This is a genomic window from Myxococcus sp. AS-1-15 (assembly GCF_020037055.1).
Taxonomy (GTDB): domain Bacteria; phylum Myxococcota; class Myxococcia; order Myxococcales; family Myxococcaceae; genus Myxococcus; species Myxococcus fulvus.
Map to the genome: position 1 here is coordinate 1 of NZ_JAIQDF010000018.1, position 230686 is coordinate 230686.

154 protein-coding genes and 1 riboswitch (1 of these 155 cut by a window edge) are annotated in these 230686 nt (G+C 69.5%); of the genes, 79 read left to right on the forward strand and 75 right to left on the reverse strand.

The window, feature by feature from the left end:
* Positions 1 to 53: 53 nt before the first annotated feature.
* Entirely contained in the window at positions 54 to 1019 is a 966-nt protein-coding gene (locus K8625_RS44680; RefSeq protein ID WP_370642015.1) for a BRO family protein, read from the reverse strand.
* Between the two features lie 716 nt (positions 1020 to 1735).
* On the opposite strand from K8625_RS44680, the gene drmD reads away from it, so the two are divergent.
* From drmD to K8625_RS36005, 5 genes are all read left to right on the forward strand, one after another.
* Entirely contained in the window at positions 1736 to 4915 is a 3180-nt protein-coding gene (gene drmD, locus K8625_RS35985) for a DISARM system SNF2-like helicase DrmD (protein WP_223785311.1), read from the forward strand.
* Entirely contained in the window at positions 4915 to 8832 is a 3918-nt protein-coding gene (locus K8625_RS35990; RefSeq protein ID WP_223748813.1) for a DNA methyltransferase, read from the forward strand. The genes drmD and K8625_RS35990 overlap by 1 nt, the downstream gene beginning before the upstream one ends.
* A gap of 8 nt (positions 8833 to 8840) precedes the next feature.
* Positions 8841 to 12179 carry a DISARM system helicase DrmA gene (gene drmA, locus K8625_RS35995; RefSeq protein WP_223748814.1) on the forward strand — a complete coding sequence of 1113 codons (3339 nt, stop codon included), beginning with the start codon at positions 8841 to 8843 and terminating at the stop codon, positions 12177 to 12179.
* Positions 12166 to 14013 carry a DUF1998 domain-containing protein gene (gene drmB, locus K8625_RS36000; protein ID WP_223748815.1) on the forward strand — a complete coding sequence of 616 codons (1848 nt, stop codon included), beginning with the start codon at positions 12166 to 12168 and terminating at the stop codon, positions 14011 to 14013. The genes drmA and drmB overlap by 14 nt, the downstream gene beginning before the upstream one ends.
* Positions 14014 to 14282: 269 nt before the next feature.
* Positions 14283 to 14537: a hypothetical protein gene (locus tag K8625_RS36005; protein WP_223785221.1), complete on the forward strand. Its 255-nt coding sequence runs from the start codon at positions 14283 to 14285 to the stop codon at positions 14535 to 14537.
* Positions 14538 to 14615: 78 nt separating this feature from the next.
* Here K8625_RS36005 and K8625_RS36010 read toward each other — a convergent pair whose 3' ends face one another.
* Positions 14616 to 15137 (reverse strand): hypothetical protein, encoded by a 522-nt coding sequence (locus K8625_RS36010; RefSeq protein WP_223748816.1) that lies wholly within the window; start codon positions 15135 to 15137, stop codon positions 14616 to 14618.
* Positions 15138 to 15514: 377 nt separating this feature from the next.
* Between K8625_RS36010 and K8625_RS36015 the strand changes: the two genes are divergently transcribed.
* Positions 15515 to 15946 (forward strand): hypothetical protein, encoded by a 432-nt coding sequence (locus K8625_RS36015; protein ID WP_223785222.1) that lies wholly within the window; start codon positions 15515 to 15517, stop codon positions 15944 to 15946.
* A gap of 22 nt (positions 15947 to 15968) precedes the next feature.
* Here K8625_RS36015 and K8625_RS36020 read toward each other — a convergent pair whose 3' ends face one another.
* A complete protein-coding gene (locus tag K8625_RS36020; protein WP_223785223.1) occupies positions 15969 to 17789 on the reverse strand; it encodes a hypothetical protein in 1821 nt (606 codons plus the stop codon).
* Between the two features lie 90 nt (positions 17790 to 17879).
* Between K8625_RS36020 and K8625_RS36025 the strand changes: the two genes are divergently transcribed.
* Positions 17880 to 18563 carry a hypothetical protein gene (locus K8625_RS36025; RefSeq protein WP_223785224.1) on the forward strand — a complete coding sequence of 228 codons (684 nt, stop codon included), beginning with the start codon at positions 17880 to 17882 and terminating at the stop codon, positions 18561 to 18563.
* Between the two features lie 36 nt (positions 18564 to 18599).
* Here K8625_RS36025 and K8625_RS36030 read toward each other — a convergent pair whose 3' ends face one another.
* The 4 genes from K8625_RS36030 to K8625_RS36045 form a co-directional block, all read right to left on the reverse strand.
* Positions 18600 to 19085 carry a hypothetical protein gene (locus K8625_RS36030; RefSeq protein WP_194869141.1) on the reverse strand — a complete coding sequence of 162 codons (486 nt, stop codon included), beginning with the start codon at positions 19083 to 19085 and terminating at the stop codon, positions 18600 to 18602.
* A gap of 136 nt (positions 19086 to 19221) precedes the next feature.
* A complete protein-coding gene (locus tag K8625_RS36035; RefSeq protein WP_223785225.1) occupies positions 19222 to 20586 on the reverse strand; it encodes a triacylglycerol lipase in 1365 nt (454 codons plus the stop codon).
* A 226-nt stretch (positions 20587 to 20812) separates the two neighbouring features.
* Positions 20813 to 21496: a hypothetical protein gene (locus K8625_RS36040; RefSeq protein WP_223785226.1), complete on the reverse strand. Its 684-nt coding sequence runs from the start codon at positions 21494 to 21496 to the stop codon at positions 20813 to 20815.
* A gap of 64 nt (positions 21497 to 21560) precedes the next feature.
* The gene (locus tag K8625_RS36045) at positions 21561 to 22001 is read right to left on the reverse strand and encodes a hypothetical protein (RefSeq protein ID WP_223748822.1); all 441 of its coding nucleotides are present in this window, start codon (positions 21999 to 22001) and stop codon (positions 21561 to 21563) included.
* Positions 22002 to 22353: 352 nt separating this feature from the next.
* Here K8625_RS36045 and K8625_RS36050 point away from each other — a divergent pair, with 352 nt between their 5' ends.
* Complete coding sequence (locus K8625_RS36050; RefSeq protein WP_223785227.1) at positions 22354 to 25551, forward strand: serine/threonine-protein kinase; 3198 nt, start codon at positions 22354 to 22356, stop codon at positions 25549 to 25551.
* Here the strand turns inward: K8625_RS36050 and K8625_RS36055 are convergent.
* The gene (locus K8625_RS36055) at positions 25532 to 26398 is read right to left on the reverse strand and encodes an ADYC domain-containing protein (RefSeq protein WP_223785228.1); all 867 of its coding nucleotides are present in this window, start codon (positions 26396 to 26398) and stop codon (positions 25532 to 25534) included. The two genes, K8625_RS36050 and K8625_RS36055, sit on opposite strands and share 20 nt — an antisense overlap.
* A gap of 622 nt (positions 26399 to 27020) precedes the next feature.
* Here K8625_RS36055 and K8625_RS36060 point away from each other — a divergent pair.
* From K8625_RS36060 to K8625_RS36075, 4 genes are all read left to right on the forward strand, one after another.
* Positions 27021 to 28394: a sigma 54-interacting transcriptional regulator gene (locus tag K8625_RS36060; protein WP_223785229.1), complete on the forward strand. Its 1374-nt coding sequence runs from the start codon at positions 27021 to 27023 to the stop codon at positions 28392 to 28394.
* An 88-nt stretch (positions 28395 to 28482) separates the two neighbouring features.
* Positions 28483 to 28704 (forward strand): hypothetical protein, encoded by a 222-nt coding sequence (locus K8625_RS36065; protein ID WP_223748826.1) that lies wholly within the window; start codon positions 28483 to 28485, stop codon positions 28702 to 28704.
* A gap of 366 nt (positions 28705 to 29070) precedes the next feature.
* Positions 29071 to 30024 carry a triacylglycerol lipase gene (locus K8625_RS36070; protein WP_223785230.1) on the forward strand — a complete coding sequence of 318 codons (954 nt, stop codon included), beginning with the start codon at positions 29071 to 29073 and terminating at the stop codon, positions 30022 to 30024.
* Positions 30021 to 30338 carry a hypothetical protein gene (locus tag K8625_RS36075; RefSeq protein WP_223785231.1) on the forward strand — a complete coding sequence of 106 codons (318 nt, stop codon included), beginning with the start codon at positions 30021 to 30023 and terminating at the stop codon, positions 30336 to 30338. Before K8625_RS36070 ends, K8625_RS36075 begins: the two co-directional genes overlap by 4 nt.
* A 1-nt stretch (position 30339) precedes the next feature.
* On the opposite strand, the gene K8625_RS36080 is transcribed toward K8625_RS36075, so the two are convergent.
* Positions 30340 to 31296, reverse strand: a complete 957-nt coding sequence (locus tag K8625_RS36080) for a phosphotransferase family protein (protein WP_223785232.1) — start codon at positions 31294 to 31296, stop codon at positions 30340 to 30342.
* Between the two features lie 26 nt (positions 31297 to 31322).
* On the opposite strand from K8625_RS36080, the gene K8625_RS36085 reads away from it, so the two are divergent.
* Positions 31323 to 32777 (forward strand): hypothetical protein, encoded by a 1455-nt coding sequence (locus tag K8625_RS36085; protein ID WP_223785233.1) that lies wholly within the window; start codon positions 31323 to 31325, stop codon positions 32775 to 32777.
* 69 nt (positions 32778 to 32846) lie between these two features.
* Here the strand turns inward: K8625_RS36085 and K8625_RS36090 are convergent, their stop codons facing one another.
* The 3 genes from K8625_RS36090 to K8625_RS36100 form a co-directional block, all read right to left on the reverse strand.
* Positions 32847 to 33113 carry a hypothetical protein gene (locus K8625_RS36090; protein WP_223748831.1) on the reverse strand — a complete coding sequence of 89 codons (267 nt, stop codon included), beginning with the start codon at positions 33111 to 33113 and terminating at the stop codon, positions 32847 to 32849.
* Between the two features lie 245 nt (positions 33114 to 33358).
* The gene (locus K8625_RS36095) at positions 33359 to 35827 is read right to left on the reverse strand and encodes an ABC transporter permease (RefSeq protein ID WP_223785234.1); all 2469 of its coding nucleotides are present in this window, start codon (positions 35825 to 35827) and stop codon (positions 33359 to 33361) included.
* Between the two features lie 145 nt (positions 35828 to 35972).
* Positions 35973 to 36479, reverse strand: coding sequence for a DUF2780 domain-containing protein (locus K8625_RS36100; protein WP_255666223.1), 507 nt, complete (start codon positions 36477 to 36479; stop codon positions 35973 to 35975).
* Positions 36480 to 36996: 517 nt separating this feature from the next.
* Here K8625_RS36100 and K8625_RS36105 point away from each other — a divergent pair.
* Positions 36997 to 38739, forward strand: a complete 1743-nt coding sequence (locus K8625_RS36105) for a hypothetical protein (protein ID WP_223785236.1) — start codon at positions 36997 to 36999, stop codon at positions 38737 to 38739.
* A gap of 13 nt (positions 38740 to 38752) precedes the next feature.
* On the opposite strand, the gene K8625_RS36110 is transcribed toward K8625_RS36105, so the two are convergent.
* Entirely contained in the window at positions 38753 to 39298 is a 546-nt protein-coding gene (locus K8625_RS36110; protein WP_223785237.1) for an ester cyclase, read from the reverse strand.
* Positions 39299 to 40422: 1124 nt separating this feature from the next.
* Between K8625_RS36110 and K8625_RS36115 the strand changes: the two genes are divergently transcribed.
* From K8625_RS36115 to K8625_RS36150, 8 genes are all read left to right on the forward strand, one after another.
* Positions 40423 to 42891, forward strand: coding sequence for a DEAD/DEAH box helicase (locus K8625_RS36115; RefSeq protein WP_223785238.1), 2469 nt, complete (start codon positions 40423 to 40425; stop codon positions 42889 to 42891).
* Positions 42892 to 42894: 3 nt separating this feature from the next.
* The gene (locus K8625_RS36120; RefSeq protein WP_223785239.1) at positions 42895 to 44919 is read left to right on the forward strand and encodes a hypothetical protein; all 2025 of its coding nucleotides are present in this window, start codon (positions 42895 to 42897) and stop codon (positions 44917 to 44919) included.
* The gene (locus K8625_RS36125; protein ID WP_223785240.1) at positions 44916 to 45650 is read left to right on the forward strand and encodes a hypothetical protein; all 735 of its coding nucleotides are present in this window, start codon (positions 44916 to 44918) and stop codon (positions 45648 to 45650) included. The genes K8625_RS36120 and K8625_RS36125 overlap by 4 nt, the downstream gene beginning before the upstream one ends.
* An 8-nt stretch (positions 45651 to 45658) precedes the next feature.
* On the forward strand, positions 45659 to 47071 hold the full coding sequence (locus tag K8625_RS36130) for an EH signature domain-containing protein (RefSeq protein ID WP_223785241.1): 1413 nt from the start codon (positions 45659 to 45661) through the stop codon (positions 47069 to 47071).
* 534 nt (positions 47072 to 47605) lie between these two features.
* A complete protein-coding gene (locus K8625_RS36135) occupies positions 47606 to 49651 on the forward strand; it encodes a carboxypeptidase-like regulatory domain-containing protein (RefSeq protein WP_223785242.1) in 2046 nt (681 codons plus the stop codon).
* A 235-nt stretch (positions 49652 to 49886) separates the two neighbouring features.
* Complete coding sequence (locus K8625_RS36140) at positions 49887 to 50591, forward strand: hypothetical protein (protein ID WP_223748837.1); 705 nt, start codon at positions 49887 to 49889, stop codon at positions 50589 to 50591.
* A gap of 522 nt (positions 50592 to 51113) precedes the next feature.
* Positions 51114 to 52292, forward strand: coding sequence for a trypsin-like serine protease (locus K8625_RS44685; protein ID WP_223785312.1), 1179 nt, complete (start codon positions 51114 to 51116; stop codon positions 52290 to 52292).
* A 148-nt stretch (positions 52293 to 52440) separates the two neighbouring features.
* The gene (locus K8625_RS36150) at positions 52441 to 54756 is read left to right on the forward strand and encodes a hypothetical protein (RefSeq protein ID WP_223748838.1); all 2316 of its coding nucleotides are present in this window, start codon (positions 52441 to 52443) and stop codon (positions 54754 to 54756) included.
* A gap of 99 nt (positions 54757 to 54855) precedes the next feature.
* On the opposite strand, the gene K8625_RS36155 is transcribed toward K8625_RS36150, so the two are convergent.
* Genes K8625_RS36155 through K8625_RS36165 form a run of 3 tightly spaced genes read right to left on the reverse strand, consistent with a single transcriptional unit; the run spans position 54856 to position 57433 of the window.
* A complete protein-coding gene (locus tag K8625_RS36155) occupies positions 54856 to 55878 on the reverse strand; it encodes an ABC transporter substrate-binding protein (RefSeq protein ID WP_223748839.1) in 1023 nt (340 codons plus the stop codon).
* A gap of 23 nt (positions 55879 to 55901) precedes the next feature.
* Complete coding sequence (locus K8625_RS36160; protein ID WP_223748840.1) at positions 55902 to 56684, reverse strand: ABC transporter permease; 783 nt, start codon at positions 56682 to 56684, stop codon at positions 55902 to 55904.
* The gene (locus tag K8625_RS36165) at positions 56681 to 57433 is read right to left on the reverse strand and encodes an ABC transporter ATP-binding protein (protein ID WP_223748841.1); all 753 of its coding nucleotides are present in this window, start codon (positions 57431 to 57433) and stop codon (positions 56681 to 56683) included. Before K8625_RS36165 ends, K8625_RS36160 begins: the two co-directional genes overlap by 4 nt.
* Before the next feature lie 271 nt (positions 57434 to 57704).
* Here K8625_RS36165 and K8625_RS36170 point away from each other — a divergent pair, with 271 nt between their 5' ends.
* Positions 57705 to 60173 carry a hypothetical protein gene (locus K8625_RS36170; protein WP_223748842.1) on the forward strand — a complete coding sequence of 823 codons (2469 nt, stop codon included), beginning with the start codon at positions 57705 to 57707 and terminating at the stop codon, positions 60171 to 60173.
* Between the two features lie 370 nt (positions 60174 to 60543).
* Here K8625_RS36170 and K8625_RS36175 read toward each other — a convergent pair whose 3' ends face one another.
* The 3 genes from K8625_RS36175 to K8625_RS36185 form a co-directional block, all read right to left on the reverse strand.
* Entirely contained in the window at positions 60544 to 61272 is a 729-nt protein-coding gene (locus tag K8625_RS36175) for a hypothetical protein (protein WP_223785243.1), read from the reverse strand.
* 159 nt (positions 61273 to 61431) lie between these two features.
* The gene (locus K8625_RS36180) at positions 61432 to 64809 is read right to left on the reverse strand and encodes an ATP-binding protein (protein WP_223785244.1); all 3378 of its coding nucleotides are present in this window, start codon (positions 64807 to 64809) and stop codon (positions 61432 to 61434) included.
* Positions 64806 to 66374 (reverse strand): PAS domain-containing sensor histidine kinase, encoded by a 1569-nt coding sequence (locus tag K8625_RS36185; protein ID WP_223785245.1) that lies wholly within the window; start codon positions 66372 to 66374, stop codon positions 64806 to 64808. Before K8625_RS36185 ends, K8625_RS36180 begins: the two co-directional genes overlap by 4 nt.
* Before the next feature lie 418 nt (positions 66375 to 66792).
* On the opposite strand from K8625_RS36185, the gene K8625_RS36190 reads away from it, so the two are divergent.
* Together K8625_RS36190 and K8625_RS36195 are read left to right on the forward strand one after the other, a co-directional pair.
* A complete protein-coding gene (locus K8625_RS36190; protein WP_223785246.1) occupies positions 66793 to 68118 on the forward strand; it encodes a hypothetical protein in 1326 nt (441 codons plus the stop codon).
* A gap of 98 nt (positions 68119 to 68216) precedes the next feature.
* Positions 68217 to 68582 carry a hypothetical protein gene (locus tag K8625_RS36195; RefSeq protein ID WP_223748847.1) on the forward strand — a complete coding sequence of 122 codons (366 nt, stop codon included), beginning with the start codon at positions 68217 to 68219 and terminating at the stop codon, positions 68580 to 68582.
* Between the two features lie 15 nt (positions 68583 to 68597).
* Here K8625_RS36195 and K8625_RS36200 read toward each other — a convergent pair whose 3' ends face one another.
* The gene (locus K8625_RS36200; RefSeq protein ID WP_223748848.1) at positions 68598 to 69686 is read right to left on the reverse strand and encodes a peptidylprolyl isomerase; all 1089 of its coding nucleotides are present in this window, start codon (positions 69684 to 69686) and stop codon (positions 68598 to 68600) included.
* Between the two features lie 124 nt (positions 69687 to 69810).
* On the reverse strand, positions 69811 to 70854 hold the full coding sequence (locus K8625_RS36205; protein WP_223785247.1) for a hypothetical protein: 1044 nt from the start codon (positions 70852 to 70854) through the stop codon (positions 69811 to 69813).
* Positions 70855 to 71136: 282 nt separating this feature from the next.
* Between K8625_RS36205 and K8625_RS36210 the strand changes: the two genes are divergently transcribed.
* The 4 genes from K8625_RS36210 (at position 71137) to K8625_RS36225 (ending at position 75533) form a co-directional block, all read left to right on the forward strand.
* Positions 71137 to 72672: a hypothetical protein gene (locus K8625_RS36210; protein ID WP_223785248.1), complete on the forward strand. Its 1536-nt coding sequence runs from the start codon at positions 71137 to 71139 to the stop codon at positions 72670 to 72672.
* A gap of 201 nt (positions 72673 to 72873) precedes the next feature.
* Entirely contained in the window at positions 72874 to 73413 is a 540-nt protein-coding gene (locus tag K8625_RS36215) for a TetR/AcrR family transcriptional regulator (RefSeq protein WP_223748851.1), read from the forward strand.
* Positions 73414 to 73422: 9 nt separating this feature from the next.
* The gene (locus K8625_RS36220; RefSeq protein ID WP_223748852.1) at positions 73423 to 74649 is read left to right on the forward strand and encodes an MFS transporter; all 1227 of its coding nucleotides are present in this window, start codon (positions 73423 to 73425) and stop codon (positions 74647 to 74649) included.
* Positions 74650 to 74738: 89 nt separating this feature from the next.
* Entirely contained in the window at positions 74739 to 75533 is a 795-nt protein-coding gene (locus tag K8625_RS36225; protein ID WP_223785249.1) for a hypothetical protein, read from the forward strand.
* A gap of 203 nt (positions 75534 to 75736) precedes the next feature.
* Here the strand turns inward: K8625_RS36225 and K8625_RS44320 are convergent, their stop codons facing one another.
* On the reverse strand, positions 75737 to 77101 hold the full coding sequence (locus K8625_RS44320) for a M57 family metalloprotease (RefSeq protein WP_305070935.1): 1365 nt from the start codon (positions 77099 to 77101) through the stop codon (positions 75737 to 75739).
* Positions 77102 to 77271: 170 nt separating this feature from the next.
* Here K8625_RS44320 and K8625_RS36240 point away from each other — a divergent pair, with 170 nt between their 5' ends.
* The 11 genes from K8625_RS36240 (at position 77272) to fabD (ending at position 103474) form a co-directional block, all read left to right on the forward strand.
* The gene (locus tag K8625_RS36240; RefSeq protein WP_223748854.1) at positions 77272 to 78447 is read left to right on the forward strand and encodes a hypothetical protein; all 1176 of its coding nucleotides are present in this window, start codon (positions 77272 to 77274) and stop codon (positions 78445 to 78447) included.
* A 398-nt stretch (positions 78448 to 78845) separates the two neighbouring features.
* Positions 78846 to 83012 (forward strand): type I polyketide synthase, encoded by a 4167-nt coding sequence (locus tag K8625_RS36245; RefSeq protein ID WP_223785250.1) that lies wholly within the window; start codon positions 78846 to 78848, stop codon positions 83010 to 83012.
* Positions 83013 to 83022: 10 nt separating this feature from the next.
* Complete coding sequence (locus K8625_RS36250; RefSeq protein ID WP_223785251.1) at positions 83023 to 86865, forward strand: KR domain-containing protein; 3843 nt, start codon at positions 83023 to 83025, stop codon at positions 86863 to 86865.
* Positions 86855 to 88939, forward strand: a complete 2085-nt coding sequence (locus tag K8625_RS36255; protein WP_223785252.1) for a C45 family autoproteolytic acyltransferase/hydolase — start codon at positions 86855 to 86857, stop codon at positions 88937 to 88939. Before K8625_RS36250 ends, K8625_RS36255 begins: the two co-directional genes overlap by 11 nt.
* Complete coding sequence (locus tag K8625_RS36260; protein WP_223785253.1) at positions 88929 to 91775, forward strand: polyketide synthase; 2847 nt, start codon at positions 88929 to 88931, stop codon at positions 91773 to 91775. The genes K8625_RS36255 and K8625_RS36260 overlap by 11 nt, the downstream gene beginning before the upstream one ends.
* Positions 91762 to 92634 (forward strand): 4'-phosphopantetheinyl transferase superfamily protein, encoded by an 873-nt coding sequence (locus K8625_RS36265; RefSeq protein ID WP_223785254.1) that lies wholly within the window; start codon positions 91762 to 91764, stop codon positions 92632 to 92634. Before K8625_RS36260 ends, K8625_RS36265 begins: the two co-directional genes overlap by 14 nt.
* A complete protein-coding gene (locus K8625_RS36270) occupies positions 92631 to 93485 on the forward strand; it encodes a polyketide synthase dehydratase domain-containing protein (protein ID WP_223748860.1) in 855 nt (284 codons plus the stop codon). Before K8625_RS36265 ends, K8625_RS36270 begins: the two co-directional genes overlap by 4 nt.
* The gene (locus tag K8625_RS36275) at positions 93482 to 97090 is read left to right on the forward strand and encodes a type I polyketide synthase (RefSeq protein ID WP_223785255.1); all 3609 of its coding nucleotides are present in this window, start codon (positions 93482 to 93484) and stop codon (positions 97088 to 97090) included. The genes K8625_RS36270 and K8625_RS36275 overlap by 4 nt, the downstream gene beginning before the upstream one ends.
* Positions 97087 to 100929 carry a beta-ketoacyl synthase N-terminal-like domain-containing protein gene (locus tag K8625_RS36280; RefSeq protein WP_223748862.1) on the forward strand — a complete coding sequence of 1281 codons (3843 nt, stop codon included), beginning with the start codon at positions 97087 to 97089 and terminating at the stop codon, positions 100927 to 100929. Before K8625_RS36275 ends, K8625_RS36280 begins: the two co-directional genes overlap by 4 nt.
* A gap of 27 nt (positions 100930 to 100956) precedes the next feature.
* Positions 100957 to 102549, forward strand: a complete 1593-nt coding sequence (locus tag K8625_RS36285) for a hypothetical protein (protein WP_223785256.1) — start codon at positions 100957 to 100959, stop codon at positions 102547 to 102549.
* Position 102550: 1 nt separating this feature from the next.
* Positions 102551 to 103474, forward strand: coding sequence for an ACP S-malonyltransferase (fabD, locus tag K8625_RS36290; protein WP_223785257.1), 924 nt, complete (start codon positions 102551 to 102553; stop codon positions 103472 to 103474).
* Here fabD and K8625_RS36295 read toward each other — a convergent pair.
* Both K8625_RS36295 and K8625_RS36300 read right to left on the reverse strand, forming a co-directional pair.
* A complete protein-coding gene (locus K8625_RS36295; RefSeq protein WP_223785258.1) occupies positions 103459 to 104295 on the reverse strand; it encodes an alpha/beta fold hydrolase in 837 nt (278 codons plus the stop codon). The two genes, fabD and K8625_RS36295, sit on opposite strands and share 16 nt — an antisense overlap.
* Positions 104296 to 104330: 35 nt before the next feature.
* A complete protein-coding gene (locus tag K8625_RS36300; protein ID WP_223785259.1) occupies positions 104331 to 105083 on the reverse strand; it encodes a GntR family transcriptional regulator in 753 nt (250 codons plus the stop codon).
* A gap of 150 nt (positions 105084 to 105233) precedes the next feature.
* Between K8625_RS36300 and K8625_RS36305 the strand changes: the two genes are divergently transcribed.
* From K8625_RS36305 to K8625_RS36315, 3 genes are read left to right on the forward strand one after another with little or no spacing between them, the layout of a single operon-like run.
* Positions 105234 to 106091, forward strand: a complete 858-nt coding sequence (locus K8625_RS36305) for a fumarylacetoacetate hydrolase family protein (protein WP_223785260.1) — start codon at positions 105234 to 105236, stop codon at positions 106089 to 106091.
* 36 nt (positions 106092 to 106127) lie between these two features.
* Positions 106128 to 106670 (forward strand): VOC family protein, encoded by a 543-nt coding sequence (locus tag K8625_RS36310; RefSeq protein WP_223748868.1) that lies wholly within the window; start codon positions 106128 to 106130, stop codon positions 106668 to 106670.
* Positions 106667 to 107314 carry a polysaccharide deacetylase family protein gene (locus K8625_RS36315; RefSeq protein WP_223785261.1) on the forward strand — a complete coding sequence of 216 codons (648 nt, stop codon included), beginning with the start codon at positions 106667 to 106669 and terminating at the stop codon, positions 107312 to 107314. Before K8625_RS36310 ends, K8625_RS36315 begins: the two co-directional genes overlap by 4 nt.
* A 16-nt stretch (positions 107315 to 107330) precedes the next feature.
* Here K8625_RS36315 and K8625_RS36320 read toward each other — a convergent pair whose 3' ends face one another.
* The 5 genes from K8625_RS36320 to K8625_RS36340 all read right to left on the reverse strand — a co-directional run bounded on the left by K8625_RS36320 (position 107331) and on the right by K8625_RS36340 (position 114293).
* On the reverse strand, positions 107331 to 108701 hold the full coding sequence (locus tag K8625_RS36320) for a cell wall metabolism sensor histidine kinase WalK (protein WP_223785314.1): 1371 nt from the start codon (positions 108699 to 108701) through the stop codon (positions 107331 to 107333).
* 2 nt (positions 108702 to 108703) lie between these two features.
* Positions 108704 to 109390, reverse strand: coding sequence for a response regulator transcription factor (locus tag K8625_RS36325; protein WP_223785262.1), 687 nt, complete (start codon positions 109388 to 109390; stop codon positions 108704 to 108706).
* A gap of 30 nt (positions 109391 to 109420) precedes the next feature.
* Positions 109421 to 113497, reverse strand: coding sequence for an IPT/TIG domain-containing protein (locus K8625_RS36330; protein WP_223785263.1), 4077 nt, complete (start codon positions 113495 to 113497; stop codon positions 109421 to 109423).
* Between the two features lie 135 nt (positions 113498 to 113632).
* A complete protein-coding gene (locus K8625_RS36335; RefSeq protein ID WP_223748872.1) occupies positions 113633 to 113977 on the reverse strand; it encodes a hypothetical protein in 345 nt (114 codons plus the stop codon).
* 31 nt (positions 113978 to 114008) lie between these two features.
* Positions 114009 to 114293 (reverse strand): hypothetical protein, encoded by a 285-nt coding sequence (locus K8625_RS36340; RefSeq protein WP_370640378.1) that lies wholly within the window; start codon positions 114291 to 114293, stop codon positions 114009 to 114011.
* A gap of 296 nt (positions 114294 to 114589) precedes the next feature.
* Here K8625_RS36340 and K8625_RS44690 point away from each other — a divergent pair, with 296 nt between their 5' ends.
* Complete coding sequence (locus K8625_RS44690) at positions 114590 to 116527, forward strand: M57 family metalloprotease (RefSeq protein WP_370642018.1); 1938 nt, start codon at positions 114590 to 114592, stop codon at positions 116525 to 116527.
* Positions 116528 to 116838: 311 nt separating this feature from the next.
* On the opposite strand, the gene K8625_RS36355 is transcribed toward K8625_RS44690, so the two are convergent.
* The 3 genes from K8625_RS36355 to K8625_RS36365 all read right to left on the reverse strand — a co-directional run bounded on the left by K8625_RS36355 (position 116839) and on the right by K8625_RS36365 (position 122355).
* A complete protein-coding gene (locus tag K8625_RS36355) occupies positions 116839 to 119277 on the reverse strand; it encodes an aminotransferase class V-fold PLP-dependent enzyme (RefSeq protein WP_223748874.1) in 2439 nt (812 codons plus the stop codon).
* Positions 119278 to 119466: 189 nt separating this feature from the next.
* Entirely contained in the window at positions 119467 to 121095 is a 1629-nt protein-coding gene (locus K8625_RS36360; protein WP_223785264.1) for an alpha/beta-hydrolase family protein, read from the reverse strand.
* 234 nt (positions 121096 to 121329) lie between these two features.
* Entirely contained in the window at positions 121330 to 122355 is a 1026-nt protein-coding gene (locus K8625_RS36365) for a DUF3592 domain-containing protein (protein WP_223785265.1), read from the reverse strand.
* A 184-nt stretch (positions 122356 to 122539) separates the two neighbouring features.
* On the opposite strand from K8625_RS36365, the gene K8625_RS36370 reads away from it, so the two are divergent.
* From K8625_RS36370 to K8625_RS36380, 3 genes are all read left to right on the forward strand, one after another.
* Complete coding sequence (locus K8625_RS36370) at positions 122540 to 122926, forward strand: hypothetical protein (protein ID WP_223785266.1); 387 nt, start codon at positions 122540 to 122542, stop codon at positions 122924 to 122926.
* Positions 122927 to 123089: 163 nt separating this feature from the next.
* The gene (locus K8625_RS36375) at positions 123090 to 124307 is read left to right on the forward strand and encodes an SGNH/GDSL hydrolase family protein (RefSeq protein WP_223785267.1); all 1218 of its coding nucleotides are present in this window, start codon (positions 123090 to 123092) and stop codon (positions 124305 to 124307) included.
* A 192-nt stretch (positions 124308 to 124499) separates the two neighbouring features.
* Entirely contained in the window at positions 124500 to 125723 is a 1224-nt protein-coding gene (locus K8625_RS36380; RefSeq protein WP_223785268.1) for a hypothetical protein, read from the forward strand.
* 266 nt (positions 125724 to 125989) lie between these two features.
* Here the strand turns inward: K8625_RS36380 and K8625_RS36385 are convergent, their stop codons facing one another.
* The 4 genes from K8625_RS36385 to K8625_RS44700 form a co-directional block, all read right to left on the reverse strand.
* Positions 125990 to 126565 (reverse strand): hypothetical protein, encoded by a 576-nt coding sequence (locus K8625_RS36385; protein WP_223785269.1) that lies wholly within the window; start codon positions 126563 to 126565, stop codon positions 125990 to 125992.
* Positions 126566 to 126844: 279 nt separating this feature from the next.
* Entirely contained in the window at positions 126845 to 127897 is a 1053-nt protein-coding gene (locus tag K8625_RS36390; RefSeq protein ID WP_223748881.1) for a fatty acid desaturase, read from the reverse strand.
* Positions 127898 to 128129: 232 nt separating this feature from the next.
* Positions 128130 to 128429 (reverse strand): hypothetical protein, encoded by a 300-nt coding sequence (locus K8625_RS44695; RefSeq protein WP_370642016.1) that lies wholly within the window; start codon positions 128427 to 128429, stop codon positions 128130 to 128132.
* Positions 128430 to 128789: 360 nt separating this feature from the next.
* Positions 128790 to 128966 (reverse strand): NAD(P)-binding domain-containing protein, encoded by a 177-nt coding sequence (locus K8625_RS44700; RefSeq protein ID WP_223785270.1) that lies wholly within the window; start codon positions 128964 to 128966, stop codon positions 128790 to 128792.
* Between the two features lie 115 nt (positions 128967 to 129081).
* Between K8625_RS44700 and K8625_RS36400 the strand changes: the two genes are divergently transcribed.
* Both K8625_RS36400 and K8625_RS36405 read left to right on the forward strand, forming a co-directional pair.
* The gene (locus tag K8625_RS36400; protein ID WP_223785271.1) at positions 129082 to 129420 is read left to right on the forward strand and encodes a helix-turn-helix domain-containing protein; all 339 of its coding nucleotides are present in this window, start codon (positions 129082 to 129084) and stop codon (positions 129418 to 129420) included.
* 77 nt (positions 129421 to 129497) lie between these two features.
* Complete coding sequence (locus K8625_RS36405) at positions 129498 to 129932, forward strand: RidA family protein (protein WP_223785272.1); 435 nt, start codon at positions 129498 to 129500, stop codon at positions 129930 to 129932.
* A gap of 97 nt (positions 129933 to 130029) precedes the next feature.
* On the opposite strand, the gene K8625_RS36410 is transcribed toward K8625_RS36405, so the two are convergent.
* Positions 130030 to 130662, reverse strand: coding sequence for a hypothetical protein (locus tag K8625_RS36410; protein ID WP_223785273.1), 633 nt, complete (start codon positions 130660 to 130662; stop codon positions 130030 to 130032).
* The gene (locus tag K8625_RS36415) at positions 130659 to 132128 is read right to left on the reverse strand and encodes a S41 family peptidase (RefSeq protein ID WP_223785274.1); all 1470 of its coding nucleotides are present in this window, start codon (positions 132126 to 132128) and stop codon (positions 130659 to 130661) included. The genes K8625_RS36410 and K8625_RS36415 overlap by 4 nt, the downstream gene beginning before the upstream one ends.
* Positions 132129 to 132296: 168 nt before the next feature.
* Here K8625_RS36415 and K8625_RS36420 point away from each other — a divergent pair, with 168 nt between their 5' ends.
* Positions 132297 to 134654 carry a hypothetical protein gene (locus tag K8625_RS36420; protein WP_223785275.1) on the forward strand — a complete coding sequence of 786 codons (2358 nt, stop codon included), beginning with the start codon at positions 132297 to 132299 and terminating at the stop codon, positions 134652 to 134654.
* A 105-nt stretch (positions 134655 to 134759) separates the two neighbouring features.
* Here the strand turns inward: K8625_RS36420 and K8625_RS36425 are convergent, their stop codons facing one another.
* The 14 genes from K8625_RS36425 to K8625_RS36490 form a co-directional block, all read right to left on the reverse strand.
* Positions 134760 to 135902 carry a family 16 glycosylhydrolase gene (locus K8625_RS36425; RefSeq protein ID WP_223748889.1) on the reverse strand — a complete coding sequence of 381 codons (1143 nt, stop codon included), beginning with the start codon at positions 135900 to 135902 and terminating at the stop codon, positions 134760 to 134762.
* 34 nt (positions 135903 to 135936) lie between these two features.
* Entirely contained in the window at positions 135937 to 136299 is a 363-nt protein-coding gene (locus tag K8625_RS36430; protein ID WP_223748890.1) for a hypothetical protein, read from the reverse strand.
* A gap of 110 nt (positions 136300 to 136409) precedes the next feature.
* On the reverse strand, positions 136410 to 141236 hold the full coding sequence (locus K8625_RS36435; protein ID WP_223785276.1) for a non-ribosomal peptide synthetase: 4827 nt from the start codon (positions 141234 to 141236) through the stop codon (positions 136410 to 136412).
* 57 nt (positions 141237 to 141293) lie between these two features.
* A complete protein-coding gene (locus K8625_RS36440) occupies positions 141294 to 142694 on the reverse strand; it encodes a class I adenylate-forming enzyme family protein (RefSeq protein ID WP_223748892.1) in 1401 nt (466 codons plus the stop codon).
* 6 nt (positions 142695 to 142700) lie between these two features.
* Complete coding sequence (locus tag K8625_RS36445) at positions 142701 to 143264, reverse strand: coronafacic acid synthetase (protein ID WP_223748893.1); 564 nt, start codon at positions 143262 to 143264, stop codon at positions 142701 to 142703.
* Positions 143261 to 144382 carry a beta-ketoacyl-[acyl-carrier-protein] synthase family protein gene (locus tag K8625_RS36450; protein ID WP_223748894.1) on the reverse strand — a complete coding sequence of 374 codons (1122 nt, stop codon included), beginning with the start codon at positions 144380 to 144382 and terminating at the stop codon, positions 143261 to 143263. Before K8625_RS36450 ends, K8625_RS36445 begins: the two co-directional genes overlap by 4 nt.
* Positions 144376 to 144906, reverse strand: a complete 531-nt coding sequence (locus tag K8625_RS36455) for a 3-hydroxyacyl-ACP dehydratase FabZ family protein (RefSeq protein WP_223748895.1) — start codon at positions 144904 to 144906, stop codon at positions 144376 to 144378. The genes K8625_RS36450 and K8625_RS36455 overlap by 7 nt, the downstream gene beginning before the upstream one ends.
* Positions 144855 to 145292 (reverse strand): thioesterase family protein, encoded by a 438-nt coding sequence (locus tag K8625_RS36460; protein WP_223748896.1) that lies wholly within the window; start codon positions 145290 to 145292, stop codon positions 144855 to 144857. The genes K8625_RS36455 and K8625_RS36460 overlap by 52 nt, the downstream gene beginning before the upstream one ends.
* On the reverse strand, positions 145289 to 146683 hold the full coding sequence (locus K8625_RS36465) for an aminotransferase class III-fold pyridoxal phosphate-dependent enzyme (protein WP_223748897.1): 1395 nt from the start codon (positions 146681 to 146683) through the stop codon (positions 145289 to 145291). Before K8625_RS36465 ends, K8625_RS36460 begins: the two co-directional genes overlap by 4 nt.
* Positions 146680 to 146952 (reverse strand): acyl carrier protein, encoded by a 273-nt coding sequence (locus K8625_RS36470; protein ID WP_223748898.1) that lies wholly within the window; start codon positions 146950 to 146952, stop codon positions 146680 to 146682. The genes K8625_RS36465 and K8625_RS36470 overlap by 4 nt, the downstream gene beginning before the upstream one ends.
* Positions 146945 to 147943 (reverse strand): NAD(P)H-quinone oxidoreductase, encoded by a 999-nt coding sequence (locus tag K8625_RS36475; RefSeq protein WP_223748899.1) that lies wholly within the window; start codon positions 147941 to 147943, stop codon positions 146945 to 146947. Before K8625_RS36475 ends, K8625_RS36470 begins: the two co-directional genes overlap by 8 nt.
* A 4-nt stretch (positions 147944 to 147947) precedes the next feature.
* Positions 147948 to 148478, reverse strand: coding sequence for a MaoC family dehydratase (locus K8625_RS36480; RefSeq protein WP_223748900.1), 531 nt, complete (start codon positions 148476 to 148478; stop codon positions 147948 to 147950).
* 30 nt (positions 148479 to 148508) lie between these two features.
* On the reverse strand, positions 148509 to 149741 hold the full coding sequence (locus K8625_RS36485; RefSeq protein ID WP_223785277.1) for an aminotransferase class I/II-fold pyridoxal phosphate-dependent enzyme: 1233 nt from the start codon (positions 149739 to 149741) through the stop codon (positions 148509 to 148511).
* 31 nt (positions 149742 to 149772) lie between these two features.
* On the reverse strand, positions 149773 to 150639 hold the full coding sequence (locus tag K8625_RS36490) for a CoA ester lyase (protein ID WP_223748902.1): 867 nt from the start codon (positions 150637 to 150639) through the stop codon (positions 149773 to 149775).
* Between the two features lie 558 nt (positions 150640 to 151197).
* Here K8625_RS36490 and K8625_RS36495 point away from each other — a divergent pair.
* From K8625_RS36495 to K8625_RS36515, 5 genes are all read left to right on the forward strand, one after another.
* Positions 151198 to 153036: a bifunctional UDP-sugar hydrolase/5'-nucleotidase gene (locus K8625_RS36495; RefSeq protein ID WP_223785278.1), complete on the forward strand. Its 1839-nt coding sequence runs from the start codon at positions 151198 to 151200 to the stop codon at positions 153034 to 153036.
* 149 nt (positions 153037 to 153185) lie between these two features.
* Positions 153186 to 154397, forward strand: coding sequence for an erythromycin esterase family protein (locus tag K8625_RS36500; protein WP_223785279.1), 1212 nt, complete (start codon positions 153186 to 153188; stop codon positions 154395 to 154397).
* A 130-nt stretch (positions 154398 to 154527) separates the two neighbouring features.
* Positions 154528 to 156993, forward strand: coding sequence for an ABC transporter permease (locus K8625_RS36505; RefSeq protein ID WP_223748905.1), 2466 nt, complete (start codon positions 154528 to 154530; stop codon positions 156991 to 156993).
* A 127-nt stretch (positions 156994 to 157120) separates the two neighbouring features.
* Entirely contained in the window at positions 157121 to 158071 is a 951-nt protein-coding gene (locus K8625_RS36510; protein ID WP_223748906.1) for a hypothetical protein, read from the forward strand.
* A 286-nt stretch (positions 158072 to 158357) separates the two neighbouring features.
* Entirely contained in the window at positions 158358 to 161012 is a 2655-nt protein-coding gene (locus K8625_RS36515; protein ID WP_223748907.1) for an SBBP repeat-containing protein, read from the forward strand.
* A 75-nt stretch (positions 161013 to 161087) separates the two neighbouring features.
* Here K8625_RS36515 and K8625_RS36520 read toward each other — a convergent pair whose 3' ends face one another.
* Genes K8625_RS36520 through K8625_RS36530 form a run of 3 tightly spaced genes read right to left on the reverse strand, consistent with a single transcriptional unit; the run spans position 161088 to position 162796 of the window.
* Complete coding sequence (locus K8625_RS36520) at positions 161088 to 161717, reverse strand: TetR/AcrR family transcriptional regulator (protein WP_223748908.1); 630 nt, start codon at positions 161715 to 161717, stop codon at positions 161088 to 161090.
* Positions 161714 to 162031, reverse strand: coding sequence for a multidrug efflux SMR transporter (locus K8625_RS36525; RefSeq protein ID WP_223748909.1), 318 nt, complete (start codon positions 162029 to 162031; stop codon positions 161714 to 161716). The genes K8625_RS36520 and K8625_RS36525 overlap by 4 nt, the downstream gene beginning before the upstream one ends.
* Before the next feature lie 24 nt (positions 162032 to 162055).
* Positions 162056 to 162796: an SDR family oxidoreductase gene (locus K8625_RS36530; RefSeq protein ID WP_223748910.1), complete on the reverse strand. Its 741-nt coding sequence runs from the start codon at positions 162794 to 162796 to the stop codon at positions 162056 to 162058.
* A 396-nt stretch (positions 162797 to 163192) separates the two neighbouring features.
* On the opposite strand from K8625_RS36530, the gene K8625_RS36535 reads away from it, so the two are divergent.
* A complete protein-coding gene (locus tag K8625_RS36535) occupies positions 163193 to 164293 on the forward strand; it encodes an alkene reductase (RefSeq protein WP_223785280.1) in 1101 nt (366 codons plus the stop codon).
* A gap of 69 nt (positions 164294 to 164362) precedes the next feature.
* Here the strand turns inward: K8625_RS36535 and K8625_RS36540 are convergent, their stop codons facing one another.
* From K8625_RS36540 to K8625_RS36550, 3 genes are all read right to left on the reverse strand, one after another.
* Positions 164363 to 167881, reverse strand: coding sequence for an Ig-like domain-containing protein (locus K8625_RS36540; protein ID WP_223785281.1), 3519 nt, complete (start codon positions 167879 to 167881; stop codon positions 164363 to 164365).
* An 86-nt stretch (positions 167882 to 167967) separates the two neighbouring features.
* Entirely contained in the window at positions 167968 to 168165 is a 198-nt protein-coding gene (locus K8625_RS36545) for a hypothetical protein (RefSeq protein WP_223748913.1), read from the reverse strand.
* Between the two features lie 282 nt (positions 168166 to 168447).
* Complete coding sequence (locus tag K8625_RS36550; RefSeq protein WP_223785282.1) at positions 168448 to 170526, reverse strand: sodium-translocating pyrophosphatase; 2079 nt, start codon at positions 170524 to 170526, stop codon at positions 168448 to 168450.
* A gap of 397 nt (positions 170527 to 170923) precedes the next feature.
* Here K8625_RS36550 and K8625_RS36555 point away from each other — a divergent pair, with 397 nt between their 5' ends.
* Entirely contained in the window at positions 170924 to 171250 is a 327-nt protein-coding gene (locus K8625_RS36555) for a hypothetical protein (RefSeq protein ID WP_141333038.1), read from the forward strand.
* Positions 171251 to 171306: 56 nt separating this feature from the next.
* Here the strand turns inward: K8625_RS36555 and K8625_RS36560 are convergent, their stop codons facing one another.
* Both K8625_RS36560 and K8625_RS36565 read right to left on the reverse strand, forming a co-directional pair.
* On the reverse strand, positions 171307 to 172407 hold the full coding sequence (locus K8625_RS36560) for a hypothetical protein (protein ID WP_223785283.1): 1101 nt from the start codon (positions 172405 to 172407) through the stop codon (positions 171307 to 171309).
* 119 nt (positions 172408 to 172526) lie between these two features.
* The gene (locus K8625_RS36565) at positions 172527 to 173912 is read right to left on the reverse strand and encodes a hypothetical protein (RefSeq protein ID WP_223748917.1); all 1386 of its coding nucleotides are present in this window, start codon (positions 173910 to 173912) and stop codon (positions 172527 to 172529) included.
* Between the two features lie 227 nt (positions 173913 to 174139).
* Between K8625_RS36565 and K8625_RS36570 the strand changes: the two genes are divergently transcribed.
* Both K8625_RS36570 and K8625_RS36575 read left to right on the forward strand, forming a co-directional pair.
* Entirely contained in the window at positions 174140 to 175228 is a 1089-nt protein-coding gene (locus K8625_RS36570) for a hypothetical protein (protein ID WP_223785284.1), read from the forward strand.
* A 67-nt stretch (positions 175229 to 175295) separates the two neighbouring features.
* Positions 175296 to 175715 carry a VOC family protein gene (locus K8625_RS36575; RefSeq protein ID WP_046712380.1) on the forward strand — a complete coding sequence of 140 codons (420 nt, stop codon included), beginning with the start codon at positions 175296 to 175298 and terminating at the stop codon, positions 175713 to 175715.
* A gap of 17 nt (positions 175716 to 175732) precedes the next feature.
* Here the strand turns inward: K8625_RS36575 and K8625_RS36580 are convergent, their stop codons facing one another.
* Entirely contained in the window at positions 175733 to 177130 is a 1398-nt protein-coding gene (locus K8625_RS36580; protein WP_223785285.1) for an APC family permease, read from the reverse strand.
* A gap of 968 nt (positions 177131 to 178098) precedes the next feature.
* On the opposite strand from K8625_RS36580, the gene K8625_RS36585 reads away from it, so the two are divergent.
* The 11 genes from K8625_RS36585 to K8625_RS36635 all read left to right on the forward strand — a co-directional run bounded on the left by K8625_RS36585 (position 178099) and on the right by K8625_RS36635 (position 194733).
* Positions 178099 to 179241 (forward strand): hybrid sensor histidine kinase/response regulator, encoded by a 1143-nt coding sequence (locus K8625_RS36585; RefSeq protein WP_223748922.1) that lies wholly within the window; start codon positions 178099 to 178101, stop codon positions 179239 to 179241.
* Positions 179242 to 179263: 22 nt separating this feature from the next.
* Positions 179264 to 180844: an ATPase domain-containing protein gene (locus K8625_RS36590; RefSeq protein ID WP_223748923.1), complete on the forward strand. Its 1581-nt coding sequence runs from the start codon at positions 179264 to 179266 to the stop codon at positions 180842 to 180844.
* On the forward strand, positions 180841 to 181203 hold the full coding sequence (locus K8625_RS36595; protein ID WP_141332369.1) for a response regulator: 363 nt from the start codon (positions 180841 to 180843) through the stop codon (positions 181201 to 181203). The genes K8625_RS36590 and K8625_RS36595 overlap by 4 nt, the downstream gene beginning before the upstream one ends.
* 462 nt (positions 181204 to 181665) lie before the next feature.
* Positions 181666 to 182874, forward strand: a complete 1209-nt coding sequence (locus tag K8625_RS36600; protein ID WP_223748924.1) for a cytochrome P450 — start codon at positions 181666 to 181668, stop codon at positions 182872 to 182874.
* Positions 182871 to 183215, forward strand: coding sequence for an antibiotic biosynthesis monooxygenase (locus K8625_RS36605; RefSeq protein ID WP_223785286.1), 345 nt, complete (start codon positions 182871 to 182873; stop codon positions 183213 to 183215). Before K8625_RS36600 ends, K8625_RS36605 begins: the two co-directional genes overlap by 4 nt.
* A gap of 71 nt (positions 183216 to 183286) precedes the next feature.
* A complete protein-coding gene (locus K8625_RS36610) occupies positions 183287 to 183763 on the forward strand; it encodes an SRPBCC family protein (protein ID WP_223785287.1) in 477 nt (158 codons plus the stop codon).
* A gap of 196 nt (positions 183764 to 183959) precedes the next feature.
* Complete coding sequence (locus K8625_RS36615; RefSeq protein ID WP_223785288.1) at positions 183960 to 184427, forward strand: hypothetical protein; 468 nt, start codon at positions 183960 to 183962, stop codon at positions 184425 to 184427.
* Between the two features lie 81 nt (positions 184428 to 184508).
* Complete coding sequence (locus K8625_RS36620; RefSeq protein ID WP_223785289.1) at positions 184509 to 186905, forward strand: YfhO family protein; 2397 nt, start codon at positions 184509 to 184511, stop codon at positions 186903 to 186905.
* A gap of 147 nt (positions 186906 to 187052) precedes the next feature.
* A complete protein-coding gene (locus K8625_RS36625; protein ID WP_223785290.1) occupies positions 187053 to 190739 on the forward strand; it encodes a hypothetical protein in 3687 nt (1228 codons plus the stop codon).
* Entirely contained in the window at positions 190736 to 191275 is a 540-nt protein-coding gene (locus K8625_RS36630) for an aminoglycoside phosphotransferase family protein (RefSeq protein ID WP_223748930.1), read from the forward strand. Before K8625_RS36625 ends, K8625_RS36630 begins: the two co-directional genes overlap by 4 nt.
* Positions 191269 to 194733: a hypothetical protein gene (locus K8625_RS36635; protein ID WP_223785291.1), complete on the forward strand. Its 3465-nt coding sequence runs from the start codon at positions 191269 to 191271 to the stop codon at positions 194731 to 194733. The genes K8625_RS36630 and K8625_RS36635 overlap by 7 nt, the downstream gene beginning before the upstream one ends.
* A gap of 54 nt (positions 194734 to 194787) precedes the next feature.
* On the opposite strand, the gene K8625_RS36640 is transcribed toward K8625_RS36635, so the two are convergent.
* Both K8625_RS36640 and K8625_RS36645 read right to left on the reverse strand, forming a co-directional pair.
* Entirely contained in the window at positions 194788 to 197616 is a 2829-nt protein-coding gene (locus tag K8625_RS36640; RefSeq protein ID WP_223748932.1) for an FG-GAP-like repeat-containing protein, read from the reverse strand.
* 157 nt (positions 197617 to 197773) lie between these two features.
* Positions 197774 to 198424, reverse strand: a complete 651-nt coding sequence (locus tag K8625_RS36645; RefSeq protein WP_223785292.1) for a hypothetical protein — start codon at positions 198422 to 198424, stop codon at positions 197774 to 197776.
* Positions 198425 to 198547: 123 nt separating this feature from the next.
* On the opposite strand from K8625_RS36645, the gene K8625_RS36650 reads away from it, so the two are divergent.
* The 5 genes from K8625_RS36650 (at position 198548) to K8625_RS36670 (ending at position 210705) form a co-directional block, all read left to right on the forward strand.
* Entirely contained in the window at positions 198548 to 199228 is a 681-nt protein-coding gene (locus K8625_RS36650) for a TetR/AcrR family transcriptional regulator (protein WP_223785293.1), read from the forward strand.
* Between the two features lie 135 nt (positions 199229 to 199363).
* Complete coding sequence (locus K8625_RS36655) at positions 199364 to 200404, forward strand: fatty acid desaturase (RefSeq protein WP_223785294.1); 1041 nt, start codon at positions 199364 to 199366, stop codon at positions 200402 to 200404.
* A gap of 13 nt (positions 200405 to 200417) precedes the next feature.
* On the forward strand, positions 200418 to 202016 hold the full coding sequence (locus tag K8625_RS36660; RefSeq protein ID WP_223785295.1) for an NAD(P)/FAD-dependent oxidoreductase: 1599 nt from the start codon (positions 200418 to 200420) through the stop codon (positions 202014 to 202016).
* Positions 202013 to 209191 (forward strand): type I polyketide synthase, encoded by a 7179-nt coding sequence (locus tag K8625_RS36665; protein ID WP_223785296.1) that lies wholly within the window; start codon positions 202013 to 202015, stop codon positions 209189 to 209191. Before K8625_RS36660 ends, K8625_RS36665 begins: the two co-directional genes overlap by 4 nt.
* Before the next feature lie 83 nt (positions 209192 to 209274).
* Positions 209275 to 210705: a hypothetical protein gene (locus tag K8625_RS36670; RefSeq protein WP_223785297.1), complete on the forward strand. Its 1431-nt coding sequence runs from the start codon at positions 209275 to 209277 to the stop codon at positions 210703 to 210705.
* Here K8625_RS36670 and K8625_RS36675 read toward each other — a convergent pair.
* The 4 genes from K8625_RS36675 to K8625_RS36690 all read right to left on the reverse strand — a co-directional run bounded on the left by K8625_RS36675 (position 210696) and on the right by K8625_RS36690 (position 214484).
* Entirely contained in the window at positions 210696 to 211901 is a 1206-nt protein-coding gene (locus tag K8625_RS36675; protein WP_223785298.1) for a DUF1624 domain-containing protein, read from the reverse strand. The genes K8625_RS36670 and K8625_RS36675 overlap by 10 nt on opposite strands.
* 294 nt (positions 211902 to 212195) lie before the next feature.
* The gene (locus K8625_RS36680) at positions 212196 to 212813 is read right to left on the reverse strand and encodes a hypothetical protein (protein WP_223748940.1); all 618 of its coding nucleotides are present in this window, start codon (positions 212811 to 212813) and stop codon (positions 212196 to 212198) included.
* 125 nt (positions 212814 to 212938) lie between these two features.
* Positions 212939 to 213709, reverse strand: a complete 771-nt coding sequence (locus K8625_RS36685) for a serine protease (RefSeq protein ID WP_223748941.1) — start codon at positions 213707 to 213709, stop codon at positions 212939 to 212941.
* A gap of 4 nt (positions 213710 to 213713) precedes the next feature.
* Complete coding sequence (locus K8625_RS36690) at positions 213714 to 214484, reverse strand: zinc-dependent metalloprotease (RefSeq protein WP_223748942.1); 771 nt, start codon at positions 214482 to 214484, stop codon at positions 213714 to 213716.
* Positions 214485 to 215074: 590 nt separating this feature from the next.
* Between K8625_RS36690 and K8625_RS36695 the strand changes: the two genes are divergently transcribed.
* Entirely contained in the window at positions 215075 to 215785 is a 711-nt protein-coding gene (locus K8625_RS36695; RefSeq protein ID WP_223785299.1) for a hypothetical protein, read from the forward strand.
* Between the two features lie 8 nt (positions 215786 to 215793).
* Here K8625_RS36695 and K8625_RS36700 read toward each other — a convergent pair whose 3' ends face one another.
* The 4 genes from K8625_RS36700 to K8625_RS36715 all read right to left on the reverse strand — a co-directional run bounded on the left by K8625_RS36700 (position 215794) and on the right by K8625_RS36715 (position 220302).
* Positions 215794 to 216198, reverse strand: coding sequence for a hypothetical protein (locus K8625_RS36700; protein WP_223748944.1), 405 nt, complete (start codon positions 216196 to 216198; stop codon positions 215794 to 215796).
* An 18-nt stretch (positions 216199 to 216216) separates the two neighbouring features.
* Positions 216217 to 217593 carry a hypothetical protein gene (locus K8625_RS36705; protein ID WP_223748945.1) on the reverse strand — a complete coding sequence of 459 codons (1377 nt, stop codon included), beginning with the start codon at positions 217591 to 217593 and terminating at the stop codon, positions 216217 to 216219.
* 345 nt (positions 217594 to 217938) lie between these two features.
* Positions 217939 to 219117 carry a hypothetical protein gene (locus K8625_RS36710; RefSeq protein WP_223785300.1) on the reverse strand — a complete coding sequence of 393 codons (1179 nt, stop codon included), beginning with the start codon at positions 219115 to 219117 and terminating at the stop codon, positions 217939 to 217941.
* Between the two features lie 234 nt (positions 219118 to 219351).
* Positions 219352 to 220302, reverse strand: a complete 951-nt coding sequence (locus K8625_RS36715) for a DMT family transporter (protein ID WP_223748947.1) — start codon at positions 220300 to 220302, stop codon at positions 219352 to 219354.
* Positions 220303 to 220373: 71 nt separating this feature from the next.
* On the opposite strand from K8625_RS36715, the gene K8625_RS36720 reads away from it, so the two are divergent.
* Positions 220374 to 221159, forward strand: coding sequence for a helix-turn-helix transcriptional regulator (locus K8625_RS36720; protein WP_223785301.1), 786 nt, complete (start codon positions 220374 to 220376; stop codon positions 221157 to 221159).
* Positions 221160 to 221171: 12 nt separating this feature from the next.
* Here the strand turns inward: K8625_RS36720 and K8625_RS36725 are convergent, their stop codons facing one another.
* Positions 221172 to 223517 carry a patatin-like phospholipase family protein gene (locus K8625_RS36725; RefSeq protein WP_223785302.1) on the reverse strand — a complete coding sequence of 782 codons (2346 nt, stop codon included), beginning with the start codon at positions 223515 to 223517 and terminating at the stop codon, positions 221172 to 221174.
* A 481-nt stretch (positions 223518 to 223998) separates the two neighbouring features.
* Here K8625_RS36725 and K8625_RS36730 point away from each other — a divergent pair, with 481 nt between their 5' ends.
* Positions 223999 to 225072: a hypothetical protein gene (locus K8625_RS36730; RefSeq protein WP_223785303.1), complete on the forward strand. Its 1074-nt coding sequence runs from the start codon at positions 223999 to 224001 to the stop codon at positions 225070 to 225072.
* 66 nt (positions 225073 to 225138) lie between these two features.
* On the opposite strand, the gene ahcY is transcribed toward K8625_RS36730, so the two are convergent.
* The 3 genes from ahcY to K8625_RS36745 all read right to left on the reverse strand — a co-directional run bounded on the left by ahcY (position 225139) and on the right by K8625_RS36745 (position 229160).
* On the reverse strand, positions 225139 to 226569 hold the full coding sequence (gene ahcY / locus K8625_RS36735) for an adenosylhomocysteinase (RefSeq protein WP_223748951.1): 1431 nt from the start codon (positions 226567 to 226569) through the stop codon (positions 225139 to 225141).
* Positions 226570 to 226659: 90 nt separating this feature from the next.
* A riboswitch (S-adenosyl-L-homocysteine riboswitch) is annotated at positions 226660 to 226727 on the reverse strand.
* A 184-nt stretch (positions 226728 to 226911) separates the two neighbouring features.
* Entirely contained in the window at positions 226912 to 227448 is a 537-nt protein-coding gene (locus tag K8625_RS36740) for a hypothetical protein (protein WP_141332477.1), read from the reverse strand.
* A gap of 80 nt (positions 227449 to 227528) precedes the next feature.
* Entirely contained in the window at positions 227529 to 229160 is a 1632-nt protein-coding gene (locus K8625_RS36745; RefSeq protein WP_223785304.1) for a peptide-N4-asparagine amidase, read from the reverse strand.
* A 264-nt stretch (positions 229161 to 229424) separates the two neighbouring features.
* Here K8625_RS36745 and K8625_RS36750 point away from each other — a divergent pair, with 264 nt between their 5' ends.
* Positions 229425 to 230686 carry the 5' portion of a M57 family metalloprotease gene (locus K8625_RS36750; RefSeq protein ID WP_223785316.1) on the forward strand. 298 nt of this gene lie beyond the right edge of the window, so the window shows 1262 of its 1560 coding nt (coding positions 1-1262); its start codon is at positions 229425 to 229427; its stop codon lies beyond the right edge, outside the window.

The window sequence follows — 230686 nt, forward strand, 5'->3', positions numbered from 1 at the left end:
CGGTTGGTTTCACCGAGGAGCTTCCCTCTTTCCCGCTCGTCCCTGCTCGCCGACTACACACTTATAGGGACACGACCGAGCCGGATAGAGAGCCATTCGATGCCCTTCCCGGTGACGAGCGTCTGACCGAACTTCCTTTTAGTGATGCCGCGCTGCTGATGCAGAGTCACAAGCGTGGCGTGATTTCGGAAGAGGCCACGGTCAACGTACTTGGAGTGGGCGATAAGCCGCTTCTTTTGCCGGCCCGCCTTAGACGGGCGCCGGAAGCAGAAGCTTTCCTCTTCGAGTGCGCCGTAGAAATCCCTGGGGCGGATGCGCAGGTATGTTGCGGCATCCAGAAGACAGAAATCACCCTCAGAGTCGGCGAACTCCTCGTAGAACTTCACGGCTGGGGCCTGTGCGGCAATGTGCTTGCCCTGCTCCTCAACCTTGTCGGTCAGATCTGCGCAGAGGCGGAAGAGAGTTGACCGTGACATGGTCAGGAGTGCTGGAAGGTCTGGGACCTTCGTAGCACCTGCCACGGAGTTGGAGCCCGTCTTGCGAATGGAAGGAAGCACTTCCTTCCGAAGCCAGCTGCGGAACCGCGCTGCCCCTGGCTTTCGTCCGCTTGGTACGAGAGCGTAGACGCCCGACTCGCTGATGGCCGTGATTTCCTGGGGGCCTCTAGGCGTGTCCACTACCACTAGACGCTCTTCATCATCCTCCAGTCGAGCAATGGCAGCTCGGTGTTTGATGATTCCGAGTATCGCGCACACGTCCGTAGCGACAAACCAGGGCTCACCATCGTCTTCGAGGACGACTCGAACAGGAGCAGTGCCCTCAAACAGGAAGGGCACTAGCGGAGCGGGACTGCGGTTGCACGTCATGGGGACCTCCAGCGGCGGGAAGAGGCACTGATGCGAGGGAAAGGCACTCCCTCTCCACGAAACTGTGCGCACCGTGGCCGGGCGCGGCTGATCGCGCCGACGCCCTAATCCCTGGCCTGCACGGGACCGTGTCACAATCACATACGTGCCCATTTGTGAGCGCGCAAGTCCAGTGTGTTGAGCGAAGCGTTTTCGGAGGAGAGGACTGTTCGGGTGTGCAGTATTTCTTGCGCCACCCCGAACCGGTGGCCGAACCGGCGGAATTGGGTGAGCCAACCACACCTGGACGCCGGATGTGAAGTGCCTTCTCGGTCAGTACCGGGGGCTCTCCGCATAGTCTCCGCGCAGCATCCGCAACCGCCAGCCCCCCTGTCGCGAGAGCACGCCGCGCAGTTGGTCGATGATGAGCCGGAGCTCTCTGGCGTCTCGCGGCCAGTACCGCGCGCTCCCACCAAAGGAGTAATCCCCATGCGCGTCGTACACCTCGAGGTGCGGCGCGCGTCCTGGCCCCTGCGCTGCGCGCAGGCCCTCGGCCTGTCAGAGAACCTTGGACATTCCCCCCTGTGTTAGGAGAGTTGTCGCCGCCGCGCAGCGGGCCTCGCACGGGAGCGTGGTGTGGAGGCGGGTCATTGCCCCGCCAGTGCCGCAGCCCGGCCTAAACCACTCACGGCGTCCGTTCCTTCTTCTCTTCCACCTTCGCTGCGGACTACGAAGGGCTCTGTGCTGCGTGGATAAACGTATCGGCGCTCTCAGTGTATGTGGCTGGATGACGCCGTTACATACCACCGGGGAGTGATGGCTCTACCACCGGAGGGTGATGGCTCACCACATGCCTGTAGCGGCATGTATCTCCCGTGCCAATCGCTCCCATGCCGTGCGCGGGTGATATCGCGCAGGTCCGCCACCGTCAGTATTTGGTCGACGAGGTCATCGCTCCTTCGGATGTCCGGGAGCAACACACCCTCGTCCGGCTCACGTGTCTCGATGATGACGCACAGGGACGTCCCCTGTCTGTCTTGTGGGAACGTGAACTCGCTGCTCGGGTCATCCGACCGCACCAGGGTGGACTGGGACCTCCCGCGCGCTTCGACGAGCCGCGTCACTTCGCCGCGTATCTGCATGCGCTCAAGTGGAGCTCCGTCACCGCCACCGATGCCCGGCTCTTCCAAGCGCCGTTCCGGGCGGGCATCCACTTGATGAATCATCAGCTCACGCCTCTCAAGAAGGCGCTCGAGCTGCCTCGGGTGAATCTCTTCATCGCCGATGACGTGGGGCTCGGGAAGACCATCGAGACGGGGCTGGTGTTGCAGGAACTCATCCTCCGCCAGCGCGTGGACCGTGTCCTCATCGTCTGCCCGGCGTCGGTGACGCTCCAGTGGCGCGATGAAATGGAGAAACGCTTCGGCCTGCGCTTCGAAATCTTCAACAGCGAGTTCGTCTCCCGCCGCCGTCAGGAGCGCGGCTTCCAGGTCCCCGTCTGGGCCACGCACTCTCGCTTCATCGTGTCGTACCAGACCCTGCGGCGCAGCGAGTACTTCGAGCCGCTGAAGACCCTCCTGGAGGAGAAGGGACACCACAAGTCCTTGCTGGTGCTCGACGAGGCACACGTCGTCGCGCCCGCCTCGGCCAGCCGGTACGCCATCGACACGGAGACCACTCGTAGCATCCGCTCCCTGGCGGAGCGCTTCGAGCACCGGCTCTTCCTCTCCGCCACGCCCCACAACGGCCACTCCAACAGCTTCTCCGCGCTGCTGGAGATGTTGGACCCACAGCGCTTCACCCGTGGCACCCGCGTCCGCGAATCACAGCTGGCTCCCGTCATGGTGCGCCGGCTCAAGGGTGACCTTCGCGCCCTGGGCAGCTCACAGCGCTACCCCGAGCGACACGTGGTGGGCGTGCGCCTGACGCATGACTCGGGGCGCTGGCACGCCGAGTGGCTCGCCCCGGACGGAAAGACCGTCGAGGAGCGTGTCGACCTGGGCGAAGCCTCCGCCCCGGAACTGGAGCTGTCCCAGAAGCTGGCGCGCTACACGGAACTCATGGCGCCCGGCACGAAGCAGGGGCGCCTGGTCTTCATCAACCTCCAGAAGCGCCTCCTCTCCAGCATCGAGGCATTCCACCGTACCCTCTCCGTCCACGCGGCGGCCTTCGGCTCGGGGACGCGGGTTCCCGACGGCGGAGCGCTCACTGGCGACACGGCTCCCGAGTCCGAGGAGCACGGCGAGACGGACGATGCACTCGAGCTGTCGTTCGCGGAGACCATCCGCGAGCACAGTCAGACTCTGTCGACCAACGCCCAGGCTCGCAAGCTCCTGGAGGACATGCTCCAGCTGAGCGCCCGGCACCGCTCGGCCCGGGACGCGAAGCTGCGGGCCCTGCTCCACTGGATTCGCGAGCACCAATGTCCGCTCACCAAGGGCGCTCCGTGGAAGCCCCGTCGGGTCATCCTCTTTACCGAGTATGGCGACACGCTCCGTTATCTCAAGGAGCAGCTCACCGCCGCCTTCGAGGGGACCCACCGGGGGGATGAGCGCATCCTCACGCTGACTGGTGGCATCGATGACGTGAAGCGCGCGGAGGTGCAGGCCGCCTTCAACGGCTCGATGGAGGAGTTCCCCGTGCGGGTCCTCCTCGCGACCGACGCCGCGCGCGAAGGCATCAACCTGCAAGGCCACTGCGCGGACCTCTTCCACATCGACGTCCCGTGGAATCCCTCACGCATGGAGCAGCGCAACGGCCGCATCGACCGTGCCTTGCAACCCGCTCCCATCGTGCGCTGCGGCTACTTCGTCTACGCCCAGCGTGCCGAGGATGCGGTGCTCGACACCCTCGCTCGCAAGGTGGAGACCATTACTCGCGAGCTGGGCAGCCTGGGCTGTGTGCTGATGGACCAGATGCACGATGCCCTCGCCTCGGGCATCTCGAAGGGCACGCTGGAGCGCGTCTCCCGCGCCGCGACCTCGACTCGCACGGAGGTGACGAAGCGGGAACTGGAGTCCCAGCGCACGCTCCAGTCCCTGCGCAAGGAATTGGATGCGATTGGAGAGCTCCGCGAGCGCAGCGGCAAGGTGATGGACTTCAATTCCGTCCTGCTGCGCGATGCGCTGGACGTGGGGTTCGAGCTGGCCGGTGCGGGCCGGTTGGAGCGGGAGACCCTCACGGAAGAGGGCCGGACGCTGGAGGCCTGGAGGGTCCCCGCGCTTCCCGCTTCTTGGAGCACGACCCTGGATTCCATTCGTCCGCGCCGGGCGCACGACGAGGCACCCTGGGAGTGGCGCAAGCGCCCCCTGTCTCCCGTCGTCTTCGAGGCACCTCCGGGCGTCTCCAGCAAGCTCGTCCACCTGCACCTGTCCCATCCGCTCGTCCAGCGGGTGCTCCAGCGGTTCCTGGCCCAGGGGTTCTCCGCGAACGACCTCAGCCGTGTCACCGTGGTCCAGACCCAACGCGACGCCGTGGCTCGCGTCATCGTCTTCGGCCGGTTGTCTCTTTTCGGCGAGGGCGCCGCGCGGCTCCATGACGAGGTGGTCTCTGTCTCAGCCAGGTGGCTGGACGGCGGCGGCCGAGGGCACCTGAAGCCCTTCGCCGATGAGGCGGACCGCAAGGTCATCGACCAACTGGAGACCACGCTGGCGGAAGCGCCCGCGCTCTCCTCGATACCGAAGGCCGTCCAGAAACGCCTGCTGGCCAGTGCCGAGTCCGACTTCTCGAAGCTCTGGCCCGCCATCGAGGAACAGGCCTCGGCGCGAGAGCAGGGGGCTCGCAAGAAGCTGGCGGCGCGCGGCGCATCCGAAGCCAAGGCGCTGACTCAGATTCTCCGCGAGCAGAAGGAGGCCATCCAGGAGGCACTGAGCGCGCAGCTCGAGCTCTCGCTCGACGCCCAGGCCGAGAAGGACCAATGGAGGAGGGACAAGGTGCACCTCGAACAGCGATTGGCGGCACTCGGCAGGGAACTCGTCGAACAACCTGAATCCTTGAAGGCCACCTACGCCGTGCGGGTCGCCCGCCTGGTTCCCGTGGGCATGGTCTACCTGTGGCCGGGGGCTCGCTGATGAACGGTCAGAGCCTTGGCGGGGATGTCGAGCGTCGCTATCACCAGACGTGGATGGGGATGGCGCAGCCCATCGAAGGACTGGTGGTCTCCATCCCGGTCCTCGAGGACGCGCAGTGCATGCAGCGCCTGCCCGTGTCCGCTCAGTCGCGCTTCGTCCTGTTGGCGGGCCGGGAGTCACCTCGCGTGACGGATGTCCCGCGCTTCCTCCGCGAGGTGCTGGGCTACACCGAGGAGGATTTCACCACGAGGTTTCCGGAGGACCTCCAGCTCGATATCGAGGAGGGGCAACAGACCCTCAAGCCCTCGCGGGGGCTGTTGCGACGAGGGCCTCCTCCCTCGAAGCCGGAAGGGTTGCCGGATGACTCCACGCCCATCAGCCGCGCCGCGGAGGGCTTCGCGCTCCTGACCTGGGAGCTGCCGGCCGGGCTGGACCTGGACAAGAAGGAAGACACCACGGGCGCGTGGTTCTACGAGCCCACCGCCAAGTTCGACCGACTGCTGCGGGCGGCCCGTGTCCCCATCGGTCTGCTGTTCAACGGGGACTCCGTGCGCCTCGTCTATGCGCCCCACGGAGAGACCTCCGGGCACATCACCTTCCGGTTCAAGGACCTCGTCACCGCCAGCGGTCGTCCGCTGTTCGACGCGATGGTGATGCTCCTGCATGCGCGCCGCTTCTTCGGCGTGCTGCCTGAGCATCAGCTCCCCGCGCTCCTGGAGCAGTCACGCCGCCGGCAGGCGGATGTCACCGACGAGCTGGCCGACCAGGTCCTGGAAGCGCTCGGCATCCTGCTTACGGGTTTCGAGACGGCCGCGGAACGGGATGGCTCTCGGGCCCTGGACGAGGCGCTCTCACGAGGTGAGGAGCATGTCTACGGCGGGCTCCTCTCCACGCTCTTGCGGCTCGTCTTCATCCTCTACGCGGAGGACCGGGGCCTGCTCCCCGTGGACCAGGAGCCCTATCGCGATGACCTGTCGGTGAAGGCTCTTCACGCGCAGCTCGTCGAGGACTGCTGCCAATACCCCGATTCGATGAATCGGCGCTTCGGTGCGTGGCCTCGGTTGTTGGCGCTCTTCCGGTGCATCTACCTGGGGGCCTCGCACGACAAGCTGCGAATGCCGGCACGGCGTGGGGAACTCTTCGACCCTGACGCATTCCCTTTCCTGGGGGGAGTGGGCTCCTCCGAGGAGGGCACGGATGCGCGGGTGCCTCCCATCGATGACGAGACGGTCCTGCAGGTCCTGGAGCGGCTCGTCTTCCTCAATGGGCAGCGACTGAGCTTCAAGTCGCTCGACGTGGAGCAGATCGGCTCCGTGTACGAGGGCCTGATGGGCTTCCACGTGAAGCGCCTGACCGGGGCTGGAATCTGCCTCAAGCCCTCGAAGGTATGGGTCTCCGTGGACGAGGTGCTGGCACAGCCCTCGAAGCGGCGTGCGGCTTGGCTGGAAGAGCAGACGGGCCTCGACGCGAAGGCGGTAAAGGCCCTGTCGAAAGCGCTGGAGCAGGCCTCTACGCAGCAATTGGTCCTCACCGCGCTGGAGCCGTACCGCGCGAAGGGGACCGAGGCACGGCGCGCATCCCAGCTGGTGCTGCAACCCGGCGACGAGCGGCGACGGACCAGCAGCCACTACACGCCTCGGAGTCTGTCGTCCCCCATCGTCCGCCGGGCGCTGGAGCCCTTGCTCAAGACCATGGGGCCGCAGCCGTCTTCCGAGAGACTCCTCAACCTGAAGATCTGCGACCCGGCCATGGGGTCGGGTGCGTTCCTGGTGGAGTCCTGCCGCTTCCTCGCGGACCAGGTTGTCGCCGCCTGGACACGTGAGGGCGTGCTGAAGCGTGACAAGCACGAGGACGAGGTGATGCGGGCACGCCGGCTGGTGGCCCAGCGATGCCTGTACGGTGTGGACAAGAACCCATGGGCCGTGAAGCTCGCGAAGCTGTCGCTGTGGCTCGTGACGCTGGCGAAGACGGAGCCCTTCACCTTCCTGGACCATGCGCTCAAGTGCGGGGATTCGCTGGTCGGGCTCGACCTGGAGCAGCTTCGAGCGTTCCACTGGGCCCCAGCCCGCAAGAAGCAGTCGGAGTTGTCCTGGGCGTTCATCTCGAAGGCGCTGAACTGCTCGCTGGAGAAGCGGGAGAAGATCCTCCAGCTCGCGCTCGACCTGGAAGGGCCGGACCGCAAGCCGCTGCAACTGGACCTGGAGCCCGGTCGAGTGAAGGAGGGGCTTCTCCGGGATGCGGACGAGGCGTTGGGGGACATCAAGCACATCGCGAATGCGTGCGTCGGGGCCTTCTTCGCCCAGGGGTTGGACAAGGAGCGGGAGAGGGAGCGCGTCCGCCGGTTGGACCTGATTGGGGCGTGGCTGTCCAAGGCGAAGAATGGGGTTCCGCCTCCCATTCCGGCGGACATCGCGGCCTTCTCCGCGCCGTCGTGGACGTTCCACTGGCCGCTGGAGTTCCCGGAGGTCTTCCATGGGAGCCGGCCAGATCCGCTCGACAATGAGCAGCCGAACAAGGCTGCGTGGATCGATGGGTTCGTGGGGAACCCGCCGTTCGCGGGAAAGAACGCCATCATCGAGACGGGTGGTGAGAACTACCTCCCTTGGCTCCAGGCGGTTCATGAGGGGGCGCACGGCAACGCGGATCTCTCCGCGCACTTCTTCCGCCGTGCGTTTCATCTTCTGGGTGAGCACGGCAGCTTCGGACTCATCGCCACCAACACCATCGCGCAGGGGGACACGAGGGCCACGGGGTTGAAGTACCTGGTGGACCACGGTGGTCACCTCTACGACGCCGTGCGCTCCATGAAGTGGCCGGTGGCTGGCGCCAATGTCTCGGTGTCTGTAGTGCATCTGGCAAAGGGGCACGTCTCCGGCCTGATTCTAGAGCCTCGCTTGGATCGCCTGCCCGTGAAGTGCATCAACTCTCGGCTTCGTGGCAAACCCGAGCGATTAGAGCCCGTGGCGCTCACTGCCAACATGGGGAAGAGCTTCCAGGGAAGCATCGTCCTTGGAATGGGGTTTGTACTGAGCCCTGAGCAGCGCTCGACTCTTGTCTCGAAATCATCAAAGAACGCGGCGCGCATCTTTCGCTACGTGGGTGGCGAGGAGCTCAATTCCGACCCGAGTCCTGAACTCGAAAGGCACGTCATCAACTTCGGGCAGATGGAACTACAGGAAGCGGAACGCTGGCCCGACCTCATCCGTACCGTACGGGAGTTGGTGAAACCTGAGCGAGACAAGGCCAAGGACAGAGGCGCGAAGCAGTTCTGGTGGCAGTTTATCCGGCCGCGTCCTGAGCTCTATGAAGCGCTCCGTCCATTGAGTCGTTGTCTTGCGACCTCTCGAGTCTCGAAGCACCTAATGTTCTCGTGGCAGTCGCCGTCTGTCGTGTTCAGCGAGCAAGTCATTGTCGTTCCTGTCGAGCAGGCCCACTGGTTGACGACCCTGCAGTCACGGGTGCACGAGGTCTGGGCACGTCTGCTGTCATCCTCCATGCGCAACGACCTTCGTTATGCGCCGAGCGATTGCTTCGAAACCTTCCCCTTCCCGGTCTCCGCAAGAGCCTCCGCGCTCGATGCGATAGGCGAACGGCTCCACTTCGAGCGCAGCCAGTACATGCAGGCCCACAGCATCGGCCTGACGACGACTTACAACCGGCTCAAGGACAAGTCGGTCACCGACGCCGCGACTCAGCGTCTGCGGGACCTGCATGTGGCCGTGGACCAGGCCGTCCTGGATGCCTATGGCTGGAAGGACATCCAGGTTCCTCCGTACTGCGGAGCTACTCCCAAACAGCTCGAAGCCTTCGAGGACGAAGTTCTCGACCGCCTCTTCGAGCTGAACGAACGCCGCGCCTACGAGGAAGCGCATCCCACCGTCCGCCGTCCCTCGAAGTCCCGCGCCCAGACCGCTTGAGGTCTCCCATGCATGCTTCTGACACGGGAGCGGTCCGCTCCCACCTCATCGATGCGCTCGAAGCGGACCTCGTCGGTCCGTTCCACAAGCCTCCAGGGGCTCCCGTCTCGGACGCCTCGGAAGTGCTCCGCACACCACCGTCCCGCTGGTACCTGACGGGCTTCCTCGTCCCGCTCGACCAGGGTGTCATCGAGGATGACCCCGATGACGAGGAAGACGACCTGGCCGCGGGCAATGACGAGGACGACGAGGAATCTTCCCGACCCGACCCGACCGCCAAGAAGGTGCGCCGCCTGCCCGCGTCCATGGGCCTGTCCGTCTTCGTCCCCGCGGGCACGTCCCAGCTCACCGCCCATGTCTGCTGGGCGGACTACCAGCGCATCGATGCAGAGGGGCGCAAGCAGTGGCGCCGCACCTTCCATCAACGCACCGTCACCCTGCACCTGAACGACGCGACTCTGCGGGAAGGACTGTACGTCCAGGACAGCGGTGGCCTGCGCCTGGAGGGCCATGTGGAGATGACGCGCGAAGGCGAGCTCGCGGTCGCCATCTTCCTCGTCAACGCACGCCCTCCCACCAGCACCTCCGCCGACCGGGACGAGGCCTACGTCTTCCAAACCCACCTCGCCCTAGAATGTGCGCAGGGCTTCGTCAGCCGACAGGACTCCAGCGACGCCAGGAGCGAGGACGAAGACGACCTCGTCAACGACCTCCAGTTCCGTGACCGCCAGCGGTGGGCCGTGGGCCATGGCATCTCCGTGCGCATCCCATCGACCTCCGTCCCCGTCACCCGCGTGGAAACGGACTGGCTGCCACGCGTCGAGGTGCTGCCTGTCGAAGCGCGGCAGCTTGACGAGGTCACGGTGAGCATGGAGGAACTCGCCGCGTTCACGACGCCCTCGGAGGCCGTGGCGGCCCTGCTCCCCCTGGTCCGAACCTACCGTGAATGGGTGGCCACCCAGGCCAATCTCGCCGTCGGCAGCGAACGCCGCGAGGAGACACGGGATGAACTCATACGCAGGGCTCGCCGTGCGGCTGACCGCATCGAGGACGGCATCCAGCTCCTGGCCCGGGAACCTCTCGCCTTCGACGCCTTCCGCTGGATGAACAGCGTCATGGCCCAGTCGGAACGCAAGGTCCGGCAGGACGAGGCTCCCAAATGGCGTCTCTTCCAGCTCGCGTTCATCCTGCTGAATCTCCCCTCCGTCGAGGACGAAGGCCATGCGGACCGTGAGCTCGTGGAGCTCATCTTCTTCCCCACCGGCGGCGGAAAGACGCAGGCCTACCTGGGACTCATCGCCTTCACCTTGCTCCTGCGCCGCCTCCGAGGGCAGGCCCACCTCCACGGCGGCCTGGGCGTGGCCGTGCTGCTTCGCTACACGCTGCGGTTGCTCACCCTCGACCAGCTCGGTCGCGCCGCGACACTCATCTGCGCGCTCGAAGGGCTCCGCCAGCAAGAGCCCCAACGCCTGGGCGCCGTGCGCTTCTCCATCGGACTGTGGGTCGGCCGCTCCGCGACCGCCAACACGCTGGAACAGGCCTCCACACAAATCACCGAATACAAGAACGACAACAGCGCCCGCGCGCAGTCTCCGTTCCCGCTCGCCACATGTCCCTGGTGCGCCACTCCGTTCGAACGGGAATGCTTCATCCTCCGCCCCTCCAAATCCAGACCGGAGGAAGTGCTCGTCGGCTGCGCCAACATCGCGTGCGCCTTCAACCTCGGCCGCAACCCGGAAGGGCTCCCCGTCCTCTTCGTCGACGAGCAGATCTACCGGGAGCTGCCGTGCTTCCTCGTCGCCACCGTGGACAAGTTCGCCATGCTGCCGTGGCGTGGAGAGACGGGCTCGCTCTTCGGTCGTGTCCTCGGTCGTACCGGCAAGCGCTTCGTCGGTCCATGCAACGATGCCGCGGATGTGAAGGCGGCGCTCGTGATGCTCCCGAAGGGACTGCTTCCCCCGGAGCTCATCGTGCAGGACGAACTGCACCTCATCTCCGGCCCGCTGGGCTCCATGGTGGGCCTCTACGAAGGCGCCGTCCTGACGCTCGCGCCCCGGGCGAAGCTGGTGGCCTCCACCGCCACCGTCCGCCGCTCCCGGCAACAGGTCAGTCGCCTCTATGGACGGGACGTCGCGCTCTTCCCTCCGCCCGGCGTGGATGCCTCCGAGACGTTCTTCGCCTCCGTGGGCAAGAAGGGCGCGCGCCAGTACTTGGGCGTGGCTGCACCCGGGCGGCCCATGAAGGCCCTCCTGCTGCGCGTCTATGTCAGCCTGCTCGCCGCCGCCGCGCGCGGAGAACAGCTCCACGGCGCCGTGAGCGCGGACCCGTACCTGACGCTCGTCGGCTACTTCAACAGCCTGCGTGAGCTGGGCGGCATGCGCCGGCTGGTCGAGGACGAGGTGCGCCGACTGGTGATGGACCGCGTCCGCCGTCGTCCCGAGGACTTCAGCAAGGACGCCGAGCATCCCTGGTACCGGGGCAGGACCATCCGCGGCGAGCCCATCGAGCTGACCAGCCGGGAGAAGACGGCCGACATCAAGGCCTCGAAGAACCGCCTGGAGCTCACGCACGGTCAGCCCCAGAGCATCGACGTCGTGCTCGCCAGCAACATGATCTCCGTCGGCGTGGACATCGACCGGTTGGGGCTCATGGTCGTGGCGGGACAACCCAAGACGACCAGCGAGTACATCCAGGCGTCCAGCCGCGTGGGCCGCAAGATGAACAAGCCCGGCCTCGTGGTGACGTGCCTCAACGCCGCCAAGCCCAGAGACCGCAGCCACTACGAGCGCTTCGGGACGTACCACGAGTCGTTCTATCGCTTCGTCGAGGCCACCTCGGTGACTCCCTTCTCGGCACCGGCGCTCGACCGGGGGCTGGCGGGCGTGGTGGTGGCGCTGGGCCGGCTGCTGGACACCGCCATGACCGCGCCCCTGGAGTGGAAGTCCCTGCAGGCGCACCGGGACCGGCTGGAGCAGGCGCTCGAAGCACTGGCGAAACGCGCGGGCCGAGAACTGCCCACGGAGGAGGCGGAGCGCGCCAGCGACATCGTGATGCAGCGCGCGCGAGGCCTGCTCGACTCGTGGCGCAACATCATCGAACAGGCGAAGAAGGACGCCGCCCAGCGCGCGTACTCTCGCTACGACCCGGAGGGGAAGGGGCTCAAGCCCCTGCTGCACGGCTTCCTGGACCGGACCGACGACCTCACCCAGGACGAACTCAAGTTCGAGGCACCCACGTCCATGCGTGACGTGGAGTCCTCGGTGCACCTGTGGATTTCACGTCAGCCCCTGGGTGGCTACCGCGCCCCGAAGGCCGCGACGGAGGAGGTGGCGCATGACGAGCCGTAGGAAGTGGACCCGGGCCCGCTCGACGCGGCCGCCGGATGGGCGCGTGCGCCAGAGCCAGGTGGTCTCCACCTTCGGCCCCGGCAGCATGCTGGACCTGCTGAATGACGCGGTCCTCGTGGGCGGCCTGGACTTCTGGCGCCTCAAGGGGCAGGGCGAGGTGGTCAACGAGCCACGGCTCTTGGAAATCGTCGAGCCGCTCTACCACCGCAACAAGTGGCCGCTCAGCAAGGAGGCTCCCTTCCGCAAGCCTCCCGCTGGAGACGAGCGGGAGCCGACGGAGTCCTGCGGCATCCAGGTGTATGAGTTCCCGCGCTGGTTCGTCTGCCAGAACCCCCACTGCCGCACGCTGGTTCGGGCCAACAGCCTGGAGCGCGTGAACCAGGAGTACCGCCACCGCTGCGCGGGTGGGGACGCGAAGCCCGAGCGCTGCGTGCCGGTGCGCTTCGTCTCGGCCTGTCCTCGTGGGCACCTGTCGGACATCGACTGGACCTGGTGGACACACGAGCGCAAGCCTTGCGACGCCCCCCAGCTCAAGCTCGAGGAGGGCGTGAGCGGTGACTTCAGTGACATCGAGGTCGCGTGCTCGACGTGCGGCAAGCGCAGACGACTCATCGACATGACCCACAAGGAGCAGCAGGACCGCTGCGACGGGGAGCGGCCCTGGCTGGGATTGGAGGCGAAAGAGCGCTGCGACGAGAAGCAGCGGCTGCTGGTCCGCACCGCCAGCAACGGCTACTTCGCGCAGACCACCAGCGCCATCACCATCCCTGAACCGGAGTCACTCCGGCGCAAGGTGCAGTCCGCGTGGAACATCCTCCAGTCCGCCACCGCGGAGACGCTGCCGGCCTTCCGGACCATCCCCCAGGTCCAGGCGGCGCTCGGCTCCGCCTCCAACGCGGAGGTGCTGGCGGCCATCACCGCGGAGCGCGAGCACTCGCCCGAGGCCGTCCCGGAGATCCGCACCGCGGAGTGGCTCCAGTTCCTCGCACAGCCCCAGGAGAAGCCTGGCGAGATGCCCAGGGACCGCACCGAGGTCTTCTGGGCCCGGCGCATCGCTCGGCCCCAGGGACTGCCCCCGCTGGTCGAACGCGTGGTGCTGGCGCGACGGCTGCGGGAGGTCCAGGCCCAGGTCGGCTTCACCCGGCTGGAGCCCCTGACGAAGGACCTCCAGGGGCGCTACGACCTGGACGTGGCGCTCGCGCCGATGTCGCTCCACCGGGACTGGGTCCCCGTCACGGAGATGCAGGGCGAGGGAATGCTGCTGGTGCTCGACGAGCCGCAGGTGCACGCCTGGGAGCTGTCCGAGCCCGTGCTGCGGCGCGAGGAGGTGCTCCGGGCGGGCTATGAGTGCTGGAAGCAGGGCTCCGGCTCGAAGCTCCCTTTCCCGGGCGTGCGGCTCTACCTGCTCCATTCACTGGCGCACCTGTTGATGACCCAGGTGGCGCTGGAGTGTGGCTATCCCGCGAGCTCCATCCGCGAGCGGCTGTACTGCGCGCCGCACAGCGACGCCGTCCCCATGGCGGGCATCCTGTTGATGACGGGCACCACGGGCGCGGAAGGCACGCTGGGCGGCCTGGTGGAGGAGGGGAGGCGACTGGGGCAGCACCTCGCCCGGGCGCTGGAGGACGCGCGCCTGTGCTCCAACGACCCCGTCTGCGCGCATCACGAACCCACGGGCCGTGACGACCGCGACCTGGAGGGCGCCGCGTGCCACGGGTGCCTCTTCCTCCCCGAGTGCTCCTGCGAGCGCTTCAACCAGTACCTCGACCGAGCGCTCGTCGTGCCCACGCTGGGCCACGAGGACGTCGCCTTCCTGAAGACGCCGTGGACCTGAGCGGCGAGGTGACCGTGGACCTGGGGCGACAGAACGCGGGGGCGCATCCTCTCGTCGGTCCACGGACACCTTGCGGCCGGGGGCAAGCTCGCGTCAGGCCCGGGCTCCAGTGACAAGGAGAACTCGCAACCCTTCAACAACCCGTTCCGGCGCCACAAGCTCTGACGTCGGGTGGACATTGGGCGCAACGCGTCAGGAGGGCGACGCTTGACCCAAGGTGCGGGCCCGCCGTTGGATTCGAGGGCTACAACTGCAACGGGGTTTCCATCATGGTTCGTCGTGTACTGGCGTTCGCGGCTTTCGTTTCCATCATTGGCTGTGGCGGAGCAGAGGTTGCGGAGGGCACCGAGACCGGCACCCCTCCCGAGCAGGAGGTGTCCGCGCAGGCTGTCTCCTGTGAGGCCCGTCAGGGCAAGGTCTGCAGCCCGGAGACGGAGATCAGCTGCACCTGGGCCAATGGCACCTGGGGTTATTGTATGTGTCAGGCCATCCCCCACAACCGTTGGGTCTGCCTGACCGACTGAGAAGCCCGGCCGAGCCTGGAGAGAGCGCTGCCCGCGACGCTTGAAATCGAGGTGGCGGGCAGCGTCCAGTCCCCGTCCTCAGAGCAGCTTCGTCACCACCAGCGTGACGGGGCCCGCCACGTCCGTGACTCCCTGTGCCGTGAAACACCCCAACACGTCCGTGTTGAGCAGCGTCAGCGTGCGAATCACCGTCGCGCCCAGGAACCGGCCGCTCACCACCGTCCCGGTGAGCACGATGACGTTCTCCCCCGCCGGCTTCGCGTTCACCACGGTGGTGCCCGACACGACGCTCACCGTGTCATCGCTCCACTTGATGTGGATGGTCGAGGCCGCCTGGCCGAACCCACAGCCGAGGATGCCATCGGCCTCCGTGGTGGCGATGGCGGAGGGAAGATTCAGCGGCAGCCCCGCACACCCGTGAGTGCCGATGGCGGAGATGTGGGTCGGCCTGGCGTCGTTGGTGAGGCCTGGCTCGAATTCGGTGACTTCCGCTCCGACACACGTGAGGGCGACCGTCTCCGCTCGGGCCTCCCTCGTGACGAACAGGGCCAATACCAGGAACAACGCAGATGCGGACTTGAAGAGGCTGGTGGATGTCATGACGACTGCTCCCGTTCGAGGTGACGAAGCCCCACGAAGGTGAGGCCCATGACGGAAGCGTGCGAGTCAACTCACGTTGTCTCTTCACTCCCGTCTATTGAAGCCTACGGAGCAGGCGCAGCGTCTTGCCCATGCGCCCTGAGTCATCGTCCGTTGAAACACGTGACAGTATCTTCATCCGTCACCCCCTGGATGCTGTCCTGGCTCAAAGGTACAGGCCCACATGCCCCGCACTGACACCGTCTGTGCGGCTTGGCGGCAGGACGGCTCGCGCTCGATGAAGTCCCCAGGTACTCGGCGCGAGCTTGTCCTCGATGGAATCATGGAAGCTGGACCGAGGACCCCAAGATCGATAACCCAGGGGAGTGAACCACTCGATGGATGCCTGCCTGGAGATCTGGATACCCGAAGTACACCTGGGCGGGGGTGTCTCCCGGAAGGTTCGAGTTGTCTCTTGGGGAGGCGAGGAGTTCACCGAGGACCTTGGTGGATGGACTTCACCCGCTGGGGTCGAGCTGCTGGAGAGGGAGCCCCCGGCGCACATCGTGCGCTCGCTGCCGGCCGGTTTTGTCACGACGGGGTGGAAGTACCTCCGAGTCGAGGCCGCTGAATGGGAGGCGCTCAAGAGCATGCTGTCCGAGCAGTTGAAGCCAGGCGGGCCTTGGGTGGTCGTCTTCGAACCGCACTGCGACCAGCTCGACCTGGTTGTCGAAGCGGACCTCGAGCAGGTGTTGTGCCTGCTCGGGCAAGGCGTGCGCAGAGAAGAATCGGCGCTGGGGTTCGTGGCCTACTGTCGTCCGGCCGTGTAGCAGCACGCCCGGGCCGCGTGGCTCACGGCGCGTTCAGGGCGAAGCTCCAACTCTTGGCGATGCCCACCAGTGGGTCCTGAGACGAGAGCACCACGCGGTGGAGCCCTGGCGCCGTGGTCGTCACGCGCCGGGTCTTCGTCACCGCGTCGTAGACGACAGGAACGTTCGCGCCCCCGACGTCGAACAGTTGCACGGTCGCTCCGCTGGAGGACACGACGTAGGTCGTCCCTCCTTCCAGCGTGACGGCGAGCTCGTCGAGGTCCGAGCCCAGCTCGAACACGCCCTCCAGGCTCACCGGGAGCGACACTGGCGTGGCGTGGGCCGCGTCGTCGCCATGGTCATCCGTCCCCACCCGTTCCACCCGGAACGTGAAGGCGTAGGGCGCGGAGCGCGAGTCGATGATGAAGGTGACGAGCGTCGACGCCAGCAGGTGCGCCTTCCAGACCCCCTTGCTGGAGGTCATATGCATGCGGAAGGGGAAGGTGCTGCCGGGTGCGCTCGCGCTCAGCGAGCAGTCGGGCGCGCAGGTGACCTGATAGACGCCGTCCGCATCCAACTGGAGCGCGATGGCGTCCAGGTCGGTGGAGCTGTGGATGAGCCCCTCGACGACCTGTCCCACCTCGACGCGGGTGGCGGTCCCGGGCGTGTCGCCGTGGTCATCCGGTCCGAGGTCCTGCAGCTCCACCTGGAAGTCGCTCCACCAGGGAGTCTCCTTCAGGGCACGCGCGAAGACGAAGTAGCGCCCCGTCGAGGTCGCTTCGAGGACGATGCGCCCCCAGGCGGTCTCGGTCAGGACCGTGCCCGCCGCGTCCGTGAGCTGGATGAGGCGCTCGCGCGCGGGGGAGTCGCCGAGGGTGTAGACGTGGCCCTGGGTTGCCTCGAAGGAGAAGACATCCACGTCGTTGGTGCCCTGCAGCCGCGCCGTGACGGGGACTCCCATGGGGAGCGGGGTGGCGCCGAGCATCCCGTTCGCGTGCTCGTCGGGCCCCAGGTCGTCGAGCTGGCATTGCGTGTTGAACACCTTGCTGCCCTTGTAGACGCGCACGTACCAGGTGCTCGCCTCCTGGCTCAGCTGGCCCACCGAGGTGCGCCCCCCGCTGCCCTGCACCTGGGCGCCCGCGCTGTCCCATAAGGTCACCGAGACCTCGGCCTCGCAGGAGAACCGGAAGCCGCGCCCCGGCTCGGTGCGGAAGGAGAAGACGTCGCTGTCCTCCGCGAACTCGAGTGCGACGGGGAACGGCGCGCTCGGCACCGTGATGGGCGTCGCCGTGGCGGGCGTGTCGCCGTGCGCATCCTTGCCCAGGTCCTCCAACCGGTAGGCGTACGTCCCCGCGCCCTCGCGGCCCGTCCCGGAGGATACCGCGATGAACCGGGGCGCCTCCGGCGTGGAGACGAACTCCAGGACCTCACCCTCCGGTGCGCGGTAGGAGCTCACGTGGACCCGCCGCTCCTGCGCATCCAGCACCTCAATGGACACCGCGGTGAGCGTGCCGGGACGCAGGGTGACGCGGAAGCCATGACCCGCCAGCGGGGGCACGGCGAAGACATCCCGGTCCACCTTGTTCCGGAAGACGGGATGGATGTCTGCCTCCTGGAAGTCCGTCGTGGGGGCCAGGAGGGTGGCGGCTTCCACCGTGTCGCCGTGGTCGTCCGAGGGGCGGAAGGCGGCGATGGTGCAGGTGAGCCCGGCGGCTTCCTCGAAGGCGCTACAGCGGCACACGGGGGCTCCGTCCTCGGAGACACAGCGGCCGGCGGTGCACTCCACTTCGGCGCAGACGCGCAGGTCCTCCTCGGCGGAAGGGCCACCACAAGCGCTGAACAGGACGACAGCCACCAGCGTCATCAGACGCGTCACGGATGAGGAGCGAAAGGGAGACACCGGGAGCCCTGGGTTGACGACCGTCGAGCGACCGTAATAACCCGGCGCCCACCCATGCAAAAGCTCTCTCGTCCCACCGCGCGGATGCTGGCCCTGGTGTCACTGCTGGTGTCCTCGATGGCCATCGCGCAGGTGCCCACGGAGGGTAACCCAGACTTTCCGCGCTGGCTGGGGCTCTCCGTGCGTGCGGGCTATCTCATGCCGGGAGGGCAGATGGATGGCTCGCCGGACCCGTTCTATCTGTATGAGGTCTACAAGGGGCTCTTCGCCGCCATCGTGGAGCCCACCGTGCGAATCGGCTCGAACGTCGAGCTCGGCCCCTGGCTCCAGCTCTCCCATGCGCAGATGCGCCTGCGCTGCTCCAGCGACGACATGTGTCCGGGCCGCCACCTGCGCTTCGGGCTCCAGGGGAACTACCACTGGATTCCCTCGGGGCCCTACAACCCCTGGACGGGCGTGGCGCTCGGCTACGAGCGGGCCTCGTTCAACGTGCGAGGAATCGACATCGCCTACTCGGGACCGGACGTGACGCTCCAGGCCGGGTTCGACAGGAACTTCGGTGGGAGCTTCTGGGCGGGGCTCTTCGTCAGCTGCTCGGGCGGGCGCTATGACTCGCTCGAGGTGAAGATGAACGGCCGCACGGGCGACGAGAGCCTCCGCGAGCGCACCGTTCATCTGTGGCTCGGCTTCGGCGTCCGCGTGCGGATGGCCGCGCCCACCCCGACGGCCCATCCCTGAGCGCGGACGCGGCGCGCATCGGCGCGGCGGACGTCCTCACTCCTCCAGGCGGGTGAACTCCATCACCCAGTTGGTCTCCCAGCTGCGGCCTTCGTCTGGCGAGAATGCCTGCTCCCAGCGCGCGGTGTCCTGGCCCAGCCGGGTCCACGTGAAGCGGACGCGGATGGCGCGGCCCTCGAAGGTGTCGTTCGTTTCGAACTGGCCCACGTCGCCCACGAAGCCGCCCAGCACCGGCGGGTCGACGGTGTGGTTGCGATTGTCCACCCAGGAGATGGACCACTGCTTCGTCGCCGGGTTGTAGACCCGGGTCGCCAGGCCCACGAAGCCGGGCCAGAACTCACTGCGATACGTCTCCTGATTGCCGAGCCCGCCGGGCAGCGGATGCTCTTCCGCGGTGGCCTCGAAGGGCAGCCACTCCGTGCAACCCTTCAGTCGTTCCTTGAGCCGACGGTTCTGGACCCGCCAGCGTCCCATGAGGAAGTCGAAGTCCCGCGCCCCGTCGTTCTGTCCCTGCTCACTCATGCCATCGGCTCCGTTCAGGAGGTCGAGGGCCCGGCTCGGGCCCCTGAACGCACACGATGGAGGGGATATAGGGCGAACCGCGTCCTGATTCGGACAGGCGCTGGAATCACTCCTTCGGGGCCGCCTGGGTCTGGGGTCAGAAGGGGATGACGTCGATGACCTCGGTGTGGTCGCCCGGCAGCCGGGGGGCTGCCTGGCCCGCGAGCTCCTTGATGCGCGCCGCGGTGCATGGGCCGCAGCCCAGGGCGTCCTTGAGCTTCTTGCCCCCGGGACCGACTCGCAGGTTCTTGACGGCGTTCCACGCGTTGACGAGGCCGAACTTCCGGGTGCGCACGCTCTCGCCTCGGAGTGCCTTGCAGATCAACTCCAGGTCCGCGTCATCGAACTCGGTGAGGTCACGGGCGGTGTCGTCGTTCGCGCGGTTGGCGTAGAACACCCTGCGCTGTCGGGAGAAGGTGGGCCGGGTGTTCAGCGTCTGCATGAGGGCGCTGCCCGCCGTGAGGTCTCCGGGGCCGGGCACGCAGTCGGAGATGAACAGCGGAGCGTCGGTGAACCCCTGGAAGACGGGGTCGATGAGGGTCATCCGGAGGTCGAGCTGACTGGGATTGGGCGGGGGCTCGAGCACGAAGCCGTTGCGATGCCTGCCGCGCACCTTCTTCATGAACCCGCAGTTGGTGGGGACCTCCGTCGGCATCCATTCCGGGTCCACGAGCGAGTGGTCCGCGCCCGTCGCGATGATGGCGCCGAGCGAATGCGCCACCACCTGGACGGTCGTCCCCGAATGCGCCCCCCGCGCCTGGATGATGGCGTTGCGCAGACAGTCCGCCGTCTCCATGGGGTGACGGTTGTCCGGGTAGAAGAAGTCGTAGACCTGCGCATCGGGCGGGAAGTGATTGATGGCCGGGTCCATCACCTCGGGGCCGGCCCCGATGCCGTGCACGGAGATGTAGGGCACCTTGCTCGGGTCGATGGGGCCTCGGGGCCGGAGCTCGCAGATGCCGCAGCGCGCGCGCATCCGAGCACGCTCCGCGCCATTCGTCCGGTCCGCCGCCGTGGTCGGCGTGGGGTTCAGGACGGGAGTCGGAGCAGGGGAGGGCGGGGATGTGGAGAAGGCTTGCATCGCCGGCGCTTCCGTCAGGGCGGCCCCCGCATCCGTCCCAGCATCCGTGCCTGCGTCCACGCGAGGCACGGTCCCCGCGTCGCGCCCGCCGTCCGGACCCGCGTCTGAACCACCACCCCCGCCACCTCCATCCGTCCCCGCATCCACGCCCGCGTCCACCCCCGCGTCGTCTTCGCAGGTGGGCGTCTCGGTGAAGTCCTGCTCGGGAGGAGGGCAGCCCGCGTCTCCGGCGTCACCCGCGTCACCCGCGTCGGCGCCTCCATCGCACTCGTCGCAGGACTCGGGCTCTTCGTCATCCGTCGTCATCCCTTCGCGCCACGGCGCCGTGCTCCCGGTGTCCTCGTCCTGCGTGGAGCAGGACGACATGCTGGCGGTCAGCACGAGCATCACCAGGAGGAGCGACCCGGCAGCGAGAGGACTGGCGGTCGGAAGGCGGGGTGGCTGGGAATTCCGCATGGGGCGATTCCATACCACCACCCCACGTCTGGCCTGAAGAGACCTCATGTTGTCTTTCGGGTGCGCCGACCCTGACTTTCCAGCGAAACCGCTGGGGCCGCGAGGACGCCTGTCTGCCTTGAGGCTGCTGCAGGCGTCCCCGTCGTGGCGGCTACTGGAAGGCCTGGGTGTCATCGGTCCCCGGAGAAAGAAGTCGCTCCATGGGAAGCTCCACGCCTTCGCGCGCCAGGTAGGTGACGGTGACGATTCTGTCGTCGGTCGAGTCCTCACCGCGCACCGTCACGAAGGCCGCGTTCCACACCTGTCGCTTCGGATCCATGAACGCCGCCTGCACGAAGGTGAGGGATTGCTCGCTGTCTCCATGTTCCGTCTCGATGCGGCACAGGCTGCCCCTGCATTCGACGGACCTGAGCTGCGAGGGGTCTGGCAGCGCGGCCCTCACGCCGTCCTTCGCGTGCTGCTCGGCGCTCCGAGCCCAGGCGGGGTCGAAAGGCTCATCTCCGAAGTAGGCCTCGAGGCGCTGTCTCAGCTGCGCCGTGGACACGGGCGAAGGGGGTGGCGTCACCGCGGAATCGCGTGGCGGAGAAGCAGGCTCGGGGGCCGTGGGCCCGGGGGCCAGGGGCGGAGGGACGGCGGCCTCGACGCGCGCCTCGCGCAGGCGGATGGGCGGCGTGGGCTCGGGAGCAGGGGCCGGCTCCTGTCGTTGGGCCGCGAGCGGCTCCGACGTGGAGGCGCGCTGAAGGAGCTCGTCCCTCTCGTGTCGCTGGTAGACGAACAGCACGGTGGCGCACGCGCAGGCGAGCGCGCCGCCCGTCAAGAGTTGCCGGGGCTTCATGGTCATGACCTCGGAGGATTGAGCCGCCGCCACCTGGACGGCGGATGGCGGCGGCTCGAGGCGACTACTGGAACCAGCTCACGCTGTTCACGCGTCCGCCGGGGCTGAGCGTGCACGCGACGTTCAGGGTGCCGCCGGAAGGCGCGTACACCGGGCCGAGCGAGATGTTCTGGTTGGTGCCGAAGCTCGGGAGGTAGGTGACGGGCACCGAGTACATGCCCGTCGCATCGCTGGTGAGGCCGAAGAACCGGCAGCCGACGTTGTTGGCGGTGGTCGCGCCATAGGCGTTCACGACGAGCCGGTAGTTACCGGAGCTGTCGACCGTGGTCGGGAAGAACAGGGTGACGGCCCGGGTGCAGTTGTTGGTCTGCGTGGTCCAGGACTCGCCCATGCAGGCGCCGTCCACCTGGAGCTGCGGCTTGCCGTGCCACCCGGCCACGGAGCGGGCGTTGGCGGTGCCGGCGACGCTGGCGAGCGCCAGCGCGGATGCAACGAGGGTCTTCATGTGATGGGTCATGGGTTCCGCTTTCTGGGAGTGGAGATGCTTCGAGGCACGTGAGTGTGTTTGCCGGAGCCGGCCTCTCGGCTCGGCGGCATGAGCGTGGGTGTGTGGAGTTGAGGCGTCCGTCGTGACGCCGTCTCCATGCATCCGCGTCGGGTGCGAGGGATTGCAGCCCGCGTGCCTGGCCGGATGCCGCGGTCTCCAGGGGCCTCTCCCTCTGGTCCCACGCGACCGTCGGCCTGTCGGGCACGGCCCAGGCACAGCACCGAGCGGTGCCGGGCACACCGTGCCCGGATGGCCGGGGCCGTGCGCCTGGGGCGACCGCCATGGGCTATCCTGTTGCCAGGGGGAACACGTGGACGATGACCGGGAGGATGTTCCGGAGGCGGCGCAGCCCACCGCGGAGCGCAGCATCGCGCCGGGGGCAGGGGAGACCGGGCTCCAGGGGGACTCCTCCGTGGGCCACTACACGTTGCTGGCGCTGCTCGGCCGCGGTGGCATGGGCGAGGTCCACAAGGCCTGGGACCGGCGGCTGGGCCGCACCGTCGCGCTGAAGTTCGTGCGAGGCGCCGACCCGGACCGGGTGATGCGCTTCCTCCAGGAGGCCCGGGCGCAGGCGCGAATCGACCATCCGAACGTGTGCGCGGTGTACGAAGTCGGCCACGCGGAGGGCCGCGACTACATCGCCATGCAGCTCATCGAGGGCCCACGGCTCGACCAGGTCGCCGGAGGGCTGTCGCTCCCGGAGAAGGTCCAGGTGATGCGAGAGGTCGCCGCCGCGATGCATGAGGCGCACCGGCTGGGCGTCATCCACCGCGACCTCAAGCCGGCCAACATCCTGGTGCGACGGCGGGAGGACGGGAGCTGTGTCCCGGTGGTGATGGACTTCGGCCTGGCGCACGAGTCCGGCCTCGAGCAGGGCCTCACCCGGTCCGGCGCGGTGATGGGGACCCCCGGGTACATGTCACCGGAGCAGGCCCGTGGAGAGACGCGGGCGGTCGACCGGCGCTCGGATGTCTATGGCCTGGGCGCCACCCTCCATGAGCTGCTGTCCGGCGCGCCTCCGTTCTCGGACACGACGCTCGTCGGCACCCTCAACAAGGTGCTCCACGAGGAGGCGCCGCCCCTGCGCACGCTCGTGCCGCACCTGCCCGGTGACCTGGAGGTCATCGTCCTCAAGTGCCTGAGCAAGGACCCCGAGCAGCGCTACCCCTCGGCCCGCGCCCTCGCCGAGGACCTGGGGCGCTACATCGACGGAGAGCCCATCCTCGGGCAACGTCCGGGCCTGCTCTCCCGACTCTGGCGCCGCGCGCGCAAGCACCGGGCCCTGGTGGCGGTCTCCGCCGTGTCGCTCGCGAGCATCCTCCTCCTGGCGGTCCTGGGCGTCACCTCCCGCCTGGAGGCGCGTCATGCCCGACTGCAATCGGAGGGGCGTGCGCGGATGGCCGAGCAGCTGGGCCAGCAGGTGAAGGACATCGAGTGGTTCCTGCGCATGGCCTACACGGTTCCCCTGCACGACACCGGTCGGGAGCAGCAGCTCGTGCGCGAGCGCATGGCGCGCATCGCGGCCTGGCGGCACACGCTGGGGGAGCCTGGGGACGCGCTCGTCCAGTACGCGCTGGGGCGGGGCCACCTCGCGCTGCACGAGCTGGAGCAGGCCCACGAAGCGCTGACGCAGGCGAGACAGAAGGGGTTGGACTCGCCGGAGCTTCATCATGCGCTGGGCCGGGTCCTCGGTGAGCGCTACCACCAGGCGATGGAGGAAGCGCGGCGCGGTGGAGACCCGACGTGGGTCGCGGCGCGGCAGCGTGCCGTCGAAGAGCAGTACCTCCAGCCCGCGCTCCAATCGCTCGAGCACAGCCGGGTGCTGGAGCTGGAGTCCCCCCGGTATCTGGAGGGCCTGATTGCCTTCTATCGCCGTGACTACGACGCGGCGTCGCGGGCCGCGCTGCTCGCCGAGGCCGAGGCTCCGTGGTTGTACGAGGCCCGGAAGCTCGCGGGAGACGTGGCGCATGCGCGGGCGATGGAGCAGCTGGAGCGGGGCGAATACGACAAGGCGCGCTCGGGGCTCCACGAGGCCCGTCGCCTCCATGAGCGCGCCGTGGAGCTGGGACGCAGCGACGCGCGGAGCTACGAGGCGCTGGCGGAGGTGGGGTTGCAGGAGGCGGAGCTGGACCGGCGCCAGGGCCAGTCTCCCCACGCGTCGCTGGAGAAGGCGCTGGCCGCGGCGGAGCAGGGCCTCCTGGCCGCGCCGTCTCGCGGTGCCGCCTACACCCGCAAGGCCTTCATCCTCCTCAATCGCTACCGCGCCGCGAATCCCGGAGGCGAGGGGCCGGACCCGAAACGAATCCTCACCGACTGCCTTGAGACCGCGGCGCGCGCGGTGGCGCTGTCTCCTCGGGACATCCAGGCACATGACATCCTGGGGGTCGGCCATTTCTTCCAAGGGCTCCAGGCCTCCTGGGAGGGACGAGACCCCGAGCCCGCCTGGGACGAGGCCATCTCCCGCCTGGGCCGGGCCCTGGAGCTCCAGCCCCAATACCCCTGGGGGCTCAATGACTTGTCGCTGGTGCATCGTTGGCGAGGCAATCGCCAGCGTGAGCGCGGAGAGGACCCGTCCGCCGCCTATGCCGAGGCGGAGCGCCTGCTGCGTCTGGCCGTGAGGTACGACCCGAGATACGTGTTCGGGTACTCGAACCTGGCGGAGCTGTACAACGCGATGGCGGCGCAGGGCCTCTCGCGGGGGCTGGACCCGGAGCCCGAGGTGCGCAAGGCCCTCGCGGCGGGAGAGGCCGCGCTCGCCATCAACGGCAACTTCCACTCCGCGCTGAACAAGCTGGGGCTCTCGGAGCTGCTTCGCGCGGAGTACCTCGTCGCCTCGGGGGCGGATGCGCGGGCGCCGCTGGAGCGTGCTTCCCGCTGGTTCGAGCGCTCGCTCGCCATCAATCCGACCCTCGGGCGGACCCACTTCTCCCTGGCCATGGGGCACCTGCTCTCGGCGACCCAGGCCGTGGGAGAAGACAGGGACCCCGATGCCGCGCTCCAGGCGGGCCAGCGAGCCCTGGCGGCCGCGTCGCGCGGGGATGCGAGCTGCGCCGACTGCCAGGTGCTGCGCGCGCGGCTGGCGCTCGTGGAGGCCACCTGGGCGCGACGCAACGGGGGCTCCGGACTCCAGCACCTCCAGCGCGCCCGCGCCGAAGCGCGCAAGGCGGTGGACATCCAGCCCTACAACGACTCCCACCAGGAGCTGGCGAGGGCCTGCCTGCGTCTGGCGGAGGCCGTGTCACCCCGCGAGGCCCCTGGCTTCATCTCCGAGGGGCTCGCGCAGGTGGACCTGTCGCTCACGCTGGACTCGAAGCTGGCCTCGGCCCACGCCGTCCGCGGAGGGCTGCTGTTGCTCCAGGCACGGCTGGCACGCTCGGAGGCGGAGCGCGCCGAGCCGCTGCGTCGGGCCCGTGAGTCACTGGTGAAGGCCCTCACCCTCAATCCACTGCTCCGACGGGAGCACGCGGCCGCGCTCCGCGAGGCGGGGCTCAGTCCGGCGCCGGGGTGAGCTTGCCCGTGGCGAGCTTTCCCGCCGGGGTCCACGTGGGGGGCCTGGGGCATGGTGGTATCCCGTGCAGGCCTTCGGGCAGGGGCATGTCGGGGACCCGGCGATTCTCCGCGTTGAGGCAGACCGCGCCCCGGGGACTCCAGAGGGCCTCCAGCGTGCGCAGCTCCTCGACGTGGTTGTTCGCACTCCTCCCCAGGCCGAACTCGTCGCGCCTGGCGATGCGCGTGCCGTTCCGGGTGTAGCTCGCGAGGTCTCCGCGGCCGACGAAGTACGCGGCGCGCTTGGCCTGCAGGCACGAGCCGAAGACATGGCCGCGCAGCACGTCGTAGCCGCCCGTGTCGGGGCTCCAGGGGGCGTAGCCCCAGTCGAGGCAGGTGACGATGGCGCCCGACTCACAGCCGATGGTGGTCCACGCGGGGACGGGCTCGACGGCCGCGTTCACGCTGTTGATGCGCAGCCCCTGCAGGAACGAAGTGGGGTCCCTGTCGGGGGCGGTGATGCCCCTCGGCGCGCAGTGATTCAGCCAGGGCAGTCCGGTCCCGTATTCCCGATAGAGGACGTCGTACGCGTGGACCCGGGCCGACGCATCCGCGCGGGGTGTCACGGCCAGCTCGAGGATGACGGCTCTCCTGGGCCCGCCGCCGTCGTCGGCTGGGAGCAGCATCACGAGCTTCAGCTGGTGGAGCTCCTCGCCCCTCAGGGAGCGGACCCCGGTGGCGCTGTCCAGGCAGGGGCTTGACTGGGAGCAGTAGTTCACCGTGAGCTGGGTGCCCGTGGCCTGGATGCTGTGAATCCGGACGCCCTCGCCGCCGCCGGGAGCCTGCGGGTTCTGAATGAGCCCGCTCACGGTGTGGGCGCCGAGCCTGTCCCCTCGCCGGGTGGGGTCTCGGCCCATCAATCGGACAGAGGGGTGGGGGAAGCTGGCCGAGGCCGGAACGTTCTCGAAGGCTTCGGGACAGAAGCGTGGACTGCCATCCACCACGAAGCAGTAGTTTCCGCCCTCGATGATGTAGATGCCCAGTCCGTTCGTCTCGGGAGGTTGGCAGTTGGGTTGTCCCGTCGGACATTCCCAGGGAGTCAGGGGCTGGGCTCTCCCTCCGAGCTCACAGGTCTCCACGCTACAGTCCCGCACGGGCAGGCTTTCGTTGGGGTCGGGCTCTCCGGGAGGCGGCGTGGGTTTCACGCAGGACTTGCTCCCGGGAAACAATGCACAGCAGCCGCTGACCCCAGGGGCCAGGAACAACATCAAGAGACACAGCAGCCGCGACCGCGCGCGCGAGTCGGACACGGAGGGGCGGGGGGCTTGCTTCAGGGGCATGTCCATTCCATCCAGGCGTATGGCTTGTTTGGCGAATCCCACGCCATGAGACGGCGAGGACCCCGAATTCTTGAGGCCTCCCTGTCCGCCCCGGAAGGTCAACGGTGGTGCCACCTGAAGTGTGCCGTGACACAGGCATAGGATGGCCGTCATGGAAACGGAACAGGAGCGGTCGACGCTGCGCGCGAGCCGCGGGGGCGCTGGTGGGGGCACGGACGCAGAGGCGCGTGTCCCGGGCCTGATGCGCCTCTTTGGTGGGGGCAGGGCCATGGCCGTGGCGCTGCGCCTGAAAGAGGGCGCGCTGGAGCTGGGGCGAGGCGTCGCCGCGCTGGGAGAGGTCCAGGACGCGAAGATGTCGCGGCGCCATGCCCAGGTCCGCTTCGATGGGCAGCGCTTCTGGGTGACGGACCTGGGGAGTCAGAACGGCACATTCGTGGATGGAGCGGCCATTCCCAAGGGGACTGCCCATGAGGCCCGGCGCGTGGTGCGCATGGGAGACTCGCTGTTCGTTCCCAGCCTGGACTTGCGGCCGCTCGAGGCGCACGGGGTCGAAGTCGTGGAGCAGTTCGTGCGAGGGCCCGCGATGCAAGGCCTGCTCAGGGAGGTCGCCCAGGCCAGCCTCGGCCATTCCCTGTACATCCATGGAGAGAGTGGCACCGGCAAGGAGGGGGTGGCGCGCGCCTTCCATTCCCTCTCCTCCCGGAGGAGTGGCCCCTTCATCGCCGTCAATTGTGCGGCCATCCCCGAGAGTCTCGCGGAGCGGTTGCTGTTCGGTGCTCGGAAGGGGGCGTACTCGGGGGCCGACGTGGATGCACAGGGCTATCTCCAGTCCGCGGATGGCGGCACCCTGTTCCTCGATGAGGTGGTGGAACTGGACCTGGCGGTGCAGGCGAAGCTCCTGCGAGTGCTGGAGAACCGGGAGGTGACTGCGCTGGGCGCGTCCAAGGCGCAGCGGGTCGACCTGCACGTCTGCTGCGCGAGCAACAAGGCGCTGCGCGCGCAGGTGGCGAACGGACGGTTGCGGGAGGACCTGTACTTCCGCATCGGCCGACCGGACGTCACCCTGCCGCCGCTGCGCCAGCGCCCCGAGGAGATTCCCCTGTTGCTCGAACGAGGACTGTCACCCGGGAGGCGCCTGCACGTCTCGCTGGTCGAGGAGTGTCTGCGCAGGCCCTGGCCCGGCAACATCCGGGAGCTGATGTCCGAGCTGGGCGTCGCCGAACATGCGGCGCAGCGGAAAGGCGCATCGCGGGTCGAGGGCGGTCATCTCAAGCCCGACGCCGGAGTGGCCTTCGGGCAGGCCTTGTCACAGCCCGCCGAAGCGCCACGCGCACCGCCTCGGAAAGGCCCCTCGAAGGCGAAGCCTCTGCCCGCCGACGAGCGCACCCGCATCGAACACGCCTTGCGCCAGCACGGAGGCAACGTGACCGCCACGGCGGGCGCGCTCGGGATGCACCGCACCCAGCTCCGGAGGTTGCTCGACCGCCAGGAAATCGCCGTTCCCGACGCGGACGCGCAGGAGTGAATCGAAGACGCTGTCGTCAGGAGGAAGACCATGAGCACCGCTCGTGCCGTCATCCCGCTGTCCATGCTTCACCGGGGGCGCCCGGGCCATGCGCGGCGAGGACTCTGGACGGCGCACGCTGCTCGTTGCGGGGATGGCGGACCCCGACATCCACAAGGAGCACGACGAGCTGTTCTTCCTGTCCGGCACCGGCAACGGGTGGCAGCTCCCCATCCATGAGACGCGCGACCTGACGCACCTCCACCCGCACCGCCTGCCTGCCCCTGGGCTGCAACCGGAACATCCGTATCGACGCGGCCACGTTCAATGACACGTCGGGCCGCTGGTTCTTCGATGTCTGGTTCGACCGGGACGGCTCGGTGATTGGCCCGTGCCTCTCCGTGGCCACCCTGGGACAGGCCAACAAGGTCGTCTTCGACGGGGTGTGTCGCAACGCCGGAGACCGCGTGGTGACCCAGGGGGACATGGCCGCCTTCCGTCTCTTCTATTCAAACCTTCATCGGCGCCCGGCGAGCGCACCCGGCCGTTGCGCACCATCGGGGGGCGGGAGTGAGGGCCCTGTCCGCCGGTTGGAACAGCACGCTGGCCTCGAATCCCTCCGTCACCGCTCCCCCCGCACCGGGCCGTGATTCGACATCCATGACGCGACGTGTCACTGTCCTCGCGGAGGTGATGAATGGCAAGTGTCGGCAAGGTCGACGTGGCGCTCGGTGTGCTCAATGGCGTGCTGGGGGATTATCTCCACCGTCAGAACAACGCGCTCGCGACGCCCATGGGGCTCTATCACCAGGGCCTTCCGCTCCCCGTCGAGCGCGAGGCCTTGCGCGCCGCGCATCCGACCTCCACGGGGCGCGTGGCCTTGTGGGTCCACGGGCTCGCCGTGACCGAGGCCGTCTGGGCCTTTCCCTCCGAGCCCACCACGGACTACGGCACCCTCCTGGAGCGTGACGCGGGCTTCACTCCGCTCTACCTCCGCTACAACACGGGCCTGCACATCTCCGACAACGGAGAGACCCTCGCGCACCTGTTGCAGCGCCTGGTCGCCGAGTTCCCCGTCCCCATCACCGAGCTCGTCCTCGTCGGCTACAGCATGGGCGGCCTCGTGCTGCGCAGCGCCTGCCACCTCGCCGACGAGGCGGGTCTGCCCTGGCTCTGCCTCGTGAGACGCTCCTGCTCCATCGGCGTGCCCCACTTCGGCAGCCCCCTGGAGCGCATGGGCACCGTCGTCGCCCAGGTGCTCCGCGCCGTGCCCAACCCCTACACGCGCCTCGTCGCCGACGTCGTCGACCTGCGCAGCAGCGGCGTGAAGGACCTGGGCGTCGCTCGACTCCGCCGACAGGACTGGGAAGACACCTCGACGCCATGCACGCCCCTGCGGCCTCCGCAGGGCATCGCCCACCACCTCATCGTCGGCGCGCTCGGGCAGGAGGGGCGGTGGGTCTCCGCCCTGTTCGGTGACGGCGTCGTCTCGCTGGCGAGCGCCTCGGGTCGTACCGGGCCTCGGGATTCGAGCCCGCTGTTTCCTGCGCAGAACGTCCAGGTGGTCGCGGGTATCGACCACGTCACGCTCGCCCACCACGCGTCGGTCTACGAACGGCTGCGCGCGTCGCTCACGATGGAGGCCTCATGAATCGCCTGCGTGGAGTGAAGGACCTGGTCCGGGACGCGGTGGAGCAGGGCGCCACGGCGGTGGAGCGCATCCACCGCTCCACCGCCGCGAAGCCCTTCCAGGTGTTGCGGTTCATCCCCGCGCTCGACGCCCCCCTGGGTGTCCTGCAGTCCCTCCAGGACACGACCCTGGCCGGTACGTATGGGATGGTCCGCTGGGTCAACCGCGCCGTCGACGGGACGCTGGACGTCGCGCTGGACCTCGTCGAGCACCACCAGCGCTCCCGGACGAACGAGGCTCAGCAGGCCTTGCGCGACAGCGCCCGAGTCCCGTGAATCAGTCGAGGGAGGACGAGGGCTCCGTGAGCAGGGTGAGCGCCCGTTGACCGGCGGAGAGGTACTCTGGTCGCCGCTGCGTCTGCCCGAAGGCGAGGTCCGCCACCGCGCGGCAAGCGGCGAACCATCGTGCTCGCGCGAGGACGGTGGGGCTCACCGCGCCATACGTCTCCATCGCGGAGGCGAGCATGGGCGCGCCGCCCCAGTGGAGCAGCCCGGCGAGGTCCCTCGCGGGGTCTCCCATGCACGCATCGCTCCAGTCGATGACGCCAGTGAGGGCACCCCGGGCATCCACCAGGACATGCTCGGCCGCGAAGTCTCCATGGAGCAGCCGGGGCGCGCCGCGTCCCTCCGTGGGGCGCTCCAGGAATCGCCGCTCCCACGCCGTGGCCTCCTGGGCTCCGACATGGCCGTGTTCGACGGCGACATGCAGCTCCTCCACGGCGGCCGCCGACCAGGCTTCGAGCTCCGGGTCGTCGTCCTCCGGGACCTCGAGCCGCATGGCCTCGGCCGGCCCGAGCGCATGGAGCGCCCCCAGGAAGGCCCCCAGCTCACGTCCGAACCTGGACAGTCCGAGCCGACCCGCGTCGACGAGCAACGCGGGTCTTCCGGGCAGCTTCTCGTAGCCCCCGAGGCCCGGTGTGAGGCCCTCGGCCGGGCCATCGAGGAATCGATAGAGGGGGACCGGCAGGGGCAGCCGGGGCGCCAGCCACGCCGTCAGGCGCGCCTCCCAGGCCAGGTGTGAGGCGGCTTCGTCGCTCTTGGGGAAACGGAAGACGAAGCGTCCATCCACCTCGAAGGCCTGATGGTCCAGGCCCTCGCCCAGGTGGATGACCCGCGCCGTCGCGAGCGAGGGGAACCCCTCGTGGATGCGCGCGGCGGCCTCCGCCTCCGTGAGGGCTGGAGCCGCACCCACCTGACCCGTGTAACCGGGATATTTCCGCTGCGTATCACCCATGAACCCACCCACCCCGGGAGCGGACCATGGGACTTTCGCTGTCGTCCATCAGCAATCCGATCAGCAACGCCTACAACGCCACGAAGGATGCCGTGACGGAGACGGTCGACAACGTCGTCGACGCGGGCGAGGAGGCGCTCGACACGGCGACGTCCCAGGCCACCGAGGTCTACGAGGGCGTCAGCAGCTTCGTCGAGTCCGCGCCATCCCCTTCCGTCCTGCTCGACCCCTTCGCCACGGCGCGCGACCGGATTGTCGAGACCGCCGAGCAGGGCATCGACTTCGCCCAGGACGTCGGGCGCAGGGTGATTGACGCGGTGGAGGACCAGGTCGACTTCCTCGCCATCGAGAAGCAGCTCGACGACCTGGGCCCGGGGGACAGCTACCAGCTTCGCGCGAGCCTCGATGGCTCGGTGTATGGCATCGGCGGGCGGCTCGAGGGCACGCAGACCCTCACCAAGAACGAGGACGGCTCGTTCACGCTCGCCGTCGCGGGTGAGGCGGGGGCGGGGCTGATGGGGAGCCTCCAGCAGAAGGGGAGCGAGGTCACCGGTGGCGCCTTCTCGAACACCGGTGGCACCGTCGAGTTCACCTTCGACAGCGCCGAGGAGGCGGCGGACGCGGCCCGGACCTTCCTGGGCCCCGTCGCCGGCGGCGTCTCGGGGTTGCTCGATGGGGGCATCGACGGGGCCCTCGACGGGGCGACGCCGGACTACGGCGCGCTGCTCGACAACGTCTCCGCGCTCGAGCTCAACCCGAACTCGTCCACCGAGCTCGCCGCCAGCCTGAGCGGCGGCAAGCAGGCCTCGCTCGGAGGCGGCGTGAACCAGGAGTATGGCGCGAAGGTGCGCCTCGAGTTCGGCGACGGCGCGCCCCGGGTGGTGCTCAGCCAGTACACCAACATCTCCGCCGAGGTGGCCGGCGGCATCCCCGGCCTGAAGGGGGAGCTCGGCGGGGACGTCAAGCTGGAGGTGCAGGAGAGCTTCGAGCTCCCCGACGACCTCAGCGTCAGCGACGTGATGAGCAACCCGGGCAGCCTCGTGAAGGACCTCGCGTCGACGGCGGTGAGCACGGGGGAGGTCTCCGTCTCGCTCACCGCGGACGTGAAGGCGCAGGGGAATGTGCCCATCGCGGGCACGCTCGGCGGCCAGGCCGAGGCCCGGCTCGCGTTCTCCGGTGGTGTGGACGAGGTCTTCGGCTCGGGCGGCATCGAGTCGCTCCTCCAGGGCCGCTTCGGCAAGGCCTTCAACCAGTTCGCCGGGGTGACCCAGCTCGAGGCGAGCCTCACGCCGTACGAGACCGACGTCACCGAGTTCTCCCAGGGCTTCGGCCGGGGGCTGGGCTCCCTCAGCGGCGGCTTCTCCGCGACGACCACCGACCGCAAGGACCCCGCCTTCGAGTACTCGGGCTCGGTGGCGGACGTGCGCGACCAGCTCCGCGACCAGGTCAACCGCTTCCGCCTCCAGGCGCGCTACGCGTAATCCCTCTCCGCCACGGAGGGCCCTCCTCGCCACGGGCCACGAGCGCCCTGGCGAGGAAGGGCGGGCGCGTCAGTACACGAAGATGAGCCGGCCTTCGGAGTAGACGCAGTACAGCTCGCCGGTGGTATCGCCGGCGCAGCAGGTCTGGGCCTCGCCCTCGTTGAAGCAACGCTTGTTCACGAGCGAGCTGCACGCGGGATGGCCCGAGCACGCCAACTGGGAGAGCGCCGAGTCCTGGCTGCTCTCGGGCACGGCCTCGGGCTCGCTGACCGGACCGCCACAGCCCAGCAGGGAGAGGCTGAACAACACCGCTGTCACAACAAGAGACTGCTTCATGAGGTGCCTCGTCGGGTGAGTGGGACGAAGCCAGCCTAATCCAAGGCGAGCCCGCCTCGATGGGCACCGCACCGCATCTCATGAAGGGGAGGGTGCGACGAGACCTCGAAGCCGCCTCGTTCAACATGTGACGCCGATACCAGGGTAACTCCGGTGTGGATGAATCCGACTTCAAGTGAAGCGACTTCGTCCAGGCCGGATCGGGCGTCTGGACGAAAGTGACGGATTCGAATCGGCTGAGGATGTCAGTCGTGCTTGAGCGCGATGATGGGGTCCACGCGCGAGGCCCGGAGTGCTGGCAGCCACGTCGCCACCAGCCCTACCGTCAGCAGCACCAGCGGCGCGGCGATGAACGACAGCGGGTCCAGGGCGCTGACGCCATGGATGAAGCCAGACACCAGCCGCGTCAGTGCCAGCGCGCCCGCGCACCCCAGCACCACGCCGCCCGCCACCGAGCCCAGGCCCTGCCGGAGCACCAGTCGCACCACCTGGCCCCGCGTGGCGCCCAGCGCCAGGCGCACGCCCAGCTCCCGCGTGCGCTGACCCACCAGATAGGACAGCACGCCGTAGATGCCCACCGCGGCCAGCAGGAGCGCCAGCGCCGCCATCATCGCCAGCAGCACCATGTTGAAGCGCTCGGAGCCGAGGGAGCGCGCGACGTGGTCCTCCAGCTTCAGCGTCTCCATCACCGGCTGCTGCGCGTCCACCGCCCACACCTCGCGCTGGACGGCCGCGACCACCTCCGCGTGGCCCCCTGGAGCGCGCACCAGCAGGTTGCGCGGAATCATCCGCACGAGCAGGGAGGCGATGCCCTGGGACATCTGTCCGGGCGCCACGTACATCACCGGAGGCGGCTCGTCGTTCAGGCCATCCTCGCGCACGTCCCGCACCACGCCCACCACCACGCGAGGCACCTCGTCCCGGAGGCTGGGCACCGAGTGCGCCACGCGGATGCGCTGGCCCAAAGGGTCCTCGCCCGGCCAGAACCGGCGCGCCGCCGTCTCGTTGATGACCACCACCGGCTCGGAGCCCGCCACGTCCGACTCCGTCAGGAGCCGCCCGCGCACCAGCCCGATGCGCAGCGCCTGGAAGTAGCCCGGTGTCACCGGGCGGTACTGTCCCCAGCCCGCGCCCGGGCCGTTGTCATCACCCGTGTATCTGCCCTCGATGGAGAACGACATGCTGGGGCCCGCGCCCATGGGCAGCGCGGAGGTGGAGCCGACCCCCTCCACGCCGGGCAGCGCCCGCACGCGCTCCTCCACCTGCGCCTCGAAGCGCTCCAGGGCCTGCAACGTGCCGTAGCGCGCCTCCGGCAGCGACATCCGCAGTACGTGGACTCCGCGCGGGTCGAAGCCCGGCTGGACGTTGCGCAGCGCGAAGAACCCCCGGATGAGCAGCGCCGCGCCCACGAGCAACATCACCGCCAGCGCCACCTGGCCCACCACGAGCAGCGCGCGCGTGCGCCCGCCCGTGGGGCCCAGGCTCGTGCGCTGGGCCCCTTCGCGCAGCGCGGTCTCCAGGTCCGTGCGCGACGCCTGCCACGCGGGCAGCAGCCCGAACAACAGGCCCGTGAGCAGCGACGCGCCCAGCGTGAAGCCCAGCACCGTGCCGTCGATGCCCACCTGCGCGCCGTCACCGGTCAGCAGGGGGGACGTGTCGGGCGCCAGTGACAGGAGCCCGGGCAGCGCCGCCGAGGCCAGCAGCACCCCGAGCCCGCCGCCCAGCACGGAGAGCAGCAGGCTCTCGGTGAGCATCTGCCGCGCGAGCCGCCCCGGGGCCGCGCCCAGCGCCGCGCGCACGACCCACTCGCGGTTGCGCGAGGCCGCTCGCGCGAGCTGGAGGTTGGCCAGGTTCACGCATGCGATGAGCAACACCAGCCCCACGGCGCCCAGCAGCACCCAGAGCGCCAGTCGCAGGTCGCCCGCGAGGAACGTCCTGAGCTCCACCGGGACGTAGTCCTGGCCCTCGTCGAGCAGGCCTGGGCTCTGCGTGCGCACGCGTCCACCCAGCGTCCGCAGCATGGCCGTCGCGCCGTCGAGGGGGATGCCCGGGCGCAGCCGTCCGGTCACGAAGAGGAAGTTGACGTCGGCGTGGTCGGTGAGGTCGAGCTGGAGTGGCGTCCACAGGAGTGCGCCCCGGGGATGGGCGAACGTGGCGGGGGCCACGCCCACCACCGTGTAGGGCTCGTCGTTGAGGACGATGGAGCGGCCCACCACATCCGGTGCGCCACCGAAGCGCCGCTGCCACAGCCCCTCGCTGAGGACGACCACGCGGGGGCCGCCCACCACGTCCTCCTCCGGAAGGAAGCCGCGTCCCAGCGTGGGCCTCGTGCCGAAGGTCTCGAAGAAGCTCCCGGTCACCCGGGCGCCCGGCAGCCGCTCCGGCAGACCGTCACCCACGACGCTGAAGCCCGAGAGCAGCTGCTCGTGGGCCGAGACGCGCGAGAAGGGTGAGCCCTCCGCGGTCATCCACGAGTAGGCCGCGATGGACTGTGACGCCGAGCGCCCATGGTCCTTGTTGATGCGCACCACCTGCATCAGCTTGTCGGGCTCGGGGTAGGGCAGCGGTCTCAACAGCACGCCGTTGACCACGCTGAAGAGCGCGGTGTTCGCCCCGATGGCGAGGGCCAGTGTCAGGAGCGAGACGAGCGTGAAGCCCCGGCTCTTGAGCAAGAGCCGGACGGCGAAGCGGACATCCTCGAGCAGCGCGGGCACGGGGGAACCTCGGGGGCGAGTGCCGTCCTACGGCGCCGCGCGCGGGCGATTGCACGCGCGGGCTCGCCCAGGACTCCGGGTCTCAGCGCCGCTGGAGTCCCGGTGCGTGCCCAGCGGGACACCGGGGATTCCCTGGCGGGCGACCTCAGCGTCCGCCGAACAACCCTCCGAGACCTCCCAGCCCGCCGCCGGAGGCGCCGCCACCGGTGAGCAGGGGGAGGACGGAGAGGACCTTGCCGACGAGCGCGGGGTCCAGGCGCGACTTGAGGAAGTCAAGCAGCAGCGGCGCCACGAGGGTGGCCTTGCTCGCGTCCAGGTTGAAGCGGCCGAGCAGCGAGACGACGGCGGCCACCTCCGCGCCCTGCGCCGCGGCGCCGCCCAGCGCGCCCAGCAGCCCTCCCGCGCCGCCGCCCTGTCCGCCCATGAGTCCGCCGAGCGCACCCATGAGCCCGCCACCTTCCGGCTCGGCGGCGGGCGCGGCCTTCTGCCACGTGTCCATCTCCGGGATGGCCTGGCCCAGCTGGTCCGCGGTGTCCGCGCCGAGCTTCTCCTTCACCGTGCCCTGCACCAGCTTCAGCAGGCCGCCCGCCAGTCCCTGCGCCTGCGTGCCGTCGACTCCGAGCTGCTGGGAGAGCTGTCCGATGAGGTCCATGTCATGTCCCTTCGTGTCCGCGAGGAGCCCCGCTTCGTAGCCGACCTGGGGCCGCGCGTGTAGTGGCCTCGGTTGTTCGCGCAGGACGTCCGACGAGGACGCGCGCGCGTCCGGGGTGAACGCGGACCTCGGGGACCCGGGGCGCCACGGAGTGTTCGCTCCCTCGCATCTGGCGACGTCAGGTGTTGCGGCATGGCACCTGCAATGCATTTTCGGAAAGTCGCCCGCTGTGGCACCGCGAGACATCGCGTCGTGCCGCTCGGGATTGGCGCAGGCCCCCCTCGTGCCTGCCCTGCGCCAGGGGCGACACGAAGCTCCCGCATCAACCTCATGCGCGAAGTCCTCGGGATGGAGCCGATACATGTCTTGTGCAAGTTGTGGGAAGCCTCTGGCTGGAGCCTCGAGCGCGCAACCTGTGTTCTGCGCCACCTGCACGGAGGGGCTGAACAAAGCACGCGTCCCTCTCGGATGGGCCGCGAGTGAATGCAACCGGTTCAAAGGCAAGGTGTTGGTGAGCGTGGCGATGCTCACCGGGTTGCACAAGAAGTCAGCTGCCCAGTCGGCCGCCGGCTCGGGCTCCGCCCCGACGTCCAAGGCGCGCAAGAAGGCTGTCGGGAAGAGTCCCAAGGAGGCGGCAGCAGCAGCAGCGGAGCCCTGCGCGCCGAGCAAGTTGACGGCGCTCCAGCAGAAGAAGATGGATGAGCCGTATAGAAACCTGGACATCCCGCACCTGGACCTCTTGGTCCGCTCAGCGAATCAAAATGGCCTCGGTGACCTGATCAACGGCCTGCAGACCTGCAGGATGCTCATGGTGGGCACGAAGTGGACGGTCGCCATCGACTCCAACCACCCGGACCTCGCCACGATGCTGTCGAGCTTCGCCGGGGTCGAGAAGGGCGCTCTTGAAGACGAGTACCACGAGGTCGCCTTGGAGACTCCCGGCATGGTCGGCACGAAGGACCGGCTGGTTGTCACGGAGTATGGCTACCGCACGGCGAAGGAGCTGAACGAGTACACGCGCAGCTCGGGGCTGCGTGAACACGAAATCGGTATCATGAGCAACCTGGCGCTGAGGCAGCCGCTCGCGCTGAGCAAGCTGGACCTGTCCCAGCCACACCTGCGAGAGGTGCTCCCGAAGCATGGCCAGGAGTGGCGGTTCTTCTTTGGTTATGGTGCCGGCCAGAAGGAGAGGGCTCGCTACGACCTCCTCCTGGATAGAGTCATCTTCGACCCGAGCATCACCCAGGCCATCGTGCTCCCCGTCAACCATCACACCGTGGGGGAGGACAGCAAGAAGAGTCGGCTTGGAATCACGTATCTTGAGCGATACCTCGAGCAACGGAAGGGCCCCTTGGCCCAGCTCAAGAGGGGCAAGGCCGTTGAGTTCGACACGCTGACCGTCGAGACCCTGAGTCTGGGCAACAGGGTGTTCAAGGTCGTGGCCATGAAGCCCAAGCAGGTGATTGCCTACTCTGACATGCAGCAGCTATGGCGCGCCGCGGACAGGTCTTTCACCATCGCGGAAGGAGATCAGTCCTTCAGTGAGGCCATCTCGGCCGGCATTCCCATGGCCTATCAGCTTTGGCGCACGAAGGGGACTGCGCACAAGCAGGCGTTGTACGACAGCTTCGTCAAGCAGGCAGGGAACATCGCCGAGTTCATCGTCCGGTGCGCGAACTACCCCGAGAATGAATTGAACCCTGGCGAGCTGGCGAAGATCATCGAGGACTGTAACAGCAAGCAATTCCTGGCGCAGTACTCCGAGTTCGCGGCGGGGCTTGCGGAGACATACGACATCGCGCCTCGCCTCCGGGGATTCGTCAAACGATACTGGGTACGGATGAACCGCCACGCACTGGCCCAGGAGTTCCCTGTCTTCGGGGAGAAGTTCGCGGGCATCAGCGCGCTGGAGGCCGCCGGCCGTTTCGACGAAGCCTATGCGAAGACTCTCGATATGCTTGGGAGTTGTGGAGTTCACATCGGCCCATTCAATGCTCGGCGGAAAAAGTTCGGGAGGCAAGGGGCTATCAAGGCAGGGATAGGAGAAAGCCTCGAGCGCCAGGCCATGCCACGCGAAGTGTTTGCGTTGATCTACCAATACGATGATTCGGATTTTTCGGAGGGTCAGCCCTCCGCTCCTGCCGCGGGGGCGACAGGTGCGTCGACAGCGACGGCGGCGGCAGGCACCGCGCCCGTGGGAGCCTCCGCCGCCGCTGCCGCGGGCGTGGCTCCGGCTGCTCCGAAGCCACCTACCTTGTGAGCGGGTCGCGCCCTCAGTCCTCGAGCACCGGAGGTGTCGTCTGGGTGAGCACCGCCGGGGGCTCGCCGCGGGTCATGGACAACAGGCCCTTGAAGCAGCGCACGGCGAGCAGCCAGTTCTTGGGGGAGCGCATGTCCAGGCCGCCCAGGAGCTGCTTGAGCATGCTGAGCGTGTCGAAATAGACGCGCTCGCAAACGAGGGTCTCCGACGCATCGAAGATGAAGAACCCCGTCATGCGCACGCGGAAGCGGCTGCCCGTGGGCGGGATGTTTCCCAGGGGGCCCAGGTGGGTCCCCATCAGCCAGAACTCGACGATGACCGCGTCGTCGCTGTGCCGCAGGGAGATGAGCTCGTGGTGCTGGTCGGGGAACGCGACGCGGGTGTTCCGGTAGTACTCGCGCACCGCGGAGCCGCCGTCGTGCACCGTCATCGTGGGGACCAGCTCGTAGTGGGGATGAGGGAACGTCGACAGGACGTCGTCCCACTGCTGCCGCACCTCGTCGCGGAAGTGGTCCAGCACCAGCTTCTGACGGGCCTTGCGTCGAATCTCGGGAGTCATGCTCGCCTCGGTGGCGCTCCCTCGAGCGCACGCTCCAGGGAAGCAGGGCGGGAAGATAGCGTGCCTGCCGGTGGAGGTTCAGGCCGGAGTTCGAGCGCGTCCGACGGCGGAAACGACGAATCGCCAGCAGGAGAGGACCTCCCGCTGGCGACCCGAGTCGTCATCGCCCGGATGAGGGGCGAGCGGTGCTACGGAATCTGCTCGTAGGGGTTGTTGGGGTTGTAGGGCCCGACGATGATGACGCCACCACCGCACGTACGGGGACCACCGCGAACCTTGGTCTTGATCTGCATGGTCTGCTCCTGACGGGTGCTGCGTGAGCTCCAGTCTCGCGGTGACCGGGTGAGCCGCTCGCGGCTGGAGGGCGGGATTCAATTGCACCTGTAATCAGCCGTCAAGCGACTGAACCGATGCACAGGCTCGGTGATATGGGTTCGAGTGATTGATGCGACATGTCACGGAGCCGGGCTCGGCCTGCAATCCCTGGCGCTCCACGGTTGGGCTGTCTCGGGGGGGCGTCAACAGTCTGTGTCACGCTGGGTGAATGATGACACCGCCTGGGTCACGCCTCATGGAAGGCTGATTGCCATCCTTCTGGCTATCACCCTGAGGTGGTAGTGCAGCCGGGTAGACGGCCTGTCTCTGATGCACAGGTGCAAGCAAGCCCGCTTGCGAGGGCCCTCCCGATGTCGCCTTCTGAGCCACGGACGTCCACACGTCGTGACACATTCCAGCGCTGGTCGATCGACACGGGGCAGTTGTGCATCAGCCTGCTCGCGCTGCCTCCGGAGCTCGCGTTCCGCGTAAACCTGCGGAAGGCAGAGTGGCAAGCTCGAGGGTGGATTGATGGTCACCAACTCGTCTTCTCCCAGGGGGAGTGGGCTGCGTTGGGACGACCCGTGGAGGGAGGAGGAGACGATGAGGAGCGCGAAGCGCTGCACGAGGAATGGGCGGTGCTTCAGCACCTCCTGTTGGACTTGGTAGGTCTCGAGCAGCAGGCTATCGATTGTGAGGTCGTAGGGGTCCCAGGTGGAGCGGGGGCTCGATACCGGGTTCGAGTTTCGGGCCTACTCCTCCCTGATGCGCCCCAGCCCGTTCCCTGGTTCGTTCTGTCCGAGGAGGGTGTGCCCGTTCTGCTCGGGCCGGCTGCTGCCTGGGCCTGTGTGGAAGCCCGCCTGGCAACCCATGCACCCCGCAAGGAGCAGTTCGCGCGGGTGATGCGTATTCGTGGTGTCCTGGAAGACGTGGGGCGACGATTGCCAGGACGTGTCCGGTATACCTCTCAAGGCTATTTGGGCCGGTTCCAACCCCAGCCCGTTGTCCGCGTGGGATTGCGCTGGGAGCAAGATCCGGAGGCGACGGAGATCGTCTCGCTGCAACCCTACGCGGTCCATCCTGATGGGGCAGAATCGACATTGTCTCTCTCGAGCCTCCAGCCAGGAGGTATCGCTGGGGAAGACGCCCGGCGGCCACTGGTCCTTCCTGAAGGTGTCGAGCGAATCCTGGAGAACGTCCGTCCTCTCCAGCGTCGCCTCGCCGTGGACGTCCAACGGGAGCTGGAGGACCCCACTGTCATCATCCCCGAGGGGATGAACGCGGACGCCATCATCGACCTCTCGCACTATTCTGCGCGGGTGCTGGGCTTCGAGGTCCTTCGAGGACGTGACCCCACGGTCGGAGTCGAGGGTTCAGGGCTCGAATGGTTCGATCCCGATGACAAGGGGGCCGACTTCTCGCTCACGCTCCAGGTCGCTTCGCCGGACGGGCGTGAGGGAGTGCCGTTGCGAGTAGCTTCTCGGGAGCTTGCGATGGAACTCCACGTCGCGAACGAGGCCGCACTGGCGCGAGGCGACTCGAAGCCCATCGTCGTGGCGGGGGCCCGCATTGCTCCGAGCGAAGACCTGCGGCGTCAATTGATGTTGGCGCTTCAGTTGTCGGCACCTGATCCCCAGTCGACTCCCTCCGCCAGCGCCGAACCGGCGCCTTCGTCACGGGTGAAGAAGCCCCTTGAGGCCGTGAAGGTGCGAGAACTCGATGCGTCCGCCACGGAGGGGGCCCTGTCTGGCGAGGCGGACCCCGTGCCCTGGGAATTGCTGCGCGCAGTCATGGTGACAGGCGTCGAGCTCAAGCTTCATCAGAGGCAGGGAATCGAGTGGCTGTGGCGTCGCGCGCGGGAGGTGACGCCCGGTGTCCTGTTGGCGGATGACATGGGGCTGGGAAAGACGCTCCAGGTTGCCTGTTTCCTCACGCTGCGACGGATGATGAACCAGGACCATCTGCCTCCTGGCGCACGGCTGAAGCCCCAGCTTGTCGTGTGTCCCACCATCCTGTTGGAGAACTGGCGGCAAGAGCTAGCGCGCTTCTTCATCGAGTCCACGTGGGCACCCTTCATCCTTCATGGCCCCGGTCTGGAGGCCGTCAAACGTGAGGGGGAGCTCAACGGCGCCTTCCTTTCCCGACAGGACCTGGTTCTCACCAACTACGAGACGCTGGGAGCCTATCAACGCTCGTTACTGAAGGTGGACTTCGATGTGGTCGTGTTCGACGAGGCGCACAACCTCAAGAACCCGGACACGCTGCGTTCGCGGGCGGCCCGTGCGTTGAAGCGCTCCTTCGCGGTCGGCCTGACAGGTACGCCGGTGGAGAACGAGCTGTCGGATGTCTGGGCCCTCTACGATGCGCTCCAGTGCCGCCAGCCTCGCGTCTTCGGTACGCGGGCGGCGTTCCGCGAGGAGCACCAGGGAGAGCACGCCGTCCAGACGCTGCGTCAACGCCTGCGCTATCCCTCCGCGGGTTGCACCTTGCTGCGGCGGGAGAAGTCGGAGGCCCTGAAAGACCTCCCACCCAAGAGCCCTCATCGCAGGCTGGTCGAGATGACGGAGGCTCAGGAGTCCCACGAGCGACTCATCGCGCGGAAGATGCCTTCGGAAGGCTCGCTCTGGGCGCTTGCCGCGCTCCAGAAGCTCTATCAGCATCCCGCGCTGCTGACGGACGCTCGGGGACTGTCCTCCGCCACGGCGCTAAGGGAGAGCCCGAAGACGCAGCTGTGCCTGGATTTGTTGTCGGAAATCGAGAGCCAGGGCGGCGGGGCTGGCGCTCAGAAGGCCCTGGTCTTCGTCCTCTCCCGGGCCATGCAGGATTTATTGGCGCAGCTCATCTCGGAGCGGTTCTGTCTGGGGCGTGTTGATATCCTCAATGGTGAACCGGCGAGCCGGAAGGCAGCACTTGAGAACATCGAGGTGTTCTCCCGGGCGAAGGGGTTCCAGGTCTTGATTCTGAGTCCATTGGCCGCGGGCGCCGGGCTCAACATCACCGCGGCGAACCACGTCATCCACTATGGACGTTGGTGGAACTCAGCGAAGGAAGATCAGGCGACGGACCGTGCCCACCGCATCGGGCAGGTGCGACCCGTCCATGTCTACTACCCGTTGCTCCACCGCCGGGGCCGTCCCGACGCAGGTTTCGACCTGAGGCTCCACGAGTTGGTCGAGCGCAAGCGCGCCATCGCGCGGGATTTCCTGTCGCCCATGGACGAAGACGCCCGGCAGTACATGGGCGTCTTCCAGGAAGCTCGTGAAGAGGGGGAGGGCTGAAGCATGGAGATACTGACGTCACTCTGGCGAGACGAGGCACTGCGGTATGCCGTAGGTACCATCACGGGCTTCTCGCTGTTGGCCCTGGCCCTGGTGTTGTTTCGGAGGCGGAAGCTCCTGCGCGCCATCGAACTGCTGGATGCGCATTTGGAGGATGTTCTCGAAGGACGAAAGCAGGAGCCTGGTCCGCAAGAGGAGGCGCGAGCGCTGTGGCGGGCCATTCGTGAGTTGCTCGTCTTTCCTCCTGGGATGCAGCCCGTTCCTCTGCCCGCGCTCATTCGCGCGGAGCCGTCTCAGGGGTTGCGTGAGGCCTGTCGGGCGCTGTTCCGGCACTCGTGGGGACATGCGCTGGGAAAGAGCCTGACCGGCGTCTCTCTGGTCATGACGTTCGGCCTCTTGGGAATGGTGTTGGTGGGGCCCGTCAGGGAGGCCTTGATGGGAGGTGGCGGGGCAGGGGCCTCGCAGGCGCAACTCCTTTCAGTGGCTATCGGGCAGATGGGGGCGAAGTTCTTCGTCTCGGCGATGGGGTTGGTGGGGTCGTTCTTGTTTCAGTCCGTTGCGTCCATCATTGAGAGTTTGTTGCTTGCCCGACTGGATGCCATGCGGCCACGCTTCGAGTCCGCCACCAGGACGTTGGAGGCGCACGACATCGTGCTCGCGACCGAGAGGGGGGACGCACTGGGCACATTGAAGGATGAACTGGTGCAGACCCGCCGCGAGCTTTCCGAGAGACTTCTCCGACTGGAAAACGTCGAGGTGACTCTCCAGGACATCGGCACCCATGTTCTGTCGACCTTCGGCTCGATGATGAAGGAACAGGTCGGTGATGTCATCACCCGGCAACTCTCGGCGGTAGAGAGGGCCGTGCGAGAGATTGCCGCGGACCTCCAGCGCTCCATCTCCTCGGGTTTCGCGCTGACACTGCAGCAGGAGATGTCCATGGTCCGCGACAGCCTGGGTTCCATCCAGCAGTCGCTCTCCTCGCGGCAGGAGCACGACCTGGGGCGCATCCTCGAGCAGCTTCGGGACTCCGTGTCGGGAGGATTTCATTCCCAGTCGCAGGACATGGCTCGACAAATGCAACAACTGATGGGCGTGCTGCCCCGGCTCGAACAGCAGTTCGAGACCATGGCCCGGATGATGGGGACGCAGGCTCAGCAGTGGGGCGAGGAGAACCAGCGCGCCATCCATGTGCTCAATGAGCGTGTCGCCACGGTTGTCGAGAGCTTCGACCGGGTCCGTGATGGGTTGGTGAGTGCCACCGCGGGCGTTCTCGCAGCATCCAAGGAATCTTCACAACAACTGGGGGTCGAGAACCAGCAGATGCTCGGCCATTTGGAGCGCAGCGTGGAGTCCGTCGTGGGACGGTTCGAGCAGGTGCTCGCGGGGATGGATGCGAGCACGCAGCGGCTCGTGCAATCGACCTCGCAGTCGGCGCAGCACATCCAACAGCAGGCCGGAGAGCAGGCGGACTTCCTGTCGCGACAGGTGGAGGCGCTCCGTGCGGCTGCGAATGTGGATATGAGCAACTTCCAGAGTCGCTCCGAGGAGTTCGCGAGGGTCATGGGGACGACCCAAGACGGGCTCCGACAGCTCACGGAGCAACTGCGCAACACGGCCGCCCAGCTGGTTTCTGCGACCCGGGGAGCAGGAGAGACGCAAGACAAGGCGCGAGGGGCCGCGGCGCAGATGGAGCAGGTGACCCGCCAACTCAGCGAGACCGCCAAGGAGTTCATGCAGGTTGCCCAGAGCCGCCGCGAGGTGGCCAAGGTGGAGGAGGGGCTGCTCAGTGCACAACGGCAGGCGTTCGAGCGTGTCCAGCCAGTACTCGACGGATTGGCGCGTAACTACGAGGAGTCCGTCCAGCGCCAGGCGCAGACCCTGAGTGGCAAGTGGGGCAAGGTGATGCAGGACATGGAGAGCGTGGTGGCGAGGTCCTCGGGAGAGCTTGCCCAGGGGGTCGATGCACTCAACGAGACGGTCCAAGCGCTCAATAAGGCGCTGACGACCCAGGTGCGCCGACCATGAGTGCCTCGGGGGATGGGAGCGAGAAGTCGCTGGCGGACCTGATGGCGGGCGTCGCGGTGGTGTTCCTGCTGCTGGCGGTCATCTTCATTCTGGAGGCGCATCAGCAGCGTGAGGCTGCCATCCGCGACAAGGAGGCCGCCATCGAGAAGGTGGATTCGCAGAAGGAGGGGGTCGAGAAATCGCTCAGCAGGCTGCGTTCGGACTTGCTTCAGTTGGACGCCAAGCTTGACGGTGGGTTCATCGCGCTCAGTGGATTGGATGGTGGTGTGAATGCGCTGGAGATCGAGTTCAAGAACCTCCAGTTTGCCCTGGGGAAATGTCAAACGCCTCGGACCTATGTCGGCCAGTTCGACGATGGTGCGGTCGACCTCATCGAACAGGTCTGCCTCGCGGTGGATGATATGCGTGATGCAGGCGCCGAGCCGTCCATCATCCTGGAAGGGCATACGGACGACCGCCCCTTCCTTGGGACGAGTTCGGAGTGCGGAGTCCGTGACGGGGTGGTGGAGTACAGCTTCGAGAACAACGTGCGAGCCAGTGCAGCGCGTGCGCAGGAGGTATTCTTCACGGTGCGCAATCGACTTCCCGAAGGGAGCAAGGCGCGGACATGCTTCGATTCGAACTTCGTCGTCTCGGGACGAGGGCAGATGGCGCCACGGCCTGGTGCCGATGGGGGTGACGCCGAGAACCGACGCCTCGTCATCCGCGTGCGTGGCGACCTACGCCTGTAGGAGGCTGGATGGACCTGGATGCATGGCTGACAAAGGTGCAGGAGCGGCAGCACATCGCGCTCGCAGGGCTCGGCACGTTCCAACAGCAGGTGGAGCGCGGGCTGCAACAGCTTCAGTCCAGCCTGGATGAAGCACAGCGGCGCATGGACGAAAGGGAGCCAGGACGCGTCCAGCGGATGGTGGCGTTGCTCGACGTGGATGCGCTGCTTGGGAAGGTGAATAGTGGGCTCCACTCGGAGTTGAGTTCTCGTGAGCGACGCGTCGTGCCTTCGTTCTGGCGCAAGGTCCAGCCTCTGCGCATGGCGGAGTTCCTGGATCAGTTCCCGGACGGGTGGCCCCGGCTCGTGAGGCAACGGCTTCGCGATTGGTGTCTGGCGGATGCGGACTCTGAGCATCTGCGCGAATGGACGGGGCTGACCCGTCGGTGTCCGAAGGACTTGCCCTTGTTGCGGTGGCGTCTTCCTGTGTCCATTGAGCTGGCACTCGAGCCAGAGGGGCCCAGGAGCGTTGCGGCTGGTTGGGGAGCCTGCCCGCTGAGTGAGGTGGTCGCCATGCTCGGGCAGGCTGGGCTGCGGCCCTCGATTGGCTACGCGGGACACGTTGTCGCGGAGCACCTGTTGCGACAATGTGTCGCTCGCGAGGATGTGTCGGAGTCTCTGCTGTATCTGGTCGAATCGCAGGAGGGGCGGGCGTGGCTGCCGAGCGCGACCGGTGGAGGGAGTGTCCTGGGTGCTCCGGTGGAGGCACGCGTCGCCGTCGTCGCGGCGCTGTTGGAGTGCCGTGCGCGGGGCCGTGTCGGCAAGGACGTGCAGGCTCTCGTCGAGGAGCGGCTCATCGCGCGGGACAGTGTCTTCGGGGACCCACGACTGTCCACCCTAACGGAGGCCTGGAGTGCTGTTCGCAAATGCTCGAAGCCGGCTTTCGAGGCATTCCTTTCGGCACTCATCCAGCAGGACCTCGAGTTCTTCTTCGAGAAAGCGATGAACAAACGGGACAGGCATGTCTTCTGGTTGGGCTACCTCGGCGTCATCCAATCGACGACCTGCTGGCTGGCTCCGGATGCCTACGACGCATTGCGGAGGAACGAGAGAACGCTCCCCCCGGAGCAGCAAGCCGCGTTCAGGAGGGCGAGGCGCTTGGCGAAAGGGGACGTGAACGCCTTCTGTCTGCGTTTCAGTGAGTATTCGGTTGTCGAGTTTTCCGATACAGGCAATGCGACGTATGTCTATGGGCATGGCGTCTTCGGTGAGAGGGTGCTGGGTGGAGGGGTTGAGAGCGCGAATGATCTCAAGGTCAGACGTGAGGCGAAGCGCTGGTTGAGTCATCAGTCGAACTGGGAGCCTCGGTTCGAGCAGGCGCTGCTGGAACTGGGTATCGAGCGCAAGCCCAGGGGCCCGAACAAGTCCCCGTTTCCTGTATAGGAGCAAGCTGGTGCTGACCGTAGTGACTGCTCTATCGTAGGTGGATGGCAATTTTCTGGTATCTGCTCGTCACGTTGTTTGGCGCGTTGGGTGTGCTCTCGGTGCTGCGGGCGCTCGAGCGGCTTGTTTTCGGGGGTGGCAGCGGCTCGCTCTGCGTTCAGGCAGGCCTGGGACTCGGCTTCTTGATGCTGGCGAAGAGAGCGCTGGGCAAGGCGAGTGGTAAGGGGCGCGCAACTTCAGGCGAGGAGGGTAGGGCACCAAAGCCTGAAGGCAGGCGGCACGTATCCCATTGAGTGAAACAGGCTGATAGTGTCATCTCTACGTGAGGGACGCATGCACAGGGCATCCGTGGTGGCGATCATCCTTGGGGTGCTTGCCCTCGTCGTGGTCGGGGCTCTCGTCTCGCGCGAGCGCTCGGCTGCGGAGGCTGCGATGACCACCGTGCGCGAGTCCGTCACCGGCTCGTCGCTCGACCAAGCTCCCGCGACGTTACCCCCGTCTCTTATTCCACCCGCTGCGTCCGAGGACACGGCTGTGCGCCCCGCCTCCGCTGTCCTCCTGGAGGGGGTCGTCCTCGACGAGGACGACCAGCCGGTGGCGCGGGCCACGGTGGCCGCGATGACGCCGCCCCGACTGATGAAGGATGTCGCTCGACCTGCCGGTGAGCCGGACCTCGTGGAGCAGGCTGGCGGGTTGACGCAGCGGTTCGGAGACTACGTCTCCGACCGGTTCGAGACGGAGGTCGACGACGCGGGCCGCTTCGTTCTCGAGGTGGCCCAGGCGGGGCCCCACTTCCTTGTCGCCTCAGCGGAGGGCTACGTCGTCACACGCGTGGACGTCTCGGCGCCCGCCAAGGACCTCCGGCTCGTCTTGCGTGCCGGTGGGCAGGTGGTGGGCAGCGTGGTCAGCGCCTCGGGAATCGTGCTCCCGGAGGTGAATCTCTTCCTGTTCGCCGAGGGCAGACAGACCCATGTCGCCGAGGCCACGAGCGATGAGCAGGGGCGCTTCCAACTGCGCACCGTGCAGCCCGGCCGATACACACTCAAAGCGATCTTCGACACGGGCGCCCCGCATCGGGTGTCGCGCGTCATCGATGTCCGTCCCTCGGAGCCGACGACGGTGACCTTCCGGATGGACACAGGGCGCTCCGTGTCCGGCACCGTGGTGGATGAAGCCGGGCGCCCCGTGGCTCACGCCGAGGTGTCGGCCCGGTCGGACCCGGAAGCCCACGCCGAGCGGTACGAGCGAGAGCATGGTCACCGCGTGTCGGATTCGTCCGCGCGCACGGATGCCTCGGGGCGGTTCACGGTCCACCACCTGCTACCGGGCAACTGCCTCCTCTCCGTGGAGAAGCCTGGCTACGTGCAGCGTGAGCACGATGGCGAGGACTCCCGGCGCACCGTCCTGGCGGGCGCGAAGGACGTGACGCTGGTGATGCGCTATCAGGGCAGCATCCTGGGACGACTCCGGCGCTCGGACGGCACGCCCATCACCCGCTTCACCCTCAACGACGAGCCCTTCGAGCACGAGGACGGGGCCTTCCGGTTTCCCATCCAGCAGCCGGGCGTGACCTGGCTGACGTTCGACGCCCCGGACCTGCTGCGCACCCTCCGCGAGGTGCGAGTCGAGCCCGGTCAGGACGTGGACCTGGGCGACCTCATCCTCGAAGGTGGGAAGCGGATCCGCGGACGGGTGCTGGACACGAGGACCTCCGCTCCCATCGAGGGCGCGAAGGTCGCCGTCCAGCACACGCAGGCGGGTTCCGGGGGCACGGAGGCCCCGGAGCTGGCGAGCGCGAGGACGGACGCGACAGGGGGCTTCGAGCTCGCCCCGGTGGAGCCCGGCTCACTGCGCCTGGATGTCTCCCGCTCCGGCTACCTGCCCCTGCGAGGCTCGCTGCGTGTGAGCGAGGAGCCGCTGGAGCTGCTCCTCTCCTCGGGCGCGCGAGTGTCGGGCACCGTGAAGGACCGCGAGGGGCGGCCCGCGGACGTGGTGCTGCGAGTCTTTCCCCTGGGGGACCACCAGGGCCACTCGCCCAGCATCCTGCAGGTCCGGGATGGGAGCTTCGACGTGGCGGGGCTGGAGCCCGGGGAGTACGTCTTCAAGGTCCTCTCCGTGCACGACTCCCTGGGGAATGCCTGGTCGGAGAAGCGCTCCGGCCGCTATGTCCCACGCAGGGTCACGCTGGCGCCCGAGGAGCAGCGGGTGCTCCAAATCCAGGAGCAGGATGGGCGCTCCTCGCTGCGTCTGCGCATGCCCCGCTTCACGGGCGTCGCTCCAGAGGATGTTGCTCCTCACGCGGCGGTGCTCATCCCGGGGACCGTCCCGCAGGTGCGCACCTATTCAGGCTTCGAGCGGCTCATGCGTGAGCAGGGCGTACCCGCTCCGCCGAAGCCGTCCTCTCCCGAGGTCGTCTACGACGCGCTGCCCGCGGGCCGTTACACATACCTGCTCGTCGGAAAGCGCCCCCAGGGAGGCCCCTACCTGGTGCACACCGAGGTGCTGGTGGTTCCCGAGGCCCAGAGCGTCACCCGGGACCTACAGCCCGTCTGGTCACCCATCACGCACATCATCCTCTGAATCCGTGGGGGCGCGAGCGGACTGGCTGCTCGTGAGCTGTGCGGGCGGCTTGATGGCTCCTCGTTGTCAGGGAAACCCACCAGCCGTGTGGTGTTTGTTGGCATTGAACTCGGAACTCCTCCGAAATCGGAGTTTCTGCAGGCTGTCATGGATAGGGTCCGTACTGACTCAATTGCAGACGGATTTGTTCTTTATGTAAAGTCTGTGGCTCCCAGAGGTCATGAGTGGGGGGGACATGCAACGGATTCCGACGCAGAGGTGGGCGTACGCCGTTCTGCTGCTTTGGGCCGCACTTCTTTCGGCTGGCTGTGGTGCCTCCAAGTTCCGGGTAGCGAAGGGGCAGAGCACCAAGGATGGCAAGTTGTTGCTCACGTGTGAGGGCGAACCCCGTCGTATCTCCATACGAGACAAGGGATACGTCGTTCCCGTAGGGGCCCTGAGTCTGGAGTGCACGAAGTCGACGGGCCAATGCACGGCGAACGCTGATGGGACCCTGGAGGTCTCGGCGGGGACATGGGTTGCCGTGAAGGCTGGACGTGCCTTGGTGGCGAGCCACGCGGAAGGTGCCCTTTGTCTCAAGTCTTCTGGGGCGACGAGTTGCGAGAGTGATGACGAGTACGTCCTGGATGTCGCCATCGATTGTAGTGACTCGCCCGTGGATCTTCTCTATCGCGAGGATTCAATGGTGGAGTGGCTGCCCATGCGTGGGTCGGTTTTCGTCGCCTCGCACGAACGCGGACTTCGACTCAGGGCACTTCGTGAGGTGAACTTCAGCTACCGGCAGGATGGGGAGTTGGTTGAGGAACTTCTGAAGGCGGGCCAGGAGAAGGAGTTCGTCCCAGGGGGAAAGTTGCCAGAGGAACTCATCATGCGTGCCGTCGCCAATTCGATGCGCGTCATCCTATTTGAGAAGCGAGTGTCGGATAGGCGGAATCCCTGACGGAGACGATCCTCTATGCACCTTCGCGTGATGGGGATGGCTCTCGCGTGTGCACTGGTCGCGTCACCTGCACGAGGAGTGGATGCTCCGCAACCCGCTCCTCTCCAGTTGAGGCTTCTGCTGATGTTCGACCTCTCTGGCTCGATGATCGGGCAGGGAGGGAAGCCTTCTGCGTATGCCCTTGTTCGGGAGAAGTCTCGAAGGCAATTGGATCTTGTGGCTCAGTGGGCACGTGACCTTCCGAGGCACTGTTCTATCGGAGCCGAGGTCTGGGGGTTCTCATCAATTCAGCCGGCGGCGATAGGAAGCCCTGATGCGGCTTGGGAGGCTTCTTGTCGGACAGGTGACGCGGGGGCTCGGTTCCAGCCGATGGTTGGAGGACGGTTCGGCACGGCGAAGACAAGCGAGGACGCGCTCTTGGAGAAAGACTTCGCCGTCGACGTTCGGGAGTTGCTGCTTCCTGTCACAGGCCCGGATAAGAGGTACGACACGCCACTGACCCAAGCGCTTCAGTTCGGCAGGATGCGACTGGGCCAGAGCGCGAAGCAGGGGGACCCGGCGGTGCTGGTCATTGCTTCGGACGGAGTTCCCGATTGTTTCGTCGCTGGGGAGAGCCGCGTCGAGCCTGCTGACTCGGAATCCCGTCGGGGGCGCCTGAAGGAACTTCGCGACCAGTTCCTTGCCGAATGGCGTCAGGGTACGGATGGGATAGCTCAGTTTGTGGTTTTCGATGCTGATGATCCGGCGCGACATCCAGGGCCCGCGCTTCCGAATGCTGGATGTGGGAGGGAAGGAACCTGCTTGCCCGATGCTCGGTTCACGGCGGTCCTGCAGCAGTTCAGAGACCAATGCGAATGCAGACGTGATTGCTCGAATCCGCACTACGAACCAGAAGAGGTGACTTGTGACGGAGTGGATAATGACTGCGACGGAGAGATCGACGAGGCTCCATGTCTGCCCGTCTGCGATGGGCGCGACTCGCTGGCGGACATCGTCGCGGTGGGGAGCGCCGCGCGATGGCAGTGTTCAGGTGTCCTCCTCGAGCCGGATATCGTCCTGACCGCGGCACACTGCCTGCCTGCTTACCGGGTGATGGTGGGAGACTCCATTGAAGAGGTCCAGATGGTGGTTCCCGTCGTGGAGACCGAGCGACATCCGGACCCCTCGGTCGACATCGCACTGTTGCGATTGGCTCGCCCGTTGGAGAGCCCACGACATGCGCGACGCCAGTCCAAAGATGGCACGCCTCCGAGTCACATCTTGTCGCATGCCGGATTTGGAGCCTCTTCGGTCAATGGTCAGTCCGGGTTCGGTGCGAAGCGAGAGGTCTTGTTGGATGGGGATGGGTGGGGTTGTAGCGCCGAGCGTTCTTTCAGGGAGGGATGCAATCCTCGGCACGAGATGCGCGTAGGCGGAAGCCCTGGGCGTGATACGTGTTCGGGGGACAGTGGGGGTGGGCTGTTCGAATTCATGCCGAGGGTTCCAGCATGTATTGCTCGGACGTACTGTGCTGACCCGGAGAATTTCCCCCTCATGGGGGTGGAGCGCAGGCTCATTGCTATCACTTCGCGCTCCACGGCGGGGGCTCGCGTGCAATGCGGGCAGGGAGGAATCTATACGCGAATCGATGCCATCCGGTCATGGCTCGATTCGCGCCTGTCGACTCTGGCCCAGACCGGGCGCAACGAGAAGGGACGGTAGAACGAACATGAGGCTTTGGCGGGGAGCTTCACGACTCGTGTTGCTGGGACTCTTGATTCCAAGTCTGGGGTGGGGAGGCGCCGCTCCTATGGCAGCGGAAGGGACTCCTGATGCTGGGAGTGTGGCGGCGACTCAGGGGGAGATTGTCGTGACGCGCGGTGATGCCCATCTGGGAGGAGGTGATGGAGGGATCGCAGGGGATACCGGGCAGGGAAAGGGGCATCCGGCTGAAGGCACAGCCCTGTTGAGTCAAGGTGTGATCATCGTCTCTAGAGAGTCGGTGCGCATCACATTGTTGCCGGCGAGCCTTCCTCCGTCGACGACTAAGGCCAGCTTTGACAGGTTCAAGACGGAGGACAGTGGTTTCAATGGCGCCGATGCTGGAATCGTCCGGCCCCTCGACGAGGACTATGCGGGAGATCACATCGAGGTTGTTTGGGACCCCTCGATCAACTCTCCTCTCGCGAAGTCGGTGGTCCTCGGAGTGGGGACCTGGCAGCTTTCCTTCTTCGCGCATGCGCTCCAGCATCCAAGCATTCCGTTCGCAGATACGTCTTGGTCTCAGTTCGGGTTCGTCAATTACAAGGATCGACTGGTCAGGGAAGGCCAGAAGGAATTGTTCGCCTGTGCATTTCGGAAGACCGGGAATACACAGAAAATGCCTTTGATGCGTTCGGGGCAGAATGATACCTGCCCTGCTGCGGCTGCTGGGGATGACTTGGCTGCCGGGTGGAGCAGCATTCCCATCTACATAATGGCGGGACCATTGCTCTCGCCCCAGCAATTGCTGAAGAACTTCGGACAGCGGGGGGAGGTCGCGGTTCCGCTGCCATCGAGTGGGCGAAGCTTCGAGGACAGCGCTATTTCAGCGACTTCCGAACTCTTCCAGGCCGTCGCGGATGTTGCATTGGAGCGGGTGGAGATTGCCGCGCTGGAGGCCATTCGTGAGCAGATTCTCGCCAAGTTGTGTGATGCCAGTCTTGAAGACCTGGTGGATCAAGCATTCCAGGGCGTGAAGTGGGAGGCTCGAGGGTCGCCTCAGCCGGTATTGCACCGGACCTGTGAAGCACTCAAACGGGTTCGTCTCCAAGAGTTGGCAACAGCGAGCGCGGGGCTTCAAGTCGCACTTAAGCAGGATATTGCAGATTTCGCGGCAACATTGTTGGCCCTTCCATTGAAACAAGGGATGTATGGAATGAGACAGGGCACGGAAACCCATGCGCTGATTGCGAGGGATCCGAACCAGGGGCTCGCAGCCATCGTTGGAGGGCTCGCGCTGTTGGTCAAGTTCTCACTGGAGCCTGAGTCCACGGGGAGTAGCATCGCCGCCGCACAGCTGGTGGTCCGGCAGTTCGTGGAATCCATCCGAGAGGACAGCCTGCACCGTCTGCAGGAGGTGGGTGGCGTGCCCGACTCGCTCATCATCAGGGGTGGGCTTGTCGTCGCGGCGACGGTCATCGCCGCGTGCCATGTCGAGGGGGATTGTGACAGCCATCTGGTCCGCCGTCATATCGAACACCCCGAGTTGTTCATGTCTCTGAAGAGTCATCCATTGCTGAAGAACCTTGGAAACGACCCACGCTATGTCGCCCTTCAGGGGCGGCTGACGAGCATCGTGGCCCACGGGATTGCTGTGATGTCTCCGCGCAGCCAGCAGGACAGCCGCCGAACCGCTATTGAGGCCGCGGCGATGTCGTTCGAGACACTCGAGCTCCTGGTGGAGGCAGGAAACGACACGCCAGAAGTGCGGCTCCAGCGGAAGCGCGAGTTGCGTGCGTATCGTGAGATGTCCGAGGCCATGCTCAAGCAGAACTTCACCCTGGCACTGGTCTCCGCTGCGGGTATCGCCGCGGTGAAGTTGACGGGAGATCCTGCGGAGAAGTTCGACCGGAAGATGCGTTATGCCAGCGCCTTCGCGAACTATCTCCAATCCTATCCCTCATTGAATGCGCTGGGCAGCCCAGGAGTCGAATTGAGCCTGGAAGAGCAACGTCGACTGCGGAGACAGAGCATCAACACGTTCGTGGACCTGGCCAGCGACCGAACGCAGCAAGTGGGAGATGTCGCCGTGGCGCTCACGGTGACGCCTGGAATCAGGGCCTTCAGGTGGGCCTCCACTCGGGTGAATGATTTCCCAGCAGGGACCCATCTTGCGCTACCCCTGGGGGTCAACGTGGAGTTCGGCCTATCGGACCATGTTGGGCTGGGAGGGAATGTGTCTGTCTTCGACCTGGGACAATACGCGAGCCTCAATGTCTCAGACAGGGCTGCGCAGGCGGTCAAGCCCGAGCCGATGACGGCCTTCGCTCCAGGACTCGGAATCAGCGCGAGCTACCGGAATTGGAACCTTATTCTGGATGCTCGCTATGCACCACAGTGGAAGTTCAACGAGGAGGCCAGTCGACGAAACGTCTCCTTTGGATTGAGTCTTGGCTACCGGGTGCCGCTGCTCCAACTGCACTGACTTGCTGCTGCTTGGGTCGATGCACACATGACTCGGTGGCCCACCTTCCGTTGGGCCACCGGGTCCTCCCGCTTGGGGCCTGACCGAGTCCAGACTCATTCACTCCCGCGCGCCGGTGAACTCCGGCAGCAGGTACTCGTCCACGGAGGGGGCCTTGTCGATGAGGCCCAGCTCCACGAGCTGCTGGGAGAGTTGCTCCCACCGCTCGCGCTTCATCGCGCCCAGGCCCCGGGCCTTCGTCTCCTCGGTCTCGATGAGCGGCTTCTGGGTCTCGGCCCCCGCGGCGAAGGTCTCCGCGTCCATCGTCGTGTTCAGCTTGCCCATCACCGCGTTGGTCGGACCCGGGTTGTCCAGATACGCGCGCCAGCCCTCGCGCACCGCCGCCACGAACGCCTTCACCTGCTCGGGGTGCTCCTTCCAGTACTGCCTCCGGGTGATGACCACGGCGATGTACGGATTGAAGCCCTCGTCGGCCACCAGGAACACGGCCGGCGTGGCGCCCTGCCGCTTCGCGGCGATGGGCTCGGCGGTGACGAAGCACTGCTGGGCGAAGTCCTTGTCCGCGAGGAAGCGCGCCACGCCGCCGTCGTAGGGCACCACCTTCACCTGGTCGAAGCTGTACTTCTTCTTGAGGAAGGCCACGTAGGAGAGGCCCGGCTCCAGCGCCACCGTGCCCGAGGACAACACGTCCTGGATGCCCTTCGCCCCTCGAGACGCGTGGGCCATGATGGCGTGCGGCGACGTCTGGTACACCGCGAACAGCGGAATCACATCCAGGCCCCGCGCGCGCGCGGTGATGATTTCATCCGCGCCGCTGATGCCGAACTCGGCCTTGCCCGTGGCCACCATCTGCTGCACCGGCGCGCCCGCGCCGCCGCCCAGGATGTCCACCTCCAGGCCATGACGGGCGAAGGCCCCCGAGTCGCGCGCCGCATAGAAGCCGCCGAACTCGGGCTCCGGCACCCAGTTGAGCGCCAGCTTCACCTTGGCCAGAGCGGCCTTCTGAGGCGCCGGGGTGCCCGCCTGGGCGCCTGGCTGTGGCTCCTCCTTCTGGCGCGAACAGGCGCTCGCGACCACCAGCAGCCCCACGCACCCCAACAGCTTCACGAGACGTCCGCTCACGTTCTGCCTCCCTCCCACGTGACTCAATTCCCCTGCGCCGACGGGTGCCAGCGCCGCAGCAGCCGCGCCCCCGTGAGGCTCACCGCCCCGAACAACACCAGCCCCAACCCCGACGCCGCCAGCACCGCCGCGAACAACAGGTCCGTGCGCAGCTGACGGTACGCGGCCAGCACCAGGATTCCCAGCCCCGCCGAGCCCTCGGAGAAGCCGGCGACGAACTCGCCGACGATGGCCCCGATGACCGACAGGCCCGAGGCAATCTTCAACCCGGTGAACAGGTGCGGCATCGCCGCGGGCAGCTCCAGCTTCCACAGCGTCGCGAAGCGCCCGGCGCCATACAGCCGGAACATGTCTCGCAGCGGCGGCTCCACCGAGCGCAGCCCGGTGAGCGTGTTGGCGATGACCGGGAACAACGAGACGATGAAGGAGGACACCGCGACGGCCCGAGGGCCCGGGCCGAACCACAGCACCAGGAGCGGCGCGATGGCCACGATGGGCACCGTCTGCAGGAAGAGCGTGTACGGGTAGAGCGCGCGCTCCACCATCCGCGAGGACGCAAGCGTCACCGCCACCAGCACGCCCAGCACCGCGCTCAACCCGAAGCCCACCAGGGCCGCGCGTCCCGTGGTGAGCGCCGCGCCCAGGAGCGAGCCCGCCTCCCTCGCTCCCACCGCCCCCACCGCCGAGGGCGGAGGCACCAGCCAGACCGGGACCTCGAAGAGGCGCACCGCGGCTTCCCAGAGCGTCAGCAGCACGACGAGCGCCACCAGCGGCGGCAGCGCCGCGCGAAGGGCCGTGCGGTTCACCAGCGCTCTCCTTGCTCCAGCGCCTCGTGGAGCAGCCGGGCCTCGCGGGCGAAGGTGGCCTCGGTGCGCAGGGCCGCGCCGCGCTCCGTGGGCAGCTCCAGCGTCCGGTCCAGCACCACTCGCGCGGGGCGCCGCGACAGGACCACGGCGCGCTCGGCCAGGTAGGCGGCTTCGGAGATGGAGTGGGTGACGAAGAGCACCGTCATCCCCAACTGACGCCACAGCGCGCGGAGCTGGTCATCCAGCCGGCCGCGCGTCAGCTCGTCCAGCGCGGCGAAGGGCTCGTCCAGGAGCAGCAGCCGGGGGCGGGTGACGAGCGCGCGCGCCAGGGACACGCGCATGCGCATGCCGCCGGACAGCTCGGCGGGATGACGGTCCGTGGCATCCCCCAGGCCCACCTGCTCGAGCACGGCGCGAGCGGCGGCCCGTCGCTCCGATTCCGGCACGCCGGTCAGCTCCAGCGGCAGCGCCGCGTTGTCCAGCACCGTGCGCCAGGGCAGCAGGTGCGCGTCCTGGAATACATAGGCGATGGGGGCGCGCTCACCGGGCGTGCGCTCCAGCGTCGGCGTGAAGGTGATGTGCCCGGCCTCCGCGCGGTCCAGCCCGGCCACCAGCCTCAGCAGCGTGGACTTGCCGCAGCCGGAGGGCCCCAGCAGCGCCACGAACGCGCCAGGCGCGACCTCCAGGTCCAGCCCCGACAGCACGGCGACGTCACCCGGGAAGGTGCGGCGCAGGCCCTCGACCTTCACGCGGACACCCCCACTTCCGGAGACGGGGGGCAGGGGAGCGGGGGGAGCGAGGCCGGGAGGCGCCATGGAAGGGGTGTTTCTAACCGTCCTGCCCGCCCGAGGCGAGCGTGGATCTCGCGTCCAGGGCGTGGGCGGGGGCGCCCCGTGGCCCTTCCGCCGAAGGGCCTGAGTGATGCTGCAACAGTATCATGATGACTGATTAAGTCGGAAATTCATGTAATTTGTGCTATATCTGAATACTATGATGGTGAGCCAAGGAGGGTTCTCCATCATGCGTCTCTCCCGCCGGGCGATGCCCGGACTTCCCATGTTCGCGGTGGTCTCACTGCTCCTCCAGGCCTGGGGCGCCACCGAGGCCGAGGCCGCCGAGCGGCGCTTCCTGGTCGACTTCGGCGACGGTCCCACCGCCACGCCCGGGTGGAACAACCTCCACTTCGGCTCCACCGGCTCATCGCTGAGCAACCTGGTGGACAGCGCGGGCGTGGGCTCGGCGCTGTCGCTCCAGATAACAGACGGGTTCTGGCAGGGCTGGACGGGCGCCTACAACGGTGGAGGCACCACCGCGAGCACCGTCTATCCCGCGTCGGCCACGCGGGACACGTTCTTCATCGGCACCAACGAGGGGACGACGGACACGCAGGCGCAGGTCCGGCTCTCCGGGTTGGCCATCAATGGCACCTACTCGCTGCGCTTCTATGCGTCGCGGATGGCGGGGGACTCGGCGGACCGGACGACGCGCTACACGGTGGGCGCGCAGACGGTGGAACTGCAGGTGACCAACAACATCGACGGCGTGGTTCAGCTGACGAACCTGGTGCCCTCGAACGGCGCGCTGGACATCACCGTGACGATGAAGCCCGGCGCCCTCTTCGGCTACCTGGGCGTGCTCGAGGTCATCGAGCAGGACGGCGGCGTGGTGGTGAACCAGCCGCCCGTGGTGAGCGCGGGGGCGGACCGCACCGTGCCGCTGCCCACCAACACGGTGGCGCTCCAGCAGTCCTTCTCCGACCCGGAGGGACAGGCCACCACCTTCGTGTGGTCGCAGGTCTCCGGTCCCACCACGGCCAGGCTCTACCAGAACCCCTGGACGCCGCTCGTCGCGGGCAACCTGGAGCAGGGCACCTATGTCTTCCGCCTCACGGTGACGGACGCCCTGGGCGCGAGCGCGTCGGATGACGTGAGCGTGTCGGTGGTGCCGAGCACGGGGAGCGGTACGCCCACCCTGCGCACCCTCACCTCGAAGTCCGTCACGGCGAGCGGTAAGGTCATCCACTATTACGAGTCCCTGCCTCGCGGGTACGACACGGACCCGAACCGCAAGTGGCCGGTCATCATCTTCCACCACGGCGTCGGCGAGAAGGGCAGCACCCCCGAGTCGCTGCCGAGCGTCCTGGGCAACATGACGCTCGTCCGGGACAACGTGCCGCTGGAGTTCGACATCAACGGCGTCACCGAGTCCTTCATCGTCCTGATTCCGCAGCTCCACGGGAACTACGGCGACTGGCAGGACTTCTTCACGCAGGCGATGATCGACTCGGCGAAGGCGAACCTCCGGACCGACGCGGACCGCGTGTACCTGATGGGCTTCTCGCTGGGCGCGTTCCACACCTGGAGCTTCCCGCAGCGCTCGGACACGAACGCTCGCCAGATTGCCGCCATCGTTCCCTTCTCGGGTGGGCGCGTCTACAGCGTGAACGGCGTGTCGCAGATCTGCCGGCTGGCCACCGAGGACGTGCCCGTGTGGGCCTTCCACGCGGCGGACGACGGCACGGTGCACGTGAGCTACACCGACGCCGCGGTGAACGGGCTCAACGCCTGCTCACCCGCGCCGGATCCGGCGCCGCGCTACACGCGCCCCGCCACGGGGAACCATTGGATCATCGGCTCGGGGGCATCGCCGACGCAGCCGCCGGCCAACAACATCTACCACTGGATGCTCTCGCACCGGCGCGTCAGCACGCCGCCGCCGGTGACTCAGCGCACGCTCACGCCCAGGGTGACCACGGTGCCCAAGCTCTGGAACGGGCAGATGGGTTACTACGAATCCCTGCCGCGAGGGTATGACGCCAACCCGAGCCGTCAGTGGCCGCTGCTCATCTTCCTCCACGGCATCGGGGAGCGTGGCAACGGCACGACGGAGCTGCCCCGGGTGCTGAGCCATGGCCCGGCAGCGCAGATCAACGCGGGGCACCCGCTGGAGTTCACCATCAACGGGGTGACGGAGTCCTTCGTGGTGCTCATCCCCCAGCTCGGCGAGGCCGGCGCGAGCTGGCATCCCTATCAAATCGAACGCCTGCTCGACGTGGCGCTGGCGGGCCTGCGCATCAACCCCAAGCGCGTGTACCTGACGGGCCTGTCGCTGGGCGGCTTCGGGACCACCGCCTTCGTGGAGTTCTCGCTCGCCAACGCGCAGCGCATTGCGGCCATCGCGCCCACGGATGGGGCCCACTACGGCGGCATCATCTGGACGCCGGACCTGGACAACGTGACGACCAACGCGTGCTACCTGGCGCAGGCGGACGTGAAGGTCTGGCAGTTCTACGGCGCGGATGACGCCAGCTGGGGGAGGACGGCCACGGACTTCGTCGCGCGACTCAACGCCTGCTCCCCCCCGTCGGCGCCGGTGGTGACGCGCTACGAGAACGTGGGGCATACGGCCTACGGCCGGGCCTACGCCACGGACCACACGTACCACTCCCCGAACCTCTACGAGTGGCTGCTCGCGCAGCAGCGCCCGTAGTGATGTCCCGCGGCCCCGCTGCTCGCACGGAGCGGGGCCCTGGGCCTACTGGACGCGCCGCAGGTACGCGCCCGGAGCGCACGTCCGCAGTCGTCCGAGCTCCGCCACCGCGCCCTCACGGGGACGGGCGCGGCGCTCATGAGCAGCACGGCGGTGGCGAGGACCGCGCCCGGACGACGGCGCGGCGGCTTGGGAACAGCGGGAACGGACACCGGAGACTCCGCGTGAGGCACTTCCCCCGGAGTCTGCACGGCCTTGCCCTCGCTCGCACCCCTCATGCGCTCGTGGACACCACGGTCTCCTGTCGAGGCATGCAGGGGCAGCAGGACACCCCGGCCCGCGGGCGGCTCGGTGGTCGCGGCTCCCGACCTCAATACACAGAGCCTTCTTGCGCGATGTGCATCACCAGCACATGGCGCATGGTCTTGCCCATCCACTCATCCAGCTCCGCGATGAGGCCGGTGATGACGTTCATCCCTCGCGGATTGATGGCCGGATAGATGAGACCGTGCCAGGGAATGTTCCGGACGTGGAGGGGCGGGCCCCACGCTCCCACGATGGGCACCTCCCGGAAGATGAAGTCGAGGATGGCCCGCAGGCGTCTGGGAGAGGGTGTGACGTCGGGGCAGCGCCAGGCCAGCAGCTTGGCGGCGGCGACATCCATCATCTGCCGGACCTGGGGTTGCGTGTCGTACATGTCCTCGACAGTCCGCGTCTTGTCGAGCAGTTCCGCAGTCTCTATTTCATTCCAGCGGAAGATGTGGGTCCGCTGCTTCAACGCCTCGCTGCATTCCGACAGCGCCAGGGCGAACAGTGATTCGAAGTGGTCTCCATAGTCCAAGGCAAGTGCCCGGGCCTTGGGCTCGGACATGTTCATGGCCATTTCGTTGAACTTCATCACCTCGTCGGCGATGAAAATCCCCAACTGGCCCGAGGTCTTGCCTTCGAGCTCTTCGAACAGCTGTCTGGCGATTCGAGGCGTGATGAGCTCCTTTGCCTTCCGATTGCAGCTGATGGCCACCAGCATGTTCTTCTGGTCCGCGTCGGCCAGCGAGTTGAAGAACAGCAGTTGGGGAAATGGGGCGCCTGGGGTTTCCATGGAGTCTCCTTGGGCGTCTGGGAGACGCGCCACGGATGCCGAGGTGAGGGGAGTATTGAGTATGTCTATTGGCTGATGGCGTGGATGACAAGTCTTCGAGCGTGTCATCCACTCAGTGCCGTACCCGCATGGGGATGTTTCTGCGGGGTGGGGTCCAGCTCAGCTCGTGCTTCGACCCGAAGCCAGTCGGGGCAGCAGGGCGATGAACGTCGTGCCCTGGCCGTCCTGGGACGTCACGTCGACGGTGCCCCCGTGGGACTCGACGATGTGCTTCACGATGAAGAGCCCCAGGCCGATGCTGCGCCCCGTGTTGCTGTCCGCCGTGCGGGCGCGCTGGAGCGGACGGAAGAGCCGCTCGCGGGCGTCGTCGGGAATGGGCGGTCCCTCGTTGTGGACGGACAGGACGACGCGCGGTGCTTCGCCTTGGACACGCACCGTCACGCGCGAGCTGGCGGGGCTGTATTGAAGCGCGTTGCCCACCAGGTTGCCCAGCACCTGGGCGATGCGGTCCGAATCCCACTCACCGAAGGCATCCCCGTCCGACTCCACGCGCAGCTCCCGCTCCGGGTGGCCCATCTGCAACTCCTCAATCACCTGCTGTGACAGCTCATGCAGGTCCACGGGCCGCCGGTGGATGGGCAGACCTCCGCCCAGGCGCACCTGGGTGAAGTCCAGCAGGTCATGCGTCATCCGCACCGCGCGCTCCGCCGAGGCCTGGATGCGCAGCACCGAGCGCAGGTTGCGCTCGCTCAGCTCCTCCCGCCGGGCCAGCACCGACGCTCCCAGCTGAATCGCGCTGAGCGGGTTTCGCAGGTCATGGCTGACGATGCCGATGAGCTGCTGCTCGAACTCCGCGCGCCGGCGCGTCTCGGCCTCCTGGCGCTTCTGCTCGGACAGCTCGTGCGCGATGACGGCCACGCCCACCGGCTGGCCCGTCCGGGCGTGGGTGAGGGTGGAGATGGCGTAGCGCACGGGCAGCCGCGCCCCCGTCCGGAGGTTTCGCGCCTGCAGCTCCCCCTCCCAGCGCCCCTTCGTCGCCACGCCGGGCAGGAGCGTGTCCTGGACGAAGGGACGGTCCTCCTCGGGGAAGTAGTCCAGCAGGGACGTGTGGCGCGCCGCTTCCTGTCCCGGGACGCCGAGCATCCGCTGGCCGGCCTCGTTGAGATACGTGATGCGGCCCTCGGTGTCCGCGATGCCAATCGCATCCGAGCTCTGCTCCACCACGACGGCCAGGGCCTTCCGCGCCTGCTCGACCTGGCGCTTCTCCTCGCGTGCCCTGGCCACGGCGAGGTTGCCCTCCACGCGCGCGAGCAGCTCCCGCGCGGAGAAGGGCTTCACCAGATAGTCATTGGCGCCCGCCTCCAGCCCCTCGACGGTGGCCTCCTCGCCCGCGCGGGCCGACAGCAGGATGACGGGGATGTCCGCCGTGACGGGCGAGGCCCGCAGCGCGCGCAGCAACCCGAAGCCATCCATCCCCGGCATCATCACGTCGCTGAGCACCAGGTCCGGCCGTCGGGCCCGCGCCTGCTCCAGCGCCTCATGCCCGTTGGCGGCCGTCTCCACCGCGTAGCGTCTACCCAGCAGGCGCTGGACGTAGTCGCGCATGTCCACGTTGTCATCCACCACGAGCACCGTCTCGCTGGCGTGGGACGTCCGGTCTTCACGGCGCGCAAGAGGGGGCGCCTCGTCGTCGGTGACCTCGATGGAGGCCGGAGCCTCCAGCCACGTCCGCGCTTCGCTCACGAAGGCCCGGAGGTGGGTGGTGTGACCTGGCTCCTGGGGCTTCAGGTGCCCGGCGGGCAGGTGCGCATGGCCCAGGGGCAGCCACACGGTGAAGGTGCTGCCATGTCCCTCCACGCTGCGCACGGCGAGCCTGCCCCCGTGCAGCTTCACCAGCTCCTGCACCAGCGCGAGCCCGATTCCGCTGCCCTCGTAGCTGCGCCCGTGCGCGCCCTGCACGCGGTGGAAGCGCTCGAAGATGCGCGGCAGCTCCGCTTCGGGGATGCCGGTGCCCGTGTCCGTCACCGACACCTCCACCCCGTCGTCCTTCGCCGCGCACGCGACGCGAATCTCCCCGGCCAGGGTGAACTTGAAGGCATTGGAGAGCAGGTTGAGGATGACCTTCTCCCACAGCTCGCGGTCCACCCAGACGGGCTCGGGGAGGGGCTCACACGACACGACGAGCCTCAGGCCGGCGCGCTCCACGGTGGAGCGGAAGGCGCTGGCCAGGTCCGCCGTGAGCGCGCCCAGGTTCGTGGGCGCGAAGGAGGCCCGCGTCCGGCCCGCCTCGATGCGCGAGAAGTCGAGCAGCGTGTTGACCAGCTTCAAGAGCCGCAGCCCGTTGCGGTGCACCGTCTCCTGGCGATGCCGCTGGCGCGGCCCCAGCGGCTCCTCGGCGTCGCGCAGGCCGTCCTCCACCGGGCCCAGCATCAACGTGAGCGGCGTGCGGAACTCGTGCGAGACATTGCTGAAGAAGGTCGTCTTGGCCCGGTCCAGCTCGGCCAGGGCCTCCGCGCGGCGGCGCTCCTCTTCACGGGCCCGCGCGGTGGTCACCGCCGTCGTCACGCCGCTGGCCACCAGCTCCAGGAAGCGGCGATAGGCCTCGTCCAGCGCCCGACGGGGGCTGATGCCCAACACCAGGAAGCCCAGGGGCAGGGCTTGTCCGGGACGGGGCATGGGCAGCACCACCACGGACGTGGTCGCCTCGGGCCAGGGGCCACCGGGCAGCGGCCCCAGGGACTCGGGGAGCTGCTCGAGCCGCAGCGACTCTCCGGTGTGTGCCACGCGGGCCAGGGGCCAGGTGTCCGGGCGGGGCTCCTCGTCCAGGAGGATTCGGGCGGGGGCCGCGCGGCTGTCCGACGGCAGGCCGCTGAGCGCCACGAGGCTCGCCGTGCGCTCCGCGTCATCGGTGAGATAGAGCAGCGCGAGCGGCACGTCGTTCAGGTTGCCCGCGAGCACGCGCGCCATCTCCCGGCACGTGAGCGCCGGCGTCGCTTGTCCCAGGGCCGCGGCGCTCAGCTCGGAGAGCGTGCGCAGCCTGCGCTCGTTGAGCACGCGCTCGGTGGTCTCGGTGAGCGCGGCGAAGATGCCGCCCACGCCGCCGGACTCGTCGCGGATGGGGCTGTGGCTGTAGGAGAAGTAGCACTCCTCCACGTAGCCGTTGCGGTCCAACGGCATCATCAAATCTTCCACGCGGATGGGCTCGCCGGTGGCCTGGATGCGCTCCCAGCCGGGGGCGAGCATGGTGTCCCACACCTCCGGCCAGGTGATGGAGGCCTCCTGTCCCAGCGCGGCGGGGTGCTTCGTCGCGCCGCAGATGGGACGGTAGGCGTCGTTGTACATCTGCACGTAGCGCGGGCCCCACGCCAGGTAGAGCGGGTAGTTGGACGCCAGGACGATTCCCACCGTGGTGCGCAGGGACTGCGGCCAGCGCTCCACCGGGCCCAGGGGCGTCTTCTCCCAGTCGATGCGTCGGAGCAACGCGCCGCACTCGCCGCCGCCGCGCAGCACCTCCTCCACGGCTCGGGGGCCCCTCATCGCGCCAGTCCTCCCGCGGCGCTCTCACCCGACACCCGGCAGGGCAGGTGCACCGTGAAGGTGGCGCCCTGGCCCGGCGCGCTGCGCACGTCGATGGTGCCCCCCATGGCCCGGACGTTCTGCCGGGTGACGTACAGGCCCAGGCCCAGGCCGCCGTAGTGGCGTTCGGAGACGGCGCGCTCGAACTTCTCGAAGATGCGGTCCATGGCCTCCGCAGGGATGCCGATGCCTTCGTCCCGGATGCTGAACCAGGCGTGCTCCGCGGTGCGTCCGGTCCGCAGGTGGACGGGGTGGCCCTCGCCGTACTTGAGGGCGTTGGCGAGCAGGTTCGACACGGCCTGCTCCAGCCGCGCGCGGTCCCACTGGCCCACCACTTCGCCCAGCTCCGTGTGGATGGGGGTGCTGGTGCGCTGGGATTCGGCGTCGAAGCGCAGGGCCACCTCGTGGAGCAGCGCGCCCAGGTCCACCGGCTCCGGCTCCAGGCGCAGCTGGCCTCCGCTGATGAGCGTGACGTCGAGCAGCTCGCCCACCAGCGTCGACAGGCGCTTCACCTGTCGCTGCATGACCTCCAGGTCCGCGGGCAGCCGCTCCAGCAGCTGCGGGCCGCGGCCTTCCTGGGCCACCCGGGCCAGCGTCTGGAGCTTCAGGTGGAGCGGCGTCAGGGGCGTCTTGAGCTCGTGGCTGGCCACGGCGAGGAACTCGTCGCGAATCCGGATGGCCTCGTCCATGGCGACCAGCAGTCGCTCTCTTTCCTGTTCGACCTGTTTGCGGTCGGAGATGTCGATGACCGAGCCGATGTAGCCCAGGAACTCGCCCGCCGGTCCGAAGCGGGGGCTGGCCGAGTCGATGGCCCAGCGGTACCGACCGTCCTTGTGTCGCAGCCGGTAGTCGAGCTGGAAGGGGAGGTGGTCGGCGTTGGCGGCGAGGAAGACGGTGCCCGCGCGCTCGGCGTCGTCCGGATGCACGGCGCCGAGCCAGCCGAAGCCCAGGCTCTCGGCCTCCGTCTGCCCGGTGAACTCGTACCAGCTGCGGCTGAGATACAGAGAGCGGCCGGTGACGTCCGTCACCCAGAGCATGACGGGGGCGTGGTCCGCCATGTTCCGGAAGCGGGCCTCGCTCTCCTGGAGGGCGCGTTGGGACGCCTTCTGGGCGGTGACGTCCCGCATGGTGACGAAGACCCGGTCGCTGTGCTCCGGCGAGGGCCGGGTCAGGGTGAGCATGACGTCGACGTGGCGGCCTCGCAGCGTCTTGAGCACGGTCTCCAGCTCCAGGCGCGTGCCGCCTTCCCAGAACATGACGAGCTCGTCGGTGAATGCCGCGGCCGTCTCCGGGAGGAAGATGCGGGAGAGGGACAGGCTGCCCATCACCTCGTCACGGCCGCGCGCCTCGAGCAGGCGGGCGGTGGCCTCGTTCACGTCCAGGACCTCCACCCAGCCCGCGGCCTCCATCACGAAGCCGGGATGCTCCGCGAGCCAGGCGCGCAGGTCCGTGACGCCCGATGCGCGCAGGGCGTCGAGCGCATTCGTCACGGCGGTGAAGTCCTCCACCCAGAGGGAGACATCCACTGCGTCGAAGAGCTCCGCGTCCCGTGTGCCCCTGGCTGTTCCAGCCCCACCCAAATGTGCCTCCTCGGTACCCCGCTCGCGTGGCCCTGGGTTATCAGCCCGGCCGGGTCGGCCGTGTCACAAAGATTCTGGAGTCGCCAGGAGTCAACGAACAGGCATCTTCCGGGCGTCCACCGCTCGGACGCCTCCTCGGTGGGCCGGCGCCGGACGCCCGCCCGGACGCCCGGGGGGCCGGGCCTGGCTCCGCGTGGCGCGGAGGCGCACGGGCGATGCCATGCGCGTGCGCTCCCGTGTCCGGGACGCGGTGGGGTGACTTGTCATTGATAGGGATTGGAGGACGAGGCCGGAGAGGGCAGGGGCCTGACCCGCCGCTGGTTTCGGGTGACCCCCGTGGCGCGAGGCACTAAGAGGGGCCTCCATGTCCCGTCCCTGGGCGACATACGCGCTGCTCTTCCTGGGCTTCTTCGCGGTGCTGGCGGCGTTCCCCGTCTACACCCCCTTCGATTCCAAGCTGACGCTCCCCACCACGCTGTCGCTCCTGCGCGAGGGGAACATCGCCCTGGACGAATACGCGCCCACCTTCCAGGTGCACCAGAACGGCCTCTTCGAGCGCGACGGCCACTACTACAACTACTTCCCCCTGGGTCCCTCGCTCGTCGCCGTGCCCATGGTGGCGATGGTGGATGGCTTCGTGCGGCTCGTCACCCCCGTGGGCGGCCTCCACCCGTCACTGGGCAGGTCCCTGGCCCACTGGCGCCACCTCCACGACACCACCGGCCTGGTGGACCTGAACGCGTGGAACGAGCCGCAGCGCTACTTCGCCTCCGCGGTCACGGCCCTGGCGGGTGTCGCCATGTTCGTGCTCGGCATGTCGCTGAAGCTGTCCCGCCGTCGCGCGCTCCTGCTCGCCGCCGTCTTCGTCTTCTGCACGCCGCTGCTCTCCACCGCCAGCCGCGCCTTGTGGCAACACGGCCCCTCGCTCCTGTTCCTCACCCTGACGCTCGTCTGCCTCGTGCGCGCACGGGACAATCCCGCCGTCGTCGGCTGGGCGGGCCTCCCGCTGGCGCTCGCCTACGTGATGAGGCCGACCAACGGGCTGTCCGTGCTGCTCTTGTCGCTCTACGTCGTGTGGACCTACCCGCGTCAGGCCTGGAGGTTCTTCGCGAGCGCGCTCCTGGTGGCCATCCCCTGGGTGGCGGTGAACCAGGTCCACTACGGCTCCGTGCTCGCGCCCTACTACGAGCCGCAGCGCCTGGAGTGGTCCTCCTCGCGCGTGGCCGAGGCCCTGGCCGGCAACCTCGTGTCCCCCGGCCGCGGGTTGTTCGTCTTCACCCCCGTGCTGCTCTTGAGCGCCTGGGGCCTGTGGCTGGACGTGCGCGCCCGGACCTTCACCCGCCTGCACGCCGTGCTGCTCGCGGTGGTGGCGCTGCACTGGTTCTCCATCTCCACCTTCCCGCACTGGTGGGGAGGGCACTCGTATGGCCCGCGCTTCTTCACGGACATGGTGCCCTACCTCGTCTTCTTCCTCGTCCCCGTGGTGCGCTCGCTCCAGTGGAAGGGCCCCGAGGCCCGGCGCGGACTGACGGCCACCTTCGCGGTGCTGGCCACGCTGAGCCTGCTCATCCACATCCATGGCGCCAGCTCGCGCGCCGTGTATCGCTGGAACAGCCTGCCGCTCGACGTGGACGAGCACCCGGAGCGACTCTGGGATTGGACCGACCCCCAGTTCCTCGGCCGCCGCTGAGACACGGGGCCTCCGTGCCCTGGTTGGCTGGGGGGCGCTGTCCTATCCTCGCGCGGTGCATCCCCGGTGCACCGCACCCTGTCCCAGGAGCCCCGCCCGTGCCGACGTCCGCCCCGCCCCGTCGAGAGCCACCCCAGGGCCCGTGGGCGCGCTTCCTGGACTTCATGGAGCTGACCTCCCCCGAGGGGAAGTGGGGGTGGGGCCTGGTGCTCGGCCTGCTCGTCATCGGCTTCTGGCCGCTGGCGCTGCTGGGGGTCCTGGACGTGAGCGGGACGCCGCGCAAGGTGCTCGTCGCGCTGGGGCCCGCGTCCATCTGTCTGGGATTGGCCCTGCTCGTGCTGGTGTGCGGCTACCGGTATGGCGAGTCGCTGCGCATGTCGCGCGGCAAGACCTGGGGCCTGGCCGCGCTGTTCGTGGGGCTGGGCCTGGCGGGGGCCGCGGGCCTGTGGTTCAGCGAGAGCTGAGCCCCGAGGGGGCGCTCAGCCCGCCTGGTCCGCGCCCTCGAAGGTGACCTTCGCGCGGTTCATCACGTACTCCACCGCGAGCAGGTACCAGCCCATCTCCGCCAGCCGCTTCGTCGTCTCCGGAGACTCGCGCAGGGCGGCGTGGGCATCCGCGGCGGTGAGCCCGAAGGGCTCCATCTGGAGGGCCACCAGCTGCTCGAGCTTCTCCGGCGTCAGCTGGAGCTTGTGCTCCTCGGTGACGGCCTTCAGCACGATGCCGATGTGCAGCCGCCGCTCGACGTCCGCGCGCGTGGTGTCGTCCGTGAGCCAGCCCTCCAGCGCCTCACGCTGCTCGTCCACGTCGAACTGGTGGTCGACCAGGCCCTGGCCCTCGGCCTGGACCCAGCGGCGGCGCAGCTCCTCGTCCACCAGCGCGCGCGGCAGCTCCACCGGGGCGCGCTGGATGAGCTCGTCCAGCACCAGGTCCCGCGCCTGCACCCAGAGCTCGGCGGCTCCCTGGTCCTCCAGCTCCTCGCGCAGGTGGTTCATCACCTCGTCCAGCGTGGCGCCCATCCCCAGCTTCGCGAGGAACTCCGGGTCGCTGTCCGGCAGCGGCGTCACCTCGTGCGCTCCCAGCACGTCCACCAGGAATCGCGCGGGCTTTCCCCGCAGCGACTCCACCGGGTAGGTGTCCGGAAGCTCCAGCGCGACCTGCAGGGACTCGCCCACCTTGCCGCCCTCGGCCAGCGACTCGCTGAGCCCGGGCAGCATCTCGATGGGCGCCAGCTCCGTCGTCAGGCCGAAGCGCGAGGAGAAGGGGATGAGCCGGCCATCGCAGTAGCCCACGATGTTGAGCTTCACCTCGTCGCCCAGGGCCAGCGGCTCACCCGCCTGCCGCTCGCGCGAGGGGGACACGGCGCGGTGCTTCTCGTGGAAGGCGCGCAGCAGGTCCTCCTCCGTCAGGTCCGGCGGCGTGGGGACCAGCACGGAGATGCCCTCCAGGGAGGGCGCGCTCACGGTGGGCAGCTCCAGCGCCTTGGCGGACACGAGGCTGACCACCGGGCTCATCTTGAGGAGCCGCTCGACGCCCTGACCTGCTCCTTGAGACCCTTGCTTGCTGCTCACGAATGCTCCCGGGAGATAGGCCTGCCAGCGTCCGCGCCAATGGGGGGAAAAGCGACGGCTCGGCATGGACCAGGGCATAGTCCAGCCGAGCCGCTCTGACAAACCCCGCGATGGGGTCGCTGCTCTAGAAGAAGGCGCCCACGATGCTGGACACCGTGGAGACCGCGGCGCCCACCTGGCTGACGATGGGGATGTTGGTGGCGGCGGCGATGGAGCCCACCGCGGTGATGACCGACGTCACCTTCTTGCCGGTGCTCGCGTTCTTGTCCATCAGCGTCGCGCCCGCGTTGGCCACGTCGACCGCGGCGATGGCCACGTTGACGCCCGGGGCGAAGCGGCCCAGCGTCTTGGCGGCGGTGCCGGCGGCGGCCTTCGCGCCCTGCTTGAGCGCGGCCTCACCGACCTCGGAGCCCGCCGTCTTCAGCAGCGCCTTGGCGGCCGTGCGCGGACCGGTGCCCAGGCCCTGGGCCAGGGTGCTGGTCGCCTTCGCCGTCTCGGAGGCGGCGGCCTTGACGGCCCGGCTGACGCCCTTGGCCGTGCCACCCTCGAACAGGCTGGTGGTGGCCGCGTTCTTGACGGCCTTGAGCACGTCGTCGCTGGCGTTGGGGAGCGTCTTCTTGAACGCGTCGACGGCCTTCTTGCCCGCCTCCAGCTTCTCCTTGAAGACGGTGCCGCCGAGCACGCCGCCCATCACCTTGCCGCCCAGGATTCCGCCCGTCGCGGCCGTGATGCCCGCCTTGGTCGCGTCCAGCGAGGAGCGCGTGGCGGCGAGGATGTCGTCCTTGCTGCCGGTGCGGATGGCCTGGCGGATGTCCTTGATGGCCGTGGCGCCCGACATCACCGCGCCGGGGATGCCCGCGTAGCGCGCGGCGGCCTTCATGCCGGCGCCCAGCTTCGTCAGGCCCTTGAACTCACCCGCCTTGTAGGTGGGGTTGCTGACGAAATCGAGGTTCTTGCCCGTCAGCAGGCCCTCGGCGCCGTTCTTGATGTTCTTGATCTGCTGGAAGGCGTCCTTGCCGTACCCGAAGGCCTTCGCGCTCTGGGTGGCGACCGCCGTGGCGCCCTTGATGAGCTCCTTGTTGTCCTCAACGGTCTTCTTGACGTCCTGCACCGTCTTCTGGACGTTCGTGCGGACGGTGTTGATGGTCTTCCGGATGTCGAAACCCATGGTGGGGCCTCACGAATTCAAAAAAGAAGGAACTTGCCGGGATTATCGCGATCAGCCCGCGGGAGTTGCGTCGGGGTCGGTCCGAAAACCATATTGAACGGATGGTTTTTTATCCTGACTCCGTGTAAAAGCCGGAACTCCACAATCACCCTCATTGAGCACGTGTCCTGGCGCCCCCCGGCCCGGGCCGCGGCAGGGAGCGGTATGCGCAAGCTGTCCATGGTGGGCGTCATGTTGTGCGGAGCATGGGTCTCGGGCTGCGATGGCGGGCTCCAGGAGCCCATGTCCCAGCCTCCTTTGGGGGGCGCTGGTGGCACCGCGGCCTCCGTCTCTTCCAACCGCCAGGCGGTGGTCTCCCCCGCGCTCGAGGCGGCGCTCGCCTGTGTCGAGGGGTACGTCGCGGCGGGGACGTGTGATTGGGCGCACTGGAGCGAGATGTGGGAGACGTGCAGGACGTACGAGCACGCGGAGCTCGAGGACGGCCTGTTCCTGGAGGAGGTCCAGTCGGACGCCTGCACGGCGGACAACTGGGCCGCGCTGCGCGCGAAACTGCTCGCCCCGCGTCTGGCGCCCGTGGTCCTGCGCGACGACTGTCACGGCGACTCGACCATCCTCCAGGAGTCCTCGGCCAACGGTTGTTACGCGCTCCCCGCCGGGGCGGGGGCCTCGTACGTCGACGTGGCCATCGGCAAGGAGGTGACGCTGCATGCCGGGGCGGACTGCTCCGGGGACTCGGTCACCGTCGAGACCAGCGCCAACCTCTGTGAGACCTCGTTCGCGAGCGGCGCGAGCGCGAACGACGGCGTGCGCTCGTACCGGGTCCAGGACGTGGAGGCCCCCGCCTCGCCCTACCGGTACACCTGCTCCGCGTCGGAGCCGGCGTGCGTCGAGAACCACAACAAGCGGCTGGGCGCCATCAACAAGAAGCACACCGTCAAGGTCGTCCGTGTGACCTACGCGGGGCGGAGCACCCCCTCGCTGTCCGACATCCGCAACAACGTCCGCGACCTCTACTCGTTCTTCGGCGTCGCCTCGGGCGGGCAGGTGGGGCTGGAAATCACCGCGTCGCAGACGGTGGAGGTGACGAGCGCGAACTGCTCGAAGGCGAAGAACCAGGCGGTCCAGAAGGCCCGCTCGAACGCGTTCCTGACCGTGTACTCGATGCCCAGCGGCATGTGCTCCGTCTCGAACGCGGGCTCCAACCGCGTCTTCCTCAAGGGGGGCCTGTTCCGTGACTATGCCCACGAGGTCGGCCACGTGCTGGGGCTGGCGCACGGCAACACCCGCAACCCGACGACGGGTGAGGTCGACCACTACGGTGACTCGAGCACGTACATGGGCAGCAACGGCTCGGACAACTACAACCTCCCGCAGCTGCACTGGCTGGGGTGGACGAAGAAGGAGGACCTGGTCCAGGTGAACTCCGTCGTCGACAACGGGGGTACCATCGACATCACGCTCCGGCCGGTGGGGCGCAACGCCGAGAGCAGCAACCCCCACCCGCTGGGGGCCGTCTGGGACATCCCCGGCACGGACCAGCGTTTGTTCATCGCCGTGCCGAAGCCGCGCCTCAATGGTTCGAATCAAATCGAGGGCGGCACGGTGTTCGTCTATCGCGCACCCAAGTGCGTGGGCTGCACGGGCATGGCCATGGGGACCATGGTGATGGCGCGGTTCGGCGCCGAGTCCGTCAACGAGCACGAGGTGCAAGGCCTGTTCATCCGGCCGGTGCCTCCCAATGATGACTACGTCGTCATCCGCGAGGACGGCAAGAACATCAAGGTGTTCAACTCCGTCACGCTGCGCATCCGCAGGTAGCCGAGGGGGCGCGGCCGGGACGGGGGCGTCTGGTTCGTCCCTCCGTCCTGGCCGTTCTCGGGAACAAAGTCGTTCCGGTCCGTGTCGATATGTACGAACGTACACATGCGGGAGCTGTCCCGTGTGGGGGGCTCGTTCGAACCTTCGATTCACGCTCCGGGGCGCTCACGTCGAGGCCCTGCCGTGGCAGGAGTCTCCGTGGTGAAGCGCCGCAGTGACCCGGCCCGACGCGACCGCATCATCGACGCGGCGCTGGAGGTCATCGCCGAGGGAGGGGTGGCGGGGACGTCACACCGGCGTGTCGCCGAGCGGGCGGACGTGCCGCTGGGGTCGATGACCTACCACTTCACCAGCATGGATGAGCTGCTTCGCGAGGCCTTCACCCGCTTCGCCGAGCGGGTCAGCGAGCGCTTCGCGGCGCGGCTGTCGGCGGTGGAAGACCGCGAGCAGCTGGCGGCGGCCATCGTCGAGCTGGTGCACGAGGACCTGGTGGCGGGGCCGGATGACCTGGTGCTCACGCTCGAGCTGTACACCCTCGCGGCCCGGAAGCCCGCCTTCAGGCAGATCACCCACGACTGGATGCGCCGCAGCCGCGCGGTGCTCGAGCGCCACGTCGACTCGCGGACGGCCCACAAGCTCGATGCGCTGATCGAAGGGCTGTTCATCCACGTCAGCCTCGACGCCACACCGCATGGCCGCGACGTCACTCGCGACGCCGTGCTCCGATTCCTCTCCCCCTAGAGCCGCCTCATGAACTCCTCCCTCCCTCCGTCGGTGCCTCGGGCGCACCGCGCGGCCCGCGCCGCCGTGGCGGTGCTGTTCCTCACCAACGGCGCCATCCTGGCCAACCTGCTGCCGCGCTATCCGCAAATCAAAGCGGACCTGGGGCTCACCAATGCGCAGTACGGGCTCGCCATCGCGTCCTTCCCCTTCGGGGCGTTGATGGCGGGGCTCGCCGCGGGAGCCATCATCCGTCGCTTCCGCTCGTCCCGGGTCGCTGTCGCCGGCACGGTGCTCACGGGGCTGGGCCTGCTGCTCGCGGGCCTCGCGCCCTCGTGGGCCGCGCTCGCCGTGACGTTGTTCCTGGCGGGCAGCATGGACGCCATCACCGACGTGGCGCAGAACGCGCATGGCCTCCGGGTGCAGCGCCTCTATGGCCGCTCCATCCTCAATTCGTTCCACGCGCTGTGGAGCGTGGGCGCGGTGGTGGGCGGGCTCATGGGCGGGCTGGCGGCGGGGCTCGCTGTTCCACGGGGCCTCCACCTGGGGCTCTCCGCGCTGCTCTTCTCCGGCGTCTCGCTGACGGCCTTGCGCTTCCTGTTGCCCGGGCCCGAGCCCACCGAAGCCTCCGGGGCCGCCGCGCATGCGGAGGGGGCTTCCGTGAAGCGGGGAGCGGGGCGACTGCGGCTCGTGTTCTCGATGGCGGCGCTGGTCCTGATTGCCAGCAGTGGCGTGCTCGTGGAGGACGCGGGGATGACGTGGGCGGCGGTCTATCTCTCGGGCACGCTCGGGGCGAGCGTGGCGGTGGCTTCGTTCGGCTACGTGGCGCTCGTGGGGGCGCAGTTCATCGGGCGGCTGTTCGGGGACCGGCTCGTCGACCGGTTCGGACAGCGGGCCGTGGCGCGGACGGGCGGCGCGCTCGCGGCGCTGGGGATGGGGGGCGCGCTGTTGTTCCCCTCGGTGCCCGCCACCATCGTGGGCTTCGCGTTCGCGGGCTTCGGTGTGGCCACGCTGGTGCCCGCGGCGATGCACGGCGCGGACGAGCTGCCCGGGTTGCGGCCCGGCACGGGCTTGACGGTGGTGAGCTGGTTGATGCGATTGGGGTTCCTGCTGTCGCCCCCCGTGGTGGGGCTCATCGCCGACGCGGTGGGGCTGCGCCTGGGGTTGCTCGTGGTGCCGCTCGCCGGAGGGCTCGTGATGGCGCTGGCGGGTGTGCTGTCGGCCAGGCGCGTGACAGCGCCGCGGGGCGGAGGCTGAGCCGCGGGCCCGCATGAGGGAGCGGCCCACTCGGTGGAACGCAAGGCAGGACCCGGGGTGTCTGAAGGCGACGCCCCTGGAGGCCTCGTGTGCTGACCTTCGTGATGCTGACCCTGCTGGCCGCGCCTCCCGTGGAGGTCGAGGTCTTCGTCCCGCTGTGTGACAACGCGTTGATCGAGTGTGGCCGGGCTGCCGCCGGGGCTCCGCGCGCGCTGGAGACGAACCTCTACTGGGGCGCGATGTACGGCGCGGAGCGGTACCTGTCCCGGGCTCCTGGCTTCAAGGTGATGAGCCGCGAGCCGGGGCCCGAGGGGAGCGTGGTGCTGCGTGAGCTCATCCTCGAGCGGACCCCCGCGAAGGGGGAGCGACCCGTGCGGCTGAAGCTGCTGGCCTACGCAGGCGACGCCATCGACACGGCGCTGGAGGACTTCCTGCGCGCGGCGGCGGGCGCCAGTCGCGCCGACCTGCTGGTGTGGGCCGGGCATGACCGGCTCATGGACCGCGAGCCTCCCCAGGTGAAGGTGCCACCGGGCGCCACGCCCCGGCCCGTGGTCGTCCTGGCCTGCATGAGCGAGCAGTACTTCGGCCCGGTGTTGAAGGCGCTGGGCTCGACTCCCATCGCGCTCACGCGGACGTTGATGGCGCCCGAGGCCTATCTGCTGGAGGCGCTGGCCAGCACCGTGGCGCGGCATGGGCCCACGGAGCCCACCGCCCTGCGCACGGCGCTCGTGGAGGCGTATGCGCGGTATCAGCGCATCTCGCCGCGTTCCGCGGGCTCCGTCTTCTCGAAGCCGCCCCCGACGAAGGCCGCGAGGTCTCCCTGTCCCAAGGGCGCCACGTTGAACGCTTCGTGTGCGGGAAGGCCGGTCACGCCGGTGGAGTGACTCGCTGGCGCCGTGCACGCGGTCATCCAGGAGTCTCGACTCCCGATGGACCGAGGGGCGCTTCAGCGAGCCACCTCCGGCTCGCTCCTCACCGGGCGCGCTCGACTCCGGCGGGCGGGCGGAGAACTCCCAACCGGGCAGGGCCCGGAGGCGCTCATCAGCGAGCCACCCCCGGGCCACGGCGCATCGGGCCGCTGTGACGACTACGGACTGGTGGAGAAGCTCCCCGCCCAGGCCCCGTAGGACAACGTGGTGATGCCGTTGCGGGTGCTGGCCGTGTAGCTGCTCTGCCCGGGTCGGATGGTGACCGTCATCGTGCCGCCGCTGGAGGCAATCGCCCCCGCGTGCACGCCGGCCGCGCAGGCGTTCGAGTCATCCGTGTAGATGTCCGTGCCCCACACCGTCCCGCTGCTCGTGGCGGGGCAGCTGCAGCGGATCTGCGTCCCGTTCTGCCCGCGGTAGGACGTGAAGTCGTAGGTGGAGCAGGCCTGCACCGGCGTCGTGTTCGTGAACGTGAAGCTCCCCGGCCAGGCGCCGTAGGAGAGCGTGGTGATGCCATTGCGGGTGCTGGCCGCGTAGCTGCCCTGGCCCGGCTGGATGACGACCGTCACCGTGCCGCCGCTGGAGGCAATCGCCCCCGCGTGCACCGCGGCCGCGCAGGCGTTCGAGTCGTCCGTGTAGATGTCCGTGCCCCACACCGTCCCGCTGCTGGTGGCGGGGCAGCTGCAGCGGATCTGCGTCCCGTTCTGCCCGCGGTAGGACGTGAAGCTGTAGGTGGAGCAGGCCGCGACGCCGCCGGTGCCGTAGAGGGCGTCCAGCGCGGTGAGGTCGGAGCTGGTCCACTCGCCCGTCTCCGTCGAGCGGAAGCAGGAGTTCATGACGGAGCCGCCCACGGTGGCCGTGGTCGGCGTGCCCGGGATGTGGATGGCGCCCACGCCCGCGTCGCCCTCGTCACCGCCTGCGCCGCAGCTGATGCTGCGGTTGTAGTAGTCCGAGTGGCGGAAGCCGATGGCATGCCCCAGCTCGTGCGTGATGACGTGCTCGTTCACGTCCGCGCTGTAGGCCTGCAGGCCGGTGCCGATGTTGATGATTCCATAGGGCAGGCCCCCCGAGGGGAAGCCCGCCGAGCCGCCCGTGCCCGTCGTCGTCTGCGCGGTGATGTTCGCCGTGCAGCCGGTGCTCGGTCCGCGCGCGAAGGTGAGGCGCAGCCCCCGCTCGTTGTAGTTGGCGATGGCCAGGTCCAGGCCCTGGCTCAGCATGCTGTAGGTGTTGAAATCGGGCGTGGGGTTGACGCAGATCTTCGTCACGCCCGTGCCCACCTGGTTCGTCGTGCGGTACTGCTCCGAGCTCTCGTCCAGGGACTGGAGCATCTCCCGGGAGGCCTCCAGCGTGACGTGCGCGTCACGACCGACGTACACCTTGCCGTCGGCGATGAGGAGGTCGTCGACGCGGAAGCCGGCCTCCACCAGGTTGGAGACGATCTCCTCGTTCTCCATCTCCGGGTCGACACCGCAGCCGACCCACAACGCACCACAGCTGACAGCGAGGACTGCTGCCTTCTTGAACATGGGGCCCTCTCATCTCTGACCGCGGGGAGCGCGCCGCCGGCCTGGAGTCCCATGCCACCGGGCGACGCTCCGGGAGCATCTCTCCGGCATAAACAGTAAATAGCTGTAAAAATTGATTAAGTTGAATATTGGATTCTCGGGGAGGTGCGAGGGATTGCTAGAGTCGAGACATGCGTCCGAGCGTGCGGTGGTCCCGGGGAAGCGTGTCGCGAGTGCTGGTCTGGTTCGTCAGTCTCCTCGTCGTGCTCATCGTCGTGGCCCTGGTCGCGTTCGACCTGTTCATGCGCTCGCGATACGAGCCCACGCTGGACGCGCAGCGGCAGGACGTCGTCGCGCACCTGGACCTGTTCTGCCGGGAGCAGGAGAAGCTCGCCGCCGACCCGTGGTTCCGCGAGCCACGCCCTGACGGGGACGCGGGCCCCGTGCTCAACGCCTGGGTGCACTGGGAGAGCCCGGGCCCCGCGATGCCCGCGGACTCACCGCTCCAGCTTCCCGCGCACCTCAAGGAGAAGAAGACGCTGGAGGAGTGGTTCGCCGCGGACCCGGACCTGTCCTCGCTGCGCTTCGAGTGGATGCGCGAGCTCCAGCGCTTCGACCGGTGGGACCTCGCGCGCAACCTCCCGTTCCGGCATGAGGAGCCGTACAACATGATGACGGCCCCGGTGCCCCACTTCATCGCGCTGTTGGAGTGGTCCAAGCTCCGGCTCCTCCACGGCGTGAAGACAGGGCAGCCCCTGGAGGCCGCCCGGGACGTGCGCCACCTGGCGTGGCTGTCGTATCGGACGGACACCCTCATCGGCGCGATGATTGGCAACGCCCTGCTGGGGCAGGAGCGCCAGGCGCACGCGTTGATGAAGCAGCCTCCCGCCGAGTGGACCCCGATGAGCCAGGCGCAGGGCGACCGCATGCGCGCCGTGTTCTGGGCGAGCACGTCGTTCTCCAGCATCGTCGCGCCCGTGGACGTGGCCCGCAGGGCCCGAAGCTGCGGCTCGGCCATCACCCGCTGCACGGGACTGGTCGAGGCCAGCAACTCGGCGAGATACCTCCAGCCCATCGCCGAGCCGTCGTATCGCGCGGCCTACGCGGAGCTCCAGCAGGAGCTGGCCACGCCCTGTCCCACCTCCATGCTGACGATGCTCTGGGAGCGCGGCGTCACCATCGACGACCGCCAGTCCACCGGCGGCGCCATGCCCGAGCAGCCGACGTGGATGCGCGGCCTGCCCCGGCGGCATGCCAGCAAGTACATCGCCGGAACCCTGCTCGCCATCGGCGGGCCGAACATCGACCTGCTCAAGAAGCTGCCCCAGGCGCCCGCCGCGCCGGGCTCCGCCGAAACCCAGCCCTGAGCCGCGTGGGGCTCCAAGGTGGGGCGGACACAATCCATGACGTCCCCGCGCGGTGACCTCGCGGTGTCTGGCTTCTCCGAGGAGGGGCCGATGCCAGGGGTGGGGGCGCACGCGCGGGTTGGGTCGACCTGGGTGGTGTCTGATGTGTCATTGATGTCACCTCGAGTGCTCGCCGAACCGTGACATTCTCAGGGAGGTTGAAACGCGTGTGTCTCTCCGCGCTACAAATTCCACCCTCGTGAAAGGCCATTTGTCCGAGGGGAGGAAATGAACGGAGGGATTGATCTGCCTGAACAATCTCGTCTACCTTGTAATCGAGGGGAGGGCCCGTGCGCTTGCGACAAGGCATTGGCCCGGCGCTCGCCGAGCGCATCCATTGGGGACGTCAGAGGGTATTCATGGAGGAGCGCCTTTTTCGGCCGATTGCCATTGTCGGCATCGGTGCCGTATTCCCAAAGGCATCCAATCCCCAGGCGTTCTGGGAGCGGGTGCTGACGGGGCCCACGGCCATTCGGGAGCTGACCGGGCGTGAGCTGCGGTTGGACGGGTACTACGCGGCGGACCGCACGGCCGCGGACCGCACCTATTGCAGGCACGCCGCGCCGTTGGACGAGCTGACGCTCGACTATCGGAAGTACCGCATCCCTCCGAAGGTCGCGCAGGACATGCACCGCACGCAGCTCGCGTTCCTGGAGGCGACGGCGCAGGCGCTCGAGGATGCGCGGGGCGTGATGGACACGGTGGCTCCCGAGCGCGTCGGCTTCACCCTGGGCTCCCTGGGCGGAGGGCTTCGTCCGGACACGCGCGTGCGCACCCGCTTGCTGGACATGCGGGAGTGTCTCTCCCGGGCCCTCGCCGAGGCGGCGCTCCCGGCGTCCCTGGCCTCCGAGCTGCTCGAGGCCACGTCCCAGCAGGTCGAGCGCGAGCTGGCGGGCATCACCGAGGACGAGGCCATCGCCTCCTTCAGCAGCGTCTGGGTGGGGCGGGCCGCCAAGCTCTTCAACCTCCGGGGGCCTCACGCGACGGTCGACGCGGGCTACGCCTCCGCGCTGGCCGCCATCCAGACCGCGTGCGACCAGCTCAACGCGGGCGACTGCGACGTCGCGCTCGCGGCGGGCTGCAGCCAGCTGCTCACCCCGCATGACCTCATCGCGTTCAGCAAGCTGGGAGGGCTGTCCGACTCCACGCTGGCTCCGTTCGACCGCCGCGCCAACGGGACGCTCCTGGGGGAGGGCGTGGGGGTCTTCGCGCTCCGGCGCCTGGATGACGCGCTCGCGCGCGGCGAGAAGGTCTACGCGGTGCTGCGCGGCCTCGGCGCGGCCTCGGATGGCAAGGGCAAGTCGCTGATGGCGCCCAACTCGCGGGGCCAGGTGCTCGCGATGCGCCGGGCCTACGCGCAGGCCGGCTATGCGCCCCAGGACGTCCAATACGTGGAGTGCCACGCCACGGGCACCAACCTGGGCGACCTCACGGAGTTCCAGAGCCTCCAGGAGGTGTTCGGCGCAAGCGCTCCGCGGGGCGCCATCCGACTGGGCGGCGTGAAGGAGCTGACCGGCCACCTGCAGGCGGCCTCGGGCGCGGCGGGGCTCATGAAGACGGCCCTGGCGCTGCACCACAAGTTCCTGCCGCCGCAGCACTCGTTCCGGGAGGCCGCGGAGGGCATCGACCTTTCGCGCTCCGCCTTCCACATCTCCAACCAGGGGCGGCCGTGGCCGGAGGTCCAGGAGGGGCCGCGTCGTGCCTCGGTCAGCGCGTTCAGCTTCGGCGGCATCAACTACCACCTGACCCTGGAGGAGTTCTCGCCCGCGTACCACCAGGCGCTGGCGCGCACGCTCCGGGCGCCGCAGGTGGCCGAGCCCATCGCCATCGTCGGCCTGGGCGGCGTCTTCCCGCAGGCGGAGAATCCCGCCGCGTTCTGGGAGAACCTGCTCCAGAAGCGCTGCGCCATCGGTGAGATTCCGGACGAGCGCGCGCCCATCGACCGCTACCTGGACCCCACGCGGCAGAGCAAGGTGCGGCCCTACACCAACCTCGCCGGCTACATCGTCGACGGCGCCTGGCCCCAGGCGCGCATCCGCGTGCCGCCCAAGATGTCCTCGCAGATCGACCGGGGACACAGCTGGACGATGAAGGCCGCGCTCCAGGCGCTCGAGGACGCCGGGGCGACGCGGCAGCAGGTCGACCCGTCGCGCGTGGGCGTGGTGATGGGCTACCTGCCGCCGCTCGAGCGGGAGTTCCAGACCCAGGCCCGCGTGTACTACGCCGAGTTCGACGCGCGCCTGGCCGAGCAGCTGGAGCGCCACGGGGTCGACGCGGCCACGGCCACGAAGCTCCGCGCGTCCGCCGAGGCGCGCTACAAGAGCGAGCTGCCGCCCATCACCGAGGACACGCTGCTCGGGTACCTGGGCAGCCTGGCCGTGGGACGCGTCGCGCACCACCTGGACTTCCAGGGGCCGATGCTCATGGTGGAGTCCGCATGTGCCTCCAGCCTCGCGGCGCTCGACATCGCGATGAACCAGCTGCGCACCCGGCAGTGCGACCTGGTGCTGGTGGGGGGGATGTACGCGTCGCTCGGCGTGGATGCGCTGAGCCAGTGCTGCTCCTTCGGCGGTCTGTCGCAGAAGGGCTCGTTCCCGTTCGACGCCAGGGCGGACGGCTACATCACGAGCGAGGGCGCGGCGCTCATCGCCGTGAAGCGCCTGTCGGACGCGGAAGGAGCGGGGGACCGCATCTACGCCGTGGTGCGCTCGGTGGCCGGGGCCACGGACCCGAAGAACGCCTCCATCTGGGCGCCTTCCTCGGAAGGACAGGTCCAGGCGGTCCGCAGGGCGGTGGAGAAGGCGGGCATCCGCGCCACCGATGTCCAGTACGTGGAGGGCCACGGCACGGGGACGCCCGTCGGTGACCCCATCGAGGTCCAGACGTATCAGGCCGTCTACGGCCGGGCCGCCTCCGAGGGGAAGCTGTTGCTGGGCTCGGTGAAGTCGAACGTCGGCCACCTGAACTCGGGCGCCGGCGCCGTGGCGCTGACGAAGGTCGCCCTGGCGCTGCACCACCAGCAGGTGCCGCCGAACATCGGCTTCGAGACGCCCAACCCGCGCATCCCCTGGTCGCAGGTGTCCTTCGAGGTGCCCACGGAGGTCCAGCCCTGGGTGATGGATGGGCCGGGGCTTCGTCGCGCGGGCGTGACGTCCTTCGGCCTGGGTGGGACGAGCTTCCACGCCGTGCTGGAGGAGTACCCGCGCAAGCCCGCGCAGGACGCGGTGAAGGTGACGAGCGCGGAGCCGACGCGGCCTCCCTTCCTCGCGCTCTCCGGTACGAGCCGCGAGCACCTGTGTCAGCAGGTGGCGCGTCTGCTCCAGGCGGTGGAGCGCGAGCCAGGGATGGACCCTCGGGGTGGGCCCAGGGCGGATGCGGCCCTGCCGTGCCGACTGGCGATGACGCTGCCTCGGGGGCAGGGGGCTCGCAAGGCGCTGGAGCGCGCCCGGACGTTGCTGGCGGGCACGGGCTCGCCGAGCCTTCCGGAGCAGGGCCTCTTCTTCTACGACGTGCGCGACGCGCGCCAGCTCCACACGGGGAAGGTGGCGGCGGTGTTCCCGGGACAGGGGCCGCAGTACGCGAACATGCTGCGCGAGCTCGCGGTGGAGTACCCGCTGGTCGCGAGCACGCTCGCGGAGGCGGATGCCGCCTTCTCGGCGATGACGGGGCAGTCGCTCTCGAGCACCTTCTGGGTGCCTCCTGGCACGGAGGAGGGCTATCGCCAGGACGACGACACCGTGCACGCCGCCGTCTTCGTGGCGAACGTGGCGCTCTACCGGCTCATCCGCGCGCAGGGCATCCGGGTGGATGTGCTGTTGGGACAGAGCGCGGGGGAGTACGCGGCGCTGGCCGCGAGCGGGGTGCTCTCCTTCGAAGAGGCGCTGCGCGCGGTGTACCGGCGTACCCGCGCGGTGACCGGGCTGCGCGTGGAGTCCCCCGGGAGGATGCTCAGCGTCAGCGGGGACTTCGACCGGCTGCGCCGGGTGTTGCCCGAGGCGGGCGGCTACGTGACGGTGGCCGCGGAGAATGCTCCGGGGCAGGGAATCGTCGCGGGCGAGGTCGAGGCCGTCGAGTTCGTCGCGCGCTGGTGCCGCGCGAACGGGTTCGAGGTCCGCGTGCTCCCGGTGTCGCACGCGTACCACTCACGCATCATCGCCGGCGCGGTGCCGCTGCTGCGCGCGGAGCTGGAGCAGCTCACCTGGAATGCTCCCCAGCTCCCGGTCCTCTCCAGCGTTCATGGGCGCTACTACGCGCCCGAGACGGACGCGCGCTTCATGGCCCGGCACCTCGCGCTGCAATACGTGCTGCCGGTCCACTTCGGTCAGCACGTGCGGCGGCTGCACGACGAGGGCACGCGGCTGTTCATCGAAGCCGGGCCCAAGTGGTCGCTGACGGCGTTCATCCAGTCCACGTTGAAGGGTCTGCCGTACCTGGCGCAAGCCAGCAATCACCCCAAGCTGGGCGAGGTCGAGCAGTTCCACCGCCTCCTCGCCTTCAGCTACGCCCACCATCTGCTCCGCGAATAGGTCTCTCGAGATGAACGTCTCCCATCAGGAAGCAGTTCAACAGCAGCTCGTGGCCGCGTTGGTGGAGAGGACCGGGTATGTGCCGGAGCTCTTCGCGCCCCATGTCGGACTCGTGGAGGACCTCGGGCTGACGCCCTCGGAGGTCCAGGACGCGGTGTCCTCCGTCGAGCGCAAGTTGCAGGTCCCGGTCGGCGCGCGCGTGGACGGCACGACGGTGGCGCTGCTCGCCAAGGGACTCTCGAAGCACCTGGACAAAGGAACGACCGTGGAGAGGGACGTGGAAGTCTCGTTGGAGCAGGTGCTGGCCTTCGTCGATGACTGCGCGGCTCGAAGCGACCGGCCCGTCCTGGAGACGGTCCTCGTGGAGACGCGAGGGGCGCTCGCCCGGCTCGATGCCGCGTCCGCGCGTCCCGCGCTCGCCATCGCCGAGCCCGTGAAGCAGGCGGGCGGAGTGGATGGCGAGGCGGTGATGAAGCTGCTGGTAGGGGCGTTGGTGGAGCGGACGGGGTACCCGGCGGAGATGCTGGAGGCGGAGCTGGACCTCGAGGCGGACCTGGGCATCGATACGGTGAAACAGGTGGAGGCCTTCGCGATGGCGAGGGTGTACCTGAACGTGGAGAAGGACGAGAACTTCCGGCTGCGGGACCACAACACGCTGCGGAAGATGGTGGAGTACCTGACGAGCAGGGCGCCCGCCGCGGCGGCCCCCGCGCCCCAGGCTCCCGTGGCGGCTGTTGCTCCGGCTTCGAGTGCGCCGAGCGCGGACGCCATCCTGCAGCTGTTGCGCGACGCGATGGCCGCGAAGACCGGCTACAGCCTGGACATCCTCCAGCCGCAGCTGGACCTGGAGGTGGACCTGGGCATCGACACCATCACCCAGGTCGAGGTCTTCGCCCACGCGCGCATGACCTACGGGGTGGAGCGGGATGACAAGTTCCGCGTGCGTCACTACAACACGCTGCAGAAGATGGCGGAGTACCTGGCGGGCAGGGCCGCCGCGGTCGCGGGGCCTGTGCCTGCGAAGACCACGCCTGTCGCGACGAGTGCTTCCGTCGTGGTGCCACCCGCGCCGGTGGGAGAAGCCGCGAAGGCTTCGCCTGATTCCTCGCGGTCCTCCGTGGCCTCCACCGTGACGGCATCCGCGCTGGAGGGCGGGGCCCTCAAGGCTTCGTCCGACACCTCGCGGGTGCCCGCTGCCTCCACGGGGGCGGCCTCCGCGCCGGTGGGAGAAGCCGCGAAGGCTTCGCCCGACGCCTCGCGGTCGCCCGCTGCGTCCGTCTCCGGGGCGCCGCGCGCCGCGTGGGGGGAATCCGTCGGCTCATCGCCGCCGGTGCAGGCTGCGAGGTCGTCGACCGAGGACGTGAAGCCCTCCGCCTTCGTGACCGAGGCTGCGCGAGCGCCCGTGGTCGCTGCGTCCGCTTCCGCCGTGTCCCAGCCGGTGGCGTCTCCGGCGCCGAAGGCGAGCACCGTGGATGCTGACTCGGTGATGAAGCTGCTGGTGGGTGCGTTGGTGGAGCGGACGGGATACCCGGCGGAGATGCTCGAGGCGGAGCTGGACCTCGAGGCGGACCTGGGCATCGACACGGTGAAACAGGTGGAGGCCTTCGCGATGGCGAGGGTGTACCTGAACGTGGAGAAGGACGAGAACTTCCGGCTGCGGGACCACAACACGCTGCGGAAGATGGTGGAGTACCTGACGAGCAGGGCGCCCGCCGCGGCGGCCCCCGCGCCCCAGGCTCCCGTGGCGACCGCTGCTCCCACCCCGGGCCTCACGGTGCAGGAGGTGCAGTCCTTCCTGGTCTCCGTGCTCCAGGGGAAGACGGGCTACAACATCGAGCTCATCCAGCCCGACCTCGACCTGGAGGTCGACCTGGGCGTGGACACCGTCACGCAGATTGAAGCGTTCGCCATGGCCCGCGAGAAGTTCGGCGTGGCGCGCAACGAGAAGTTCCGGGTCCGCAACTACAACACCGTGCGGAAGATGTCGGAGTACCTGGTCGCCAACGCCGTGGTGGCGCCCGCGTTAGCGGAGGCGGCTCCCGCCGCGAAGCAGGGCACGCTCGGTCTGGATGACGTCCGTCGCTTCATCGCCCGCTGCGAGGCGAGCGGGGACACCGCGTCGCTGCGGCGACTGGCCGAGCACCTCGAGGGGCGCTTGAAGTCCGCGTCGCAGTCGGTGTCGCCGCCGGCCCAGCTCGCGGGCAAGCGCTACGAGGTCCACCCCGTGGAGCTGGCCCCGCAGGTCGATGCCCCGAGCGTCGCGCACCTGAAGGGCAAGACGCTCGGCATCTCCACGGACGCGCATGGCGCCTACAAGGCCCTGGCGCAGATGCTGGAAGCCGCGGGCGCGCGGGTCGTCATCCTGTCCTCCGGCCCCGCGCCGGAGCAGGGCGTGTCCCTGGACTGGCGTCACCCCGAGAGCGCCGGCCGCGCGCTGAAGGAGCTCCAGGAGAAGCAGCCGCTGGATGGCCTCATCCTCCTGCACACCACGGCGCCCACCGCGAAGCTGGACGAGCAGGAGGCCTCGGCCTGGGCGTCCACCGTCAACACCTTCTCCCTGGGGCTGTACCAGAGCGCGCTCGCCGTCTACGACCGCATTGGCGCGCTGCCCGGGGGCGGCTGGTACCTGGTGGCCACGGCGGGCGGAGGCCTCTTCGGTCACGCCAATGCGCAGGGCCGCATCCCGCTGGCCGGCGCGGCGGGCGGCTTCGTCAAGTGCCTGCGGCGGGAGCTGCCCGGCTCGCGCTGCAAGGTCGTGGACCTGGATGGCCAGGACGCGTTGCAGTGGGCGCGGCAGGTCTGGAACGAGCTGGTCAGCGCGGACCTCGATGTCGAGGTCGGCTACACCGGCGGCCGTCGCTACGTCTTCCGTGACATCGAGACGTCCTTCCCGAAGGAGTCCGCGCCGGTGTCGCTCCGGCCCGGCTCGGTGGTGGTCGTCTCGGGTGGAGGCCGCGGCGTCGTCTACCCGTGCGCGAAGCTGCTCGCGAAGTCCACCGGCGCCCGCGTCATCATCACGGGCCGCACCGTGCCGCCGAGCGGCAGCGAGGAGTGGCTGAAGGTGCCCGAGGCGGAGCTGCCCGCCTATCGGATGTCCTTCATCAAGCGCTACCTCGCGGAGCACCCGGGGAAGACGCCGGTGCAGGCGCGGCGCGTCTTCGACTCCGACATCGCCAACCGGCGCGAACTGCACCGCAACCTCGAGGACTGCCGGAGCCAGGGCATCTCGCTCGAGTACAAGGTCTGCGACATGACCGACGTGGGCGCGGTGCGGGCCCTGCTGGCCGACGTGCGCCGCGAGCACGGCCGCATCGACGGTATCGTCCACGGCGCCACCATCGAGGAGTCCAAGAGCCTGCCGATGAAGTCCTCGGACGCGTTCGTCCGGACGCTCGCGTCGAAGGCGCACCTGTGGCAGGTGCTCGCGCAGGAGACCTGGAACGACGACCTCCAGTTCTTCATCAACTTCGGCTCGGGCAGCGGTCGCTACGGCAACAAGGGGCAGACGGACTACTCGCTGGCCAACTACCTCGTCGCCAAGGCGGGGCTCGTCTACTCCACGCTGCGGCCCGGCGTGCGGAGCGTGACGGTCGACTGGCCGGTGTGGGTGGGCGCCGGAATCGTGGAGAACAACGCGGACTACCTGGAGCGCCTGCGCGCCATGGGCATCTGCGTCATCCACGTCGACGAGGGCGCGTACTGGTTCGTCGGGGAGCTGCTGTACGGCGGCTCTGCGGGCGAGGTCGTCATCGCGGACGAGCGCACCTTCGAGACGCTGAACCTGCCCCGCCACGACAAGGAGGCGCTCCGCGTCGTCGGCAAGGAGGCTGGCGGAACCCGCTATGCCATCTGATTCGTCCGCATCCCTCCCGTTGGTGGTGCTGTCGGGCCGGCCCCATGAGGTCGGCCGGCAGTACGGCGCCCTCATGCGGGAGGAGATCGCCCACGCCGTCTCCATCGAGGGCGAGTCCATCCGTCCCATGCTGGAGAAGCTTGGCGTGACGGAGCAGGCCATGCGGGAGCGCATGGCGGCGCTCGCGGCGCTGTTGCCCGAGGACATCCACGAGGAGGTCCGAGGCGTCTCGGACGCGAGCGGCTTCCCGAGGGAGACCATCCTCTACCACACGCTCGTGCTCGACATCCTCTCGGGCGCGCCCATCGGCTGCTCGCAGTTCGCGGCCTTCGGGCGCGCGACGACGGGCGGGAAGGTCCTCCACGGGCACAACCTGGATGTGCCGTACCCGTCGCTGGCGAAGTTCCTGCGCCCCACGTGTGTCGTGTACCGGCTGGAGGGGCGCATCCCGTACGTGTCCGTCACGTTCTGGCCCGCGGCGCTGGGCGTGTGCTCGGGGATGAACGCGGCGGGCTTGAGCCTGGGCGTCAACGTCCCCGTCGCGCCGCTGGACCCGCGCGTGTTCTATCCGCTCACGTTCCAGAACCGGGAGGTGCTGTCGCGCGCGCACTCGCTCGAAGAGGCCCGCGCCGTGCTGGAGGCGACTGCGCGCGGTGGGAGCTGGAACCTGATGCTCACCCATCGCTCGGGACAGGCGATGGTCTGGGAGCAGGTGGGGGCGCACTCCGGCCAGTACACGGCGCCGCCGGAGCAGGACTTCGTCGTCTCCACCAACCACCTGCGCGTCGCGCACAAGGCGGCTCGGGGCCACGAGGCCGTGGCGCTGGAGATGCTCCAGGACATGCAGGAGGACTCGCTCCATCGCTATCGGCGCCTGGAGCATCTGGTCCGTGAGCGGCGCGGAGACCTCACGCTCGACACCGCCGTCGACTTCCTGCGCGACAGCGAGGGCGCCACCCCGTCGATGAAGTCCATCTGCCGGGCGGACAACGCGCTGAGCATGGCGTACGAGCCGGAGTCGCTGACGCTGGACTTCGCGGCGGGGGCCATCCCGGCCGCGCTGGCCACGCGGCGACGCTTGCAGCTGGGGCCCTTGTTCCAGGGCGCCGCGCCCGAGGCTCGGGAGCAGGGCGGCTTCCCGATGCTCGGGAGCGCGCGGGAGCAGGGCTGCTGGGCTCGGACGTTCGCGCTCCAGGAGGACGTGTACCTGGAGGAGCATCGGGTCAACGGCATCCCCGTGTTGCCCGGCGCCGCGGCCATCGAGTGGCTCGCGGAGGTGGCCGCGGTCGCGGGTGAGGGCGACGTGTGCGAAGTGCGCGACGTGTCGCTGGAGAAGTTCATCCGCGTCCGGCCCGAGCGTCCGACCGAGGCCTGTGTCCGGGCCGTGCGCCGCGACGAGGTGTGGGAGGTCTGTGCGTACGCGGACCTGCTCAACCCCCGAGGCGCGGTGTTGCGCTCGGACGTGCTGCACTACCGCGCCCAGGTGCGACTGGGGGCTCGCCACCCGCGGGTGATTCCTCCCGGCTTCGCCAAGGCGCGCGGCGCGGAAGGGGAGCTGCCCTTCAGCCGCTCCTACGTGAAGGACGCCTACTTCCACGTCGGGGCGCCGTTCCGCATCGTGGATTGGATCAGCTACCCCGGGCCGCGCGACGCCGTCGCGAGCCTGCGGGTCCCCGAGCCGACGGGCTACTTCGCCTCCGTGCCGAGGGCCCGCTTCTGGTTGGACCCCTTCGTCCTGGACGGTTGCTTCCAGCTCGCGGGGACGCTGGGCATCCTCCACAACCTCCGGGCTCCGGTCCCCAAGGGCGTGCACCGGCTGGTGCTGGGGCGCACGCCTGGGGCGGGTGAGCGGCTCGGCGTTCGCGCGCGGCTGAACCGCGAGGTGGGCGAGCTGCTGTTCTACGACTTCACCGTCTGGGACGAGGCGGGACGCATCTGCCTGGAGGCGCACGACTACTGCTCCATCAGCGTGGACGCGTACACCCCCGAGCAGAAGGTGTACCTGCGCACGTCCCTGGACCCTTCCGGTGGGCTGCATTCCTCCGAGCCGAAGGTGCGCGCGCATGCCAGCTGAAGCGCAGGAGCCCATCGCCATCATCGGCATGGGGTGTGTCCTCCCGGACGCCCATGACGTGCCCACGTTCTGGCAGAACCTCCTGGCGGGACACGTGGCGGTGCGGCCGCTCACCGGCGCGCGCTGGGACTGGAGCGCGTATGGAAGCGACGACCCGAACGCGGTCGACCGGACGACGTCCTTCCTCGGCGCACCCGTCGAGGGGCTGAAGTTCGACTGGAAGAAGTTCAAGGTCCCGCCCATCGAGACGCGCCTGCTGCACACCATCGAGATGATGGTGCTGGAGTCCGCCGTCCAGGCGATGACGAGCGCGGGCTACACCCCGGAGCGCGAGTTCGCGCGGGACCGGGTCGCGGTGATTGCCGGCTCCAGCGGCATGGGGCGCAAGAGCAACCTGGGCTTCAACACCAAGTGGCGGCTGCCCGAGTTGCTGCGCGCCGCGAGCCAGACGGAGGCCTGGAAGGAACTCTCCCCGGAGCAGGCCGGACTCGTCGCTCGGCAGGTCCAGGAGGAACTCGTCCGGCAGCACATCGACGGCTCGGACGACTGGGCGTTCTGGGGCTTCATGAGCCCGGTGCTGGGGCGCGTGTGCAGCCTCTTCGACTTGCACGGGCCGCACTTCTGCGTGGATGCCCACGCCGCGTCGGGGCTCGCCGCGCTGGAGACGGCGGTGCAGGGGCTGATGAGCGGGGAGTGGGACATGGCGCTGGTGGGCGCGGCCAGCCCCGCACTGTCGCCCATGGAGTATGTGCTGCACGACAAGCTGCGCCGGCTGTCGAAGCGCGGCGTGTTTCCGCTGGACGCTCGGGCGGATGGCACCGCGCTGGGAGAAGGCGCGGTGATGTTCCTGCTCAAGCCGCTGGAGGTCGCGCGCAGGGATGGTGACCCCATCCAGGGCGTGCTCCGAGGCGTGGGCGGAGTGAACCGGGGCGCGGGCCCTTCGATGACGGCCACGGACGCGCAGGCGCATCGCAGGGCGGCCGAAGAGGCGCTCCGCCGCGCGGCGGTGGCGGCCGACTCGGTCTGCTTCGTGGAGACGGGCGCCACGGGTGTCCCCTCGTGGGATGCCCACCTCGTCGAGGGCCTGTCGGACGCATACAGGGGCTCCAACGGTGTGTCGCTCGGCGCCATCTCCGAGTCGGTGGGGGACCTGCAGACGGCGTCGAGCCTCGCCGCGATGCTCAAGGTCCTGTTGAGCTTGCGTGAGCGGACCCTCGTTCCGCAGCGCTCCTTCCAGACGCTCCATCCGGACGTCGCGCCAGGTGGCACGTCGCCGCGGGTCCTCACGGAGCAGGCCGCGCTGACGCGAGGTCCACGCCGGGCGGCCGTCCATGCGGCGGGCTTCGGAGGTGTCGCGTGGCACGCGGTGGTGGAGGCATATGACGCACAGGCGCCCCAGGTCCGTGGCCGCGCGCCGCGTCCTCCGGCGGAGCCCATCGCGATGGTGGGATTCGCGTGCAAATACCCCGACGCGCCGAGCCCCGAGGTCCTCTGGGAGAACGCGCTGAAGGGGCACTGCGCGGTGGGCGACATCCCCGAGTCGCGCTGGCCGGTGTCGCTCTACCACGACGCCTCGCGGGCCTGGGGTGGGACGAGTCGGGAGACGTTCTTCCGCGTGTACTCGCCCAAGGCCGCGCTGGTGGCGGAGGCGTCGTTCCGCTTCACGGAGTTCGGCATTCCTCCGAACGCGGTGGCGCGCATGGACCCGGCGCAGCGCTGGACGCTGGAGGTCGCGAAGGCCGCTGTCGCCGACGCGGGTCGTGCGTTGCCCTCGGAGCGCACGGCCGTCATCGTGGCCACCACGCCGGGCAACCTGCAGGAGATCGCCGTGGAGACGCGGCTGGCGTTCCCGGAGCTCGCGGGCATCTACCGACAGGTGCTGTCGCGCTCGGGATTGCCCACGGACCGCGTGGAGCGCTTCATCACGCAGGCGCGCGAGGCCTTCCAGGGACAGCAGCCGCCCATCTCCTCCGATTCGCTGCCGGGCATCCTCAACAGCGCGCCGGCCACCCGCGTGGCCCGGGCCCTGGATGTCCGAGGCCCCGCGTTCACGGTGGAGTCCGCCTGTGCGTCGACGCTCACCGCGCTGAGCCTGGCCATCCAGGGGCTGCGCGATGGCCGGTGGGACGTGGCCGTGGTGGGCGGCGTGTGGTCGCAGATCACCGCGCCCTACTGCGTGAACATGTGCTTCGTCGGCGCCATCTCCCCGAAGGGGCGGATGCGGCCGTTCTCGCAAGAGGCGGACGGGTTCGTGCACGGCGAGGGCTGCGGCATCTTCGTGCTGAAGCGGCTCTCGGATGCGAAGCGGGACGGCAGCCGCATCCACGCCTTGATTCGCGGCGTCGGCGGTTCGACGGACGGTCGCGGCAAGTCCATCTTCGCGAGCCAGGCTCGCGGCCAGGCGCTGGCGATGCGTCGGGCCCTGCGGGACAGCGGCGTCGGCGCGGAGAGCATCCAGTATGTCGAGGCGCATGCGACGGGGATGCTGGAGGGAGACCTGCCCGAGGCGGGCGCGCTGGTGGAGGTCTACGGCCGCGAGGCCCGGCCGGTGCGGATTGGCGCCATCAAGCCGCACATCGGACATTCGTACATCGCGTCCGCTGGAGCAGGTGTCCTCCGCGCGGTGCTCGCGCTCCAGCGAGGCGTGTTCCCTCCGCTCCTCACGGGGGCCGAGCTGAACGCGCGGCTGGCCTCGTGCGAGGGGCCCTTGTCCTTCGCTCGCGACGCCAGCCCCTGGCAGGTGGGCGACGCGCCCCGACGCGCGGCCGTCAATGCGTACGGGTTCGGTGGCACGAACTACCACCTCATCCTCGAGGAGTACCGTGACGCTCCCTGACCTCGACTGGGAGCCCGCGAGTGGCCCTGTCGCCGTGGTGCTGCCGGGTGGGCAGCGCGTCACGTTGATGGTGGTGCCGCTGGAGCACGTGCGCCGTGCCTGGCCCGCGCGGCCCGATGGGCTCATCTCCCGCGTCCTCACTCCGGCGGAGCTGGCGGTGAGCGGGATGCATGTGGTGCTCGCGCGGCGCGTGGCGCACCTGGCGGGCCGCATCGCCGCGAAGCTGGCGCTGTGCGCGCATCTGGACGCGCAGGGACACGGCGTGTCACCCCAGGACGTGGGCCTCACGCAGATGCTGGCCGGGCCGGAGCAGGGGCGCCCCGTGGCGCAGCTGCCCCCTGGCGTGCCCGCGTGTGACGTGTCCATCACCCACTCGCGCGAGCTCGCGATGGCGGTGGTGACGAGCCATGGCCGCGTGGGGTTGGACCTGGAGCGCATCGAGCCTCGGGGCGCGGCGTTCCAGGACGAGGTGTTCACCCGGGATGAGCGCGTGTGGCTCGAGGCGCGAGTCCGGCTCTGGCAACGGTCGCCGGATGAGCTGTGGAACCTGGGCTGGTGCCTCAAGGAGGCGCTGGTGAAGTGCACGGGACAAGGGCTGAGGGCGGCGCTGCAGCAGGTGACGTTCTCCGGCTGGAGGGAGGCCGAGGTGGAGGAGCTCCGGCTCGCGCCGCTGACGGGCGGGGCGGATGCGCTCGTCCGCTCCATCCATCTGGACGTCCCGGGGCGGCGGGAGCAGGCCGTCTCCGGAGTGCTCGTGGCGGGGCAGGGCTATGCGCTGGCGGTCCTCCACGACACGCGCGAGGACTGGCGTCGGGTGGGGCAGGGGTGGCGGCTGGCCCCGGGAGCGGCCTCGACATGAGCGCGCAGGGGCCGACGCTGGGGGAGGTGAGCGCCACCGACGGGAGCTGGCGCTTCGAGCGCGGGGTCGACATCCGCACGGACCCCTATCTCCTGGACCATGTCGTCGAGGGCGCACCGGTGTTCCCCGCCGCGTATCTGGTGGGGCTGATGACGCAGGCGGCGCACCGGATGCAACCGGAGCGGCAGGTGCTCGGCGTACGCGACGTGCGCTTCGTGCAGGCCGCGCGCTTCAAGGATACCCGGGCGCTGCAGTTCTCCGTCACGGCGGAGGCCGCGGAGGCGAACCGCGTCACGGTGGGCATCTCCTCCAGCATGGCGCCGCCTCGCGAGGGCTTCCCGCGCATCCACAGGACGCATGCCTCGGGTGAGGTGCGGATGGGGGAGCGCGCCGAATCGCCCGCGCGCTTCCGGCCTTTGGACTTCACGGGTGCGGAGAGCTACGAGGCGCTGTACCGGCTGCCTCGTGAGATTCAGCACGGGCCCACGTTCCTGGCGGGCCTGCGGTATCGGCGTCCCGCGCAAGACCAGCTCCTCGCCGTGGTCGCGCCGCCGGGCCACTCCAAGTCCGGCTGGCAGGAGGACCCGAGGGCGCCGGGTTGGCCCGCGGCCCTGCTCAACGCCATCCTGCACGTCGCCTTCTCGCTGGGGGTGCTGTGCCGCGAGCGGACGGTGCTCCCGTTGGAGCTCGCGTCCGGCGAACTGCACGCGATTCCGCGCGGAGAGGTCCAGGTGTTCGCGCGGAGGACCTCGGCCCACGATGACCTGCAGACCTTCCACGTCGTCGCGTGGGACGAGCAGGGACGACGGGTCGCGCTCTTCCGCGGGTTCTCCGTGCGGGAGGTGCCATGAGCACCCCTCGCTTCAGGCCTGTCGCCATCGTGGGAGTCGGCTGTGTCCTCCCGCGCGCGAACGACGTCGAGTCCTTCTGGACGCAGGTGATGACGGGGGCCTCGGCGCTGGGCCCGCTGGACGCTCGGGAGTTCCCGTCGGAGTGGTACTTCGCGGCCGAGCGCTCGGCCCCGGACCGCACGCACAGCCTCCACGGCGCGCTCGTGGAGGAGCCCCGGCTGGACGCGAAGAAGTACCGGATTCCGCCCAAGGTGCTCCGGGACATGCACCGGATGCAGCTGGCGTTCATCGAGGCCACGGCGCAGGCGCTCGACGATGCGCGCGATGGGCTCGGCGCGGTGGCTCCGGAGCGCATCGGCCTGGTGTTGGGTTCTCTGGGCGGTGGCCTTCGCCCGGGCTCGCGGGTGCAGGCCCGGCTGGTGGACATGCTGCGCTCGCTGGCTGCGTCGACGACGTTGAGCGCGCGTCACCCAGGGCTCGCCTCCGAGCTCGCGGAGGTGCTCACCCGGCAGCTCGACGCGGAGCTGGGCGGCACCAGTGAGACGGAGGCGACCGCGTCCTTCAGCAGCATCTGGGCAGGGAGGGCCGCCAAGCTCTTCGACCTGCGTGGCCCGCACTTCGCCGTGGACGCGGGGTATGCCTCCACGCTCGCGGCGCTCCAGAGCGCCAGTCAGCAGCTCAACGCCGGTGACTGTGACGCGGTGGTGGTGGCGGGATGCAGCCAGCTGCTGACGCCGCATGACCTGGTCGCGTTCAGCAAGCTGGGCGGTCTGGGCACGACCGTGCTGGCGCCGTTCGACCGTCGTTCGAGCGGCACGCTGCTGGGCGAGGGCGTCGGGGTGTTCGTCCTGCGCCGCCTGGACGACGCGGTGTCGGCGGAGGCGAAGGTCCACGCGGTCATCCGCGGCATCGGCGCGGCCTCGGAGGGACAGGGCCCATCGCTGGTGGTGCCGGAGTCGAAGGGGCAGGTGCTCGCGATGCGCCGGGCCTACGCCCAGGCGGGGTACGGGCCTCGTGACGTGCAATACGTCGAGTGCCATGCGGCGGGGATTCCCAGCGAGGACGCGACGGAGTTCCAGAGCCTGCGCACGCTCTGGAGAGAGGAAGCGGGTGCCGCTCCCGTCATGCTGGGAGGGGTCAAGGAGCTGACGGGCCACCTCCAGGCAGCTTCGGGTGCGGCGGGGCTGCTCAAGGCCACGCTGGCGCTGAGCCGTCAGGTGCTGCCTGCGCAGCGCTCCTTCGAGGCGGGCGCGGAAGGAATCTCGCTGGAAGGCACTCCCTTCTACTTCGCGAAGCAGGGCACGCCCTGGCCGGCGGTAGCGGGCGGACTGCGGCGGGCCTCCGTCAGCGCGTTCGGCTTCGGCGGGCTGAGCTTCCACCTGACGCTCGAGGAGTTCTCCTCCGAGACCCACTCGAGACTGGCGCGCACGCTGCCGCCTCCTCGGCCCTCCGAGCCGGTGGCCATCGTGGGCCTGGGCGGTGTGTTCCCTGGCGCCGCGAACGTGGAGCAGCTGTGGAGCAACCTGCTGGCGAAGCACTGCGCGATTGGCGCCATGCCGCCGGAGCGGGCGGAGACCGCGCGCTACCTGGACCCCACGCGCAAGAGCAAGGCCCGGCCCTACACGAACCTCGTGGGCACCATCGTCGACGGGAGCTGGCCCCAGGAACAGGTCCGCATTCCCGACGAGGTCGCGGCGCAAATCGACCGGGGGCAGAGCTGGACGATGCGGGCCGCGCTGCAGGCGCTCCAGGACTCGGGGACGGTCGACGCGAAGCGCGTGGGGCTCGCGATGGGCTACATGCCTCCCCTGGAGCGCGAGTTCCAGGCGCAGGCGCGCGTGTACCACGCCGAGTTCGACGGACGCCTGGCCGAGCATCTGCGCCAGCGCGGCGTCGACGACGCGACGGCTGCGCTCATCCGGGGCGAGGTGGAGCGGGACTACAAGAAGGACCTGCCCCCCATCACCAACCAGACGCTGCCCGGTTACCTGGGCAGCCTCGCGGTGGGACGCGTCGCGCACCACCTGGACTTCCAGGGCCCGGCGATGATGGTGGAGTCCGCGTGTGCCTCCAGCCTCGCGGCGGTGGAGCTGGGCGCTCAGTGGCTGAGCACGGGGGAGTGTGACCTGGTGCTCGCGGGCGGCATGTATGCGTCGCTCGGGGTGGATGGGCTGGTCCAGTGGTGCTCGTTCGGAGGACTGTCCCAGAGCGGCTCGTTCCCCTTCGATGCGCGCGCGGATGGCTACGTGACGAGCGAGGGCGCCGCGATGCTCGCGCTGAAGCGGCTCTCCGACGCGGAGGCCGCGGGGGACCGCGTCTATGCCGTGATTCGCGCGGTGGCGGGGGCGACGGACCCGAAGAGCGCCTCCATCTGGGCGCCGTCCTCGGAGGGACAGGTCCAGGCCGTGCGCCGGGCCGTGGAGAAGGCGGGCGTCTCGCCGGACGAGCTCCAGTACCTGGAGGGCCACGGCACGGGGACACCCGTGGGAGACCCCGTCGAGGTGGAGACGTACCGCGCCGTCTACGGACAGGGACGCGTCGGGGGGCCGGTGCTGCTGGGCTCCATCAAGTCGAACCTGGGCCACCTGAACTCGGGGGCCGGCGCGGTGTCGCTGCTCAAGGTCGCGCTCGCGCTGCACCGTGGAGAGGTGCCACCCAACGTGGGCTTCGCGACGCCCAACCCGGCCATCCCCTGGCGGGAGCTGCCCTTCCGGGTGCCGACGGACCTCGAGCCCTGGGCGGCCTCGGACGAGGGGCCGCGTCGCGCCGGAGTCACCTCGCTGGGCCTGGGAGGCACCAGCTACCACGCCGTGGTGGAGGAGTTCTCCCCGCGCGAGTCGATGCCGCGTCCGCGGGACGGGCTGCTCGCGCGTCGGGTCGCGTGGGTGTTTCCACATCGAGGCGCACGCAGTGCGGCGATGCTGCGCGAGCTGTCCGCGCGGTTTGCTTCCGTGAAGCAGACGCTCACGGAGGTCGGCTCCGCCTTCGAGTCGCTGACGGGGCAGCCTCTCCACGCGGCCTCGCGGGCCGAAGACGCCTTCGTCGCCGACGTGGCCGAGGTGCTCGCGGGCGTGGCGTACTACCGCCTCCTGCGCTCGTACGGACTGCGTGTCGATGTCCTGCTGGGGGAGGGGACGGGCGAGTACAGCGCGCTGGTCGCGAGCGGGATGCTCTCCGCGAAGGACGCGCTGAGCGCGCTGCGTCTGCGCTCCAGCCTCGGCGCGTCCGCCCACGCCATCGAGGGCCTCCCGCAGCTCCGCTCGGAGCTGACCCGCTTCGCGTGGAGGGCTCCCGAGGTCGCGGTGCTCTCCGCCATCCATGGTCGGTACTACGAGGCACCGCTGCCCGAGGCGTTCCTCGCGCGGCACCTCGCCCTGCTGGACACGCAGCCGTCCCGCTTGGGCCCGCACGTGCGCCGCCTCCACGACGACGGCGTCCGGGTCTTCCTCGAGGCCGGCACTGGCGAGACGCTCGGGGCATGTCTCCAGGCGCTTCCGGACGTGGTCCGACTGGGGCACCCGGCCTCGACGGGTGAAGTCGCGCGCTTCCATCGCCTCCTGGCGTTCAGTGATGTCCACCGCTTGCTCAACGAGTCCGTGAGATGACTTCGCATCCGCAGTCCGCCAACCGGAAGTCCACGCCCATCGCCATCATCGGGGCCTCGTGCATGGTGGCGGGGACCGAAACGCCCGAGCAGCTCTGGCAATACATCGTCGCCGGGACGCCCCGGTTCGCGCAGGTGCCCGAGTCGCGCTTCCGGTGGGAGAGCTTCTACAGCCAGGACGCGTCCGACACGGAGAAGGGCGAGGTCTGGAGGGCGTCCTTCTTCGGCGAGCTGGAGCTGCCCTGGCGTGAGTACAAGGTCGGGCCGAAGATGCTCGACGAGCTGCACCGGTGCGAGCTGTACACCGTGGAGGCCATCCGGCGCGCGCTGGCGGATGCGCGCCTGCTGGAGCGTGAGTTCGCCCGGGAGCGGACCGCCGTCATCATGGGTGGTTCGGAGATGGGCTACGACTCGCGCATCACCCATCCGTTCCTCTGGCACCTGCCGCAGTTGATGGAGGCCATCCAGAAGGCCGTCGAGGACTCCGGGCTCCCCGAGGAGGCGCGCCGTCGCATCCTGGAGTCCTCGGAGAAGACGTTCCGCGAGGTCAGCCACCGCGAGTTCACCCGAGGCACCGTGTCGGGCATGAGCCTGGCCCTGGGGCGCGCCTGCTCGCTGTTCGACCTGAAGGGCCCGCACTTCGTGGTGAACTCGGCGTGCTCGTCCGTGCTCCTGGGGTTGGAGAGCGCGGTCAACGGGCTCTCGCTGGGGGACTACGACGTCGCGCTGGTGGGCGGCACCAGCCCGTACCTGACGCCCGCGCCCTTCGTCACCTTCGAGCGCATGCGCCTGCTCACCCGCGAGGCGCAGCCCCGGCCCTTCGACGCCAACGCCTCCGGGACGCTGCTGGGCGAGGGCACGGGCTTCTTCGTGCTGCGGCGTCTGGATGATGCGCTCAAGCAGGGCGACTCCATCCTCGGCGTCATCCGCGGAATCAGCGGCGCGAACGACGGCCGCCGGGGCGCGTTGATCAGCCCGCCCGTGGAGGCGCAGGTCACCGCGGCCCAGCGCGCCTATGAACTCGCGGGATACGCGCCCGAGTCCGTGCAGTACCTGGAGTGCCACGCCAACGGCGTGGAGTTCCTGGAGGCCTCCGAGCTGACCGCCATGGGCAAGGTGTTCAACGGCCATGCGCCGGGTGGACTCACGCTGGGGTCGACGAAGAACATGGTGGGCTACCTGCTGTCGGCCTCCACGCTGCCCGGCATCGTCCGCACGTTGATGGCGCTCAAGCACCAGACGCTGCCGGCCCAGGCGCATGTGCGCGAACTGCGGGACGAGCTGCGCGTGGAGGGCGCGCCGTTCCAGGTGCGCTCGCGGCCCGCGCCGTGGGAGGCGCCCGCCGGCGGAGTCCCGCGTCGCGCCGGAATCAACTCCCTGGCGATGGGAGGACAGGCCTACCACCTCACGCTGGAGGAGTACCTGCCCGAGTACCACGCCCAGCTCGTCGCGAGCCTCGGTCCTCCGCCGAAGCGGGAGCCCGTCGCCGTCGTCGCGTACGGCGCCCTCGCGCCCGGTGCGCGCGACAGCGACACGTTCTTCGAGAACGTGATGGCGAAGCAGGACTCCATCATCCGGATTCCGAAGGAGCGCTTCGACATCGACCGGTACTTCGGACCGGAGGGCGTGACAGGGAAGATCTATTGTCCGCTCGGCGGCTTCGTCGAGGACTTCACCTTCGACGAGAAGGCGTTCCTCATCCCGCCGACGCTGGCCGTCCAACTGGACCGCTCACACGTCTTCGCGCTGACGGCCGCGGCGGAGGCGCTCCGCAAGACGACGGCGCCCCAGAAGGCTCCGAAGAGGACGGCCGTCTTCATGGCGGACATGCCGGGCCGGCTGCGCGAGCGCGAGGTGGAGCTGCGCATCGCCTACACGGAGATGGATGGGTTGTTCCGCCGCGTGCTCGAGGAGAGCGGGCTGGCCGCTGGCGCCGTCGATGGGCTCGCCCGTCGCGCGGAGGGGAACTTCAAGGCGCACATGGCGCCCATGACGCCGTATACGCACGCGGGATACGCGGGCAGCTCGGAGGCCACGCTCATCGCGCACGTGTATGGGTTCAAGGGCGCCACCGGCATCTACGAGAGCACCTGCGCGTCCTCGCTGGCGGCCATCGAGGCGGGGGTGGCGAACCTTCAGTTGGATCTGGCCGACGTCGTGCTCGCGGGCGGCTCCTTCGCGGACCTGGCGCCGGAGCTGTATGCCATCAACTGCACCTTCCGGGGCATGAGTGGAACCGGGAGCCGTCCCTTCGACGCGGACGCGTCCGGCTTCATCCCGGGTGAGGGCGCGGGCGTCGTCGTGCTCAAGCGACTGAAGGACGCGGAGCGGGATGGGGACACCATCCTCGGGCTCATCAAGGGCATCGGCTCCTCCAGCGACGGCAAGGGCAAGTCGCTGCTCGCGCCCAACCCCGTGGGCCAGGAGCTGGCGGTCCGCCGTGCGCTGGAGCGCGCCGACGTCTCCCCTGCGTCCATCCAGTACATCGAGTGCCACGGCACGGCGACGCCGGTGGGGGACTTCACGGAGATCTCCACCTACTCGCAGGTGATGCAGGGGCGCGCGCCGGGCTCGGTGGGCATCGGCTCGGTGAAGTCGATGATTGGCCATCTGCACTCGGCCGCGGGGGTCATCAACCTGGTCAAGGTCTTGAAGAGCCTGGAGCACAAGGTGATGCCGCCGCAGCTCCACTGTGAGCGCCCCAACCCGGACATCGCCTGGGACACGGTGCCGTTCGAGGTCATCACCGAGCCTCGCGCCTGGGCTCCTCCCGCGGATGGAGGGCCGCGTCGGGCGGGCGTCAGCGCCTTCGGCATGGGCGGCACGAACTACCACCTCGTGGTGGAGGAGTACCGGGGGCGCCAGGACGATGAGGCGCTGAGCCCCGAGACCTTCCCGATGGTGGGCGCCGTGCTGGAGCGCACCCAGACGTCGCTGACCGCGCTGCGTGAGCTGCGTCTGGAGACGGACCCGTACCTTCGCGAGCACAAGGTGAATGGCGTCGCCGTGCTGCCGGGCACCTTCGGAATGGAGCTGATGGCCGAGGCGGCCTTGTTGCTGAGGCCAGGGCTCCAGGTGAGGGGACTGGAGTCGGTCCGCTACCACCAGGCCGCGAAGGTGTGGGAGGGCCGGAGCACGCGGCTGCTCGTCGATGCGCGGGCAGGGGGCGCGGATGCGTTCGGACGCGTGGCGGTGACGGTGCAGGTGGACATGGAGCTGCGGCCGCGCGCGGACCTGCCGCCCCTGCGACGCAAGCTCTACACGGGGACGGTGCTGCTCGGCGCGCGGCAGGACGGGGGCGACGTGACGGTGGAGGCCAGCACGGCGGCGCTCTTCACGGCGGAGGGACGTCAGGACTTCGGTCCATTCTACAACCAGGGCGAGGAGGCCTACCTGGGGCCTCGCATGCAGGGCTGCCGTCAGCTCCGGTTCGTGTCGGCCACGCAGCAAGCGGCGTGGGTGAAGGAGATGGGGACGCGCGACCTCTTCTCGTTCACGAGCACACCGCGCCTGCGGGTGTCACCGCTCGCGCTCGATGCCATCAACCACGCGGCGGGGATGACGGCGTATTACTCGCTGGAGTCGCTCGTGCTCCCGGAGGGGGCCGACAGCCTGCGGCTCCATGCTCCGCTCCCACAGGGTGAGGAGGTCGCCGTCCTCAGCACGTACCTGGGGATGCAGGATGGAATCGCCAGGCTTCGCGTCGTGGCCTTCCACCCCCGGACGCGTCAGGTCTACGTCGAGGTCGAGGGGCTGCGCTTCAGTGTGCTGGGACATCTGGGTCCGGTGCTCAAGCCCCTCCTCGATGGTCGCCAGAAAGGAATGTCGGGACGGGTGTAGCCCCTCGGCTCCGTCATGACTCGCCCCATGTCCTCCTCTTCGTTCTTTCAGACGCCGTTCGTCGTGGGTACCCGCGCGGCGGGGCTGTTGTTGTGTGGGCTCTCCGCGTGGCTCGGTGGGTGGGCCTGGCTCGGCTTCGCGGTGGGCGCGCTGAGCTTGTTGCGCGTGCCTCGGCGGGGGCTGCTCGTGGAGCTGGCGGTCGCCTCGGCGTTGTTGTGGCTGGTGATGCCCGCGTGGCCTCCGCTGGTGGCCGCCGCCTTGATGCTGCTGGTGATTCCGCTCGCGCCCGAGTCGGGGGCGCTGAGGCTCAACGGCCTGGACCGGTACTTCTACCTGCAGGATGGCCCTGGCTCGCGGATGAACTCGCACCACTTCGTGGACACGGCCACGCCGCTGGAGCGCGAGTCGCTGGAGCGCGCGGTCGCGGCGGTGTTGAGCGAGCTCCCGTTGGCGCGCTCGTTCGTGCGTGAGGCGACGCTGGGCGTGGCGAGGTTCGTCGCCCGTCGTCCCTGGGTGGAGCCTTCGCGGCTGCTGTGCTGGTCCGACGCGCCGGTGGAGGCGGAGGACTCACGCCTGCTGGATGCGCCCATGGACTTGAGGAGGCTGCCGCCGTGGCGGGTGATTCATGCGCCACGGCCCGAAGGGGGTTACCGGCTGTGCCTCACGGTGCACCACTGCGCGGTCGACGGCGAGGGTGGGTTGCTGATGCTGGACCTGCTCGTGCGTCGATACAACGAGCTGCGCGCGGGGCGGCCCCTGTCGCCGCGGCTTCCCGTGCATGGGGGACAGCGGCTGCGGGAGCTGTTGCGGCCTCGGGGCTTCGCGGGGATGTGGAGGCTGGTGCGCCGTCACTTCTCCATGGGGGACACGGACAAGGGGGCCTCCGCGGTGCTCGCCGATGACGCGGCCGCGCGGCCCACGCACACGCGGCACCACCTGCTGCGGATTCCGGCGGACACGTGGCGGCGACTCAAGGCGGTCTCCACGGCGGAGGGCGTGAGCCGCAATGACCTGCTGGTGGGCGCGGTCTTCCGGGCCGCCAGCGCGCTGCGCCGCGAGCGGGGCCAGGCGGAGCTGCGCTTCAGGACCTTCGTTCCCACGAACCTGCGGAGCGCGTTGGGGGTGCCGTCTGGTTTGGGGAATTACCTGGGGATGTTGCAGGTGGTGGCGAGCCCCGAGGACCTGCGCTCACCCGCGCTGGAGAAGACGCTCTCGGAGTCCATCCGGAAGCTGAGGGAGCCGGACGAGGCCGTGAGCTTCATGGTGAACATGGGGCTGCTGACGCTGATGCCCCCGGGGATGTTCCGGGCGGGGCTTCGGAGCAACGACGCGGACCCCTCCGCGTTCAACTACTCGCTGCTCGTGAGTACCATCCGGCAGCCCGAGGAGCTGGCCCTGCCCGAAGGTGTCGAGACGGAGCGGGTGCTGGTGCGTGGCTCCCTGACGGGTCGACCCTGCTTCGGCGTCGTCATCATCCACTCGGGGGGCGAGGTGCACGGCGTGCTCGAGTACCTCTCACCGACGGTCCGCGACGAGACGGCACGTGAGTTCGCCGAGCGCTGGGTGGCGGAGGTGGAGCGGATGGCGGTGGGCCCTGGTGTCACGGCGGCGGTGGGCTGACATGAGCGACACGGCGTGGGCGTGGCTGTTCCCGGGGCAGGGCTCCCAGAAGGTGGGGATGGGGCGGAAGATGCTGGAGCGCTCCGTCGCGGCCCGGCGGGTGTTCGAGGAGGCCTCGGACGCCATCGGCGAGGACCTGAAGCGGCTGTGCCTGGAGGGGCCGTTCGAGCGGCTGACAGCGACCGAGAACGCGCAGCCCGCCATCGTGACGGTGAGCGTGGCGTGCCTGGCGGAGCTGGAGGAGCGGGGGCTGAGGCCCTCGGTGGTGGTGGGGCACAGCGTGGGGGAGTTCTCCGCGCTGGTGGCGGCGGGGTGCCTGCCGTTGACCGCGGCCGTTCGCGCGGTGCGCAAGCGTGGGCAGTTGATGGCGAGCGTGACGACGCCGGGCGGGATGCTGGCCGTGATGGGGCTGGACGGGGTGAGGCTGGCGGAGCTGTGTCACGACGCGGCGAGAGAGGGCGTGGTGGTGATGGCCATCCACAACAGCCCGAGGCAGTTCGTGTTGTCCGGGGACCGGAGTGTCCTGGAGCGGTTCAAGGACGTGGCCCTGTCGGCGGGGGCGACGGAGTGCGTGTTGTTGGACGTGAGCCATGCGTTCCACTCGCCGCTGATGGGGCAGGTGGAGGAGGCGTGGAAGTCCGTGGTGGCGGGCCTGCAACTCCGGATGCCTCGATGTCCCGTGCTGCTCAACACGACCGCGAAGCCGGTGAAGACGCTGGTCTGCATCCGGCGCTCGCTGCTGACCCAAATCACGGGGCCGGTGCTGTGGACGCAGTGCATGCAGGCGCTCGTCGAGCAGGGCGTGACACGCGTGCTGGAGGTGGGGGACAGCAAGGTCGTCTCGTCCCTCGCCCGGAGGACGGCGCCGACGCTCCAGACGCTGACGTTCCTGGAGCCGAACGTCCTGGCTCAGCTCGACGCCTGAGCCACGAAGGACGCCAGCGCGTCCTCGAACCGGGGTGTGGCCTCCAGGAAGGGCACATGGCCCACCCCGGGCAGCCAGGTCCCCTGTTCCGAGCGGGAGCACGCCAGCACCACCTCGCGGCTCATGGCGGGGAGCACCACCTGGTCCAGCTCTCCGTGGAGCGTGGCCACCGGTCGACGGCAGCGCTCGAGCTCCACGGAGTAGTCCTCCGCCCGGGACAGCAGCGCGCGTCGGACATTCACCGGCACGCGCTGCATGGCTCGCACGCTCGCGTCGACCCGAGCCGCGTCGAGCTTGCCCGCCGCGCACGCCTCGACGAAGGCCCTCGCGGAGCTTTCATAGGTCGCGCCGTCCTCCGACATCAGTCCCCGCGCGTTGGCCATCATCCCCGGCCCGAACAGCGCGCGCGCCGGCTTGCCCGTCTTGAGCGACGCCGCCACGAAAAACAGACCGCCCAGCGCCTCGTCGCCGTGACGCCGCAGGTAGTCGCCGACGACGACACCGCCGTAGGACCAGGCCACGACCACGGGCCGTACCAACCCGAGCTGCTGGATGACCGCTTCGAGATCCCCAGCGAAGTGGACCCCGTCCACATAGGGGCCATCGCCCTCGGGCTTGTCGGAGTCCCCGTGCCCTCGCAGGTCGATGGCGACCAGGCGATGACGCTCCGCCAGCCGCCCCCGCAGCACCTCGTCCCAGCTCCCACGGCCCTGGGCGAGCCCGTGCACGAAGAGGATGCTCGGCGCACCCGATGCCGGGCCCGACTCATCCACCGCGAGCCGAACCCCTCCTGAACCCTCGACGAAGCGCGTGCGTACCATGTGCCTCCGGCCAGTACGCGCGGCCGCGCCTGGCGTCAATCCCTCGCGCGAGGCCGCCGGGTTTTTGTCGGCAAAGTCTTCTGGGCCGGAACGGACACCGCGCGCAGCCCGGGGTGGCTCGCGAGCACCCGCTCGGTCGTCTTGGCGATGTGCTCCGTCAAGAGCGCGCACGCCCGCTCCGCGTCCCGGTCCAGCGTGGCCTTCACCAGGGCGGCGTGCTCGTCCTCCACGTTCCGTCCCGCCTTGCCATGGGCCAGGGAGAGGCGCCGGTAGCGCTCCGTCTGGTCGAACAGCATCGCGTGGAACTTCAGCAGCCAGGGCGACTGGCAGGCGCTCAGCAGCGTCGCGTGGAAGCGCGCATGCTCGAGCTCCCAGGTGTCATCCAGCACGCCGCTGCCAGACGCCGGAGCGCGGCGCTGCAGCCGATGGAGCGCCGCTGTCACCTCTCCCTCCCAGGTGATGTCCCCCTGGGCGATGGCGCCCCGCAGCGCGAGCGTCTCGATCTGCTGCCGCGTCCGCGTCAGGTCCAACAGGTCCGCCCGCGAGATGGGCGCCACCCGGAAGCCACGCTGGTCCTCGATGGTGACCAGCCCCTCCGAGGCCAGTCGGCAACACGCCTCGCGCAGCGGCGTGCGCCCCACGCCATAGCGCGGCGCCAGGTGCTCCAGCCTCAGCTTCTCTCCCGGCGCGAGGCCACCTTGCAGGATGTCCGCTCGCAACCGGTCCACCACGGTCGATGCGAGCGTGGGTTCCGACACGGGAACCCGGATGCGGGACGGGGCGGCCATCGATTTCCTCACGGACAGGCGACCTATACGTCACGCCGCGGATTTGACACAAGGTGTCAAGCTGGATGCAAAACGCATTTTGTCGACAATCGGTTGAGCGAGGCCTCCCATCTGGCTAGCCTTGCGCTCGCACGAGGGAGACCGGCGACCATGCGGATTGCATCGATTCTGGTGAAGGGGGAGCCCGCGCTGGGTGTGCGCACGCCCCGGGGAATGCTCAACGCGACGGCGCTCGACGCGGGGGTCGGCACCTCGCTGCGAGGGCTGCTCGAGCGGGGGCCGGACGTGCTGGCGGACCTGGCCCGGCACGTCGCGAGAGCGCCGGTGCTCCCCGACGAGGAGTTCACCTATCGGCCGCTCGTCCCGGAGCCGAGCAAGTTCCTGTGCCTGGGGCTCAACTACGTCGCCCACGCGGCGGAGGCCACGTACGAGGCCCCGAAGCACCCGGTGGTCTTCTCCCGCGTGGCCTCGGGCCTGCTGGGCCACGGCGAGCCGATGGTGGTGCCCACCTGTTCGAGCCAGCTCGACTACGAGGCGGAGCTGGCGGTGGTGGTGGGGCGCCCGGGGCGGCACATCCCCAAGGAGCGCGCGCTCGAGTGGGTCGCGGGCTACACGCTCTTCAACGACGGCTCGATTCGCGACTACCAGAAGCGCACCCACCAGTGGACCGTGGGCAAGAACTTCGACGCCACCGGCCCGCTGGGGCCCGAGCTCGTCACCCCCGACGAGCTGCCCGCGGGCGCGCGGGGCCTGCGCATCCAGATGCGCGTCAACGGCGAGGTCCTCCAGGACGCGAGCACGTCGGACATGATCTTCGACGTCGCCACCGTCCTCGCGGACCTCTCCGTGGCCATGACGCTCCAGCCTGGCGACGTCATCGCCATGGGCACGCCGAGCGGGGTGGGCGCCGCGCGCAACCCTCCTCGCTTCCTGCGCGAGGGTGACGTGTGTGAGGTCATCGTCGAAGGCGTGGGCGTGCTCAAGAACCCCGTCGTCCGCGCGCCGTGAGCTCGAGTCGTTGAGGACCAACCCCTGGGAGGACCCATGTCCACGCAAGCGAAGCTGCCGAGCCGTCTTCACCACACGGCCTATGTGACCAAGGACCTGGAGGCGACGCGGAGGTTCTACGAGGACCTGATTGGACTTCCACTCGTGGCGACCTGGTGCGAGTCGGACGAGCTGTTCGGCGCCATGCGCACCTACTGTCACACCTTCTTCGAGCTCGCGGACGGCAGCGCGCTCGCGTTCTTCCAGTTCGAGAAGCCCGAGGACCAGCAGCTCTTCGGGCCGGAGATTCCGTCCTCGCCGTTCCACCACATCGCGCTGAACGTCGACGTGGAGACGCAGCAGGGCATCGAGCAGCGCCTGCGCGCCGCGGGCTACAAGGAGCCGGACACGTATGTGCTCGAGCATGGCTATTGCCGCTCGCTGTACGTGAAGGACCCCAACGGGATGATCGTCGAGTTCACCCACGACAGCCCCCAGGCCATCACCCAGGACCTGCTCCAGGCGCGCCGCGCGAAGGCCCACCAGGAGCTGAAGCGCTGGCTGTCCGGGGACCGCACGTCCAACAACGTGTTCCGGTGAGCCTGCTCACGCTGTCGTTCGACAACGGGCCCGACCCCGTGGTGACGCCCCGGGTGCTCGACCTGCTGGCGTCGCACGCCATCCCCGCGTGGTTCTTCGTGCTGGGCAAGCACCTGGGGACGGACGAGGGACGCCGGCTCGTGGTCCGCGCGCGGGACGAGGGCCACCGGGTGGGCAACCACTCCTTCTCGCACGCCACGTCGCTCGGCGAGGACACCCGTTCTGACGCGGTGGAGGCGGAGATCGCCGCCACGGACGCGCTGCTCTCGCCCCTGGTCTCCACGGCGAAGTGGTTCCGTCCGTTCGGCGGCGGCGGCAAGCTGGGGCCGCACCTGCTGAGCCCTCGCGCCGTCGAGCACCTGGTCCGTCACCAGTACACGTGCGCGCTCTGGAACAGCGTGCCCGGGGACTGGTTGGATGCGAAGGGCTGGCCCGAGAAGGCGCTCGAGGACTGCGCCGCGAGACCTCACACGCTGATGGTGTTGCACGACATCCCGGAGGCCTGTCTGGACGGGCTCGACGGGTTCCTCCACCGGGCCCGGGAGCGAGGCGTGCGGTTCACCCAGGAGTGTCCCCCGGAGTGTCTGCCCATCGTCGACGGACGAATCGTGCGGGACCTCACGGGGCTCGTCGCGGGCGGCTGAGCCGTCGCGCGTGGCGTCACGAGGGCGCCGGGACGCGGGCACCTTCGAGCACGACCTTCAGTCCACACGGCTCGTTCCGGCTGAAGTCCAGGGTGAGGTGGGCGCGCTGACACAGCTCGCGGGCAATGGCGACCCCCAGCCCGCTGCCGCGTGGGTCCCGCTCCCGGGCACCGCTCGCCCGGAACAACCGCTCGCCGAGCCGCCCCAGGTCCTCGGGGGGCACGCCCGGGCCGTCATCCAACACGGTGAGGCGGAAGCGCTCCGGGGCCGGCTCCTCGAGCACGGCCACCACGTGGCCGCCCGGCGTGCCGTGGGCGATGGCGTTGTGGACCAGGTTGCTCACCGCCTGCTCCAGCATCGTCGGATGGCAGCGCGCCCACAGCTCGTGGTCCGGGCGGGCGACCTCCAGCGTGAGCTGCTTGCGGCGGGCCAGCAGCGACAGTCGGCGCGCCACGCGCTCCACCAGCATCCCCAGCGCCGCGCGAGGCTCGCCGTCCAGTGGATCCACGCCCTCGCCCAGCTGGCAGGCCAGCCGCAGGTTGTCGACCAGGGCGGTGAGATAGACGGTGTCCTCGAGGCCGCGCACCAGCAGCTCGGGCAGCTCCTCCGCGGGTGCGCTCGACGCCAGCTCCAGGGCGAGCTGCAGCGACGCGATGGGCGTCTTCAGGTCATGCGCCACGTTCGACAGGAAGCGCTCCAAGGCCTGCTGCTGTCCCAGGATGCGCGCCGCATCCGATTGGACCCGCGCCTGGGCCACGTCCAGGACGCGTGACAAGTCTCCCAGCTCGTCGCGCGCGGCGTCGTTCGTGGAGGCGTAGGCCTTGCCGCCCAGGCCGCTGGCCGCCGCGTGGAGCCGCCGGACGCGCTTGAGCAGCGGGGAGATGACGGCGAACGTGGAGGCCGCGGCCAGCAGCGCGGTGAAGGTGATGGCGGCGAGCATGAACCAGAGCGCGCCGCTCATCCGGCTGGCCACCACGGGCCACCGGTACTCCAGCACGCTGCAGGGCCCCGACGCCGCGGCGCGAATCAGGATGCTCCCGGCCCACACACCTCCCTCGAGGCGCGGGTAGTGGAGCGACATCGGCTGGGACTCGCCCGCGGCGAGCCGCTCCACGAGCGCCGGGTCCGGTCCCCCACGCTCGAGGAGCCTGTCCGCGTCGAACGCGCGCACCTGGAGCCCCTGGGGAAAGGTGTGGCTCCATCCCTGGGTCGCGGCGCGACAGGCCTCGCCATGGGCCTGCATCATGGCCTCGGAGAAGAGGCGAGCGCTGCCCTGGGCCGCCAGCTCCGCCGTCTTGTTGAACGTGACGTACGCCGCCGACAGCGTGGCGAGCAGGCCCAACAGCAGCGACGCGATGGCGGTCCTCCAGGCCAGCCCCTGCCACATCTTCAAGGCGCGTCCTCCAGGTCGAAGCGGTAGCCGATGCCCCAGGCGGTGCGCAGCCGCGCGCCGGCGGGGCCCAGCTTCTTGCGGATGCGCGCCACGTGGGAGTCCACCGTCCGCGCGTCCCGCTCCTCGTTGAGGGGCAGGGCCTGGTCGGCGATCTGCTCACGGGTGAGCGCGCGGCCGGGGCGCTCGACCAGGTACAAGAGCACGTCCAGCTCGTGGCGCGTCAACGGCACCAGCCCCTGGTCCTCCCGACTGACGGAGCGCGCATCCAGGTCGACGCGCACGTCCGCCCACGTCAGCACCCGGCGCGCGTTCGTGTCCGGCAGCCGCAGCCGGGCGCGGATGCGCGCGAGCAGCTCCTCCATCCAGAAGGGCTTGGCCAGGTAGTCCGCGGCGCCCAGTCCGAACGAGCGCAGCCGCGCCTCCAGCTCCTGCCTCGCGGACAGGACGATGATGGGGACATGGAGCCGGTGGTGCCAGGCCTCGAGCAGCGCGAAGCCGTCGGGGCCCGGCAGGTTCAGGTCCAGCACCACCAGCGCGGGAGGCTCCTTCAGCGCGGCCTCCAGCGCCAGGTAGCCGTCGGTGGCGAGTGTCACCTGGAAGCCCGCGAGCTTGAGCCCGCGGACGATGCCCGCGGCGATGGGAGGGTCGTCCTCCACGACCAGGATGGGGCCTTGCGAATCCATGGGGACGACCTCCGTGCCCGAAGCACGAGCCTAGCCGGCCAGGGCCTTGGGCATGGAGCCCTCCGCCTTCGTCACCTGGAAGGTGACGCTGCCCTGGGACGCGCCCCGGCTGTTCTCCACGACGATGGCCCCCGACGTGCCGCCGGAGGGCACCAGGAAGGTGAGCTGGGTGTCGCTCACCACCTGGTAGCGCTCGACGGCGGCGCCATCCAGCCGCACCCCCGTCGTCCCGGTGAAGTGGGCGCCCTCCACCGTCACCTGCGTGCCCATGGGACCGGAGCCCGGCGTCGCGCGGGTGAGGGTGGCGACCGCGGAGGCGTCCACCTGGAAGCTCTGCACCGAGTGCGCCGCGCCCCGCGAGGTGACGACCTGGATGGGCCCCTGCACCGCGCCGGAGGGCACCGTGGCCGTCAGCGCGGTGTCACCCTGCACGGTGAAGGACGCGGGCATGGCCGAGTCCCCGAAGCTGACCCGCTGCACGTCCGTGAAGCCGCCTCCCTGGATGCGCACCTGCGCTCCGACCTCTCCATTCGGCGGCGTGAAGCCGTCCACCCACACGACCTTGGGGACGGTGAAGGACTGGGAGGAACTCCCCGTGCCCGCGGCGTTGGTGACGCTGATGGGGCCCGTCGTCGTGTCCGCGTCGATGACGGCCACCAGCTCCGTGTCGCTGTTCACCTCGAAGGTGCGCGCCGGGGTGTCGCCGATGCAGACGCCGCTCGTCGCCGTGAAGCCCCTGCCGGTGACGGTCACCTTCGTCCCCGGGCCGCCCGTGTCCGGTGTGAAGCCGGTGACGACGGGCTTCACGTTCGTGCTCACGCTGAACGTGCTCTTCGTGGCTGCCTTGCCACCGGGCGTCGTCACGAACACGTCGCCCGTGAGCGCGCCGGACGGCACGGTGGCCGTGAGCTTCGTGTTGCCCTGCACCGTGAAGGCCGCCTGCGCCGAGGAGGCGCTGCCGAAGCGCACCTCGGTGGCGCTCCCCAGGTTCGTCCCCGTCAGGACCACCTGCGTGCCCACCGGGCCCGACGGTGGGGCGAACTGGCTGAGGGTGGGCGGCGCCACGAAGGTGAAGGCCATCGGCGAGTAGCCATCCGCCTTCGTGTTGGTGACGTGCAGGGGGCCGCTCACCGCCTTGTTGGGCACGTACGCGGTGAGCTCGGTGTCGCTCAGCACCTCGAAGAGGGGGGCGGCGACGCCTCCGAAGGCCACGCCCGTCGTGCCGGTGAAGCCGGAGCCGGTGATGGTGACGGCCGTGCCCCGGCCGCCGGTGAGCGGAGAGAACGTGGTGAGGACGGGGGGCGCGACGCTGAGCACCTGGAAGTCGTCCTTCGAGGCGCCGATGCCCGCCGGCGTCTCCACGGACACGGGGCCGCTGCCCGTTCCGGAGGGCGAGGTGACGGTGATGCTCGTGTCGCCGAGCGAGACGATGGGCACCTGCACCCCGGGCGTGCCGATGTGCACCGCCGTGGCCCCCGCGAAGCCGGAGCCGTGCAGGGTGATGGGGGTGCCGGGCGTGCCCTTGGTTGGCGAGAAGCTGTCGACGCTCGGCGCGGACAGGACGTTGAACGCGCTGGAGGAGACCCCCGTGCCCCGGCTGTTGGTGACGCGCAGGGGGCCGGAGGTGGTCCGGCTCCCCAGGACCGCGACGAGGTGGTGGTCATCCAGGACGGTGAAGGACGCCGCGGGCGCGCCGTTGAACGTCACGTCCGTGGTGCCGGTGAAGCCCGCGCCCGTCACGGTGACCTCGGTGCCCGGGGTGCCGGCGGTGGGCGTGAAGGCGGTGAGGGCGGGCACCTGGCTTCCCTTGACGACGAAGCCGTCCTGCGTCGCCGTGCCGCCAGGCGTCGACACGGTGATGGGGCCGCTGACGGCGCCCGGGGGCACGGTGATGATGAGCTGGTCATCCGACACGAGCGTGAAGGACGCGAGGATGTCCTCGTGGAAGTACACGCTCTTGGTGGACAGCAGGCCCGTGCCGTAGAGCTTCACGGCGTCGCCCTGCTGGCCGCTCGGGGGGCCCACGGAGCTGAGCGTCGGGGGCGCGGCCACCGTGAAGGGCGCGGCGCTCACGGCGGTGCCCTGGGCCGTCGTGAGCTGGATGGGGCCCGTGGTGGTTCCGTCCGCGACGCGGGCCACCACCTGGCGGTCGCTCCAGCAGCGGAAGTAATCGGCGGGCGTCCCGTTGAAGCTCACCTCGAGCGTGTTGGAGAGCCCCGTGCCGGTGAGCGTCACCTGGGTGCCCGAGGCGCCCTCGTCGGGGCTGAACCCGGTGAGGACGGGGGCGGACGCGGCCTTCGGCGTGGCGCCGCGCGAGGCGCCCTTGTTCGCGGGCGTGAGCTGTCCATAGAGATACACGCCGTTGTCGAACGCGACCCGCTGGAGTGACAGCGATTGCCCCTTCGAGCCCGTGTCGACGAAGCCATCCGCGTCGTCGAGCGCGTCCTGGAGCTTGGACATCACATACATGACGATGCCCATGTACACGGCGACGATGAGGGCCGCGACGACGCCGACGAGCGGCAGGGCCAGGAGCATCTCGAACTTCTGGACCGTGGGGTCGCTCGAGTCCGGGGCGTAGCTCACCTCGGGGTCCAGGATGTCGTAGTAGAGCTTCCCCACGCCATCCTTCTGCCGCACCGTCAGGGTGACGGTGCCCGTGAGCTGGATGGCCATGTGGAAGGCGGTGGCCTTCATCACCAGGGCCAGGCCCTTGTCCGTGAAGCCGAGGGTGAAGGCCTTCAGGTGGATGCTCTGCCCCTTCGCGTGGAGGGTGACGGGCTGGGTGAGCGAGAGCACCGGAGGGCTCCCCTTCACCTGGAAGTCCGACTCCGGCACCTTCATGGCCTTGGCCAGCGCGGGAATCATCTCCTGGAGCAGGAATGTGTCATCGACCAGGATGGCGAGGTTCTGCGTCGGGGACGTGGTGAAGGTGGGCGTGGAGGGGAAGGGCGTCGGCGCGGGCCAGCCCGGCGGGAGCGCGTGGTCGCTCATCATCAGGGCGATGAGGTCCGGGGCGTCGCCCGCCGTCAGGGAGAAGGTCATCGTCGTGGGCGCGCGCGGCGGGGGCTTCACCGCGCCGGTCGCCTTGCCCTGGGTGATGGCCGCCTGGAGCTGACCGAGCACCGCCGTCTCGATGAGGGCGGAGACGCCGGACTTCGGGCTCATGGTGACGGTGAAGGTGTGCTCCGGGTCGAGGAACCAGAGGGTGTTCCAGGCCTTGGCGTCGTCCTCGTCCCCCGAGTCCGCCGTCGTCACGCACGTGGCGCCGCCCTGCAGGGTGGCCACGCCCTGGTCGACCTGGTTGACGGCCTGGCCGTCGTCGAAGGTCCACACGCCCACGAGGCCTGGCTGGGGGAGGGGGAGGGTGGCGTTCATCGCTTGCTGGAGCTGCGCGGCGGTGCGCGCGAGCGTCCAGAGCCGCACGGAGGCCACCTCGCCGTCCAGGCCCTGGCCGATGCACAGGCTCTGCCCGTTCGTCCGCGGCTGCGAGGACAGCGTCGCGGTGCCCTTGGACTGTCCGTCCACGTAGAAGGTGATGACCTGGGCGGCGAGGGACACGGCCACGAAGTGCCAGTGGCCATCATCCAGCGTCGCGGCGGAGCCGGGGGCGACGCAGGTCTGGCCTCCCCAGGTCACCACGGGCCTGCCGCCATTGATTCCCACCGAGAGGCCCGCGTCGGGCACGGACACCAGCGTCTGCGCCTGCGTCGCCTGGGTTCGCACCCACACCTCCACGGTCAGCGCGTTGCTGTCGAGCGTCCAGGGGGCCTTGGCCCTGGCGTCACAACCCGCCAGGCCGTTCGTGGCGAGGTAGGACGTCGGATAGACGCACCCCATGGCGAGGCTCGCCAGCCGGACGCCGACGCTCAGCGTCCCGTCGACGGCCTGCCGGGCCACGGTGCCCGTGCAGGGGACGCTGAAGACGACCGAGTCCGTCTGGCTGTCGAGCGCGACGGACAGCTGCTGGAGCCCCACCGTCACCGAGCCCTGCTGCAAGGTGACCGTCGGGTCCTGCGCGCCCGCGGCGAAATTGGCCGCCATCGTCGTCAGCAGCGAGGCATCGACGTTGACCGCGGTGTTCCACCCCTGATTGACATCCTTCATGACCATCTCCCCCTGCATGGCGCCCCAAGCGCCAATCCGAGTGGGGGCAGGATGCGGGGAGGATGTGGAGGAAGTGTGGAGCGGCCCCGGACGCGCGAGCGAGCCCGGGGCCTTCGGTCCTCCGGCCGCGGGGGACTACGGGTGCGGGTTGCTGCTCCAGCAGACGGCGTAGGCATCACGTCCGCAGAAGTTGTTCGCGTAGGCGTTGCAGTCGCCGTACGCGACGGTCTGCGTGGCCCACATCCACTCGCTGGTGCTGCGGCAGCGCCACGAACAGGTGCGGCCGCCTTGCGCCCAGCCGGCACAGTTGGCGGTCCAGGACGCGCTCACCTCGCCCGGGACGCGGTCCTTCGTCATCACGACGGAGGCCGGGTCCGGCAGCGAGGAGGCTTCGGTCGCCTCCTCCGGAGGGGCGCCGCACGCGGCGAGGAACATCGCGGAGGTCAGCGCCAGCAACAGGGGATTCGTCGGCTTCTTCATGGGAGGGATTCCGGGGGTGAGGGAAGCAGGCTCAGGGGATGCTCCAGCAGACGCTGTACGGCTCGCGGCCGCAGTCGCGCCGCGCCACGTCCTCACACTGACCCCACGCGACGTCGTTGTAGCCGTACCAGTGACGCCAGTCGTTGGCCGTGCACTTGAACGTGCAGTGCCGCGCCCCATTGGCGTACCCCTCACAGATGCCCTGCTCCGTCTCACCGAGCGTGCCCTCGGCGTCCGTCAGCTCCTCCGGCGCGCCGCCGCACGCCGCCAACATCCCTCCAAACGCCAGACCGATGATGAGTGACTTCATCTTCACGGGTGATTGTCCTTGGTGTGTGTGCCGGCGAGATGGCCGGCCTCTGGAATGTATTGGGCAGGCCTGACGTCGAGCAAATACCCGTGGGGTGCTTGCTACCCATCCCTTCCTGAAGGCAGGGAAGATGAACGGCATATTCCCGCCTGGGCGTATTGTTGATGTCTGATGAAGGTTTTGCTGTCTTGGATGCGTTTTCTGGTTTATGGCAAAGAGAGCTCATTGCTAGGGATGCGGTCGAGCCTGGCGTGTCCCGGGTAGGCAGCGCATCTCCGTCGTCGAGCAATCAAGGGACGATCATGTTCAAGAAGACAGCAGCTCTCGCTGTGACCTGTGGCGCATTGTTGGTCGGTTGCGGCACGGAACCGAGGGCGGAGCACCAGGAGATCTTCTCCAACCTCATCGAAGCTGGCTTTCCGACCAACGACATCCGAATCGTTGACGGTGCCGTGTATGTGGGAGGTGATGCCCACGTCACGCTGGAGGCGTCGCGCGAGATGCTCCGGCCTTCCGAAGGGAGCGAGGAGCAGTACCGCACGAGCAACCTCGTTGGTATGGGCGTGACGAAGATCTGCGTCAACCCAACCGCCACCTTCAACAGTTATCCCAGACTGAGCCAGGGGTTGGACCAGGCCCTCATCAGCTTCAATGCGCGGGGTCTGCGCATCACCTTCGCGCGTGGGCCGAGCACTGGCTGCACCGCGAACATCACGGCGCAGACCACTTCGGGCGCTGGCGGCTCCGCCGGCTTTCCCTCGGGTGGCCAACCCTACGGAGTCATCAACATCGGCGTCGGTCTGAACAGTGCCAGCGCGGGCCTGAACAAGCACGTCATCATGCACGAGCTGGGCCATACGGTTGGCTTCCGCCACTCGGACTATTACAACCGCAGCATCAGCTGTGGCTCCGGTGGCAACGAGGAGGCTGGGAGCGATGGCGCCATCCACCTCCCTGGGACGCCAACCACGGCGATCGTGGGCGGGTCCGTCATGAATTCCTGTGGTGGCCCGACTGCGGGCAACGAGTGGACGGCCTCCGACATCGCCGCGCTGAATCACCTCTATGGGTACCGTCGGGTGGGCCCTGGGGCCGCGAGGATGGTGCCGGCTGGCGGATTCTCTTCGGACTACTGGGCGGATGCGTCCACGCACTTCCTGCCGGGCGACTTCAATGGCGACGGCAAGGGTGACTTCATCGCCATCCACGCCAATGGCGTGACGTATGGAAACACCTTCCTCTCGAATGGTGATGGTACCTTCCGGCGCGTGGCCTCCGGTGGGTTCTCCTCGGACTACTGGTCGGATGGGGCCACGCGCTTCCTTCCGGGCGACTTCAATGGTGACGGCAAGGGGGACTTCATCGCCATCCACGCCAATGGCGTGACGTATGGCAACACGTTCCTCTCGAACGCAGATGGCACCTTCCGGCGCGTGGCCTCCGGTGGGTTCTCCTCGAACTACTGGTCGGATGGGGCCACGCGCTTCCTTCCGGGCGACTTCAATGGCGACGGCAAGGGGGACTTCGTCGCCATCCACGCCAACGGCGTGACGTATGGCAACACCTTCCTCTCGAACGCAGATGGCACCTTCCGACGCGTGGTGTCCGGCGGGTTCACCTCGAACTACTCGTCGGATGGGGCCACGCGCTTCCTGCCGGGCGACTTCAACGGCGACGGCAAGGTGGACTTCATCGCCATCCATGCACGCGGCGGTACCTACGCCAACACCTTCCTCGCGAACGGTGACGGCACCTTCCGGCTCGTCGTTTCCGGTGGCTTCTCCTCCGACTACTGGGCGGATGGCGCCACGCCGTTCCTTCCGGGCGACTTCAATGGTGATGGAAAGGTGGACTTCATCGCCATCCACCCGGGCGGCGTCACCCACGCCAACACGTTCCTCTCGAACGGAGATGGCACCTTCAGACGGGTGGTCTCCGGCGGGTTTTCCTCCGACTACTCGGCGGATGGTGCCACGCCGTTCCTTCCAGGTGACTTCGATGGTGACGGCAAGGTGGACTTCATCGCCATCCATCCGGCCGGTAGCTCCCACGCCAATACCTTCCTCTCCAACGGTGATGGCACCTTCACGCGCGTGTCATCCGGCGGGTTCACGGCGGACTATTGGGCGGAGTCGTCCACGCGCTTCCTGCTGGGCAACTTCAATGGTGACGGCAAGATGGATTTCATCGCCATCCACCCTCGCGTCGGCACCTACGCTGACACGTTCCTGATGTACTGACGTGACGCCGGCGAGATCGCGGAGGGGATTTCGCCACCGAGTCCGAGGCGTCGCGGCTGAAGCAGGCGCTCCTCGACCTCCGCCGGCGGGCCATCTCGGACCTGGTGTCGTTCCACGACGGGGTGCACGCGACGCAGGGTGACGGGACATCCATCGCCTGTCCGGAGGGCTTCTCGCCGTGGAAGGAGGAGCTCCTCCTGACGCTCCTGCCCACGCGCCTCCAGGGATTCTCGCGCGTCGAGGTCCTCCTGGGGCTCTACGCCGCTGAAGTCACACCCGGACGACCGCCAGGGGCTTGCCGGCTGCCGGCCTCAGTTCACCGGAGCGTCGGCCAGGGTGTCCGCCAGCCGCGCGCCCTCGGTGTTCAGCAGGCACTTCGCGAACAGGTAGAAGCGGTAGGCGTCCCGGAAGTTCGAGCCCAGCCCGAACGAGACGCGGATGGCGCCGCAGTTGCCCTTGTTGAGGATCTTGTCGTCGAAGGTCTTGCAGTCGAGGATCTTCTCCGTCTTGTCGAGCTCGCAGTGCTCCGCGCCGGCGGTGGTGTACGTGGCCTGCTGCACCGCGCCCAGGTTGCAGAAGCACCCGTTGCGCACGGTGATGCCGAAGGACTCGGCGGCCCGCTTGACCAGGGCGTGCGGGAAGACGGCGTTGTAGCAGTCGAAGAAGTTCAGCATGACCGTCGCCCCCTTGTGCTCGGGCGGCGGGCCGTAGATGCGGCAGAGCGGGGCCTGGGCCTTGATGTCGTGCCGCAGCTCCAACAGCCGCGTCTCCAGCCACCTGGCCAGCGCCGTCGACCGCGCGCGGAGCTCATCCAGTCCGAGCCGGGAGAGGAACTCGAACCCCTGGGCGATGGCGTGGAAGGACGCGTAGTTGGGCGTGCCGACCTCGAACCGCTTCCCGTCGTCACGGTGCAGCAGCCGGTCCGTGGGAGACCACGGGCCCGAGTAGTAGCACACCGCGCCGCCCGCGAAGGACGGCGGGGTCAGCTTGCGAAGCGAGGAGCGCCTGGCGATGAGGCACCCGGTCCCCGTCGGATGGCCGAACATCTTGTAGAACGAGACCGCGACGAAGTCCGGGTGATGCACCGAGCAGTCCAGCCGGGACTGGGGGACGAGCGCCGCCGCGTCGCACAGCACCATCGCGCCCTTCTCCTGCGCGAGCGGAATCCACTTCAAGTCATGCCTGGCGCCCGTGGCGTTGGACTGCGCCGGGTACGCGAGCAGATGCGGGTGCCCCGGGGCGAGCTTCTCGAGCGAGCGCCGCATCGAGCTGTCCAGAATCAAGAGCTCCTTGTCCAGCGGGATGTACTTCACCGAGGCGCCCTTGGACTTCGCGTACTCGCGCAGGCCGTGGACCGAGGTGTGGTTGTCCTTGGTGAGCAGGACCTCCGAGCCGCTCTCGAAGGGGAACGACTCCGCCACCAGGCGGATGGCGCCGCTGGCGTTGGGGGTGAAGATGATCTCGTATTCCTCCGGCGCACAGCGGAAGAACCGATAGATCTCCGCGCGGGCCTTCTCGAAGGCCGCGTCGGAGGACTTCGAGCCGGTGTGCGGGTTGCCGAGGATGGTGCTCTTGAGCACCTGATAGTCCTGCGTCAGGAGGCTCTCCGGGGCGAGCGTGCCGCCCACGTGGTCCAGGTACGCCTCCTGGAGGGCATCCAGGCGCGAGAACTCGGTGTCGCGCAGCGCCTCGACCTCGGCCTCGGGGTAGGTCGGGTGCTCGGCCAGGAAGGCGGCCTTCATCGCGTGGTAGGGGCGCAGCAGCTGGGCCTCCGCGAGCGGGAGCGGCCTGTCCGCGGGGCTCTCGACGAACTGGGGCGGCAGCTGTCGGAACGCGCTCAAGGCCGAGAAGTCGGGCCGGGGACTGGGGGCCACGGACTCCTTGCAGGCCTGGTCCACCTGGCCGCGCAGGAGCCAGGCCTTGACCTGGTAGTTCCGGGTGGGGACCTGCTCGTGGAACTCCCGGAGCATCGTGTCCAGGTACCCCTCCCGGGTGAGGGTGTCGCACTGGTTGAACTCCTCCAGGAGGATGCAGGCGTTGAAGAGGAACTCGCGGGTGTCCGGGTCGTCCAGATGGAAGGACAGGGGACATGAGGTCGCGACCTCGCTGACGCCCCGACAGAGCCCCTCGAGGGAGAAGGCGTGGGTGATGGCGGAGGGGTCGGTCAGGCTGAGGGCCGCGTCCATGATGGCCGAGGGCGTCCCGAAGTGCTTCTGGGATTGCCGCCGGGCCAGGTCGAACAGCTCGTTGTAGTGGAAGACGGTGCCGTAGAGCTTCCCGCCCGGACGCAGCACCCGCTTGAACTCCCGGGCGACGCGGGCCTTGTCCGGCGGGAACATCAGTCCGAAGCCGCAGACGATGATGTCGAAGCTGTTGTCCGCGAAGGGCATGTCCGCCATGTCCACGTCGGCGTGGAAGACGACGTCCCGTCGGAGCTCCTCACTGACCACCTTCCTCGCCATGTCGATGGCGATCTTCGACAGGTCCGTGGCGACCAGCCGCAAGCCCAGCGGCCGGGCCAGGTCCTCGTAGAGGTGGGTGGTGATGCGGCCCGTCCCACACGCGACCTCCAGGATGCTCGTCGGGGGAGCGTCCGGACGGATGTCCTTGCGAATCTCCCGGACGAGCAGCTCTCCATAGGGTTTGAAGAGCCGGGGGCCCAGGACACGCTCGTAGAACTCCATGAACGTGCTCAGGGACCACTTCTGCTCCGACACGGTCTTGCAGTGGTGCGGCGCGGTGCTGTGCATTGCGGGCTCCCAATGGCAGCCGGGGCGCGTGGCCGCCTTGTTGTGTTTGTATCTCATTGGGGTCCGGAAGGGTCAATGTCTGGCGGCGATGGTGGTGTGATGCCTCAGGGGATTGGTGGTATCCCCGGGGTGGGCTGTCTTCGGGGTGGCCCGCATGGATGTCATTGTGCGGGCCAGGAGCCCGCACAGTCAGGGCGTCGGCCGCAGTCTCGCCCGCAGTCGCGCGGTCTTCTGTCCGGTCCATCCCTGGGGGCGAAGCAATGCCAGCCATCCGTCGACGTGCTCGCCCGTATAGACGTGTCCGTAGCCGGGCGGCACGGCCATCCCCAGCGGCAGGTCGGCCGTCACCTGCCAGAACGTGACGAAGGGCAGCCACACCATCGCGTCCACGACGTCGTCACCGCGGGGCTCGCGCAGCCAGTCCGGCCGTCGCAAGAGCAATCGGGGGCTCCACCAGGTGATGGGGTCCGAGGGGTGCAGCAGATAGAGCACCCGGGCGTCTGCCCAGGGCGCCATGGCGGGGGGAATCTCTTCCCCGGGGCGCCGGCTGAAGCGGACGATGCGGCCCTCGCGGTAGATGGGCTCCACCTCGGGGCTGCCGGCGTCGCGCTGGTCGGTGAACTCGCGGTACAGCGTGTTGAACTGGGGTGGGCCGACGAAGAGCGCGCCGTGGGTGCGATTGGCCAGGTCCCGCTCGCCGCTGAAGGCCGTCTCCCCGCCGTACGAGCCCAGGCTCTCCCCGAACACGAACAGCTTGGGGCGCCGGTCCTCGGGGAGCCGGGACCAGCGCTCGTAGACGGCGTCGAAGAGGGCCCGTCCCGCCTCGCGCGCCCGCTCCTGGTCCACCAGGACGGAGAGCCATGACCACAGATGCGAGTACTGCATGGAGACGATGGCCGAGTCGCCACCAGTCAGGAACTCGAAGGCCTCGACGGACTCGGGCACCACCCAGCCGCTGCCCGTCGTCGTCACGACCAGCAGGAAGTCGCGCTCGAAGCCGCCCGCGCGCTCCAGGTCACGGACGGCGAGCTCGGCGCGGCGCTCCGCATCCGGGGCGGACGCATGACCGGCATACACCCGGATGGGCTCCTTCGCGGGGGCACCATGGAACGCGGACAGTTCCTCCACCGAGGGGCCCTGGGCCACGAAGCTGCGGCCCTGGCGGCCCAGCGTCTCCCAGGGCACGAGGGAGTCGGGGCTCCCGGAGCGCAGCGGGCTTCGTGGAGCCGACACACCCTCGGCGGTCGTCGTGTCCTGGAGGGCCAGGGCGCGGTCCGCCAGGGAGATGAGCCCGTCCCACAGCACGCCGCTGAGGACCAGGAAGGTGAGCGTCGCCACCGCGAACCCGCTCGTCGCCCGGGCCGCGCGGGGGCCGATGTGGCGCGACAGGCGCGTGTTCAGTCGATGGGAGAGCGCGCGCAGCCCTCGGCCCGCACCGATGAGCAGGAGGAAGAGGAGCGCGGCGATGAAGGGCGCGAACAGGTAGCCCGCCCGGCACGGGTGGGGCATCCCCATCCGCTCCCGGATGCTCGCCTGCCAATGCCAGCCCAGCACCAGGGATGCGGCCAGGGCCACGGCCGCCACCCCGAGGAACCCTCGCCAGGCCCGGGCGCTGGGTGTGCGCGGAGGTCGGTTGGCGAACTCCCGCCAGAGCCAGGCACCCGCCACCCCGAGCCCGTAGCCGATGACCGCGCTGATGCCGCTGACGAGCCCCTGGAAGGGGCCGCCGCGAGGCAGGAGCGAGGGGGTGAATGACAGACACGCGAACACCAGCGCGACCCACGCACCAGGCAGCGTGAAGTGGCGCCACCAGGCCATGGCCCGACTCCGGTGCCACCCCCCACGCGCGGATGCTGCTCGCGCGGGGCTTCCGATGAGGCGCTCCATGTGACCCCCGAAAGACAGACTCGCCCTGCTCGTCCCTGGGAAAGGGTAGGCGCGGAGGGCGCGGCCCACAGCGTGCGCTCGCCGCTCCTGCCCGGCGCGATGGATGGGGCGGGCGAGCCTCCGTGCACGCGCCCGCCGCGTCCCGGTGGCCCGATGCGCCTCGGGTCAGGCCGAGCGCAGCGCCTGGAGCGCGACCTCCCCCACCTGGAGGTCCTTTCTCAGCCACTGCGCCAGCGCCTCCGCCTGCTCCTGTCGGGTATGGCCGCACACGGCTTCCTGTCGCGCCGTGCCGTCGGCGGTGGCGACTTCGAGCGTGACGCGGTAGCGCGTCTTGTTCTTCGCGGACACCTGAGACTCGACACGCAGCGACAGCACGTCGTTCCACCGGACGTCGAGCCGCGCCTTGCGTCCCAGGATGGGCGGCAGCGAGAGCCACCGCTCCCGGCGGTGGAGGCGGACCTCGTAGTGGCCGGCCTTCTTCCGGGCGTGGAGGTAGCGCCCGACGAGCAGCCCGCACGCGAAGACGACGACCCAGGCCGCCACGCCCGCGGCCAGGGGTGGGTTGACGCCCGCGAGGGTGCTCGTGAGCACGACGCAGAGCAGGGCGGAGGTCGCCATGGTGATGGCCGCCGAGGTGGCCGTGTCGGGTGCGTCGAGCACCACGCACTCGCTGCCGTCCTCCCGTGTGAAGGGTGACAGCAGCGGCGGCTCCGGCTTGAAGGACCCCACCACCAGCTTCAGCAGCCAGAGCGCCACCAGGTTGAAGGGAAGCAGTATCAGGAGCACGACCAGCTCCGTGCCCCCGAGACCCGCCTGGAGGACCGCCTCCGAGGGGTCGCCCGGCGCGTGGTGCACGGTGACGCGAGCCCCGACGGGGTACCGGGCGACCAGCGCCTGGGCTTCCTCGAGGTCCCCCGAGCGCGAGGTCATGATGCGGTACTTGTGGCCCTCGTGCTGTCGTCCGTCGACGGAGTACGTGTAGGTCAGCTCGAGGCCGTGCGTGGTGCTCTTGTTGCCGCGGACCGAGCGCACCTCGCTCGCGGTGATGGTGCCCTGCGCGGTGGGCCAGCTCGCGGACTGGGCCTGACGCCTCACGCTGGAGCCCGCCATGTAGTCGGCGAACCCGGTGATGGCCCACCACGGCAACGCGAACACGAGCAGCACGACGGCGGAGCCCACGCGAGCAAGCATGGCGCGAGTCTACTGGAGTCCTCCGGAATCAACGAAGCAGGGGGAGGCCGGCCGCCCGCGCCTGGCGACGTCTGGCGGCGGATTCCGACCGCTGGTCGGGAGCATCGCCTCCGTCCTCGTGCAGAGGTGCCACCTTGTCAGGGCTTCACGCCGTGCTCATCGCCCGTCGAACCGGAGACCCTCCATGTCCATCTCGATTCCCCGAACCTCGTACCGCGCCGCCGTCGGCCTCGCGCTCTTCGCCGTGTCCTGCCTCGTCTGGCTGAGCCTCGGTGTCGGCATCATCGGCTCTGACGGTGCGCGCGTGAACCTGCTCCATGGCGGGGTGGTGCTCATCGGCGTGGTCGGTTGCTTCATCACCCGGCTGCGCGCGGCCGGCATGGCGCGGACGCTGGTCGCGATGGCCGTCACCCAGGCCGTCATCGGCCTCGTCGCGGTGCTCGCGGGCTGGGGCTTGCCGTGGAGTCCTCCGGCCGAGGTGCTGGGGCTCACCGCGGGCTTCGTCTCGCTGTTCCTGGGGGCTGCCTGGTTGTTCCAGCGCGGCGCGGGTGGTCGCGCCGTGGCCTCGTGAGCACTCGGGGGCGCTTGCCAGGTCGCTCGACGTCGCGTCGCACGTCTGGGGGAGGTCCGGCGTGCGCCTCCAGGCCTGCTGGTGGCGCCAGAGGGTGATGGCCACCCGGCGCGCCGTGCGGTGGGCTCCGCCTGGACGAGAGCCCTGAGCCTCGGGAGGCACCATGTCGCGCCTGTTCAGGAGCCTGTGTCACCTCGGGTGGGCCGTCATGGTGTGGGTCGTGTGCGCGTGTGGCGAGAAGGCGTCGCTCGCCTCGCCGCACTGGCTGCCCGCCTTCACCGCGCCGATGCACCCGTCGGCCTCGGCCACGGTGGGGGATGAGCTCGCCGGACCGAGCTTCCGCGACCAGACGGTGCGCATGTTCGTGCGGCCCACGCTGGCGGGCCCCCGGCTGCGGCTGGTGTTGAGCAACCAGTACGGTACGCAACCCTTGCAGGTCGCGGCGGTTCGCGTCGGGTTGAGGACTCAGGGCGTCTCCATCGACCCCTCGACGGACCGGCAGGTCCGCTTCGCCGGCACGGCGTCCGTCAGCATCCCTCCGGGGAGGACGGCCACCAGCGAGCCCGTGGAGCTCGCGGTCGATGGCCTGCGGGATGTGGCGGTGTCGCTCTACTTCCTGGAGCGCTCGGGGGCCGTGTCCTGGCACCTGGAGGGCACGCGGAGCACCTATGTCTCTGGCCGTGGCGACCACGCTGGGGCCGCGAGCTTCGTGCCCGCGCTCACCACGCGCAGCCTCTACTTCCTCACCGCGCTGCACGTCGACGCCGTGGCGGATGCGTCCCTGGTCGTGGCGTTCGGCGACTCCATCACCGATGGCGTGGGGACCACGGCGGACCAGGAGCGCACCTGGCCCGCGCGCCTGTCGCAACGCCTGAGGGCGCGAGGCGGACGCGCCGTGGGCGTGCTCAACGCGGGGCTGTCGGGCAACCGGCTGTTGGAGGAGGGCTATGGCCCCAGCGGCTTGCGCCGCTTCGAGCGCGACGTGCTGACCCAGCGCGGCGTGAAGGCCGTCATCCTGCTGGAGGGAATCAACGACATCGGCCGCCCGGGGGCGGCATCCGGGGCCGAGCGCATCACCCAGGCCTACGAGCAGCTCATCCAGCGGGCGAGGGCCCGGGGCATGAAGGTGTATGGCGGGACGTTGACGCCGATGAAGGGTCATCCCTACTTCACGGCGGCGAACGAGGCCACGCGCGAGGCGGTGAACCAGTGGATTCGCACGGCGGGCCGGTTCGACGCGGTGATTGACTTCGAGGCCGTGCTGACGGACCCGGCGGACCCCGACGCGATGCGAGCGACGCTGACGGTGGACGGACTGCACCCCAACGATGCGGGCCACGCGCTCATGGCGGAGGCCGTGGACCTCCACCTGCTCGAGTGATGTGCCAGGGCATGGGAAAGTTCTCCTGTCGACGAATGCCGGACAGGCCTGACACGTCAAGTGCCCGCCCTGACGCGTCAAGTGTCTGGAGGGGGTTCGCAAATGCCTGTGTTTGCATTGGGGCCCGGCTCTGGCGTGCTGGCATGTCTTCTGCTCCGAGGGGGCTCACCACCCCCAATGGAGGAATTCCAGATGAAGGTCGTGCAGCCCATCAATCCAGGCGGCAGCTACAACATCATCCAGACGGTCTACCGGCTCTCGCGGTTCTCCGGCCTGGGGGACCAGATCGAGGACACGGCCTCCAACATCGCGCTCGCGCTGGGGCCCATCATCGACGGCGCGTTGACCCAGAATGCGCAGCAATTGGGCGTGTGGACGCGGGTGTGGGGTCCTTGTGTCTATCAAACGGACAAGGACTGCTCGGGGAAGGGCCGCGTGTCGAAGGTGGCCGACAACGTCATGTACGTGGCCTACAACGCGCAAGCGGACTGCTATGTCGTGGCGGTTGCTGGCACCAACGGGAATCGGGACACGACGTACAACTGGTACGACACGGACTGTCTGGACAACAACGTCTCGGTCACCGTGCCCTATCCGATGGGCATCACCCCGACGAACAGCACCAATCCCAGTCGTTCCAACATCGGGAACGTCTCCCAAGGGGCGGCCTGGGGGACCACGAATCTGCTGAACATGCTGGACCCGCGGACGAATCAGTCGCTGCAGACCTTCCTGGGGACGAAGGAGTCGTCCAAGTCGACGCTGGTCTTCACGGGGCACAGCCTGGGAGGCTCGCTCAGTCCGACGTTGGCTCGCTGGCTCTATCCGAGCATCTTCGATGTGAAGCGTTGGAACGACGTCTTCGTGCTGCCGACGGCCGCGCCGACGACGGGAGACCAGGGCTTCGTCAACTACTTCAGCGGGCTCTTCGTTCCGACGTACATCACCGGCATCGCGAATTATGGCTACTGGAACCAGGTCATCACGAACGTGTACGACGTGGTGCCGCATGGCTGGACCAACCTGATGAACGTCCAGCCGCACAGCGTGCAGAATGACGTCGTGTGGGATTACGTCAAGAACCAGTCCATCCAGACGCTCTACGGCCCCCTCACCGGTGTCTTCGGGCTCGACGCCAACCTCGCCTATGGGACCATCCACCCGCTGTACGAGCGGGTCCCGGACCCGAATCCCTACGTCAGGCTGCCTTCGCAGTTCTTCATGCCGTCGCCGCTGCCCGCCCAGCCGGCGGACTTCGCGGACTTCATGACGACGGTGGGGCAGCAGCACATCGACGCCTATGACGCCTTCTTCGGGGTGCCCGCCACCGTGGCCAGGCCGAAGGTGAGCCTCCTGAGCGCTTCACCCGGCGCGGGGACGAAGGAGGGCTCCGCAGCGGTGCGGAACATCGCCTGAGGTCGAGAAGGTGAGCGGCCCCCGTCGGTCAATCGGCGGGGGCCTGCTTCGAAAGCAGCGGCGCCAGCATCGTCACGCTGCGCGGCCCCAGGTCTCCACGATGACGAGCATTCGCATGAGCGGGATGTGGCCCGGTCAAGGGGGGGCGGTTGCCGTGGAGCTGGCTCGCGAGGGTGGGGACGTCCCGCGGGAGGGGGCGTAGCGACGGAGCGGCTGTCGCGCTCACCGTGCCCACGGGACAGGTGACCACGGGCAACCACCTGGAGTCAGAGCACTTGAACGAGGCTCAGGGACAGGAGCCCGTTGAGCGAGGACAGCCCTTCGGGCGAATCACAGGCCGCGAGGTCCGTGGAGACGAAAGTCGCGGTTCGTACCGAGGTGGCGCCCTCGAACTTCCCCGACAGGACGGTGCCGGTCTCCTCCGCGATGGCCACGGCCGGCTCGGAAGCCACCCGCACCTGCGTGCTGCGCAGGGTCGAGGTCTCGCCTGTATTCCAGGTCAGCGACAGCGTGGTGGAAGGCGTCTTGAGGAGGTTCGCGCAGGAGAGGCCCGGCTCGTTGAGCTGTCTCCAAGCGGTCGCCGAGGTCACCGGCGAGCCCAGGAGCGTGACGCAGTTGCTCAGGACGCCCGTCGAGGTGGTGACGACGTCCTGGGGTGTCCGTCGCAGCGGCGGGTCGAACGTCACCGTCACGGAGCCCACCGGACAGGTGACGAGCGTCGACAGGTCCTGCTCGACGGAGGCGGGCACCTCGCCCTCCGCGGAGCCGCCCTGATGCTCACCGCAGCCCACGTACAGCATCCCGGTCGAAACCACCGCAACGAGCCAGTCAGGCTTGACCATCGAGACCTCCAGAGTGGTTGCTCCACGAGGCTAGCGGCGCGCCCGACTCAGCGTCTCCGAAGCGGTCCGCGGCAGCGTTCGTCGCCTGACGATGGCCCTGTACGATGGTCCCATCTTCCCTGCATGGAGCAGCTGCTCCCCCCCCCTCGCTCACCTCCTCCTCGCCTGTTCGAGGCACCAGGGGCGAAGGGCGACGCCCAGCGCTCTGTCAGCCCATCTCCACGCAGGGTGGACCTCAGGCGCGCCGTCCGAGGCCGTCCGAGAATCACGAACTCGGGTTCATCCGGCCACCGCGACGGCCTTGGCCTTCTGTTCCTCCAGCCAGGGGAGGTAGTGGCGCGCCATGAACTCCGGCTTGAAGTCGCGGTAGCTGCTGATGGCGCCGAGCCAGTGCGCGCCGCGGATGCACTGCCAGGCGGGGTCGAACTGGTACGGCAGGAAGCCCGCGCGCGCGCCTTGCGGATAGAGGTGGTGGTTGTTGTGCCACTCCCCGGTGATGAGGCCCGGCCAGCGCTGGTTGATGGACTGGTCGCGCCGGTTGAAGTCCACCCCGTCACGCCGACGGTCCTTCCCACCCCCGTGCCCGTCATAGTTGAACGTCCGCACGCCCACGACCCACACCCCGGACCAGCCGAAGAGCGCCAACGCCAGCGCGTGCCCGCCGAGCAGGAAGAACACGCCGTACCAGACTGCCCAGTTCGCCAGGAAGTGCGCCACCGTCCAGGCCGGGTGACAGAGTGAACCCCACTTCTGGTACTGCGCATGGCTGTTGAGGTGCACCCCCGTGTGCTCCATCAGCTTGCACAGCTGCGCGTAATCCCTGGCGTTCAAGTCCTTGCGGATACCCTGATGATTCGCGTCCGCCAGGAAGCAGTAGAGCCAGCCGGCCTTCGCGTTGTAGGGGTCGCCCGGCTGCTCCGACCTGGCGTGGTGCACGTGGTGGGAGATGACATAGGCCTCCTCCGAGATGGTCTTCACCACCAGGTTGCGGCACAGCTCCCGGAAGAAGGCGTTCTTGAACTTGAACGCACGGTGCGTGGCATAGCGGTGGAACCAGATGGTGCCGTGGGTGCCCAACACCACCATGCTGTAGACGAAGCCCGCCAGCAGCAGCCACACGCTGAAGTGATGGGTGAAGAAGAGCGCCAGCGGGATGCCGAACCCCAACGTCGTGGCCCACCCCGTCAGGGCCAGCCAGTTCTTACGGGTTCGTAGAATGTTCAGTCGGGAGAAGAACTCCGAGAGGATTTCCCGGTGGGTGGGCACATGGAGCGCGCCGTTCTTTTCGTAGCCGTAACTCGGAGGGTCGAGGATGCGATCCAGAAATGACATGAAATCCTGAGCAGGCTGCCGGACGCGTGGGAAAGCGTGAGTGTCTCATGAAACTCCGGCGGTCGTGCCAGGTGTCACCCGATATTTGATTTCGAGGGGGCAGGCGCGAGCGTCGCGAGGGAGGAGACGCGCTCCCCGGCCTCGTGAAACGTGCCGGGGGGCCCTCCTCATCCTGCCGGTCCGCGATGACTCAGCCTCTTGCCTGGCGCGCGGCTGTCAGCGAGGGGTGGCCTCACCGGCTGCCCTCAATCTGGCCCGCGGCGCCATGCCCCGCGTCGATGGCCTGGCGGAAGATGCGGGCGACGAAGCGGGGCACCGCATCGCTGATGCCATCTTCCTGAGACAGCTGCACCAGCCGGGGGATGTCGTTGCCCGCCGTCTCCCAGCGTGCTCTCGGGGTTGGCGTAGCCCGCGGTCTGGAGCTCCTTCGCCATGTGGCGGGCGTCCTGACCCAGAGTGGGAGCGCGCGCGTGCAGCGCCCCGCCGAAGGCCGTCGCGTCCAGCTCCTCGGCGCGGCAGACGCGCGCGCCATGGGCAAAGCCCATCCAGTGCGTGGCCAGATACGTCAGCACCGCCGAGAACATCGCGCAGGCGGCGCCTATCGCCTCGCCCATGTGAGCGTGCCGCCCAGGGCACGCAGGACGCCCTCATGTCGGCGCAGCACCTCGCGGGGGCCCGAGAGCACGATGGCGCCGTCCTCGGTGCCAGCCTGTCGAGGCAGGCGAGGACTGCCCCGCGGAGCAGGTCGATGTCCCGTCCGCGCGCCCAGGTCTCCAGGTCGCGAGCCTCCTTCCGTGTGCTGGAGCTGAGCTGCACGAACGTGTGCCCCGACAAGGCCGAGGTCACCTCCGGCACCTCGAGGATGTCGCGACCACCACCAGCGGGCTGGCCTCTACCGCCGCCGCCGCGCTGGGGCCACCACCGCCCCGGCTTGTCGCAGAAGCTCGGCGCGGCTCGCGGTGCGGCTCCAGACCGTCACCCGATGCCCGGCCCGGAGAAAGGCTCCCGCGAGAGCCGAGCCCATCTTGCCCAGCCCGATGACCGTCACGTCGCCGCGTGGATTGCTCATGTCGGCTGTCCCCGGGGGCGCTCCTTCGAATGCGTGCGTCTGTTATTTGGATGAATCGCGGCGCGGCACAAGTCCTTACAAAATTGTAAGTGCCGGACGAGGAGGAGACGGGAACATGGTGAGAAGGCAATCGGCCGCGGACTGCGACCTCGGTGTGGCGCGGGCCTTCATCGGAGGCAAGTGGAAGTCGGCCATCCTGTGCGAGCTGTACGCGGGGCCAGTGCGCTTCGGCGAGCTGCGACGTCGGGTGCGCGGCGTCAGCGAGAAGGTCCTGTTCGAGCAGCTCCGGGAGCTGGAGGCCGCTGGCGTCGTCGGCCGCGCGGTGTTCGACGAGGTGCCGCCCAAGGAGGAGTATTCGCTCACGCCCACGGGCCTCACGCTCGCCCAGGCCGCCCACCCCCTGGTGGAGTGGGGATTGCGTCACGCGGCCCAGGTATCGGCCGAGCCGCACTGAGGACGCCTCCGGTCCGATTCGATTGAAGGCGGGAGTGCCGGCCCGCATATTGGGGGCGGACTCCACACAGGTGAATCATGGGACAGAGCACTGAATCCTCGAAGACTCCTCCGTTGGTCCTGACGAATCCGAAGGGGCTGTTCGACCCGGCGCCCTACGGCTTCTCGCACGTGGCGCAGGTGGCGGCCGGAACCCGGCTCATCTATCTGGCGGGGCAGGGCGGCGAGCGTGAGAGCGGCGCGCTGGAGCCCGACTTCCGCCTCCAGGTGAGGCAGGCGCTCCAGAATGTCCGCACGGCGCTGGCGTCGGTGGGAGCGGGCGTCGGCGACGTCGCCAAGCTCACGATGCTCGTGGTGGACCACACGGAGGAGAAGCTCCGCATCATCGGCCCCGAGCTGGACGCGGCCTGGGGGGATGGAATGAAGCCGACCTGTACGCTGATTCCCGTGCCCCGGCTGGCGCTGGACGGGATGCTCTTCGAGGTGGAGGCGGTCGCCGTCCTTCGGACCTGAGGAGCCGACGCTCCGGCTCGGGAGACCCTCGTGCGAGGCGGCCTTCGTCGTCACGCTTGCCGATGGAGGGGGGGCTCCACGGGCTCTCCTCGGTGACTCAGGGCCAGGGTTTGACGGGCGCGGCGAGAATCCGCCCGAGGGATTCGTCCCGGGCGGCGTCATCGTCTTCCGTCAGTGCGCGCAGGAGCGTCAGTCGCTCATCCTGGTGCGCCAGGTCGTAGGCCCACAGGCCATGTCGCGTCATCAGCATCTCGGCGGCGTCGAGCAGCATCGACTCCCGAGGCCGCGTGCGGATGAGCCGCGCCAGACGCGCGCTGGCATCGCTCGATGGCGAGGCCCGGCGCAGCCCTTCCGTCGCGATGCCCTTGGCCCACGGGTCCTGGATTCGGGCCACGGTGTCCTCGAGCAGGTCCAGGGCCAGCGGTTCGCCCGTGAGCACGCCGAGCGCTGATGCGACCTCCAGGTCGAAGTACTCGCGCCTCGCTCCGGGCTTCCACGGCAGCGGGAGTGCTTCACGCAACAGTGTGACGGTGGCTGGTGTCGGGGCCAGGAGGGCCAGCGCCACGGGGGCCCGTTCCTCCCGCTCGGAGAGCAGCCGCGTCAACGTGGCGAGCACCTGGAGGTGCTCTTCTGGCGTGAGGTGTCGAAGGTTGCCCAGCGAGAACCCATCGGCACGCTCCCGTCCCTGGGCATCGACCTCCCGTAGGAACAACTCGTAGGCCGCCGTCATTCGCGAGCGCCTCCAGGGACTGCGTTCCGTCGACCCGAGGCCACGTCCACCACCGACAGCACGGCCCTGGCGTGGCCCTCGTGCAGGTCGTCTTCGGGGAAGACCTCCAGTTCCTGCTGGGGAGGGATGCCGCGTGCCTCGAACAGCTGCCCCTTCGGGTCGAGATAGCGCTCGTTGGAGAGCTCCACGCTCCATCCATTCGGGAGCGGCTTGACGAGCACGTCGGAGAGGGCGCCTCGGGTGGTGGTGCCCACGTGGGTGACATTCGGCAGCGCGCGCATGGCGAGGGTGAAGACTTCCCCGGCGCTCACGGTGATGTCGCTCGTCACCAGGTAGACAGGACCGGTGTAGCGCGGTCCGGAGGCGGGCTCGACGTGGAAGGCCTGGGGAGGCACATCGGAGTTGAAGGGGACCTTGGTGTAGGCGAGCCGCCGGGTGTCGGTGAAGCGCGCGGCGATGGCTCGGGAGATGACGTCATGCCCGCCCCGGTTGTTGCTCACGTCGACGATGACGGCCCGTGCGCCCTGGAAGGATTGCAGCGCCGTGTCGAGCGCCTCGTCGAGGACCCGGAGTTCCTCGCGCGGCGGGACATCGTCCTCGTCGAGATAGCCCCCCATCGTCACCACGTTGAGGTAGCCGACGTCGCCCACGAGCCCATGGAAGATGCGCTTGTTCGCCACGTGGTGGCCCGCGCCCTTCAGCACCGTCTGGAGGATGCCGTCGCGGTAGGCGGCGAGCCAGGCGCGCTGGGCGTCCCGGGGTGACTGTCCCGCCTTGCTCCCCTCGGCGTCCACGCGCTCCAGCGTCCGGGCCTCTCCCTCTGCGTGGCCGAGTGTCTCCCCATCCACCTGGGCGGCGATGCGGGTATGCGCGTCCCCGAGTCCCGTCGTCAGCGCCTGGAAGACTCCGAACAACGCACGGGGCTTTGTCGCGTCGGTGACCCTGGGGCGGAGCGCGGCGACACGGGCGCTGAAGTCCACGTGGCGCTCCGCGAAGAAGGCGTAGTGCTCCGTGAAGGTCGCGGCGAAGAGCTCGAACAGCCGCGGTGGCGTCCACTCGGTGTTCGCCGAGCACTCCGGGGGCAGGGCGGGGAGCCGCTCGAAGAGGTACCGCGTGTCGCCGGGGACGGCGCTGAGGGACAGGCTGTCGGGAGCCGAATCGGGCATCACGTGGACGAAGCCCGACAGCGCTCCGGGTTCTTCGCCGGGCTGCGGGTAGCAGCCGGCGGCTGTCGCATGGTGCAGCTTCAGGTCCTTCGCGGAGACGGTCAGGACGTGCCCATGGCCGCGCGAGCGCCAGACCCCCCGGGCTGCCTCCGCGGTGACGCCGTCCTGGACGAGGAGCACGGGCTCCGCCGAGGTGGAACGGACGCGCGAAGGGGAGGTGGCGCAGCCTGGAAGGCCCGCGACGAGCAGGAGGAAGACGGTGGATTTCACGAGGTGAGGGCGCACGAGGGTGCGGCCCACGCTAGACCAACTCCCGCCCGGGGATGCGCGTGTGGCCAGGGGCCTGGTCGTCTGCTGGCCCAGGTGGGAGTCCGTGGGTCTCCCACCTCGCGTTCAGTTCCCGCCAGCCTTCAGGACGCTTCCACTATGCCGGGGCTCCCCCGGCCTCGCTGTAGTAGGTTGGTGTGAATGGTACGTACTTCTGTGCTGGTGTTGATGGGGTTGTGCATCCTCGCCTCCGCCGAGGCCTTCGCCGCGCCTCCGGAGCCCGGCGCCGCGAAGTCCATCGCGGAGGCCACGAAGAAGGTGGAGTCGGCTCGCGCGGCGCTCGCGACGGCCGTCCAGAAAATCGAGGTGGAGCCGCCGCGCAACGCGGACCTCGACGCCGCCGTCGTGGCGGTGGAGGCGCTGAAGGACGCGCTCAACGCGGGGGCGAGCTTCGAGACGGAGGACCTGGAGTACGCCAAGCTCGTCCTCGCCGCGCGCAAGCAGCTGCGCACGCAGCGTGAGTACGTGGATGAGCGCCGCGCCAAGGTCCACATCCACGAGTTCCGCCGCCGCATCGACGGCGCGCTCGCGCCCCTGAACGAGCGGATGGCGAAGCTCGTGAAGGAGGACTCCGGCTCCAAGGGCATGGACGAGGCGCGCGCCGCGGTGGATGGGCTCAAGAAGCTGGCGGAGGAGGGGCGGCCCTTGAAGAGCCAGGACCCGAAGTTCGCCCAGTACCTCACCGAGGTCGACGCGACCATCGCCCGCCACGAGAAGACGCTCGACGAGCGGTGGCTGCAGCAGTCGGCGCAGAAGCAGCGCGGGCTGTTGGACGAGAGCCGCAAGTCGCTGGCGAACGCGCTCGCCGAGGTGAACAAGGCCTGGTCGGACGAGAAGTTCTCCGCGACGGACAAGGCCACGGTGGCCCTGCAGAAGACGCTCGACGAGGGCACGCCGCTGGAGGCGCGTGACAAGGCGTACCGCGCGGAGGCGGACAAGGCCCGCGCGGAGATCACCCAGGCGCGGCGCCGGATGGATGAGCTCGTCGTTCAGGCGGGTGTCTCCCGGGTCAAGGTGGAGCTGGAGCCCGCGCACGAGGAGCTGCGCGCGTCCGCCAAGGCGCTCCGGGCCCGCCGTCCGACGCCCGAGCAGCTCGCCGAGGCGAAGACGGCGGCCTTCGTCGCGCGCAAGCTGGTGGACAAGTACGAGCCCCAGGCGGCGAGGAGCCAGGCCATCGGCCAGTACCTGGGCGAGGTGAAGAACACGCTCGTCGAGGTGGAGGTCGCGCTCCAGGTCCGCACGCTCGACGCGGCCCGTGCCGAGGTGGTCCAGGCCCTGCGCAACGTGGAGAAGCGGGCCGTGACGCCCGAGCAGTTCGAGGAGGCCAAGACGGCGATGGTCGTCCTGGAGAAGACGCTCGAGACGGTGCACGTGAAGAACCCGGCCATCAGCCCCTCGGCGGCGGAGGCGCGGCAGCTGCTCAAGGACGGCCGGGCGACGATGGAGCGGCGCCGGTACGAGGTCGACCTGACGCAGCAGCGGATGAAGGTGGACGAGGCGCGCAAGAACGCGGCGGCGCTCGTGACGCAGATCCAGAAGGAGGCGCCCACCCCGGCGCAGCTGCAGGAGGCGGACAACGCCGTGAAGCAGATTGGCGTGGTGCTGGAGGCGGGGGCCGCCTTCGTGAAGAAGGACCGCGACTACGCCATCTACGCCAAGGAGACGAAGGAGCGCATGGCGGAGCTGGCGGAGCGGATCAACCGCCGGAAGATCGTCCTGTCCGCGGCGGACGCCCGGGCGCAGCTGTCCACGCGACTGGCGCTGACGAAGGAGAAGCTGGAGGCGGCCAAGAGCATCTCCGCGACGGACGGCGACGTGGAGACGGCGTCGAAGGGCGTGGACGAGGTGATGCAGTTCTTCGAGGCGAACGCGGCGCTGGAGCGGCAGGACGCGGGCTACGCGGCGAACGCGGAGCGGGGGCGCGCCGAGTGGCTGAAGCTGGTGGAGGCGCTGGAGTTCGCGAAGCAGGCGAGGGCCTTGCGGCAGCTGACGGGTGAGGCGCTGACCGCCGCCGGCAAGGCGTTCGCGTCGGCCGCGTCCACCAAGGATTTGCGCAAGCGCAAGGAGCTGTACGCGAGCGCGGCGGAGAAGCTCCGGGCCTGTCAGGACGAGGGCGCGAGGATGGTGAAGGAGAACGCGAGCCTCGCCGGGGTGGACGTGCTGGTGGAGGGGATTCCCACCCGGCCGCAGGACGTGATGGCCCAGTGCGCGCAGACGGCGGAGGCGATCCAGGCGCCGCAGAAGAAGGCGGACGTGGAGCTGCGCTTCCAGGAGGGCCAGCGCAAGGCGTATGACACCGCGAAGGCGCTGCTCTCCAAGGGCAAGAAGCCCGAGGCGCTCGCGCAGCTCAACGACTGCATCGCGGAGGGGCGCATCCTGGAGAACGGGTACCCCGACTTCAAGGACCAGAAGTTCGACACCGGCAACGGCAGCATGAGCATGATTGAGCTCATCCAGCTCTGCGCCAAGGAGCGCAAGGCGTTGCAGGCCTCGCACTGAGGCTTGCCCCTTTCGGGGGCTGGAAATACGAGAGGCCCCCGGAAAGACTCCGGGGGCCTCTTCATTTGAGGTCAGCTCGCGGGACGGTGCCTGCGGGTGTGGGGCTTAGCGCGTGGTGCGAGGCCTCGCGCTGCATGCTCCCTTGCTTTGGACTCTTCCTTGCGATGCCTGGCACTCGGGGCTCTCGGGAGGCATTCCTGGACAGCAATCACCGGGGCAGCAAATGGGCCCGGCCCTCTCCGGCTCTGATGCGGGAGTCCATGCCCCTGTGCTGCTGATGACAGGGCACGTCGCGGCCGGCGTCCAGCCTTCCACCTTGTCGATGAAGAAAGTGGAAGGAAGCTGGGTGGTCAAAGGGTCGATCTGGTTGTGAGGCCAGCCCCTGCCCGCTGCCTCGACATTCTGGTTCAAGAGCAGCTGCATCGGCGGGGTGGGGATGTTGACGGTCGAGGAGTACATCGGAACGCCATCGATGCTGATGAGGATGCGGTCCGGGCGCCAATCGAGTTCGTAGACGTGGAAGGCGAGGGAATACGCGAGTGAGGCCGTGTGCTCGTAATCCTTCTGACGGGCAGGCCTGCACTCTGTCTCTCCCGGCAGGATGCTCACCTGGGGGTAGTGGCCAAAGAGCATCTTCTTCGGGTCGAAGCCACAAAGCCCCCCGCCCTCGAAGACGTCGATCTCGCTGCAGTTCGCGCCCGCGAACCAGAATGCCGGAACGATGCCCGGCTGGCCCGACACCTGGGCGGTGATGCGATAACGCCCGTAGCCGAACCACTGCTGGGTGGCGACGCTCCCGGACGAGTACCCGTTGTACCCGGTGGCATCGACCTTTGCGGTGAGCTTCAGCATCCCCGAAGACACCGTGGTATTGCTGGCGCGCCAGTACGAATCGGAGCCGATGGGCTCGTCCAAGACGATCCACTTCGAGGTGTCGAGCCCCTGGGAGAAGTCGTCGTAGAACGAGTGCTGGCCGCAGCAGCCCCCGAGACAGGTCGAGCCCGCGAGGCATGCACCGGCACAGCAAGGCTCGCCAACGCCACCGCAGCTCATGCACTGGCCCTCGACACAGGTCTGGCCCATGGCGCAGCCATTCTGGCAGGAGCCCAGCGGACCAGACTGCTTCGCGGGAACGAAGATGGGGATGTCACCCGTGATGGGAACCCATTTTGTCGGAGCCTGAGCCCAGCCCGGAGAGGCGTAGGTGACGAGCAGGGCGAAGCCCAGCGCGAATCGGATGGAAGCCATTCGATGGGGTGTAGACATTGCTGTCACCCCCGAATTACGGCGAGACATCCAGCACGTAAACGGTGCAGCCCCAGCCCGTGGTGGTGACGGCCTCATCCGTGAAGACGGTCACGACCTTGCCGGCCATGAAGGCCGCCAGCGCCGCCGAGTACATCGCCTTGAGCCCATCCGCCGTCACGCCGCGAACCCCCACGACCACGGCTCCGCGCTTGTTGTTGCTCATGTTGCCGTTGGAGCAGAGGTTGGGCGTGTTCTCGAGCACCAGGCTGAAGTTTCCATTCGCTTCGACCTGGACGCTGTAGATCTTCCCAGACGTCTGGGCTGCCAGCGCGTTGCCAGCGAAAAGGGTGGCGAGCAGGCTCGTAGCGACGATGGCCGAGCGAGACGAAGATTTCATTGTGGACCCCGTGGTGTGTGAGACTTTGGAAGGCTGCCAGTTGTCGGGCAGTCTGTCCACGTCGTTGTTTGTGAAGACTGCCAATAGTTTCCGCTGGCATTCACTGTCAGTCAGCCTTTTGTGGCCTCGTCATGAAGGCGGAGGTCCGGGTCCGCCAGCACGGCGTCCAGCAGCTCCACCAGGTCTTCGTGCAAGCGCTCCGCGGTCGCCAGCTCGAACAGGTCGGTGTTGAATTCCAGCACGCCCGAAAACCCCCCCGATGTCTCAGTCAAGGCCAACGTCAGCTCATAGGTGACGGAGCCGCGATTGACAGACTCGTTGCGTATGGTGAGCCCCGGCAGCTCCAGCGGCGCGGTGGGTGCGTTCTGCAGCACGAACATCACCTGGAACACGGGCGGGCGGTTGGCGGGCAGCTCCACCCCGAGTGAGGCCATCACCTGGTCCAGCGGGACCTCCTGGTGGGCATAGCCCGCCAGGGTCTCCTCGCGCACGCGCTGGAGCAGCTCCCGGAAGGCGGGGCGGCCCTGGAGGTTGACCCGCAAGCACAGCCCGTTGACGAACATCCCGATGAGCGGCTCCAGCTCGGGACGGAGGCGATTCGCGATGGGCGAGCCGATGACCACCTCCTCCTGCCCTGCATTCCGCGCCAGCACCGCGCCGAAGACGGCGAGCAACGCCATGAACGGCGTCACCTGCTCCTGACGACAGAGCGCATTCAGGGCCTGGCTGCGCTCCACGCCCAGCGCCACGGTCAGATTGCGCCCGTTGAACGTCCGCACCGAGGGCCGCGGCTTGTCCGTGGGGAGGTCGAGCCGCGTGGGCGCTCCGGCGAGCGCCTTCTGCCAGAACCCCAGCCGCTCCTTCAGCTCCGCCCCGGACAGCCAGTCGCGCTGCCAGGCCGCGTAGTCGGGATACTGGATGACCAGCGGCGGCAGCCCATGCTCTCCCCCCGTGACGCTGGCCGTGTAGAGCCGGCCGAGCTCTCGCGCCATGACGCCCATGGACCAGCCATCCGCCGTGATGTGGTGCATGCAGCAGAACAGCAGGTGCTCCTCGTCCTCCAATCGGAGCAGCATCCCGTGGAGCAGCGGCCCGCGCGTCAGGTCGAACGGACGCAGCGCGGACTCCAACATCAGGCGTCGCGCCTCCTCCTCGCGGTCCTCCCTCCCTCGGAGGTCCACCTCCCGGAAGGGGAAGTCCATCGATGCATGGAGGTGCTGGAGCGGCACTCCGTCCTCCTCGGAGTAGGTGACTCGCAAGGTCTCATGTCGGGCGATGAGCCCCTGGAACGCCGCCTCGAGGTGCCGCGCCTCCAATCGTCCCTTCAACCGGAACGCGCGCGGGATGTTGTAGGCGCTGGACTCGGGAGCCCGCTGGAAGAACCGCCACAGGCGCTCCTGCGCGAACGACACCCGCAGGGCTCCTTCCCGGGACACCTTGCGCAGCGGAGGCACCGGCCGCGCGAGCGTTACGGGAGGCTCCGCGCGGGAGACGTGCCTGGCCAGGTCCGCCACCGTGGGCGCCGCGAACAACGTGCGCAGCGAGACCTCCACTCCCAGCTCGGCGCGCACCCGCGAGACCACCTGTGTGGCCAGGAGCGAGTGCCCACCCAGCTGGAAGAAGTTGTCGTGGATGCCCACGCGGGCCATGCCCAGCAGGGACGCCCACATCCGGCACAGCGTCTCCTCCGTGAAGGTGCGTGGGGCCTGCTGCGTGGAGGCATCTCCCTGGGGCGCCTCGGGCGAGGGCAGGGCCCGCCGGTCCACCTTGCCGTTCGGCGTGAGCGGCAACGCGGGCAGCACCGTGAAGGATGTCGGCACCATGTGCTCGGGCAATCGTTCCCGCAGCCACGCACGAAGGGACGACTGCGCGGGCGCCTGTCCCCGCGACACGAGGTACGCGGCCAGCTTGCGGTCCCCTCCCACCTCCAGCGCCACCACCGTGCAGTCCTCCACGGAGGGGTGCTGCCGCAGCGACTCCTCGACCTCGCCCAGCTCCACGCGGAAGCCGCGAATCTTCACCTGCAGGTCGGCGCGGCCCAGGTACTCGATGCGGCCGTTGGCGAGATAGCGGCCCAGGTCGCCCGTCTTGTACAGCCGCCCGCCCGGTTGGGTGGTGAAGGGGTCGGGCACGTAGGTGCGCGCGGTGAGGTCCGGACGATGGAAGTAACCACGGCCCAGCCGCTCACCCGCGACGTACAGCTCCCCAGGGACACCGACGGGCACCGGCCTCAGGTGCTCGTCCAGCAGGTAGACCGGGCCGTTGGTGATGGGCCGCCCGATGGGGACGGGTTGTCCGAGCGGCGGCGGTGAGTCGATGGCGTGGAAGGTGGAGAAGACGGTGCATTCGGTGGGGCCGTAGCCGTTGAGCAGCCGGCGAGGAGGGCCGTGTCGGAGCACCTCTCGCAGCGCCAGCGGGTCCGCGGCCTCGCCTCCGAACACGAGCGTGTGCACGTCGCGGAACGCCTCCGGAATCTGCCGCGCCAGCAGGTGGAGCACCGCGGTGGTGACGAACATCACCGTGATGGCCTCGTCCCGAATCTGGGCGGCCAGCTCGTGAGGCTCACGCGCCGGGTCCGCGGTGATGCCGACCAGCCGGGCCCCGTTCAGCAGCGCCCCCCAGATTTCGAAGGTGCTCGGGTCGAAGGAGGCGTTGGAGGCCTGGGCGACGCGGTCCTTCGGCGAGAAGCGCACGAAGTTCGTCTGGAAGAGCAGGGCCGCGATTCCTCGATGGAGGATGGCGCTGCCCTTGGGCCGGCCGGTGGAGCCGGAGGTGTAGATGACGTAGGCGAGGTTGTCGGAGCAGACGGTGGAGACCCCCGGCAGCTCGGAGCACCGGGCGATGGCCTCCCGTTCCTCGTCGATGCGGACCACTGGCCCCGCGAAGGGGGGCAGCTGCTGGAGCCTGGACGCGTGGACCAGGAGCAGCGAGACGCGGGAGTCCTGGAGCATGAAGGCCAGCCGCTCGGTGGGATAGGAGGCCTCGAGCGGAAGGTACGCGCCTCCCGCCTTGAGGATGCCGAGCATGCTGACGACCAGGTCCACGGAGCGCTCGACGCACAGACCGACGAGCACCTCGGGCCCCACACCGAGTGAGCGCAGGTGGTGGGCGAGCTGATTGGAGCGCGCGTCCAGCTCCCGATAGGTGAGGTCCTGCCCGCCGTAGGAGACGGCGATGGCGTCCGGAGTCCTCGCGGCCTGGCGCGAGAACAGCTGGTGGACGCAGACGTCCCGGGGGAAGTCCGCGGAGGCGCTGTTCCAGTCGCGCAGCACCTGGTTGCGCTCGACGGGCGTGAGCAGGGGCAGCGCCGAGAGCCTCTGGTGCGGGTCGGCGGCCACCGCTTCGAGCATCACCTGGAGGTGCCCGGCCATGCGCTCGATGCGTGCCTCGTCGAAGAGGTCCGTGTCGTACTCGAAGGTGGCGCGCAGGCCCTCGGCGCTCCTCGCCATGTAGAGGACGAGGTCGCACTTCGAGGTCCCCGTGTCCGTCTCCCACGGCTCCGCCAGGGCGGAGAGCTGGAGTGAGGCGGACGGGTCCTCCTCCAGCGCGGGCGCCTTCTGCAACACGAACATCACCTGGACGAGCTGCGCGTGGCTGAGCGTGCGCTCGGGTTGGAGGGACTCGACCAGCTTCTCGAAGGGGAGCTCCTGGTGGGCAAAGGCTCCGAGCGTCGTCTCGCGCACCCGCGCGAGCAGCTCGGTGAAGCGGGGGTTGCCCGACAGGTCATTGCGCAGCGTGAGCGTGTTGACGAAGAAGCCGATGAGTCCCTCGACCTCCGGCCGGATGCGTCCGGAGATGGGCGAGCCGACGAGGAGGTCCTCTTGTCCGGAGTAGCGGTGGAGCAGGGCGCAGAAGCCCGCCAGCAGCGTCATGAAGAGCGTGGCGCGCTCCTGGCGGCAGAGCGCATCGACGGCCAGCGCCGTCTCCTCGCGGATGTGGAACGTCCGCCGAGCACCCCGGAAGCGCTGGAGCGGCGGACGGGGGCGGTCCGCGGGGAGTGACAGGAGGGCGGGGGCTTGGGCGAGTCGCTTGCGCCAGTAGGGGAGGAGCCGCTCCTCGGCCTGCGCGGGCAGCCACTGTCGCTGCCATGCGGCGAAGTCCGCGTACCTCACGGGCAGCTCGGGGAGCGAGGACGACCGGCCGGCGGCGAAGTCTTCGTAGTGGGTCCGCAGCTCGCGCAGGAGGACGCCCACGGACCAGCCGTCGGACACGATGTGATGCATCGTGAGCAGGAGTCGATGCTCCCGTGCGTCGAGCTTCAGCAGGGTGCCTCGGATGATGGGGCCGGTGCGGACGTCGATGGGGGTGTGCGCCTGCTCCGTGGCGAGGCGCGATGCCTCCTCCTCGCGTGTGTCCGCGGAGAGGTGGCCCAGGTCGATGACGGAGAGCGGGAAGGCGCCAGGAGGCGAGATGCGCGCGATGGGGCCCGACTCGGTGGAGGCGAAGGTGACTCGGAGCGGTTCGTGGCGACGCAAGACCTCGTCGAGGGCCCGCTGGAGCACGCCGACGTCGAGCGCGGAGGTGATGCGATAGGAGAGGGGGATGTTGTGGGTGGCCTGCCCGGGGTGGAGCTGCTCCATGAACCAGAGCCGCTCCTGCGAATAGGAGAGCGGCGCTTCACTCGTCCGGGCACCCGGGCGCAGCTTGAGGTCCATGCCGGAGGCGGTGGCTCCTCGTGAGGCGTCGATGGCCGAGGCGAGCTGCGCGATGGTGGGCGCATCGAAGATGCTCGGCAGGGGCAGGCGCAGCTGGAATATCTCGTTGATGCGCGAGACGAGCTGGGTGGCGATGAGCGAGTGGCCGCCGAGCTGGAAGAAGTCGTCGTGGACGCCGACCTGCTCGACCTCCAGCAGCACGCTCCAGAGTTCGCACAGGACCTGCTCCGTCTGGGTGCGAGGTGACTGATTGCTGCCGGTGTGCGCGGAGGCGAGCGTCATCGGAAGGGTCCTTCTCGGGTGGGACGGGTTGGGGGCGACGCGCGTGGCGTCAGCCGCTCACTTGTGCAGGGCGGCGGTGCTGCCGTCGGCGGAGACGACCTGGATGCGTCGGGGGCGCTCGGCGAGCCGCAGGAGCCGCGAGAGCGCCTCGGACACGTGCTCCAGGGGTCGGCCCTCGTCGGCCACGGTGAGGATCATCTCGTAGTCATCTCCCTCGGTGCCGGAGACGACCTGGGTGCGCGCCGTGAGCACACCCGGGAGCGTGGTGGCCAGGCGCCGCACGGAGGCCATGCAGATCTTCTCGCTGCCGCGGACCAGGAAGTCGGAGAGCCTCCCCTGGAAGTACAGGTAGCCATCCGCGTCGATGTCGAAGATGTCGCCGGTGGCCAGCAGCCGGGGACCGCGCCACGCGTGCAGCTTGTCGCCCTCCACCAGGCCGATGCGCCGCTTCATCAGCGTGTCCGAGGAGACCAGCAGCTCCTTCTGTCCGCCGGGACCTCGGGGGGCGAGCGACACCTGCGTGCCGGGCAGGGGCCGTCCCACGGAGGCGTAACGGTGCGCGGGCTCCGCGTGGGCCGAGAGGGTCGCGACCCGGGGCCCGGCCTCGGACAGCCCATAGGTGAGGTACAGCTCTCCGCGTGGACGCAGGCGGAGCAGCTGCTCCACGTGCTCGGGAGAGAGGACGTCGCCGCCGACGCCGAGCGAGCGCAGGCCCTCGGGGAAGGCGCCGCGTTGCTGGAGCAGCGCGCGCACCAGGAGGGGCGTGAGGGCGGACACGGTGATGCCCTGCTCGGCGAGCAGTCGCAGATAAGCCGCGGGCTGGAAGGGGGGGCCGCTGATGACCAGGTCCGCGCCGCGGAGCAGCGAGGCGAAGGCCTGGGCCACCATCGAGTACGAGTAGTAGAGCGGAAGGTTCACCAGCACGGTGTCGCCCGCACGCAGGCCCACGGCGTCCGAGTGACGACGGGCGTTGCGGAAGAGCGCCTCCAGGTCGAACACGCAGCCGCTGGCGAAGCCCGACGTGCCCGAGGTGAGCAGCACCATCTCTCCAGGCTGGGCGCCGGGAGGTTGTGCCTCCGAGAACAGGGCGACCTCCGCGCCTCCCAGGTGGAAGCGGTCCGCATCGTGAGCCAGCGGGGCGGGGCGGCGCATCGTCACGAGCGCGCGTGCCGGGAGCGCCTCCACGAGGGCTTGTTGTCGCAAGGCGGGCGCGGAGGGGGATACCAGCGCGGGCACGCCACGGGCGGCGAGGATGGCGAAGAGCTGCGCGAGCAACTCCGCTCCGTTCGGCAGGGCCAGGAGGACGACATCGCCGGGCCTCAGTCCATGGACTCGCCACGCCTCCGCGAGTGGCTCCACCGGGTGCCGCGTGGACGTGACTGGCTCACAGGTCAGGTCCCGGACACGGTCCAGGAACCCCTGGATGGAGGAGAGCGGGATGTCAGCGAGCTCGGTCATGGGGCATCACCTGGAGAACAGAAGGGACTGGACCAACCGCGCCGGGTCCACGGGAGGACCTTCGCCACGTGAGAGCACCACGCATGCGGCGCGAGGCGCCTCGCCTGGCACCGAGGCCGCCGTCGCGATGAGCGCGTAATCGACGACACCGCGCGTGAGCCAGGCCGTGGAGAGAGACAGCGCGAGTCCGGCTCCCTCCGCCACGGGCAACGTCAATGCCAGCGTCGGGCCGCGAATCCCGTGGACGATGCACGCCAGCCCCGTCGGCGCGCTCGGCGGCGCGGCTGGGAACCGGATGGGCGATGCGAAGCCACGCAAGGCTTCCCTGGCGGCGCTCGACATGGCCTCCGGCGGCGCCTCGGGGCCCACCTGGATGAGCGAGCACCGGTCCGCCGAGGCGCGGAAGTCCTCCCCCAGCGACTCGAGGACCTCTCCCACCGCGAGCACCAGCGTCCATGCCATCGGGTCCGCGTAGCGCACGGAACCCTTCACCCGCGCCACGTAGGGGTTCGCCCCACCACCGCGCGCCCGCGCGTCGCCACGGAGCACCAGCGAGGTCGTCGGGTTCATCGCGCCGCCTCGAAGACGAGCGCGGTATCGAACCCACCGAAGCCGAGCGTGAGGCTCAGGCCGAGCCGCTCCTCGTGCCGCACCGGCCGCCCCACGGGGAGCGGGCAGGGGAAGTCCTGGTCGGGCTGCTCCAGTCCGACGATGGGCGGCACCACGCCGTCGCGCAGCGCGAGGATGAGGGCAATCGCCTCCATGGCCCCCGTGGCCCCCAACGTGTGGCCGAAGGCCCCCTTCGTCGCGAAGACACACGGCCGCGGCCCAGCCCCGAAGAGCGTCCGGAACGCCTCCGCCTCCGCGCGGTCATTCGCCGGTGTCGCCGAGCCATGCGCGTTGATGAGCCCGATGTCCCGCGGCGACACCCGCGCGTCCTGCAGCGCCCGCTCCATCGCCAGCCGGGCCCCCAATGCCGCCGGGTCCGGCGAGGTCATGCTCGCCGCGTCGTTGGCCGAGCCCGCGCCCCGGAAGAGCGCGAGCAGCGAAGCCGAGCGCGCCCGCGCGTGCTCCAGCGACTCCAGCACGAGGAACCCCGCGCCCTCGCCCAACAGCATGCCGTCATGCCGCGTATCGAAGGCGCGCGAGCGGGTGGGGGACATGGTGGAGAGCGCCGAGTGCGCCAGCCGCTTGCTCGGCGTCATGACATCCACCCCGCCGCAGACACACACCTCCGCGGCGCCGGAGCGGATGAGCTCCGCCCCGACGAGGATGGCGTCCGCCCCCGAGGAGCACGCCGTGGAGAGACTCACAGGCCGCTCACGCGCGCCCACCGCCCGAGCCACCTCGTCCGCCCAGGCGTGGAGCGGCGCCGTCCACTCCCCCTCGTCGTCGAGCCACGCACCCAGGCTCGTGCCCAGGACCAGCCGCGTCGCCGCTCCGCTCGCCTCCAGCCCGGCCTCCGCCAGCGCGCGACCGAGCGTCTCCACGGCGAGCCTCCGCAGCCGGGGCGCGGGGCCTTCCCCTCGCGAGGGGATGACGGCGGCCAGCGTGTTGCGCAGCCGATGCGGAGAGGCCACGTCGACGAAGCCGTGCTCACCCGCGAGCAGCCGCCGCCACACGTCGTCGAGCCCATGGCCCAGGGCCGTGCTCCACGCGGCCCCTGTCACCGCGACGGGCGCTACCATAGCGGCGAGCCCAGCTCGGAGACCTTGGCGCGGATGAGGCTCGCGCGGAACGCCGCCACCCGGCGCGTGCCCACCATCGCCTTGCCCGAGTAGACGAACAGCCCTCCGGCGAGCCGGTTCACCTGGACGCGCAGCACCACCTGGTCCCCGGGCACGACGACCTGGAGGAAGCGGCTCTCCACCGAGCCGATCAAGGTCAGCTCGTCCTCGGCCAGGGGCGAGGTGCTCATCTGGTAGAGGATGATGCCCGCCTGGGCGAAGGCCTGGATGAGGTTGCTGCCGGGGTAGATGGCGCGCTCGGGGAAGTGGCCCGCGATGCAGTCCAGGTTCCCGGAGATGGAGACGAGCGCCTCCAGGAAGCTGCCCGGCTCGTGGTCGACGATGCGGTCCAACAAAATCATCGGGTGGCGGTGCCGCAGCCACTCGCGCAGCGCGGTGAAGCCCAGGGGCCTGGGCTGACGCTCCGCCTTGTTCAGGGGGACGGGGACCGCTCGAGGGCGCTGCTGAAGTTCGGGGGAAGGCATGTGGGGTCTCCGCTCTCACGATTGACGACAGCCAGGTCCAGACTTCCGGAGGCGAGCAGCACCGGCTCGGGCGCGGGGCCCTCGCGGTAGACCGCCACGCCCAGCTTCAGACTCGCGGGGCCCACGTGCTCCAGGCGGGCCTCCAACCGCAGCCAGTCCTGGAAGCGCGCGGCCTCGCGGTAGCGGATGCGCAGCTCGCGCACGCGCAAATCCAGGCCCTGGCCCTCCAGCTTCACGAGGTCCGAGCCGCGCCGCTCCAGCTCCTCCAGCGCCGCCGTCTCCAGCAGCGACGCGTACCGCGAGAAGTGCACGACGCCCGACGCATCGGTGTCCACGTGCTCCACCCGGTGGCGCCGGGGCGTTGACGCGGGGGACTCCAGCCTCATGGCCCCGCCTCCACGAAGCGCCGCGCCCCTTCGCGGATGCGCTCGACGATGCGGCGCAGGTCCTCGTCGTTCGCGATGAGCGGCGGGGCCACGCGCATGGCGGGGAACAGGTAGCGCAGCCCGTGGGAGCGCCTGCCCGCGCCCGCCATGAACTCGACGAAGACACCGGCCTCGAGCAGGCACTGGCGCAGCCGGGACAGGCCGTGCGAGGCCCGCTCGGTCAGCTCGACGCCGTTCATGTAGCCCTGTCCCCGCACCTCCAGGAACAGCGCCGGGAAGGCCTCCACCACGTCGCGCCGCAGCCGCTCGCGGAGCTCTTCGCCCAGCGTGCCCGCCCGCTCGATGAGGCGCTCCTCGGCGAGGTAGCGCAGGCCCGAGCGCATCAGCGCGCACGTGAGCGGACGCAAATCGGAGGTGGACACCGCGCCGCTCGGGCGCACGGTGAGCTCCCGGCGCGCGATGACCATGGACGTGGAGACCGCGCCCATGCCCAGGCTCTTGCCGATGACGGTGACGTCGGTGGGGATGGGCCCCTGCTCGTCGGTCATCGCGAAGAAGCGGCCCGTCTTCGCGAAGGTGAGCACCTCGTCCGCGACGAGGAGCACGTCGTGCTCGCGGCACAGCGCCGCCAGCCTGCGCAGGTAGCCCGGCGGTGGGACGAGGATGCCCGCGTCGCCCTGGATGGGCTCGACGATGACCGCGGACAGCTTGGCGCCCTGCTCGGCGAAGAACCGCTCCAGGAGCGCCGCCTCGCCAAAGGGGAGGAAGGCCACGTCCAGGCCGAAGGGAGGCTCGGCGCCCGGCAGCGGCAGGCCCAGGCGGTAGTGTCTGCGATTGAGCAGGGGGACCAGCCCTCCCGTCCAGCCATGCCACGCGCCCTCGAAGGCGAGCACCGTCCTGCGCGCCTCGCGGCCCGCCTTCGCCGTCAGCCGCCGCCGGTCGAAGCCCGACTCCAGCACCAGCCGCAGCGCGAGCTCCAGGCCCTCCGAGCCGGAGTTGCGGCCGCTGGCGTGGTAGTCCCGGCCGGGGAAGCGGTCCGCCCAGCGCCCGCCGGGGCCGAACAGCTCCTCCAGGAGCAACGTGCGCTCCAGCGAGCCCAGCTCATCGGTGACATAGCCGCGCTCGAGCCCCTCTCGGAACGCGGGCTGGAGACACGGGTGCGCCGCGCCCAGGCACGCGCTGGCATAGCCGCCGCTCGCGTCCAGCACCTCCAGCACCTGACCGGCGCTCTCGCCCTCCAGGGGCACCATGTGCTGGACGAGCCCTCGGGCCTGGAGGGAGACGAAGGGCAGGCGCCCGCCGCCATAGTGGTCCATCTGCAGGGCCTGGCCCGCGCGCAGGCGCTCCAGGTCCGCGGGCGCGAGGCTGCCTCCGGGCGCGGGCGCCCTCACCACGCACCTCCCTGGGGCGCGGTCTTCAGGCCCACGATGAGGGACACGAGCTGGTTCACCGTGCGGAAGTTGTCGGTGTTGAAGTCCTCGTCGGTGATGCGGACCTTGAACACGTCCTCGCAGAGCACGCGCAGCTCCAGGAACCCCACCGAGTCGAGCCCGATGACGGACTGCAGGCCGTCGTCCTCGCCAATCTGCTCCGGGGGCAGCTCCACGAACAGCTTGTCGATGAGGATCTGCTTGATGCTTGCCGTCAGCTCTTCATGCATGGCTGTCATTCCTTTCCAATGTGAGAACGAGCTTCCCGATGTTGCGGTTGGCTTCCATCTCTCCCAGCGCCACGTTCACGTCCTCCAGGGGATGCCGCGCGTGGATGACGGGGCGGAGACCGCCCATGGCGAGCACCTCCATCCATCGCCGCCGGAAGCGCGCGTTCACCTCGCGCTTCTCCTTCAGGGGCCGCAGCCGCAGCGACGAGCCCTTGAGCCGCAGCCGGCGCTGGACGATGCGCAGGAGGTCCACCTGCGCGGACATGCCGTCGAGCAGCCCCACCAGGACCAGACACCCCTCGTGCGCCAGCACGCCCAGGTTGCGCTCCAGGTACGCGCCGCCGATGAAGTCCATCACCAGCGGGACGCCCTCGCCTCCCGTCAGCCGGAGCACCTCCTGGACGAAGTCCTGCTCCCGGTAATCGAACACCGCGTCGGCGCCCAGCGCGCGCACGGCCTCCACCTTCCTGGGCGTGCCCACCGTGCAGTACGTGGTCGCGCCCACGTGCCGGGCCATCTGGACCATGGTGGTCCCGATGCTGCTGGCGGCCGCGTGGATGAGCACCGCCTGGCCCCGCCGGAGCTGTCCCAGGGTGAAGAGCGTCTCGTTCGCGGTGAGGCAGGACTCGGAGGTGGCGGCGGCCTCGGCGAAGTCGAAGCCGGCGGGGATGGGCAGCGCCATGCCCTGGTCCAAGAGGCAGTAGTCGGCGAACCCGCCTCCCTCCACCACGCCGAAGACGCGCTGTCCCCGGGTGAAGCCCTTCACGTCCTCGCCCCACGCCTCCACGGTGCCCGCCACCTCCACGCCGGGGATGGCGGACTGTCCTTCCGGCACGTGGTACTCGCCCTGGCGCTGGAGCAGGTCCGCGCGGTTGAGCGCCGTGGCGTGCACCTTCACCAGCAGCGCCTCGCGCGTGGGCACGGGCCGGGGCACCTCCCGCAGCTTCACCACCTCCGGCCCACCGAGGCCCTCGAAGACGACGGCGCGCATGGCGTCAGTACCTGGCCCTTTCCTCGACGGCGTGCGCGCGGGCGGGGACCAGGAAGCTGCGCTCGAAGGAGAGGAACACCTCTCCCTGGGAGGTGAGGCCCACCGTCTCGCAGGTGATGATTCCCTCGCCGACGCGGCGGGTGGACAGCCGCGCGGCGAGGATGCGGCTCTCCGCGTAGAGCGTGTCGCCCGCGAAGACGGGGCGGGTGAGGCGAATCTTGTCCCAGCCCAGGTTGGCGGTGGCGCGGCCGCTGGTGCTGCGCACGCTCATCCCGCAGACGATGCTGAAGGTGACGAGGCTGGAGATGAGCGGCCGGCCCCACACCGTCTGCTCGCAGTACGCGGCGTCCAGGTGCAGCGGTGACGGGTTCATGCACAACGTGTTCATCAGCACGTTGTCGGCCTCCGTCACCGTCCTGCCGGGGCGGTGCTCGAAGACGTCCCCCACGGTGAAGTCCTCGTAGTGGAAGCCCAGCACCTCGCGGTAGCGCTGGGGGCCGAGCTGCTTGTAACCGGTGATGGCGCTGGCGTGCATGGCGTGGCTCCTCGTCGGCGGGGGCGCGTCCTAGAAACGGGAGAGGATGTCCTGCACGTCGTCGCAGAAGACGCGGACCTGCTCCTCGCTCATGTCCGCGCGCATCATCACGCGCACCCCCGCCTCGCCCCGGGCGACGACGGGGAAGAACACCGCCGAGCAGTAGTAGCCGCGCCGGTACAGCTCCGAGGACAGCCGGATGGCGCGCTCCTCCTCGCCCACCTGGATGAGGCGGATGGGCATCCCGTTGCCCGCGTTGGGAGAGGGGAAGCGGCTGTCGAAGAGCTGGATGTTGCGCGCCAGCCGCCCCTGCAGCTCACGCAGCTCCGGCGTGCGGTGCAGCGCGATGCTGGCGAGCGACGCGCCCACCGACGGCATCTGGAGGTTCTGCGACCAGGCCAGCGGCCCCGCGTTCCGGTAGAGGAAGTCGAAGCTCTTCTCGCTGCCCAGCATGGCGATGCCGCCGGAGCTGCCGAAGGCCTTGGCCAGCGAGGCGACCACCATCGTCAGGGGATTCATCTTCAGCCGCGAGCGCACGTAGCCCTCGCCGCGCTCGCCCGTCAGCGCCAGCGAGTGCGAGTCATCGATGTAGAGGAACAGGCCGTAGCGCTCCTGGAGCTGGAGCAGCCCCTCCAGCGCGATGAGGCCGCCCATGGAGTAGGCGCCGTCGGCGACGTAGGCCACGCGCGGGTACTTCTTGCAGACGTCCTCCAGGTAGTTGAGGTCGTTGTGCGGACTGGTCAGCACCAGGCTCTCATCGCCGCAGATGGGCTTGATGTAGGCCATGGAGAAGTGACAGTAGCGGTCGAACACCATGACGCGCGGCTGGCCGTCGTCGGTGAGGTGGCCGGAGGCGAGCAGCGGGAGGATGCCCGCCGTCAGGGCGCTGCAGGTGACGCCGGGCAGGGTGGGGCAGCCGTACAGCTCGCGCAGCTCCTCCTCCAGCCGCGCCATCAGCTTCAGGCGGATGCGCAGCGTGGACATGGCCAGGCTGTTGGTGCCCGCCTCCTGGAGCGCGTCGATGGCGCCCTGGAGGATCTTCGGGTGGTGGTTGAGGCCCAGGTACGAGCATGAGCAGAGCGTCATGAACTCGTGGCCCGACGTGGTGTCGACGAGGCGGTTGTTCGACTCGAAGTCCACCTTGATGCCGATGAGCCCGTTGTCCTTGGCGTGCTGCCAGCCCCGGTCCCCCACGGCGATGAGCTTCTCGTTGTTGCGATAGCGGCGGGGACCCAGGACGCTCTGCTCGCTGCTGGTTTCCATGTGGATTCCTCCTTGGGGATGGGGTGGGGTGTCAGAGGGAGCGCGACGGGGTGTCGGCCTCGCGGGGGCCGAACTCCTCGAGCGTGCGCTTCGCCGCCTCGACGAACGGGGCACCCATCATGGTCCCCTCCACCACGCAGATGTTGAAGTCGCGGGCCTGGCTCTCCTGGACGATGGTCCGCGCCTTGCGCAGCGTGTGCTCGTCCGGGGAGAAGGCCTGGTTGATGACCTCCACCTGGCGCGGGTGGACGGCGGCCTTGCCGCTGAAGCCCAGGCTCCGGGCGAGCTGGCACTCGCGGCGCAGCCCCTCCACGTCGGACATGTCGAACAGCGGCGAGTCGACCACCTGCACGTTGGCGGCGCGCGCGGCGGCGACGAGCCGGGAGCGCGCGTAGTACAGAGGCTCCCAGGCCAGCGACGCGCCGATGCTGAAGGAGTAGTCCGCGGAGCCGAACACCAGGGCCTTGAGGCGGGGCGTCGCGCAGGCGATGGCGTGCACGTTCTCCACGCCGCGCGGCGTCTCCACCAGGGCGAGCAGGTCCACCTGCGAGCAGCTGGCGCCGAGCACCTGCTCGACGATTTCGAGGTCCCGCGGTGACTCCACCTTGGGCACCAGCACGGCGTCCGGTTTGACGGCGTAGTGGCGCAGCGCGAGCAGGTCCTTCAGCCCCTCCGGCCGGGTGACGGTGTTGATGCGGATGGCGCGGCGGCTGGGACCCTTGGGCGCGGAGAAGAACTCCTCCGCCTGCTGACGGGCCGTGTCCTTGTGGCTGGCGGCGACCGAGTCCTCCAGGTCCACCAGGCTGATGTCCGCGCCGGATTGCTGTCCCCGGGCGAAGCGGTCCACGACGAGCGCGGGAGTGAACAGGATGGAGCGGCAATACCGGGTGAACTTCATGGTCGCCTCCGGAGGTGGGCCTGCCCTGCTCGCACCCGTCACGTCGCCGCCCGTGAGACTCCAGGCGGCCCGCTCGAGGCGCGATGAATCAATGCCTGTCTGGGTACTCTCGTTGCCCGGGAGGCGTCAAGAAAATCTGCAAGCAATTGCAGGGGTGGTTCGTGCTATGTCTTGATATGTCTTTCTGCATGTGAATAGGTGTATCCACGTGCTGCCATGTTTTTGTGAGACTGGATTGAGACTGGAGTTGTCAGGACCCAGGGGCGGGTAACCCGTATGAAACGGCGCCCGATTCACCGTGAATGGGTGACACGCCATGTCATCGGATGGAGGCGCTCGCACAGGGGAGCGTCTCCGTGGCCAGTGATGGCCGGGTGGCGCTACTTGAGCTCCGAGAGCAGGGCGTTCCGGGCTGGGGACCCCGTGGCGCGTGAACTACCAGGGCAAGGCGGTGTTGAAGCCCTCACGACAAGACCTTCCGGAGACGTCAGAGTAGGACGCTAGGGTGACCCGCGTCAGGCAATCCGCCTGGCACGACTCGTTGAACGAGGTCTCCTGATGCGTCTTCTCGTTCCGCTGCGCGCGTTGCGCGCCGCTTCTCTGTGTCTCGTGGGTGCCTGCTCGTTCCTCACCGCGTGTGATTCCGATGACAAGCCGCCCCGGCCCACGCCCCCCGACACCTCGCCGCGCAAGCTGACGCTGCTGCAGACGAGCGACCTGCACACCAACATCTTCCCGTGGGACTACTTCAGCGGGAAGCCCGATGCGAAGCGCGGCCTCGCCAAGGTGGCCACGCTCATCAAGCAGGCGCGAGAGGCGAACCCGGACTGCACGCTGCTGGTCGACACCGGCGACACCATCCAGGGCACGCCGCTGGGCACCTACTACGGGCTGGTGGACAACACGCCCCGCCACCCCATGGCCGTCGCGATGAACGAGCTGGGGTACGTGGCCATGGCCGTGGGCAACCACGAGTTCAACTATGGCCTGGGCGTCCTCGACAAGTTCAAGAGCGAGGTCGACTTCCCCGTGCTCGGCGCCAACGTGCGCAAGAGCGCGGACGGCACCGAGGCCTTCCAGCCCTATGTGCTCACGGAGGTCTGCGACGTGAAGGTCGGCATCCTGGGCCTCGTGACGCCGGGCGTGACGACGTGGGAGCGCGCGGAGAACATCCCCGGCCTGCGCTTCGACGACCCGGTGGAGACGGCGCGCGCCTATGTGCCGAGGATGCGGGAGGCGGGCGCGGACGTCATCGTGGTGGCCATCCACGGTGGCCCCGACAAGCAGCCCACCGGCAGCGCGAGCAACCCCGACTCGTGGCTCGCGGACTACGCGGACGAGTCGAAGTGGGCGGACCGGGGCAACCTGCCCGGAGAGAACCCGGCCGTGCAGATTGCCCAGGGGGTGTCCGGCATCGACGTGCTCCTCACCGGCCACACGCACCAGCCCATCCCGAAGATGCTGCTGAAGAACCCGGAGGGCCGCGAGGTGCTCCTCACCCAGCCCAACCGCTGGGGCAGCCACCTGGCGGACGTGGAGCTCCAGGTCACCTGGCGCGGCGAGCGGTGGGGCGTGGACACCCACGACTCCCGGCTCCACGTCGTGGACGAGAAGGTGGCGGTGGACGCCGCCGTGACGCAGCTGGCGCAGAGCTACCACGACACCACGGTGACGTATGTGAACCAGAAGATCGGCTCGACGACGGCGGCGTTCCCGGGAGGCTTCGCCGCGCGCTACGTGGACAGCCCGCTGGGGGACCTCATCAACATCGTCCAGGAGGAGGCCGCGCGCGAGGCGGGCTTCGACGTGGACTTCTCCCTGGCGGCCATCTTCACCAACGACGGCGCGCTGCCGGCCGGCGACGTCACCCTGCGCGACGCGTACAGCATCTACATCTACGACAACACGCTGTATGTGATGGAGATCAACGGCTCCATCCTCCGGCGCGCGCTGGAGATGAACACGCTCTACTTCGCGAGGCTCGACGCGGCCAACCTGCCCGAGCGGCCCGAGGGCGCCAAGGCCAGCTCCCCGGTGGTGGCCGACTACAACTGGGACCTCTATTCGCGCATCGAGTACGGCTACGACCTGACGAAGCCCGCGGGCTCCCGGCTCACGCACCTGCGCTTCGAGGGCGCGGAGGTCCGGGACGACCAGGTCTTCGTCGTCGCCATCAACAACTACCGCGCGGGCGGCGGCGGCGGGTACTCCATGTTCAAGGAGGGCAAGGTGCTGTGGACCTCCGCCGACGGCGTGCGTGACTACGTCGCCCGCTACATGCAGGCGAACCAGGGGCTGTCCCCGGACCGGGTGAACACCTGCAACTTCACGCTCGCGCCGGACCTGTACACGCGCTACTTCGCGGCCACGCTCGGCCCCGCGAAGTGCGCGCCCTGAAGCCGGGGCGCTGACGTCGGAGTCCTGGGGGGAGGCGCGCGCGGCCTGGGCGCGCTCGTCCCCCCGCGCGTGGGGGTGAGGGATTCGGGGTGGGACGTTCGTTGAGGCAGGGCGCGTCCGTGACGCGATGCCCCGGAGGGCCCACGACCATGAGAAGCGTCCTGTTCCTGTTGCTGCTCGCAGGCTGTGCCACGCCCTCCAGGCGCGCGGAGGGACCTGGCGCCACGGAGGTCGACCGCGTCGTCCGGGACCTCTGCGACAAGCGCGTGGCGCTGCTCGGAGAGGACTCCCACCACGGGAGCGCCAGGACGCTCGACGTCAAGGTGGAGCTGACCCGCAGGCTGGTGGAGGAGTGTCAGTACGACGCCTTCTTCATCGAGGCGGGCGTCTATGACTTCCTGCGCATCCAGGAGCGGCTGGACGCGGGCCAGCCCATCACCGAGGACATGGTCTCGGACGCGGTGGGGGGCATGTGGGCCAACGAGGAGGTGGCGCCCTTGATTCCGCTGCTGACGCGGTGGCTCCGCGAGGGAGCCGTCGTCGCGGGGGGCATCGACGACCAGGTCAACCGGGGCACCTACGCACAGCGGGAGATGGCTCCCGAGCTCCTCCCCGCGCTGGCGGACTCGCGGCGGGCCGAGTGCGGCGAGGAGATCGAGCGCTACCTGTCCTGGCGATACGACGACGCGCATCGCTTCACGGCGGCGAGCGCGGCGCGCATCCAGGGCTGTTGGGCGGAGCTGGCGGCGGGGGCCTCGACCTCCCGGAGCCACGGATGGATGGCGCGAAACCTGGAGCGCTTCTTCGCGCGTCAGGTGGCCGTGATGTCCCGTCCTCCTCCTCCCGAGGGCAGCCCCACGGACTGGAGCACCTTCAACGACCGCGACCAGTCCATGTTCGCGAACCTGCAATGGCACCTGTCTCGCTCACCCGGTCCGCGCAAGGCCATCGTCTGGCTCGCCACGGTGCACGCGGCCAAGGACCTCAAGCACATGGACGATGGCGGCGGGCCTCCGGTGCCCTTCGGCTCCCACGTGCGGGCGAGGTTCGGCGAGCAGGCCTTCGTGCTGGGCTTCTCCGCGCTCCAGGGGAAGTACTCGCTCGCCAGCACGCCCCGCACGTACGACCTCGAGCCCGCCCGCGCCGACTCCCTGGAGGCCTGGGCCCTGTCGAGCCCCTCCGCGGACAGCCGGTACGTGGACGCACACCAGCTTCGCGAAAATGGGACGAGGGTGGCCCGCGCCGTGAACTACCGCTGGATGATGGCTCCCTGGGCCACGGTCATCGACGGATTGCTCGTCTTCCGCGAAGAAGCACCACCGCGTCCGCGGGCTTTGCCGTCCTCGGCGCGCGCGGAGTGAGGGCGGGCGACAGCCGCCGCGTACGGACGGTGTGCCGCTGTCGATAACGGGCCTCCGCGACGCAATCGTCGGCCACCGCCTTCGTAGGCGCCCATCGAGGCGCCTACCGAGGTGCCCGGAGGTTTCTTGCGTGGACATCCTTCTCAGTGGCCTGCGGCAGACGCTGCGCGCGCTGCGACGCAGCCCAGGCTTCACGCTGGGGTGCATCCTGTTGCTCGCGGTGGGCATCGGCGCGAGCACCGCGCTCTTCAGCGTGGTGGAGGGCGTCCTGCTGCGCCCCTTGCCCTATCCGGACTCCGAGCGGCTCGTGGAGCTCTCCCAGCTCGGGGTGAAGGGCCAGACGATGCGGTTCTCGGACCCCAACTTCGAGGACGTGCAGGCCCGGAGCCGCACCGTCGAGTCGCTGGCGCAGGTCTCGGGGCCGGCCAGCGTCGCCGTCACGGGCACGGACGAGCCCACCTTCGCCGCGCTGTCGTGGGTCTCGCGCGGGTTCTTCCCCGCCTTTGGCGTGCCGTCCGCCCAGGGGCGCCTGTTCGCCGCGGACGAGCAGCAGGAGGGAGGCGCTCCGGCGGTGGTGGTGAGCCACGGCTTCTGGAAGCGCTACCTGGGCGCGCGGCCACTGCCCATGGACCGGACGCTCACCTTCGAGGGCCGCGCCTACACCGTGGTCGGCGTGATGCCCGAGTCCTTCGACTACCCGGCGGGCACCCAGTTGTGGATTCCCCGTGAGCTGGAGCGACGGCTGACGAGCCGGACCGCACACAACTGGCGCGTGGTGGGGCGGCTGGCGGGCGGCGTGAACCTGGAGGCCGCGCGGGCGGAGCTCACAGGCCTGGCGCGTGAGCTCGCCGCGCTCCACGGCCAGGAGACCAACATGCGCGATGTCGCCGTGGTGTCCCTGCGCGAGAGCCTGGTGGGCCCCGTGCGCCCCACGCTCTACCTGTTGCTCGGCGCCGCGGCCTTCCTGCTGCTGGTGGCGGGGGCCAACGTCACCAACCTGCTGCTCGCGCGGGCGGCGTCGCGGGGGCGCGAGCTGGCGGTGCATGTGGCGCTGGGCGCGGGGCCGGGGGCCCTGGTGCGGCGCTTCATCGCGGAGTCGCTCGTGTTGTCGCTGGCGGGCGGGGCGCTCGGCGCCTTGTTCGCCACCTGGAGCGTGCACGTGTTGCTCGCGCTCGAGCCGGGCCACCTGCCGCGCGTGGCGGAGGTGGACGTGAACGCCACGGTGCTCCTGTTCGCGCTGGGGTTGTCGCTGGTGCTCGCGGTGGGGCTGGGGCTGGTGACGGCGCTGCGCTCGGGGCGCCAGAGCCCGTGGGCCACGTTGACGCAGGCGGGGCGCACACAGACGGGCGGAGGGAGCGCGGACCAGGCGCGGCGTGCCCTGGTGGTGGGGCAGCTCGCGCTCGCGCTGGTCCTGCTGGTGGGCGCGGCGCTCTTGGGGCGCAGCATGCTGGGCCTGCTGTCGCTGGACCCGGGCTACCGCACCGAGGATGTGGCGGTGCTCAGCCTGGTGCTGCCTCCGGTCAAGGACAAGGACGCGCCGCAGGCGAGGGACAACATCCAGCTTCAGGATGCGCTGCTGTCGAGGCTGGGCGCGCTGCCCGGCGTGCGCGCGGTGGGGGCGGTGAATGTCTTCCCGCTCGAGGGCGGCTCGGGCGGTGACGGCACCTTCCTGGTGCTCAATCGTCCCGACGAGGTAAAGAACTTCGACGACTTCGGGCGGCTGGCGCACGAGCCCGAGCGCACGGGCGCGGCCGAGTACCGCGTGGCGAGCGAGGGCTACTTCCACGCGATGGACATCCCGCTGGTGCGCGGGCGCCTGTTCGACGCGAACGACACGATGGAGTCGCCGCACGTGGCGCTCATCAGCGAGTCGCTCGCGAAGGCGCGGTGGCCCGACGAGGATCCGCTGGGCAAGCTCATCCAGTTCGGCAACATGGATGGGGACCTGCGGGCCTTCACCATCGTCGGCGTCGTGGCGGACGTGCGGGAGCGGGGGCTGGACGAGGCGCCGAAGCCCACGTTCTACGGCTGCTCCCGGCAGCGGGCGCGGGCCTTCTCCCGCTTCCATGTCGCGGTGCATGGCTCCATCGGCTCCAAGGCCTTGGTGAGCGCGGCGGGGCCGGTGTTGCGCGAGCTCGCTCCAGAGCTGCCCTCGCGCCTGAGCACGGTGGAGAGCCTGCTCACGGGCTCGCTGGCTTCGCGGCGCTTCAGCCTGCTGCTGCTGGGGGCCTTCGGCGCGGTGGCGCTGCTGCTCTCGGTGGCGGGGCTCGGGGCCGTGGTGTCCTACGCGGTGGCGCAGCGCACGCGGGAGTTCGGCATCCGCTTCGCGCTGGGGGCGACGGCCGGGGACGTGCTGCGACTGGTGCTCCGGCAGGCGGTGGTGCTCGCGGGGCTCGGCGTGGCGCTCGGGGTGGTGGCGGCGTTGGGGCTGGGGCAGGTGCTCCAGGGCATGGTGTACGGCGTGAGCCCCACCGAGCCGTGGGTCATCGTGGGCGTGGCGGTCCTCCTGCTGGGCGTGGCCCTGCTCGCGAGCTGGCTGCCGGCCCGACGCGCCTCCCGCGTGGACCCGATGACGGTGCTCCGCTCGGAGGCGTGAGGCCAGCCGCTGCCGCCGTCCACCGGATGACGCGCCTGGCCCGCACCGGGGCCAGGCGCTGTCGCGTGTGAGATAGGCCAGAGCCATCCGCTGGCCCTTGCCTCCTCGGACGACGTAGCGAGGACGGGTGCTCCCACGCCTCCTCGTCCTCCGGTTCGCGCTGGCCCTCGGGCTCGCGCTCGTGTCGTCCGGCTGTGCCACCTCGTCGCGTGGGCTGGCGCGTCAGCGCGCGGAGCCGGACTACTGCGTCCCCGCGCAGTCCCCGCGTGACGACTCCGCCGGGCGACTCGACGTGGAGGCGCCCCTCCCGGAGTCCCCCGAGCTCCAGGCTCGCTTCACCCGCCAGGACCTGCTGCTGGCGCACGCGGCCGGAGTGCTCGTGCCCCTGGAGACGCTGGCGCGGCTGGCGCCGGGGACCGACACCCGGGCCCAGCGCGACGCGCTGTTGAGGGACATCGAGCTGCGGCTGCTCCTGTTCTCGACGACGCTCTCCAGCGTGTCGGCGGAGCTGGAGTGCGAGGCGCGGCGCACGGCGCAGATGGCGAGGCTCCTGGATGCGAAGGAGACGCGGCGGCAGACGCTGCTCACCGTGTCCTCCATCGTCGTGGGCGCGCTGACCACCACCGTCACCGCCATCTCGAACAATGACCGCGCCAACGACATCATCGACATCACCGGCGGCGCGGTGGGCGCGGGGCTGGGGCTCGCGGCGCTCTTCTCGTCCCCCTCGCTGGACTTCGAGCACCCCAGGAACCTGCTCGCGGACATCTGGCGACAACCCGCGCGCTCCGCGGACTTCCCCGCGTCCCTCTGGTTTGTCCTGAGCCACAAGGACTTCAGCAACGCGCAGCGCCACGCCATCCGCCACAACGTCCGCGCGCGGTGGATTGCGTCCGGGTACGTGGAGGAGACGGGCGGCGACGCGCCGTACTTCGGCCGGGGCGGGCGCTACACGCTGGACGCCCTCCAGACGCGGGCGAACATGCTCGGTGAGCTCCAGGCCGCCGTGCGCCTCATCCACCAGAACCTCCAGGTCCTCCTGACGAAGCTCGTCACGGTGTCGGGACAGGGTGACTGACGTGTGACGTGAAGAGCGCTCCCCACGAGAACTCTTCACCCGCGCCGTGCTCGCGGAGGCTGGAGGTCAGGGCTTCCCCGCAGGGACAAAAAAGACATCGCGAGGTGTGACGCCCGAAGACGTGGTTCGAGGGGGTGTCGAACCTGTATCGATGTTTCGGATTGCGCATCGCGAAATGCTGCGGGCGTCGCGAGTTGCTATTGCGGGACGTGAGGTCTGACGACCTTGCTGTCTTTCATTGTGGGGGGTTCAGATGCGTGCATGGATTCTAGGAGCGTGTGCCTTCGTGGCATTGCCCGCGATGGCGCAGGTCCCGGCTTGGATTTGGCACCGAGGCACCGCGAACGCGGACCGGGGGCGCGCGGTGGCGGCGACCGCCGAGGGCGTCTACTCCACGGGCGAATCGACGGGGTCATTCGATTCGAGTCTTCCCGTGGGAGGCTCCGACGTCGTCGTCACCAAGCACCTGGCCAACGGCACCAAGGTCTGGTCCGTGATGCTCGGCACGACCTCCCTGGAAGTGGGGACGGGCATCGCCACGTACACCGTGCCAGCCACGCCGCAGGTCTACGTCACCGGTTACACCACGGGAGGCTGGGGTGGGGGATTCCAGGGTGTGCAGGACGCCTTCCTGGCCCGGGTGAATCCCGCCAACGGAGCCCTCCAGTGGGTGCGTCAGCTCGGCACCCCGGCGCTGGACCAGGCCCAGGGGGTGGCCACGGACCCCGCGGGCTTCATCTACATGGCGGGACACACGGCGGGCACGCTGCCGCTCAATACCAGTGCTGGCGGCCAGGATGGGTTCCTGGCCAAGTACGACTCCGCTGGCAACCTGCTCTGGGTCCGCCAGTTCGGCTCGCCACAGTCCGAGGTGGTTCGGGGCGTGGCCGCGGACGCGAACAACGATGTCTATGTCGTCGGCTCCACGACGGGCTCGTTCGGCGCGACCCATGCCGGCTCCACGGACCTGTTCATCGTGAAATACAACAGCGCGGGCGTCCAGCAGTGGCGAAAGCAGATGGGAACGACGGGGTCGGAGTCCATCTACGGTGTCGCCACGTCGCGGCTCGCGAGCGGCGCCATCAACGTCTACGTGGTGGGCTACACGGACGCGGCCTTCGACCTGCAGACCCACCAGGGAGGCCAGGATGCCATCGTCGTGAAGTTCGATGGCGCCGGGAACCGCGTGTGGTCCCGTCAGTTCGGAACGCCCGGCAGTGAGCTGGCCCTCGGCATCGCCTCCGACGGCGGCGCGAACGTCTACATCACGGGGCGCAGCAACTACGACTTCGTCACCAACCTGCCCAACTCCTCGCACGACTTCTTCATGCAGAAGTACGACTCGGGAGGTGGACTGCTGCTCACGCGTCAGTTCGGCTCCACCAACATGAACGACCCCGCGATGCAGGATGACATCGGCAACGGCGTGGCCGCGGACATCAATGACAGCGTCTACGTCACGGGCGCCACCCAGGGCGAGTTCGCCAGCTCCCCGCTGCCGAACGCCGGCGGCGATGACTACGTGGTGTTCCGCTACGAGGATGGCTGTCAGATCAACACCCCGGGTCAGTGCGGTATCGGCTACGGCTGGGGGGACCCGCACCTGGTCACCTTCGACAACCGCCACTACGACTTCCAGGGCGCCGGTGAGTTCATCTTCGTGGAGAGCACGGACACCAACGCGCCCCTGGTCGCGCAGGCGCGCATGCAGCCGTGGGTGAACAACAACCGGGTGACGGTGATGACGGCGGTGGCGACGCGGCTGGGCGCGAGCCGGGTGGGCCTCTACCTGACGACCAGCGGGCACGAGCTGCGCGTCGACGGCGTGCTGACCTCCGTGCCCGTGGGGGACACCATTCCCGTGGCGGGCGGCGGACGCGTCCTGCGTCCGGACGCCGCGTCCTACGTGCTGTCCTACCCGGGCGGGGACAAGGCGCTCGTCAGGCTCAACGGCACGTACATGGACTTCAACTTCGCCCTGAAGCCGACGCGGCGCGGCCGGATTCGCGGCCTGCTGGGCAACTACGACGGCGTCACGACGAACGAGTACGCGCTGCGCAACGGCACCCAGCTGACGCCGACGCTGTCTTTCACCGAGCTCTACGTGGGGCCGACCAGCTTCGCGGCGAGCTGGCGCATCTCCCAGGCGGAGTCCCTCTTCGACTACGCCTCCGGGCAGAGCACGGCGACCTTCACCATCCCGGACTTCCCGGCGGCGCCCGCCACGGTCGCGGACCTGCCCGCGACGGAGCGGGACGCGGCGCGCAACCGGTGCCTCGCGGGGGGCGTCCAGACGGGCGTCTTCCTCGACAGCTGCACCGTGGACGTCGCGGTGACGCAGGACACGGGCTTCATCGCGTCCACGGCCCGGGTGCAGGCCCAGGTCCAGGCCCAGCGCGGCCCCCAGGCGCCGGCCCCCGTGCCCGCGGGGACCCGGCTGTACTTCGCCAACTTCGGCGCCGCGGTGGGCCAGGAGTGGAACACGAACCTCATCTCCAGGTCCCCCAATGGTGCGCAGGCCTTCCTCGGCCCGTTCACCACGGAGGCGGTCCGTCTGACGCTGCCGGCCACGGGCAGGCCCGGCGTCGTCTCGCTCAGCTTCGACCTGTACATCCTCGATGCCTGGACGGGTGACAGCGCTCCGGGGACGAACACCTGGTACCTGCAACAGGGGTCCGCCCTGGTGGGCGGAACCTTCTCCAACACGACGAGCACCCAGTCCTACCCGCGTGTCGGCAGCGCGGCCCGCACCGGCTCCATCGCCAACAACACGCTGGGCTACCAGGACGGGGACTCCACCTACCGGTTCAAGTGGCGGTTCGACACGAGCGGGACAACCCCCATCGTGTTGACCTTCTCCCGCTGGAACAACGGGGTCGCCCACCCGCTGCTGGCGGCTCCTTCCTGGGGAATCGACAACGTGGAACTCGCCCAGGAGTAGCGGCCTGTTCCCGACGCCTCCTCCGGCCGCGGCCGCCGGAGGAGCGCGGAGGAGGCAGGGGGCCTCCTCGTGCGCTCACCGCCCGGAAGGCCACGCGAGCATGGCGGTGTCGATGATGGCGTTCAGCTTCTGGGCGGACGCGCCATCACGGGCCTGGATGGACAGGCCCTCCAGCACCGCGGTGTAGAACGCCGCGAGCTTCTCCACGGGCGTGCCGGCGGGCAGCTCCCCCTGCTCCACGCCGCGCCGGAGCCTGCCCTCGAGCGCGCGCTCACCGCTCCGCCGGTTCTTCGCGAGGAACGTCCGGACGGGCTCGTTCTCCGGCGCGCCGAGCAACGACGCGAGGACGATCATGCAGCCCCGGGGCTTGTCGCTGGCCGTGTAGGCGCGTGCGTTGGCGCGCAGCATCTGCTCCACGGCGGCCCGAGCGGTGGGGGCCTCCTCCAGCCCGCGGGAGACGGGCTGCCCCTCGGTCTTGTCGAAGAGCTCGACGGCCTCGCGGAAGAGCGCCTCCTTGCAGCCGAAGATGGCATAGAGGCTGGGCTTGTTGACGCCCATGGCCTCGACGAGGTCCTGGATGGAGGTCCCCTCGTAGCCCCGGGCCCAGAACACGCGCATGGCGGCCTCGAGCGCCTCGTCCCGGTCGAAGCTGCGAGGCCGGCCCAGCGGACCGGCGGACTTCTTGCGCGCCTTGCGAGTCGTCATCCTTCCAGGGCCCTCAATCCCGCGACACCGACCCCAATCAACACCAGGCAGAGGATTCGCGCCAGGGAGACGGGCTCGCCGAGGAACATCATCCCCACGAGCGAGACGCCGGACGCACCGAGGCCCACCCAGACCGCATAGGCCGTCCCGATGGGCAGGTGCTTCAACGCGAGGCCCAGCAGCACGAGGCTGGTCAGGGCGATGCCGATGCCGACGACGCTCGGCCACAAGCGCGTCAGTCCCTCGGACTGCTTGAGCGCGAGCGCCCAGGCAATCTCCAGGGCACCCGCGACCACCAGGAGCAGCCACGCCATGGGGGCCTCCTCCTTACCCTGGGCTCAGGCGTTGGTGCCGCTGTCCACCGCGATGGACGCGCCGGTGATGAAGCGTCCGCCGGGGCCCGCGAGGTGACCCACGGTGGCGGCGATGTCGTCGGGGCCGGCGAACTGCTTGATGGCCATCAGCGCCAGCTCCGCTGCGGCCTGGGGCCCGTCGGCCGGGTTCATGTCCGTGTCCGTCGGCCCGGGGTCGACCACGTTCACCGTGATTCCGCGCCCGCCCACGTCGCGGGCCAGCCCCTTCGTCAGGCCAATCAGCGCCGACTTGGTCATCGCATAGAGCGTGACGCCGCCATGGGGCACCCGCTGCGCGAAGCACGTGCCGATGGAGATGATGCGGCCGCCGTCCTTCATGTGGGCGAGCGCGGCCTGCGAGGCGACGAACACCCCCCGGACGTGGATGGAGAGCGTCCGGTCCAGTTCCTCCACGGTGACCGCCTCGAAGGGGCCGAAGGGGAAGACCCCGGCGTTGTTGACCAGGATGTCCAGCCCGCCGAGCTCCGCCGCCGCGCGCTCCACGCTCCTTCGCACGGCGTCCACGTCGCCGCTGTCCGCCTGGATGGCCACGGCGCGCTGTCCCTGTGCCTCCAACTCGGCCACGAGCCGGGCCGCCTTGTCCTCCGAGCGCACGTACGTGAAGGCGACGCGCGCACCCCCCTTCGCCAGATGCCGGACGATGGAGGCGCCGATTCCTCGCGCGCCGCCCGTCACCAATGCCGCCTTGCCCGTGAAGTCACCCATGTGTGTTCTCCCGACTTTTGAACCGGTCGTTCAGAAATGATTACGAGCCGGGGGCCGCGTCGGCAATACTTTCGAACCGAGCGGTTCTAAAACACTGCGTCAGGGCGCCGGCGGGGCCAGGTCCGGGACCATGGGGACCCGCCGGGTCCCGGGGCCATTGGGCGCGGCCACGCTGTCGTTCGCGAAGGTGCGCATCTCGTCTCCTGTTTCGCGCTCGGTCGGGAAATCGCGTTTTGAAAATCCATCCAGGAGAAGTCTGGGATGAGAAGTCGCGCCTCCGCGATGCGCGTCCCGGCGGAAATCTTCACGTGGAGGGCGAATCGAACACTTTGTGGTGACGTGGAGGGCGGGTCGTTACGCTGGCCGGAACTTTCCCCCGTCCCCCCGAGACGCCCCATGCCGACCCTCTTCGACCCGACGAACGCGGGTGACCTGCGACTCTCCAACCGCATCGTGATGGCGCCGCTGACGCGCAACCGCTCGCCTGGCGCCATCCCGCCGGACCTCGCCGTCACCTATTACGCCCAGCGCGCCACCGCCGGCCTGCTCATCAGTGAGGCCACCGCCATCAGCCATCAGGCCCAGGGCTATGCGGACGTCCCGGGGCTGTACGCCCCCGAGCAGCTCGCCGCGTGGAAGAAGGTCACCCAGGCCGTGCACGAGGCGGGCGGCCGCATCGTCACGCAGCTGTGGCACGTGGGGCGTGTGTCGCACACGGAGCTGCAGCCGGGCAACGCGGCGCCCGTGGCGCCCTCGGCTGTCGTGGCGAAGACGCGGACGGTGCTCTTCCGGGACGGCGTCCCCACGTTCGAGCCCACCTCGGTCCCGCGCGCGCTGGAGCTGGCGGAGCTGCCCGGCATCGTGCAGGACTATGTCCGGGCCGCGCGCGCCGCGGTGGAGGTGGCGGGCTTCGATGGCGTGGAGATTCACGGCGCCAATGGCTACCTGCTGGACCAGTTCCTGAAGACGGGCTCCAACGAGCGCACGGACGCGTACGGCGGGAGCATCGAGAACCGCGCCCGGCTGCTGTTGGAGGTCACCCGCGCGGTGGTGGACGCGGTGGGCGCGGGGCGCACCGGCATCCGCCTGTCGCCCGTCACCAACGCCAACGACGCGTTCGACGCGAACCCCCAGCCGCTGTTCGAGCACGTGGTGCGCGAGCTGGCGAAGCTGGGCCTCGCGTACATCCACGTCATCGAGGGTGCCACCGGAGGCCCGCGTGAGCTGGAGGACCGCCCGTTCGACTACGTCGCGTTGAAGAAGGCGTACCGCGACGCGGGCGGCAGGGGCGCCTGGATGGTCAACAACGGCTACGACGGGGAGCTGGCGCGCAAGGCAGTGGAGGCGGGCGCGGACCTGGTCTCCTTCGGCCGGCCGTACATCTCCAACCCGGACCTGGTGCGCCGGCTGCGCGAGAACGCGCCCCTGGCCCCGCTGGACAAGAAGACGCTCTACGGCGGCGGCGCCAAGGGCTACACCGACTACCCCACGCTCTGAGCGGAGGCTGGCGGCGCCGGGCACGCCTCGACGGTGGAGGCGTGCCTTCGGCTCGGGGCAGGGTGCCCCTCAGGGCCCCCACACCGGTCCGCTCGGGGTGACGCTCATGCCCTGCACGTCCGAGCGCAGTGGCGTCAGGGTGACCGCGCCACTGGCGGCGTAGCCGAACGCGCCGCCCGTGCTCTGGATGCCCTTGTCGAAGCGCACCACCGCGCTGCCTTTTGTCGGGTGTGTCATCGTCACCGTGTACGCGGTCGACGTCTCGTCCAGCGCCAGCGTCAGGTTCGCGGCCGCCGTGTCCTTGGCCTGGACCACGTGCAGGAAGTGGCTCACCACCTGGCCCTGCGTCTCCACCTCGCCGCGGAACTGGCCGACGGGGTAGGTGTACGTGCCATTGGGGCGCAGCGGTCCGCGCTCGTCGATGACGCGCCGGGTGGGGCTCGCCGGGACGAGCGTGCTCACGCGCAGCTCCTGCGTCCCGCTGGTCGCGGACCAGGTGTTGCCCGTGAGCACCGGGCTCGACGGGAAGTGGATCAGGAACGTCTTGTCCACCGAGGCGTCGCCCTGCGAGCTCTCCATCCGGTCGAACACGACGAGCGTGTCGAGCGGCCGCACGAACAGCGCCTCGCGCACCACCCGGCCCGCGGAGGGATTGCCGACCTCCGCCTCGCGGTGCGCCCAGTCGTCGCTCACGTCGTACGCGCCCGTGAGGTCCACCACGGCGTAGTGGGCGTGCGTGGACGACTCCAGGCGCAGCATCCGCGGCGCGTGGTGGTAGTAGCCCACCGTGCCCAGCCCGTCGAAGAGCAGGGTGTTGTGCGCCACGGGTGACTCGGTGTCCACGGCCCCCGTGCCCGCGTAGCCGACAATCTGGTTGGCATAGCCCACCGTCTCGCGCGCCAGGAACTCACCGGCCCGCCACAGCTGGAAGCTGCCGGAGTCGCGGTGGGCGTGGCCCGCGTTGGAGGTGATGCCGAACTGCAGGTTCACCATCGTCGCGTCGGGCGCCCACGCCGTCTTCGCGTACACCTGGCCCAGGCCCTCGGCGCGATAGTCGAGCGGCAACGTGGACAAGTCCCGCGCCTGCACCGACGCCAGCGTGTCGCTGTAGACGTAGCGCACCCACCGGTCGTCAATCGGGTGGCCGGTGAGCTCCAGGAAGCGCTTGGCGTAGCCCGCGATGGGCTGGTCCGCCCACTCCTCGATGAGCGGCGCCAGGTAGCTGCCCAAGGACGTCTGCGCGGTGTTGCTCGGGTCCCACCGGCTCAGCCATCGCTCGTCGTCGTTGAACGGGAAGGTCTCATACAGCTGGAACTGTCCCATCCGGCTCGGGCCCGGCGTGGTGGAGTAGATGGACCAGAAGACGGACTCCTTGAAGAAGTCGGTCTGGTCCCACAAATCCTGGCCATACAGGCCGAGCGTGGTGAACGGCACCGTCATGTAGCCGAACGTCCGCCGGCCATACGTGGAGCCCTCGTGGGGCGCGCCGCCCGCGGCCGCTCCGTCGAGATAGGGCTTGAGCGAGAACTTCCAGCGCGAGCTCATCGCGTACTGGAGGAGCTGGTGGGCGTAGGGCTGGTTCTCGTGCCAGCTGGCGATGGCCCACAGGAGCGAGTTGCGGAAGTAGCCCGTGTAGTAGTTGTTGCCCTCCATGCCGATGCCGCCCCAGGGATTGTCATTGAGCGCGGCGATGACGGAGTTCCACCGCGTCAGCAGCAGCGTCTGCTCCGCCGGGAGCAGGTGGGCGAAGCACCAGTCGTAGGTGAGGATGACGGCCTCGCCGTACCAGCGGGCCGGGTCGCTGGAGATGGTGTTCTCGCTGATGGGGACCTGGGTGTTCACCGCCCAGGTGATGGCCGAGCGGCAGGACGCGGCGGCGCCGGTGATGAGCGAGTGCATGGCGGCGTCGATGGCCTGCTCGGGGCCCTGCACGTTCGCCACGGGCGTGTACGGGTTCTGGGCGAAGTACGCCTGGGCCCGCGCCAGCCGGGACGCATTGAACCAGACGCGCGGATGGGCCACCGGGATGGAGAGCACCACCGGAGGCCCGTTGGCGATGGTGAGCTGGATGGGCGCGGAGGTGGTGAGGTTGCCGGCGCGGTCCCTCGCCACCGCCGTCACCGGGAAGGTGCCGTCACCCACCAGCGTGGTGGAGAGATTGAACCAGTACGGGTAGCTGGTGTCCTCGGCGCCCTGGTCCTGGCCATTCACGCGCAGCCGCACGCCGGCGACGCGGATGTTGTCGTGGGCGTCGACGCGAATCTGCACGGTGCCGCCCACCGTGGTGCCCGTGGCGGGCGAGACAATCTGCACCTGGGGCGGCGTGGTGTCCGGCGGCGGCGCGCTCACGGTGATGGAGATGGGCGCGGAGACGGTGACGTTGCCCGCGGCGTCACGCGCCACGGCGGTGAGCTGGCGCGGGCCGTAGGGCTGGAGCGTCTCCGTGTCGAGCGTCACGGCCCACGGCGCGGCCAGGTCCGCCTCGCCCACCTGGACGCCGTCGAGCTGCACGTGCACCCGGGTGACGCCCACGTCGTCCGTCGCGCTCGCCCGCACGGTGAACGGGCCGCTCACCGTCTCGTTGGGAGCGGGCAGGGTGACCTGCACCTGGGGCGGCGCCGTGTCGACCAGCACGTTGTCGACGGTGATGCGCACCGAGGCGGAGGTGGTGAGGTTGCCGGCCGCGTCGCGCGCGTGCGCCGTCAGGACATGGGCGCCGTTGCGCAGCAGGCGCGTGTCCAGCGCCGCCGACGACAGGTTGCGCCCGTCGATGCGCAGCTGCACGTGGGCCACGCCCACGTTGTCGCTCGCGCTCGTGACGACGTTGATGACTCCGGCCACCGTCGCGCCCGGGGCGGGCGAGGTGATGGCGACGGTGGGCGGCGTGGTGTCCGTGCGGGGCACGGGCGGGGTGTACTCGAGCGTGAGCACCGGCCTGCGCTCCGGCTGCGTCGCGAGGCCCGTGAACACCTTGGCCACCCGGCCCACGCGGGTGTTCGCCAGCATCACCCCCTGGTTGGTCGACGGGTCATCCACCCAGGACTGCACCACCGCCACGTCGAGCGGCACGTCGATGACGTTCACCACGACGGGGAACGCATCCAGCACGAAGGCCTTCCCCGCCACCTGGTCCGTCCCCGCGCCGACGGCGCCCAGCCGCTCCCACTCCAGCCCGTCGTCGCGGAACTGCCAGCCCAGCCCCGCCGCCGTCGCGCTCCAGGGCGCCTGGACATAGGTGCCCCGCAGCTCGAAGTCGCCGTTGTAGGTCTCCACGGCCACGCGCAGCGTCGCGCCCTGCACCACCGCGCCGCTCGGAATCCCCAGCTGGGGGAAGCGCAGCAGCGTCTGGACTTCGTAGTCCTCCGTCTGGAACACCCCCAGCAGCGCCTCGTTGCGGTGCGCCGCGCCGTTCTGGGTGATGCCCTGGCTGGTGATGGCCACGGCCTCGGAGGCCGTCACCGGCGTCGTCACCGCCTGAGCGCGGCTCTCCGTGGTGGAAGGCGCGTCTGGCGTCTTCGTGCATCCGAGGAGCACGAGCACGGCGTACAGCCCCATCCACCCGACAAGGCGGCTTGTTCCTGAGTTCATAGGATGACAGTTCCTAGCCTGTCGTTGCGGGGGCGTCCACCGCGTCGCGGGCCTGGGCTGTCACGTGCCGTCCGGGGGCTTCCCGCTCAGAGCGTGGGCTGGTGTCCCTGGAGCTGGGCCGCCACCTGTCGCTTGAGGGCCTGCAGCTGTTGGAGCTTCGCCTTCAGCTCCTGGCGCATCTCCCGCTCGTCGGTGTGGAGGACCTCGTCGTGCAGCTCCTCGATGCTCTCCGCCAGATTGGCATTGAGGAGGTTCATCTGCTGCTGGGAGAGCTCCAGGACCATGGGACACCTCTGTGTCAGCACAGGCGGAACACGGCAAAGCCTAGCATGCGTGTGCTCGGCGCCCCCAAACCGCGCCCGGCGCCAATGCCTGTCGGAGTGTCGGCTGGCCCACAGCCTGAATCCCGAGTCCCGGCCGGCGTCGCGCGTCATCGACGGGCGCGAGCGCTTCCAATGGACTGGGGGGAGGACCCCACCCCCTACGGGCTTCCCGAGGGGATGGGGCACTGCCTGTCGGCGTGGCGCCCCGGTGAGTCGGGGCGCCCGTGCCGCTTGCTTCGGGGACTAACGCAGCGCGATGAGCGAGGCGACCAGCAGCGAGACGACGCTCATCACCTTGATGAGGATGGCGACGCCCGGGCCGGAGGTGTCCTTGAACGGGTCGCCCACCATGTCGCCGACGACGGCGGCCTTGTGGACGTGCGAGCCCTTCGCGTGGCCCGGCAGCTTGCCCTTCTCGATGTACTTCTTGGCGTTGTCCCACGCGCCGCCGGCGTTGGCCATGTAGAGCGCCATGGTGGCGCCGACCACGAGCGCGCCGGCCAAGAGGCCCGCGAGCGCCTGGGGCCCGAGCAGGTAGCCCACCACGGGCGGGGCGACGACGGCGATGAGGCCCGGGAAGATCATCTCGCGCAGGGCGCTCTTGGTCGCGATGTCGACGATCTTCTTCGGGTCGGGGTCCGCCTTGAGCTCCATCAGGCCCGGAATCTCACGGAACTGACGGCCAATCTCCTCGACGATGGCGCCGGCGGCGCGGCCCACCGCGAGCATCGTCGACGCGCCGACGAGGAACGGGAGGATGGAGCCCAGCAGCATGCCCACGATGACGTTGGGGTTGGTGAGCAGCAGGCTCATCTCCGGCAGGCCGGCGGCGACGCGCGTGTGGTTGACCTCCAGGTTGAAGGCGGAGAACAGCGCGATGACCGTCAGCGTCGCCGAGCCGATGGCGAAGCCCTTGCCGATGGCCGCCGTGGTGTTGCCCACCGCGTCCAGCTCGTCGGTGATGGCGCGGACCTCGGGGCCCAGGCCGGACATCTCGGAGATGCCGCCGGCGTTGTCGGAGATGGGGCCGTACGCGTCCACCGTCATCACGACGGCGGTGCCGCCGAGCATGCCCACCGCGGACAGGGCGATGCCGTACAGGCCCAGCGCCTGGTCGGCGATGTAGGCCACCAGGGCGATGGTCGCCATGGAGATGCCCACGCTCTCCATGCCCACCGCGAGGCCGCGGATGAGGTTGGTGCCGGCGCCGGTGATGGAGGCCTCGGCGATGCGCTGCACCGGCCGGGCGGAGGTGTAGTAGTCGGTGACCAGGCCGATGATGGCGCCGCCGAACGCGCCCGCGGCCAGGGCCACGGTGATGTTCTGGGACAGGCCGAACACGTTCATCATGACGAACGACAGCCCCACCAGGATGACCGGCGGCATGATGAGCGCGCTGCGCAGCACCTGCGCGGGGTTCATGGCCTTGAGAGCGCGCGCGATGAAGATGCTCAGCACGCTGACGACGAGGCCCACCGCGGAGAGCACCAGCGGCAGCACCACGCCGGCGACCTTCGCCGTGCTCGCGGACGTGCCCTCGACGGCCAGCCGCGACAGCTCCGTGGCGTTGGCCGTCAGGGCGATGGCCATGGCGGCGACGATGGCGGCGACCATGGACTCGTAGATGTCCGCGCCCATGCCGGCCACGTCGCCCACGTTGTCACCCACGTTGTCGGCGATGACGCCGGGGTTGCGCGGGTCGTCCTCGGGGATGTTCTCGATGACCTTGCCGGCGATGTCGGAGCCGACGTCGGCCGCCTTGGTGTAGATGCCGCCGCCCACGCGCGCGAACAGCGCGATGGAGCTGGCGCCCACGGCGAACGAGTGGAGGATGGGGGACAGCTCCGGGTGACCCTGGAAGGCGTAGTAGATGCCGCCCATGCCCACCAGGCCCAGGCCCGCCACCGCCAGGCCCATCACCGCGCCGCCGTCCAGCGCGACCAGCAGCGCGTTCGGCTTGGAGCCCGTGCGCGCGGCCTGCGCGGTGCGCACGTTGGCGAACGTGGCGGCCTTCATGCCGATGTAGCCGGCGAGCAGCGAGAGGAACGCGCCCACCACGAAGCTCACGGCCGCCAGCTTGCCCAGCGCCAGGCCGATGAGGACCGCGAGCACCGCGCAGTAGATGGCGAGCACCTTGTACTCGCGCACGAGGAACGCCATCGCGCCTTCACGGATGTAGCCCGCGATGCGGTTCATCGTCGCGTCGCCGTCCGGCAGGGACTTGACGCGGAAGTAGAAGAACGCAGCGAAGAGCAAGCCCACGGCGCCGACGACGCTTGGTGCGACTGCCCAGAAACTCGACTCGAGACTCGACAACTCCATCCATTCTCTCCAGAGCAGTCCCGGGGATTGACGTCTCGCCCCCGCTGGGTCGCTCGTTGCCGCACAGTTGGTGTGCAGGGCCTATACGGGATTTCCGTACGCGCTGGGAGCCTCCTCTGAGCGGATAAGGGGGTGGGGCCGCCCCCGGGGGGAGTGGGGTGGGGCCGGGGGGATGGTGGGTCGGCCGGGCTTCGGGGGCCTCCCGAGAGGAGAACCCGCTCTCACGGGCGGCCGCTGGCGGGGTGCGCCATGGCGTTGGTTTGAGTCGGAAGGAAATTCCAGGAGGGGAATTGTATGGGACTGTCGGTGAATATCGGCGGTCCGGGCGCCCTATCGTGGCTACCATGGGCGCGGGAGCTTCCCTGCTTCCGTAGGACCTTCCACGTCCGTTGCCGCCATGGAACTGCAGGTCATCGAGGTGATGCTCAACTCCCAGGACCTGGCGAAGGTGCCGCTGGGAGGCCATGAGGGCATCGCGGCGCGCTTGCGGGAGGCGCTGGCGGCGGTGGGGTTGGGGACGGTGACGGGCGCGAGCGCCGGGGGCGGCGTGGCCATCGTCGACGTGTCGGTGCCGAAGGAGCGCGTCCCGGAGGCGCTCGGCTTCCTGAAGCAGCAGCTGCGCTTGTGCGGCGCGCCGCGCACCACGGTGCTGAGCGTGGATGACACGGAGGTGCCCATCGGCGGGGACGAGCCGTGGGGGAGGCGGACCTCGCGTCCGGACTGAGGCCCCGGCACGCGCCCTCGCTGGGAGGAGGCGCGCGCTCGGGGGGGCTGCTTCGCTCAGAGGATGGGCGGCAGCTCCTGCTGGAGCTCGGCGCTGGTGCGCCAGCCCGCGGGCTTCAGGGGGGTGACGAACTCCAGGGTGCCGTTGGAGAGCGACACGCCGGCGGTGGTGTCCGCGCGCAGGTGGATGCGCTGGACCTTCTCGTGCAGCGCGCGGCGGGCCTCTCCGTCGCGGGCGAGCGTGCCCAGCGCATCGAGGACCCGGGTGGCCAGGAACGCGAGCGCGCGCAGGGCCTCGGCGCTGGTGGCGCTCGAGCCCGGGGTGAGCGCGAGGGGGACGGGGCGCTCCAGGAGGGCGCCCAGCTTCTCGCTGTCCTTGAGCAGCTGGCGGCGCAGCTGGAGCGGGGAGGGGATGGGGGCGTCGTCGACGCGGATGAAGCCCAGGTAGCCCGCGTCCAGCACGCTGACGCACTCGATGTGGTTCACGTTGACGATGACCGCGTTGGCTTCGCGGTCCCGCTCCTCCTGCAAGAGCAGGGAGCGGCCCTCGCGCGAGTCCTCGAGGATGTCCCGGACGGTGCCCGTGAAGTACGTGCCGCTGTGCAGCGACACCGTCACGCGCGGGGGGAGCAGGGGGATGCCCGCCTGTCGACGGCTGGCGATGCGCAGGAGCGCCTGGAGCGTCGTCTCCAGTCCCCGGGGCTTCATGTCCAGGAAGGCCGCCAGCGGGTCGTCCGGGCGCGACAGCTCCGGCTCGGACTGCAGGGCGCGCTGGATGCCCTCTCGGCGGTCATGGATGTCGTCCAGGTTGGTGCAGGGCTCGTGGTCCAGGGTGAGCACGCCGTCGACGAACGAGGCGAAGCTGGAGCCGGAGACGTTGCCCGCGACGTTCTGGATGACCAGGCGCTTGAGCGAGCCCTGGACGAACTCGCGGCCCAGCTCGTCCTCCGTCAGCGATTCGAGCGCCTGGAAGAGCGGCGTGAAGTACACCTTCGTCCACGCCTCCTCGTAGATGTCCGCGTAGCCGTCGGCGCAGAGGCTGGCCCAGTCGACCTTCACCGGCACCTTGAAGCCGGCGACCTCGGCCAGCTGCTTCTCGAGCTGGGGAAACTGCGTCTCCTCGAACGACTTCGCCGCCTTGCGCTCCGCGAGTCCCATGGATGTCTCCGTTGGTGTCGCGCGGCAGTCTCGCCCGGACGGCCCATGCCCTTGCAAGTTTGATGATGCATTCGCGGACTCCAATCCGATGAGAGGACTGGAGTCCGCGAGACCCGGTGCTACAGGAAGGTCACCTTGCCATTGCGCTGAAAACAGACATGCGGCGTTCCATCCGTGGGGCGGATGGCGATGCTGGGCCGCGTGCCGTCCTGGATGGTGCCCAGCTGGGTGTATGTCCAGAAGCCGCGGGCGTCCGGGGTGATGAGCTCCAGCGTCGTCCCATGGCGCTGGGCGATGACGGGCTTGCCCGCGCTGTACGCCAGGTCATTGGAGCCGGCGTTGTAGTCCCCCTGGGACGTGCGCGCGGTGCTGGTGGACAGGGGCGTGCCGAGCGTCACGTCGAAGAGGCTGCCCCAGGCGCCGGTGGGTGTCCCGTTGGCGAGCACCAGCAGGTGCTGGTCCGGCGTCAGCGCCAGGGAAGACCAGCTGGTGATGGAGGAGAGCCCGTTCAGGGAGAAGGTCTCCACGACGGTGCCCTTGACGGCGGTCAGCAGGTTCCGGTTGGTGAAGTAGAGCGTGCCCGCCGCGTCGAAGAGGGCCTCGCTCGTCATGGCGCCCTGGAGGAACAGGGGCGTGCTCCACGTGTTGGTGCCGGTGCGGGCGGTGATGCGCGCGCCCGACGAGCTGTCGCCGTAGGCGATGACGGGCTGGTGGCCCTGGGTGGGGTTGAGCGTGACGGACAGGTTGACGGCGTTGGTGCGCTCCGCCACGTCCACCACCTCGCGCACCCAGGTGCCGCCGAAGCGGGTGGCATACGCGACGCGCATGAGCTCCCCTCGTCCCTGCTCCCCGTTGCCCTTGAGGTAGGCGATGTGCGGCGTGCCGGTGGCGGGCTCGACGGCGATGACGGGCTTGAAGGTGAACTTCCCCTCGTTGTTGAAGCCCGCGCCGTCGATCTGCTCCGTCGTCCACGACGTGCCGTCCCAGAGGCCATACCAGAGCGAGCGGTGGGTGTCGTTGAAGTAGACGATGTGGCCCCGGCCGGCGGTGTCGAACGTCAGCTCGCAGAAGCCGCCCGTCACGTCCGGGCTCGGGTCGATGACGGTGTTGAGGAGCGTGTCCGTGGTGGACTCCACGTTGAAGTGGAACTCGCCCTGGGCCTTCTTCCCCGACTGCGTCTCCACCGAGACGGACAGGGTGGCGACGCCCTTGGGCGGCAGCTTCCAGGTCACCCGCTCCGAGTCCGGCTCGAGGACGCCGGAGGTGGCGCTCCAGCTCACCGACCTGAAGACCTCTCCGGAGGCGGAGACCTTGAAGCGCTCGGCCGCGCCCTCGACGAAGCCTCCCTGTCCGCCTTCCCGCTCGATGAGCAGCGCCAGCGTGTTGTCCGTGCGTGAGGGGATGACCTGCGTGGGCGCGTCGCCCGGCTCACCGGCGCAGGCGGTGAACAGGCTCACCGCTCCCGCCACGAGCAGCCTCTTCATGATGTTGTTGCGCTGCTTCAATGCGTCGCTCCTGGCTGAATGGGCTGGCGAGGGCATCCCGCCAGTCCGACACGGTCGTCGTGTCGGGCTCCTTCAACGGCTGTCATTGCGGAAGGGTCTATCCGGATACAGATGCAATGGCGGAACAGGAAATGCGGTGGCGGCTGGAACCTCGTGTGTGCTTCGCGCGTCGGAACCCGTCCGGGGTGTGCATGTGCTTCCGGGGGGCGGTCTGGTAGACGGGGGGCATGAGTCGACGACGTGCCCCGGAGGACCTCTCCGCGTTGTTGGGAGAGCCGAAACCGGACTGGGAGCGCCTCACCCAGGCGCTCAAGAAGCTTCCGGAGGACGTGGACCCGGCGCTCGCCGCGGGGGCGGCGCTGCACCTGCTCCCAGAGGACCGCTCGTCCCTCTGGGCCTTCGGGCGTCACTGTCAGCAATTGCCCGCGCCGGTCATCCGCGCGGTGCTGGAGCGGCTCGCGGACGACCTGCGTCCGGGGGTGTTCTTCCTGCGCGAGAGCGTGGACCTGGAGGGCTCGGATGAAGCCCTGCGCGAGTCGTGGCGGATGGCGCTCCAGGGGTTGTTGGATTTGGACGTGACGTATGGCTGGGGTTCGAGGCAGCGCAAGGCGAAGCTCCAGGGGCTGGCGGCGAACCCGGTGTTGCTCCAGTCCCTCCAGACGGTGGTCGTGGCCAGCGAGGAGGTGTCCCGGGACATGCTGGCGGTGTTGACCATCGACGCGTCCGAGGCCTCGCTCGACGCGCTCATCCCCCATGTCGAGCGGGCGGTGCAGCGCCAGGGGTGGGAGCTGGACCGGCTGGAGGACCTGCGGACGCACGCGCGCTCCACGCCGGCGTTGGAGGCCCTGTTCGAGCGGATGGAGGCGGTGCTCCAGGCGCGCCGCGCGCGCTCGCCGGCGCTGGAGCTGGCGCGGGCGCTGGGCTTCGGCGAGCCGGGCGTCTTCTGGTTCAAGCTGTACGCGACGGGCGGGGAGGAGGGGGACGAGCGCTCGATGACCTATCGTCACCACTGTCACCTGTCGGTCGACAGCCGGGCTCCGGACTGGCTCAGCTTCTCCATGTCCTCCTGGGACTCGGACGGGGAGCCGGGGGGGAATGTCCCGGTCTACGACCTGGATGGCACGGGGCTCCAGAACGACACGCTGGGGCTGGGGGCCTGCGAGCCCACGCGCATCCCCGAGTGGATGGCCCGGGCCGCGGAGCGGTTGAGGACGGAGTGGCACTTCGAGCAGCGCGCGGTGATGACGAGCCTGAGGGGCCGGCAGCGCACACGGCTCTTTGAGTGGCTGACGGGGCGAAATCCTCCGGGAAAATAGACCGATGATTTCCGGCCGGGTCGGCAGTCAGAGGGGTAGAAACCTCATCCCACCCCTGGAGACACCCATGAAGCCCAGCCGTCCCCGCAAGCTGTTCCTCAACCTGCCCGTCGCGGACCTGAAGCGCTCGGTCGATTTCTTCACGAAGCTGGGCTTCGAGTTCAACAAGGACTTCACCGACGACAGCGCCACCTGCATGGTGGTGGGCGAGGACGCGTACGTGATGTTGCTGACGGATGCGCGCTTCAAGGAGTTCATCAAGAAGCCGCTGCACGACGCGACGCAGAGCACGGCGGGGACGTATGCGCTGTCCGCCAACAGCCGCGCCGAGGTCGACGAGATGGTGAAGATTGCCTTGTCGTCCGGAGGCTCGAAGGCCGCGGACGCCATGGATTTGGGCTTCATGTACGGCGGTAGCTTCTACGACCCGGACGGCCACCACTGGGAGCTGGCCTTCATGGAGCCGGGGCAGATGCCGCCGCAGTAGCACGGCGGCCCGTGGGCTCAGGGCCCGCCCACCACGCTGGCCTGGGAGGCTGGCGCCTTCGCTTGTCCTTCCCTGCGTCGGCGCCAGTACAGGAAGACAGGGACACCCGCGCCGAGCAGGAGGGTGCCCTTGAGCGCGTTGAGGGGATTGGACGCGGTGGAGCCCACCACGACGTAGAGCGCCGCCGCGATGAAGAGCAGCGGCGTGAGGGGATAGCCGGGCACCCGGTAGGACACGCGGGGCGCCTGTCCCCGCTTCTCCCGGGCGCGGTAGACGAAGAGCGTGGCCGCCGTGGCGCCGAAGACGAGCCAGTCCGCGAACACCACGTAGTCGAGCAACTCGCCGTAGGTCCCCGTGCCCGTCAGCAGGATGGCCCACGCGGCCTGGAAGATGATGGCCGCCGCCGGCGTGTGGTGGCGCGGATGCAACCTGGCCATCCACGGGAAGAACAACCCGTCCGCCGCCATCGCCTGGTACACGCGCGGCGACACCAGGATGACCAGGTTGAGGAAGCCGAAGGTGGAGAGCGCCACGCCCGCCGTGATGAACGTGCGGCCCGCCGGGCCCAGCAGTTGCCCCAGCGCGTCCGCCGCGGGTGCGGAGCTCGCCGCCAGTCCCGCTGCGCCCAGCGTGCGCAGGTAGGTGAGGTTCGCGAGCAGGTACACCCCCACCACGCCGATGACCCCCAGCAGCAGCGCGCGAGGCAGGTTGCGCTCCGGGTCCACCAGCTCCTCCGCCACGAAGTTGGTCTGCTGCCAGCCGCCATAGCTGAAGAGCACCGGCACCAGCGCCGCGCCCAGCGCCAGCACGATGGAGTCCGGCGGCTCGGGCGCCACCGTCTGCACTGGCGCCGCCCCCGACAGCAGGAGCCCCGCGCCCACGAGCACCGCGAGCGCCACCAGCTTGAGCACCGTGAAGACGTTCTGCGTGAGCGCCCCCGGCCGCACCCCGAAGGAGTTGATGCCCGACAACAGGACGATGGCGCCGATGGCCAGCGGGAGCCGGTAGTCCGCCGGCCACCCCGTCCACGCCAGCGTGTAGTTGGCGAACGTCACCGCCACCGCGGCGATGGCGCCCGTGGCAATCATCAACAGCAGGCCCCACGCGTTGAGGAACGCGGGCAGCTCGCCGAAGGCGTCGCGCAGGTACACGTAGCTGCCCCCGGCCTTGGGGATGCGCTGCCCCAGCTCGCCGTAGATGAACGCCCCGATGAGCGCCACGCCGCCGCCGAGCAGCCACGCCCCCAAGGTGAGCCCTGGGGTATGTACGCGCTGGGCGACGATGGCGGGGTTGAGGAAGATGCCCGAGCCGATGATGCCGCCGATGACGAGCATCACCCCCGAGAACAGCCCCACCCGCCGCGAATAGCTTCCACCCGACGACGCCTTGGCCTCATTCGCGGCAGGAGCGCTCATGCCCCCCGAGCATAGTCCGGGCGCGAGTACCTCGCGACGAAGCTGCCGTCAAAGGGTCGGTCGGCAGAAACACCCCTGCGCCACGGACCACATGCAGCAGGTGGATGCCTCTTCACAGGCCTCCTTGGTTTTGCCGGAGCATGAGCACGTGGCGTCCGACGCGCAATGAGCCCCGCCGCCCTCCGCGCACAGCGCGTCAACGATGCCCGCGCGGCACTCCGGGTCTGACCCGGCGTTGCATTTCGTATCGCCACAGTCCGCGTCCAACAACCCACAGCCCGAGAGGAAGACGGCCAGGAACAGCAGGGAGGCGAGAAGGAAGGAGTGCATCTGCCAGGCTCTACCGAAGCCTTGTTCTCATTCACATACCCCGCGAGGAGTAGAGTGTTCCCGACCCCTCCCGCGGTGGGAGGCATTGCCGGAGGAACCCATGTCGCGCGGGCTCACCTTGATGCGGCTGGCCGTGCTCATCCCCGCTGTCGGCGCGGCGGGCCCCGTGGGCGACGCGAAGCGACTGGTCTCGCTCGAGGTCTCCGACGGTCCCCGGTGAGTTCGCTCCGGACGCCACGCCGCAGAAGTACCAGGGCCCGCACGGCCTGAGCCCCCAGTCCTTCGCGGACACCGTCCGCGCTGCGCTGAAATGGCGAGAGGCCTCGGGACGGTCGTCGAAGCGGGCGTGTCCCGAGCGTGTCCTTCAACCTCATCGACTGGAACCGTCACACCCATGTCGGGACTGACGCTCCACACCAGCGCGCGTGTCCTGGGGACTCCAGGCGCGGGGGGACAACACCCTGGACGTGGCGACGGCGCCCATCGTCAAGGTGGAGGCCCGGCTGTGGCCGCCTCGCCGCCCCCATCAATCAGGCTTCTGGGGCGCGGCTCCAATGTCAGCCAGCGCACAGTCTTCCTGGACTCACGGCGTGCGTCGGGGCTTTTCGTTCGGGTGGTGCGGACACCATCTTCCAGGAATGGAGCCCCGGGCCGAATCCCCAGGACGAGCGAAGGAGGAGGACCGCGCGCGCGCCACCATCCTCAACGTCAATGACACGCCCGCGGTCCTCTACCTCACCAGCCGCATCCTCACGGTGGCCGGCTACCACGTGGTGGAGGCGACCAGCGGAACGGAGGCGCTGCGGCTGGCGGGCGGCCGTCCGGACATGGTGTTGCTGGATGTCCACCTGCCGGACGTCGACGGGTACGAGGTCTGCCGGCGCCTGCGGGCGCGCGAGGAGACGCGCGACCTGCTGATTGCACACCTGTCCGCCGTCTCCGTCAGCCGCGAGGACCGGCTGCGCGGGCTGGCTCAGGGAGCGGATGCCTACTGGACCACCCCCCTGGGGGATGACGAGCTGCTCGCGAACGTGGAGGCGCTCCTGCGCCTGCAGTCCCGCGCCCAGGCGGCGGTGCACGCGCGCGACGAGTTCCTGTCCATCGCGGCGCACGAGCTGCGCACGCCGCTGACGGCGCTCCGGCTCAACCTGGAGCGGCTGGTCCACCACCTCACCCGGGTTCCCGGTGACGCGGTGGCGCGGCGCACCGTGGAGGCGAGCACCACGCCCGCGCTGCGGCAGCTGGTGCGACTGCAGCAGCTGTTGGACACGCTGCTGGACGTGTCGCGGGTGGGCAGCCGCAAGCTGCGGCTGGACATCGAGGTGTTCGACCTGGCCGAGGCCGCGCGCGAGGTGGCCGGGCGGCTGGCGATGTCGGCCCGCGCGGCGGGCACCGAGCTGTCCCTGGCGCTCCCCCTGGGGCCCGCGCTGCTCATGGGAGACCGGCTCCGGCTGGAGCAGGTCATCAGCAACCTGCTCGCGAATGCCTTCCGTTATGGGGATGGCAAGCCCATCTGGCTCACGGTGGAGGAGCACCCGGACGCGCTGTGGCTGAGCGTGACGGACCAGGGCATCGGCATCGCGAAGCAGGACCAGTCGCGCATCTTCAACCGCTTCGAGCGCGCGTCGAGCACGGGCCGCGCGGACGGCCTGGGCCTGGGCCTGTTCATCGCGAGGGAGATCGTCGTCGCCCATGGGGGCACGCTCACCGTCGAGAGCGAGCCGGGCCAGGGGGCGACGTTCCATGTGACACTGCCCCGTCATCGGACGGCGGCCTACTGATGGATTGAAAGGAAGGCGTGTCGTGTCCTCTGAAGGTGGTGCCGGCGCGAAGAAGACGCTTCATCCTCGGCTGGAGACGGGGGTGCCCCGGCTCGACTTCATCACCAAGGGTGGGCTCATCAAGGGCGCCTCGTACGCGGTGCTGGGCCCCCCGGGCTCGGGCAAGACGGTGCTGGCGCACCAGATTGCCTTCTGGCACGTCAAGCACGGCGGCAAGGCGCTCTACGTGACGCTGCTCACGGAGTCCCATGCCCGCATGCTCGCGAACCTGGAGGGGATGTCCTTCTTCGACGCGAGCGTCATCCCGGAGAAGCTGCACTACATCAGCGGCTACCGGCAGCTGGAGTCCGAGGGGCTCAAGGGGCTGTTGGAGCTGGTGCGGCGCGCGGCGCGTCAGCACCAGGCGACGCTGCTCATCCTGGACGGCATGGACGTGGCGAAGGACCTGGCGCGCGGCGATTTGACGTACAAGCGCTTCCTGCAGGAGCTGCAGACCTTCATCGGCATCCTGGGCTGCACCACGCTGCTGCTGTCGCCGCATGGCCCCACGGAGCTGCTGCCGGAGACCACGGCGGTGGACGGCATCTTCGCGCTGTCGCTCTGGCTGTCGGGGCCCCGGGCCGTGCGGGAGCTGGTGACGCTGAAGTTCCGGGGCAGCGACTCGCTCCTGGGCAAGCACGAGCTGGAGATCTCCGACCGGGGCGTCATCGTGCACCCGCGCACGGAGGTGCAGTTCGCCGACCCGGTGGAGAAGGTGGAGGAGGAGCGCGTCCGGATGGGCTTCGGCGTGCCGCGGCTGGACGAGTCGCTCCACGGGGGGCTCCTGTCGGGCTCCACCACGTTGCTGTTGGGGGCGCCGGGCACGGGCAAGACGCTGTTGGGGTTGCGCTTCCTGCTGGAGGGCGCGCGCCAGGGGCAGCCCGGGGTGTACTTCGGCTTCTATGAGACGTCCCAGCGGCTCATCGAGAAGGCCGAGGGCGTGGGCATGGGGGACTTGCGCAAGTACGTGGACGCGGGCCTCATCGAAATCCAGTGGCAGCCGCCCCTGGAGCACAACATGGACGCGCTCGCGGAGCGGCTCCTGGAGCGCATCCACGAGCGGAACGTGAAGCGCCTGCGGCTCTTCGTGGACAGCGTCGCGGGCTTCCGCTCGGCGGCCGTCTATCCGGAGCGGATGAGCCGCTTCTTCTCCGCGCTGTCCCACCAACTGCGGATGCTGGACGTCACCACGCTCTACTCGGACGAGACGGCCCTGTTCTCCCCGGGCGTCGAGGCGCCCCAGCCGGACGCCACCGCGTACGTGGAGAACGTCATCCTGCTGCGCTACGTGGAGCTGCGCTCGCAGCTGTACCGGTTGATCTCCATCATGAAGATGCGGGAGAGCCAGTACGACAGCGGCATCCGGGAGTTCTCCATCACGGACAAGGGCATCACCGTGGCGGACACCTTCGAGAGCGCGGAGGCGGTGCTGACGGGGCACGCCATCATGACGGGGGGCGGGCAGGGCGGGCGGCGCAAGGCGCCCATGGGTGAGGAGGCGAAACCGCGCAAGCGGCCCCAGCCGAAGGTCCGGCGCAAGCCCGCGCCTCGGAGGCGCTCATGAAGACGGTGCTGGTCGTCGACGACGAGATGGACATCGCGGACGCGGTGAAGTCCATCCTCGAGGACGAGGGCTACCGCGTGGTGACGTGCGCCAATGGGCGTGAGGCGCTGGACTGTCTGGAGGAGGTGCGGCCGGACCTCATCATCATCGACGTGATGATGCCGGTGATGAACGGGTTCGAGGCGCTGCGGGCCATCCGGCAGCGCGAGGAGTTCGCGGGGCTGCCGGTGCTCATCATGAGCGCCATCGACCCGTCGGTGCGTCCGGCCGAGTACGACTGGGCGGGCTTCCTCAAGAAGCCCTTCTCGCTCAGCCACCTGCTGGAGCAGGTGCACAAGCTGGTGCCGCTGGCGGCGTGAGAGGGACGACGGTGGCGGCCGGCCGATGTGGGGCTGGCGCGCCACCTGCGGGGCGGCCACGCCTTGCTCCATGCCTTCATCGCCCGCCTCGTCTTGCTTTGAATGGGGACCAGCAAGGCCCTCGCGAGCGGGGGCTGTTTTCACCGGATGAGCCAGGACTTCCTGCTCTTGTGCTGGTGTGGGGTGACCGAGGTCACCTCCCCACGGTGGGAGCAACCTCGCGCCGCCGGGCGGATTGCTGGGCAAGCCTGTTCCCCGAGGGCCGTGGGCTTTTGCCCAGCAGAAGGGAAGAGGTCTTCTCATCGGGTGCGGCGCGAGGTCCCCGCGCCGTGACATGGAGGCCCGGTGGGTTCCCTTCCGTGGGGAACCGGACCTCGTTGGAGGGAAGCGAGGGCCTCAGCCCGACGACGTTTCGGTGTGCGCCGAAACATGGCCCCCGCGGCGGCGCGTAGAAGCACGTCCATGACGCCGCTGCATCCTGTCGCCGCCGCCACACACCCCGACCCGTATCCGTTCTATGCCGAGCTCGTCGCGACGCGTCCCTTCTATCGGGACGCGGCCCTCGGACTCTGGGTGGCCTCCAGCGCTCGAAGCGTTCGGGCGGTGCTGACGTCCCCTGCCTGCCTTGTCCGGCCCCGCGCGGAGCCGGTGCCACGGACGTTCGGCGCGCTGGCCTCCGGGGCGCTGTTCGGGCAATGGGCCCGGATGAACGACGGGCCGTTCCACGGGGTGGTGCGCCGGGGGCTCGGGGCGCTCATCGAGCGGTGGAGGGCCGCGCCCGGCGTGGACGTGCGTGCCAGCGCGCGACGACTGCTGCGCGGGGGCTCGCTCCAGGAGTGGGTGTTCGGGTGGCCGGTCCATTCCGTCGGGGCGCTGTTGGGGCTGGCGCCTGGGACGTTGTCCGGGGTGGCGGAATGGACGGGGGAGCTGGTGAAGGGGCTCGTCCCTGGCGCAGGGGACGCCGTGGTCCTGCGAGGCGGGCTCGCGGCGGAGCAGCTGCGCGCGGAGGTCCGCTCGGCCCTGGAGGCCCAGACGGCGCGAGGGGGCGAAGGAGGGCCGCTGGCGTTCTTGCGGAGGGAGGTCGGCGCTTCGGCGGACGCCGCCGCGAGCGTGGACCCGGAGCGCCTGGTCGACGTGGTGGTCGCCAACGCCATCGGGCTGCTGGTGCAGACCCATGACGCGACGGCCGGCTTGATTGGCAACACCCTGCGAGCCCTGATGCGGGAGCCCTCGCTGCTCGCCGAGGTGGCCGGCCGACCGGCGCTGCTGCCCCAGGTGCTCGATGAGGTGCTGCGATACGACCCGCCGGTGCAGAACACGCGCCGCTACCTCGCGGAGGACACCGTCCTCGAAGGCCACGCGCTCGCGGCGGGGGAGGGTGTCCTGGTCGTGCTCGCCGCCGCGAATCGCGACGCGCGGGTGCACCGCGAGCCCCACCGCTTCGACATCCATCGCGAGCCTTCCGCGCGGCTCTCCTTCGGCTGGGGCGCGCATGTCTGTCCTGGTGAGCGCCTCGCGAAGTCCCTGGCGGCGGGGGCCCTGGAAGTCCTGCTCGCCACGGACCTCGCCCGGCATCGCGACGCCTTCGAGGACGTCCCCTTCCTGCCGCTGCTCAATGCCCGAGTACCCCTGCTGCCCGCGCTCCGGCTCGCGCCCGAGGAGGTTGGATGATCGCCGTCATCTTCGAGGTCCAGCTTCGCGAAGCGGGGAGGCAGACCTACCTGGACCTGGCCGCGGGGCTGCGGCCGCTGCTCTCCCAAATCGATGGCTTCATCTCCCTCGAGCGCTTCCAGAGCCTCTCGGATTCCAGTCGCCTGCTGTCGCTCTCGTTCTGGAGGGACGAGGCGGCGGTCGAGGCCTGGCGTCGACTCGAGGCCCATCGCGCGGCTCAGGCGCAGGGGCGCGACGGGGTCTTCCTGGACTATCGGCTGCGGGTCGCCAGCGTCCTGCGCGACTACGGCCTGTCGCGGCGCGAGGAGGCTCCGGGCGACAGTCGGAAGGTGCACGGCTGACGTCGCCTGCCCCGAGCCCGGGCGCGCGCCGGGTTGCCCGGGCCAGGCGAGGGCTCCAAGCTGCGGCACTGATGACGAACACACAGGGAAAGAGGGTCGACTCGGCCTCGAGGGTCATCGCGGCGCCGCCGGCCAGGCTGTATCAAGCGCTGCTGGACCCGGAGGCCGTCACGAAGTGGCTTCCCCCCAAGGGGATGACGGCGCGCCTGCGGGCCTTCGAGCCACGCGCCGGTGGCGCCTATCGACTGACGCTCACGTATGACGAGGCGCATCACTCCGTTCCAGGCAAGAGCTCGGCTCACGAGGACGCCGTCGAGGGGCAGTTCGTGGAGCTCGTCCCGGACCAGCGCGTCGTCCAGCGGTTCGAGTTCGAGTCGGAGGACCCCGCCTTCGCGGGGACGATGACGATGACCTGGACGCTGACGCCCGTCGGCGCCGGCACCGAGGTCTCCATCCGCTGTGTGGACGTGCCCGAGGGCATCCGGCAGGAGGACCACGTCGTCGGGATGTCATCCACGCTCGAGAACCTCGCGACGTTCGTCGAATAATCCAGCCATGCAACACCAGGCGCGCGGTCGTCCCTGACTCAATGGGGCGGCCCGCACCTGAGTGTGGTTGGGATTGAGGCACGCCGCGGATTCGTGACGGTGAGAACTGTCTTCACTTGCGGTGGCGTCTGACATATTTCGCGCGCCGCGCTCCCCCGAGCGCGTCATCCCATCCATCAACCGAGAGAGGCCTCCCATGAAGAGTCTGGCTGGATTCCTTGTCGTCGCCGCGATGCTGCTGACCGGATGTGAGCCCGCGCAGAATGATGCTCAGCTCCACGAGGCCCCCGCGTCGGAGACCGTCGGACAGCAGGAGTCGGCGCTCGGCGCCGGTGACTGTACGGTGAGCCTGCAGTGCGCCAATGGCGTGACGGCCTCGTGCTCCGGAAACAATCGCCAGTGTTGGCTCGACCCGGCCGGGCTCGAGCAGGTGTGGTGCAATGGCAGCCCCTATGGCTGTCGCTTCGTGCCGGCGCCGTGCGGCTGCGCGCGGGACAACTGCTGCTCGGAGCTGTGCGCGCTGGACCCGGACTGTGGCACCTGCACGCCGGGCCGCTCCTGCACGTCCAACGCCCAGTGTGGTGGCACGCTGTCCGGACGCTGCAACGCCGTCACCCGCACGTGCACCTGCATCATCGGCGTGGACGCCGAGCGCGAGAACTGAGCGCGAAGGGGTAGCACCGCGTCCGTGAGGCGTTGTCGCCCCTGGACGCGGGCGGGGGGAGGGTGAACAATCCCGCGCTGGATGCCTCCCCCTGCTTCGCCCGAGCCCGCCGCCGGAGTCCGAGTCCCGATTCCGCGCCCGGCGTGGGCCGTCGTCGGCGGTGCCCTGGCCCTCACCTGTCTCTTCTTCTACCGGGCCGTGTTCAGCGCGCAGGTCTTCATCGCGCGGGACATGCTCCTGGTCTACGCGCCCTTGCGGCGCTACTGGGCGCAGCGGGTCCTCGGAGGAGACTTCCCCGGCTGGTATCCCTTCGACGGGCTGGGGCAGTCGTTCGCGGGCATCATGCTGTCCGCGCCCTTCCATCCGTCACAGCTGCTGGGGCTGCTGTTCTCCACCGGCGTGGCGATGAAGCTCACGGTGCTGGCGTGTCCGCCGCTGGCCCTGCTGGGCACCTACGCGCTGCTGCGGCTGTACGACGTGCCACGGGGCGGAGCGTTCTTCGGGGGGCTCGCCTTCGCCTTCAGCGGACACCTGGTGTCGCTCACCAACAACCTGGCGTACCTCCTGGCGGCGGCCTCCCTGCCCGCGGCGCTCTGGGCCGCCGAGCGTTTCCTGCGCGCCGCCACCCCCGCTCGCGCCGCCGTGGCCGCCTTTGGTGTCGCCAGCGTGCTGCTGGCCGGTGACACGTGGAGCTATGCCTTCGCGAACGCCTTCGTGTTGCTGCTCGCGGTGACGGGCCGGGGCGCCTTGCGGACTCGCGTGCTCCGCGCGCTGGGGCTCGTGGCGATGGGCGCGGGGCTGGCCGCGCCGCAGCTGTTCGCGGGCATGGCGGTGTTCGCGCACGGGGCCCCTGGCGCCAGCTCGCTCGAGGACGCACAGCGCTGGTCGCTGGACCCGTGGCGACTGCCGGAGCTCGTCCTGGGGCCCTACCTCGCCAACCCCGCAGTGGAGCGCGCCGTCCCCGAGGAGGTCGTGAAGCCGCTCTTGAGCACGGGTGGCTTCTCCACGCTGTGGACGGACTCGGCGCTCGTCGGGGCGCCGGTGCTGGTGCTCGCGGTGACGGGGTTGATGTTCATCCCCTGGAGGCGCTGGGCGCCGTTCGCCGCGGTGTGGGGGCTGGTGCTGCTGCTCGCGCTCGGGGCCGCGTTGCCCGTCTATGGGTGGCTGCATGACGTGCTGCCGCTGTGGCGGCCGTTCCGCTATCCGGAGAAGCTCGTCGCGCACCTGACGTTGGGGCTCTCGCTGCTCGCGGGCTTCGGGTGGAAGGCGTTGGTGTCCTCCGAGCCACGGGCGCGCCGCGCGGCCTGGGTGGCGGGTGGCCTGTCCGTGGGGTTGCTCGCCGTGGCCCTCGCCGAGCGCTGGGGCGCGGTGTGGTCTTCCGCTTTCGTCGTCGCCCGTTGGCCCCAGGTGCCCGCGGAGACATTGGAGACGTTGTCGCATGCGTTCAGCGACGCCGGCTTCATCGCGGCGGGCCTCGCGCTGGGTTGCGCGCTCGTGTTGCCCGGGCTCGCGGGCTCGTGGCCTCGGGCCGGGGTGTTGATGGCGCTGCAGCTGGGCGCGGCCTTCACGCTGAACGAGCCGCTCTACATCCTCGGCTCGGAGGAGCTGCTGGACAGTCCCCCCACGCTCGTCGAGGCCGTGCGCGAGCACGCCGCGCGGACGGGAGACTCCGCGCCCCGCGTCTCCTCTCGCCTCCAGCGCTTCCAGCTGCCCCAATTCGAGGGCTTCGAGTTCCAGGACAGCGTGGCGTTGATGTCGCGCGCTTCGTTGATGCCGGACACCCCCGCGCTGTGGAACATCGGCGCGGCGGGGGCGTATCTGCCCGCGGTGAGCGCTCGCGTGAAGGGGCTGCAGCTCGACGCTCCCGCGCGCTTCACCCAGCTGGAGCCGCTCTATGGCGTGCGGTTCAGTGTGTATACGTCCGCGTCCTACGCGGGGCTGGAGCCCAAGCCGGGAAGGGTGTTCGCACGCGACGAGGTGTTCGAGCTGGTCCTCGTCGAGCATGCCGACGCCCTCCCGCGACTCTTCGTCGCGAGGCCTCGATGTGTGTCGGACGAGAAGGCCGCGCTCGGGCTCCTGGGCACGGAGGCCTTCCGTCAAGGTACCTGGGCCGCGGTGGAGTGTGGCGTGGAGCCGCTCCCCGCTTCGAGCGAGGCGCCGCTGACAGGGCGGGTCCTCATCGAGCGCGACACCCCCGAGCACCTCGTGGTGTCGGTCGAGTCATCCGAGGACGCGGTGCTCATCGTCAACGATGCGTTCCAGGCCGGATGGACGGCGAGCGTGGACGGTGTGCCCACTCGGGTGCTCCCCGCGAACGGGGCCGTGCGGGCCGTCGCGGTGCCCTCGGGGCGTCACCAGGTGGTGCTGCGCTATCGGGCCCCCGGAGTCCTGCCGGGGTTGCTGCTGTGGGGCGTGACGCTCGTGGGGCTGGCGTTGGCCGAGGGCTGGCGTCGTCGGCGTTCTCCCGCTTTACGGTGAACGCTGTCCACGGGGTGAAGCCCCCGCGCGAGCGCGTCTGGTGAAGCCCGTTCGCGGCCCTCCCGGCGCCCGCCCGCCTGCCCGCATCCGGTCCTCGACTTCACCCACCCTCCCGACGATGATGGCCGCGCGCGTCAACCGAGCCACATGGAAACCCCAAGAGCTGAACGACCGCGCCGGCGGTGGGCTCGAGTCCTCGCGGGCGTCCTGCTGAGTCTCGTCGCGCCCGTCGCGCTGGTGCTCATCGTGGCGCTGGTCGTCGTGCACAACCTCGACCGTCCCTGGCTGAAGTCGCACGTCGTCTCGCAGGTGGAGTCGGCCACGGGCATCCAGGTGGACTACCAGACCACCCAGGTGTCGCTGCTGTCGGGCCTGCGGTTGGAGGGCCTGGTGGTGCGCACGCCCGCTGCCTTCCAGCGCGTCGCGCCCGAGCTGCTGCGCGTGGGGACGTTGGAGGCGAAGTGGTCGCCCGGCTCGCTCATGAGCGGCGGCACGCTCATCGAACACGTGGCGGCGCGCGAGGTGACGGTGGCCCTGGTGGCCGACGACGCGGGGCCCACGTCCCTCTCGGAGCTGACGGGACCTCCCGCGCCCGAGCCCGTCCCCGAGGAGCCCTCGCTCGGGCTCTCCCAACAACTCGCCTCGCTGCTCGCGTCCGCGCCCCCCGTCGCGCGCGTGGACGTGTCGGGCGTGTCGCTGGCCTGGCTCCGCGTCCAGGATGGCGTGGTGGTCGACCGTTGGTCCGTGCGCGGGCTCGGACTGGGCGCCGAGGTGAAAGAGCAGGACGGCGCCTGGAAGCTCTTCGCGAACCTGGGCCAGACGGGCGCCCCGTTGCCGCTGGAGCTGAGTCGCGAAGGCACCCTGGCTCCTCCGGCGCGCGCGGAGCTGGCGCTGGCGCTCGCGGTGGAGGCGGGGGCCACGGCCGCTCGTGCGCGGGTGGACCTGGACGTCGCGCGACAGACCTTCGACCCTCGGTTCTCGGTGCGCTCGTTGCTGCATGGCGCGGTGTCCGCGCGGTTCGACGTGGGGGCGCGCCGCACGCTCCTGGAGCTGGAGCGCACGGGACTGACGGACAGCGCCGAGCTCCAGGCCGAGCTGGTGTTGCCGGATGACTCGAGCGTGGCGCCTGTCGTGACGCGCGCCCTGGCGGACGTGGACCTCGCGAAGCTGCTGCGGGTGCTGCCGGGGGACTGGCGCCCGTTCACGCTCGAGCGCGGCGAGGTGCGCCTCGACGCGCGAGCCGTCACCCTGGGCGCGATTCCGCTGCTGGGGGCCGAGGGCAAGCTCGGGCTGGACGTCGAGCTCGCGTCGCTGCGGCTGGCCCAGGACGGGCTCACGGTGGCGCTCGGTGATGGACGTGTGTCGCTGGCGGCCACGCCGGATGCGCGGCAGGGGGTGTCCGCGCTGCTGACGTTCGCGCTCCAGAAGCTGGAGGTCGACGGGCCCGCCACGGTGCGCGTGCCGAAGGCGCAGGGGGAGCTGAAGGGACAGCAGTTGCGGCCCGAGCCGTCCTCGCCGCTCCAGGTGGCCGGGGACGTGGCGCTGTCCGGTCTGGTGGCGGCCGTGGACGTGAACGTCCCGGGCTTGCGCGCGAAGGCCCAGCGGTTGGGCTTCCAGCTCCAGGCGCCGCTCGCGGGCAGGCCGCCCTTCTCGCTGCGCGCGGACCTCCCCGTGGGCGCGCTCGAGGTCGTCACGGCGGAGGGGCTGGAGGTGCTCAAGGGCCCCGTGCACGTGAAGCTCGATGCGTCGCAGGTGGTCCCCCACGTGGACGAGCCGCGCCTGACCCGAGCCCGCGGCCGGCTGGTGCTGGACGTCGGCGCGATGCACGCGACGCTGGACGCCACCAAGGGCGCGGATGACGTGGCGTACACGCTCGCCTTCGAGACCCCGGACCTGGTCGCGGCCCGGCCCTTCATCCCCAACGACGTCGCCGCGCGCATCCCCTGGAAGCAGCTGGGGGTGGGCGTGTCGTCCCAGGGCAAGGCGACGGCGCTCTTCTCCGCCGCGCCCCGCGTGGACCATCGCACCGAGGTGCGCGTGCGGAAGCCGGGCTGGGATGACATCTCGGCGGGCAACGTCACCGTCGTCGCGCGCTCGCGGGGCGATGCCTGGCGGCACAAGGGCGAGGTGGAGCTGCGCGTGGACGGGCTGCGCGTGGGGGAGACCGACGGTGGGCCGCAGCGTCACACCTTCACGGTGGACCTGGACCGGCGCAAGCCGACGGTCAAGGTGGGCGTCACCAGCCAGGAGGGCGTGAAGGCCACCGTCGATATCGCGCTGGCGTACGAGCGCAAGACGCGCGCGCTCCAGGGAGAAGTGAAGGCGGACCTCCCGCCGCTCGGCACGCTGGCACCGCTGTTGGCCCTGGCCCAGGTGCCCAGGGAGCTGAACGCGTCGCGGCTGGGCGTGAAGCTGGACGTGAATGGCACGTTGCTCGGCGTCGTCACCGGGCTCACCCCGGACGGACTGCCCAGGTTCTCACCGGAGCCGCTGCGGACGGGCAGCTTCGCGGGCAAGGCGGTGGTGGACGTGCAGGGCTTCCGGTGGCGCCAGGACGCGCTGACGGTGAACCTCCCCGGACTGCGCTGGGCGGTCGACTCGCGCGTGGACGGCCCCCGGCGCACGATTCACAGCGACATGACGGTGGAGAAGCTCACCGTCGGGATGGCCGACAGCCGCCTGTCCCTCGCGGACCTCTCCAGTGACACCACCGCCACCTTCACCGACAAGCTGGAGGCGGAGGACATCGAGGTGACGCAGCAGCTGACGGTCCGCTCCGTCGAACAGAAACCGGCGCTGCCCTATCCGGTGCAGGACCTGGCGTGGGCCTTCACCGCGCGCCGCAAGCCCACGGGCGTCATCCATGTCCCGGAGCTGAAGGTGACCAACGGCGGGACGAGCACCGAGCTGAGCATCAAGGGACGGCTCGACCTGGGGGAGGAGCGGCGGAGGCTGGGGCTTCGCGGGGAGCTGTCCCAGGACCTGTCCAAGCTCGCGCGGCCCGGCGTCCTCGAGAGCAGCGGCCACGTCAAGGTCGACTTCCGCGTGGCCTCGCCCGACCTCACCCTCTTCAGGACGCGCGCGAACCTGCTCCTGCAGAACGTGAACGCGCGGATGCCCGAGGCGGACTTCGCCGTCGAGGCGCTCGATGGCAACGTGCCGCTCTCCGAGGACGTGCTCTACACCGACGGGCAGGTGCGGCTGTCGAGCGACATCGACGTCAATCCGTACCCGATGCTCCGCTTCGCCGACCAGCACCCGCTGCTGTCGCGCAGCGGCTATGTGTCCGCGAACAGCATCACCACGCCGTTCGCCACCATCGCGCCCCTGGCGGGCAACCTGTCCATCGACCAGCACGTGGTCTCGATGACGCAGCTGGAGATGGGCGTTCGCGGCGGGCGCATCACCGGCCAGTGGCTGCTCGACTGGCAGGGCAGGGACTCCAGGCTGGAGGCCCGCGTGCGCGCCACCGGCGTGCAGTCGTCCCGGGGTGAGCCCTTCGACGGCAACGCCGCCGTGGTCATCTCCGCGAAGGACCGCAGCATCAACGGTCGCGCGGAGATTCTCCGCATCGGCAACCGGCACCTGTTGGACCTGCTCGACCTGGAGGACCCTCGCCACGTCGACCCGGCGACCAACCGTGTCCGCTATGCGCTGACGCTGGGGTATCCGGACCACGTGCGGGTGAGCTTCAACCACGGCTTCGGCAGCCTGCGCATCACCATGGGCGGGCTGGCGAAGCTCATCAGCATCAACGAAATCCGGGGCATCCCCATGGGCCCCATCGTCGACAAGCTCATCAAGTCGATGACGCTGACGGAGGCCTCGCCATGAAGACCCGCGCGTTGTTGCTGTGGGCCGCCCTCGTCGCTCCCGGGTGCATCAGCGCGCCGGAGATCGTCATGGTCGACCGCGCCACGGCGCTCGAGGAGCAGGCCTCGGGCTCGTTCAAGGACGTGGAGCAGCGGCTGGCGCGCGCGGGCATGAACCCGACGCCGGTGCCGCTCACGCCCAACCAGCTGGAGGAGCTGGGCGTCCAGCCCGCGCCCCTGGTGGAGGACCTGGGCAAGACGCAGGCGGACCGCGTGGACGAGCTGCTCCGGCGCCACTGCGTGGGCGAGGGCAAGGACGGGCTGCTGGTGGAGAGCCGCCGTCGCTGCCGGGCCGGGCGCCTGACGGCCGATGACGTGGCGCTGGTGGAGCGGGTGAACCGCTCGCGGCTGCAGCTGTGGAAGTGGATGCGCACCCAGCGCCCCGACGCCTCGGAGGAGGTGCTGCGCCAGAGCTGGCACAAGGTGCACGCGGAGGGCGTGGTCTGCGGCGGCCAGGTGGAGGCCGCGGACGGCACCTGGGGAGAGAAGAAGTGCTGACGTCCCGGGACACCAAGGTCCTGCTCCTGGCCGCGCTGCTCGCGCGAGGCGCCTGGGCCCAGGACGACGAGAACGACGGAGGGCTGCGCACGCCCTCGCGGCTCACCGTGGGCGTGGGGGACCAGTTCCTGGGGCAGCTGTCGCCGGACGGGAACACGCTCGTCTTCGCGTCCAACCGCAACATCGCGACCGAAATCTACGTGCAGGACCTGGAGAAGGGCCGCGAGCGCCGCCTCTTCGACGAGGGCGCGGACGTGACGTGGCCGCGCATCAGCCCCGACGGCAAGCGCCTGCTCTACATCTCCTTCCGGGACCAGGCCGGCGGTCAGCTCTGCATCCGGGACCTGCCCTCGGGTGAGGAGCGCCGCTGCCTCACCGAGGAGGCCAACGCGCTGCAGGCGGAGTGGATCGACTCCGCGAGCATCGCGCTGGTGAGCCGGGCCACCATCCAGGGCGACCTCAAGCTGTCGCGCGTCCGGCCCGGCGCCGCGTGGAGCGCGAGCCCGCTCCTGGAGCGCAACCTCACCAGCCCCACGCTCTCCCCGGACGGGCGCTGGCTGGTGTACGTGCCCGTCGAGCGCTCCGTGAAGCAGGTGGGCCCGGGCTTCGCCGCGCGCGCCGCGCCGCACCTGGAGGCGCTCCGACTGGATGTCCCCGACGCGAGGCCCGTGAAGCTGGCGCTGGACCTGCCGGGGCAGAGCGGCCAGCCCGTGTTCTCACGCGACGGGCGCTTCTTGTACGTGGTGCAGTTCTTCACCGACTCCAACGCGGACGGCACCATCGACGCGAGCGACAGCGGCGTGCTGTTCCGCGCGCCGTTCTCCCCGGAGCGCGACGACGCGCCCGCGCTGGCCGCCGCCTCCAGCCCGGACCAGCTCACCGGCGCGTCGTGGAACTGCCAGTACCCGGCGCCGGCGGCGGAGTCGTTGCTGGCGACGTGCTCTCGCTCGCAGTCGCTGGACGTGTACCAGCTGCCCCTGGATGGACAGGTGCCCTCGGCCTGGGATGTCCCCCGGCTCAACGAGGAGCTGAAGATGGTGGGGCGGCGCGCGGACCAGCTGCTGCTCTACCGCCACCGGCTGCTGCTCGAGGAGCGCCCCCGGCCCCGCCGCTTGTTGATGATGCGGCTGTCCATGCTGCACCTGGCGTTCGAGGACTTCGGCGCGGCGGAGTTCTACGCCGAGCACATGGGCGCGGTGAGCGACCCGGCCACGCTGGGGCTGGAGGGGCCGCTGCGTGTCCTCATCGACCACCGGCGCGCGATGAAGGAGCGCGAGCGGGGCCGCATGGTGGAGGAGCTGAGCGTGGCGGAGCAGCAGCGCATGGCCGCGCTGGAGCCCGCCAACGCGCCCAGCCCCGCCACGGCCGTCTTCCAGCACGTGGTGCGCAGCGAGCTGGCGGACGCGGCGGGGGACTTCACGCTGGCGCGGCAGGAGCTGGAGTCGGCGCAGGTGACGGACACCACGCCGCGCGCGGTGCTGGAGGCATACTACGAGCGGGCGGACGCGCTGTACCGCAAGCTCGATGACCGGATGGCGCTGGTGGACGTCGGCCGGCGGCTCTCCGTGCACAAGATCTTCAAGGCGGACGACCAGCTCGACTTCGCGATCGCCTCGGTCCGCGCCCTGTACCGGGGCCGGCCCTACGCGGAGGCGGAGACCCTCCTCGCCGAGGCGCTCGCCCGGGCGCCCGAGGGCTCCGCGCACGCCTTCGCCCTGGAGCTGGGGCAGCACATCATCGCCTTGAGGCAGGAGCGCACGCCGCGCGCCGTCCGCGAGGCCCTGCTCGCGTTCTACCGCCGACAGACGGACCCGCTGCGTCGCCGGGTCCTGGTCCAGGAGGCCGTGGAGCGCGCGGCCAGCCTCGGCGCGGACGGCGTGCTGGAGGCCCTGGCCACCGTCTACGTGGACGATGCGCCCGTGGGCACCGAGGACCGGCGTCGGGCGGAGCGGCTGTTCCGTCGCGCGCTGATGGGCCGCGCGTATCGCCGGCTGGCGCGGCAGCGCCAGGACGAGGCCCGCGCGGACTTCGACCTGGTGACGAAGCGCACGGGCTCGCTGGAGAGCGCCGTCGAGTCCATGAACCTGCGCCTGCGCGCCGGCGTGAGCCACGACGTGGTGGAGAAGGAGATGACCACCACGTCGGAGAAGAGGGTGGAGCCGCTCCGGCGCTTCGTGAAGGCGTACCTGCTGGCGCGCAAGCTGCCCAAGCTGGACGACAAGGCGCACGCGCAGGCGGTGAAGGACGCGGTGGCCCAGCTGCGCGCGGCGTGGCCGGAGCTCAAGAACCAGCGCGCGGTGCAGGCCCTGTACGGCGCCATCCAGCACGAGGACTTCCTGCGCGGCAAGAACCCCGCCGCCGCCGAGCGCGCCAACCGGCACTACCTGGTGGCGCTGGACCTGGTGCGCAACAACGTGCGCTACAAGGCGATGATTCTCGGCGCGCTGGGCATGCTGCACACCCAGGTGGGCAACCACCACATCGCGCTGGGCTACCTGGAGCAGCGCGACAAGCTGCCCTACGTGGACAACTGGGCGGGGCTGGCCGTGTCGCTGGCGCGCGCGCGGGCGCTGTTGCACGTGGGGCGCGAGGAGGACGCGGCGAAGGCGGCGGACGCGGCGCTGGCGATGGTGCGGGCCACCGAGAAGCAGGCCCGGTTCCTGCCGCTCGCGGTGGACCGCGCCGCGCTCTACCACCTGGCCGCGGGCCACTTCGAGCGCGCGCTGGAGCTCTATGACCAGGGCCTCCCGCTGGTCGAGGCCCTGCCCTCCGACGAGGAGGGGCTGCGCAACCGCCTGGTGATGCGGCTGGCCCGCTGCGCCGCCGCGCTGGGCGCGGGCAAGCCCGAGCGGACGCTCGAGGACCTGGCGCGCGTGGAGAAGGACCTGGCCCACCCGGCCGTGCGCTCCGCGCTGAAGTGGGCGCACTCCTCGCCCGAGCACGTCCACCGCTCCTATCGCCTCATCGCCGCGGGGCTGCGCGCGAATGCCCACACGCGTCTGGGACAGTTGGAGGCCGCGGCCCAGGCGCTGGAGACGCGCCGCGCGCTGTTCCTGGAGCAGTTCGACGAGCTGGACCGCGACGAGGACCTCCGCTCGGTGACGCTCGCGGAGCTGCGGCTGGCCGAGAACGCGGTGGACCGCCAGGACCCGGCCCACGCGGCGCGCTGGTTGGGCATGGCGCTGGAGCACGCGGACACGCTGGTGGCCCGCACGCATGCGCCGGTCGATGCCGGGCAGCTGGACGTGCTCTGGTTCGCGGCCCAGCTGCAGGCGGATGGGCGCACGAAGCTGCCCTTCGACGTGTCCCAGCGGATGGCGGGAGCACGGCGCACGCTGCTGGAGCAGAAGGACCCGACCTGGCGCGCGTACCAGGCCTGGTTCGAGGTCTACACGGCGCTCGAGGCCCACCCCGCCCCAGGGGGACGGGAGGCGCTGGTCCGGCCGACGCAGCAGTGATGACGGGACACCTCCCGCGGCGCGTGCTGGCCCGCGGGAGGTGCCTCGGAGGCGCTACTGGGCGAGCACCGTGAGGACCTGCTCGGACGTGTTGCCCGCGGCGTCGGTGGCGCGCAGCAGGACGACGTGCGCGCCGGGGCCGGAGAACGTCACCGGCGTGGTGGCCAGGTTCGTGCCCGCGCCGACGTCGGTGGAGCTGACCCAGTTGGCCGTGACGCGGACCGGGGAGAGGTCCGTCACCTCGGTGACGACGTCCACGGTGAGCGGCTGCGGCTGGGTGACGTCAGGGGCGACGACGCGCAGCAGCGGGGCGGTGCGGTCCACCGTCACCTCGCGGCTCTCGGTGGCGAAGGCGCCGTCGGTGGCGATGACGGTGAGCGTGAGGGTGTAGTGGCCCTCGGCCAGGCTGAGCCATTCGACGACGTGGCCGCCGCCCGCGTCGGGGGTGAGGCGGATGGGGGCGCCCCCGTTGATGGAGAGCAGCACCACGCTGATGGGCGCGCCGCCCGCGCTCGTGGTGGCCCAGCCGCACGCCTTCACCTGCGCGGCCGAGGTGTAGCGCGGCACGTCGCACATGACGAGGTCGGGCGGGGTGGCCTCGGAGTCCACCACGTGGATGGCGGTGGTGCAGGAGGCGCTGTTGCCGGCCGCGTCCGTGGCCGTGTACGTCACGGGCGTCGTGCCGCGCGGATAGATGCCCGCAGCGGGGCCGCTGACCTGGGCGCCGCACGCGTCGGCGGCGGTGGCCGGGACGGGCGTGACGTGGGCCCCGGCGGGGCTCGTCGCCAGGTAGACACGCTCGCCCGGGCAGGTGATGACCGGCGGCGTGACGTCCACCACGGTGACGGTGGCGGTGCACGTGTCGGTGGACTGGCCGTCGGAGACCGTCAGCGTGACGGCGTGCGAGCCCGGGCCGAACGGCCCCGTGGGCGACTGGGACACGGAGAAGGGACCGGGCTGCTGGTCCGGGTCATGGCTGCCGTTGTCCACGCTGGCCGGGGCCTGGCAGGTGGTGGGGCTGGCGTCGACGGACACGTCGCGGCACAGCGCCACGGGGGGCACGTTGGTGGAGCACGCGAGGCTCACCGGCCCGCTGCCCGCGTTGTTGGTCTCGATGCACTCCGTCTCGCGGCCCACGCCGGTGCCGTCGTCATCCGCGCGGACCCAGACCGTGGTGGTGCCACCGGGAGCCGAGGCGAGCGCCACGCTCACCACCGCGCTGCTGCCCGCGGCGAGCACGGTGGGGAGGGTGGCCACGCCCAGCAGGGCGCCGCCGGAGGTGGGGTTGCCGTCGTAGAAGGCGACGCGCATGCCCGCGGAGGCGGCCGCGTCTCCCTGGTTGGTGACGCGCGCGTGCAGGCTCAGGGTGCCGGTGGTCCGGTCGCACGAGGACGTCACCTCGCCGGCGACGAGGTCCGCCGCGGCGTAGGGGCTGGTGGTGCCGGTGCCCTGGCTGTTGGCGCGGAACGTGTTGAGGCCGGGCACGCGCCAGTTCTCCACGGGGTGCGCGGGGATGGTGCCGTCGTCGTTGACGTTGGTGACGGAGTACGCGTGCTGGTTCCAGATGCGGCGCGTGTTCACCCAGCCGTCCTTGCCGTCGCGGAACACGCGGATGCCGGTGGGGCCGGAGAAGGCATAGTTGTTCGACGCGACGACGATTTCGGCGTTGTCGTCCGCGTCCACGTCGACGATGAGCGGGTTCTCGTACGTGGTGCCGGAGGCGTGCTCCACGTCGAAGCGGATGGCGCCCGTCTCACCGTCGTAGATGCGCAGGCGGCGCTCGTCGCCGTAGACGACCTCGGCGCGGCCGTCACCCTCGAAGTCGAAGGTGGACGAGCCCGTCACGTTGGAGCTGTTGTCCTGGGTGGGGCTGGACCACTTGACGGTGCCGTTGGTCTCGAAGACGGCATAGCGGCTGGCGCCCGCCACGCCAATCTCCGGGCTGCCGTCCGCGTCGAAGTCCGCGATGTTGGGCGCGCCGCCGCTGCCGCCGCCAGGAATCGCCGTGCTCCACAGCAGGGCGCAGTTGTCGTCCATGAGCGACACGATGCCGCCGCTGACCACGACGACCTCGCCATGCGGGTCCGCGTCGAAGTTGGCGACGCCGGCCAGCCCGTTGCCGATGGAGGTGTTGCGGCACTTGAGCGTGCCGTCATGGCGGTAGATGGAGCGGCCGTTGACGACCTCCTGCAGGCCGTCCCCGTCGATGTCCGCCGCGAAGGAGATGGGGCCCTGGGGACCGCCCAGCGTGTCCGTGCCCGCCCACTTCAGCGCGCCGGTGTTGCTGAGCACGGAGTGGCCGTTGAGGATCTCCACCGTGCCGTCGCCGTCCAGGTCCGCGAACGACGGGCCACCCCAGCTGTTCTGGGAGACGTTCGTCCGGAACTTCAGCGCGCCCGTGTTCTCGAAGCACAGCAGGCCCGTGCCGCTCTCCGGGACGGCGCAGATCTCCACCAGCCCGTCACCGTCGATGTCGCCGCCCGCGATGCTGCCCGCGCCGCGCACCCGCAGGGTCGGGTCCGTCACCGTCCACAGCTCGGCGCCCGTGGCCCCGTTGAGCGCGCGCAGCACGCCGTTGGTGTTGTAGTTGCTGCCCACGAAGCTGCTGAAGACGACGTCGGGGATTCCATCGCCGTTCACCTCCACGACGATGGGCGACATCATCACCTGCACGTGCGTCGGCAGGACGGTGCTGGAGCTCCACGCCCACTCCAGCTCCGGCTCGAAGTTGGGGTCGAAGGGCGGCTGGACCTGGCACTCCCCGTTGGCCGCGAGGACTGCCTCGCCGAGGGACTCGCCCTCCGCGGCGGCCTGGGGCGCCGTCTCCGCGCAGCCGCCGAGGGCCAGCACTCCGGCGAGGGACAGCCTGGTACACCACTTCATGCCCGCTGCGGACGGGGGGCCGGGGATTCTTCGCTTGCGCACGCCAATGCCTCGTGTCTGGGTTTCGCGGAAAAGTCCGCTAATCTTGCCTATAGAGGGCGGGCTTGGCGTGCCGCAAGTGAGTCATTGATGAACTCAGACCTGGGGGCGGGTGAGGCTACTCCTCCGCCGTGGGTCTGAATTGGTCATTGAGCAGTGTGTCCGGGTCGCTGAACAGCTCATCGGCGCGCTCGTGCAGGATGAGTCTGGTGAGGACCGGGTTGGTGCCCTCGCTCGCGAAGTCACAGGGCGTGTCACGCAAGAGGAACACCTGGTCGGACGCCTTGACGCGCTCGGGGAGCTCCTTGAAGGTGAGGTACGTCTGGGTGGGAAGCTTGATGGGCTCGCTGTGCGTCTCGTAGCGCTCCTCCACCCGGGGCCCCTCGTCCTTGAGCAGATCGTCAGGGCGCCCGTACGCGGCGTTCGTCATGTCGAAGCGCAGGAAGCACTGGTCCTCGCGCGTGGGCAGCAGCACCTTGGCGAAGCCGTGGGGCATCTCCAGGGTGTAGTGCGTGACGGTGCCCGAGTGGACGTCCGTCAGCTTCACCTTGTGCTGGCCCCGGCTGACGTCGAAGACGAGGTGGTCCTCGATGTGGCTCTTCGGCTCGAGGGTGACGTCGTCCACGACCAGCTCCACGGCGTCGTTGCCCACCGTGAGCAGGTGCACCGTCCCGCTACCGAAGTAGCCGATGGACACCGCCGTGAAGGTGACGAGGAGGAATGCGACCGTGATGATGCCGACCAATCTGGACCGACGGATGCGCGCCACGTTGCCCCCAGGCAGGGTCGATGGGTGACCCGGACGGCGGGGGAAGATAGCCCACCCACACTCCGGGTGGTGGACCTGGGGGGCACTCCTTGGAATGGTTCGGCTCCAGCTCGAGGAGTCGTGATGCCGCGCAGTTCCTCCCCTTCGCGTCGGAAGCAGCCTCGTCAGCAGCGCGCCCAGGCGACGTGCGACGCCATCCTCACCGCCGCGGCCCGGCTGCTCGTCCGTGACGGCTACGAGGCGACGAGCACCAACCGCATCGCCGAGGAGGCCGGCGTCAGCATCGGCTCGCTCTACCAGTACTATCCGAACAAGGAGGGGCTGGTGCTCGCGGTGCTGGAGCAGCACGGCTCGCGCTGGCTGACGGAGTTCGACGCGGGACTCAAGGAGCTCGCGCCGGCCCCGCTGGGCGTCGCGGTGCCCTCCATCATCCACCACATCCTCACGCTCAAGCGGCTGCATCCCCAGCTGGACTCGCTGCGCTACGCGCTCCTGCCGGTGCTGCGCCCGCTGGGCCACGTGGACACCTTCGAGCAGCAGCTGTTCCGGCTGGTGCGCGTGTTCCTGGCGGCGCGGTTGGATGAAATCCGTCCGCGTGAGCTGGACATGGCGGTCTTCATCATCGTCCACACGCTGGAGGCGCTCTGTCATGCCGCTGGCGTGGACCGGCCCGACTACCTCACGAACGACGCGTTCCCCAATGAGCTGTGCGTGCTCGTGCTCGGCTATCTGAGCCTGTCGCCCGCGCCGCTCGGCCATCCGCCGAGGAAGGCCGCGGCGACCCGACGCAAATATGAGCAGTAGCCCCGAAGTGCACGCCCCCGAGGCCGTTTCTCTCTCGGGGCCGCGAATGTGAGCACCCAAGCGAGTTGAGCGGCGGCGCAATCAAAGACATCTTGATGGCACCTCCAGCGCCTGCTCCCAGCCGCTCCCGACTCCATGAATCTCCATCCAGAAGACCTGCGGCTCGCGGCCGCTCACGCGAGACTTGCGTCCGGGGACTTCCCCGCCCTCACCGATGCGCAGCTCGAAGCCATTCGCGGCAGGGCGCGTGACTCGCTGGTGTGGTTCCGCGCGCACCCCGTGCTGCATGACACCGTCAACGTGCTCCTCCTGCTGGCCCTGTTCGCGGCGGACCTGCTGTCGTTGACGGCGCTGCCCTTCGTGTTGCCGGGGGCCCTGTCGACCGCGGGGGGCATCGTGCTCGCGGGGGTGGTCGCCGGCGCGGTGCATGGCTTCCTGGTCTGCGGCATCGTCACGCTCAGCGTCCACGAGGGCGCCGCGCATGACCTCCTCATCGTGGGCAGGGGACGGGTGGGGCGCGGGTTGAGGGTGCTCGCGAACAACGCCTGTCGGCTCTTCCTGGCGGACCCGGTGCACTACGCCCAGGCCCACGCGAGCCACCATCGGAGCCTGGGGACGTCGGAGGACGGCTCCTTCACGCACCACGTCCGGCTGCGCCGACTGCTGGGCAGCCTGCTGCCGCTGGCCCCGATGCTCAGCCACTCGGACTATTTTCCCTGGCGGCCCCAGGAGCACACGCGGAGCCGACGACTCTCCGTGCTGCTGACCAACGGGTACCTGGTGCTCTGCGCGGCGCTGGCGACGTGGCTGCATGGCTGGCTCTTCACCGGCGTGGCGCTGTTCCTGGTCGGCAGCTGGCTGAGCTTCGTGCTGGACCGGGTCCGCGAGAGCACCGAGCACCTGTTCATGCCCCTGGACCGGGCGAACGGGACGCGGGAGCTGGGGCTGGGGCTCTGGGGGCTGCTGCTCGGAGGCGGGCCGTGGGGCCAGCCCTGTCACCTGTCACACCACCTGGCGCCCGCGCTGCCCTGGTATCAGCAGCTCCGGCTGCACTTCTTCCTGCGTCGCGTGTTGACCCCGGAGCAGCGCCGCCACTTCTTCCTGCGCCCCGTCATCGGCCTGCCCGTGTTGCTCTGGCGGCTGGCCACCGCGCCCCGCGAGCCCGCTCGGGACTGAGGAGTCCACCGTCATGGGATTGCTTTCTCGACGCGCCGACGCGTCCGCCACGGGTGCGTCCTTCGATGTCATCTTCATCGGCTCGGGGATGGGCTCGCTGGGCGCGGCGGCCGTCCTGTCCCGCCATGGCCTGAAGGTGCTGGTGCTGGAGCGGCACTCCGTCGCCGGGGGCATGACGCACACCTTCCAGCGCAAGGGCTACGAGTGGGACGTCGGCGTGCACTGTCTGGGCAAGCTGCATGACCCGGACGAGCCCCTGCGGCGCGTCTTCGACTTCGTCACCGAGGGCGCGCTCGGCTGGGCGCGGATGGACCGCGTCTACGACAGGCTCGTCTTCGCGGACAGGTGTCATGACTACGTCACCGGCGCGGAGGCGTTCGAGGCCGAGCTGTGCGGCACCTTCCCCTCCGAGCGCAAGGCCATCACCGCGTACGTGCGCCTGCTGCATGGCGTGAAGCGGGCCTCGCTGCGCTACTTCATCCAGCACGTGCTCCCCCGGTGGATGACTCCGCTCACGCATCCCGTGCTCGGTTGGCCCTTTCGCCGTCACTCCAACCGCACGACGCGGGATGTGTTGTCCACGCTCACGTCGGACCCGCGCCTGCTGGGTGTGCTCACGGGGCAGTGGGGGAACTACGCGCTGCCTCCAGGGCACAGCAGCTTCGCCATGCACGCGCTGGTGGCGGAGAACTACCTGGAGGGTGCGTGCTACCCGGTCGGTGGCGCGGGCGGCATCCTGGACCACATCGCGCCGGTCATCACCCGCGCGGGCGGGCAGGTTCGCGTCCGCGCGGAGGTGAAGGAGATCCTCGTGAAGGATGGCCGCGCCCTGGGCGTGCGCCTGACCGACGGCGAGGAGCTGCGTGCCCGGTACGTCATCAGCGGCGCGGGCGCGGCGCAGACCCTGGGCTCGCTGCTCCCGGAGCCCTGGAGGCCGCCCGAGGTGACGCGAGGGCTCCAGCGGATTCCGCAGTCCATTGGTCACCTCGGCCTGTACCTGGGCCTGAAGGGCGCGCCCGACGAGGTGGCCCTGCCGGCGACCAATGTCTGGGTCCATGCCGGGTATGACCACGACGCGAACCTGCGCGCCTTCACGCGCGCCGTCTCCGCGCCGCTGCCCGTCGTCTACCTGAGCTCGTCCTCGGCGAGAGACCCTTCGTGGGCCCAGCGCCACCCGGGGCGCTCCACGCTCACCGCCCTGTGCCCCGCGCCCTATGACTGGTTCGAGAAGTGGGAGGGCACGCGCTGGCGCCGTCGAGGGGCCGAGTACGACGACCTCAAGGCCCGGCTCTCCGAGCGCCTGCTCTGCGTCGTCCTGGAGCAGTTCCCGCAGCTGAAGGGGCGGGTGGAGTACCAGGAGCTGTCCACGCCGCTCAGCACGGCGCACTTCGCCCACCGACCGCGCGGCTCCATCTACGGATTGGAGCACAGCCCGGAGCGCTTCCGACAGCCGTGGCTCCGCTCGCGGCTGCCCATCCAGGGGTTGCTCCTGGTGGGACAGGACGCCGTCTCGGTGGGCGTCGGCGCGTCGCTGATGTCCGGGGTCCTCGCCGCTTCCATCGTCCTGCGCCGCAACGTCCTCGGAGACCTCCTCCGAAAGGATTCCCCATGAAGCCCTCGCTCCGATTGTTCCAGACCCTGTTGCACGGTGCCCTGCGAGGCCGCGTGGGCCCGCTCGAGGAGAGCGTCACCCGATGGCGCGTCCTGCCCTCGGACCTGGACCTCTTCGGCCACATGAACAACAGCCGCTACCTGGCGATGATGGACCTGGGGCGCATGGACCTGCTCGTGCGCGCGGGCCTGTTGCCCCAGGTGCTGCGACACCGGTGGGTGGTTCCCGTCGGAGCGACGTCGCTCCAGTTCCGCGACTCGCTGCGCCTGTTCGAGTCCTATGAGCTGGGCACGCGGCTGGTCTCCTGGGACGAGCAGTGGCTCTACTTCCAGCAGGAGTTCCGACGTCCCTCGGAGCCCGGGCGTCCGGTGGTCACCGGCCACGTGCGCGCGGTCTTCCGGGACGCGAGCGGCACCGTCCCGCCCGCCCAGGTCCTGCGGAGCGTGACGGGCCACGAGGTCCCCGTGCCCGTCGTGTCGAAGGAGCGGCGGGGGCCCACCCGCGCCTCACCGGGCCGCGCGGACGTGGAGCCCGCGCGCGAGCCGCTGGCCATCGTCGGCATCGGCTGCCGCCTGCCGGGCGGCATCGAGGACACGGACGGGTTCTGGAAGGTGTTGATGGAGGGGCGCGAGTGCATCGTCGACATCCCCGAGGGGCGCTGGGACGCGAAGAAGTTCCACGATGCCTCGGGCCGCGCACCGGGGCGCACCTATGTGCAGCGCGCGGGGTTGCTCCAGCAGGACCTGCGTGAGTTCGAGCCGGGCTTCTTCGGCATCACCCCGCGAGAGGCCAACACGCTGGACCCGCAGCAGCGCTTGATGCTGGAAGTGTCGTGGGAGGCGCTCGAGGACGCGGGCCTGCCGCCGAGCACCCTCGCGGGCAGCCGCACGGGGGTCTTCGTCGGCGGCTTCATGATGGACAACCTCATCCTGCACGCGAGCCCGGACAACCGGGAGCGGCTCGACAGCCACTCGGCGACGGCGAGCACGCTGACGATGCTCTCCAACCGGCTGTCGTACTTCTACGACTTGCGAGGACCCAGCGTGTCGCTGGACACGGCGTGCTCCTCATCGCTGGTCGCGTTGCACCTGGCCTGCCAGAGCCTGTGGGCGGGCGAGAGCGAGGCGGCGCTCGTCGGAGGCGTCAACGTCCTGCTCCTCCCCGAGACGCAAATCACGATGTCGAAGGGGCGGTTCCTGTCTCCCCGAGGTCGCTGCCACGCGTTCAGCGACCAGGCCGACGGCTACGTGCGCGCGGAGGGCGCGGCGATGCTCGTCGTCAAGCCGTTGTCCGCGGCGCTGCGGGACGGCAATCCCATCCACTCGCTCATCCTGGGCACGGCGGTGAACCAGGATGGACGGACGCCGGGCATCACCGTGCCCAACGCGGACGCGCAGGTGGCGGTGATGCGAGAGGCCTACGCGAAGGCGGACGTGGACCCGTCGCGCGTCGCGTACGTGGAGGCCCATGGCACGGGCACTCCGGTGGGTGACCCCATCGAGGCGCGCGCCATCGGCACCGTGACGGGCGCGGGTCGGACGGGCCCGGAGCGCTGCCGCATGGGCTCGGTGAAGACGAACCTGGGACACCTGGAGGCCGCGGCGGGCGTGGCCGGCGTCATCAAGGCAGCCCTGGTGCTCGAACATGGCCTGGTCCCGCCTCATCCGCACCTGGGACGGGTGAACCCCCAGATTCCGCTCGAGACCCTGGGGCTGCACATCCCCACGCGTCCCGAGGCATTGCCACGAAGCACCGAGCCGCGCTTCGCCGGTGTGAACTCGTTCGGGTATGGCGGAACCAACGCGCACGTCGTCCTGGCGGAGCCGCCGCCTCGCGCGGCCGGGTTGACACCCAAGCGTCCCGAGGGGCGTCCGCACCTGCTCGCCCTGGGGGCGAAGTCGAACGAGGCGCTGTCCGCGCTGGCGGAGCGGTACGCGGTCTGGCTGGAGGAGGGGCGCGCGACGCCGGAGCAGCTGTGCCGTGACGCGGCCGTGCACCGCTCGCATCCACGCCATCGCCTGGCCCTCCGAGGCGCGAATCGGGAGGCCCTGGTCCGGTCGCTGCGCGCCATCGCGCGAGGCGAGCGGGATGTGCCGGGGCTGGACTTCGTCGCGGACCCGGTCGAGGCGCGGCGCAAGGTGCTCTTCGTCTACACGGGCATGGGGCCGCAGTGGTGGGCGATGGGGCGACAGCTCCTGGCCACCGAGCGCGTCTTCCGTGAGGCCGTTGAGGCGTGCGATGGCCTCTTCCGCGAGCTGGCCGGGTGGTCCATCGCGGAGGAGCTGAAGCGCGACGCGGCGTCGTCACGCATCACCCGCACGGAGGTGGCGCAGCCGGCCAATGCCGTGTTGCAGGTGGCGCTCACGCGCCTGTGGGCATCGTGGGGCGTCGTGCCTGACGGGGTGGTGGGACACAGCATCGGTGAGGTCGGCGCCGCATGGGCCTCGGGGGCATTGGACACGCGGGAGGCGCTGCTGACCGCCTTCCATCGCAGCCGGCTGCAACAACGGGTGGCGGGGCAGGGGGCCATGCTGGCCGTCGGCCTGGGGCCGGAGGAGGCGCTCGAGTGGGTCCAGCGTCATGGCCCGGGTATCGCCGTCGCCGCCATCAACAGCGCGCGCTCGGTGACGCTCGCGGGGGCGCGGGCTCCATTGGAGCGTGTGGCCGCGGAGCTGGCCGCCGCTCAGCGCTTCAATCGCTTCCTCCAGGTGGAGGTGCCGTATCACAGCCCCTTGATGGACCCGCTCCAGGGCGAACTGCTGGAGGCGCTGGCCGTGCTGCGCCCCAACGCGCCGCGCCTGCCCATCTACTCGACGGTGTCCGGGCGGCTCATGATGGAGCCCGAGCGCCATGACGCGACGTACTGGTGGAACAATGTCAGGGGCTCGGTGCGCTTCGCGGACGCACTGCGTGCCGCCGCGGAGGATGGACATGGGACGTTCATCGAAGTGGGACCGCACCCGGTGCTGGCCTCGTCCATCCGGGACGTGTCGAGCACGGCGGGCGTGAAGGGCGAGGTGCTCGCGTCGCTCGTGCGGGAGGCTTCCGAGCAGGAGACGATGACCTCCGCGCTCGGGCGGCTCCATGTCCTGGGGGTGGACGTCGCCTGGCGTGGCTACTTCGGCCCTGGGGCGTACGTCGGTGCTCCGAGGATGCCCTGGCAGCGCAAGGTCTACTGGGGGGAGAGCGTGCGCTCCGAGAGTCGACGCCGTGCCTTCGGAGGACACCCGCTGCTGGTGGACTCCGAGCCGGGCGCCTGGACGGCGGAGCTGAGCCTCGCGGCGGTGCCCTATCTCGCGGACCATCACGCGGCGGGGAGTCTGCTCTTCCCGGGCGCGGGGCATGTGGAGCTGGCGCTGGCGGCGCGGCATGCGCTCACGGGGGATGCGCGTTGCCGTATCGAGGAGCTGGAGCTGAGCTCCGCGGTGGTGCTCAGCCCTGAGACGAGCCCGCGTCTTCGGCTGGGGTTCTCCGCGGAGACGTCCCGCTTCGTCGTTCAACGTCAGGAGGAAGGGCAGCAGCCCGTGGTCTGCGCACGCGGGAGGCTGATGTCGTCGGGGCGGGGCTCGCGCCTCGTGGAGGTGGCGGCGCTTTGTGCGCGCTTGCCGGAGTCGACGAGGCCGGAGGCGCTCTACGCGTCACTCGAGCGCGGAGGGCTGCGGTATGGACCTGCGTTCCGCGTGGTGAGTGCACTGCATCGCGCTCCGGGGGAGGTGCTCGCGCGACTCGACCTGCCGGCCGGAGTGGACACGCGGGGATACCACCTGCATCCCGTGCTGCTCGACGGGGCGTTCCACAGCCTCATCGCGGCCGCGATGGATGACGCGGACCACGACATCGTGCCCACGGGGGTCGACTGCATCGAGGTGCTGATGTCGCCGGGACGGACGCTCTGGTCCCATGGACGGCTCCGCTCGGTAGGGGAGGGGACGTTGCGTGGGGACATCACCTTGCTGAGCGAGGACGGTGTCGTCGTGGCCGAGGTCACGGGCTTGACGTGCCGACTGTTGCCGAGGGTTCGCACGGACGAAGCGGTGCTCCTGGAGCGCTCGGTGTACTCGCGACGATGGGAGCGGTTCGAGCCCTCGGAGCCAGTGGCGCGCGAAGAGGTGACGTGGGTGGTGATGGGCGGTGCGGTACCTGGGACGAGTACGTCGCAGTGGCACGCTGTCTCCGATGCCACCGCACTGGATGCGACGCTCACGGCTCTGCCCGAGAGTGCCAAGGTGCGGCTCGTGGACCTGCGCTGGCTTGCCGCCACGCCCGAGAGCGAAGCGCCGGTCGCACGAGGTGTGGACGCGGCCGATGCGCTGCTTCGGTGCATTCAAGCCCTGCGTCCAGGGCGCATCGACCGCTACTACCTGGTCACCACGCGCGCCGAGTTTGTCGAGCCCCTGTCCGACACTGCCCACCCGACTGAGCGGCTCGATCCTGGTCAGCTCGGGGAGCTCTCTGTTGAGGATGTTCGCACCACGCGTGTCGCGTCTGTGTTGCAGTCATCGGGCGTTGCCCAGACATCCGGGCGGAGTCTCGTGGGTCGACCCATGGACAGCTCGGGTGGAGATGTCCTCGCCACCCGCGCCGAGTCAGTCGAGCTTCTCCCTGACGCCGCCGGTGCGTCTGGCCTGCGCCGAACCGGTCCGCTCAAGAACCCTTCAGACGAAAAGCGCATCGAGGACGCGGTGGTCGAGGCTCAGCGCGCGGTGCTCCATGCTGAAGCGGCGCCTGTGTTCGGACGCGATGCCACGGGTTCGTCCGGGCTCCTCACGAGCGGACTCGCGACACATCGGGAGCTGCCGTCGCTCTGCCTCGCGCCGCTGCTGGGGCTCGCCCGGACCGCGATGACGGAGCGGCCGGACCTCCGACTCACCGTGGTGGACCTGGACGCAGAGCCGTCGAGCATCGAGGCGTTGCTGCTGCGCCTGAGCGGGCTCGGCATGGAGCAGGAGGTCGCCGAACGCGAGGGCCTGTTCCACGCCGTTCGGCTCGTGCGCGACACGCTCACGCCTCCCACGGAGGCGCCGCAACTGGAGCCGGTCCCGGAGGGAATGGGGTACCAGCTGGTCCTCGGCAAGGAGGGACAGCTCGACACCCTCGGCTTCGTGGCGAAGGCGCGACGCGCCCCCGGCCCCGGCGAGGTCGAGCTCGAGGTGGAGTCCACGGCGCTCGGCTTCAAGGACGTGATGAAGGCCCTGGGCCTGCTCTCCTCGCGCGTGACGCGGGACACCTATATCGGCGAAGCCATCGGCATGGAGGGCGCCGGGCGCATCAGCGCGGTGGGCGAGGGGGTGACGGGCTTCGCGGTAGGGGACCGTGTCTACGGCGTGGCCCCGGGCTTCATCGCGTCACACGTGGTGCTGCCCGCGGGGAACGTGGTGAAGCTCCCCGAGCACCTGTCCTTCGAACAGGGCGCCAACCTCATCGTCTTCCTGACCGTGTACCACGCGCTCATGCGGGTGGCCCGGCTGCGGCGGGGCGAGCGCATCCTCATCCACGGCGCGACGGGCGGCGTCGGGCTCGCGGCCATCGAGGTGGCCCGCTGGTGCGGCGCGGACATCCTCGCGACGGCGGGGAGGGAGGAGAAGCGCCAGTACCTGCGCGACCAGGGGCTCACCCACGTGAGCCACTCCCGTGACACGCGCTTCGCCGAGGACGTCCGCGCCTGGACGGACGGGCGCGGGGTGGACGTGGTGCTGAGCTTCTCGCCGGGAGAGGTCGTGTCTCGCAGCGTGGAGTGCCTGGCGCCCTTCGGCCGGTTCATCGAGCTGGGCAAGGCCAGCTTCGAGCAGGACGAGCTGCTGCGGCTGCGCCCGTTCAACGAGAACCTGACGTACGCGGCGGTGGACTTCGACCGGCTCCTGCGGAGTCGCCCCGATGAGGTGCGCCAGCTGTATCAGGAGGTGCTGGCCCGCTTCGAGGACGGCAGCTTCCGTCCCTTGCCCTCCCGCTCCTGGCCCGCGAGTCAGACGGAGGACGCGTTCCGGACCCTGGCGCGAGGTCAGCACATCGGCAAGGTGTGCATCTCCATCAAGGACCCGGGGCTCCGAGTCCGCCCCCCCGCGCGCGGCCCGCGATTCTCGTCGGAGAGCACCTATCTCGTGACCGGTGGCCTCGGTGGGTTCGGGCTGGAGGTGGCGCGGTGGCTCGTCGAGGAGGGCGCTCGGCACCTGGTGCTCGTGAGCCGCAGGGGTGCCCGGTCCGAGGAGGCGCGCGCCACCCTCGCGCAGTGGCGCGCGCGAGGCGCCAGCGTCCAGGCCCTCGCCGTGGACGTGTCGAGCCGTGAGGCGCTGGAGCAGGTGTTCACCCGAATCCACGCGGGGCTACCGCCGCTCCGAGGCGTCTTCCATTGCGCCACCCTCCTGGAGGACAAGCCGCTGGAGCAACTGGACCGAGGCTCGCTGGAGCGGGTCCTGGCCGCCAAGGCCCAGGGCGCGTGGAACCTGCATCAGCTGACGCGGCGGCTGCCCCTGGAGCACTGGGTGGTCTTCTCGTCCCTCTCGTCGCTCGTCGGCAACGCGGGGCAGGGGGCCTATGTCGCGGCGAACGCGTTCCTGGACCAGCTCGCGGTGCACCGACGCCAGCAGGGCTTGCCGGCGACGGCGATTCAATGGGGGGCGCTGGGGGAGGCCGGGCTCGTCGCCCGTAACGCGAGCGTGGCGCGCCACCTGGAGCACCTGGGCCTGCGAGGCCTGTCCACGCGCGCCGCGCTCCAGGGGCTCGGGCACGTCCTGGAGGCGAGGCCCGTCCAGCTCGCCATCGCGGACGTCGACTGGCGACGATGGGGCGAGGCGCTCGTTCCCTGGAGCGGCGCGAGGCGACTGGTCGGGCTGATGGATGCGCCCGCTGGCGCTCCCGGCCTCGGACAGCACGGCGCACCCGCGTCCGGGGCCTTCGAGGGCATGGACGAGGACACCCGACGTGGGCACCTCCTCCAGGGTCTGACGCGAATCGTGGCGAGGGTCATGCGCACGCAGGAATCCGCGCTCAACGTCACCCAACCCCTGAGGGAGCTGGGGCTGGACTCCATCATGGCCCTGGAGTTGGTGACCGCCGTCGAGCGCGAGCTGGGGATGAGACTCTCCACCCTGGAGGTCGTCAGCGGGCCGTCCCTCCGAGAGCTGGCCGCCCGGCTGTCCGCTCCACGCCAGGAGCGTGCCGCGAGCCTCGCCGGCTGAGGGCAACCTTCCGTGAGGTCCTGGCGCTCCATGGCCAGGGCGTTCGGCCTATCCTCCTCCGCAGGAGGCTGAGCCGACCGCCCATGCCGAAGTACACCGTGAACCTGTCCGAAGTGCCCGAAGGTCATGAGCTCCCCCCACTGCTCCAGAAGGTGGGCGAGTGGGTCGGCAAGCAAGACCATGGAACCCTGGGGTGGTTCGATGGGCTGGTGGTCGAGGCGGTTCCGAAGGAGTGGAGCCCGGAGAAGGCGGACCGTCTTCGCGCCGCCGCCTTCTCCTTCCTGAGCCTCGCGGACGGCTCGCTGCTGCTGTTGGTGAAGCCCGGTGGGAAGGCGCCGCCCGCCGTGGCGCTGCTCGGCTCCGAGGGTGAGACGCAGACCGTCGCCAACAGCCTGGAGGAGTTCCTCGCCCTGTGGTCCCAGGGCGAGACGGACATCCACGACCTCGACGACGAGGAGGCCGGGGCCGGACGCGAGGCCCTGGCCGCCTGGTTGAAGAAGCACAAGGTGAAGGTGCCCAAGACGGCGGAGTTCGACTTCGCCGCCTGGCTCGACGGTGACGAGAAGCCCTCGGCCCCGCGGCCTTCCACCTCCGCGCCCGCGTTCACCCCCACCGACGTCATGGCGAAGCTCGGCCCCAAGACGCGGCAGGTGGCGTCGGTGCTCGGGCGTCGCGCGGATGCGCCGGAGGTCATCACCTACGTGACGGAGGTCCTGGGCAAGAAGCTGCCGGCCTCCACGAGCGAGAACAAGGACTCGGTCAACGTCTCCGCGCCCAAGCAGGGCATCGAGCTGGTCCTGTCTCACGACATCCTCCACGACGCCTTCCCTCCGGTTCCGAAGACGGCCAGGTCGTTCATCCCCTACATCTCCACCGCCTGGGTGCGGTCCGCGGTGGGCGAGGACGTGCTGGGCGTGCCGTGGAAGGCGAAGTCGGAGGCGGAGGTCACGAAGGTGCTGGGGCCGCCCACGGGCCGCAAGGCGAGCTTCGCGGACGAGGACGAGCTCAACGTCGCCTTCTGGCTCTACCCGCTCGACACCGAGGGGCTCCTGGAGCTCGAGCTCGAGTTCGATGACGGAATCACCGTCACCCTGTCGGTGAAGGGCTCGGGGGACCTCGCGCGGTATCCGGATGTCACCACCGGACTCTTCGTCGGCTACGCGGTGACGCGGGGGCTGCTGGACACGTCACGCTTCCCCGCGCACCAGGCGCTGCTGGCGAAGATTGCCCGGCGGGAGGCCCAGGGCTCGGAGCTGGTGAAGCAGGCGATGCCTCGGGGCCTGTGGACGGGCCACCTCCGGGACGAGCCCGCGCTCCAGACGCTGCTGTGGCGCTGGTTCCACAACATGAACGACCTGTGGATCAAGAAGGACCTCATCCAGGTCTTCGGCAAGCGCTCGACCGAGAGCGGCCACGACGCACCGAAGCTGGCCGACGACACGTGGGCCGCCGTCGACAAGGCGGCGCCCGTGCTCGACAAGCGCTTCGCCGCGTTCATCCGGCCTCAGAGGTAGCTCATCCAGGGGCTGCGCGAGCGGGCCTTGAGCCGGGCGAAGGCCCGGCAGGCGAACCACATGGGCACGGTGGTCACCGCCGCCAGCAGCCAGAGCGAGCCGACACCGGGGAGGCTGAACAGCGTCCCCTGGTTGGGGCCGAGGGCCGCGAGCGCGAGCCGGTTCAGCGCGTGGAGCAGGTAGAGGTGGACGACATAGAAGAACAGCGGCGCCGCGCCGAACACCGCCAGCGTCGTGCTCAGGGGCTTCGGCGCCAGGTCCAAAAGCGCCAGCAGCGCCGCGCCCACGCCCAGGGTCAGCAGCAGGAAGTCGAGCGACGGTGGGTACTTGGTCAGGTTGAGGAACGACATGACCGTCTCCAGCGGCGTCGCGCCGACGGACCACGGCAGGGGCTCGCCGTAGACGTTCACGAGCCTGAGCACCCCGAAGAGGGCGAGCGCGCCGGCGGACGCGAGCAGCAGCCACCGGCGCCGCGTCGTCGCCTGGACCTGGGACGAGAACCACGGCCCCACCGCGTAGCCCAGCGCGATGACGCCCAACCACGGCAGCACGGGATAGGACGTCTTGAGCCGCGCGCCCCACGGCAGGTCGATGAAGCCCCGGTCATGCAGGAGCGCCCACCAGGTGTGCCCCGGCTCGCCCGCCGCGAAGTGGACGGGGTCCAGCAGGTTGTGGCCCAGAAGCACGAGCAGCGCGAAGCCCAGCAGCGCGGGGCGGGGCAGGTGGAGCAGGGCGGCCAGCACCATCATCGACAGCCCGATGGCCCCGATGACCTGGAAGTAGTACGTCGGCGGGAGCAGCTGGAACGTCCACGCGAAGTTGACCACGGTCAGCTCCAGCACCAGCAGGAACAGGCCCCGCTTGAACAGGAAGCCGGACGCCGCGCGGCGCCCTCCATGCCGCTGGCCGTAGAGCCAGGCCGCCACGCCCGTGAGGATGACGAAGACGGGCGCGCACAGGTGCGCGGCCAGCCGGGTGAAGAAGAGCCCGGGCGGCGTGGTCGCCAGCACCACCGGGTCGCTGACCTGCGCGTGGAGATAGAAGTACTCGCGCACGTGGTCCACCAGCATCAGCGCCATGACCAGTCCCCGCAGGGCGTCGATGCCGAGGATCCTCCGGCCCTTCGTCGTCGCCAGGCTCGCCGCCGGGGGCTCCACGGAGGGCAGGGCGGTGGACATCGTGGCGGGTGCTGTCATCGCGGTCACTCGAACGGGAAGGCCGCGCCTCCGAGCGATACGGCGGTTGGCTGCTTCCCTGTCGTGGTGGAGGAGGGCGCTCGGGGCCCGTCGATAACAGCCGGCAAGGCGCCTCACTCCCCAAAGCGGCGGGAGGCTTCCATGGGCGGCCCCGTGTCCCGGGAATCCCTGTTCCTGAGTTACAGTTGAATCATGGTGGCGATAAGGCGCCGTTGCCTCGGGGCGCCCGGCTGCTCGTGGCCTCGCCGCGCCGGCGAGGGGTCCGGTGAGTGGGGCCGGACCCCATGCGGAGCGCTACTGCTGACGGCCCTCGATGGCGCACATGAGCACCGCCGCCGCGATGCCGAGCCGGCGGTCCAGGCGGTTCTGGAGGTCCATGCCGAAGTCGAGGTCGATCTTCTGGATGAAGGGGTTGAAGCGCTGCTTGAAGGCGAGGACCTGCGCGCCGCCCACGGTGCCGGTGAAGGACTGGGGGAGCAGGTTGGTGAGGAAGCGGCGCACCAGCGCCAGCATCATGCTGTCCTCCTCAATCTTGCCGATCTCCTGGTCGTTGGTGTCCAGCACCAGCCACTCGTCGCGGAGGATGGAGCGCAGGCCCTTGCGGCGCAGCGCGCCCACGCGCTCGCCCGTGGACGCGTCCGTCACGTCGTACGTCATCCCGAAGTCGAGGATGCCGCGCGCCTTGATGCTCAGCAGCTCCTCGCGCATCTGCTCGTCGCCGTAGATGCGCAGGTCCTCCTTCAGCTTGAAGGCCTTCATCTTCGAGTAGAACGCGAGGTTGCCCGCGGCGTCGTAGATGTGGAACGCGCCGCCGAACAGTTTGAAGAACTGCCGGCGAATCATGTAGGACGACTGGCCGAAGCGGCCGAGGGCCAGGTGGCTGGCGGGACGGTTTTGGAGGGCGGTAGACATGCCCACCCCCTTAGCAAAGTTCGCACGCCCGCCGCACGCCAGCCCGCTCGGGATGTGACCCGGTAAACCCGGGATGCGGGCAATCACGTTCCGAGCGCGAGCCCGAGCGTAACCTCGGGACGGCTTCAGCGCTCGACGAGGTCGGCTGCCTGGAGGTACTCGGAGGCCTCGACGATGGCGCTCGCGGTCCAGCCCCGGTTCGCGCCGCGCCCCGACACCTCGCAGTCGCCGTCGGTGTGGATGCCCAGCACGTAGCCCTGCTCGTTGAGCACCGCGGCCCCGGAGCTGCCCACCAGGGTGTCCAGGTCCGTGTAGTAGACGAGCCGGTTGCACGCGTCGGCGTAGCGCCCCTCGGCGATGACCTTGGGCGAGCCGCGCGGATGCTGGATGACGGCCAGCCGCTCGGTGGCCAGCGTCGTCAGCGGGACGGGCGCGGCGGTGGGGAGCGTGTCGAGCAGGATGAGGGCATAGTCCGGCGCGGCCGATTGCTCGATGACCGTGCCCTCCGTCATCAACGGGTCTCCGTCCGCCTCGTCCTCGAAGTTGAACACCACGAAGGAGCGGTCCCCGAGCCCGACACAGTGGCCCGCGGTGAGCACCACCGGCCCCGCGCTCGCGGCAATCAAGGTGCCGGTGCAGCTGCCGTTGATGAAGACGACGGCGTCCTCTCGCTCCTGGATGTTGGCGAGCGCGCCCTGGTAGCGATTGATGGGCGTGAAGTCGAGCGACGGGCCACACTGCGTGAACGCGGTGACACCAGCCGGCTGCGGCTCCTCGCAGACCTTCAGTTCATAGGGTGCGGGCACCGAGCCCCCGCAGGCCCAGAGGCCCAGGAGCACGGTGCCCGCGAGGCGCGAACCCCAGGGTTTCAGGATGGAACCGAGGGGTCGCGTCATGGGCTCAGTACAGCGTGGTCAGCGCGGTGCGGTCGCTGCTGGTGAAGTTGCCCGTCTCCGACGAGCGGAAGCAGGAGTTCATGATGGAGCCGCCCACCGTCGCCGTCGTCGGCGTGCCGGTGATGTGGATGGCGCCGACGCCCGCCGTGCCCTCGTTACCACCGGAGCCGCAGCTGATGGCGCGGTTGTAGTAGTCGGAGTGACGGAAGCCGACCGCGTGGCCGAGCTCGTGCGTGATGACGTGCTCGTTGACGCCCGCGCTGTAGCTCTGCAGGCCCGTGCCGATGTTGATGGTGCCGTACGGACGGCCGCCGGAGGGGAAGCCCGCCGAGCCACCCGCGCCGGACATCGTCGTCGCGGTGATGTTCGCGCTGCAGCCCGTCGTCGGGCCCACGGCCATCGTGAAGCTCAGGCCGAGCGCGTTGTAGTTCGCGACCGCGGCCGTCAGACCGGCCTTGAGGCGGGAGTAGCTGTTGAACGAAGAGGTGGGGTTGACGCAGATCTTCGTGATGCTGCTGGAGACCAGGTTCGTCGTCCGGTACTGCTCCACGTGCGTCACGGGCTGCAGCATCTCACGCGAGGCCTCGAGCGTCACGTGGGCGTCGCGGCCCACGTACACCAGACCGTCGACCTCCATGATGTCGTCCGCCGGGAAGCCGGCCTCGACCAGGTTGGCCTTGATCTCCTCATTCTCCAGCTGCGTGTCGCCGGTCTCGGAACCACAAGCCGCGAGCACGCCACAGCTCACCACGAGGACTGCCGCTCTCTTGAACATGGTGCTTTTCCTCTGATGATTCGGGGGGACGCGCCGCCGCCTGACCTTCCCATCAGCCGCGGACGGCGCGCTCGTCCCCTCAGCAACTGGCGGGCCACTCGGCCGATAAGAGTGGGGAAGCTCTCAAATCTAGATTAACCTGGAGTATCCGCGCTCCAGGTTGCGGGGTCCGAGGTGTAAAGAGGCCTGACGCAGGCTGGGTTAAAGCACCGTCTCACCAGCGCTTTTTGTATTCACAGGGGAGCGCCCGATTTTCGGACAGCGGTGTCTATGAATCAGTCATCCACCGTGGGGTCTCAAAAGCCCGTGAATACATGGGGTATCACGGACCCCCGGGGGATGCACCGCCGGGCGAAAACTGCTGTCTTCATGCATCCAAGTCCAGCTGACGCCCTGTGTCGACCCCGCGGGTGTGGCTTCGAGCACCGCACGCCCCCCGCGGGATTTTCCAGCGGGGGGCTGCTTTACGAGGGACTCGGGGGAATTCTAGGTTCCGCTGGAAAAATCCAGCTCAACGAGCGGTGTATCGCCGGCTCATCAGGATGCACGTGAACCTCCTCCTCGCGCGTTTCTCCCTTGGATGTCTGCTGTTGGCCCCCTTGTCCGCGTGTGACTCCAGCGCGGAGGACGACAACCCCGGGGGCGGCGACTCCGCCGTGACGGGTGTCTGGAATCGCTTCGGCAGTGAGTACGGCTACAAGACGGACGTGGCCTACGGCGGCATCGCCGGCCAGTCGTCGGACCGGGTGTACATGTGCGAGCTGCCCGGCTCGCCGTCGGCGGGGCTCTACAAGGGGCGGCTCATCAGCCCCCGGATGATTCGCTGGGATGCGACGCACAACCTGCCCGACTACGAGGTCGTCTTCGAGGGGCAGACGATGCGCTTCCGGCCGCAGAACGGGTCGAACACGTTCCTGGGCCAGTACCAGAAGGGCACCTGGACGCCGGGCGCGTGTGATTTGTCGATGGAGAACGGGGAGCTGGTGGACCGCTCCTCCTCCGCGTACGTCCGCTTCGACAACGACGGGGACTTCAAGATCAACAGCGTCACGGTGGGCGGCGAGCCCCTGCCCATCCACAACCGCGACACGTGCAGCGTCACCACGCTCATCCCCGCGGGGACGGGGGACAACGGCCTGCTCACCGTGTCCATCAACTACAGCGGCGTCGGCGTGGACGGCCCCTACCGGCGGACGCAGAACCACACCCTGTACCGCTCGGACTTCAAGCCGGACTGCAACAAGCTCGCGGTGGAGATTGGCTGCGGCGCGCTGGCCGTCTGCGTCTACGTGGCGCCGTAGCCTGCGTGTCACTCGTACCAGGTGGGCACGAGCGTGCGCACCTGGGGCAGCGCGGCGACGCGGCAGAGCCGCTCCCACGCGGCGGGCGTGAGCGCGCCGTGTCGGGCCTCGCAGTCCTGCGCCTCCAAGGGCAGCAGCACCAGGACCTCCGAGGCCGTGTCGCACGCGGCGCGGCCTCGCGAGGCCAGGGCGCGCGCGCCGGGGGCGAGCGCCTGGACGCGGGCGAGCAGCGCCGCGTCGCGGGCCGGAAGGCACAGCTCCACCGCGCCGTCGTTGCGACAGCCCGCCTCACGGGTGAAGGCGAGCTTCTCGGTGGGGCACGCGACGTTCGCGGAGGCCGCCGGGTCGACGGGCGTGGTGGCGCACGCGGACAGTCCGGCGAAGAGCAGCACGGCGGCGATGTGGCGAGGCATGGGGAGGCTCCGGACGCGTCAGCGGAAGGACTTCACGTAGTTCGCCATGATGGCGGGGTGGTCCGAGTAGAAGTGGTCGTTCAGCGTGCGCGACAGGGAGCGCGTGTCCTCACCCAGGAGGTTGATGGACTCGGTGTCCACCTGCTCCTGGTTCACGATGATGCCTCCCATGTAGTTGTTCTTCGCGTTCGTGTTGGAGTGGGAGACGGTGTACGTGGGGTGGATGTTCCCGTCGGAGCCCTCCTGGAAGGAGAACCGGTTCGGGAAGAAGCCTCCGCCCAGCTCGAACGAGTCCATGTTCAAATCCCCCAGCAGCACGTCCACGTTGTTGTCGTGGGCGAAGCGGGCCACCTCCTCGAGCGCCTTGTGCTTCTTGTCGTCCTTCGTGTGGCCGGTGTAGCCCGCGTCCAGGTGCACGCCCGCGACCTCGAAGTACACGCGGTACTCGGGGACGATCTTCTGCACGCAGAGCCACTTCTCGGGGTGGTTGACGCCCTGGCGGATGAGGCCTCGGGCCTCGTACAGGACCTGTGAGGAGAACATCTCGTCGCGCAGGACGTAGGCGGAGATTTCGTTCTTGGGGTCCACGTCGGGGTCGAGCAGCGTGCGGATGCTGCCGATGCGCCGATAGGTCAGCTCCGGGCACGGGCGCAGCTCGTCCGGGAAGGGCGCGCCCTTGAGCTCCTCCGACAGGAAGATGACCTCGGGCACCCGTTGCGTGAGCTGCTTGTGCAGGTCGTAGGGGCGCCTGGCGTGGAGCCGCTTCCACTCCAGCACGTTGGTGGCCTCCTGGATGTGCTTGAGGACGATGGCGTCGTAGTTGGCGAGCACGTCGTCCTCCTCCAGGAACCCCGACTTCTTCTCGAAGGGCGTGTGGTGCGGGTACGGCTTGGTGTTGAACGCGGCGAGCGGCTGGAAGCCGCCCACGTTCTGCAGGGGCGCGAAGTTGAAGCCGCCCGTCGGGACGAGGTTCCCCTGGAACGTGCCCTGCTTCGCGTTGTCCTTGTAGAACTTCTTGCCCGCGTCGAAGGGGATGAACAGCGTCATGCACTGCAGCGTCATCACGCTGGGCTCGGGGATGCTCGCCGTGTCATCCAGGGTCATCATCTGCGACGGGGGCGGGGAGGACTCCCGGACCGGGTCCAGCAGGGCGCTCAGCAGGCTGCCCGACGCCGACCGCCGAAGCCGGACCTGTTCCCGGCGCGCCTGCTTCATCGACTTGAAGGTCTTCTGGATGCGCGCGTCGTGGGGGGACTTCTTCAGGTCCACGTACGAGGGCTTCTTCCGGATGGGGCCGGGCTTCGCGACGTGCGTCAGACAGCTCTTGCAGAGCGTCTTGCTCTCGAACTGGAAGACGAAGACCTTGCGGTGACACCTTCGGCACTGGATCAACATGGGGGCTCGCGTTCGGGCCGGGCGCGGGGGCGGCGGTGCGCAGTCCCCTGTGCAGCCGGTGTGCCTGGACCCACCGCCTCCTTCTTCCAGGAAGATGCAGGAAGTCGCCCGACCTTGCGCGCGTCGGCCCGACATCCCGTGCGAGCCACGTGCGACGCGGAGGCCGTGCGGGCGGCTCGGGAGCCGCGGCGCGCGAGGGGGCTGCGTCCGGGGCCGACGCGGCCCGCGTTCCAGTGGCACGCGCCCGCTCATCGAGGGAGCGGGCCCGGTCGTCCGCGTGGGCCGCCGCGGATGCCAGGGCGACACCTCACCCGCGGGGAGCGGGGGAGGCGCCGCCGGGGTGACTCAGGGGCTGAGGGGGTAGCAGTAGCTGTAGGTGCGGTCGATGCCGCCACCCGAGAGCGGGTAGTAGACGTAGCCCAGCTCCTCGCCCGGGCCGCAGTCGGAGCGGGCGCGGGTGTAGGGGTGGCACGTCACGACCGCGGGACCGGCGCCATCCACGTCGGAGCAGCTGCCCCGGGCGCCCTCGACGCCGCAGAACTCGGTGAAGCCTCCGGAGCACGGCTGGCCGATGAGCGCCGGGTCGAACGCGAAGCCGTGGCCCTCCAGCACGGACTGCTCGGTGCACAGGCCATAGACACCGCAGACGGTGCCCGAGGGGCAGCCGGGGTTCGCGGCCATGAAGTCACACGTCTTGAGGCACTGCGCGTCGTCGGAGATCAGGTCCGTGCACGCGAAGCCCTGCTCGCAGTCGGTGGTGGCCAGCTCGTACTCGCTCGCCGCGGCGGTGCGCGTGCACGACTCGCCCTGCGTCTTGGTGCCGAGCGCGCGCTCCAGCGTTCCGTCCGTGCCCGCGTAGTCGTCCGCGACGCAGGCCGTGTCCGGCAGGGCGCTCGTCGGCGAGCCCTGACGCGGGTCACACCCGCCAGGGCGCAGGGTGTTCCAGGTCGCGAAGCGGATCCACCGGCACTCGCCCCCCTCCACCACGGCGGAGCCCGTGTAGGGGCCGGAGCGGGGCGCGGCGAGCACCGACTCGCGCAGCACCACGTTGGACAGCGCGCCCAGCGTCTGCTGCGGCGACAGCTGGAGCGCGAGCAGCAGCGCGCCCGAGTCCGCGACGAACAGCTTCTGCGTCGTGGTGCCGATGTCCTGGTAGCCGAAGACACACTGCTCGCAGGTGAAGGTGTTCGCGCCGCCCGCGGCCAGGTTGTAGAGGCCCGGCGCCGTGTTCATGTCCAGGCGGATGCGCAGCTCGTCGCGCGTGGTGCCGCCCAGGTTGGTCAGGTCGCCGCGGAACGTGGGCTGACGCTCGTACTGCACCGGCGTCAGCTGGATGCCATTGAACGTCTCCCCGAGCGTCACCTCCGTACAGCCCGCGGGCGGCGTGAGGAAGCGCGCCTCCTGCTCGGCGGTGAGGACCGCGTCCTGCGGTGTCACGGGCGCCGGGTCCTGGGCCTCCTGGCCACAGCCGATGAGCCCCGACAACAGCAGCGCGCCCCAGCCACCACGATTCACGAACTTCATCTTGGATTCTCCCATCACGGTTGTGTGGAGCCGAAGGCCGCGACGACACCGTCCCGATTCACGGTTCGTGGGTCATGCGCTGCGCTCGGAACGGAGCCGGCCCGGCTCGCACATCCGATGAACGGGAAATCGCGTGAAATGTCGCAAGCCCGCGTGCGTGGCCTCCGGAGGTGCTCCGGGCCACGCGGCGGGTGAATCCGCTGGCGGTGTATCCAGGGTGCTGTTGAACCTGGATTACGGAACGAGCCGGCCCGGCCGGAGGCCCGCGGCGGGGGCGGCCGTGCGCGGGAGTCCCGGCGCGCTGACGATGAGGATGCCCGCGAGCACCAGGGCCGCGCCCAGGATGAAGAACAGCCCCACGGGCTCTCGCAGCACCAGCCAGCCCGCGGTGACGCCGAACACGGGCGTCATGAACGAGAACACGGACAGGCCCGAGGCGAGGTAGCGGCGCAGCAGCCAGAACCAGACGAGGTAGCTGGCGAAGGACACGATGACGCCCTGGAAGAGCAGGCTCGCCCAGGCGGTGCCCGTCATGGAGAGGTGGCCCGTCTGTCCGGTGAACAGCGCGATGGGCAGCAGGAGCGCGAAGCCGCCGAGCAGCTGGTAGAGCAGGGTGTGCGTGGGGCGCGCCTCGGAGAGCGACGAGCCGCGCACCACCACGGTGGTCGCGCTCCAGGACAGGCCCGCGAGCAGCCCCAGCGTGTCGCCCCAGAGCATCCGCGGGGTGATGCCTCCCTGGAGCCAGCCACCGCCGAAGGCGAGCATGATGCCCGCGAAGGCGACCAGGATGCCCACCCACTGCACCCGGCGCAGCCGCTCCGAGGGGATGCGCCAGTGCAGGCCCAGCGCGGTGAAGACGGGCGCGGTGTAGAGGAAGACGGCGATGTGGGAGGCGTGCGTGTGGCGCAGGCCCTCTCCGATGAAGAGGAACTCGGCGCCGAAGAGCACGCCCGACAGCAGGCCGGGGCGCCAGGTGCCGTCACGCAGGTCCAGTCGCTCGCCGCGCAGCAGGCACAGCAGGCCTACCAGCAGGGCGGCGAGCCCCGAGCGCAGCGCCATCTGCGCCAGGGGTGGGATGTCGGACGCGGCCAGCTTGATGGCCACCTGTTGGATGCCCCAGAGGGCGCACAGGAGGAGCATCGTGGCGAGCGCGAAGCCATCGACGGGTCTGCGAAGCGTGCTCATGCCCTTGATATGGCGTGTGGCGGGCTTGATTCATATAGCTTGAACCCGACAACCCATGCCGAGAAGCCGCCATGGCCCAGCAGCTCCAGGTTCCTTTCTCCACCAAGCTTCCGCACCCCGTGTATTTCCGCACGGCGCGGCTGCCCGCGGCGGCCACGTATCCCCGGCATCACCATCCGTGGGGTGAGTTCGTCTACGCCTTCAGCGGGGTGATGGAGCTGGAGCTGGCGGGCAGCCACTACCTGGCGCCCCCGCAGTATGGAATCTGGCTGCCTCCGGACGTGGAGCACCGGGGGATGAACCGCTCGGAGGCGAGCCACTGCTCGCTCTACCTCACGAAGGCGCTGTGTCGGGGATTGCCGAGGACGACGTGCGCGCTGGCGGTGAGCCCGTTGGTGAAGTCGCTGTTGGAGCACCTGCGCGAGCACCAGGTGGCGTACCCGCGCACGAGCTCGGAGCGGCGGTTGATGCGGGTGCTCATCGACCAGCTCTCGCTCGCGCCGCCGCAGGGCAGCTACCTGCCCATGTCCGACGACGCGTTGCTCGGCGAGGTGCTGCGGGCACTGGTGAAGGCGCCGGCGGATGGGCGCTCACTGGCCCAGTGGGCGCGCCAGGTGCACACCACGGAGCGGACGCTGGAGCGGCGGTGCCAGCAGCACCTGGGGTTGTCCTTCAGCGAGTGGCGTCAGCGCCTCCGGGTGGTGAAGGCGCTCGCGATGCTGGAGGAGGGGAGCGCCGTGGAGGTCGTCGCGCTGGAGCTGGGCTACTCCAGCGCGTCCGCCTTCATCGCCATGTTCCGCAGGATGACGGGGACCACGCCGGACAAGCTGCGGGGCCACGGGCTCGCGACGTCGTGACGGCGCGCCCGCTCAGAGCCCCAGCTCCACGCCGATGCCCGGCGCGACGGACCACAGCGTCTCTCGCGAGCGGGAGCCGGGGTACCACTCACCGATGAGCTGGACGCGGAAGCGCTCCAGGATGGCCACGCCCACCAGGGCCTGCACGACGGCGCGGGAGCACGCCGTCACCCGGCTGGCGCCTCGGCCCTCGCAGCCCTGGGTGCCGTAGCGGTCATTCGCGCTGAACATCCAGCCGGCGCGCAGGCTGAAGCGGCTCTGCGCGAGGAAGGACTGGTCGGTGCTCGGCCGGAACTCCAGCCCTCCGACGGGCGCCAGCGCGAAGGACTCCTCCGTCCCGGAGGAGAGCACGTCCTCGAGCCCGCGAAAGCCAAGGGCCGCCGTGAAGCGCAGCCCGGTGGGCAGCTGCTCCTCGAACGCGGAGATGCTCACGCCCACCTCGCTCTGCACCGGCCCCATGGTGACGTGCAGCACCGTGCCCGGCGCGGCGAACGCCACCGTGTCCGCGGCGAGCTTGCCCGCGAAGCTGACCATCTGCCGGTCGTCGCCCGACTGGACCTCGGTGAGCCGGTTCACCGCCGCTCCGAGGGACTGGCGGATGCGGACGATGGCCAGGTCGCCCCGGCCGCGCGGCACGCCCAGATCCCGGAAGCTGAACCCATACGCGCCCAAAAGGCGCATCGAGTAGTCGAGCTCCGGCTCCTTGGGGCTCTTCTTCCAGTCGGGCCACTGCTCGGGTGAGACACCGGGCACGCGCGGGGGCGGCTCTCCGGCCATGGCGCGCTCGCAGTGCAGGTTGCGCCAGGTGGCCTCCATGTTGCCGGTGCCCGCGCTGGCGCAGGCGTCGTAGAGCTGGTCGAGCGACACCTGGAGCAGCGCGCGGAAGTCGGACAGGGCCTCTCCCTCGCAGACGCGCGGGGCTTCGGCGGCGCCGTCGTACACCGCGCGCATGCAGATGAAGGGGGCCCAGCTCCCGGGGTCCTGGGCGGGCTCGTCGCGGGGCCGGGCGAACGGGTCCTCGCCCTTCGTCACGTCGAGCAGCATCCGCCGGGCGTCGTACATGCCCAGGTAGAAGTCGAACGTGCGGAACTCCGTCTCGAAGAAGCCGAGGAACGCGAAGAGCGGCGCGCTGGCGGCGGGGAAGTGGCGCCGGGGCAGCACGAGCCGCCGGGCGATGTCGGGCTCCTCCTCCAGCAGCAGCGACAGCTCCTTGGAGCGCGCCGTGTCCACGAGCGCCGCGATGATGCCGCTGAGCTCGGTGGGCAGGGAGCGGGAGGTGGCGCGGGCCTGGGCGGGAGGGAGGACGGGGTACTCGGTGGCGTCCGGGTCCACGAACGCGAAGGCGATGCCCTTGGGCGTCTGCCGCACGCCGGGCGTGGGGACGTCGCGCCACTGCAGCCTGCCGTCGACGGAGTGGAGGCCGTCGCGGGCGAGCCCCACCGCGAGTCGCAGGGGCGCGTTGTCGAAGATGCCACCGTCGATGTAGCGCTCGGTCCGGGCCTCCCTGGGCAGGCACACGGCGGGGGATTGGGACTCCTTGGCCACGCAGGTGGACAGCTCGTGCGGCGGGAAGGCCACGGGGAAGGACATCGACGCGAGGATGAGGTCGCGCAGCGCCTGGAAGCCGATTTCGCCCTGCTCGTCGGTGACGAGCAGCGGCTCCATGCGCCGGCTGCCGGGCGTCGTGTAGTTGGTGGCGGAGGGGGGCTTGCCCGGGCCGCGCCCCCGGATGCGGATGGCGAACTTCTCCTCGATGCGGGGCAGGGGCATGCGGCCGTTCGCGGCCATGAGCACGCGGGGCTCCACGCGCGTGGTGGAGACGCCGAACACCACGTCACAGGACGTGCGCAGCCCCTGGTTCCAGGCCTTCTCGATGTCGGCGGCGCCGCGCTCCAGCCACTCCCGCGAGAAGACGCCGAGCGGGGAGGTCGACGCGGGGATGAAGAGCTGGTTGAAGCCGACGGGCACCCACGTCCGCCAGAACAGGGATTGGTCCGGGGGCGGCAGCTCGGCGCCACAGGACGCCATCACCGCGAGCAGCGAGTTCAGGCTCCCGGCCGAGGCGCCCGTCAACAGCCGCAGGTCCACCTCCTGGCTGCCCTGGGCCGAGGCGAGCGCGTAGTACAGGAAGCCCGCTTCGTAGACCCCCAGCGACACGCCGCCGCTGACGGTGAGCGAGACGGCGTTGGCGGGGACCCCCGACTCATCGAGGGGAATCGGCTGGGCCTTCGCGGGCGTGCCGCCGAGCAGGCACAGCCCGGCGAGGACGAGCGCCGTCGTGGAGCGGGAAGGGCGAGGGGCGGCGGTGACGTCGTTGGATGAAACACAGCCCGGCGTGCCGGGAACGGCTGAACCCATCCGGCGACCGTAGACCCGGGCCTCCCCGGGTGCATCAAGCTTCCGTGTCGGGACGTGTTGCTTCCTGGACACGGCGCGTGGAAGCCCAGGCGCGCGCCGCGTCCGGGGCCCATGGGCCCTCCGCGCGGAGCAGGGCTTCGCGTGAGGCACCGCGAAGGCACGATGGCGGTCGAACAGGTCGTGCTCCATCCCGATGAGGCTCCTGGCCCGGCGTTTCACCGCGCGCGGGGTCGAGGATGACCACGGCGGCGAGGAAGCGCCCGTCGGCCATGGCGGGGCCTCACACGAGACACCCCGGTGGCTGTCTTCACGCCGGTGGCGGACTCGCGCAAGTCCTCGTCCGTGCGTCCGTTTCACGGGCTCCGGCGTCGGACGATGCCGCTCACCCAGACATACCTGGGTCGCCGCCGCATCACTGGGAGCGTGTCCTGGGGCCGAATAGGCTTGTCTTGGTTTGTCTTCACAATCGAAGGAGCAACCCATGTCGAAGCCGTGGAGTGTCGTCGTGAGCATCCTCGTCGTGCAATTGCTGGCATGTGCCGGAGGAGGAGCGGGGCAGCCCGAGGGCCCTTCGGGTGAGATGCGCTTGTCGGTGCAGGGCCTGGCCCGCGGGGAGCTCGACAGCCTGGTGGTCACCGCGCAGCCCGCCAATGTCTCGCAAACCCTGACCTATTCGGCGACGTCGGACACCTTCGAGGGGACGCTCGTGTTGCCCGCGGGGGCGCAGACGCTGACGGCCGAGGGGTTCGTGGAGGACGGGACGGGGACCCCCGTGCTGGTCGCCAGTGGCACCGTGACGGTGACCGTGGTCGCGGGCACCACGGTGGGCGTGTTCCTGGACATCCGGGATGTGACGCCGGCCACGCCGCAGCCGGACATCGCGCCGTTCATCCGGTCGGCCTTCCACGGGTCGGTGAACATGCCTACCAACACTTTCACCGAGCTGGCCGTGTCCGTCGTCGACCTGGACGGAGACCCCATCACCTACCAGTGGACGAGCGACTGTCCGACGAGCGTGTTCACCCGGCCGACCGCGTCGTACACGGAGTGGGGCAATTCGGTGCCGGGTCGGTGCACGCTCGAGGTGCGGGCCACCGCGCGGGGACAGACGGTGTCGAAGAGCCTTTCGGTGAACGTGTATTCATTGACGCCGACGACCGGGGATGTGGACGTGGAGGGGACCTACACTCCGCGCCCGCTCATCACGGCGATTCACGTGCAGGGACAGGGGCTGCCCCTGCAGCGCTTCCTGCGTGAGGACGCGGTGACGCGCTTCCCCTTCGTGGGGCCGAACCGGACCTTCCAGGTGGAGTTCTTCGTGGACTATGGCACGAGCCACGGCACGCGCACGGCGACGCTGGAGTCGACGTGCGGCACGGTGGTGCGCGACGTGGACACCTGCGCGGCGAGCCCCGCGCCCACGTCCTGCTCCGTGTCGTACACGTGGACGACGCCCACCGGCTCGCCCTTGTGTTGGCTGAGGACCCAGGCCACCAACGGGACGCTGGTGGATGGGTTCACCGTCGGGACGATGGTGGATCAAGCGGTGCGCTGAGCACCTCCGGTCGAGACGCCCGCGGGGGCCACGACAGCCACCCGCGGGCATCGACCTGACCGGGAACTAGTAGCGGTAGGTGTCCTGCTTGAACGGCCCGGACACCGTGACGCCGATGTACGCGGCCTGGTCCGGCGTCAGCTCGGTGAGCTGCGCGTTGAGCTTCTTGAGCTGCAGCCGGGCGACCTTCTCATCCAGGTGCTTGGGCAGCACGTACACCTTGCCCACCTGGTACTTGTCGCTGTGCGAGTACAGCTCGATCTGCGCGATGGTCTGATTCGCGAACGAGCTGGACATCACGTAGCTGGGGTGACCCGTGCCGCAGCCCAGGTTCACCAACCGGCCCTTGGCCAGCATGATGATGCGCTTGCCGTCCGGGAAGATGATGTGGTCCACCTGCGGCTTGATCTCCTCCCACTGGTACTTCTCCAGGGAGGCGACCTCGATCTCATTGTCGAAGTGGCCGATGTTGCACACGATGGCCTGGTCCTTCATCTTCGCCATGTGGTCGTGGGTGATGACGCTCTTGTTGCCCGTGGCCGTGACGAAGATGTCCGCCTTGTCCGCCGCGTAGTCCATGGTGACGACGCGGTAGCCCTCCATCGCCGCCTGCAGCGCGCAGATGGGGTCGATCTCCGTCACCCACACCTGGGCCGACAGCGCGCGCAGCGCCTGCGCGGAGCCCTTGCCGACATCGCCATAGCCCGCGACGACGGCGATCTTGCCCGCCACCATCACGTCCGTCGCGCGCTTGATGCCGTCCACCAGCGACTCGCGGCAGCCGTACAGGTTGTCGAACTTGCTCTTGGTGACGCTGTCGTTGACGTTGATGGCGCGGAACAGGAGCGTGCCCTTGGCGGACATCTCCTGCAGGCGGTGCACGCCCGTGGTCGTCTCCTCGGTGACGCCGAGGATCTTCGCCGCCTTGCGCGAGTACCACGTCGCGTCCTGGGCCAGCTTCGCCTTGATGGACGCGTACAGCTCCCGCTCCTCCTCGCTCTGGGGGTTGGCCAGGACGCTGGCGTCCTTCTCCGCGCGCTTGCCCAGGTGCATCAGCAGCGTCGCGTCACCCCCGTCGTCCAGAATCATGTTCGGACCCTCGTGGTCGCTGCCCGCGGGGCCGAAGTCGAAGATGCGGTGGGTGAAGTCCCAGTACTCCTTCAGGGACTCGCCCTTGTGCGCGAACACCGGCGTGCCCGCGGCCACCAGCGCGGCGGCGGCGTGGTCCTGCGTGGAGAAGATGTTGCACGACGCCCAACGCACCTCGGCGCCCAGCGCCTGGAGCGTCTCCACCAGCACGGCCGTCTGGATGGTCATGTGCAACGAGCCGGTGACGCGAGCGCCCTTGAGCGGCTGCTGCTTGGCGTACTCCTCGCGGATGGCCATCAGCGCGGGCATCTCGCTCTCGGCGATCTTGATCTCCCGGCGGCCCCATCCGGCGAGGCCGAGGTCGGCGATGGCGTAGTCCTGCTTCTGCGTCTGCGTGGCGGCGGTCATGGCGTGTCTCCTGAGTTCAGGTTGCGTCGCGTGTGCTGGCGAGGTCCTGCCCGAGCCGCTGGAAACGGACCCACCCTCGCAAGCCACGCGTACAGGTGAGTGCCGTTGGGTCATTCCCTTCGAGCCTGGGGCCAGGGGCCTCGCAACACTCCTCGAAGTCCGGGGCAAACTACGAGAAGGCCCGGCGAATTTCAAAGGGAAGTTGCCGCCCCGGAGGGCAGGCATGCGGGCTCCACCCGACACCGGGCCTACAGGGTGGCCAGCGGTGGGAGCCCCTCCCCGCGACCGAGCGGGGCGGCGCCGGCGCCAGGGGCCGACGCGCGCCCGCGCGCCCGGGAGGGGCTACTTGCCCGACGCGCGCACCGAGCCGCCGCTGGCCCAGTGGTCCGTGGCGGCGCGCGTGAGGGTCTGCGCGAGCAGGTCCTCGAGCAGGTCCGCCTTGGCGATCTCCTCGGGCTCGAAGACGCCGAGCAGCGCCAGCTCCGGCTTCTCGCCGTACTGCTCCTCGCCCAGCGTCAGCCAGCCGGGGGTGTAGCTGGCGCCCACCAGGCCGTTGACCAGGGGGGCGATGCGCAGCGAGGCGCCGTGCGCGTGCACGGGGCCCGCGGGCGCGCCGTTGCTCTTCACCAGGCCGATGTCCTTGCCGGAGAAGCGCACCTCGAACGCGCGCGAGTCATCCCAGTGCGGCACCTGCTCCAGGGACAGGGACAGGGCGCCGTCGGACGCGGGGCCGGCCTCGCCGTTCGCCTTCTGGACGGCGGCCTTCAGGGCGTCGGAGACCTGGGAGGACAGCTGCGCCCAGCGCTCGCGCCGCGCAAAGGCCTTCCGGATGTTGTCGTTGATTTCCTTCAGAGAGGCACCAGCGTTCTTCGACGGCATGAAGTCCCCTTCGGGGGTTGGAGGGCAAGGCCGGATGCTGCCCTCCGCTCACGCATGGTGTCCAGGGGGCCCCCGGGCTTTCAGTCGCAGCCCTGGACGTCCTGGGTGATGTATCCGTTCCGGGTGGAGATGCGCCGGTCGTGGCACACCCCGGGGTGGCCCTCGAGCCGGTAGTGGTGGGTGGAGGTCCCCACCGCGTTGCGCTGCGCGCGGGGCACGCCCAGGTTGTACGCGGCCTCGCCCGTGAAGACGTCGTCGAGCTCGCGGTGCTCCCACGTCTGGAGCCCCCGGACGCCGAGCGCCCTCTCCGCGTCGCGCACGGTGATGCGGGTGGTGAGCCGGTTGGCCGGCGTCACGTCGATGTGCCCGTCCAGCACGAACTGCTTGTCGGAGCGGCTCACCGTGGGGAACACGTCCCGGCCGACGACGGTGACGGTGCTCGTGTCCCGCCACGTGGCGACGAGTTCGTCCGGGTTCTCCAGGTCCCCCACCCAGCGGTGCATGCTGGTGTTGGAGACGTCCTGCTCCACGGTGGTCAGCTCCCAGCCGCGCGAGGTGCGCAGGTAGCCGGACACCCTCAGGTGGTGGCCGCCCTGCGTGTCCACCTGGTGCCAGCCGTCCACCAGCGCGTACGTGGAGTCGTTCGACAGCGTCCCCAACTGGTGCTGGACGAGCCCGCCGGTGACGCGCGCGGTGCCCGTGTCCCGCCACACGAGCACGTTGGTGGGCAGGTCCCACCCCGGCCGTCCCTCGGGCACGCCGAGCACGCGCACGGTGAGCTGGTGCGGCTGACCGTCCGTCAGCAGGCCCACGAACGGGGTGAGGTCGTACTGGATGGGGCGGATGTTGAAGGCGCGGGGCGCGGGGAGCACGTACCAGAGGAAGGGATTGGACCAGCCACCGGTGTAGACGTGGGGGAAGGGCATCGCGATGCCGGCCACCCGGCCGTCCACCTCGATGACGACCTCGCGGTAGGGGCCGTCGTCGGCGGGGCACGAGTAGGGCACGACGATGGGCGCGGTGATGTACCAGAACTCCTCGCACCCGCCGCCGGAGCCCGTGGCGTAGACCTCCGCGACCAGGCGCGCGGTGTTGCGGGGCACCGTCACCTCGCCGACGAGCGCGCTGCCCTCGCGGCGCGGCTGGGTGAGCGGGAGCACGTCGCTCGCCAGGTTCGCGGCGGGCGCGTGGCCCCCCTGGGCCGGGTAGAACGTCAGGTACACCTGCACGTCCAGCACGCCCGTGTACGTCTCGTTCACCACGTTGCCGATGAGCATCCACACCGGCTGGGACCGCGCGAGGAGCGACGCATAGGCGGTGACGTCCTTCTCCACCGACCAGGCGATGCCCTCGCGCGAGGGCTCGGGCGTGGACGTCTTGAATATCGTCACGCCGCCCACCTCCAGGTGGCCCAGCCGGTCGTACTGGACGCCCTGCACCTTGCCCTCCAGGCGCAGCACCACCTTGCTCCAGGGGCCCGGGCACTCCGCGGGCGGCGTGAAGGTGCCGGTGAAGGGCGTGAAGTCGTCGAACCGCTCATCGACGATGCGCACGGTGCAGGACGGCGTCGGCGGCCGCGCCACGGCTGGCGCCGCGGTGCGCGGGTCGTCCCAGTCCGTGCCGAACTCGGGCGGAGGCTCCACGGCCCACGCCGGCAACGCGGCGCCCACCACCAGGAACACCGCGACGAGACTGCCAGGGAATGGCTTCACGGCTTGTCCTCTCCAAGTATGTAATTCTTGAATAGTAGGAGTTTGCCCTGACATGGGCAATGCGCGGCTGCGGGGACGTGGTTCGTTGAAGGAACGCGGGAAGAACGCGCGCGGCGTTCGTTGAGTGCTCGCGGTGCGAAGGATGACACCGCGACATCACCACACACCCGGGGGCCGGTCCCGGAGCGCAGGGGAATCCATATGCAGACAATGACTCACACCCGCCAACGTGGTTGGCGGACGACCACGCTCGCCGTGACGACGATGGCCCTGTTGGTGGGAGCCTGCGGGCCCGAGGCGCCCGTGCCCCAGGAGGAGCCGCTCACGGACACGGGGGCGGCGACCACGGCGGCCTTCGAGGCCTGGAGCGCGAAGAACGTCGTCGCGACGGAGGAGGGGCACTTCCTGGTCGAGGGGGACATGCGGATGCTGGACCTGGCGGAGGTCCGCCGGTACTGGGAGAGCTTCACGAACAATCCCAACGCGCTGTCTGTCTTCCGGGTGGGCGGGGCGGACGCGGCCTGGAGCCGCGCGGACCGCGAGGCCATCACCTACTGCATCCGTCCCACGGACTTCGGCGCGGACTACGACCGCGTGGTGGAGTTCATGCACCGCGCCGCCTCCGGCTGGGAGGGCGCGGCCAACGTGAAGTTCGTGCACCTGAAGGCGCTGGACTCGTCCACCTGCAATCGCAACAACAACCTGGTGAAGTACAACGTCGAGCGCAACTTCGCCTTCACGGGCCTGTCGGCGGGCATGGGGTTCCCCACGTACTCGCGGCCCACGCGCTTCCTGGAGCTGGGGCCCACGTCGACGTGGACGGATGCGGAGCTCATCGCCGTGCTGACGCACGAGTTCGGCCACGCGCTGGGCTTCGTGCACGAGCACGACACCGCGTCGGGCTGCGGCATGGTGATGACGGGCAGCTACCGGCCGCTGACGTGCTACGACGGCCGGGGCGCCATGCACTACCCGTCGATGCCGGGGTGGTTGGATCCGTCGCGCACGCTGAACTTCATCTCGCAGCGGGACGTGGAGGGCTCGCAGGCGCTCTATGAGGCGCCGACCAACGTGCTGAGCACGTCCAGCGGCACGGTGTACGCGCGCAAGCGCTCGACGGGTGACCTCTACCGGCGCGACGCGCTCGTGTGGACGTTGGTGGGTGGCCCTGGCCAGGCGTTCGTCGCGGTGGGCAACACGCTGTATGGCCAGACGCCGGGCGGCGGCTCTCCGGTGCAGTTCCTGGGCTCGAGCTGGGTGGGCATCGGCGGACCCGCGGGGCAGATCTTCGCCTGCGCGGGGGCGCTGTGCGCCACGGACAAGCTGACGGGCAACGTGGCCCGCTACAACGCGGCCACCGGGACGTGGACGACCATCGGCGGGCCCGGCTCGCGCTTCGCGACCACGACGACGCAGGTGTTCGGCCTGGGGCCGTGGCAGGACGACTACACGGCGCTCTACAGCGGCGCGGGCTCCTCGTGGAGCGTGGTGGGCGGCGGCGCCAGCGAGCTGGTGGGCGGTGGGAC

Coding starts and splice junctions, on each gene's coding strand:
- K8625_RS44680 (WP_370642015.1), bottom strand. CDS start 1,019: ATGGGCACGTATGTGATTGTGACACGGTCCCGTGCAGGCCAGGGATTA.
- K8625_RS36470 (WP_223748898.1), bottom strand. CDS start 146,952: ATGCATGAAGAGCTGACGGCAAGCATCAAGCAGATCCTCATCGACAAG.
- K8625_RS36335 (WP_223748872.1), bottom strand. CDS start 113,977: ATGAAGAAGCCGACGAATCCCCTGTTGCTGGCGCTGACCTCCGCGATG.
- K8625_RS44700 (WP_223785270.1), bottom strand. CDS start 128,966: ATGAGCAATCCACGCGGCGACGTGACGGTCATCGGGCTGGGCAAGATG.
- K8625_RS36490 (WP_223748902.1), bottom strand. CDS start 150,639: ATGAAGTTCACCCGGTATTGCCGCTCCATCCTGTTCACTCCCGCGCTC.
- K8625_RS36425 (WP_223748889.1), bottom strand. CDS start 135,902: ATGGCTTCCATCCGATTCGCGCTGGGCTTCGCCCTGCTCGTCACCTAC.
- K8625_RS36535 (WP_223785280.1), top strand. CDS start 163,193: ATGCCGACCCTCTTCGACCCGACGAACGCGGGTGACCTGCGACTCTCC.
- K8625_RS36575 (WP_046712380.1), top strand. CDS start 175,296: ATGAAGCCCAGCCGTCCCCGCAAGCTGTTCCTCAACCTGCCCGTCGCG.
- K8625_RS36560 (WP_223785283.1), bottom strand. CDS start 172,407: ATGGGACTCGCGGAGCGCAAGGCGGCGAAGTCGTTCGAGGAGACGCAG.
- K8625_RS36130 (WP_223785241.1), top strand. CDS start 45,659: ATGGACCTGGATGCATGGCTGACAAAGGTGCAGGAGCGGCAGCACATC.
- K8625_RS36555 (WP_141333038.1), top strand. CDS start 170,924: ATGGAACTGCAGGTCATCGAGGTGATGCTCAACTCCCAGGACCTGGCG.
- K8625_RS36015 (WP_223785222.1), top strand. CDS start 15,515: ATGGATGCCTGCCTGGAGATCTGGATACCCGAAGTACACCTGGGCGGG.
- K8625_RS36730 (WP_223785303.1), top strand. CDS start 223,999: ATGTCGAAGCCGTGGAGTGTCGTCGTGAGCATCCTCGTCGTGCAATTG.
- K8625_RS36020 (WP_223785223.1), bottom strand. CDS start 17,789: ATGACGCTGGTGGCTGTCGTCCTGTTCAGCGCTTGTGGTGGCCCTTCC.
- K8625_RS36405 (WP_223785272.1), top strand. CDS start 129,498: ATGGGACAGAGCACTGAATCCTCGAAGACTCCTCCGTTGGTCCTGACG.
- K8625_RS36250 (WP_223785251.1), top strand. CDS start 83,023: ATGAACGTCTCCCATCAGGAAGCAGTTCAACAGCAGCTCGTGGCCGCG.
- K8625_RS36040 (WP_223785226.1), bottom strand. CDS start 21,496: ATGAAGCCCCGGCAACTCTTGACGGGCGGCGCGCTCGCCTGCGCGTGC.
- K8625_RS36270 (WP_223748860.1), top strand. CDS start 92,631: ATGAGCGCGCAGGGGCCGACGCTGGGGGAGGTGAGCGCCACCGACGGG.
- drmD (WP_223785311.1), top strand. CDS start 1,736: ATGCCGTGCGCGGGTGATATCGCGCAGGTCCGCCACCGTCAGTATTTG.
- K8625_RS36420 (WP_223785275.1), top strand. CDS start 132,297: ATGGTACGTACTTCTGTGCTGGTGTTGATGGGGTTGTGCATCCTCGCC.
- K8625_RS36605 (WP_223785286.1), top strand. CDS start 182,871: ATGATCGCCGTCATCTTCGAGGTCCAGCTTCGCGAAGCGGGGAGGCAG.
- K8625_RS36100 (WP_255666223.1), bottom strand. CDS start 36,479: ATGGACCTCATCGGACAGCTCTCCCAGCAGCTCGGAGTCGACGGCACG.
- K8625_RS36025 (WP_223785224.1), top strand. CDS start 17,880: ATGCAAAAGCTCTCTCGTCCCACCGCGCGGATGCTGGCCCTGGTGTCA.
- K8625_RS36670 (WP_223785297.1), top strand. CDS start 209,275: ATGCCGAAGTACACCGTGAACCTGTCCGAAGTGCCCGAAGGTCATGAG.
- K8625_RS36060 (WP_223785229.1), top strand. CDS start 27,021: ATGGAAACGGAACAGGAGCGGTCGACGCTGCGCGCGAGCCGCGGGGGC.
- K8625_RS36520 (WP_223748908.1), bottom strand. CDS start 161,717: ATGACGACTCGCAAGGCGCGCAAGAAGTCCGCCGGTCCGCTGGGCCGG.
- K8625_RS36545 (WP_223748913.1), bottom strand. CDS start 168,165: ATGGTCCTGGAGCTCTCCCAGCAGCAGATGAACCTCCTCAATGCCAAT.
- K8625_RS36320 (WP_223785314.1), bottom strand. CDS start 108,701: ATGTGGCAGGGGCTGGCCTGGAGGACCGCCATCGCGTCGCTGCTGTTG.
- K8625_RS44690 (WP_370642018.1), top strand. CDS start 114,590: ATGTTCAAGAAGACAGCAGCTCTCGCTGTGACCTGTGGCGCATTGTTG.
- K8625_RS36030 (WP_194869141.1), bottom strand. CDS start 19,085: ATGAGTGAGCAGGGACAGAACGACGGGGCGCGGGACTTCGACTTCCTC.
- K8625_RS36710 (WP_223785300.1), bottom strand. CDS start 219,117: ATGAAGTTCGTGAATCGTGGTGGCTGGGGCGCGCTGCTGTTGTCGGGG.
- K8625_RS36525 (WP_223748909.1), bottom strand. CDS start 162,031: ATGGCGTGGCTGCTCCTGGTGGTCGCGGGTGCCCTGGAGATTGCCTGG.
- K8625_RS36475 (WP_223748899.1), bottom strand. CDS start 147,943: ATGCGCGCCGTCGTCTTCGAGGGCCTCGGTGGGCCGGAGGTGGTGAAG.
- K8625_RS36650 (WP_223785293.1), top strand. CDS start 198,548: ATGCCGCGCAGTTCCTCCCCTTCGCGTCGGAAGCAGCCTCGTCAGCAG.
- K8625_RS36045 (WP_223748822.1), bottom strand. CDS start 22,001: ATGAAGACCCTCGTTGCATCCGCGCTGGCGCTCGCCAGCGTCGCCGGC.
- K8625_RS36080 (WP_223785232.1), bottom strand. CDS start 31,296: ATGGGTGATACGCAGCGGAAATATCCCGGTTACACGGGTCAGGTGGGT.
- K8625_RS36685 (WP_223748941.1), bottom strand. CDS start 213,709: ATGACGCGACCCCTCGGTTCCATCCTGAAACCCTGGGGTTCGCGCCTC.
- K8625_RS36245 (WP_223785250.1), top strand. CDS start 78,846: ATGGAGGAGCGCCTTTTTCGGCCGATTGCCATTGTCGGCATCGGTGCC.
- K8625_RS36190 (WP_223785246.1), top strand. CDS start 66,793: ATGTCCCGTCCCTGGGCGACATACGCGCTGCTCTTCCTGGGCTTCTTC.
- K8625_RS36615 (WP_223785288.1), top strand. CDS start 183,960: ATGAAGAGTCTGGCTGGATTCCTTGTCGTCGCCGCGATGCTGCTGACC.
- K8625_RS36205 (WP_223785247.1), bottom strand. CDS start 70,854: ATGGGTTTCGACATCCGGAAGACCATCAACACCGTCCGCACGAACGTC.
- K8625_RS36300 (WP_223785259.1), bottom strand. CDS start 105,083: ATGGCCGCCCCGTCCCGCATCCGGGTTCCCGTGTCGGAACCCACGCTC.
- K8625_RS36210 (WP_223785248.1), top strand. CDS start 71,137: ATGTCCCAGCCTCCTTTGGGGGGCGCTGGTGGCACCGCGGCCTCCGTC.
- K8625_RS36180 (WP_223785244.1), bottom strand. CDS start 64,809: ATGAGGGGCCCCCGAGCCGTGGAGGAGGTGCTGCGCGGCGGCGGCGAG.
- drmA (WP_223748814.1), top strand. CDS start 8,841: ATGCATGCTTCTGACACGGGAGCGGTCCGCTCCCACCTCATCGATGCG.
- K8625_RS44320 (WP_305070935.1), bottom strand. CDS start 77,101: ATGTTCAAGAAGGCAGCAGTCCTCGCTGTCAGCTGTGGTGCGTTGTGG.
- K8625_RS36540 (WP_223785281.1), bottom strand. CDS start 167,881: ATGAACTCAGGAACAAGCCGCCTTGTCGGGTGGATGGGGCTGTACGCC.
- K8625_RS36530 (WP_223748910.1), bottom strand. CDS start 162,796: ATGGGTGACTTCACGGGCAAGGCGGCATTGGTGACGGGCGGCGCGCGA.
- K8625_RS36365 (WP_223785265.1), bottom strand. CDS start 122,355: ATGCTTGCTCGCGTGGGCTCCGCCGTCGTGCTGCTCGTGTTCGCGTTG.
- fabD (WP_223785257.1), top strand. CDS start 102,551: ATGAGCGACACGGCGTGGGCGTGGCTGTTCCCGGGGCAGGGCTCCCAG.
- K8625_RS36330 (WP_223785263.1), bottom strand. CDS start 113,497: ATGAAGGATGTCAATCAGGGGTGGAACACCGCGGTCAACGTCGATGCC.
- K8625_RS36430 (WP_223748890.1), bottom strand. CDS start 136,299: ATGAAATCTTCGTCTCGCTCGGCCATCGTCGCTACGAGCCTGCTCGCC.
- K8625_RS36665 (WP_223785296.1), top strand. CDS start 202,013: ATGAAGCCCTCGCTCCGATTGTTCCAGACCCTGTTGCACGGTGCCCTG.
- K8625_RS36170 (WP_223748842.1), top strand. CDS start 57,705: ATGCGTCTCTCCCGCCGGGCGATGCCCGGACTTCCCATGTTCGCGGTG.
- K8625_RS36360 (WP_223785264.1), bottom strand. CDS start 121,095: ATGGCCTGGTGGCGCCACTTCACGCTGCCTGGTGCGTGGGTCGCGCTG.
- K8625_RS36400 (WP_223785271.1), top strand. CDS start 129,082: ATGGTGAGAAGGCAATCGGCCGCGGACTGCGACCTCGGTGTGGCGCGG.
- K8625_RS36705 (WP_223748945.1), bottom strand. CDS start 217,593: ATGTTGATCCAGTGCCGAAGGTGTCACCGCAAGGTCTTCGTCTTCCAG.
- K8625_RS36255 (WP_223785252.1), top strand. CDS start 86,855: ATGCCATCTGATTCGTCCGCATCCCTCCCGTTGGTGGTGCTGTCGGGC.
- K8625_RS36640 (WP_223748932.1), bottom strand. CDS start 197,616: ATGAAGTGGTGTACCAGGCTGTCCCTCGCCGGAGTGCTGGCCCTCGGC.
- K8625_RS36260 (WP_223785253.1), top strand. CDS start 88,929: ATGCCAGCTGAAGCGCAGGAGCCCATCGCCATCATCGGCATGGGGTGT.
- K8625_RS36380 (WP_223785268.1), top strand. CDS start 124,500: ATGAAGGTCGTGCAGCCCATCAATCCAGGCGGCAGCTACAACATCATC.
- K8625_RS36280 (WP_223748862.1), top strand. CDS start 97,087: ATGACTTCGCATCCGCAGTCCGCCAACCGGAAGTCCACGCCCATCGCC.
- K8625_RS36120 (WP_223785239.1), top strand. CDS start 42,895: ATGGAGATACTGACGTCACTCTGGCGAGACGAGGCACTGCGGTATGCC.
- K8625_RS36440 (WP_223748892.1), bottom strand. CDS start 142,694: ATGACCGAGCTCGCTGACATCCCGCTCTCCTCCATCCAGGGGTTCCTG.
- K8625_RS36570 (WP_223785284.1), top strand. CDS start 174,140: ATGAGTCGACGACGTGCCCCGGAGGACCTCTCCGCGTTGTTGGGAGAG.
- K8625_RS36700 (WP_223748944.1), bottom strand. CDS start 216,198: ATGCCTCGCCACATCGCCGCCGTGCTGCTCTTCGCCGGACTGTCCGCG.
- K8625_RS36495 (WP_223785278.1), top strand. CDS start 151,198: ATGCGTCTTCTCGTTCCGCTGCGCGCGTTGCGCGCCGCTTCTCTGTGT.
- K8625_RS36355 (WP_223748874.1), bottom strand. CDS start 119,277: ATGCACAGCACCGCGCCGCACCACTGCAAGACCGTGTCGGAGCAGAAG.
- K8625_RS36305 (WP_223785260.1), top strand. CDS start 105,234: ATGCGGATTGCATCGATTCTGGTGAAGGGGGAGCCCGCGCTGGGTGTG.
- K8625_RS36455 (WP_223748895.1), bottom strand. CDS start 144,906: ATGCCTTCCCCCGAACTTCAGCAGCGCCCTCGAGCGGTCCCCGTCCCC.
- K8625_RS36580 (WP_223785285.1), bottom strand. CDS start 177,130: ATGAGCGCTCCTGCCGCGAATGAGGCCAAGGCGTCGTCGGGTGGAAGC.
- K8625_RS36630 (WP_223748930.1), top strand. CDS start 190,736: ATGAAGACCCGCGCGTTGTTGCTGTGGGCCGCCCTCGTCGCTCCCGGG.
- K8625_RS36715 (WP_223748947.1), bottom strand. CDS start 220,302: ATGAGCACGCTTCGCAGACCCGTCGATGGCTTCGCGCTCGCCACGATG.
- K8625_RS36600 (WP_223748924.1), top strand. CDS start 181,666: ATGACGCCGCTGCATCCTGTCGCCGCCGCCACACACCCCGACCCGTAT.
- K8625_RS36220 (WP_223748852.1), top strand. CDS start 73,423: ATGAACTCCTCCCTCCCTCCGTCGGTGCCTCGGGCGCACCGCGCGGCC.
- K8625_RS36655 (WP_223785294.1), top strand. CDS start 199,364: ATGAATCTCCATCCAGAAGACCTGCGGCTCGCGGCCGCTCACGCGAGA.
- K8625_RS36585 (WP_223748922.1), top strand. CDS start 178,099: ATGGAGCCCCGGGCCGAATCCCCAGGACGAGCGAAGGAGGAGGACCGC.
- K8625_RS36500 (WP_223785279.1), top strand. CDS start 153,186: ATGAGAAGCGTCCTGTTCCTGTTGCTGCTCGCAGGCTGTGCCACGCCC.
- K8625_RS36485 (WP_223785277.1), bottom strand. CDS start 149,741: ATGGAAACCAGCAGCGAGCAGAGCGTCCTGGGTCCCCGCCGCTATCGC.
- K8625_RS36310 (WP_223748868.1), top strand. CDS start 106,128: ATGTCCACGCAAGCGAAGCTGCCGAGCCGTCTTCACCACACGGCCTAT.
- K8625_RS36090 (WP_223748831.1), bottom strand. CDS start 33,113: ATGAAGCAGTCTCTTGTTGTGACAGCGGTGTTGTTCAGCCTCTCCCTG.
- K8625_RS36390 (WP_223748881.1), bottom strand. CDS start 127,897: ATGTCATTTCTGGATCGCATCCTCGACCCTCCGAGTTACGGCTACGAA.
- K8625_RS36680 (WP_223748940.1), bottom strand. CDS start 212,813: ATGTCTACCGCCCTCCAAAACCGTCCCGCCAGCCACCTGGCCCTCGGC.
- K8625_RS36125 (WP_223785240.1), top strand. CDS start 44,916: ATGAGTGCCTCGGGGGATGGGAGCGAGAAGTCGCTGGCGGACCTGATG.
- K8625_RS36070 (WP_223785230.1), top strand. CDS start 29,071: ATGGCAAGTGTCGGCAAGGTCGACGTGGCGCTCGGTGTGCTCAATGGC.
- K8625_RS36480 (WP_223748900.1), bottom strand. CDS start 148,478: ATGCACGCCAGCGCCATCACCGGTTACAAGCAGCTCGGCCCCCAGCGC.
- K8625_RS36445 (WP_223748893.1), bottom strand. CDS start 143,264: ATGAACCCGACGACCTCGCTGGTGCTCCGTGGCGACGCGCGGGCGCGC.
- K8625_RS44685 (WP_223785312.1), top strand. CDS start 51,114: ATGCGACTGGGCCAGAGCGCGAAGCAGGGGGACCCGGCGGTGCTGGTC.
- K8625_RS36675 (WP_223785298.1), bottom strand. CDS start 211,901: ATGACAGCACCCGCCACGATGTCCACCGCCCTGCCCTCCGTGGAGCCC.
- K8625_RS36010 (WP_223748816.1), bottom strand. CDS start 15,137: ATGACATCCACCAGCCTCTTCAAGTCCGCATCTGCGTTGTTCCTGGTA.
- ahcY (WP_223748951.1), bottom strand. CDS start 226,569: ATGACCGCCGCCACGCAGACGCAGAAGCAGGACTACGCCATCGCCGAC.
- K8625_RS36075 (WP_223785231.1), top strand. CDS start 30,021: ATGAATCGCCTGCGTGGAGTGAAGGACCTGGTCCGGGACGCGGTGGAG.
- K8625_RS36325 (WP_223785262.1), bottom strand. CDS start 109,390: ATGGATTCGCAAGGCCCCATCCTGGTCGTGGAGGACGACCCTCCCATC.
- K8625_RS36275 (WP_223785255.1), top strand. CDS start 93,482: ATGAGCACCCCTCGCTTCAGGCCTGTCGCCATCGTGGGAGTCGGCTGT.
- K8625_RS36110 (WP_223785237.1), bottom strand. CDS start 39,298: ATGACTCCCGAGATTCGACGCAAGGCCCGTCAGAAGCTGGTGCTGGAC.
- K8625_RS36595 (WP_141332369.1), top strand. CDS start 180,841: ATGAAGACGGTGCTGGTCGTCGACGACGAGATGGACATCGCGGACGCG.
- K8625_RS36065 (WP_223748826.1), top strand. CDS start 28,483: ATGCGCGGCGAGGACTCTGGACGGCGCACGCTGCTCGTTGCGGGGATG.
- K8625_RS36295 (WP_223785258.1), bottom strand. CDS start 104,295: ATGGTACGCACGCGCTTCGTCGAGGGTTCAGGAGGGGTTCGGCTCGCG.
- K8625_RS36005 (WP_223785221.1), top strand. CDS start 14,283: ATGGTTCGTCGTGTACTGGCGTTCGCGGCTTTCGTTTCCATCATTGGC.
- K8625_RS36725 (WP_223785302.1), bottom strand. CDS start 223,517: ATGGGTTCAGCCGTTCCCGGCACGCCGGGCTGTGTTTCATCCAACGAC.
- K8625_RS36385 (WP_223785269.1), bottom strand. CDS start 126,565: ATGGTCAAGCCTGACTGGCTCGTTGCGGTGGTTTCGACCGGGATGCTG.
- K8625_RS36370 (WP_223785266.1), top strand. CDS start 122,540: ATGTCCATCTCGATTCCCCGAACCTCGTACCGCGCCGCCGTCGGCCTC.
- K8625_RS36435 (WP_223785276.1), bottom strand. CDS start 141,236: ATGACGCTCGCCTCCGCGCACACCGGCAGCAATCAGTCACCTCGCACC.
- K8625_RS44695 (WP_370642016.1), bottom strand. CDS start 128,429: ATGGCGCGCGCGTCTGCCGCGCCGAGGAGCTGGACGCGACGGCCTTCG.
- K8625_RS36410 (WP_223785273.1), bottom strand. CDS start 130,662: ATGACGGCGGCCTACGAGTTGTTCCTACGGGAGGTCGATGCCCAGGGA.
- K8625_RS36450 (WP_223748894.1), bottom strand. CDS start 144,382: ATGGTAGCGCCCGTCGCGGTGACAGGGGCCGCGTGGAGCACGGCCCTG.
- K8625_RS36610 (WP_223785287.1), top strand. CDS start 183,287: ATGACGAACACACAGGGAAAGAGGGTCGACTCGGCCTCGAGGGTCATC.
- K8625_RS36175 (WP_223785243.1), bottom strand. CDS start 61,272: ATGGAAACCCCAGGCGCCCCATTTCCCCAACTGCTGTTCTTCAACTCG.
- K8625_RS36625 (WP_223785290.1), top strand. CDS start 187,053: ATGGAAACCCCAAGAGCTGAACGACCGCGCCGGCGGTGGGCTCGAGTC.
- K8625_RS36740 (WP_141332477.1), bottom strand. CDS start 227,448: ATGCCGTCGAAGAACGCTGGTGCCTCTCTGAAGGAAATCAACGACAAC.
- K8625_RS36690 (WP_223748942.1), bottom strand. CDS start 214,484: ATGTTCAAGAGAGCGGCAGTCCTCGTGGTGAGCTGTGGCGTGCTCGCG.
- K8625_RS36375 (WP_223785267.1), top strand. CDS start 123,090: ATGTCGCGCCTGTTCAGGAGCCTGTGTCACCTCGGGTGGGCCGTCATG.
- K8625_RS36240 (WP_223748854.1), top strand. CDS start 77,272: ATGCGTCCGAGCGTGCGGTGGTCCCGGGGAAGCGTGTCGCGAGTGCTG.
- K8625_RS36285 (WP_223785256.1), top strand. CDS start 100,957: ATGTCCTCCTCTTCGTTCTTTCAGACGCCGTTCGTCGTGGGTACCCGC.
- K8625_RS36140 (WP_223748837.1), top strand. CDS start 49,887: ATGCAACGGATTCCGACGCAGAGGTGGGCGTACGCCGTTCTGCTGCTT.
- K8625_RS36550 (WP_223785282.1), bottom strand. CDS start 170,526: ATGGAGTTGTCGAGTCTCGAGTCGAGTTTCTGGGCAGTCGCACCAAGC.
- K8625_RS36720 (WP_223785301.1), top strand. CDS start 220,374: ATGGCCCAGCAGCTCCAGGTTCCTTTCTCCACCAAGCTTCCGCACCCC.
- K8625_RS36620 (WP_223785289.1), top strand. CDS start 184,509: ATGCCTCCCCCTGCTTCGCCCGAGCCCGCCGCCGGAGTCCGAGTCCCG.
- K8625_RS36460 (WP_223748896.1), bottom strand. CDS start 145,292: ATGAGGCTGGAGTCCCCCGCGTCAACGCCCCGGCGCCACCGGGTGGAG.
- K8625_RS35990 (WP_223748813.1), top strand. CDS start 4,915: ATGAACGGTCAGAGCCTTGGCGGGGATGTCGAGCGTCGCTATCACCAG.
- K8625_RS36085 (WP_223785233.1), top strand. CDS start 31,323: ATGGGACTTTCGCTGTCGTCCATCAGCAATCCGATCAGCAACGCCTAC.
- K8625_RS36660 (WP_223785295.1), top strand. CDS start 200,418: ATGGGATTGCTTTCTCGACGCGCCGACGCGTCCGCCACGGGTGCGTCC.
- drmB (WP_223748815.1), top strand. CDS start 12,166: ATGACGAGCCGTAGGAAGTGGACCCGGGCCCGCTCGACGCGGCCGCCG.